Raw genomic sequence first — 225,410 nt, forward strand, 5'->3', positions numbered from 1 at the left:
CGACGCGCGCAGTGAAGCCCAGGCCGTTCAGCTCGTCGGACAGCAAGGTCGCGGCGTGCTGGCACTGGTCGGCATAGGCAGGATCGGTCGAGACCGAGGGCACGCGCATCAGCGCGAAAAGTCGGTCCAAACTGTCGTCGAGATGCGCTTCGACATAGTCGAGCGCCTTGGTGGAGTCGGTCATGCCGACGGGCTACGCTTCCGCCAGCGCCGGGGCAACCCGCTCCTCTTCTCCGCCGATCCAGGTCGCGGCGACCTGACCCGCATCGTCGAGCAGCACCAGGTCCGCCGCCTGACCCGGGGCGATGCGACCGTGCGAGTCGCTCAGCCCCATCAGTGCGGCGGGGCTGGCGCTCGCCATTTCCACTGCGGTTGCGAGGGACACGCCGAGCATCGAGACGGCGTTACGCACCGCCGCCGCCATATCGAGATGCGATCCGGCGAGCGTGCCGTCATCGCTGCGGCAGGCGCCGTCCTTGACGATGATGTGGCGGCCCTGGAGCATGAAGTCGCCCGCATCCGAGCCGACCGAGGGCATCGCGTCGGTGACCAGCATGAAGCCGCTGGCGGGCTTGCAGCGCAGCGCGAGGCGCAGCGTGGCCGGGCTGACATGATGGCCGTCGACGATCAGCCCGCAGACCAGCTCGTCCGAATCGAGCGAGGCGCCGACCATGCCGGGCTCGCGCGAGCCGAGCGGCGACATTGCGTTGAACAGATGGGTGACGCCGCGCATCCCCGCCGCGACTGCCGCCTTGGCCTGGGCATAGCGCGCATTGGTATGCCCCGCCGCGACCACCACGCCGGCGGCGACGAGCTGCTCTATATCGGCGATCGCGACGCGTTCGGGGGCGAGCGTCACCAAAGTGCGGCCGCGCCTGAGGCCGGTCAGCGCCGCGATACCCTCGGCATCGAGCGGGCGGATCTTGTCGGCGGAATGGATGCCCTTGCGGTCGACGTTGAGGAACGGGCCCTCGATATGGATGCCGAGCACGCCGGGAATGCCGGCTTCGATCGCGGCATCGACGGCGATCACTGCGCGGCGAATCACGTCGAGATCGTCGCTGATCAGCGTCGGCAGGAAGCCGGTGGTACCGAAGCGGCGATGCGCGGCGCCGATCGCGGCGATGCCGGCGACGGTCGGCTCGTCGTTGAACAGCACGCCGCCGCCGCCATTCACCTGGGTATCGATGAAGCCGGGGACGAGCGTGCCGGGCAGGCGCTGTTGCGCGGCGCCTGCGGGGAGCGAATCGGCCGAAGCAATGCCGGCGATGCGGCCGCCATCGATCAGCACGGCGACGCCGGGTTGCAGCGCGCCGTCCACCAGCGCGCGGTCGGGAATCAGCGCCTGCATCAGATCGTCTCGGTCACCTTGGCGAGCGACGGCGGCCGATCGGGATCGAAGCCGCGCGCGATCGAGAGCGCGTTGGCGGCGCGGTAGAAAGCCTGGATCTGCAGGATCGGTTCGATCGCCGGGCCTGCGGCCGGATGCGGCAGATGGATCGCGCCGGGCACCTGGCCGCCGCTCACCAGCACTTCGCCGCCGCGCGCGAGCACGTCCGATACCAGATCGTCGACGCCGTCGGCGGTCGCGTCGTCCTGGCGGAAGACGAGCAGCGGGAAGTCGGGACCGACGAGCGCCATTGGGCCGTGGCGGACTTCCGCGGCACTGAACGCCTCGGCATGGAGCCCGCAGGTCTCCTTGAACTTGAGTGCGGCCTCCTGCGCGATGCCGAAGCCCATGCCCCGGCCAATCACATAGAGTCCGCGCGCGCCGTGCAGCCGCTCGACCAGAGGCGACCAGTCAGCGGCCCAGGCCGCTTCGAGCAGGTCGGGCAGCGCGGCGAGGCCGGTCTTGAGCGCAGCGTCCTCGGCCCATTCGCTGACCAGGTGGAGCTGCGCGGCGAGCGCGGCGATGTACGACTTGGTCGCGGCGACGCTGATCTCGGGCCCTGCCTTGAGCGGCACCAGCGCGTCCGATTCGGTCGCGAGCGGCGAATCCTCGACATTGACCATCGCCACGGTGCGCGCGCCGCTGTCCTTGGCGGCGCGCATCGCCGCGAGGATGTCGGGGCTCTTGCCCGATTGCGAGATGCCGAGCGCGAGCATGTCCGAATAATCGGTCTCGACGCCGTAGACCGATGCGACCGAGGGGGAGACCGAAGTGGTCAGCAGCCCGAGCCGGGTCTCGATCAGATAGCGGCCGAAGGTGGCGGCATGGTCCGAACTGCCGCGCGCGCAGGTCAGCACGCCGCGCGGGCGAGTGGTGCGCAATTGGGCGCCCAATTCGCGTACCACTGCCGCGTTTTGGTCGAGCTGCCGGCGGACGGCGGCGCCGGCCTCGCCTGCCTCGGCGAACATCTTGGTCGATTCAGGGGTCATTGGTTCAGCCCCGCATGTCGAGTTCGGCGACGAAGTCATAGGCGTCGCCGCGATACCAGCTGGTCGTCGCTTCGATCACCCGGCCATCGGCCAGGAAGCCGCGGCGCTCGATATAGAGCACCGGTGCGCCGACTTCGACGCCGAGCAGTGCGGCGCGCTCGGCATCGCACAGCGCGGCGCGCAGCCGCTGGAGCGCGCGGACCGGGCGGTTGCCGGTCGCTTCGAGCGCGGCATAGAGCGACGAATCGACCATATCGAGGCTGGGCAGGCCGAAGCCGGGGATGATCGCGAATTCGAGCGCCATCGGCACGTCGTCGGCATAGCGGATGCGGTGGAAGCGATAGACGGCAGTGCCGGGGCTCAGGCCGAAGGTCAGCGATTCCTCGCCGGTGACGATGCCCGCCTCGCGAATCAGCCACTCGCTGCGCACCGTGCGCCCGCGCGAGGCCATGTCTTCCGAGAAGGAGGAGAGCTTGGCGAACTGCTTCTCGACTCGGCCCGCGACGAAGGTGCCGGCGCCGTGGCGGCGGACCAGCAGGCCTTCGTCGACCAGCTTGTCGATCGCCTTGCGCAGCGTGATTCGCGAAACCGAGAGATCGGCAGCCAGGTCACGCTCGGCGGGGAGCGCTTCGTTGGGCTTGAGCAGGTTGTCCCGCAGCGCTTCGCGCAACGCGGTTTCGAGCTGCCGGTAAAGCGGCCCCCTGCCTGCTCCATCGAGCGGCCTGATCTTTTGCGCCAGCAGTGGCATCGGTTCCCCATAATCGGCCGGCTGTGTGCCGGATGCAACACTAGTACCAATAACATACCACATGTCAGCAAAAAAATTACGCTGGTCTGTAACCTCGGTGTAAGAATCCGTCTTGACGGGCCGCCCACTCTAAGGAATGGTTCGCTTATTGGTATGCGACTGGTCTGCTAGTTGCGCGCCACAACGAATTAAAAATCAGAAGTTCAAGTCATTCTGACCAAGGGGATGAGACATGGGGATCCGGGGATTTCTTATCGGCACGGCCAGTGCCATGGCGCTGCTCAGCGGTGCCGCACATGCACAAGATACTACGCCGCCGGCGGCAGATGACGGCGAGATCGTCGTCACCGGCTTCCGCGCATCGCTTGCCCAGTCGATCGACGCCAAGCGCAAGGCCGATGCGATCATCGACTCGGTCTCGGCCGAAGACGTCGGCAAGTTCCCGAACACCAACGTCGCCGAAGCGCTGACGCTGGTTCCGGGCGTCACCGTCGACCGCCAGTTCGGCCAGGGCGAGAAGGTCTCGATCCTCGGCACCGATCCGGCGCTGAACCGCACGCTGCTGAACGGCCAGACCGTCGCCTCGGCCGACTGGTTCATCCTCGACAATCCGGGCCGCACCTTCAACTACGCGCTGCTCGCGCCGCAGCTCGTCAACCGCGTCGACGTCTACAAGTCGCCCGAGCCGCGCATCGACGAAGGCTCGATCGGCGGCACCGTCAACGTGCTGACCCGCAAGCCGCTCGACCTGAAGCCGCTCGTCGTCGCGGGATCGCTCAGCTATCTCTATGTCGATCGTTCGAAGAAGGGCGACGTCCAGGGCTCGGCGCTGGTCAGCTGGCACAATGACAGCGGCACTTTCGGCGTCCTCGCCTCGTTCCAGCGCGCCAAGGACCAGCTGCGCCGCGATGGCCTCGAAGCCTATGGCACGATTAGCGCGAACTTCTGGAACGGCGCGAACGACGCGAACACCAGCTCGCTCGCCGCACCGGCGACCCCGGTGGCGGGCCGCACCTATACCGGCCTTTGCACCGGCACCTGCGCCACCACGCTGGCGGCGAACCCGAACGCCAAGTTCCCGAACGCATTCGGCACGTCCTATTTTTCGCAGGACCGCGAGCGCCTGACCTATTCGGCGACTGCGCAGTGGAAGCCGGTCGAGGAACTGACGATCACCGCCGACTGGCTGCGCATCGACGCGACCTATGACAATCTCAACCAGTCGATGTACGCCTTCCCGGGCAATGTCTGGAACAGCGCGGGCCGCCTGACCGGGCTGACCGTGCAGGACGGCATCGTCAAGTCGGCGACCTTCAACAACGCGCTCTCGGTGCTCGACGCGCAGTACCGCGTTGCCGAGATGCACTCGCAGACCTTCCACGGCCAGGTCGGCTGGAACGACGTGAACTGGGACCTGAACGTCGAGGGCGGCGTGTCCGACGCGGACGGCGGCACCAAGAAGCAGGTGTTCCTCGAGTTCCTCAACTGGGCGAACTACACCGTCGATATCAGCGGCGCACCGAACAAGCCCGGCTCGATCAGCTACACCACCAACGTGCTCGGCAATCCGGCGGCGTTCGTCACCGATCCGGGCTGGAGCGGCAACCTGGTCGACAAGCCGACCACCGACAAGGAGCGCTATGCACAGGCGGACTTCGGCCTGAAGTTCGACGGTGTCCTGAAGCGCATCCAGCTCGGCTACAAGTACCGCCAGCATGAAACCGGCGAAGTATATGAAGGCGTCGCGCTGGCTGGTGCCAACGGCTTCGCCCAGCCGGCGAGCGCTTTCGACACCCGCACCGTGGCCGGCAATTATCTCTCGGGCTTCGACGGCATCAACGACCAGATGGCCGGCCGCTTCATCATCAACGGCGACTCGATGGTGAACTATGTGCAGGGCCGTCCGAACCTGCCGACTCCGTCCAAGTTCGCCGCGGCTGAGTTCACCGCGGGCAACTGGAACATCAAGGAGCAGATCCACGCCTTCTACGCCCAGGCGAACTTCGACGCCGGCGGCTTCCGCGGCAATTTCGGCGTGCGCTATGTCCATACGTCGACCGACAGCGCGGGCTATGTCTGCAAGCCTGGTGCGCTGTGCTCCACCCAGCCCGACTGGGTGTGGCAGACGACCAAGACCAGCTACGACAACGTCCTGCCGAGCGTGAACATCATCGCCGATGTGAAGAAGGACCTCGTGTTCCGCTTCGCCGCTGCGCAGGTGATCGCCCGCCCGAACTATGCCGACGAGACCAATTATTTCTGGCTCTCCGACCAGATCCTCACCGGCGGCGGCGGCAATCCGGATCTGAAGCCCTACAAGTCGAACAACTTCAACGCGTCGCTCGAATGGTATCTGGCGCCGCGGGCGATCCTGTCGGGTGAAGTGTTCTACAAGGACATCAGCAACTACATCCTGACGCAGACCGCGCCCGAGCAGCACTTCAACACCTCGCAGAACATGGTGACGACCTATCAGATCGCGCGCCCGTTCAATGCCGGCTCGGCCGAGGTGAAGGGCTTTGCCATCGCGTATCAGCAGAGCCTGCCCTTCGGTCTCGGCCTGCTCGCCAACTATACCTACTCCGACGGCAGCGCGAGCACTGGCGCCGACCTGCCCTACAACTCGCGGCACCAGGCCAGCCTGAGCCCGTTCTTCGAGAGCGGCCCGGTGGCGCTGCGCGCAACCTATACCTGGCGCTCGAAGTACTTCACCGGCATCGATCGCGGCGACAAGATGTACGTCCGCGACGCCGCGAATGTGGATGTTTCGGCGACCTGGAACTTTACCAAGGAAGTCGGGCTCACCCTGGCGGGCATGAACCTGACCGACAGCCAATATTACGCTTACGCCAACACGCCGCAGCTGCCGCGCGGCGCGTACAAGAACGGCCGCAAGCTGATGGCGACCGTCAACGTGAACTTCTGATTTCCAACCTGGTGTAGTGCACTGGGGCGGCGGATGGACGAGCGATCGCACCACCCGCCGCCCCTTTTTCTTATCTGCGGCGCATGCCCGATGGGCATGCCGCGATTGCCTGGACCGCGAAGCCGCCTAAGCTCGCGGAATCCAAGCCGGGAGCCCCAAGCGTGATCTCCATCCGTCTCGCCATCCTCGCCGCCGTTGCCGCCCTGGCCACGGCCGTTCCCGCCTCTGCGCAGCAGCTGCCGCGCCTGCTCCCGGTCCCCGCTGAGATGCAGCCCGCCCCGGGCCATTTCGCGCTGACCACGGCGACGCCGGTGCTGGTTCCCGCGGGTGACGCCGGCGCCCGCACCGCCGCAGACCGGCTGGTCGAGTTGCTCAAGCTCTCGCGCGGGCTGACGCTGCGCACCGTCGCCGCTTCGCCGCATCCCGCGATCCGCTTCGTCCGCGCCAACACCGGCAAGGCCGAGAGCTACCGCCTTGAGATCGGCGCGAACGGCGCGACGATCACTGCGGGCGACGATAACGGGCTGCTCTATGGCGCCGTGACCTTCTGGCAGACCGCCACCCAGGCGAGCGGCACCGGCGCGGTGACGATCCCGGGCTTGGCGATCAACGACGCGCCGCGCTTCGGCTGGCGCGGCGTGATGCTCGATGTCGCGCGCAACTTCCGCTCGCCCGCCTATGTTCGCCAGCTGATCGACTGGATGGCGGTCAACAAGCTCAACACGCTCCACTGGCACCTGGTCGACGATCAGGGCTGGCGGATCGAGATCAAGAAATATCCCAGGCTGACCAGCGTTTCGGGCTGGCGCTACCCGGCGGTGGCGCCGGGCGCGCCGAAGCTGCCCAAGATGGGCGGCTTCTACACCCAGGCCGAGATCCGCGAGATCGTCGCCTATGCCGCAAAGCGCGGAATCACTATCGTTCCCGAGATCGAGATGCCCGGTCACGCCTTCGCGGCGATCCGCGCCTATCCCGAGCTCGCCAGCGCGCAGCCGGTGCCGGTGGGGATCGAGAGCGATGCGGGCATCTTCCCATGGCTCTACAATGTCGACGACAAGACCTTCGGCTTCCTTGAGGATGTGCTCGGCGAAGTGATGGAGCTCTTCCCGTCCAAATATATCCATGTCGGCGGGGACGAGGCGACCAAGGACCAGTGGAAGGCCTCGCCGGTCATCCAGGCGAAGATGAAGGCGCTCGGCCTCAAGGACGAGACCGCGCTGCAGGCGTGGTTCATCCACCGTATCGCCACCTATCTGCAGGCGCATAACCGCAAGCTGATCGGCTGGGACGAGATCCTCGAGGGCGATGACGTGCCCGCCGATGCGACGATCACGTCGTGGCGCGGGATCAAGGGCGGGATCGAGGCGGCGAAGAAGGGGCATGACGCGGTGATGAGCCCGTCGCCGATCCTCTATCTCGACAATCGCCAAGGCTGGGGCCCGAACGAGCCGCCGGCGCGCGGCACGCTGATCGATCTCCGCCAAGTCTATGGCTATAATCCGGTCGATCAGATCCCGGCGGAGCAGCAGCATCATGTGCTGGGCGTCCAGGGCAATCTCTGGTCCGAGCGGATGCGCACCGATGCGCGTGCCGCCTGGGCGATGTTCCCGCGCGCCAACGCGATTGCCGAGATCGGCTGGTCGAAGCCGGAGGGGCGCAACTTTGACGAGTTCGTCACGCGCCTCGTGCCGCAGATCAACCGGATGAAGCCGCTGGGGCTCAACGCGGCGACCAGCGCCTTTGAAGTCCATCCCAAGCTCGACTATCGCGCCGGGGCGAAGACCGTGTCGGTCAGCCTCGAGAATCAGTCAGGCCTGCCGATGCGTTACACGACCGACGGCACGCCGGTGACCGCGCGCTCGCCGCTCTATGCGGGGCCGCTGAGCCTCAAATTGCCGACGCGCCTGCGCGCCGCCAGCTTCCTCGAAGCGAGCAGCGCCAGTGCCGCGATCGACCGGATGATCGACGGCCGCGCGGTGCGCACCCGCACCGACGAGGACATCAAGACCTGCGCCGGCAAGGTCGTGCTCGGCATCGAGGATGACTATCCCGCCGAGGGCAAGCGCGCGACCTTCCTCGTCGATATCTTCCAGCCCTGCTGGCAGTGGAATGATGCTCCCACCGGCGGGGTGAAGGCAGTGGCGCTGACCGTCGGGCAGATCCCGTTCAACTTCCAGCTCGGCAAGGACATCGACCATGTGAAGATCCCGCCGGCGGCGACGCCCGCGGGCGAGTTCCGGGTCCATGCCGGCACCTGCACCGGGCCGATCCTGGCGACGCTGCCGCTCGCCGCGGCGGTGGGCAATCCGGGCCTGACCCGGCTGCTCGCGCCGCTGCCGCTGCGGCAGGGCAATGAGAATATCTGCATCGATTATGCCGCCAATGGCGTGAACCCGATGTGGGCGCTGGAATCGGTGGAGCTGGTCCCTTGAACGACGTGATTACGCTGGTCGCTCCGTTTGCGGGCTGGCTGGCGCCGCTGGAAGACGTGCCCGACGCGGTGTTCGCCGAGCGGATGATGGGGGATGGCTTCGCCATCGACCCGGTCGAAGGCGTGCTGCGCGCGCCGGCGGCGGGCGCGGTGATCAACGTGCCCGAGAGCAGGCATGCGGTGACGCTAAGGCTCGACAACGGTGCCGAGCTGCTGCTCCATATCGGGCTGGAGACGGTGGCGCTGGCGGGCCGGGGCTTCGACGCCAGGGTGGCTGCGGGAGACCGGGTCGAGGCGGGCGATGTGCTGATCGCCTTCGACCTCGATGCCATTGCCACGGCGGCCAGGGCTCTGATCACTACAGTCATCATTGCGAGCGAAGGTTACACCCTCGCGCTGGATTCGCTCGCCCGTTCGGTCGCGGCGGGGGCGGTTGTCGGGCGGGTTTCGCGTAGCGGTGCGACGGTTGTGGACGCTTTGGTCTCGGATGTTGGCGCCGAGCGTAAATTGCGGGTCACCGCGGCCAATGGCATCCATGCGCGCCCCGCTGCGCGCATCGTCGCGGCGCTCCGTCCGTTCCTTGCCGAAGTGACGATTCATGCCGCCGATCGTAGCGCCAATGCGCGCAGCACGATTGCGCTGCTGGGGCTGGGCGCGGGCAAGGATGACGAAGTGCGGATCGTCGCGCGGGGCGGCGATGCGCAGGCGGCGGTCGACGCCGTGGCCGACCTGATCCTCGCCAATTTTCATGAGACGGCGCACGCATCCGCGTCCAAACCCGTCGTGAGCAATACGGGACCGGTGCGCGCCGCGCCCGGACTCGCCATCGGCCAGGCCTTTCAGCTGCGCAGCGCCGATCTCGACGTGCCGACCGACGGCAATGGGGTCGCCGCCGAGCAGGCCGGACTGTCCAGAGCACTGGCGGACACCGCCACCAGCCTCGACGGCGCGCACGGTACGGCCGCCGAGATCGCCGAGGCGCACCGCGCGCTGCTCGCCGATCCCGAGCTCGCCGCCACCGCCGCGCGTCATATCGCCGAGGGGCGCAGCGCCGGGTTCGCCTGGCGCGCCGCCACTGCCGAGGCCGCGGCTGCGCTGCGCGCCACCGGCGACGCGCTGCTGATCGAGCGGATCGCCGACCTGACCGATCTCGAACGCCAGGTGATCGGCCGGCTGATCGGGGCGACCGCCCCCGCCGCGCCGGTGCTGCCCAAGGGCGCGATCCTGTTCGGCGAGGATCTGCTGCCCTCGCAGTTCCTCAGCCTCGACACTGCGCGCCTCGCCGGCATCGTCACTGCGCAGGGCGGGCCGACCTCGCATGTCGCGATCCTCGCCGCCTCGGCAGGCGTGCCGATGCTGGTCGCCGCGGGCGACGCCGTGCTGGCGATCGCCGATGGCACGCCGGTGATCCTCGACGCCGACAGGGGCACGCTGAGCGTCGACCCCGACGCCGATGCACTGGCCGAGGCGAGCACGCGGCTTTCCGCGCAGCGCGAACGCCGCGACCGCGAACTGGCCGCTGCGCAACGTTCCGCACACACTGCGGACGGGGTGCGGATCGAAGTCTTCGCCAATCTCGGCTCGGTCGCCGATGCCGCCGCCGCGGTGAGCGCCGGGGCGGAGGGCTGCGGTCTGCTGCGCACCGAATTCCTGTTCCTCGAGCGCGCAACCGCGCCGACCGAGGAGGAGCAGCGCGAGACCTATTCGGCGATCGCCGCCACGCTGGGCGAGCGCCCGCTGATCGTGCGCACGCTCGACATCGGCGGCGACAAGCCGGTGCCGTATCTGCCGATGGACCGCGAGGAGAACCCGGCGCTTGGTCTCCGCGGTGTCCGGCTGACGCTGGCGCGGCCCGACCTGATGCGCATCCAGCTGCGCGCGATCCTGCGCGCAGTGCCCGCGGCGCAGTGCCGGATCATGCTGCCGATGGTCGCCGATCTCGGCGATTACCGGCCCGTGCGAGTTTTGCTGGACGAAGTGTCTGCAGAGCTTGGCGTGACCGGGCGCATCCCGCTCGGCGTGATGATCGAGACGCCGGCCGCGGCGATGCTCGCAGGACAGATCGCGCAGGAAGCCGACTTCCTGTCGATCGGCACCAACGATTTGACCCAGTACACACTGGCCGCCGATCGCGGGAATGCGAGCGTGTCGTCACGGATCGATGCGATGCACCCGGCGGTGCTGCGGCTCGTCCGTGAAGTCGGCAAGGGTGCTGCCGAGGCTGGCCGCTGGGCCGGCATGTGCGGCGGGCTTGCGTCCGATCCGCTCGCCGCGCCGATCCTGATCGGGCTGGGCATCACCGAGCTTTCGGCGACGCCCGCGCAGGTGCCCGGCGTCAAGGCCGCGGTCGCGCGGTTCGACATGGCGGCGTGCAAGGCGCTCGCCGAACGCGCCTGCGACGCCCAATCCGCGGCCGAAGTCCGCGCTCTAGCCATGGAAGCGCACGCATGAGCTTCAGTCCCTCCGCCCTGCTCTCCAAGGCGCAGCCGCTCGGCCGTGCGCTGATGCTGCCGATCGCAGTGCTGCCGATCGCGGCACTGCTGCTCCGCCTCGGCCAGGCCGACATGCTCGACATCCCGTTCATCGCGGCGGCGGGCGATGCGATCTTCTCGAATCTCGGCCTGTTGTTCGCGGCGGGCGTCGCGGTGGGGCTCGCCAAGGAGAATCACGGCGCGGCGTCGCTCGCCGGCGTGGTGACCTATCTGGTCGCGACCGAGGGCGCCAAGGTGCTGCTGCACTTGCCGCCCGACCTCGTCTCGGCGACCACGCTCGAGCAGGCGGCATATCGCGCCAAGGAAATCTCGAAGCTCAGCGTGCCGGTGGGCATCAGCGCGGGCATCGTCGCGGGGATGCTCTATAATCGCTTCCACGCGATCAAGCTGCCCGACTATCTCTCCTTCTTCGGCGGGCGGCGCTTCGTGCCGATCGTCTCGGGGCTGGCGGGTCTCGTCTTCGCCGCGGCCTTCGGGCTCGGCTTTCCGTGGATCGAGACCGGGATCGATGCGCTCAGCCGCTGGGTGCTCGGCGCCGGGCCGCTCGGGCTGTTTCTCTACGGGCTGCTCAACCGGCTGCTGCTGATCACCGGGCTGCACCACATCATCAACAATATCGCCTGGTTCCTGCTCGGCGACTTCCACGGCGCGACCGGCGACATCAAGCGCTTCTTCGCGGGCGACCCGACGGCGGGATCGTTCATGGCCGGCTTCTTCCCGGTGATGATGTTCGGCCTGCCCGCGGCGTGCCTGGCGATGTACCGCAATGCGCTGCCCGAGCGGCGCAAGGCCGTCGGCGGCCTGTTGTTGTCGCTGGCGCTGACCTCGCTGCTCACCGGCGTGACCGAGCCGATCGAGTTCAGCTTCATCTTCCTCGCACCGGTGCTCTATCTGATCCATGCGGTGCTCACCGGCCTGGCGATGGTCGTGATGGACCTGCTCGGCGTGAAGCTCGGCTTCGGCTTCTCGGCTGGGCTGTTCGACTATGTGCTGAACTACGGGCTGGCGACCAAGCCGCTGCTGCTGGTGCCCGTCGGGCTGGCCTATGCCGCGATCTATTACTTCACCTTCAGCTGGTGCATCCGCAGGTTCAACCTGAAGACGCCGGGGCGCGAGCCGATTGAGGAAGGTGCTTCGGCCGAGGTTGAGGCCGGTGACCGCGGCACGGCGATTGCGCTGGCGCTGGGCGGGGCGGCGAATGTCCGCTCGGTCGATGCCTGTACGACGCGGCTGCGGCTGGTGCTGGTCGACAATCTCAAGGCCGACGAGGCGCGATTGAAGGCGCTCGGCGCGCGCGGCGTGATCAAGCTGCAGGGCGGCGGGTTGCAGGTGGTGCTGGGGCCGATCGCCGACCAGGTGGCGGCGGAAGTGCGTGTCGCAGTGGGCGCGGGGGCTGCGGCGCCGGTGGCTGCGGTGGTTGCAGCGGCGCCGATGGCGGGCGGCGATACCGGTGCGATCCGGGCGGCGCTTGGGGCGGCCAAGGTGCGCGGGGTTGCTGCCAATGCGACGCGGGTGCTGATCGATGTCGAGGATCCGGCGGCGGTGGATCTGGCGGCGTTTGGCGGGGCGGTGCGTACGGCGAGTGTGTCGGGGAACCGGCTGCATCTGATCGTGGGTGCGGGGGCCGAAGCGCTGGGGGCGCAGTTGAAGGCCGAACTGCTGGGCTAGCGCCTTCTTCTCCCTCTCCCCTCCGGGGAGAGGGTTGGGGAGAGGGGGCTGTCGAGGGTGTATCGCGCTGCCCCTCTCCCGGCTTCGGCTTCGCCTCGCCACCCTCTCCCCAGGGGGGAGAGGGTGTTAGGACGCCGTATCGCCGGGCGTCGTCTCGGCGGGGGCTTCGGCCTCGGCTTCCGGCGCGCTCCACGAGCCGCGCTGGGGGGCGATCATCGGCTCGGGTTCGGGCAGCGCGGCCGGTTCTTCCAGCGGCGGCAGTGGCGCGACGTCGACCGCGGCGGCGCGCTGATAGTCCGCCGGCTCGGCGGGGCGGGCGATGGTCAGATGCGGCGGAGAGGGGTTCTCGGGATAGGCAGGCGGCGTCACGGCGGCGCGGCTGATCGGGTAATAGCCAGCGCTGTCCGCGGTCGCGACATAGGCGCTGTCGGTGCCGGGCGGCGGCGTGTTCTTGTAGAATTCGAACGCGCCGGACTGGGCATAATTGCCGAGGCCCATGCCGGCCAGTCCGCCGCCGAGCAGCGCCACTGCGCCGCAGACGATCAATCCCTTATGTGCCGCCGTCATCATAGCAACCTCCGCACGGCAGAACTGACGGCGACGCGCTGCTGTTCCCGGGTTTCGCACCGGCCGAAAACGGGATTGCCCCCGATGGCCCGCATGGGTGCGCTCCCCTAGCCCTGAGCCGGTCAGGTGAAGGAAAGGCGATGCGCAGAAGCTGTATCATGCTGGCCGTGCTGGGCTTTGCCACCGCGCCCGCGTTCGCGCAGGAGGCGCCGGCGCCCGAGGCGGAACAAGCTGAGCCCGAGGCCGAGGCGGCGCCCCAGCACAAGGGCTTCCTTGCGAAGTTCAAGGACGAGGAGGACGGCAAGTTCGACTTTTCGAACGTGCTCGCCAAGGGCGGCTTCATCCCGGTGCCGATCATCATCACCGAGCCGGCAGTGGATGGCGGGTTCGGCGTCGCGGCGGCGTTCCTCAAAAAGGATCCGGACAATCCGCGCCAGATCACCAAGACCGCAGTGGCCGCGTTCAAGACCGGCAACGGCTCGTACGGCTATGGCGCCTTTCGCGGCGGCTATCTGTTCGACGGGCGGCTCGACTACAAGATCGCGGTGGGGCGCGGGAAGATCACGCTCACCACCTATCCGGGCTTCGCGCCGAACGGGATCGAATACACCAACCATTATGACTATGGCGTGCTCGGCTCGGCGATGTGGCACTTCAAGGACAGGCGCTTCTCGGCTGGGCCGCTGTTCGACTTTCGCAAGCTCAGGTCCGAGCTCGATCTGGGGCCGAACGTACCTGACAAGTTCGCGGGCGCGTTCAATCGCACGCTGCATACCGGTGCGCTCGGCCTCGGCTTTCATTTCGACGACCGCGACAACCCGATGACGCCGACGCGCGGGACCGATGCGTATATGCAGGCCAAATTCAATCGCGGGGCGTTCGGCAGCGACCGCGATTACACGCTCTATGCAATCGAGAGCTATTCATTCGACAAGCTCGGCGACAAATGGCGGGTCGGCCAGAAGCTCGAGATGAAGGCGATACGCGGCGACTTCCCCGCCTATTTCGCGCCGTCGATCGATCTGCGCGGCGTGCAAAGCGGGCGCTATCAGGGGATGAACATGGCGAGCTCCGAGCTGGAGATCACCCGCCAGCTGAGCCCGCGCTGGTCGCTGCTCGCGTTCGGCGGCGTCGGCGCGACCGATGGCGGGGATCGGCGGGTCTACAAGGATTCAGGCGCGATCTTCACGGGCGGGGCGGGCTTTCGCTACCGGATTGCGCGCAAGCTCGGGCTCGATGCCGGGCTCGACTTTGCCTATGGCCCGCAGGGCTTCGTCTTCTACATCCAGTTCGGCCATGCCTGGTCGTTCGGGATGGACTAGCGCGTCACGCGCTCGATCAGCGTCTGGAACTGCGCGGCCGCCCTGGCGACATTGGCGGCGGAGACGCAGCGGGCATCGTCGCCCTGGACATGATGATAGCGGTGGAGGCCGAAGATCGCGGCGACGCTGGGATAGCCCGCGGCAAGGATCTCGATCTGCTCGCCGGCCGAGAGCTTGTCGCTCGAATAGGGTGCCTCGAACCCGACATGGCCGGCGAAGAGCGCGCGGGCGAGCGGGAGCAGCGCGGGGCTGACCGAGAGGAAGCGCTGGGTGTCGACGCTGGGCAGGACCTGGCCGGTGAGGTCGTGCCATTCCTGCGAGGCGACATTGGCGCCGAGGTGGAGCCAGAAATGGGTGTCGGCGGGCTTGGGGGCGGTGGCCTTCAAGGCTTCGGCGGCGCCGAGATTTTCATATTCGTGGCCGGTGTTGCAGATGAAGGCGAGGTTGTGCTGCGGCACGGCCTTGCTCGCCCAGCGCGCGAGCCACAGCCAGGCCGCGATGCCGCCGCCGCGCTCGCCGGCGCAGGTCGTCCAGCCCGAACGCGGCGTGGAGACGGCGAGCCAGCTTTTCTTGCCGCGGTCGAGGCGGCCGATGAAGTTGCTCGCGGGGCGGCGGCCATTCTCGCCGGTGACGGTAAGCGTCGCCGGGGTGGCTGCAATCGCGGCGGCAAGGAAGGGGCCGGCGTCGGCGGGGGCGAGCAGGGCGACGGGGCCGGCGAACATCGGCTTGCGACCATCGGCGTTGAGCGCGATCACCTTGCCGGTGGGGCCGTTGGTGATGACGACGACTGCCTTGGCGCCGGCGGCGAAGGCCGCGGTGATCGGCTCGCGCACCGGCCTGGCGATTGTGGTCGACCAGCGGGCATAGGGGAGCTCGAGCAGGGCCACTGCCTCGGCGAGAGGCCCGGCGGGACGGCCGGCGCCGTCGATGCGGACGAGCGGGCCGGTTATGCCTTCTGCGGGGGTGGGGACGACGATCGGCTGGGGCCAGACGCTCGCCTTGGCATCGCCGCACCGCAGGTCCGCGCGCTCGGGGAGGAAATAGGGGACGGAGACCGGCTGCTGCTCGACCTTGAAGCCGAGCTTCTCGATCTCGGCGGTGAGCCAGGCGCCGCAGGCGGTGTCGCCGGGGCCGCCGGCCTGCTTGCTGCCGAAGCCGATATAGTGCTCGAGATCGGCGGCGACCCGGGCGACCGGGTCCTCGGGGACCTTGGCCAGCGCAGCGCTGGCGGGAAGCGCGGCGCTGCCGGCCAGGAACCCTCGACGGCTAGGCATGACGCTTTCTCCCGAGCAACAACACGCAGACCATCGATATCACGCAGGTTGCGGCGAGATAGACCGAGATCGGGGCGCTGGCGCCGTAATGCGCGAAGAGCGCGGTCGCGATGATCGGGGCGAAGCCGCCGCCGGCGACGGTGCCGATCTGATAGCCGAGCGAGGCGCCCGAATAGCGGACTTCCTTGGGGAAGAGCTCGGCGAACAGGGCCGCCTGGGGACCATACATCATGCTGACGAAGAACAAGGCGACGGTGATCGCCAGCGTGATCAGCGCCGGCGAGGCGGTTTCGATCAGCGGGAAGACCGCGAACGCCCAGATGCCCGAGAGGATCGCGCCCATCACGAAGATCGGCTTGCGACCGAAATTGTCGGAGAGCGCGCCGCACAGGATCAGCGCCGGCATCATCGCCAGGCTGCCGATCATCACCGCGAACAGCATCGTCTCGCGCGGCACGCCGATCGTCGCGGTGCCATAGGCCACGGCATAGGTGATCGCGATGTAGAAGCAGACATTGTTGGCGATGAACGCGCCGCCGGCGATGAGCACGGTCAGGCCGTGCTTGCTGAGCACCTGCCACAGGGGCGAGGACGGCGCCTCTTCCTTGGGCGCCGCGTCGCCCTCGGGTTCGGAGACGGTGCGGTGCATGATGATGCCGACCAGGATCAGCGAGACGCTCAGCAGGAAGCCGATCCGCCAGCCCCAGGCGAGGAAGGCCTGGGAATCGATCAGGCTGCTGGCGATGAGGAAGACGGTGTTGGCGAGCACGACGCCCAAGGGCACGCCGACCTGGACGAAGCTGCCGTAAAAACCCTGTTTGTTGGCCGGCGCGCTTTCGATCGCGAGCAAGGCGGCGCCGCCCCATTGGCCGCCGACGGCAAGGCCCTGGACGAAGCGCAGCACCACCAGCATCAGCGGCGCGAGGCTGCCCGCGACGGCGTAGCTCGGCAGCAGGCCGATCAGCGTGGTCGCCGCGCCCATGACGAGCATCGCGACGACGAGTGCCTGTTTGCGGCCATGGAGGTCGCCGAAGTGGCCGAAGAGCATGCCGCCGATCGGGCGGGCGATGAAGCCGACGGCAAAGGTGGAGAAGGCCGCGATCTGCGCGATGAACGGCGGCAGGTCGGGCGGGAAGAACAGCTTGGGGAAAACCAGCGCGGCCGCAGTGCCGTAGATGAAGAAGTCATACCATTCGATCGACGCGCCCGCGGACGCCATTGCGGCGATGCGCAGGCTGGGCTTGGTCGTCGTCTCTTGCTGCGTGGCCAAATCGGCTCTCCCGGCTGGCGTCCATAAAGAAAACTGCCGGCTTCGCGAAAGAGGAAGCGAAGCCGGCAGCAAAGGCAAGGCGGAGATGGATTGCCCGCCCCGGATGTTACCAGCGGGTCGACATGCTCACGCCCATGGTGCGCGGCTTGTTGTAGCGCACCGAGAGCGGGTAGCCCGCCGACATGAACTTGAGCACCTGGATCTGGGTGTCGGTGAGGTTGCGGACGAAGCCGGCGATCTGGACCTTGCCGAAGTTGAAGCCCGCACGCGCGCCGAACATGTCGAAGTCGGTCATGTTGATCGCGGGGATCGTGGCGGTGACGGTATCCTGGATGCCGCCGCGCTGGCCCTGATAGCTGAAGTTGACGAAGACGTTCGACTTGTCGCTGATCGGGTGACGGTAATCGACGCTGGCCGACATCGTCCAGTCGGGGATCTGCGCCACCGAGCTGTCGAGCACCGGCAGGCCGGTCACGCCGGCGGGCACCTTGACGAAATGTGCGCGCTGGGTGGCGGCGTTCGCGCTCAGCGAGAACATGCCGCCTGCCAGCTTCCAGCGCCCGTCGAGCGCGGCTTCGAGGCCCTTGGCTTCGATCGTGCCGCCATTGATGTTGAACTGCTGGCCGCCCGAAAGGCAGGCATTGGTCAGCGTGCAGCCATCGTTGATGCTGGTGATCGCGTCCTTGGTGCGCGACAGATAGGCCGAGAGACGGACGAACACGCCCTTGGTCACCGTCGACTTCACGCCGGCTTCATAGCCGATCGTGGTCTCGTTGTCGTAGGTGTACATGAACGGGTTGGGCGCTGCCGCATTGGCCGAGCCGTTGTTGACGCCGCCCGCGCGGTAGCCGGTGCCGACCTTGGCGTAGATCAGCGTGCCGGTCGCCCCCGGGATCTTGTAGCTCGCGGTGGCAGTGAAGGCCGGCTGCTCCTTCTTGAAGACGAAGGTCGTCGGCACCTTGGTGTAGGTGGTGGTGTAGAGCGCGTAGATGAACTGCGTCGCGGTCTTGTAGTCGTGCGAGATGCGCGCTTCGCCGGTCAGCGACAGCGCGCCGAGCTGGTAGGTCACCGAGGCATAGGCCGCGAGCGAATAGATGCGCTGCTTGGTATAGCTGTCGGTGCCGTAAATGCCTGCCGGCACCGCCGGGCAATTGGCCGAGGTCGGCAGCGGCTTGAGGCAGACCCGGTCGGTCGGCGTGCCGGTGCAGATGCCCTGGCTGACCAGCGTGAAGGCGCAGGGCGAGGAGTTGATCGCCAGGCGGTAATCGTCATTCTGGTACAGGCCCTCGCCGCCGACGATCCAGTTGAGCTTGCCGCCCGCGCCGGTGCCGGTCAGGTGCAGGTCCTGATAGAGCGTGCGATCGACAACGTTGGTGTGGACCTGGGTGAACGGATAGATGCCGAGCTCGCCCTTCTGGCGCATTCCCTGGAGCGTCGCGAAGTCGATCGCCGCGCCGTAGAACTGGCCCGAGCGCCAGCGGGTCGCCATCGTCGTCGATTCGAGCTTGGCCCAGCCGAAATCATAGGCCGCGGTCAGCATCGTGCGGCCGACCTTCTGGACCAGCCCGTCCTTGCCGTCATGCGGCAGCGTGTAGCGCGACTGGTAATAGCCGAGCGGCACCGCCGTGTTGGTGCCGGGCGCGATCACCAGGCTGTTGACGAAGCTCGGCAGGCTCAGGTCCTGCCCGTCGACGAGCAGGTTCACGTCGAGATCGCCCGAGCGGTAACGGATCTGCGCGCGGCCGTTCCAGCCATGCGTGTTGTCGTAATATTTCTTGTGGTTGGGGTCGTAATAGAAGCCGCCGCTCTGCGCATAGATCTCGCCGCCGACGCGGATCGCGACCTTGTCGCTCAGCGGCTCGTTGACCACCGCGGAGAACCGGTTCTGGTTCAGCCCGAAGGTGTACATGTCGCGCACATAGCCCGAGCTCTGGAACAGCGGCTTGGCGAGGACGATGTTGACTACGCCGAATTCGGAGTTGCGGCCGTAGAGCGCGCCCTGCGGCCCCTCGAGCGATTCCACCCGCGCCACGTCGAAATAGTCGAGCGTCTTGAAGTTGCGGCCGCCCAGCGTCGAGCTGCCGACATAAGCGCCGTTGACGAACAGGCCGACGCCCGAATCCGCGCCGGTGGCGCGCGCCGTGCCCGATCCGCGGATCGAGACTTCGGCAAGGTTCTCACTGGCGACGTCGTTGAAGCGCACGCCCGGCACCGAGCTGAGGATGTCGCCGGTGCCCGCAACCGGGCCCTTCGCGTCGAGCTGGTCGCCGGTCACCGCGTTGATCGTGCCCGGCACATCGCGGATGCTCTCCTCGCGGCGGCGCGCGGTGACGATGATGTCGTCCTGGCGCTTGGCGTCGGCGGCGGCCGGGGTGTCCTGCGGGGCAGAAGCGGTTTCGGTGTTGTCAGAAGCGGTGGTCGTGCTCTGCGCCCAGGCGGGCGTGGCGACGACGAGCGCAAGGGTTGCCGTGGTGGCAAGAAAATCTCGCATGCATCCTCCCATGGCGCGCATTTTTGCGGCGCCTGCCCTTTTCATCCGCCGATCGGGGAACCGAGTCAACCAGATTGTACGACAATCCTAGCGCAATGGTTTGACAAAGCGCTTGCTCCGCACCCCTTGGCGCAATAGAAATGGTCGTGCAGGACTGGTAAGCATCGGCAAGGTGCATCCATTCCGTGAGAGGGCAAGTCTTTGAGTGGCAACAAGGAATCAGGTGCAGATATGCACGGCGGAGACTCGGTGGAAACGGCTGCAGCCGGTTCGTCGCCGACCGCCGACGATCTGGCACACGCCCTGCGACTGCAGATCCAGAAAAGCGAACTGGCCCCCGGCGAGTGGCTGCGCGAGGCGCGGCTGTGCACCGAGTTCGGCGTCGGCCGCTCGATCGTCCGCCGCGCGCTGCGCACGCTCGCCGATGACGGGCTGATCGAGATCGAGGAAAATCGCGGCGCGCGCGTCTCGTCCACCACCGTGGAAGAAGTGTTCGACCTGTATGAGGTGCGTGCCGCGCTCTACGGCCTGGCGGCGCGCTTCGCCTGCCTGCGCGGATCGGACACCGCGATCCGCCACATGCTGGTCAACATCGACAAGATGCTGAGCGATGCGGCGAGCGGCGTGCCGGCCGAGCAGATCATCCAGGTCTCCGAGGAGATCTTCAGCGAGATGGCCGAATCGGCCAGCCCCGATGCGCAGAAGATGATCGAGGCGGTGCGCCGCAAGACGCGCTTCCACTTTTCCTATGCCGCGCTCGCGCTCAATGCGAACGGCCCCGGCCCCTATGAATATTGGCGCCGGGTGCGCGCCGCTTTGGTCGCGCGCGATGCCGACAAGGCGAGCCAGGCCGCGCGCGAGATCCTCTATTTCATGCAGGGCGAAGTCGCGCGGATCATGCTCGCGCGCGGCCCCCGCATCCGCGAGGCCGCGCCGCTGCCGGCCCCCGCACCCCCGATAAAAAAGCGCGCCGCCGCAAACAGGAGATGAACATGAAGGCACGATCGCACACCAAGCAACTGTTGCTCGCAGCGGCCCTGGCCGGTGTGACGATCGCGCCCGCAGCGCCGGCCCGCCCCGGCCCCACGCCCAGCGCGACCGCAGCGGACGCGGCGATGACGAGCCTGCTCGACTATCTGCGCAATCAGAACACCACTGGCTTCCTGGTGATCCAGGACGGCAAGATACTGGTCGAGAAGAACTTCCCGGCGCCCGAGGGCGACGCGCAGTTCCCGCTGTTCGTCTATGGCAAGACCGGCGACGGCGCGCTGCTCGAGGATGTCGCCTCGCAGCAGAAGAGCTTCGTCTCGGTGTTGGTCGCCGTGGCGATCGACAAGGGGCTGATCGACGTCACCAAGCCGGTGTCGGACTATATCGGCACGGGCTGGTCCAAGGCATCGCCCGAGCAGGAAGCCGCGATCCGCGTGATCGACGTGCTCCACATGGCCTCGGGGCTGAACGAGAAGTTCGGCTATGAAGCGCCGGCGGCCACCAAGTTCTTCTACAACACGCCGGTCTACGCGATCACCAAGAAGATCGTCGCTGCCGCGGCCAAGCTGCCGCTCGAGACGATCACGCATGACTGGCTGACCGAGCCGGCCGGCATGGCCAATACCGCATGGCGCAAGCGCCCGGCCGCGCTCGCCAGCATCGGCAACGACACCGGGCTGGTCACCACCCCGCGCGACACTGCGCTGTTCGGGCTGATGATCCTGCATGGCGGCGTGTCGAACGGCGGCAAGCGCGTCGTCTCCGAAGCCAGCCTCAAGCTGATGTTCGAGCGCTCGCCAACCAACCCGGCCTATGGGCGGCTGTGGTGGCTCAATGGCGGCGAATACATGATGGGCGCGATGGGCAACAAGAAGGACGGCCCGCTGATCGCCGCCGCGCCGGCCGATACGGTCGCGGCGCTGGGCGCGTTCAACCGCCGGCTGTTCGTGGTGCCGAGCAAGAAGCTCGTCGTGGTGCGCACCGGCGCCAGCGCGAGCGACAAGGATTTCGACCAGCAGCTCTGGCTGCGGCTGAACAAGGTGATCGGCTGAACGCCGGCGCTGCACGACCTATTTCAGGAGAGTAAGATGGGGATAGCGCACCGCTTCGCGGCGCTGGGCCTGGCGCTTGTCGGCGTCACGCCTGCCGAAGCCCAGTCGATCGTAAAGGCCCCCGCCGGCACCGTTCGCGGGGTCGAGGCGGATGGACAGAAGGTTTTCAAGGGGATTCCCTATGCGCTGCCGCCGGTCGGCGAGCGGCGCTGGAAGCCGCCGGTGGCATTGCCCGCCTGGGCGGGCGTGCGTGACGCGACTGCGTTCGGCCCGGCCTGCCAGCAGCCCCCCGCGCCGCCGAGCAGCATCTATGCCGAAGTCTATCCGGCGATGAGCGAGGATTGTCTGTCGCTCAACATCTGGGCGCCGGCGCATGCCAAGAAGGCTCCGGTGTTCGTGTGGATCCATGGCGGCAATTTGGTGCGGGGCGCGTCGAGCCAGGCGATGTTCAGCGGGGCGAACCTGGCGAAGCGCGGCGTGATCGTGGTGTCGATCAACTACCGGCTCGGCGTGTTCGGCTATTTCGCGCATCCCGGGCTGAGCGCGGAATCGGCGGACGGGACTTCGGGCAATTACGGCGTGATGGACCAGATCGCGGCGCTGGGCTGGGTGAAGGCGAACATCGCTTCGTTCGGCGGGGATAGCGGCAACGTCACCATCGCGGGCGAGTCCGCCGGCGGGCTGGCGATCCTGCACCTGCTCGTCGCCCCGCAGGCGCGCGGGCTGTTCAGCAAGGCGATCGTGCAGAGCGCATCGCTGATGAACATCCCCGAATTGAAGACGGCAGCGCACGGCGTGCCCTCGGCCGAGGCGCTGGGCGAACATTATGCCGCGGCGATGGGGGCGAAGACCGTCGCGGATCTGCGCGCGATTCCGGGGCCGGATCTCGCGGCGCGCGCAGTGAAGGCGGGCTTCGCCTCGACCGCAATCGTCGACGGCAAGGTGATCCCGCGCCAGCTGCTCGATACATTCGAGCGCGGTGAGCAGGCCAAGGTGCCGCTGATGACCGGCTTCACTGCCGGCGAGATCAGCACGATGAAGTCGATCCTGCCGGGGCTGCCCGACGCCTCGACCTTCACCGCCGCGAGCTATGAAGCGCGGATCCGCGCCAATTACGGGCCGCTCGCGGACGAATTCCTCCGGCTCTATCCGGCGGATGCGATCGGCAAGAATATGCTCGCGGCGGCGCGCGACGGCTTCTTCGCGTGGAACTCGCAGAAGCTGGTGCGCGAGCAGGCGAAGGCGGGCCAGCCGACCTATCTCTATTATTTCGACCATGGCTATCCGGCCGCGGACGATGCCGGGATCCACGCCTTCCACGCCAGCGAAGTGCCGTTCATGTTCGGCACGATCGACCGGGTGACGGCGCTATGGCCCGCGATCCCGAACACGCCGGGCGAGCGCGCGCTCTCCGATGCGATGGTCGGTTATTGGGCGAGCTTTGCCCGCTCCGGCGTGCCGAGCGCCGCCGGCCAGACGCGCTGGCCCGCGCATAATGAAAGCGCTGCCTATATGCACTTCACGGACAGGCCGCATCTCGCGGCCGACCTGAAGGCAGCCGAATATGCGCTGCACGACCAGGTCTTCTGCCGCCGCCGCGCTGCGGGGAACCTGGCATGGAACTGGAATGTCGGGGTGATCGCGCCGCCGCTGCCGGCTGCGGCGGAGGGCTGCAAGTGATCGACGGTTCGATGCAGGACTTCCCGCTGACGCTCGACCGGATCGTCGAGCATGCGGCGAAATGGCACCCCGAGGTCGAGGTTGCGACTGCGGGCGAGGGCGGCGCGATCGGGCGGACCAGCTATGCCGAGATGCGCGTGCGCTCGCGGAGAGTGTCGCGGCTGCTCGCCGATCTGGGTGTGACGCAGGGCGACCGGGTGGCGACGCTGGCATGGAACAGCCAGGCGCATGTCGAGAGCTGGTATGCGATCATGGGTATGGGCGCGGTGTGCCACACGCTCAACCCGCGGCTGCAGGCGACGCAGCTCGCCTGGATGCTGGCGCAATCGGGCGCGCGGATCCTGATCGTCAGCGCCGACCTGATGGTGCTGGCGCTCAAGATGCTCGACGATGCGCCGGGGATCGAACGGGTGTTCGTCATCGACGGCGAGGTCTCGCCCAAGAGCTATGGCAGCGCCGAGATCGCGCCGCTCGAGCCGTTGCTGGGCGCGATCGACGATGCCGGCGTGAGCTGGGGCGAGTTCGACGAGAAGACGCCGAGTGGGCTGTGCTTCACCTCGGGATCGACCGGCGCGCCCAAGGGCGTGACCTATACGCACCGCTCGAGCTTCATGCACACGCTGCGGCTGCTCCAGGCGGACGTGTCGGGGATCACCAGTCAGGACGTGGTGATGCCGGTGGTGCCGATGTTCCACGCCAATGCCTGGGGCCTGCCCTTCGCGGTGCCGGCGGCGGGGGCCAAGCTGGTGCTGCCGGGGCGGCATCTCGACGGGGGCAGCCTCGCCCGGCTGATCGCGGCGGAAGGCGTGACGATTGCCGTCGGCGTGCCGACGGTGTGGCTCGGTCTGTGCGATCACCTCGATGCGACCGGCATGACGCTGCCCTCGCTCAAGCGCATCCTCGTCGGCGGTGCGCCGATGCCGCCGGCGCTGATGGAGCGGATCGAGGGGCAGCTCGGCATTCCGGTGCAGACGAGCTGGGGCATGACCGAGCTTTCGCCGGTCGGCACCTTCGGCGTGCTGAGCGCACCGACGCGCGATGCCGCGATCTCGGGCCGGCCGGCGCTCGGCGTCGACCTGCTGCTGATGGACGAGGCGGGCGCGATGCTCCCCGAGCAGCGCGATGTCGAGGGGCGGTTGCACGTGCGCGGCGCGGCAGTGATCGACCGCTATTTCGGGCAGGAGCGCAGCGCGACCAATGCAGAGGGCTGGTTCGACACCGGCGACCTCGCGAAGATCGACCGCGCGGGCAATCTGATGATCACCGGGCGCGCCAAGGACCTGATCAAGTCGGGCGGCGAATGGATCAATCCGGCCGAGATCGAGGCGGTGGTCTGCGCGCTGCCGCAGGTCTCGCTCGCGGCGGTGATCGGGCGCAGCGACGTCAAATGGGGCGAGCGCCCGCTGCTTTTGGTCGAGCTGCGCGAGGACCAGGAAATTTCGGACCAGGAGCTGCTGGGGTCGCTGCGCGGGCAGGTCGCGTCCTGGTGGATTCCGGATACGGTGGTGCGGGTTTCGAGCATGCCGCGCGGGTCGACGGGGAAGATCGACAAGTTGCAGCTGCGGGCTGCGTATAGCGGGGGGTAGGCTACTCAGCTGATCCCCGGCGAAGGCCGGGGCCCAGCATCGAGCAGGTTGGCGAGGTGCGTGCACCTTTCGAAAGACGCGGCAACTGGGCCCCGGCCTTCGCCGGGGATCAGCGTCGGTTTGCGTAGAGAATTCAAACCCGCTCGACGATCAGCGCGATGCCCTGGCCGCCGCCGATGCACATCGTCGCGAGGCCATAGCGGCCGCCGGTGCGGGCCAGTTCGTGGACCAGCTTGGTGACGATGATCGCGCCGGTCGCGCCGACCGGGTGGCCGAGCGAGATGCCGCTGCCGTTCGGGTTCACGCGTTCGGACTCAAAGCCGAGCGCGTCGGAGACCGCGCAGGCCTGCGCCGCAAAGGCTTCGTTCGATTCGATCACGTCCATGTCGGCCACCGACAGCCCGGCCTTGGCGAGCGCGGCCTGGGTGGCGGGGACCGGGCCCATGCCCATGACGTTCGGATCAACGCCGGCATGGCCGTACGCGACGATCCGCGCCATCGGGGTCAGGCCATGCTCGGCGACGGCCTTCTCGCTCGCCAGCACCAGCGCGGCGGCGCCGTCGTTGATCCCCGAGGCATTGCCGGCGGTGACACTGCCCTCGGGCTTGAAGATCGTGCGCAGCTTGGCGAGGTCGGCGGCATTGGCGTCGGCGCGGACATGCTCGTCGGTGTCGAAGCTCTTGGTTGCGCGGCCGGCCTTCACTTTGATCGGCACGATCTGGCCCTCGAAGCGGCCTTCCGAAATTGCACGCGCCGCACGGGCGTGGCTCTCGGCCGAATAGGCGTCCTGGCGGGCGCGGTCGATGCCGTGGCGCTCGGCGACATTCTCGGCCGTCACGCCCATCAGGCCGCCGCCGAACGGATCGGTAAGCGCGCCGTTGAGGCCGTCGACCACCGTTGCGTCGCCCATCTTCTGGCCCCAGCGCGTGGCTGGGGAATAATAAGGCGCGCGGCTCATCACTTCGCTGCCGCCGGCGACCGCGATCTCGGCATCGCCGAGCATCAGCATCTGCGCGGCGGAGACGATCGCCTGCACGCCCGAGCCGCACAGCCGGTTGACGGTGAGCGCGGGGACTTCCTTGGGGATGCCCGCCTCGATGCCCACGACACGCGCGAGATAGGCGTCGCGCGGCGCGGTGGGAATCACCTGGCCGAACACGACATGGCCGACCGCCTCGGGGGCGACGCCGGCGGCTTCGAGCGCGGCCTTGGTCACCGCGACGGCGAGGCTGGCGGGGGTCTCGTCCTTGAGCGAGCCACCAAAGGTGCCGATCGCGGTGCGACGGGCGGCGACGATGTAGACGGGTGCGGTCATGCGTTCACCTTATCGGCGCGAGCGGCCATTTCGTACTGATATTGCTCTTCGCCGCGCGCGGGAATGACTTCGCCTTCACGCGCGCCGATGTCGGCGAGGCGGTCGAGCAGCGTGTCCGCCACCGTGTCACCATCGCCGAGATAGAGGCCGCGCGTCATGGTCACATGCGCCTGTTCGAAGCTGCCGGCGCCGGCGAGCAGGATCGCGCGGTTGGGCGCGTCCTCGGCGGCCAGCGCGACGATCGCGGGGCTGACCATCGAGGCGTCGAGCCCGGCGAGCATCTCGGGCGAATAGAGATTGTTGGTCATCGCCGTAGCCGCGCTCGGCGCGAGGCTGTTGACGTGGATGCCATAGCGCTCGCCTTCGATTGCCAGCGTCTGCATCAGGCCGACCAGCGCCATCTTGGCGGCGCCGTAATTCGCCTGGCCGAAATTGCCGTAGAGCCCCGACGAGGAGGTGGTGAAGATGATGCGGCCGTAATTCTGCGCGCGCATCGTGTCCCACACTGCCTTGGTGCAATTGACCGAGCCCATCAGATGGACGTCGAGCACCAGGCGGAAATCCTCAAGATCCATCTTGGCGAAGCTCTTGTCGCGCAGGATGCCGGCATTGTTGACCAGGATGTCGATCCGGCCCCAGCGCGCGAGCGTGTCCTCGCACATCGCCTGGACGGCGGCGAAATCGGTGACGCTGACAGTCACGGCCATCGCCTCGCCGCCGTTCGCTTCGATCCGGGCGGCGACGGAGGCTGCTGCCTCCGCATTCATGTCGGCGACGACGATCCTGGCGCCGCGCTTCGCCAGCGCGATCGCATGCGCGGCGCCAAGGCCGGCACCGGCGCCGGTGACGATCGCCACGCGGGTCGAGAGATCGATCCCCATCATATTTCCTTTCAGAGAGTGGCCGCGTCGAGCGACGCGAAATTGCGGTTCGAAGCTGCCAGCTCGACAAGGAGCGGCGCGGGCGCCCAGGCCCAGCCCTGCGGGCCGGCGGCGAAGTCGGCGATGCGTTCGAGGACCTTGGACAGGCCGATCCGGTCGGCAAAGTACATCGGGCCGCCGCGCTCGCCGGGGAAGCCGTATCCGTCGAGATAGACGACATCGATATCGACCGGGCGATAGGCGATGCCCTCGCCGAGGATCTTCGCGCCTTCGTTGATCAGCGCATAGATGCAGCGCTCGACGATCTCCTCGTCGGAGATGGCGCGGCGGGTGATGCCGAGCCGGGCGGATTCGGCTTCGATCAGAGCGTCGATCGCGGGATCGGGCGTGGCGGTGCGGCCGTCGGGATAAAGATAGAAGCCGGCGCCGGTCTTCTGGCCGAAACGGCCGAGCTCGCAGACGAGATCGGGGATCCTCGAATAGGGGCGGTCGGGCTGCTCGATCGCGCGGCGCTTGCGGATGCTCCAACCGATATCCTGGCCGGCGAGGTCCATCACCGCGACCGGGCCCATCGCCATGCCCCAGCGCTTGAGCGCGCCGTCGAGCTGCGCGGGAAGCGCGCCCTCTTCGAGCAGATACCAGGCCTGGCGGAGATATTCCTCGAACATGCGGTTGCCGACGAACCCGTCGCAGACGCCGACCGCGACGGGGCTTTTGCCGATCGCCTTGCCGAATGCCATCGCCGTGGCGAGCGTCTCGGGCGAAGTCCGCTGCCCACGGACGACTTCGAGCAGCTTCATCACGTTTGCGGGCGAGAAGAAGTGGAGGCCGACGACGCGCTCGGGCGTGGCGGTGAAGGCGGCGATCGCGTCGAGATCGAGCGTCGAGGTATTGCTGGCGAGGATCGCATCGGGGCGCGCGACGCGCTCCATGTCTGCGAAGACCTGGCGCTTGACCTCCATGTCCTCGAACACCGCTTCGATCAGCAGGTCCGCATCGGCGGCGGCGTCGATTGCCGCGGCGGCGGTCAGCGCGGCGATGCGGGCGTCGGCGGTTTCGCCGTCGATCCGGCCCTTCTCGACATCGCGGCGGATCGTGCCGGCAATGCTCTTGCCCGCCTTGGCCAGCGCCTCCTCGCGCGGCTCGACCAGCGTCACCTTGAGCCCGGCATTGAGCAGCGCGAGCGCGATGCCGGTGCCCATCAGCCCGCCGCCGATCACGGCGACATGGCCGATCTTGCGCGACTTCACATCGCCCAGTCCGGGGACACGCGCGGCGATGCGGCGACCGAAGAACGCGTGGCGCAGGCCGCGCGATTCTTCGGAGCCGAGGAGTTCGCTGAACAGATCGGCCTCGACCTTGAGCCCGGCGACGAAGTCGTGCGTGCCGATCGCGGCGACGCATTCGACGATGCGGCGCTGGGCAAGACCGCGCGGCTTGGCGCCGGCCAGCACCACGGCGAGATCGGCGGGCGCCGGCATCTCGCCGGTGCGGCGCACCGGCGGCGCGCTTTCGGCAAAGGCGAGCGCGGCGGCCTCGGCATCGGCTGCGACGACGAGGTCGACAATCCCGGCGGCATGCGCCTGGGCGCCGCCCAGCACGCGGCCGCTCAGCATCAGCTCGAGCCCGGCCTTGGCGCCGATCAGCCGGGGCAGCCGCTGGGTGCCGCCGCCGCCGGGCAGTACGCCCAGCGTCACTTCGGTGAGGCCGATCCGCGCGGTCTCGGCAGCGACGCGGTAGTGGCAGGCGAGCGCGAGCTCGAGCCCGCCGCCCATGCACACGCCATTGATCGCAGCGACCACCGGCTTGGAAGAGGCTTCGATGCCTTCGATCATCGCGCGGTTCGCGTCGATCTTGGACGGGTCGCCGTCGAACTCGGTGATCTGCGCGCCGGCGCTGAAGATCCTGGGGCCGCCGCTCACCACGATCGCTGCGACTTCGGGATCGGCTGCCAGCGCGGCGAATGCCTCGGCGATCACGCCGACGCCCGCCACCGACTGGGTGTTCACCGGGGGATTGGAAAACCGCAGCAGCGCCACTGCGCCATGCCGCTCGACCTCGACTTGCAAACCATGTCTCCCATTGGCAGCGTTCGGAGAGGCGACTATCAAATGTTGGATTGTTGGACAAAGGTATTTTGATGGACTTCCCGAAGCTCAGGATCGCGCGTGCCTATGAAGCGGTGCAGCAGGCGCTGGAGGAGGCGATCCTCAGCGGTGCGCTGCCGCCGGGCGAGCCGCTGCCGACCGAGACCGAGCTCGCCGAGAAATTCGGGGTGACGCGCCACACGGTACGCGAGGGGATGCGCGCGCTCGAGCAGAGCGGGCTGGTCAAGCGCGACGCCGGGCGGCGGCTGCACGTGACGCGGCCGAAGCACGACGCGCTCGCCACGCAGAGTTCGCGGGCGCTGCTGATGCAGCAGGTGTCGTTCGGCGAGATCTGGGAAGTGGCGATGCAGCTCGAGCTGCTCGCGATGGACCTGCTCGAAGGCCAGGTCGATGATGCGCTGGTCGGGAAGCTCCAGGTCAATGTCGACGCCATGGCGGTAGCGCTGGACGCGGGCGAGCCGATTGCCGCGCTCGATGTCGAATTCCACGCGCTGCTCGCCCACGCGACGCAGAACCGCGTGCTGCTGATGTCACGCGAGCCGGTGTCGTTGCTATTCTACCCGTCGCTCGACCGGCTGTTCACGCATCCCAGGACGCGCGACCGCTCGCCGCGCCGCATCCTCGAGGCGCACCGGGCGATCGTCACGGCGCTGGCCGGCGGCGACCTTGGGGTCGCGAAGCTGTGGATGCAGCGGCACATGGCGGACTTTCGGCGGGGCTATGAACATGCCGGGCTGCCGCTCGACGCGCCGATCGGCGGGGGCTGATTCAACTCGCCTCAGTCACGACACGGCTCGGCTACACCTACGCAATTATACGAAATGTGCGCGCAAGCCCGGACTCTTACCCTTGCGATTGTTGGTTGGGGAATGGGCATGAGTGACAGCACCTATTTCGCGCAGCGCGCCTCCGAGGCACGGGATGCGGCGATAAAGGCCAAGGGTATGGCGAGCTTCCGCGCGCATATGGGCATGGCGCAGGAATATGAGCGCCGCGCCCGCGGCTTTGAAGCGCGGCATGCCGAGAAGGTCGTGCTCGACTGATTTCTTGAGAATGGCGCACCCGACAGGATTCGAACCTGTGGCCTCTGCCTTCGGAGGGCAGCGCTCTATCCAGCTGAGCTACGGGTGCCTGGAACAGGGCGCCTAGCAAAGCCTTTGCGGCCGCGCCAGTGCCTTCAATGCGCCGCGGCGCTCTTGGGCTTTTTCGGTGGCGGGGTCTTGGGCTTATAGGGGCACAGATCCTCGACCACGCAGCGCCAGCATTCGGGCGTCCGCGCCTTGCAGGTGTAGCGGCCGTGCAGGATCAGCCAGTGATGCGCGTGGAGGCGGAAGGGCTGGGGCACGACCTTGTCGAGCTTCTTCTCCACCGCCAGCACCGTCTTGCCCGGCGCGAGCTTCGTCCGGTTGCCGACGCGGAAGATGTGCGTATCGACTGCGAAGGTCTCTGCGCCGAACGCCGTGTTCATCACCACATTGGCGGTCTTGCGGCCGACGCCGGGCAGCGCCTCGAGCGCGTCGCGGTCGGCAGGGACCTGCCCGCCATGATCGGCGATCAGTGCCTCGGACAGCGCGATGACGTTCTTCGCCTTGGTGTTGAACAGCCCGATCGTCTTGATGTGCTGCTTCAGCCCGTCCTCGCCGAGCGCGACCATCTTTTCCGGCGTGTCGACCTCACGGAACAGCGCGCGCGTCGCCTTGTTCACACCGGCGTCGGTCGCCTGGGCGGAGAGCACCACCGCGACGAGCAGCGTATAGTCGTTGACATATTCGAGCTCGGTCTCGGGATGGGGATTGTCCGCCGCCAGCCGCGAGAAGAACTCGAAAATATCCGCCTTCTTCACCCGCCGAGCACCTGGTCCATTGTGTAGCGGCCCGCCGGCTTGCCCGCGAGCCACAAGGCCGCGCGCACGGCGCCGCGGGCGAAGATCGCGCGGTCGTCGGCGCGGTGGGTGATCTCGATCCGCTCGCCGGGGGTGGCGAAGACGACGCTGTGGTCGCCGACCACCGAACCGCCGCGCAGGCTCGCGAGTCCGATCGTGCCCGCGCAGCGCGCGCCGGTCAGGCCGGCACGGTCGGTCACCTCGGCCTCGGCCAGCGTCGTGCCCATGCCTGCCGCAGCAGCATGGCCGAGCATCAGCGCTGTGCCAGACGGCGCGTCGACCTTGTGGCGGTGGTGCATCTCGAGGATCTCGATGTCCCAGTCGGGCCCAAGCTGCTGCGCCGCCTCGCGCACCAGCCGCTGGAGCAGGCCGATGCCGAGCGAGGTGTTGCCGGTCTGGAGCACGGCGATGTCCTTCGCGGCCGCATCGATCAGCGCATGATGCTGGGGCGAGAGCCCGGTGGTGCCGACCACGATCGGCTTGCCCGCCGCGCGCGCCGCGGCGAGGTGCGCCTCGAGCGCCTGGGGGGCGGAGAAGTCGATCAGCACGTCGGCGCCGGCGGCGACGGTGACCGGATCGTCCTTGGCATCCGCGCCGCCTGCGACCTGTGCGTTCATTTCGGGCGCGACTGCCGCGATCGCCTGCCCCATCCGGCCGAGGCTGCCATAGATACCGATGCTGGTCATGTGCGCTCCTCTGGCACAGGCCGATGCCCGCGCGACAGGATTATTTCGCGTTCGTATCCGCCTTCTTCGGCTTCTTGCCGAGCGGAATCGTGGCGGTGACGAACAGCGCGGGCACGCTGACGCCCGGCGCCACATTGTTCTGGTCCGCCACTACCGTGCCTTTGCCGCCACCGGGCAGACGGAAATCGGGACGCAGCGGCTTTTCGGCCCAGCGCGCCTCGTCGAGCGTGGGAAGCCGGCTGCCGTTCGGATTGCCGCACACCGTGATCGTGTCGCCACCCGGCCGGCATGGGCGCTTCGGCACCATCGCCGCGTCGCCCGCCTCGTCGGGGCTGGGGAAGATCGGCGCGCGGTCCTGCGGCGCGAGGCTGGCGAGGAGGAGCGCGGTGAGCATGGGTGGGAGGTAACGCCCGATTTGCGGCAGGGGCATGGCGATGGCCCTTGTCGCGCGCGGGTGGCGTTGTACGATCCGGCGACTGTCCTTGGGGAGACACGACGATGTGGATCTTGCCGGCCCTGATCCTGCTGGGCCAACCCGCCGCTCCGCAAACCGCGACAGTCTTCGCCACCGTCGGCCACTCCGAATGGTGCCCGGCCGGCAACGTTCAGATCGACCTGGTCACCGGCGACTATACGCTCACGCCGCGTGCAGCGCGTTCCGCCTGCCAGGATCCCAAGCTGGTGCGGCCAGTCCTGCGAGGACGGGTCGATGCCGGGCAGCTCTCGGCAATTCGCGACGCATATCGCCAGGTCGACGCAGAGGGCCTCGATGCCTGCCGCGGGGGCCTGCCGACTGAGATCGTCGTCAGCAACGGCGGCACGCCGATCATGGTGGTGACCAACGGCGTCGGCACCCGGGCGGCGCCGGAGCAGTATAGCTGCTGGAACAAGGCCGCTTTCGCGCTGCATCGCGCGATCGACGCGCCGTTCCAGTCGGCACATCAGCGCTGACCGATGCGCGAGATCCACAACATCGTCATCCTCACCGGCGCCGGGCTTTCGGCGGAGAGCGGCATCGCCACCTTTCGCGGCCCGGGCGGGCTGTGGGAAGGGCATCGGGTCGAGGATGTCTGCACGCCGGAGGCGCTCGCGCAGGATCCCGAACTCGTCCACCGCTTCTACGACGCGCGCCGGGCGAAGCTCGCCGAGGTCACGCCCAATCCAGCGCATGTCGCGCTCGCCCGGCTCGATGCCGAATGGGCGGGCGGGCTGCTGATCGTCACCCAGAATGTCGACGATCTGCACGAACGTGCCGGGGCGAACCGGCTGCTCCATATGCATGGCGAGCTCAAATCGGCCTTGTGCGCGGCGTGCGGCGACAGCGTCGAATGGGAAGGTTCGCTGCCACCGGAGAGCGAATGCCCCGATTGCGGCACCCCGGCGCTCAGGCCCGACATCGTGTTCTTCGGGGAGATGCCCTACCACATGGAAGCGATCGAGCGGGCGCTGGCGGATGCCGATCTGTTCGTCTCGATCGGCACCTCGGGCGCGGTCTACCCGGCGGCGGGGTTCGTGCAGACGGCGCGCTATCACGGGGCGGAGACGCTGGAGCTGAATCTCGATCCGAGCGCGGACAGCAGCTGGTTCGGGGAGACGCGGCTGGGGCCGGCGGGGACTTTGGTGCCGGAATGGGTGGAGCAGCTTCTCGCAGGCCAAGGCTGATCCCCGGCGAAGGCCGGGGCACAGCCTCGGCGCATCTGGTTAGGCGTGGGAACCTCTCGAACGACATTGCAACTGGGCCCCGGCCTTCGCCGGGGTACAAGCAGGGGGTGCCTGCTTGCCGGCGCCGTGCGCCGCCGGTATCCTCGCCCCGTCGAAAAGGACCCGAGCGGCATCGGTAAGCCCGCTCCCTCGCTCCGAGGCTCCGTGTCGCTCCCAGGCGAACCCGCGACAAGCAACCGGCGCACGCCGCCGGGGGCTTGGCGCGCGCATTGTTCATCGCTCGACCGATCCCCCGATGGCTGCGCCCTGACAAGGAGCACGTCCATGCCGATCATTACCACCAACCCCGACATCGTCAGCCAGATCAACGTCTTCGATGTGCCCCAGGGCGGGCAGGAGGCGTTGATCGCCTATCTCGCCGAGGCCGCCCGGACGGCGCGCGAGGTCGAGGGCTGGCTCTCCGCCAGCCTCCACCGCAGCCTCGATGGCACGCGCGTGGTCAATTATGCGCAGAGCGAAGATGCCGACGCCGCGCGCCGGGTATTCGCGCACCTGAAGGCAAAGGGGCTGATCGACGGCAACAAGCGATATGGCGAGGCGCATCCCGGGCTCTACCAGGTCGCCTTCACGCTCGAGACGTAGCGCCGTTCAGGCCGCCGCGCTGTCGTCCTTATCGACGATACCGGCGCGGGCGCGGCGGTCCACGCTCAGTTCGAACACGTCGTGGCGCGCCTGCGCGCCGTCGACGTCCATCGTCGCGAGGCCGCGGCCGACTTCGTCGAGGTCGAGCTCGGCGATCAGGATCTCGGGCGCAGTGCCGGCCTGGGCGATCATCACCCCGTCGGGGGCGAAGATCGCGCTGCGGCCGTGCTGGATCTGGCCTTCGGGCAAGCGGTCGAGCAGCTTGCGCGCCGAGCCGTCGCCGCCGGCGCGCTCATAGCCGGCGATCACTTCCTGCTTGTACTGGATCGTCCCCGCCGCGAGCACGAAGCTGCGCCCTTCAAAGGCGTAATGCGCCGAGGCGAGCATCGCGATGTCGTTGAGTTCGCTCCACGCGGCGATGTGCACCGTCTCGCCTTCATGATGCATCGCGGCGCGGGCGAGCGGCATCCAATGCTCGGTCGAGGCGAGCTGGCCGATCTTGCCCCAGGGCGCGTCGTGCAGCCCCATCGTCGATCCGTCGCCCTGGCCGAGCATTAGCTTCTCGGGCGGCGTGAGCACGAGCTTGCGGTGGCGCAGCACCGGCGCCTTGGGCCGGAACAGGAACTGGGTGGCGTAGAGGCTGCCCCGCACCCGCTCGAAGCCGCCGATCGACACCGCGACATTGGCGATGTCCACGCTCCATTGCAGCGGCTGGAAGCGGGGATCCTCGCCGTGGATCGCCTGGCCCAGCAGCAGCGCGTGCAGCTCGCGCGTGCCGGGATGATCCCAGAGCCGCGCCGGGGCGATATGCTCGAGCCAGGCCGGATAGCCGCCCAGGAAACCCTCGCCGAACGCAACGACGCGCGCGCCCTTCTCGATCGCCTCGCGCGCCTTGGCGATGGCGCGCTCCAGTCCCGCGTCGATGGCGAGCGGAACCGGCGAATCCTGTACGATGGCAACCTTGAGCTTTTGCGTCACTCGACCCAGTCCAACCCGATCTCACGATAAAGCGAACGGTCTTCCTGCCATTCGGGCCTTACCTTCACGTGAAGATAGAGATGAACCTTTACGCCCATGAGACGGGAAAGCTCGGCGCGCGCCTTGGCGCCGATTTCCTTGATGCGGGTGCCGCCCTTGCCGAGCATGATCGCGCGCTGGGTCTCGCGCTCGACCAGGATCTGCTGGTGGATCTCGACCGATCCGTCCTCGCGCTCCTTATATTGCTCGGTCTCGACCGCGCTCGAATAGGGCAGCTCCTTGTGGAGCTGGAGGTAGATCTGCTCGCGCGTCACTTCGGCGGCGATCATCCGGTCGGTAGCGTCGCTGACCTGGTCCTCGGGGAAGTGCCAGGCGCTCTCAGGCATCGCGGCGGCGAGGATCGCCTTCAATTCGGGCACGCCGTCGCCGGTCTGGGCGGAGACGAAATAGGTCTCGTCGAACGGCAGCAGCTCGTTGAGCTTGGCGGCGTGGCCGAGCAGCTTGGGCTTGTCGGCGATGTCGACCTTGTTGAGGATCAGGATCTTGCGCTCGCGCCGTCCGGCCAGGCTCTCGATCACGGTCTTCACCTTCGAGCCGATGCCGCCCTTGCCGTCGACCACCAGCGCGATCAGGTCCGCGCCCTCGGCGCCTTCCCAGGCGGCGGCGACCATCGCGCGATCGAGTCGGCGGTTAGGCTCGAAGATGCCCGGCGTATCGACCAGGATGAGCTGCGCGTCGCCGTCGATCGCGATGCCCATCACCCGGGCGCGCGTGGTCTGCGCCTTGGGGCTGACGATCGCGACCTTCTGGCCGACCAGCGCATTGACGAGCGTCGACTTGCCCGCATTGGGGGCGCCGACAATGGCGATCACGCCGCAGCGCTGGGTTTCGGGATTGGTGGAGTCGTTGGTGTCTTGCATCCCAGCCCCCTACTCCGTTCGCCCCAAGCTTGTCGAACGGGGAGGGCGGCGGCTCATTTTCCGAGCTTCTCTAGCAGCGCGGCCGCTGCCGCGGTCTCGGCTTCCTGCTTGCTCGTGCCTTCCGCGCTGGCATCGGCGAAGGTGCCGATCGACACCTTCACGGTGAAGCGCGGCGCGTGGTTGGGCCCGGAGCGGTCGGTGACTTCATAGTCGGGCGCGCGGCGATTATGCGCGGCGGCCCATTCCTGCAGCGCCGACTTGGGATGCTTGGGCGCGCTGGCATGCGCTTCGATATGCTTCGCCCAGGCCTTGCGGACGAAATCGCGCGGCGGGCCGAAGCCGAATTCGAGATAGAGCGCGCCGATCAGCGCCTCCATCGCGTCGCCGAGCACATTGTCGCTGTCGGCGGCGCCATCGCCGCGCGCCTGCTTGCCGAGGCGCAGCAGCGGCGCGACGCCGACTTCGCGCGCGACATCGGCGCATTGCGCACCGGTCACCAGCGTATTGAGCCGCCGCGAAAGCGCGCCTTCGGGCTCGGCCGGGAAGCGTTCGTAGAGCCATTCGGCGATGGCGAGGCCGAGCACCCGGTCGCCCAGGAACTCGAGCCGCTCGTAATTCTCCGCGGCCTGGCTGCCATGCGTCAGCGCGCGCTCATAGGGCGCCAGGTCCGCCGGGCGCTGGCCGAAAGTCTTGCTGATCCATCCCCCCAGATCGGGAATGCTCAAAAGCCTTCCCCCATCCGGCTCCAGCGCGCCGCGGTGAACCAGGTCCAGGGCAGGAACCAGTTGGCGCTGCCGTCGGTCGACCAGAAGCTCAGCACCGCCTTGCCCTCGATATTCTCCATTGGGACATAGGAGATGCCCTGTTCGACGGGCGGCTGGGCGAAGCGGCTGTCGGTCGAATTGTCGCGATTGTCGCCCATCAGGAAGACATGGCCCGCGGGCACCTGATAGACGTGGTCGCTATTGTCCTGCGGGGTCAGCCCCTGGTCGAGCACGTCATAGGTCTTGCCGCTCGGCAGCGTCTCGCGGAAGCGCGGGATCTTGCACACCGGATTGCCCTTGGCGTCGATCGCCTGGAACAGCGTGTTGCACTCGCGGACATTGGGGGTGATTGGCAGTTCGAGATCGGCGATGCGCTGCTTGGGGATCGCCTTGCCGTTGAGCACCAGCTGGCCGTTGACCATCTGGATCGAATCGCCCGGCAGGCCGATCACGCGCTTGATCCAGTCCTCGCCATTATGGCCCGGCGCCTTGAACACCACCACGTCGCCGCGCGTCGGCGTGCCCGGGAAGATCCGGCCCGGGATCAGCGGCATGCTCCACGGCAGCGAGTGCTTGGAATAGCCGTAGTTCCACTTGGTGATGAACAGATAGTCGCCCACCAGCAGCCGCGGCATCATCGATTCCGACGGAATCGAGAAGGGCGAGAAGATGAAGCTGCGCACCACGAAGACGATCAGGGCGAGCTTGACGAGGAAGACGCCAAGCTCCTTCCACTCGTTCTTGGGCTTTTCCTCCACCACGGCAGCGGGGGCCGGGGTGGCGGGGGTCTCGAGGGACTCGGCAGGCGTGTTTTCCATGGGGTGCTGCTCTGCTTGGGGCGGGCGGTGAGGTCAAGCCGATGAATGGAGTGGCGGTAGCGAAGTTGGGACGATAGGGGCCTAGCTGTTCCAAAGGAGATGAACATGGCATTGCCCGACTGGTCCGCCGTAACGTCGCTCGAAGCGTCGACGCTCACCGAGCTGTTCGCGCGCGACTCGAATCGGGTCGCCGCGCTCTCCACCGATGTCGCGGGTATCCATTTCGACTGGTCGAAGACGCACCTCACGCCCGAGATGATCGCTGCGTTCAGCAAGATCGCCGCGGACATGGGCCTGGTCGCCAAGCGCGACGCGCTGTTCGCCGGCGAGAAGATCAACGTGACCGAGGGCCGCGCGGTCGAGCATACCGCCGAGCGCGGCGAAGGCTCGCCCGAGAGCGTCAGCCGCGCGCAATCCTATCACGCCCGGATGCGCGCGCTGATCGACGCAATCGAGGCGGAAGCGTTCGGCCCGATCCGCTCGATCATCCATATCGGCATCGGCGGCTCGGCGCTTGGCCCCGATTTGCTGGTCGACGCGCTCGGCCGCGATGCCGACCGCTACGAAGTCGCGGTGGTCTCGAATGTCGACGGCGTCGCGCTCGAAACCGCGCTCGACCGCTTCGATCCAGCCACCACGCTCATCGCCATCGCGTCAAAGACCTTCACCACCACCGAGACGATGCTTAACGCCGAGAGCGCGATCTCCTGGCTGATGCAGGGCGGCGTGGCCGATCCCTATGGCCAGCTCATCGCGCTCACCGCGGCGCCCGAAAAGGCGATCGCGTTCGGCATCGACGAGACGCGCGTGCTGCCGTTCAACGAGTCGGTCGGCGGGCGCTATTCGCTCTGGTCGTCGATCGGCTTCCCCGCCGCGCTGGCGCTGGGCTGGGACGCGTTCGAGGAGCTGCTCGAAGGCGCCGCCGAGATGGACCGGCATTTCCGCCTCGCCCCGTTCGAGGCCAATGCCCCGGTGCTCGCGGCGTTCGCCGACCTTTATTACACCCAGGTCCGCGGCTGCGAGACGCGCGCCACCTTCGCCTATGACGAGCGCCTCGGCCTGCTGCCGAGCTATCTCCAGCAGCTCGAAATGGAGTCGAACGGCAAGCGGGTGACCGCCGAGGGCCAGCCGGTGACCTATCCGACCGCGCCGATCACCTGGGGCGGTGTCGGCACCGATGCCCAGCATGCGGTGTTCCAGCTGCTCCACCAGGGCACGCGCCTCGTGCCGGTGGAGTTCATCGGTTCGATCGAGCCGGGCGATGGCCTGGCCGAGGAGCATCACCGCCAGCTGCTGCTCAACATGTTCGCGCAAGGCGCCGCGCTGATGGCCGGCCGCAAGAGCGACGACCTGGCGCGCGACTATCCGGGCGACCGCCCGTCCTCGACGCTGCTGCTCGACACCGTCGATCCGCGCACGCTCGGCGCGATCCTGGCGTTCTACGAGCAGCGTACCTTCGTGAACGCAGTGCTGCTCGGCATCAACGCCTTCGACCAGTTCGGCGTCGAGCTGGGCAAGGAAATGGCCAAGGCGGCGGGTGCCGGCGGCCAGGATTTCGATGCCTCGACCAACGACCTGATCCAGCGAGCCTTCGGATGAGCGGCGACGAGTATGTGTATGACGAGGCGAGCGGGGAGTGGGTCCCCGCCGCCGAAGCCGCTGCCAGTGCCGGCGCCGCCGACACAGTCGAAGTGCGCGATTCGGTCGGCAACCTCCTGCAGGACGGCGACCAGGTCACGCTGATCAAGGACCTGACCGTGAAGGGCGCGGGCCAGACGCTCAAGCGCGGCACGCTGATCAAGTCGATCCGCCTCACCGGCGACGCGCAGGAGATCGACTGCAAGTACGAGGGCATCAAGGGCCTCGTCCTGCGCGCCGAGTTCGTCCGCAAGCGCTGACCCGATCGGGCGCATTGGCATTGTGCCGTCCGCGCCCTATCTCCCGGCCTCGAAACGAGCGGAAGGAAGTGCCGGTGGCCGAATACGACTATGACCTCTTCGTCATCGGCGCCGGTTCGGGGGGCACGCGCGCCTCGCGCGTTTCGGCCGCGCACGGCGCGAAGGTGGCGGTGGCCGAGGAATATCGCGTCGGCGGCACCTGCGTGATCCGCGGCTGCGTCCCCAAGAAGCTGCTCGTCTATGGCGCGCATTTCGCCGAGGATCTGAAGGACGCGCGTCGCTTCGGCTGGAACGTGCCCGAATGCGATTTCGACTGGGCGGTGCTGCGCGACAACGTCATGGCCGATGTCGACCGGCTCAACGGCCTCTACACCCAGACGCTGCACAATAATGGCGTCGAGACCTTTCTCGAGCGCGCCACCGTGACCGGCCCGCACGAAGTGACGCTCGCCTCGGGCCGCAAGGTCACCGCGAAATACATATTGATCGCCACCGGCGCGCACCCGCATGTGCCCGATTTCCCCGGCAGCGACCTCGGCATCACCTCGAACGAAGTCTTCCACCTCGACACGCTGCCCAAGCGCGTGCTGATCGCGGGCGGCGGCTATATCGCCAATGAGTTCGCCGGCATCTTCAACGAGTTCGGCAGCCATGTGACGATGGTCAACCGCACCGATGTGATCCTGCGCGGCTATGATCACTCGATGCGCGACCGGCTGCTCCAGATCTCGCTGATGAAGGGCATCGATTTCCGCTTCCACGCCGAGTTCGTCGGCATCGAGAAGCTGGAGAGCGGCGCGTTCAAGGTGAGCCTGACCAAGCATGAGCCGGTCGAAGTCGATTGCGTGCTGTTCGCCACCGGCCGCGTGCCCAATACCGAGGGCCTGGGGCTCGAGGCGATCGGCGTCCAGCTCGACGACAAGGGCGCGGTGAAGGTCAATGAGGACAATATGTCCTCGATCGATTCGATCTATGCCGTGGGTGACGTGACCAACAGGGTGCAGCTCACCCCGGTCGCGATCCGCGAGGGCCAGGCGTTCGCCGACACGGTGTTCGGCGGCAAGCCGCACCGCGTCGATTATAGCTGCATCCCGAGCGCGGTGTTCAGCCACCCGCCGATGGCCGGCGTCGGCATGACCGAGAGCGAGGCGCGCAACAAGCTGGGCTCGGTGGCGGTCTACACCGCCGACTTCCGCGCGATGAAGAACGTGCTGGCCGACCGCAACGAGCGCGCGCTCTACAAGATGATCTGCGACGGCGTGACCAACAAGGTCGTCGGCCTCCACATGATCGGCCCCGACGCGCCGGAGATTCTCCAGGCGGCAGCGGTGGCAGTGAAGGCCGGGCTGACCAAGGACGCCTTCGACCAGACCGTGGCGCTGCACCCGACGATGTCTGAGGAACTGGTGCTGCTGAAGTGATCAGCCCGCAGCGGGGCAGGTGAGGCGGTCGAGCCTCTTTCCCTGCTGCGGATTGGTGACGTCCATCAGCGTGCCGTCTCCGATGCCGCCGATGTGGTAGCGGACGTCGCATTTCGCGCCTGTTTCGGGGACATCCTTCGGCCCGAGATAGGTGCGATGGAGGCTATAGGTTGCGCCGGCCGCGTCCCGCACGTCGATGCGGAGCACGGTGTGTAGGATGCCTGAGGGCACCGGGATCGGGCCGTGGCCGAGGATGGTCACGCCGCGCAGCTCCACCGTTTCGGGCGGCGCGGCGGCGATCAGCAGAGACAGCAATATCGGCATGGTAGCGTCTCCCGATTCCCCCCTCAGCTGTCGTGCGCGAGGATCTCGTCCGCCTCGTCGAGCGGCACCTTGCCCGCGCGGCGCGAGAGCCAGGTGGTCGCGGCGATATCCCAGGTGACGTTGCCGACGGTGCGCATGATGTCGGGGATCGTCTCGACCGCGACCAGCAGCCCGAGCGGGCTGACCGGCGCGCCGATAGTCGCCGCCACCGGCGCGATCGCGCTGACATAGCTCACCGTGCCGGGCAGGCTGACCGAGCCGAGCGACGTCAGCGTCGCGACGACCACGCCCACCGCCAGCGTGGCGGGGCTGAGCGGGATGCCGAACCATTCGGCGACATAGATGGCGACGGCGAAGTTCATCGCCGGTCCGGTCGCGCGGAAGATCGCCACCGCGAGCGGCAGCGTCACGCCCGAAACCGCGACCGGCACGCCGAGCTTGCCGGTGCCCTCGATCATCACCGGCAGCGTCGCGAGCGAGCTCTGCGTGCTGAGCGCGACGGCCTGGCTCGGCAGCGCGGCGCGGACATAGCGGCCAAGGCCGACGCGCCCGCCGAACACCGCGACCGGATAGGCGAACAGCGTCACGGTGAAGCCGACGCCGGCGACGGTCAGGATGTAATGGATCAGCGCGCCGAACGCGCCGGTGCCGGCCTTGGCGCCGACGACGAGCGCGAGTGCGAACACGCCGAGCGGCCCGACCCACAGCACCCAGTCGATCACCACCAGCATCACGTCGCGGAGTGCCTTGAAGAACTCGGTCAACAGCCGCTGCGCCTCGCCGCCCACCCGCGTCATCGCGAAGGCGAAGATCAGCGAGAAGATGATCAGCGACAGGAAGGCGTTCTCGGCGGCGGCCTTGACGATATTGGCAGGCACGATCGCCGCGAGGAACTCGCCGATCGGCGGCACCGGGCCGATCTTCTCGGCGCCCGCCATCGCGGCGCGCAGCGCGTCGGCCGATTCGCGCGGCAGCGGCGCGATATGCATGAACAGGGGCGTGAGGATCGCGGCCGCGACCGCCGAGAGGAACAGCACGACGACGTAGAGCGCGATCGCCCGGCCGGCCAGCCGCCCGGCCTGCGCGGCCTCGGCAGTGGCGGCGACGCCGGTGATCAGCAGCGCCACGACCAGCGGCACGATCGTCATCTGCAGGCCGTTGAGCCAGGCCTGGCCGATCGGTTGCGCCCATTCGGCGGCGATCAATGCCGATGCGGGCGCCCAGGCGGCGAGCACCGCGCCAAGGATCAGCCCCGCGATCAGGGACAAGAGAATACGGGTTGGTTGCGACATGCTCGCCCTTTTGGAGTTTCCGCGCTAATCGGGTCGCGGTTGAGGACCCGCAAGGTCGCGAGAAAACGGCACATGGCAAGAAAATATTTCGGTACGGACGGAATCCGCGGCGCGACGAACATCTCGCCGATGACGGCAGCAATGGCGATGAAGGTCGGCATGGCCGCCGGCGCGCACTTCCGGCGGGGCGACCATCGCCACCGGGTGGTGATCGGCAAGGACACGCGGCTTTCGGGCTATATGCTCGAAAATGCGCTGGTCGCGGGCTTCACGTCGGTGGGCATGGATGTGGTGCTGGTCGGGCCGATGCCCACGCCGGCGGTGGCGATGCTCACCCATTCGATGCGCGCCGACATGGGCGTGATGATCTCGGCCAGCCATAATCCCTATGCGGACAATGGCATCAAGCTGTTCGGCCCCGACGGGTTCAAGCTCTCCGATGCGGACGAGATGGCGATCGAGGCGCTGATCGATGGCGAAGTGCAGCTGGCACCCTCCGCCGAGATCGGCCGGGCTCGCCGCGTCGAGGACGCACGCGGCCGCTACATCCATTTCGCCAAGTCGACCTTCCCCGAGGAGCTGACGCTCGACGGGCTCAAGATCGTCGTCGATTGCGCCAATGGCGCTGCCTATCAGGTCGCGCCCTCCGCACTGTGGGAGCTGGGTGCCGAAGTGATTGCGATCGGCGTCACGCCCAACGGCAAGAACATCAATGACGGCGTCGGCTCCACCGCGCCGCAGACCTTGTGCGAGACCGTGGTCGCGAGCGGAGCCCATATCGGCATCGCGCTCGACGGCGACGCCGACCGGCTGATCGTGGTCGACGAGAATGGCAAGGTCGTCGATGGCGACCAGCTGATGGCGACGATCGCCGGCGGCTGGGCGCGCCAAGGCCGGCTCGCCGGCGGCGGGCTGGTCGCCACGGTGATGTCGAACCTCGGGCTCGAGCGGCACTTGTCGGCGCAGGGGCTCAGCCTGATCCGCACCAGCGTCGGCGATCGCTACGTGCTCGAGAAGATGCGCTCCTCCGGCTATAATGTCGGCGGCGAGCAATCGGGCCACATCATCCTCTCCGACTATGCCACCACCGGCGACGGGCTGGTCGCGGCGCTCCAGGTGCTCGCCGAGATGGTCCGCGCCGGCGCGCCGGCAAGCGAAGTGCTCCACCGCTTCGACCCGCTGCCCCAGCTGCTCAAGAATGTCCGCTTCAAGGGTGGCAAGCCGCTCGACGATCCGCGGGTGAAGCAGGTGATCGCCGCCGCCGAGGAAGAGCTGGAGGGCAAGGGCCGCCTGGTCATCCGCGCCTCGGGTACCGAGCCGGTGATCCGCGTGATGGCCGAGGGCGATGACCGCGAGCAGGTGGAAGCGGTGGTCGACCGGATCTGCGACGTCGTGCGCGAGGCTGCGGCCTGATGCTCGCGATGCGTCCCGATTGCGAGCGCTGCGGCGTCGACCTTCCGGCCGACGAGGGCGGCGCCTTCATCTGCTCGTTCGAGTGCACCTATTGCGCGGACTGTGCCGATGCGCTCGACGAACGCTGCCCCAATTGCGGCGGCGAACTGTTGGATCGGCCGGCGCGCACGGGTAAGGCGCTGGCGAACAACCCGGCGAGTACCGAGCGCCGCTTCAAGGGTTAGAGACTATGACGCCGCGTATCCTGATCATCGCAGGTTCCGATTCCGGCGGCGGCGCCGGGATCCAGGCGGACATCAAGACCGTCACCATGCTCGGCGGTCATGCGATGACCGCGGTCACCGCGATCACCGCACAGAACACGCTCGGCGTCACCGGCGTCCACCCGATCCCCACCGAGATGGTGCTCGCCCAGATCGAGGCGTGCGTCAGCGACATCGGCGTCGACGCGATCAAGATCGGCATGATCGGCTCGGCGCGCACCGCCGCGGCGGTGGCGGAGAAGCTCAAGGAGCTGCCCGGCATCCCCGTGGTGTTCGATCCCGTCATGGTCGCGTCGAGCGGCGCGACGCTCGCTGACGATGCGACGATCGCGGCATTCGAGCGGCTGATGGACCGCGCCACCGTCGTCACGCCGAACCTGCCCGAGCTCGAGGCGCTGGGCGGCGATGCCCAGGCTTTGGTCAAGGCGCATCGCTGCGCGGTGCTGGTCAAGGGCGGGCATGCTGAGGGCGCGGTGGTCACCGATCGGCTGTGGTCCGCCGACCCCGAGGATCCGCCCGAGATCGAGTGGAGCAATCCGCGCATCGAGACCGATTCGACGCACGGGACCGGCTGCACGCTTTCCTCCGCGATCGCCTGCGGGCTGGCGGTGGAATGGGACCTGCCCGAAGCCGTCCGCCGCGCCCGCCGCTTCGTCCGCATCGCGATGCGCGAGGCGCCGGGGCTCGGTCGCGGTCATGGCCCGATGGGGCATCAGGCGGTGCGGCTCGACCTCAATATGAGCTTCTTCGAGCCGATGCTGAACCAGGTCACCGTCCCCGCGCAGGACCTTGCCGCCAGCGAGCGCTTCTACCGGCTGCTCGGTCTCCGCCAGGTCGTCCGTGCGAGCCCGCGCTATGCCCGGTTCGAGGCCGAGGGCGGGGCCACCTTCAGCATCGCCACCGATCCCGGCTATACCGGCCCGGTCGTCTATTTCGAATGCGGCGACCTCGACGTCACCGTCGCCTATCTCCAGCAGCAGGGCATTCAGTTCGAGCAGGACCCCAAGGACGAGACCTGGGGCTGGCGCGAGGCGCGGCTGCGCGATCCGGCGGGCAATTCGGTTCGTCTCTACCAGGCTGGCGAGATGCGCCGCTATCCGCCATGGCGGGTCGGCGATGCCTGATCTCAAGTTCGAACGGAAATACCAGAAGCTCCACGCCGGCCCGGTTGCCGGGGTGGACGAGGCCGGCCGTGGCCCCTTGGCGGGCCCGGTGGTCGCCGCCGCAGTGATCCTCGATCCCAAATGCATCCCCGATGGCATCGATGATTCCAAGGCACTCACCGCGCTCAAGCGCGAGCGGCTCTGCGCCGAGATCCTCGCCTGCGCCAGGGTCGGCGTCGGCATCGCCACGGTCGAGGAGATCGATCAGCTCAACATCTTCTGGGCGACGATGCTGGCGATGACGCGCGCAGTCGATGCGCTCGGCTTCGTCCCCGCCTTCGTGCTGGTCGACGGCAATCGCTGCCCGGACTGGGGCCATCAGAGCCACGCCGTGGTCGGCGGCGACGCGCTCTGCCTGTCGATCGCCGCCGCCTCGATCGTCGCCAAGCACCGCCGCGACACGATGATGATCGAGCTGGACGCGCTCCACCCCGGCTATGGCTGGGCGAGCAACAAGGGATACGGCGCCAGGGTCCACCAGGAAGCGCTGCGCACGCTCGGCCCGACGCCGCACCACCGCAAGAGCTTCGCGCCGGTCGCCCAGGCGCATTTCGATTTCGGGCCGCGGGTCGCAGCCGGCTAGGCCTCAGGCCGCGGCGAAGAACTCGTCGAGGTCGCTCGGGCAGACGATCGGATCGCGCAATCGCGGATCGCGCGCTGCCTCGAGGAACGCCGCATATTCGGGATGATCCGGCAGGAACACGGCCTTGGCTTCATACTGCGCCTGGCTGAACGTGCCCCAATTGGTGAGCCGCCCGAAATAGACGCTGTTCGCGCCCATCTGCTTGGCCAGGTCGACCAGGTCGCCCATCTCGCGGTAGTTTTCCTGCTGCACGGCGAAGGCGAAGAGATAGTCGTCGACAAGCCCGGCCGCCTTGAGCTCGCCGGCGAACTTCATATTCTCCAGCATCGTCTCCCAGCGCGCGCCGCGGCGCAGCAGCTCGTGCGTCGGCCCGGTCGCGGCGTCGAGGCTGATGCGCAGCGATTCCACCCGGCCGTGCAGGCTCGGGAAGGCATCCCATTGGCGCCGCGTGAACAGCATGCCGTTGGTCATGATGATGAACTTGAGCGCGGGATATTCTTCCACGGTCAGCTGCTCCATCAGCCGGCGGAAGTTCTTGCTGGCGAAGGGATCGCCCGATCCGGTGACGAACACGGTCTTGGCGCTCGTCAGCAGCGGCAGGATCGCGCGCTCCTGCATGTCCTCATAGACCGCGCGCGTCGCGTCGTCGGCGGCATAGCGCTGGGTGCGGCAGCTCGGGCAGGAGAGATTGCAGGTCCGGTCATAGGCGAGGTTCACCATCTCGGGCCCGTGCGGCATTTCGGTCTGGCGCGCCTTGATGATCTCGCCCCAGCGCGGATCGGCCTCCAGCTCGGCGATCGGCTTCAGCGTGCCGCTCATGATCGGCGGGCAGGTGCGCTTGTTGCAATAGCGATAGGAGCCATCGAGCATGCTCGCGCGGATTGCCTGGGCGGTCTCGCCATTCCACACCGACTGCCAGTCGCCGCGCTTCAAGCTGCCCACCGAAGTCGGCAGGAAGCTCGCGCAGCACAGATGCGCGCTGTCCTCGAGCACGTCGAGTTCGGTGAACGGCTTCAGGCACAGCTTGCCCGCCAGCTGGAAGCGCGGGTTCCCGGGATCGAGCCTACCTTCGAGATGGAACAGCGCGCCCTGCACCATCGCCGACTGGCTGTAGCGCGCGGCGAGCGGCGACAGGATCGCTATCACGTCGGCCACATCGCCTTCGGTGGCGGCGCACATGCCGAGCAGGATGCGCAGATTGTCCTTGAAGGCCATGCGCGGCTCGTCGCCCAGGCGGCGCTGGAGCGTCGGCACCAGCATCGGATCGGACGCCATCAGGCTGGGGATGATCTCCCACAGTTCGGGATGGTCGAGCCCGTCCGAGAGCACGCTCAGCATCAGGTCGACGACCTCGCCGGAAGTGGGTGCCGCCGGCTGCGGCTCGGCGACCTGGCTGACCATGTTCATCGCGGTTCTTTCCTGGATTCGGTAGGGAGCGGAGCGGCTCAGATGCCGTCGCGGAAATGGCCCGCCGGGCGCGTCGGGCGGGGCAGTTCCTCGCCATTCTTGCCGCAAAGCCGCTCGGCGCCGCCGAGGCATGTCTGGCAGCCGCGGCTCGCCGCGACGCCGTTCGAAAGCTCGGCGAAGATGCGCAGCGCCTCGGGGCTCTTCAGCGCATCGGCGATGCTCGCATAGTCCGAGAGCGACCCGAAGGTCGCGGTGCTGTTGAGGTCGAGGCAGCAGATGCCGAGCTTGCCGGTGGCGAAGATCGCCAGCGAGGGCGTGGCGGTGAAGTTGCACGTCTCGCGGTTCACCACGCTGCGCGACACCTGCCAGCGCGGGTCATATTCGAACAGCAAATTGGCATAGGAATCGATCGTCCGTGCCGAGACGAACGCCACCTGCGGCGCGCCCTGCGCATCGATCCAGCGCAGGATCGGAAGGTGGTTGCGGTCATGGTGGAACGCATCGGTGAAGGCATGGGCGATCGCGGCGTCCGTATTGACCAGCGCCTCCACGCGCACCTCGGGGGGCGCATTGGCGGCGATCTCGGCAGCGATCGCTTCCCATTTGCGGACATGCGCGATCATCCGCGCCGGCGTGTCGGGGAAAGCGGTGCGGGTCTGCTCGTCGACGCGCATGTCGACATTGGTGTTCGAGACCATCTGGTAGAGCCGCAAATGGCTCGGCGCGCGCTCGTGCACCATCTGGCGGATCAGTGCGGTGATCCGCGTCACCATCGTCTCATAGTCGCCGATCTTGGCGCTGCGCGTCATCTCGTAGCTGTGCTGGCTGTCATTATGCAGCGAGACCGCAATGCCCGAGGGGTAGTTGTGCGAGAGTTGGGCCAGCTTCTTGTCGACCAGCGTCATCCCATGCGTGGTGAACACCGCGGGGAAGGGAAGCTGCTGCTCGCGGATATAGGCGAGAATCTCGGCGATGTTGGGGTGGAGCAGCGGCTCGCCATAGGCGTTGAGCTGCACTGCGCCGACCGAGCAGTTCGCGGCAAGATCGTCGAGCAGCGCCTTGACCTGCTCGAGCGGCAGCCAGGTGCGCGGCTCTTCGCGGAACATGTCCGGGCAGAAGGTGCACTTCTGGTTGCAGTGGTTGGTGATCTCCAGCCACACCGTGTCGAGGTGCGGCTTTCCGCCGACCATCGGATAGCCGGTCTCGCTGCGCGTCTGCAGCAGCAGCTTCGCGATCGCATCGGACTGGTCGGGGTGAAGGAAGGGGAAGGCGCCCGCCCGCAGCCGAATCGCCGCCTCCGCCGCGACTTGCGGGCACAGTGCCACGGCCCAGAGGGTGCGCTGGCGCTCGATCAGAGCATGCTCGCCGCGCGCCATCAGCACTGCGGTCACGGTGGCAAGCTCGCCGGCCAGCGCGCGCTTGTCGGCTTCGACCAGCGGCAGCGCCAGCGCAGTGCAGAGCGCGTCGATCGCCGCCTCGCCTTCGCCGGCCTCGAGCCGCAGGCGCACACAGGCGCGGTGCCGATCGACAGCGAGCGGCGATTGGCGGATCGCTTCCTCGGCCTCCTCGATCGTCTCGGCAGCGGGCAGCGGCGTATTCCACCATAGGTCTATTGCGGTCGAGCAATCGGCGGCGCGGCAGCGGGCGATCCAGGCGGCGTGGCGGATCGCGAAATGCTGCTCGGGGTGGTTGATCTCGGACAGCAGCATGGCCGCGCGCTCATGCGCACCGGCGGCGGTCAGCAGGCCGGTGAGGCACAGCACGCCCTTCACGGTCAGGCCCGCCGGGCTCGGCGGCGCATCACCGAAGATCGCCTGCAGCGTCAGATCGTAGAGCACGCCGGCATAGTCGGCGGGGATGCCGGCAAAGGCCGCATAGGCGTCGGGCGAAAGCGGATCGGCATCGAAGGCGCGGACGATCGCGGCGATGATTTCGTCGAACACCACGCGCATCAGCGGGTCCGCGACGTTCGGCCCGCGCTCGGCCAGCGCCGCCAGGACGGTGGGCACCGCGGCAACACCGTTGATCGCCAGCGCGCCCTTCACCAGCTCCAATACCGATTCGTCGCTGGGCGCTTCGACGGCCACTGCGGCGGAGACCGAACCTTCGTACATCTGCAAGCTCCCACACCCGAAAATGCGTTTCCGGGCGGTCAAAAGGGCATGGTTTCCAGATCTTTATAGAGGTGCGGGGCGGGGCTCCGGGCGCGCAGGGCGGAAAAAATTGCCGGGTGCCCCGCTGCACGCCGCGTCACGAATGAGTCTTTTTCGCCACACCCCATATCTTGTGCCTGTGGATAACTTCCTGACTCAGCATGTGGATAAGTTCGTGGAGCGTTCTACAAGTTAACGGAATCGCAGGTTTTTTCGTTAACCAATCTTCCCTTGACGTGGGGTCGTTCCGCGCCAGAAACCGCCTCTCCAACAAGGGGAAAGAGGTTAATGGGGGTTCTCGAAAAGGGCAGGCTGAAGCCGGCGACGGTTCGCAGCTGGGTAGATGTGCTGCCCTATGACACGATCCTGCAGCAGGATTGCATCGAGGCCATGCGCGCGCTGCCGGCCAAGTCGATCGACTGCATCTTCGCCGATCCGCCCTATAACCTCCAGCTCGGCGGCGACCTCAACCGTCCCGACGGCAGCGCCGTCGACGCGGTCACCGACGAATGGGACAAGTTCGACAGCCTGGCCGCCTATGACGCGTTCACCCGCGAATGGCTGGCCGAGGCGCGCCGCATCCTGAAGGACGATGGCTCGATCTGGGTGATCGGCAGCTATCACAACATCTTCAAGGTCGGCTCGGCGATCCAGGACCTCGGCTTCTGGATCCTCAACGACATCATCTGGCGCAAGGCCAACCCGATGCCCAATTTCAAGGGCACCCGCTTCACCAACGCGCATGAGACGCTGATCTGGGCGTCGACCGGCGAGAAGGCGAAATACACCTTCAACTATCGCTCGATGAAGACGCTCAACGACGAGCTGCAGATGCGCTCGGACTGGGAATTCCCGATCTGCGGCGGCCAGGAGCGGCTCAAGAAGGGCGGCACCAAGGTTCACCCGACGCAGAAGCCCGAGGCTCTGCTCTACCGCCTGCTGCTCGCCAGCACCAAGCCGGGCGACGTCGTGCTCGATCCCTTTTTCGGCACCGGCACCACCGGTGCGGTCGCCAAGCGGCTTGGCCGCCGCTGGATCGGCATCGAGCGCGAGAGTGCCTATGTCGAGGCGGCGCAGGAGCGCATCGCCGCGGCGCTGCCGCTCGACGAATCGGCGCTCAAGACGATGCAGGCGCCCAAGAGCCAGCCGCGCGTCGCCTTCGGCCAGCTGGTCGAGAATGGCTATCTCAATCCCGGCACCGTGCTGATGGACACCAAGCGCCGCTGGCGCGCGACGGTCGGCGCCGATGGTTCGCTGACCTGCGAGGGCCAGACCGGCTCGATCCACAAGATCGGCGCGACGCTGCAGAACGCGCCGTCGTGCAATGGCTGGACCTTCTGGCATTACGAAGCCGCCGACGGCCTCAAGCCGATCGACGCGCTGCGCCAGACCTACCTGCTGGCGACGCAGCCCTGACGCACCTGTTCCCCTCCCTGGAAGGGAGGGGCTAGGGGTGGGTGGGCCTCAACAGGCGGTGGTGCTCGTGGAGAGCAACCCACCCCCCCCGCCCCCTCCCTTCCAGGGAGGGGAGTAGAAGTTTCCGCTTCCAATGTAGGATTTCGTCTGAGACGGTTTCCCGCATGGCCAGCCGTCTCCCGCACCCTCCCGCCGCCGATCCCGCCACCCCTCCGCGCGCACGCCCGCGCGTGAGTGTCGTGACTTTCGTGACTTTCGGCGCGAAATGACCCCTGATCTTCCCGCCGCCGCGAAGCTCTATCTCCGCCCCGTCCAGCTCGCCGATTCGCCGGTCAACCGCGACGGCGAAGTCGTCCGCCTCGCCGGCGGTCTCAGCTGGTGCTCCGCCTTCGAACTGATCGCCCGCGAGAACGGCAAGCGCGTCCTCCAGCGTACCATCGCCGTCGCCGACCTGCCCGACGATCCCCGCATCGCCGCGATCCTCGCGCGCATCACCGCGCCGCGCGCGCCGCTCAGGCTCGGTGAGCGCGTGGTGCGGCTCGACCAGCCCCAGGTGATGGCGATCCTCAACCGCACGCCTGACAGCTTCTCCGATGCCGGCACGCACATGCAGGACGCCGATGCGGCGGCGAGCGCCGGCGTCGACATGGCGGTGGCCGGCGCGGCGATCCTCGACATTGGCGGCGAATCGACCCGCCCCGGTGCCGCGGAGGTCTGGGAAGGCGAGGAGATCGAGCGCGTCGTGCCGGTGATCCGCAAGCTGGCTGCCGGCGGCGCGGCGATCTCGATCGACACGCGCCGCGCCTCGGTGATGTCGGCGGCGCTCGCCGCCGGCGCGCATATCGTCAACGACGTCGCCGCCTTGCTCTACGATCCGCGTGCGCTCGAAGTCGTGGTGGGCGCGGGCTGTCCGGTGATGCTGATGCACTCGCCCGAGCCCGAAAAGGGTCCGCATGGCGGTGAGGGGTACGGCGACGTGTTGCTCGACGTGTATGACTGGCTCGAGAAGCGCGTCGATGCGGTGGTCGCAGCGGGTGTCGATCGCGCGAAGATTCTGGTCGATCCGGGCATCGGCTTCGGCAAATCGCTTGCCGACAATCTCGCGCTGATCAACGGGCTGTCGCTGTTCCACGGCCTCGGCTGCGCGATCGTGTTCGGCGCCAGCCGCAAGCGGATGATCGGCGCGCTCGGCAACGAGGCGCCTGCCGACCAGCGGCTCGGCGGCAGCCTGACGCTTGCGCTCAAGGCCGCCGATGCCGGGGCACAGCTCATCCGCGTCCATGATGTGTTCGAGACCGTGCAGGCGCTGCGGGTGTGGCGCGGCCTGCGCGATGCGGCACTGGTCGCGCGCTAGAGCCAGCCCGCAGCTTCGAGCGCGCTCACCTGCGTGCGGGCGACCGGCGCCTCGATCCCGCCGGTCAGCTGGAGGCGGACATTGCGCCCGTCGCGCCGCACGCCCTGCACGGCGCCCTGCGCGACCCACCAGCTGCGGTGGACCAGCGCGCCGGGCATGTTGTCGAGCTCGGCGACGGCATCGCGCATCCGCATCAGGAGGAGCGCGGAGCCCTGGGCGGTGTGGACGCGAACATAATGGTCCTCCATCTCCAGCGCGATCGGGGCGCTGCGCAGATGGGCGGGCAGCCGTTCGAGCAGGCGGGGCGGCGCGGTGCCGATGGGCTCGGCCTCCGGCTCGACGGGGTCGGCACGGCGCGCCTGCGCGAACCAGAACAGCGCGCAGACCAGCGCGCCGAGGACGAGGACGTTGAAATAATGCGACAGCGCTTCCTCCAGCGTCGGCCAGCGCGGCGGGTGCCAGAGGAAATTGGCGATCCAGGTCACGGCGGCCATCGGCAGCGTGACGATCAGGCAGGCCGCGGCCCAGAGCGCGGGTTCGGGCAGGTCGAGCCTGGGAGCGAGCGCCCGCGCGGCGACCATGGCGGGGAAATAGAGGAAATAGCCGGCATAGCTCATCGCCAGCCAGTAGAGCAGCCTGAGCCCGAACGGCGCTTCGAAGCTGCCGAACGGCCCGACCAGCGCGAGCACGATCCCGACGCCGAAGATGATCGCGCAGCCGATCAGGATTCGCCGTGTACCGCCCAAACCGTCTTTTCCCCGTCCCGTTCGCGCTTCGCCAAATGGCAGCCCTCTCCGCGCCGCCGCCCGCCGGCGAAGCGAAATGCCTGCCCACGTAGCCGCGATTGCAGGCGTTTTGCCAGCCGCCAATCTGGCCCTGCCAATGGAAATGGGAGGCAGGAAGTGGCCAGTGTTCCTCAGCAGGAAGTCGCAATCGATCTGCCGCGGATCGGCAAGGGCGCATTGCTCGTTGGGGCGACAGTGCTGGCCGGTGCGACCATGATTGCCGTCGCCCGGGTGCTGACCGGCATGACGCCGTCGACCTATGAGGCGAAGCAGGTCGCGATCCTCATCCACCTCGCCACGGTGCTGCCGGCGATCCCGCTCGGTCTGTGGGTGCTGCTGGCGAGGAAGGGCGATGCGCGGCACAAGATGCTCGGCCGGATCTGGGCGGTGCTGATGCTGACGGCGGCGACCTCGGCGATCTTCATCCGGACGATCAACCACGGCCAGTTCAGCTGGATCCATCTATTCGTGCCGGTGGTCTTCATCGCGCTGTTCCGCGCCATCCGCGCCGCCCGGATGGGCAGGATTGCGCGGCACAAGCAGATCATGTGGACGCTCTATTCCGCCGGGCTGTTGCTGCCGGGCCTGTTCGCCTTTCTGCCCGGCCGGCTGCTCTGGCACTGGCTGATGCTTTAGGTGAGCCCGGCCTTCCGCCTCGCCGCCGGCCGCGCCAGGTCGCGCGCCGCATCCCGCCCGATCCAGCGCGCGGCGGGTTCGGAGGAGGCCGAGAGCCGCTCGGCCATGTCGCTGGCGGCGGCGTGCAAGGCCGGGTTGCGCATCCCGATCGCCCGCAGCGCCCAGCTCACGCCCTTCTTGACGAAATTGCGGTCGTCGCCGGCATGCGCCTCGATCAGCGGCAGCGTTTCGAGGAACGGGGCGTCGGGCAGCTTCTTGTCATGCAGCGCCAGTCCGGCGAGCAGCGCAAAAGCCGCGCGGCGCACGAATTCGCGCTCGTCCTCCGCCCAGCGGTGGACCGCATCCCAGGCGAGCGCACTCTTGTCGAACAGGTCGAAACAGGCGGTGTCGCAAGTCGCCCAATTGTCGAAGCCGGCGGCCCAGCGGTCCATGTTTTCGGAAGTGAGCGCTTTGGGATCGCCGACGAAGCAGGCGAGCAGTCGCGCCTCATATACGCCGCTGTCCCACAGGGCTTCGGCCAGCGCGGGGTCCCGGCCGAGCTTCTTGGCGATGCCGCGGATCGTGCCGACCCGGATGCCGATGACGCGGTCGGCCGTGGCGATGCCGAAGCGCGACATCCCCTCGGCCACGCCCGGCTCGGCGGCCTGTTCGAGCAATTGGAGCGCCTCGGCCAGCATGGGCCGCAGGCTAGGCTCAGGCGGCGCTCTGGTCGATCCCCAGCTCACCGAGCTTGCGATAGAGCGTCGAGCGGCCAATCCCCAGCCGGCGGGCGACCTCGGTCATCCGGCCGCGATAATGGCCGATGGCGAGGCGAATCACATCGGCCTCGATCTCGTCGAGCGCGCGCAGATTGCCGTCGGGGCGGAACAGCGTGACGCCGGCATTGCCGTTGCCCGGTGCCTGCGCGCCATTGCCCATCGGACGGCCGGCGGCGAGCTGGGCGATCTGCGGAAAGTCGGCGCGGGTCAGACCGTCGCCGTCGCAGAGCACCGCGGCACGGAACAGCGCGTTCTGGAGCTGGCGGACATTGCCCGGCCAGTCGTACGAGCCGAGCAGCTGGAGCGCATCGTCGGTGATGCCCAACTCGCGCAGCCCCGGCTGCTCGGCGACGCGCGCCAGCAGGTGCCGGGCCAGTGCGGGGATGTCGCCGGTGCGTTCGCGCAGCGGCGGGATCGTCACCTGGACGACATTGAGCCGGTAATAAAGATCCTCGCGGAAGCGCCCGGCTTCCACCTCGGCCTGCAGCGTCTTGTTGGTCGCGGCGATCACGCGGACATCGACTTCGCGGGCATGGCGTGCGCCGATCGGCTGGATTTCGCCCGACTGGAGCACGCGCAGCAGCTTGACCTGCGCATCGAGCGGCATCTCGCCGACTTCGTCGAGGAACAGCGTGCCGCCATCGGCGTCGGCGAAGCGGCCGATCTTGCGCTCGAAGGCTCCGGTGAAGGCGCCCTTCTCATGGCCGAACAGCTCGCTCTCGACGAGGTTGGCAGGGATCGCGCCGCAATTGACGCAGACCATGTCCTTCTTGTTGCGCGGGGAAGCGGCGTGGATCGCCTCGGCGACCACTTCCTTGCCGACGCCGCTCTCGCCCTCAATGAGGACGGCGACACGGGCGCGCGCTGCCTTGGCGGCGATGGCAAGAGCCGCGCGGAACTGCGGCGCGCTGCCCACGATCTCGTCGAAGGCGAGCGGGGCGGAAAGCTTTTCGGTGAGCGGGCGCAGCTCGCCTGCGGTCTTGCCGCCGACGGCAGCCTCGAGCGCCGCGAGCAGCCGTTCGGCGGCGAGCGGCTTGACCAGGAAATCGGTCGCGCCGGCGCGCATCGCGTTGACCGCATTGGCCACCGAGCCGTTGGCGGTGAGCATCAGGATCGGCAGCTGCGGACGCCTGGCGCGCAGCTCGCCGATCAGCGCGGCGGCATCGGCGTCCGGCGAGCTATGGTCGAGCAGGACCGCGTCGAGCGCCATGCCGTCGGGTGTGCCGAGCGTGGCGATGCCGATTTCGGCCTCGCCCGCAAAGATGGTCTTCCAGCCGCGACGTGCGGCGATGGCCGCGACGAGACGGCGTTGTGCCGGCTCGTCGTCGATCAGCATCAGGAGGCGCTGGCCGTTGCGCGTCATCGCTCTACTGTCCCCAATGTCCCGTTTCAGGTCGCCCGTTATAAAACGGATGGGTAAAGGCGGGCTTAAGCCTGCCGTAGCGGCACAAGGGTTGAGCGGGTGGGGACCCGGGGCTAAGGTCGGGTCAAATAGCGTTTCAAGGGGAGAGACGAATGGCTGACGGGTTCGACAGTGCCGACCAGGTCAAGGCGCACGAACAGACCTGGACCGGGTTCAAGGCAATGATGATGTGGGGCACCGTCGGCGCCGCACTTGTTGCGGCCCTTGTTGTCTTCCTGATCTCCGCAAAGTGAAGATCGCGGTTCTGAAGGAGGCCGCCGCCGGCGAGCGGCGCGTCTCCGCGACTCCGGAAACGGTGAAGAAGTTCGTCGCGCTCGGCGCCGAAGTGGCGGTCGAGAAGGGCGCGGGCGATACCGCGACGATCGCCGACCAGGCCTATGCCGATGCCGGCGCGAGCGTCGGCACCCGTGCCGCGACGCTGAAGGACGCCGACATCGTGCTCGGCGTGCAGGGGCCCGATCCGGCGAGCCTCAAGGGCACCAGGGCCGGAGCGTGGATCGTTGCCGGGCTCAATCCCTTTGGCGAGCGTGCCAAGATCGATGCCTATGCCGCCGCCGGCTTTGAAGCGCTGGCGATGGAATTCATGCCGCGCATCACCCGTGCGCAGTCGATGGACATCCTGTCCTCGCAGTCGAACCTTTCGGGCTACAAGGCGGTGCTCGACGCGGCGGGCGAATATGGCCGCGCCTTTCCGATGATGATGACCGCGGCGGGCACCGTCTCCGCCGCTAAGGTCTTCGTGATGGGCGTCGGCGTCGCCGGGCTTCAGGCAATTGCTACGGCGCGCCGCCTTGGCGCCCAGGTCTCCGCGACCGACGTGCGCGCCGCGACCAAGGAGCAGATCCTCTCGCTCGGCGCCAAGCCGATCTTCGTCGAGGCGGTGAAGGGTATCGAGGGCGAAGGCACCGGCGGCTACGCCACCGAGATGAGCGACGAATATAAGGCTGCGCAGGCCGAGCTGGTCTCGTCGCACATCGCCAAGCAGGACATCGTGATCACCACTGCGCTGATCCCGGGGCGCCCGGCGCCGCGGCTGATCAGCGATGCGCAGATCGCCACGATGAAGCCGGGCAGCGTGATCGTCGATCTCGCGGTCGAGGCGGGCGGCAATGTCGAAGGCGCAGTCGCCGGCGAAGTCGTCGAGAAGCACGGCGTGAAGATCGTCGGACACCGTAACGTGCCCTCGCGCCTCGCCGCCGACACCTCGGCATTGTTCGCGCGCAACCTGTTCAACTTCCTCTCCGCCTTCTGGGACAAGGACGCGGGCAAGCCGGTGCTCGACGACGAGATCGGCAATGCCATCCGCCTGACGCAGGGCGGCAAGGTCGTGAACGAGAGGCTGTTGGGGTGAAAAAGCCCATTAGCGCGTTCACCGATAAGTCAGAGCTGACAAAGCTCATGGCGAACGCTCGCAGGCTTGGGAACGAAGAAATCTACAATCAGGCTTTCCGCCGTCGTTGTGAGCTGGAGGGCGCCAACATCGACGATTCGCTTCATTCGCGTTTCATGGAAGTTCTCGCTGCGTATGAGGGCCTGCTTGCTGAAAAGCACGGGCGAGCACAGGCAGCCGGGCGGACGCGGCAGAAAATGGCAAAGGCGGGTATCGAGCAGTGCCTGATCGACTGGTCTCTGGACTCTAAGGAATCGGACGCTTTTGCCCTGCTGTCGGAACGAGGAATGTTGGAGCTGACCGGTGAATTCGTGGTCACGCAATTCCCTGATCGTTTCGATGACAAGGTGGTGGCAGCAGCCAAAGCGCGCCTTGAGAAATATAGCTGAGGTAAAAAATGGACTTCATCTCGATCCTGTCGATCTTCGTGCTGGCCTGCTTTGTCGGCTATTACGTCGTCTGGTCGGTCACGCCGGCGCTGCACACGCCGCTGATGGCGGTGACCAATGCGATCTCCTCGGTGATCATCGTCGGCGCGCTGATCGCTGCCGCCGCCGTCGGACTCGGCAGCGAGGGGGCTGCCTCCAAATGGCTGGGGCTGCTCGCGGTGGTGCTGGCCAGCATCAACATTTTCGGCGGCTTCGCGGTCACGGCGCGGATGCTCGCAATGTACAAGAAGAAGGCGCGTTGATGCGCCGCCGGGGGGAACGCTGAACATGGAACATCTGGCAACCAATCCATGGGCGTCGCTGGCCTATCTGGTGGCAGGCGTGTGCTTCATCCTCGCGCTGCGCGGGCTTTCGAGCCCGACGTCGAGCCAGCGCGGCAATCGCTTCGGCATGATCGGCATGACGATCGCCGTGGTGACCACGCTGATCACCCATGCGCCGCAGTATAGTCCCGAGCATCCGGGCTTCAGCTCGTTCGTCTTCCCCGTCGACACGACCGCGCTGGGCCTGATCTTCGGCGCCATCGCGATCGGTGCCGTGATCGGCATCGTCACCGCGCGGCGGATCGCGATGACCGCGATGCCGCAGCTGGTGGCGGCGTTCCACTCGCTCGTCGGCCTTGCCGCGGTGCTGGTGGCGGGCGCGGCCTTCCTCAATCCGGGCGCGTTCGGCATCGCCGACGGCGGGGTGATCTTCCTGCAGAGCCGGATCGAGATGGGGCTGGGCGTCGCCATCGGCGCGATCACCTTCTCAGGCTCGGTGATCGCTTTCCTCAAGCTCAACGGCAATATGGGCGGTAAGCCGATCCTGCTGCCGGGGCGCCACGTCATCAACCTCGCCGTGCTGGCCGGCATCCTCGGCCTGATCGCCTATTTCACCCAGGACCAGAGCCCGTGGATCTTCTGGACAGTGACGGCGCTCAGCTTCGCCATCGGTTTCCTGCTGATCATCCCGATCGGCGGCGCGGACATGCCGGTCGTCGTCTCGATGCTGAACAGCTATTCGGGCTGGGCCGCCGCGGCGATGGGCTTCACCCTTCACAACACCGCGATGATCATCACCGGCGCGCTGGTCGGCTCTTCGGGCGCGATCCTCAGCTACATCATGTGCCGCGCGATGAACCGCAGCTTCATCAGCGTGATTGCCGGCGGCTTCGGCGCGACTGACAGCGGCGGCGCGGGCGCAGCGGCGATCGACCGGCCGTGGAAGCGCGGCTCGGCCGAGGACGCGGCGTTCCTGATGAGCCAGGCCGAGCAGGTCATCATCGTGCCGGGCTATGGCATGGCAGTCGCCCAGGCGCAGCACGCGCTGCGCGAGATGGGCGACAAGCTCAAGGAGCACGGCGTGCGCGTGAAATACGCGATCCACCCGGTCGCCGGGCGCATGCCGGGGCACATGAACGTGCTGCTCGCCGAAGCGAACGTGCCCTATGACGAGGTGTTCGAGCTGGAGGACATCAACTCCGAGTTCGCGCAGACCGACGTCGCCTTCGTGATCGGCGCCAACGACGTGACCAATCCGGCGGCGAAGACCGACAAGACCTCGCCGATCTACGGCATGCCGGTGCTCGATGTCGAAAAAGCCAAGACGGTGCTTTTCATCAAGCGCTCGATGGGCGGTGTGGGCTATGCGGGTGTCGACAACGAGCTGTTCTACCGCGACAACACGATGATGCTGCTGGCCGACGCAAAGAAGATGGTCGAGGAAATCGTCAAGAGTCTCGACTGAGGCCGGTTAACTGGGGGAAGAAGACCGATGGCGAATGTGGGATCGATATTGGGCGGCGCATTCGGGCTGCTGCGGGAGCGGCCCGTTTCGGTGGTGATCTGGGCATTGACCTATAGCGTGGGATCGATCGTCCTCTCGCTCGGTCTGACCTTTGCGATGTTCGGCGCTCTGATGCCCGATCCGCAGACGGCGGTGAACCCGGCTTCGATGTTCGGCTCGATGTTCGGCCTGATGCTGCTCCTCTATCTCGGCATACTTTTCCTCGGCGCGATCGTGATGACCGCGGTGTTCCGCGCGATGCTGCGGCCCGAAGAGGGCGGCTTCGCGTTCATGCGGCTTGGCATGGACGAAGTGCGCATGTTCGGGCTCCTCATCCTCGTCATTATCGCCGCGTTTGTTGCTATGCTGATCGGCGAGCTGCTGCTGTTCCTTGTGGTGATGATCGTCAATCTGGTGCTCGGCCAAGGCGTGCTGAGCGGGATCCTCTCGTTCCTGCTGTTCCTGGGCTTTATTTGCGCGGTTATCTGGGCCGAAGTGCGTATCTCGCTGATCTTCCCGCTCACCTTCTATCGCCGCCGGATCACCGTGGACGGCGCCTGGACGCTCACCAGCGGGCATTTCTGGACGCTCTTCGCCTCCTATCTCCTTGTCGCACTGATCTTCATCATCGCCGGCGGCATATTCGTGTGGAGCATGATGGGCAGCTACATCGTGGCGATGATGCAGGCCGCCGGTGATCCCAGCCAGGCCCAGGCGTTGAGCCAGTCGTTTGCCGCTCAGCAATTCGCCATGCCGCTTGCCACGCGGATCCTGTTCTGGGTGATCGGCGCGCTGTTCGCCGCTGCGTGGCTCGCGCTGGGACCGGGCACTCTGGCCAGTGCCACGCGTGAACTTCTCGGCGACGATGGGGACGAAGCTGCGGTATTTGCAGCCGAATCCGACGAATCGTACGTGGACTGATCCGTAACGGACGGGCAATGATTCGATTGCCCGTCCGGGTCGCGCCACAAGCTCCGTAACGGAGCGGATCGAGCAATCCGTTTCGGAGGTTGGGCCTCTCCGGAGCATCTGCGACCGCGAGAGATAATGGCGAACCCGACCGCGGCCCCCTTTCACCCAGGCGCGCCCTATGCGCCGGACATCGACGCGATCCTGATCGCCGACGCTGCGTCTCCCGACATTGTTGACGCACTGGCCGCCGCGGGCGTGCGGCTGCAGGCGCGGCTGGACTTCGCGCGGGCCGAAACGCTGTTCGACGATGCGGACGCCAGGCTGGTCCTGGTCGACGCACGGCCGGCGACGGAGCCAGCGCTTGCCCCGCTCCTTGCCGCGATCGAGACCCGCGATGCGGCGGAGCGCCCCGCGCTGATCGCGCTGTTCACCGCGGAGCAGCTCGACATCGCCGCACCGCTGTTCGGCAGGCGGCACGTCCAGGCGCTTTGCGACCCACGCGCGTCCGAACTTTTCGCGGCACTGGCGCTGGCCCGTGTCGGCGGGGAAGACCGGCTGCGGGTCCGCGTCCAGGATATCACCCGCGACTCCGAAGCCGTGCGGCTGCGGCGGCTCAACGAGGAAGTCGCCCGCATCGCCGATGCGCTGGCGCGGCTGACCCGGGGCGCGCTGGCCGAGGAGGAAGAGATCGAGCGGCGCAGCGGCGTCCGCGAGCCGGACATGGCCTATCGCGGCCCCGACGCACCGGTGGTGGAGATCGACGCGGCGGAAATCCGCGCGGTGATCCGCGCCCGGCGGCTGCGCAACCAGTTCTTCGCCGACGAACTCTTCGCCGATCCGGCCTGGGACATGCTGCTCGACCTGTTCGCGGCCGGGCTGGAGAAGCGCCGCGTCTCGGTGTCCAGCCTGTGCATCGCCGCTGCGGTGCCGCCCACCACGGCGCTGCGCTGGATCGGCACGATGCACGATGCCGGGCTTTTCGGGCGCGAGGCGGACCCCGGCGACCGTCGCCGCGCCTATATCGTGCTCAGCGAAAAGGCGCTGCACGGCATGCGCGCTTACATCGGCGCATTGCGCCGCGCGGGCCTCGGATTGGTTTGAGGGGTTGCCCCGGGCGCCCGGCTTTGGCATCGGGCGTGGATCGGCGCATGCGCCGGGCGCTTAGCTCAGTTGGTAGAGCATCTCGTTTACACCGAGAGGGTCGGCGGTTCGAGCCCGTCAGCGCCCACCATCGCCGGGGCGGGAGCCTGAACGCTCCGCCGCCGGCTGGTTGCGATCAATTGGCGGTGAAGGCCGTGGCGCCCGACGCGGCGTATTTCACCGTGATGTACGAATTGTCGCACACATTGATGTTGGTCCAGGTGCCGGTGCCGCTGTCGGTGAAGGTGAGCTTCACGTCGTACCGGCAGCCGGCGCCCTTGTCGAAATGCACGGTCATGCGCGCGCCGGGTTTCACCGTCGCATCCGCCTTCTTGAAATCGGGATCGACCTTGTTGGGCTGCCAGGTGGTCGTGCCGGTCGGCGCGATCTCCACCGTCTTGATCGCCTTGCCGCTGTTGTTGATCAGTACGAAATCCCAGTCGTCCGCCATTGCGGGCGCGGCGATCACGAGTGCGGCAACCGCCGCGAGACCCAATTTCAGCATGGTATGCCCCTCCTGCTTTTGCCGCAAAGTGCGCCTGTCCGCGGTTCTCCGCAAGGTGATTCAGAGCGGATTCAGAGCGGGCGGACGAGGCGAATCGCCACCGCGATCCAGGGCGGATCGGCGACCACCTGCTGGCGTGCACCGGCGCCGAGCGGGAGCAGGTGCAGCCGGTCACCCTCGCGCCCGATCAGCCGGCCGAACAGGAACCGGCCTGCCGGGCGCGGCACCAGCACATCGCGGTTGAGCGCCCCGGCAAAGCCCTCCGGCGCCAGCGTGCTGCACCAGATCTCGTCCCCAGCGCGGTAGTCGCCGATCCCCGCGGTCACCGAGACCGCGACCATCCCGGCCTCGGCATGGGGCGGCACCACTGCGGCGGCCTGGCGCGGCGCTTGGGCACCGCTCCCCTCGAGCAGCGCCGCCACCGGGATCTCGGGCCGCTCGGGCAGTTTGACCAGATCGGCGGCATCCACGCCGAGCGCCGCTGCAATACGGTTGAGCCAGCCTACCGATACGGTGCGAGTCCCCGTCTCGAGCCGGCCGACCGTCTGTGCGGTGGTGGGCGGCACGCAGCGGGCAGCCACTTCCTCCAGCGTCAGTCCCTTGGCACGGCGCACTTCGCGGATAGCGGTGATCATCGGACGGCATCCTAACCAAATCGGTTTCTCTCTTTCCTACAATCGTGCCGTCGTGGCAAGTGCAACGAATCAGAACAAAAGGAGATCAATGATGCGCGAGCTGGTGGAGCGGGTGATCGAGGACGGCGCGGGTCGGCGCCGGGTCACAGTGAATCAGGCCGAATCGCCAATGGCCTGGCTGGCAGCACGCGGACACGTCAGCCTGCGCCAGCTCGAGGCCGGCGAACGGTTGCGCGCCGATTATGAGACGGCGTCGCTGGGGCCGCACGTCACCATGCGCTGGGATGCCACTCCCCGCGGCGGGGGCTCGGGGGAGAGGCTCGATCCAACCCTTGCGCAGATTGCGGCGCGCCGCCGCTTCGACGGCGCGGTGGCAGCGGCGGGGCCGGGGCTCGCCGACATATTGTGGCGCGTGGTTTGCGCCGGCGAGGGGCTCGGTCCGGCGGAAAAATCGCTTGGCTGGCCCAGTCGCGCCGGCAAGCTCGTCCTGTGCTTCGCGCTCGACCGCATCGCCGATTTCTACGGGCTGCGATAGCCGACTGGTCGACGCCCGCTTCCGCCATTTCGCGTCACCTTGGGGTCATCTGGGATTGGACTTGGCGGACAAGTTGATCCAGAAAGGCGACGCGCCGCAGCACGATATAAAAGGCCGCAGCCGCGCCCGGGTGAGGGGACCTCTCTTCGCATCGGAGCGCACCTGTCGCGCAGAAGCAGGTTGCTAGTTGCAACTTGTTCACTAGCCTGATTGCCAAAAGCCGAGGAGAGGTTGGCATGATCGTGTTTGGTTCGACGCTTTCGCCCTATGTGCGCAAGGTCATGGTATTCGGCGCCGAGAAGGGGCTGGAGCTCGAGTTGCAGGCTGCCGGCATGGGCCGGGGCGGGCCCGATTTCATGGCCGCGAGCCCATTCGGCAAGATGCCGGGGTTCAAGGACGGCGACTTCCTGATCTCGGACAGTTCGGCGATCGTTGCCTATCTCGAGGCGAAATATCCCGATCCCGGCCTGATCCCCGCAGAGCCGCGCGCGCGCGCCCGGACGATCTGGTTCGATGAGCTGGCCGACACGATCATGATGGCGGCGGGCGGCGCGATCTTCGGCCAGCGCTTCGTGCGGCCGCGCGTGCTCAAGATGGAGTGCGACCACGCCGCTGCCGATGCGGCCGAGCGCGATCTGATGCCGCCTATCCTCCAATATCTGGAGAATGCGATCCCCGAGAGCGGCTTCCTGGTCGATGACCGGCTGACGCTGGCGGACATCGCCGTCGCAAGCCCGCTGGCAACTTTGGGCTGCATCGGCGTCACGGTGGATCCGGCGACCTATCCGCGCCTCGCCGAATGGGTGGCCAAGATGCACGCCCGGCCGAGCTTCGCGGCGATCATCGCGCAGGACAAGGCGGTGGTCGATGCGATGGGCGGCCCAGTGCCGCGCGAAGCGGTCGCCGGCTAGCCAGCGCGGCCGCGTGGCCCTAGATGGGCGTCATGCGGCTGTCCTTCATCAAATGTCATGGTTCGGGAAACGATTTCCCGCTGATCGACGCGCGCGCGCTTACCCTGTCCGATGCGGACTGGGCGGGCGTGGCGCGCGCGCTGGCCGACCGGGACGGGCCGGTGGGCGGCGACGGGCTGTTGCTGCTCACTGCCGGCGACGATGCCGGGCATGATTTCGGCATGCGCATGTTCAATTCAGACGGCTCGGAGGCGGAGACCTGCCTCAACGGCCTGCGCTGTGTCGCGCGGCTGGGTTTCGAGCTGCTCGGCCTCGATGCCGCGCGCGTCCGGCTCAAGACGAGCAGCGCCGAGGTTGCCCGCGCCGAAGCACTGGCGCCGGGCGTGGTGACGATCCGCGAGACGGCCGGCCCGGCCTCTACCCGCACCTCCGATGTCGGCCTGCGCGTCGCGGCCGAGAAAATCATCGACGCGCCCATTCCCGGCCTGCCGAGCCCGCGCGCCTTCACGGCGATCGCGATGCCCAACCCGCATCTCGTCACATTCGTTGACTCGGTTGACGAGGCGGAACTGGTCGCGCTTGGCGACTGGTGCGAGGCCGCGCCTGATCTGATCCCGGCGCGCGCGAATGTCTCCTTCGTCGAGCTGCGGGACCAGGACCTGTTCGTGCGCACCTATGAGCGCGGTGTCGGCCTGACCGACAGCTGCGGCAGTGCGATGGCCTCTTCGGTCTATGCCGCCGGCCGCACCGGCCGCATTCCCTTCGGCACCACGATGAAGGTGTTCAACAAGGGCGGGCTGGTGATGGGATCGTCGGACGCCGCGGGCATGGTCACGATCCTCGGCAACGCGACCTTCCTCTACGATGCGACGATCGAAGTCGATCCGGCCACCGCAACCGCCGAGCCGCCTTTGGTCCATGCCCGGCGCGAGGACGAAGCCGCCGCCTGGGCCGCCGCGATCCCTGCCTAACCCTCGACCAGCGCCGCCAGATTGGCGAGCGAAGACTTCAGCCCCTGCAGATGATCCTGCTTGCGGATGCCCTGCGGCACATCCTCGCACGTGATCGCGACGCGGGTGCCGCCCTCCGCCGGCTCGAAGCTCCACGACATCCGCATCGTGCCGGCAAAGGCCGGGTCCTCCGATTCGAACACCGCCGACTGGACGATGCCCCGGCCCGGGTTCAGCGCCTCGAAGCGCGTCTCGACGACATCACTATGCTCGGACGTCTTGCCCTCGGCCGCATGATCGGCATCGGCATAGTGCAGCGCCATCCGATAGCCGCCGCCGGGCCGCGCATCGAATGCCAGTATTTCGCCGGTCATCCCTTCGGGCGGCAACCAGCGGACCAGCGCGTCGGGATCGATGAAGGCGCGATAGACCTGGCTCGCCGGTGCCTTGATCAGCCGCGATGCGCGATCGGTGCGCGAGACCGTCCTCACCCGAACTCGACCGCCTCGAAGCGGATCGGCCGGCCGATCGCCTGATTGGCGAGTTCGGCCTCCCACATCACCCGGTTGCCGCGCACGATCGTGCCGACCGGCTTGCCGGTGAGCTGCATGCCGGTGAACGGCGACCAGCCGCAGCGCGAAGCGAGCCAGCTCTCCTCGATCGTCCAGCGCGCCTTGAGGTCGACCACGGTGAAATCGGCGTCATAGCCGACCGCGATCCGGCCCTTGCCCACAATGCCGAAGATGCGCTGCGGGCCGGCACTGGTCAGGTCGATCACGCGCTGGAGCGTCGTCCGCCCCTCGGCGACATGGTTGAGCATCAGCGGCAGCAGCGTCTGCACGCCGGGCATGCCACTCGGCGAATCGGGATAGGGCTTGGCCTTTTCCTCGCGCGTGTGCGGCGCATGGTCCGAACCCAGCACATCGGGCACACCCTGGTTGAGCCAGTGCCACAGCCCCGCGCGATGCGCGCCCGAGCGGATCGGCGGGTTCATCTGCGCGAAGGTGCCGATCGTCGGATAGGCTTCCTCGCCCGCCAGCGTCAGGTGCTGGGGCGTGACTTCGCAGGTCGCGATGTCCTTGTTCTGGCCAAGCAGCTCAAGCTCGGCCGGCGTCGTCACATGGAGCACATGGATCCGCCGCCGCGCCGCGCGCGCCAGGCCCAGGATGCGGCGCGTCGCCAGCATCGCGCTCTCGTCGTCGCGCCAGACCGGATGGCTTGAGGGATCGCCGGGTACCCGCTCGCCCAGGCGATCCTGCATGCGGAACTCGTCCTCGGCGTGGATCGCGACGCGGCGATGACCCGATGCGAGCACACGCGCCAGATTGGCGTCGTCCGAAACGAGCAGGTCGCCGGTCGAGGCGCCCATGAAGATCTTCACGCCCGCAGTGCCGGGCAGGCGCTCGAGCTCGGCGAGCCGCTCGGCATTGTTGTTGGTCGCGCCGACATAAAAAGCATGGTCGCACCACATGCGGTCGCGCGCACGGGCGAGCTTGTCCTGCACCGCTTCGGCCGAATCGGTATTGGGCTTGGTGTTCGGCATCTCGAACACCGCGGTGACGCCGCCGAGCACTGCCGCCCGGGCACCGCTTTCGAGGTCTTCCTTGGCCTCGAGGCCGGGCTCGCGGAAATGCACCTGGCTGTCGATCACGCCGGGCAGCACGTCGAGCCCGGTGCAGTCGATCGTCTCGCCTGCCTCCAGCGCGCCGCCGATCGCGACGATGCGGCCGTTCGACACGCCGACATCCAGTTCGGCCGGACCGGAGGGCAGATGCACGCGTCCGCCCTTGAGCTTCAGATCGACATTCATGCGCACCTCTTCCGTCGGCCCCCGCCACCCCCTACCTGTTCGGCATGAGCGATACCAGCACCAGACTAGCCGACCGTGCCCTGATCCGCATTTCGGGCGAGGATGTTCGCGGATTCCTTCAGGGTCTGGTCACGCAGGATCTCGATGCGGTCACGCCCGAAGCGCCGCAATGGGCCGGGCTGCTCACGCCGCAGGGCAAGGCGCTGTTCGATTTCATCCTGTGGGCGGACGGCGATACGATCCTGGTCGATTGCGAAACGGAGCAGCGCGAGGCCCTGGCCCGGCGGCTGACGATGTACCGGCTCCGTCGGCCGATCACGATCGAGGCCGTGGAAAGCGGTGTTCATTGGTCGCTTGAGCCGGGGCAGGGTATCCCCGACCCGCGCCTGGCCGCGCTGGGCCATCGCTGGCTGGGTGCCGCGGACGGCGCGGAAGCCACCGGCTGGAAGGAGCATCGGCTGCGGCTTGGCGTGACCGAAGGCGCTGAGGAATTGGGCCAGGACAAGACACTGTGGCTCGAATGCAACGCTGCCGAGCTCAATGGCGTCAGTTTCACCAAGGGCTGTTATGTCGGCCAGGAGAATACGGCGCGGATGCATTACCGCGCCAAGGTCAATCGGCGGCTGGTCGTTACGCCGCTCGGCGAAGCCGGCGATCGCACGCGGACCAGCTATCCCGAACTCGGCCTGATGGTCGAGCTGCGCCGCGTCGAGGCAATGGGTGACGCGCTAATGCCCGATTGGCTGACGGCTGCGCTGGCCGAAGCGCCCGCTCAGGGCTGAAGTCGCTGGAGCCAGGCAAGCGTCCGGGTCTGTGCCTCGGGTTCGAAGGCCAGTTCATGCCCATAGCCGGAGACCAGCTCGAGCGTGGCGTGCGGGGCGGCGGCGGCGAGCGCGCGGCCCTGATCGGCAGGGATCAGGGTGTCCGCGGTACCGTGCAGGACCAGCACCGGCGCAGCCACCTTTGCCAGTTTGGCACGATTGTCGAAGCGATCACGAAGCATCAGCCGTACGGGCAACCAGGGATAATGGCCTGCTGCAACATCGGGCAGGCTGGTGAAGCCGGAGATCAGCACCAGCCCGGCCACCGGCATGCGCGCCGCCAGCTCGGTCGCCACGCCGGAGCCGAGCGAATTGCCGATCAACACGGTTCGTTGGGTGGCGACCCCGTGCATGCCGAGCCAGGCGAGCGCGGCGCGGCCATCCGCGTAGAGGCCCGCTTCGCTCGGCTTGCCGGGATTGCCGCGATAGCCCCGATATTCGACGAGCAACAGGCCATAGCCGCGCGCGCCAAGCTGATCGGTTGCCACCGCCGATTCGTCGATGCTGCTGCCATTGCCGTGGAAGAAGACGAGCGTCTGCCGCCCAAGCACCGCAGCGCGATAGGCAGCGTGCAACGATAGCCCGTCGGCGGTTTCCAGCGCGATCGATGTGAAGCCGGGCGGAACCGCGCTGGCTCCTGCGCCGGGTGCCGGCGGGGCCGGATAGATCAGCGAGCGCTGGGCAACGGCGAGTGCAACCAGCACGACCAGGTACAGCCCCGCAATCAGCCCCAGTGCAGCCAGTGCAACTTTTGTCACGCGCGCGCTCCCTCCATCCGAAGGCTGCCCGGCGTTGAGGGAAAAGGCCAAAGAAAAAGGGAGGCCGGTTTCCCGACCTCCCCAATTCTCAGTCCTTCCGGACGGGTCTGGCTTAGTAGCCCGAACCCGGGCCGTAGGTGACTTCCACGCGGCGGTTCTGCAGCTCGCGAACACCGTCGGCGGTTTCGACGCGCGGCTTGCTCTCGCCGAATGCTTCGGTCGAGATCGCACCGGCACCGATGCCGCGCGAGGTGAGGTAGCCCTTCACCGAGTCCGCACGACGCTGCGAGAGACCAACGTTGTAGCTGGCCGAGCCCGAGCGGTCGGCGTGGCCGGCAAGCATCACCTGCGCGTTACCGCAGTTCTGATAGTTGCTGATGGCGTTGTCGAGGATGCTCGCGGCTTCCGGCGTGATGTCCGACTTATCCCAGTCGAAGAACACGATGTACGGTCCCGGGGTGCAAACGACGGTCGGCGTCGGCGTGGGCTCCGGAGTCGGGGTCCAGGTCGGCGTCGGGGTCGGCTCGGGGGTCGGGGTCGGCGTGGGAACCGGCTCCGGCGCACCGAAGTTGAAGATCAGGCCGCCCATGATCGAGTGCGAGCGGAAACGGGTCTCGAGCGCGCGGCCCGAAACGTCGGTCAGCTTCACATTGTCAGCGTTGAAGAAGCGATACTTCAGCGAGACGTCGATCGAGTCCGAAAGCGGTGCACGGATGCCCGCAATCGCCTGCCAGGCGAAGACCGTGTCGGAGTCGTCCAGCGAGTCCTGGTAGGTGTTGAGCGCGTAGTTGTTCTTCACGCGAGCAACACCGACGCCGCCGCCGACAAAGCCCTGAACGCCATTGTCGTCACCGAAGTCGAACATGCCGTTGACCATGAAGCTCAGCGCCGAAGAACGGCCACCAGCATAGCTGTAGTCGCCCGGAGGAGCATTGAACGCAGTGCCAGCCGCATTGCGGACGGGCTGCGTCACGGTGCTGGTGAGGCGCGTGACCGAAGCCTGGCGATAGCCGACTTCAGCTTCAGCGCGGAACGGGCCGAAGTCGTAACCGACAACGGCATCGGCATCCCAGCCAGCCTTATGGTGAGCGGTGACGGCATCCTTGGCAGTGCCGACGTCGAACTTGATGTCCTCGACCAGCATCGTGCCGCCTTCGACACCCACATACCACGCATCGTCGCGGGCAAAGGCGGGCGTGCTCAGCGCGGTGGTCGCAAGTGCCAGAGTTACGGCAAGCTTCCGCATCTTAATCCCCTTTCAAGTTGTCACTACGGACAGCGAAAAACTCAGTACCGAAACGAAAGTTTCTACGCAAGCGCACAAATCCCGGCACTGTTGCATGAACGTCACAGTCAGTCGGGTTCGATCAGACCGTGCGCGCGCAACGCAACGAGCACCGCAGAAACTGCGGCTCTCGCTTCCGCATCAACCACTATCCCGCCAACTGGTTCCGCGATTCCCGTTTCCCGCGGGCCAACAATCTGCTCGCCGCTGACAAACACGCGGCCATGCGTTTCTCCGGCACGCCAGCTGCCGTCGATAAAGAGGGCGAATCCGATGGCTTCGCCGAGCCAGAGCCGCATGCCCTCGCGCGGCGCCACGAACCGCCAGCCGCCCTCGGTCCAGCCGGCAATCGCGCGCGCGTGGCCCAACCATGCGTCCGTGGGAGCGTCGCCGACGATCCAGCATTGCCCCGCCAGGGGCGCCGCCGGGGGGGCATCCGTGCCGATCGCTTCCGCCGCGGCCTGGGTCATCAGGTCGAGCACCGTGATTGCTTCGTTGTGGTGCATTTCCTTCTGCGCCTGCCCGGCGACGAGCAGCGGCAGGGCGAGTCGGTCGGTCGTGTCAGTCATGCGTCTTCTCCCGCAAGCGGCAAAGTAAGGGTCGCGGCAGGGGAGGGCCCGGCCGCGCCGATCTGGCGCAGTTCGATCATGAGGGGTTCGGCGCAGACGGCCGCGCTCAGTGTCGCTTCCGCCGCGCGCAGATCGACGCTCCAGCCTGAGCCCGCTTCCGGGATCACCGACAGGCGATAGCATTCGCCATCGGGTTCGGCCGCGACATCGGTGCCGTCTCGCCAGGCCCAGTCGGTGCGGCTCCGGCGGACCCAGCGCAACTGCACGCCGTCGTCCGGAAGCGGACGCGCGGTGAGATGCACCGGTGCGAGCGGCAGCAGCGAGATGCCGTCGATCCGCGCTTCGGCTGCTGCCGCCGCACTGGCGTCGCCCGCCCCCTCCGCCAGCACCCGCGCCGTGCTACCCAGCGCCGAGGCCGGGAGGTCGACAAGCGCGAGCGTGTCCGCATCGAGAAGTACGAAGCGATCGCCCGGCGCCTGGCTGGCGATGGCGCGCTCGGTACCGCGTCGTCCGCGCCACAGTCCGGTGAGCCGCCAGCGGCGGCCGCCCAGTGATTGTGCGGTCGCGAACTGGATCAGCTCGTCCCCCAGCATCGTCAGGTTCGCGCCGCTATCGAGTGCGGCGGTGTCGGCATCGTCCAGCTGCATCGCCGCATGCGCCAGCTCGACCTCCACATCGTTGCGGCGGTCCTCGATCGTGGCGGGCGCCGGCCCGGGCGCACGCACCACCGTGCCGAGTACCGCGACGCCCCTTGTGCCGCCGATCGCCCGCCATGCCGCGCCATCGTCGGTAGTGAGCAGCAGCGCCGCGCCGCGCCATCCCCCCGCGCTTCCCGCCGCCGCCACGGCGAGGCGCGGCACGCGCGATGCGGCGTCATCAATCGGCGGCAGCTCGAAGGCGTGGACCAGGGTCTGGCCGATCATCGTATCGGCGGCAGCGAGCACGCGGCCACTATTTGCAGGGATCGCCGCCATCTCGGGCGCCAGCGCCACGCAATCGAGCGTCACCGTCATCGCCTCGAGCTTCCAGCCGTCGACGCGCCACAGCCCCGGCGCGCCCGCGATCCGCACCCGCGCGCCGGGCTGCACCGCCAGCGCGTCCCAGCCCAGGCTGACGCTGCGCCGCGTCCGCTCGGTATCAGCGCGCAGCAACGCCGCCTCGGCGAGCGTCCGCGCGGTGCCCGCGTCGATCGCGGCGGGCAGCTCGATCCGCGTCTCGCGCAGTCCGGTGCCGGCGCGCCCGGCGCGCTGCACGCCGATCTGATAGTCGCGCGCCGGGTCATAATGGCTAAGCGTCAGCGTGCCCGGCACACTCGTCGCGGCGGCGATCGCGCGATTGCCGCGCCCGCCGCCGCCCATGCCGGGGTCGTCGACCGTCAGGGCATCGCCCGTCCCGCAGCGCAGCGCCGGCCCCTCGCCGAACCATCCGCCCGCAGTCTCCGCCAGCGCCTCGGCGACCGCCGCCAGGCTCGTTCCCTGCGCGGCAAAGCCCGCCAGCGCCACGGTGGGATCGCTTGCCGCCACCGCACCCAGCGCCACTGCGATGTCGCCGGCGGCGATCGGTGCGGCATCGGCCTCGACTTCGAAGGACAGAGACGGGATCCGGTTCCCCCATGGTCCCAGCTCGAGATCCTCGAACACTGCATAGGCGATGCCGCGATGCGCCGGCGCCTGGCCCGCGCCTTCGGCCGCCACGATCAGCGGGTCGGCGGCCTGATCCTCGCCGCCCAGGTGCAGCCGGAAGCCGGTGCGCGCCTTGAAGTCGCCCGCGGCGCCGCGCAGCAACTGCCCGTCCGCCCAGATCCGCCCCACGCCCAGGATCGGCCGCGCCGAAAGCGCCACCGCCAGGCTGGCGGTATAGCTGTAGGTCGTCGTGCTTGCCTGTCCCTTGCCGCCCGATTCGCGGTTGCGATGCTCGATCAGGTCGGTTGCCCAGATCACCGATCCCGCCACGCGCATCGTGCCGAACAGCTTGGGAAGCTGGGTGCCATAGGAAGACGTCTGCAGCTTGAGATCGCTCAGCCGCGGCCCCTCGCGTCCCTTGGGCTTGAAAATCGCGTGATCGATGGCGTTCCCGGCGATCGCGCCGATAGCCGCGCCCAGCGGGCCGCCGATCAGCCCGCCCGCCACGGTGAGCACCATGGTCGCCATGTTTCAGTCCTCCGATTGTCGCCAGCGGCCGAGTACCGGCCAGGGCAGGGGGTCGGGCCGCTCGACCACCCGGCGCAGCATCGCGTCGGCATGAATCAGCCCGGTCCCGCTATCGATGCCGAGATGGAGCTGACCGGCGCCGCTTGCGAACAGCACCAGGTCGCCCGGCGCCCGTCCCTGCGCTGCCACCAGCCCCGCCGCCGCAACTATTGCGCGCACTCGCGCGACATCGCCGCTCCGCATCGCATAGCTGCCCGGCACCGCTGCGCCGAAGGCCCACCCCGCCAGCCCGACACAGTCGAGCCCGGCCTCGGGAGTCCGCCCCCGTGGCCGGAAGCGTACCCCAATCATTGCGCGCGCCCGCGCGAGGGCGGCGCTCATCCGCCCGGATAGCGCGTCAGCAGGTCGACGCCGGGCAGGTAAGGCTCGCCGCGAAAGTTGAGCGCATTGCCAAAGCGCCCGGCGCAACTCGCCAGCGTCTTGTCGCACCCCTCGACCAGCAGCACGCGCCCGGGCGCATCGAAGCGCGGCGGCCGGCGCAGCGTCACGCTCGCCCCGTCGGAGCGCAGGATCGCATCTTCCAGTCCAGAATTTGCGCCGGAGATCCAGCGGAGCCGTCCCTGCGCGTAGCCATTGGCCACCGGTTCGTCGGCATCCAGCGTCAGCAGATTGTCCTCGATGCCGGTCACGACTGCGAAGTGGCGTCGCCCCGCCATCGCGACCCGGCAGCGCGCATCGCCCAGGTCGGCGCGGCATTCGGGCGACGTCTCCTCCGCCACCGGCCGCTCGAGCGCCGCCATGGCGCCACGCAGCTCGGCAGTCAGCGTGCTCCCGCGCGTCTCGATCGCGCCAATCGTCCCTTCGCCCAGCGCGATCTGGTTCGCCGGATCGGTCCAGTCACAGGCCAAGATCGCCACGCGCGCGCCGTCCCAGCGCCCGGCGAGCAGATCCGCCTCGCTGATCGCGTCGCTGGTCAGCGCGCCGGTCACGTCCATGCTCGCCGGATCGAGCCCGGCGCCGCGCATGATCGCGCTCGGCACCATGCCGGGGGCAGCCCGATGGACCAGCCCGTCCCAGGCGATGTCGCGGTCATGCGCAGTCAGCCCGATCGTCACGCCGTCGCGCCGCTCAATCCGCCAGCACAGCGCCAGCGTGGTGAGTTCCTGATCCAGCCAGCTCATTCGCGGATCTCGACAAGCGGCACCGAGGCGATGGCCCCGGCGAGGAAGGTCGCACGGCTCACGCTCAGCCGATCCTCGGCAAAGCGCACCGGCACGTCATAATAGAAATGCGCGGTCACCACCGATTCCTCGGCGGGCGGCAGGCCGAGCGTCACCACGCCGCCGTCGCCCAGTTCGAAATCCTCGGTCTCGGCGCCGTCGATCATCACCTGCAGCGTCGAGGCGATCGGCCGGGTGATCCGCCGCACCACATTCCCATAGCGCTTCACCAACTGGAAGCTCGCCCTGGTGCCGTCGCCCACGCCGATCAGCTCGTCCCAGCCTTCCCAGTCGAACGGGTCGCGCAGCCGGAAGCCGCGCGCCGGGCCCATCCGCGCGCGGAAAAAGGCGAGCAGCTCGGCAATATCCTCCTCCGAACGCAGCCCCGGCCCGATGTCGTAAGAAGTGCGTGCCTCCGCCCATTCGGCGTTGCGCTTCTCCTGCCCGCCCGCGCTGGTCACGATCGAAGTCGAGACCTGCGGCACCACTTCCGCCTCGCGCCCCAGCGCGATCGGGAACAGCACGTCGTCGAACGCGTCCATCTCTTCCTCCTGATCGAAATGCACGAAACCGTCGCGCAGCACCTGCGGCAGCGCCCAGACGAAGGTCCGCGCCACGCCGCGCGCTCGCGCATGCCTGGCCGCCGCCGCGACATTCGCCCATTGCCAGCGGTCCTCGGGCCTGAGCACGAAGCCGGCGAGATAATGCTGTTGTGCCGCTGGGTAGCCGAGCCGCGCCTCGATCGCCGCGATCCCGCGCGCGCTCGCCGCCTGGTTGCCGGTGGCCGCCCAGTCATAATCCTCGAGCTGGAGCAGATCGAAGGCCGGTGCCGCCCAGCCGAGCGGTACATTCGCTGCCGGCGAAACCAGCGCGGTCGGCGCATAGATGAGCAGCAGCACTTCCGCCTCGGCATCCACTGTGCGCACCGCATCGCGCAGCGCCAGCGTCGATGCCGCGAGCAGTGCCCCAGCGGCCACGGCGACGTCGCTCGCTCCGGCCAGCGCTGCCGCCGCCGCGGCGTCGTGGATGCACAGTCTCCCGTCGGGCAGCGTCCACCACCAGGGCTCGCCGATCTGGAAGCGCACCGCCAGCCCGGCGTCCTGCGCGATCCCGGCAAATTCGCGCGCCACTGCCCGCAAATAGCCCATCGCCCCGTCATGCGCGGGTGAGAGCAGCGCGGAAGGCGGGTCCCAGCCGGTCAGCGCCGGCGATCCATCCGCCGCGCGCTGCTTCCAATCGCCCCAGCAATGCTGGTCGAGCAGCTCATAGGAAAGCGACAGGATCAGCGCATATCCCAGCGCCATTGCCCGGTTGGCGAAGTCGATATGCCATGCCCGGCACGCCACGTTCAGCGCCGTCGTGCCCAGGCTGACATAATGGCCGCCCGAACCGGCCTCGAGCCGGAAATAATGGCTCATCCCGACATAATGGAGGATCGGCCCGCGCCAGCCGAGCTGGAGCATGTTGCGCAGCAGCCGCTCGGGGCTCAGGTGATAATTGTCGTCATAGCCATTGGCGATGCTCAGCCCATGTTCGGGCACGATGACGTCGCCGATCGCCAGCACCGATCCCGGACCCTCGCAGGCGATCTGGCTGAGCTCGATCCAACCCTCCGCCGGTGCGTCCAGATCGGCATCCGCCGCGGTATAGCCCGGCGCGACCAGCGAGATGAACATCCGGTCGACATCGCCCGCCCACACCGGATCGGCTTCGCCTGGCAGCAGGAAGCCGCCCTGCACGGTCGCGAAGTCGATCGAGACGACCGCGTCCTCCGCGCTCCCCTCGGCATAGTTCCACAGCCGCACATACCAGGCGCGTGGCGTGCCGCCCGCATCGCGCCCTTCGATCGTCAGCACCGGGCCGTTGATCGCATCGAGCGGCCGCACCCCCGAGGAGCGCCAGCGAAACCGCAGCCGGCAGTCGCGGAAATCCCGGTCGGTTGCGTAGCGCAGCAGCGGATGATCGTGCCGGTCCTCGGCCTCCCAGATCAGTCCGGCCAGATCGTCCTGGCGATAAAAGACCGCATCCACCCGCAGCGCATCTGGGCTGGTGCTCGTCACCGCTGCCATCATCGGCCGCGGAAAATTGACCGTCCAGTACGCGGGATCGAAGCGCGAGAGCACGCCTTCGGCCTGCCCGCGGCGCGCATCGGCGAGCCACCAACCCATGTTTTCTTCCTTCGAAGTTGACGAAGGCCGTCCCCCCATTTCCGTGGGGGGACGGCCGGGAAGCGCCGTTACGGGCGGCGCTTCCACACATCGATGTTGAGCGTGCCCGAGGTGATATTCTTCGCCGCGCCCGAATTGTTGAGGATGATGAGCGTCACCTGGTCGTTGGCGTTGACGTAGCCGTAGTAGGTGCAGCCATCCGCGTTCGATACCGCATGGGTCACTGTCACCACGTCTCCCATTTCTGCGCCGGCGACCGCGAAGCCTGTCGAATAGGAGCTGCCATCAGGGATGGACGGGGGATCGAAGCTGTCGGCGAAGCGGATCCGGTCGTCGATCGCGCAGGGCACGCCGTTCAGGTCGACGTCGGTCAGGGTGCCCGGGCTGAACTTGTTTCCGGTGACCTTGAGGAGAACCGGGGCAGGGCTGGTCGGATCGAGACGGAACGCAGCACGCGAGCTATCGCCGAGCGAGCGGTTCCCGCTCACCAGGATATCCGAAGTCGCAATCGCATCATCGCCCCGGCTTGCGGCCAAGTTGATATTGGGGTGGGTGCCCGGCGAGGCCAGCGAACTCTCGTTGATCTGATTGTTCGCAATCACCCCGCCTGTCAGTGCCACCACATCGATGCCGACATAGTCCGAATCGCGGATCTGGTTGCCGATCACGCAGTTATTTTTGCAGTTCGGGTTGTCGGTGCCGTCGATCTTGATCCCGCAGCCGCCACTGCTCTGGATCACATTGTTGGCGATCAAATTGTCGGCGCTGTTGCCGAAGATCGAGATCGCCGAGAAGTTGACGAAATTATAGGGCTCCGGGGCAGATTCAGGAGTCACGATCGTAACGGCGTACAGCACCGTGTTGCCCTCAATCACATTGCCGATGCTTGCGGGCTGGTTCGCATGCGTGTTGATCGTCAGCCCCTCGAGCTGGAAGCCGGTGCAGAAATTATTGGTGACACGCGCATAGGAAACCCCGGCCGAGAGATAGACGAAGTGCCGCCCGCGATCGACCGCAGCCAGGCCAACACAGCCATCGACCAGCAGGCTGGTCACCGCGCCGGCCAGCACGCCATAGCCATAGCCCGATTCGGTGCCCCATAGCCGCTCGAAGAAGCAGTTGCGCACCTGGCCGAAATCGGCGCCGGTCTCGAATTTGAGACCGTTGATGAAGCCGATATCGGGGTCGTTCGAACTGAATTCGACTTCCACCACATGCAAATGCGGCGCGGGATAGGTCTCACTGGTGAAAATCGCGAACACGCTGTCGTTCGGCGCCTCGGCCGTGCCTTCCAGGCGCAGCTTGGCGATGCGGACATAGCTGGCACGCACGTCGATCGCGTTGGCAGTCGGATCGGTATTGCGCAGCACCGATCCATGGCCTTCGCCTAGCATGCCGGTGCCGGCGAGCGTCACGACCAGCTGGTCATGATGATAGACGCCGTGCGGGAAGAAGATCTGCTCGCCCGTGTCGAGCGCGGTCTGGATATAGGAAGTGAGATCCGTCGTGTCCGTTCCGGCATGAATGCCGGCGTGCAGGCCGGACGGAATGAAATCCAATACTGAAGCCATTTGATACTCCCAGGGTCGCGAATATTTCGGGCAGCAGGCCGCGCGACCGTTTCCAGCCTGCCGGTATCCAAAAGAGGAAAGGGATGTGCCGCCTGGGCTAGTCCGTCGCTGTCAGCGCCGCCTTCACTGCCCGCGCTACCTGGCGGCTCGACTGGGCGAGCGCCTGGGGTGCAGTGTCTGCGCGCGCATTGACGGTGATCGCCACGCGCACTTCGCGCAGCCCCGCGCCCGGCGTAGCGGCGACGCTTCCCGCGCTGGTCGGCACGAACAGCTCAGGCCCGCGCTCACCCACCATATACGGCCGCCCCGGGCTCACCGGCCCGCCGGTCGCGCGGCCCGGTGCGCCGAACAGGCTGCTCAGCAGGCCGGTCAGCGTGTCGCCCACGCCCTTGCCGCCGGTCACCGAGGCGATGCCTTCGCGCAGCGCTGATCGCGCGATCTCGTCCATCACGCTCAGCACAGTGCGCTTGAGGTCCTCGAACCCGAACTTGCCGGTGCGCACCGAGCGCAGCAGCGCGTTCTCGATTGCCCGGCCGGCACGGTTGGCGCCGGCTTCCAGCGGGCCCTCCAGGCCGGCGCGCATCTCCTCCACGTCGCGGGCAAAGGCACGCGTATCGGTGCGCACCTCGACCAGCAGCCGCTCGATCACTTCCTCATCCATCGGGAAATTGCTCCTTCAGCCTTGCGAGCGCGCCCGCATCGGGCGGCAGCGCCGCCTCGCCGCGGATCGCATCGAGCAGCGCGCCCAGCTCGGCCGGAGTCGCCGCCCAGAAGTCGGCGGGCCGCCAGCCGAACATCGCCCCTGCCGCGCCGGCCAGCCGCCGGGCATTGTCCGCGAAGGTCATCGTCCGGCCAGGATCTGCCCGATCAGCACGCGAAGCGCCGGGGTGATCGCCTTCAATCCCGCGGCCACCAGCGCCTCGCCGAACGTCGCGCGGTCGATCGCCGGCGGATCCTTCAGACAATGCCAGAACAGGCCCACGATCTCGGCGATGCCCAGCGTGCCCGATGCCGCGCGCTCGACCAGCTCGAACAGTGGCCCCAGCTCGCCCTCGGCCGCCACCAGCGCCTGGAAGCTCGGGCGCAGGACATGCGTCACGCCGTCCAGCACCAGCGCCGCCTCGCCGCGTTCCGGATTTGCGGCGCTCATGCCGACACCACCGGGCCGGAGCTCTCCAGGCTCAGCGTGTAGCTGCGCTCGCCGTTGAAATCGCCGGCATAGTCGAGCCGGGTGACCAGGAACTTGGCGCTGACCGTCTCGCCGCTCTCGAAGCTCAGCCGATAGTCGTCGAGCACGCCGGAAAGCGCATTGGCCTTCAGCCGCACCTCCGCCGCCGATCCGGTGAACACGCCGGCGCCCGATACGCTCACCGATCGCACCCCCGCGCCCGACAGCAGCTCGCGCCATCCGCCGCTGTCCTTGCTGGTGATCGCCACCATCTCGCCGTTCACGCTCATCTGCGTGGTGCGCAGCCCGGCCACGGTCGCATAGACCACCGGCACCGCGCCGTTCCCCACCTTGAGCAGGAACGCGCTACCCTTCTCTGCCGCCATTGCTCTCTCCTCAAAGCGCGCTGCGGAGCATCCGCACGCGAAATTCGCTCACCGATTGCCAGCGCCCGTCCCCCTCGCGGCTGATCCGGGATCGCAGCAGCACCAGGCTGGCAACTTCCCAGCCTTCGCCGATCGCGCGCGGCATCGCCTCGATCTTCGCCTCGACCGCGCCCGCCAGCCCGCGCAGCCGCGCCGGCCGCTCGCCCGCGTCGAACAAGGTGACGGCGAACCGCCCCTCGCGCCCGGCCATGTCCTTGGTGCCCCAGTCGGAAAGCCAGGCCTCCTCGACCAGTGCATAGGGGCGCGCCGCACGCACCGGCGGCGCGTCGAACACGGCGGTCACCTCGAGCCCGGCCAGCGCCTCGACCAGCGCCGCCTGCAGCACTGCCTGCACGCTCATTTGAGCAGCCCTCCGATCCAGCGCAGCCGCGCGCGCAAATCACGCCCCTCGATCACCAACCCGTCGTCGCGCAGCTCGACCCGGGCATCCGGCACGGCCTCGCGCACGCGATCGGCGACGCGCGCGCTCGCCCGTTCCACCGCGCTCATGCCGCGAGCCGCACGCGGCGCCACGGCCGCCACAGCGCGCTCACCGCCGCCGGCGGCGCCAGACCATTCTCACGGTGGTCGAACAGATGCGCGACGAGCAGCACGACGCCCGTCGCGATGGGCGGCGGCAGGTCGCCCCAACCCGCCGCCGTCCCCGCACGGTAGCCGACGGTCACCCGCCCGCTCGCGCGCACCCAGCCCAGCCCCTGGGTGTCGATGTCGATCGCCACGTCGATCCCGGCATCGATCTCGGTAACCGGCGCCATCGTCAGCGCCTTCCAGTGGCGCTTCGATTCCACATCCTCGCTGAAGTCCCGCGCGATCAGCGCCGTCCCGGTAAACGCCTCGGCCAGCGCCAGCGCGCTCGCCGCCAGCCCTTCGATCAGCGCATCCTCGCTCGCCCCGGCGATCCGCAGATGCGCCTTGGCAGCCTCGCGCGCGGCCTCGATCACCGCGCTTGGAAAAGGCGGAGAATCCATATCGTCTCCTGTCGCAAAGAGAGAGGGGGCGCCGCCCTCCCCGAACGGCGCCCGCGAAGGTGATCAGGCCGAGAATTTCAGCAGCTTGATCGCCTCCGAATTGCTCACCATCCCGCCGACGCGCTTGGTCGCGTAGAAATGGACGAACGGCTTGTTGCTGTACGGATCGCGCAGGATCTGCGTCTCGCCGCGCTCGGCGATCAGGTACCCCGCCTGGAAATTGCCGAACGCGATCGACAGGCTGTTCGCCGCGATGTCGGGCATGTCCTCGGCCTCGACCACCGGGTACCCCAGCAGGGTCGCCGGCTGCCCCGCCGCCAGCGAGGGCTGCCACAGCAGCGCGCCGTCGCTCGTCTTGAACTTGCGCACCCGCGCCAGCGTCGCCGAGTTCATCACCCAGCTCGCGCCCTGGCGGTACGGCGCGCGCAGCGCCTGGACGATGTCGATCAGCTTCTCCTCGGGATTGGCCGCAAAGGCCCCCGCCGCGCCGCTCACGATATACTGCAGCGTGCCGAACGCCCGCACGCCGTCACCGGTCGCCGCATTGGGCGCCGACAGGAAGCCCTTGGGCTTGTTCATCCCATTGCCACCGACGAACGCCGCGCCCTCGGCCGCCGCGAACTCGCGCGCGATCTCGTCGCTCAGCCAGGTCTCGACGTCGAAGCCAGCATCGTCGAGCATCGCCTGGCTCGCCGCCGGATTGGCGTAGAGGTCGCCCATCGGCGGCGCGACTTCGTTGAACACCGGCGTATCGGTCTCGTCGCGCGCTGCGGTCTCCGCCGCCCAGCCGCTCTCGAAGCCGCCGCTCGCCACCAGCTTGCGATAGCCGCTCGACCCCACCGTCACCACATTGGCGATGCTGCGGATCGGCGACACCGCCTTCAGCGTCGCGTCGATCCGCGCATCGAGCTCGTCGGGCACGGCATAGCCGCCCGCCGCATCGCTCGCGCCGCTCATCGCCTTGGCCTCGAGCCCGCCGCCCGAGCGCAGGAAATTCTCGAACGCCGCGCCGGCGATCGGCCGCGCACCCGCGAGCATCGGCCGCTCCGGCGGCAATCCGCTGCGTTCCATCGCCTCGAAGCTCGCCTCGAGCGCATCCGCCTTCACTTCGATCATTCCCGTCTCCCGTCCACGCCAAAAAGCCCGGACAGGAGCCTCCCGCCGGGGTTCAAAAAATCCGTCTCTCGAAAAGCGCTCAGTCCAGCGCGTGCACCCGCGCCAGCGGCTGCATCGGGCTCGCCACCAGGCTCACTTCGACCAGGTCGAGCGCCGTGATCTCGCGCACGTTGCCGCGCCGCGCTTCCTTCACCCGGTAGCCGAAGGAGAGCCCCGTCACCGCCCCGGCGCGCAGCCGCTCGGCCAGCCCCGGCGCTTCGACCCGCCCGATCACGCGCAGCCCGCGCGCATCCTCGCCGATCGCTTCGATCTCGCCCACCGGCACGCCCTGATGCTGCCAGAGCAGCGGCACCCGCCGCGCGCCGGCAAAAGCGCCCTTGCGCACCACGTCGCCGCCGCGATCGACCGCGTCGAACACCGCGGCATAGCCCGCGAAGCGCACCGCGCCTCCTGGGGCGCCCCGATCCGTCACTTCAGCCACCCCGGAAAGCCAAGCTTCACTGCCAGCCCCACCAGCACCAAGGCCGCCGTCATCCGGCCCGCCCATTGGAACGCCGCCTTGAGCGCCGACCGCTTCGCATCGCGCCACGCGCTCAGCAGCTCGCGGAGCTCCGACATGTCCTTGGCGGCGCCGCTGTCCTCAAGGCCCAGCCGCGACAGCGCCCGCTGCGCGCCCATCGCGCCGGCTTCCTCCGCGATCGCGCGGAGCGTCACCAGCCCGGCGCCTTCCGCCTCGGCCTGCGCGATAAGCTGCGCCAGCATGTCACCGTTACTCATTGCACACCTACCATTTCACGCTTCTCGTCATCGCTGAGGAACACCGCGGCGTTGACCTGCGCCCAGAGCCGCTCGCGGTCCTCCGCCAGCGCGGTCACCCGGTCGAGATCCACCGCCAGGCTCGCGTCGGGGAACCAGCCCGCCAGCCCCTCGGCCAGCGCGCTCAATATCTTGTCGGCGAGCGGCAGGATCGCGAGCCGCCACAGCGCGCGATTGGCCTCGCGGTAATTGGCGTACGCCGCATCCCCCGGCAGCCCGAGCAGCATCGCCGGCACGCCGAACGCCAGCGCGATTTCGCGCGCCGCCGCTGCCTTCAGTCCGACGAAGTCCATGTCCGCCGGGGTCAGGCTCATCGCCTGCCATTTGAGCCCGCCTTCGAGCAGCATCGGCCGCCCGGCATTGGCGGCGCCGGCGAACCCGGCCTCCATTTCGCTTTTCAGCCGGGCAAACTGCTCGGCGCCGAGCACGCTGCCGTCGCCCGGATCATGGACCAGCGCGCCCGAGGGCCGCGCTGCATTGTCGAGCAGCGCCTTGTTCCAGCGCGCCGCGGCATTGTGGATCGCCACTGCGCCCGAGGCCGCGCCCAGGCAGCCCAGCCCATAATGATCGTCGATCGGCGAGAAGGCGCGGATATGCACCAAGGCCGGCCGCCCGGCCGCGTCCTCCGCGCTCAGCCGCGCGACATTCTCGCCGACCTTGTAGCGATAGGCGACCGGCCAGCCCCGCGCATCGGGCTCCACGCTCACCCGTTCAGGGCGCAGCGCATAAAGCTCGCGCACTGCGCTGTCGTCGCCGGTCAGGACCTGCACATAGCCATTGCCGTGCAGCAGGATATGCGCCGCCAGCGTCTCGATCAGCGGCTGCCCGCCCGATCGCGCCGTCACCAGCGCGAGCAGCGCCGGATCGCTCGCCTTGAGCACCGCGCTGCCCGCACCTTCGGCAACCAGCTTCACTGCGCGCTGCGCCACCGGATTGTGGCAATAGGCCTCGCGCAGCTGCGCCTCGTAACTGCGCGGCCATTCGCCGACGCCGCCGACAAAGCTTCCCGCCCGCGACAAAGCCGGCCGCGCGCCTTCGCGCGCGGACTTCCGTCCGAACCATTTCATGCCTGTCTCCTGAATTGCCGGACGATTTCCAAGCTGTTCCCCGGCGAAGGCCGGGGCCCAGTTGCAATGTCATTCGAGAGGTGCGGACACCTCACCAGCTACGTCGATGCTGGGCCCCGGCCTTCGTCGGGGAACATGGGGCGCTATGCGCAAGGGTTCTTCGTCGCCAGTTCCGCTGCCGTCAGCCGCGCATCCCCGTCGCAATCGCGCGTCCAGTAACCTGCGGCCAGCCCGGCGCGAAGCAGGTCGAGCTCGCTGCCCTTGCCCGGCACCGTCGCGGCGAGCATCGCCGTCACTTCCCCGGCGTCCAGCGCCCCATCACGATCCACATCGAAGCGCGCCACCAGCGCCGCGCTCCCCGCGCCGACCAATGCCGCTCCGCCGATCGCGCAGCCGCACAGCATCAGCATCCCGGCAAGCGCAATCGCCTGCCGGGACCAGTTCGGTTCCGTCATGTCGGTTCTCCAATGATGTCCAAATTTCCGTCATCCCTGCGAAGGCGGGGATCCAGGGTCGCAAAGGGCGTGGTTCTGTCGCTCTGGATCCCCGCCTTCGCGGGGATGACGATAAGAGGCCAGGGGCCTTCCTAAAGCCCCCGCACCGCCGCCTTCGCGCGCCGCCCGAGCATCAGCTCGGTCAGCGCCCAGACCAGTGCATCGGCGCGGTCCGGCGATCGGCCCGGCCCTTCATAGCCGCCGCCGAGCACCAGGCCGCACAGCTCGTCCTCCAGCGCCGGAAACACGCCCCAATGCCGCACCTTGCCCGTTTCGTAGAGCAGGCTCACCGGCTCGGCCCGCGCGGTCTTGCCCTGGCTCGCATGCACCAATGTCACCGGCAGCCCGCTGTCCGCGCCGAGCAGCACGCTCTTCACCATCGCGCCGCCCTGGTTCTTCTCCGCCACCACCCGATCCGCGCCGTGCCGCGCCGCACAGGCAGCCACCGCGCGCGCCCAGCCCTCGGGCGTTGCGCCCTGCACGCTGGCATCCTCGAGCACCCAGCCTCTGCCGTCGCGGCCGACCCCCGCCGCCACGATCCCGCAGGCATCGCCGCCCACGCCCGCCGGCGGATCGACGCCGACCACAATACGCGTCAGCGCGGGCACCGCCTCCGCCCGGCATGCTTCCAGCAATTCGCGTTTCCACAGCGCGCCCTCGACCTCGTCGATCATCTCGCCGTCCAGCTCCTGCCGGCCCAGCCGCGTGCCGCCATAGTCCGCCGTCATCGCCTCGATGAAGCTCATCGGCAACCACGGGTTGGCCGCGGTCCGCCCACAGGTTTCGTGCACGCCCGGCAGCGTCATAACCTTGCGCATCAGTTTCACCGGGCGCGGCGTCGTCGTCACCACGATCCGCGGCGCCTCGCCCAGCCGCATGCCCAGCATCATATTGTCCCAGGCCGCCTCGCCGCGCTGGCCCCATTTCGCCAGTTCGTCGCACCAGGCGAAATGATGCTCGGGCCCGCGCAGCCCCTCGGGCGCGCCGGCTGAATAGACATGCGCTTGCGCCCCGCTCGGAAAGATCAGTTCGCCGGTGCTGCGATGCCACACCAGTTTCTCGTCCTCGCGTGCCGCAGCCAGCAGCCCGCCCGCGCCCTCGATCATCACATGCTGCACATCGGCTTCGTTGCCGCCCACCAGCGCGATCCGCGCATCGGGATTGGCGCGCGCCCGGGCATGGACCCATTCGGCGCCGGCACGGGTCTTGCCGAAGCCGCGACCGGCGCGGATCAGCCAGATCCGCCAGTCGCCCTTCGGCTCGAACTGACCCTTGTGTGCCCATTGCCACCAACGCTCGACATATTCGCGCTGCTGGGGTTTGCTCAGCTCCCGGATCGCCTTTGCCCGGTCCTCCGGGGCATAGCCGAGCAGCCGTTCGAACAGGTCCTCGCTGCGCATCTTCTCACTGCGCATCCTGTTTCTCCGCGGCCTCGCGGGCACGGGCCCGATCGATCGCATCCAGCTTCCGCAGGATAACCGCATCGGTTTCCTCGGGCCGGGCGCGCTTGAGCGCCGGGCCGCCCTTCCATTTGCCGTTCAGGCTGTTGCGATGCAGGCCGAGCAGGCGGATCGCCTCCGCCACGTCGATCTCGCGGCCATCCTCGCAGGAAATCATGTCGCCGCCGCCGCCCAGCACATGGCCGAGCAGAATCGTCTCCAGCATCTCGTATCCAAGGATCAGCGCCTTGCGCCATTCCTCGGCGAATTCCTCATCCTTGCGGCGCAGATGATAAACGCTCGGCGGCGTCATCCCTGCATGCGCGGCCGCCGCGCGCACATTGCCGGTGCTGGCCAGATGATCCAGAAAGGCTGAGCGCTTGGCCTTGGTCCAGCGCACCCAGCGCCGTCGCTTCTTCTCCACGGCTCCTCTCCCGAAAAGAAAAAGGGCCGGAAGGCGTTACCGCCCCGGCCCGACTCGCAATTCTTCAGCGTGCTCTACTTGTGCCACATCAGCGTGACGATGTCAAGCATAAAGTGCCTATTTGGTTAATTATGGGCAAACGGGCTTGGCTCGTCGATATGGCGCTTGCGAGAGGGAAGGGCTTTGGAAGGGGAGAGGGGGCGCCCTTAGAAGGGCATCCAGCGCTTCTTCTCGCTGAACTTCATATAGCCGGCGTTGACGCCGAGCCGCCAGCCGACGCCGAGGCGCACCGGGATCAGCACCACATCGCCGCGGCGCAGATAGGATGCGGAGAGGCCGCCGACGAAATAGGCGCGGCCCTCGCCCTGCGGGAAGCGCTTGTAGAGCTCCTGGCTGTCGTAAAGGTTGTAGACCAGCACGAACACCTTGTTGGCGTCGCCGCCCACGTCGAAGCCGATCGACGGGCCGGTCCAATAGACCTTCCGCTCGCCTTCGACCTTGTGGAACAACATGCCCGATCCGTAGCGCAGGCCGACGCCGATCGCGCCCGAGGCTTCGCTGCCGGCGATATAGCCGTTGGGCTGGCCCTGATCCTTGAGGATGTCCTCGAGCAGCTTGGCCAGGCCCGATGCGCCCTTGCCGAACACACCCTCGGCGGCACCGACCAGCTCGTCGCGCTGATAGGTGGTGGCCTGCTGGCGCGGGCTGAGATTGGGATTGGGATTATAGGGCGGCTGGCCCGGCTGCTGCTGCGCCGGATAGGGCTGGGCGGGCGGAGCGTCCTGCTGCTGCTGCGCGGGCGCGTCGTACGGGTCCTTGGCCGGCGGGGGCGTGTTCAGGTCCGAATCGATCGCGGTATTGGGGTCGATCGTCGTCATCTGCTGCTGTGCGGAAGCCGGTACGGCGCCCATTCCGAGCGCGGCCGCTGCCGCCACAAGCATCAGTTCACGAACGCGCATGGTCGAATTACCCCAGCCCACCAGAAGCTCTGTCTATAGGGGGCGCGGCTGTCCCGGCAATGAACGAGCGGCAAATAGAGTCGATTTCGCGTCAAGCTGGGCGTTGATTGCTCCGAAACCCCTGCTATAGGGCCTTCCCTCTAGCCGTTATCCGGAGACGTGGGTGAGTGGCTGAAACCAACGCTTTGCTAAAGCGTCATACGGGAAACCGTATCGAGGGTTCGAATCCCTCCGTCTCCGCCACCGCTTTATCCCATTGATATTATTCGGTATTTCAACGGGGCGCCGCCCAAGCAGGGGTTTGGCGCACGTGAGAAATCCTGCGTCTCCTACTGATTCGCGCAGGCTTGGCAGTAGGGCGCAAAGCGCTTAGGCAGAGCGCATGCCCAGCAGGCAGCCCGAAGCGTCGATCCCGCGCACTGAGAAAAAACCCCGTGTCCGCAAACCGCGGCCGCGTTCGCTGCGTCTCCATGGCACGGTGGCGCGCACGCTCGGCATTCGCATCGTGTCGGGCCAGCTTGCCCCGGGTGAAATACTGGAAGGCGAGATCGCGGCCAGCGAGCAGTTCAAGGTCTCGCGCACTGCGTACCGCGAAGCGATCCGGATTCTCGCCGCCAAGGGCCTGGTCCATTCGCGCCCCAAGATCGGCACGCAGGTAAGCCCGCGCCGCGAATGGCATCTGCTCGATCCGGATGTGCTGACCTGGATCTTCGCCGGTGAGCCCGATGACGCGCTGATCGAGAGCCTGTTCGAACTGCGCCGCATCGTCGAGCCCGACGCCGCCCGTATGGCCGCGCTGCGCCGTACGCCTGAGCAACTCGCCCGCATGCAGGAAGGGCTGGCGGGCGTGGATCGCCACGGCTTCGATTCGGAGGAGGGGCGCTGCTGCGACGAAGCCTTCCACTCCGCGCTGCTCGAGGCCTCGGGCAACGACTTCATCATCTCGCTGACCAGCGGCGTCGCTGCGGCGATCGAACTCACCACTGCGTTCAAGCAGCAGCATCTGCCCGCCCCGCACGACGCGCTGCCCGTCCACCTTGCGGTGCTCGAGGCGATCGAGGCGCAGGATGCCGAGCGCGCGCATGACGCGATGGCCCGGCTTGTCGATCGCGGCTTTGCCGACACGATGGAGGCGCGCAAGCCCGGCGCCGGCCCGGTGCCCCGCATGCGGATCTCCTGCTGAGCCGCGCGCACTTCCAACCGCTCTGAACCCTAACTTCGCAGCTGTGCCCGATTGCATTTTGCCACGGCGCTACCTAAGTCCCGCACGGGCAATGTTACCGCTAACTTTAGAACGCACGACAGGAGAGCAGGCATGGCGCTGACCGGCGAATTGTTCATTGCATCGAAGCGCGTCCGCCGCGACGGTCCGGGCTTCCAGGCCGTAGCCGCCTCGACCGGAACGCCGCTGGAGCCGAGCTTCAGCATGGCAACCAGGGAAGACGTCGAAGCCGCTGCTGCTGCCGCCGCGGCCGCCTTCCCGATCTATTCCGGCCTGGCGCGCGAGCAGCGCGCCGCGTTCCTCGAAGCGATCGCCGACGAGATCGACGCGCTGGGCGAGACGCTTACCGAGCGCGCGATGCAGGAAAGCGGCCTGCCGCATGCCCGCCTGACCGGTGAACGCGGCCGCACCTCGGGTCAGCTGCGCCTGTTCGCCAAGGAACTGCGCCTCGGCGAGTATCTGCGCGCGCGCATCGATCACGCCATTCCCGATCGCCAGCCCGCGCCCAAGCCGGACCTGCGCCTGCGCATGATCCCGCTCGGCCCGGTCGTCGTGTTCGGCGCCTCCAACTTCCCGCTCGCCTTCTCCGCCGCCGGCGGCGACACCGCGTCGGCGCTTGCCGCAGGCTGCCCGGTGATCGTGAAGGGCCATTCGGCGCACCCCGGCACGTCGGAACTGGTTGCCGGCGCGATCCAGCGCGCGGTCGCCAAGACCGGCATGCCCGAGGGCGTTTTCTCGCTGATCAACGGCGCCGGCAACGAAGTCGGCTCGGCGCTCGTCACCGATCCGCGCGTCAAGGCCGTGGGCTTCACCGGCTCCCGCGGTGGCGGCACGGCGCTGATGAAGCTCGCCGCGAACCGCCCGGTGCCGATCCCCGTCTATGCCGAGATGAGCAGCATCAACCCGGTCTTCCTGCTCCCTGCCGCGCTCGAGGCGCGCGCCGAGGTGCTCGGCAAGGCCTATATCGGTTCGCTGACCATGGGTGCCGGCCAGTTCTGCACCAATCCCGGCCTGGTCCTCGCACTCGAGAGCCCGGCGCTCGACCGTTTCCTCGCCGCAGCCAGCGAAGCCGTGTCGGGTGCGGCGGCGCAGACCATGCTGACCCCCGGTATCCTCAAGGCCTATGAGAGCGGCGTCGCCCGCTGGGCCTCGGCGCCTGGCCTCAAGCAGGTCGCGCGGGGCCAGCAAGGCTCGGCCAGCTGCGGCCGCGCTGCCTTGTTCGAGATGACCGGCGCGGACTTCATCGCCGATCCGAGCCATGCCGAGGAAGTCTTCGGCGCTGCCTCGCTGCTCGTGCGCTGCGCGAATATCGAGGAACTGCTCAAGGTCGTGTCGCTGCTCGAAGGCCAGCTCACCGCGACGCTGCACCTCGATGATGCCGACACCGAAGTCGCGGCGAAGCTGCTGCCGATCCTCGAGCGTCTCGCCGGCCGCATTCTCGCCAATGGTTGGCCGACCGGCGTCGAAGTGACCGACGCACAGGTTCATGGCGGCCCCTACCCGTCGACCGCGGATGGCCGCAGCACCTCGGTCGGCACACTGGCGATCGATCGCTTCCTGCGTCCGGTCGCCTATCAGGATCTGCCGGCGGCTTTGCTCCCGGCGGACCTGCGCGACGGCGATGCGGACATCCCGCGCCGCGTCGATGGCAAGGTTATGCTGTAACGCGCTGCGCCAAGCGGAAATACGGAAAGGCCGGGCTCGCTACCCGGCCTTTTCCTTTTTAGCCGGGAAACGCTTCCTCCAAGCCAGCGGCCGTTCGAAAGCGGAAGGCGATGTCGTGGCGATACACCTGGCCCGGATCGAGCCGCGCCGAGGGGAAGCCCGGCCGGTTCGGGCTGTCTGGAAATTTCTGCGGCTCGAGGCAAAGTCCATCGCGCGCGGCATAGACGCGCCCGCTCGTGCCCGGCGGGCCGCCGGCCAGATGATTGCCCGAATAGAATTGCAGCCCGGGCTCACCCGAATGGAGATCGAGCACGCGCCCCGATCCCGGATCGAACAGCGTGGCGACGCAGCGCGGAGCGCCGTCGATCACGAAATTATGGTCATAACCGTGGCCAAGCCGGAGCTGCGCATCATCGGCGTCGATCCGCTCGCCGACCCGCCTGGGGACGCGGAAGTCGAAGGGGGTGCCGCTGACATCGGCAAAGGCGCCCGTCGGGATCAGCCCGGGGCCCACCGGTGTGGTGCGGCTGGAGGAGATCCGCAGCACATGGTCGAGAATGGTCGTGCCGCTCGCCTCGCCGCCGAGGTTGAAATAGGCGTGGTTGGTCAGGTTCACCACTGTCGGCGCGTCGGTGGTCGCGGTCAGCAGGATGGCGAGCCCGTCGTCTTCCAGCTTGTAGCGTGCTTCCACCGTCAAGCTGCCCGGAAAGCCGTTATGTCCCGCCGGGCTGACATGGCGGAACGTCACTGCATCCTCGGTCAGCGCCACCACGTCCCAATGCTGCTGGTCGAGCCCCATCGGCCCCGAGTGCAAGCTGTTCGCGCCGTCATTCGCCGCGATGCGATGCTCCACCCCGTCGAGTGTGAAGAGCGCGCCGCCGATCCGGTTGGCATAGCGCCCGGTCACCGCGCCATAGAAGCGCGGCGTCCCGCGATAGTCCTCGAGATTCGCGAACCCCAGCACCACATTCGCGCGTGCGCCGTTCCGGTCGGGCACCTGCAGCACGCGTAGCGCCGCGCCGAGCGTGATCAGCTCGGCGCGATAGGGCCCACGCGCGATCGCGATCGTCTCGATCACTTGGTACCGGGGCAGATCGAGTTGGCCGGATCCGAGACGATGCGCACGTCAGCAAGGCTGAAGCTGAGCGGTGCGCTCGCCTTCACCACCAGTGGTGCGCCGACCGCGTTCACGTCGGTCCCATTCTGCTGATAGCATTTGAGCAGGACTTTAACCGTCCGCCATTTGCCGGTCTCGCCGGTGAACAGACTGGTCGCGTCAAAGCCCTTGCCCTCGCCCATGGTCAGCGTCACCGGCCCCGCCGCCGCGCGGTCGAGCCGGTAGATGAGCTGCAGCGACAGGTCGCCATTGGTCTCGCGCGAAAGATTGATCGGGGCGCCGCCGCCGATGCTCAATGTCGCCGGGCCGCCGGTCCAGTTGAGCTGCTGCGCGCCTTCCTGCGTCTGCGGCCCGTCGATCGGCGCGCGGGTGATGTTCGATTCGGTGGCGAAGGAGAAGGGCTTGGGCGTCACGCCCTTGGCGAAATAGACACTGGTATTGAGCGACGAGGCGTCGAAGCCCGGTTCCTCGCCCAGTATCGCCACCGTTTCCGGCTTGGCGTAGCTCAGGCCATAGCCGAGCGCGAACAGCGGGTCATAGCCCGGCTGGCCTTTGTTGAGCGTGAACTGGCCGGCAGTCTTGGGCCAGCTGAACGAAAGCGTGCCGCCAAAGTCCCTGCGCGGCTTGCCGGCCTTGTCGCCGATGATCACATCCGCCACGCCCGCGCCTTCGCTGCCCGGCAGCCACGCCGCGACGAACGCGTCCGAGGCGTTGATCTCGGGGTTCACCCAGAGCGGCCGGCCGGAGAGGAACACCGACACGGTCGGCACGCCTGCCGCCTTCAACTTCTTGAGCAGCGCCAACGCCTGCTTGTCCCCCGCCTGGAATTCCAGCGTCGCGATGTCGCCGCGCATCTCGGCATAGGGCTGCTCGCCGAATACCACGATCGCGACATCGGGCTTTGCGGTGAAGCTGCCATCGGGCGAGAGCGTCGCGGTGCCGCCCCCGGCCTTCACCGCCTCGGCGATGCCCGAGAAGATCGACTGGCCGTTGGGGAACATCGAATTGTCATTGCCGTCGCCCTGCCAGCTCAGCGTCCAGCCGCCGGTCTGCTGCGCAATCGAATCGGCACCCGGTCCGGCGACGAGCACATTGGCGGAAGCCTTTACCGGCAGCACGCCCTGATTCTTGAGCAGCACCAGCGACTTGGCCACCGCTTCGCGGGCGACCGCGCGATGCTCGGTATTGCCCAGCACCCCGGCCTTGCCCTCGAACGGACGGGCAGGGTCGAACAGGCCCAGCTTCGCCTTCACGCGCAGGATGCGACGCACGGCGTCGTCGATCCGCGCCATCGGGATCGTACCGTCCTTCACATGCGCCACCGTGCTCTCGAACAGGCCCTTCCAGCCATCCGGCGCCATCGCCATGTCGAGCCCGGCATTGAACGTCGCGGCGCAGTCGGTGGTGGTGCAGCCGGGCACCTGACCATGGCCGTTCCAGTCGCCCACGACAAAGCCCTGGAAGCCCATCCGGTCCTTGAGCACATCGGTGAGCAGCGACTTGTTGCCATGCATCTTGACGCCGTTCCAGCTCGAGAAGCTCGCCATCACAGTGAGCGTGCCGGCCTGGATCGCGGGGACATAGCCCTGGGCATGGATGGCGATCAGTTCGTCCTCGCCGATCTGCGCATCGCCCTGGTCGACGCCACCGGCGGTGCCGCCGTCGCCGAGGAAATGCTTGGCCGATGCGGCGACATAGCCCTGCTGGATACGGTTCTTGGTGCCGGGTTCGCCCTGCAGCCCGCGCACCATCTCGCCGGCATAGGCGCGCACGACCGCCGGATCTTCCGAATAGCCTTCATAGGCACGACCCCAGCGCTCGTCCTGCGGCACGGTAAGGGTGGGGCCGAACGCCCAGTCGGGTCCGGTCGCGGCGGTTTCCTCGGCGGTCGCCTTGCCGATACGGCGCATCAGCGCGGGATCGTGCATCGCGCCGAGGCCGACATTGTGCGGGAAGATCGTCGCGCCGATGACGTTGCTGTTGCCGTGCACCGCATCGATGCCAAAGATCAGCGGGATGGGCTGATGCTTGCCGCGCGGCTCCATCGCCACCTTGCGGAAGGCGCGGGCGGTCTCGACCCAGGGCATTTGCGGCGAGCGGTCGGGTGCGCCGAGCGGGGGCGAGCTGCCGCCCGCCAGCACCGAGCCGAGCGGATATTGGCGCAGCTCCTCGGGCTTCATCGCGCCGATGTCCGCCTGGATCATCTGGCCGACCTTCTCCTCGAGCGTCATCGTCGCCATCAGATCGCTGACGAACTTCTCGGTCGCCGGATCGACCAGCCCCTGCGAGCCCGCGATCGGCCATTTCTCCGGATGCACCGTTGCGGCTTCCGACAGCGCTGTCGGCGCGTGCTGCGCAAAAGCGGGCGACGCGGCCCAGAGGATCGTGGTCGACAGCAACAGCTTCAGGCCAGGCCGCATTTCTCTCTCCATCTTTATTATTTCTGGTAGCGATAACAGAAGATCATCGCGCGAGTCCACGCTCCAACCATCTCGCCGCCTCGTCGGGACTTGCTTTGTTACTGTCGCGATCCACCATGTAATTGGCCTCGCGCATCCGCTCGACGCTGATCGCACCGATCAGCGGCTTGAGCGCCGCCTGGAAGCGCAAATCCTCGGCGCGACCCGGGGCGAGCAGCAGGATCGCGTCATATCCCGGGATCGCGCCCTTGGGATCGCTCAGCACCGCGAGCTTGTCCGCCGCGATCCGTCCGTCCGAAGAAAAGGCCGGGATCACGTCCGCCGTACCACTAGCCAGCGCGCGGTACATGAAGGTCGGTTGATAGGGATGGGCCGATTTGAAGCTCAGGCCGTACGCCTTCTTCACCGCCGCCCATTCGGGCCGCTCGAGAAACTCGACATCGGTGGCGAGGTTCAGGCCGCCGGCCACCGGCGTCAGATCGGCAATGCTGGTTATCCCGCGCTTCTTCGCATCGTCGCCGCGCATCGCAAAGGCATAGGCATTCTCGAAGCCGAGCGAGCCGAGCAGGGTCACCTTGTGCTTCTCGCGCGCCCAGCTCGCGACCCCGCTCACGATCGCATCGCGCGGCGGCACGTCGCTGCGGCGCATCTCGTTGGTCCAGATCGTCCCCGAATAATCGACATAGACATCGACATCACCGCCCGCGAGAGCACTGAACGCCACCGCCGATCCCAGCCCCTCGCGGTAGCGGACCTTATACCCCGCTGCTTCCAGCCGGTGCCCGATCAGCCGGGCGAGGATGTACTGCTCGGAGAAACCCTTGGCGCCGATCGTCACGGTGCCGCGCGCCGCCGGCAGGGCAGGGACCAGCGCCACCGCGACCGCGATCAGCAGCGTCCCCAGGCTGACCCAGACCAGCCCGCGCTTGCGCCGCGCGATCCCGAACTCCGCCAGCCCCAGCAGCCCGTCGACGGCCAGCGCGAGCACCGCTGCCGCGACGCAGCCGGTCAGTACCAGCGACCAGTTCTGCGTCTGCAGCCCGGCGAAGATCAGGTCGCCCAGGCTCGGCTGGCCCACCGTGGTCGACAGTGTCGCCGCGCCGATCGTCCACACTGCGGCGGTGCGGATGCCGGCCATCAGCACCGGCAACACGAGCGGCGCCTCGACCAGCCGCAGCTTCTGCCACGCGGTCATCCCCACGCCGTCCGCCGCCTCGATCACCGCCGGGTCGATCGTCCCGAGCCCGGTCACGCCGTTCCGCAGGATCGGCAGCAACGCATAGAGCGACAGCGCGAGCAGCGAGGGCAGGAAGCCCAGCGCCGGGATGCCACCGCCGACCAAAGTCGAGAGCGACAACAGGATCGGATAGAAGAGCGCCAGCAGCGCCAGGCTCGGAATCGTCTGCACCAGGCTGGCGAAGCCCAGCGCGATTCGCCCGACCACCCGGTTGCGCGCCGAGAGCACCGCCAGCGGCAGTGCGATCGCCAGTCCGAGCAGCAGCGCCGCCAGTGCCAGCAGCAGATGCTGTGCGAGCAGCTCGGGCACGCGGGACAGCGCGCTCACTTTTCCAGCTCCGCCAGCCGGTGCGCCTGTTCGCGCGGCACTGCGACCAGCGCGTCCGCCGCAGCACCGCCCTTGCCGGCGAGCAGTTCGCGCGGGGTGGCATCGGCGACGATCCGGCCCTTCTCCATCACCAGCACCCGGTCGGCGAGCAGCAGCGCCTCGGCCATGTCGTGCGTCACCAGGATCGTGGTCAGCTCCATCCGGTCGTGCAGCGCGCGGATCGCCTTGCCGAGCCCGTCGCGCGTCACCGGATCGAGCGCACCGAACGGTTCGTCCATCAGCAAGATGCCCGGCCCCGTCGCCAGCGCCCGCGCCACGCCGACCCGCTGGCGCTGGCCGCCTGAAAGCGCATCGGGCATCCGCGACGCCATCTCGGGCGATAACTCGACCAGCTCGAGCAGTTCCGCCACTCGCGCCGCGCTATCTTTCTCCCCCGCCAACCGCAGCCCGATCGCGACATTCTCGCCGACGCGCATGTGCGGGAACAGGCCGACATTCTGGAAGACATATCCGATCCGCCGGCGCAGCTCGGGTGCGGGCCCGGCACCGACGGGCTCGCCACCCACCAGCACGTCGCCCTCGCTCGGTTCGATCAGCCGGTTGACCATCTTGAGCAGAGTCGACTTGCCCGATCCCGAGGCGCCGACCAGCGCGACGAAGCTGCCCGCCGCGACCTCCAGCGACACCCCGTCGACGGCCTTCACGCCCCCCGGCCAGACCTTGCTGACATTTTTGAAGGTAACGGAGCGGCTTTGCTCTGGCATCGATCGTGTTTGTGCGGGATGAAGTGACAAAGGTCAAAAGAACAGGAGAGGCGGCATGGCCAAGGCGGCATTCATCACCGGGGGCGCATCGGGCATCGGGCTGGCGGTTGCGAAGAGCCTGGCGGCGGACGGCTGGCTGGTCGGCCTTGCCGATGTCAACGCCGCCGGCCTGGAAACGGCAAAGGCCGAGATCGCCGGCGCCCAGACCTATGCAATGGACGTGCGCGACCGCGATGCCTGGACCACGGCGCTTGCCGACTTCGCGACGAAGAGCGGCGGCCGGCTCGACTTCCTCTTCAACAATGCCGGCATCGCCGTCGGCGGCCAGCTCGAGACCATGTCCGACGCGGACATCGATCGCGGCCTCTCGATCAACATCAACGGCGTGGTCAACGGTGCCCGCGCCGCGCACGACCTGCTCAAGGCGACGCCCGGCTCGGCGATGATCATCACCAGCTCGGCCGCGGGCATCTCGGGCAATGCCGGCATGTCGATCTACAGCGCCGGCAAGTTCGCGATGCGCGGCTTTGCCGAGGCACTGAACGCCGAGTGGGGCCACGAGGGCATCTATGTCGGCTCGCTGATGCCGAGCTTCATCGACACGCCCTTGCTCAACCACGTCACCCAGGATTCGAACCGCAACGTGCGCGAATCGGTGCGCGCCGCCGGCCTAGAGATCACGCCGGTCGAGGAAGTGGTGAAGACCGTCCGCCACATGCTCACCATCCGCAAGGACGTGCACACCCGCGTCGGCAAGACCGCGCACCGGCTGTGGTTCCTGCAGCGCTGGCTGCCCGGCACGCTGCGCAAGCTGCAGGGCCGTGCATTCAAATAATCAGAGCAGCGCTTCGATCGCCTGCGCCATCTGGATGTCGCGCGTCGAGAGCCCTCCCGCGTCGTGCGTGGTCAGCAGCACGTCGACCTTGTTCCAGACGTTCGACCATTCGGGGTGATGGTCCGCCTTCTCGGCGATCAGCGCTACGCGAGTCATGAAGCCGAAGGCCTGATTGAAGTCCTTGAACTCGAAGCGGCGCGTGATCGCGTCGCGCGTCGGCTCCCACGTCCAGTCGGGCAGCGCCGCGAGCGATTCCTCGCGAAGTCCGTCCGTCAACCGCGCCACCATCATCGCCTCCCTTGCCGTAGCTCTATCGCCCGGCCTATGCCCGCAACGATGACCGGGCAAGCCCCAGACGCTGCAGCGATCGAGCGCCTCGCCCGCGCCGCGCTCGATCGCATCCCCGAACCGTTCAACGCCTATCTCGCCGACATCGTGCTGGTGATCGAGGATTTCGCCGATGACGAGACGCTGGACGAGATGGGTATCGAGGACCCGTTCGACCTGACCGGCCTCTATCGCGGGCGGCCCGTGGGCGAGAAGTCGGCATGGGACGGCGTGTCGATGCCGGACGAGATCCATCTCTATCGCCGGCCCCTGCTCGACGAGTGGGTGCATACCGGCGTGACGCTCGAATCGCTGATCACCCATGTCGTGGTGCACGAGGTCGGCCATCATTTCGGGCTTTCCGACGACGACATGCACGCGCTGGAGGACAGCGCCGAGTGACGAGCCTAATCCTGCGCGGCATCGCGTGCGTGCGCGCCGGACGGCTGCTGTTCGAAGGGCTCGATCTCGCGCTCGCGTCCGGCGAGGCAGCTTTGGTCACCGGGCCGAACGGCGTCGGCAAGTCGAGCCTGATCCGCATCGCCGCAGGCCTGCTCGCGCCCACCGCCGGCAGCGTGGAAGGCGAGGGTGCCCGCGCGCTCATGGCGGAGGCGCCGGCGCTCGATCCCGAACTTCCGCTGGGCAAGGCGCTGCGCTTCTGGGTGGGGCTCGATGGCCGGCGCGACGCAGTATCCGGGGCGCTGGCTGCGGTCGGCCTCGCCGATCTCGCGCCGGTGCCGGTTCGCCTGCTCTCCACCGGCCAGCGCCGCCGTGCCGCGCTTGCGCGGGTGGTGGCGAGCGGCGCGCCGGTCTGGCTGCTCGACGAGCCTGCCAACGGTCTCGATGCCGCTTCGGTCGCGCTGCTCGAGGGCATGGTCGCCAGGCATCGCGCGGCGGGAGGCATCGCGCTGGTCGCCACGCATTTGGCCGTAGCGCTGCCCGATGCCCGCGAGGTGGCACTGTGAGTGCCTATGCCGCGATCATCTGGCGCGAACTGCGCCGGGCCTGGAGCACCGGCGGGCTGGCGTTGCCGGTGGTGTTCTTCCTGCTTGTCGCGATCCTTTTCCCCTTCGCGGTCGGTCCCGATTCGAAGTTGCTCGCCCGCATCGCGCCCGGCGTGATCTGGGCGGCGGCGCTGCTCGCGGCCTTGCTCCCGGTCGAGCGGTTGGTAACGCCCGACCTGGAAAGCGGTGTGCTCGACCAGTTCGCCGTGCGCGGCCTGCCCGATGCCGGCGTCGCTGCAGCCAAGATCGCCGGCCATTGGCTCGGCTTCGCGCCGGCCTTGCTCGCCGCCACGGTGATTGCCTCGGGCCTGCTCCAGCTTCCGGGCGACGCGCTGGCGCCGCTGCTGGTCGCGCTGCTGATCGGCACGCCCGGGCTTGCCGCACTCGGCGTCGCCACCGCCGCGCTGGTTGCCGGGCTGCGGGGAGCAGGGGCGCTGGCGGGGCTGGTCATGCTGCCCTTCGCCGTGCCGCTGCTGATCTTCGGCGCCACCGCCGGCGAACCCGGCGCGCTCAAGCTGCTCGGCGCGGTGAGCCTGTTGCTGGTGGCGGGCTGCCCGTTCGTGGCAGGCTCGGCGATCCGGATGGGGCGGAGCTAGTCGACCGCAACGGTTGCCGGGGGATAGGAGCAGCCGCTACGCCTCGGGCGGCAGCTCGTCGCCAAAGACGACCATCGCCGAACCCTCGGCCAATGCATCCGCCGCGGCGGCGCGCAGCACGGGATCGTCGCCGGCAGCCGGATCGGCGACTTCCATGCCCTTTTCAAGCCGCACCAGCATCCAGCCCGTGCCGAGAGCGACGCCGGCCGCCTTGGCCTGCGCTTCCTCGAAGCTGTCGGCGGAGACATAGATCAGCATGGCGTGGCGCCCGCCCGGCCGGCGGCCTTCGACGGTGTCGGCAACTGCGGTTGCCAGGAATACCGAGAGGCCCATCAGCGGCTCCAGCGCGCGAAGATCGCGGTCGGCAGCTGCAGCCCGCGCGCTTCCTCGCGCACCGTCAGCTCGCCGCATTCCACCTTGCCGCCGAGATGGCCGACATGCTGGCGCAGCAACTCGCCGATCGCGAGTGCCGACATGCGCACGGCATAGACGGTGAGGAACAGGAAGCGCGAATTCTGGTCGAGCAGCTGCGTGGTCTCGGCGATCAGCCCGGGCAGGCCCTCCTCGAGCTTCCACACTTCGCCATTCGGCCCGCGACCCCATTTCGGCGGATCGAGGATGATCCCGTCATAGCGCCGTCCGCGCCGCACTTCGCGCGCCGTGAACTTGGCGGCGTCGTCGATCATCCAGCGGATCGGCAGATCCTCCATGCCCGACAGCGCGGCATTGGCCTTGCCCTCGGCGACCGATTTCTTCGAGGCATCGACATGCGTCACCTTCGCGCCCTTGGCGGCCAAGGCGAGCGAGCCGACTCCTGTGTACCCGAACAGATTCATGCATTCGGGCGCGTCCATCCCGTCGATCTGTGCGCGCATCCAGTGCCAGACCGGCGACATGTCGGGGAAGAAGGCGAGGTGGCGGAAGGGCGTGTTCTGCGCAGTGAAGCGCACTTCTTCCCATTTGAGCGGCCAGCCTTCGGGCGGCACCGTCTTGGTGAAGTTCCAGCGGCCGCCGCCATCCTCGTCCGCGCCGGGTACGAACTCGCCATGCGCGTCCCAGTTGTCGGAGGCGGGCGCCCACATCGCCTGGGGCTCGGGGCGGATGAAGCGATATTTGCCGTAGCGCTCGAGCTTGCGGCCATGGCCGCTGTCGACCAGCCCATAGTCCGCCCAGGGCTCGCCGGTGAGAGTGATCAGGTCCATCGAGGCTCTTTAGACACCCAATTCTTCTCCGTCACCCGCCCGCGATCAGGTCCGCGGCTTGGCCCGCTCGGCGATGTATTCGCGCACCGCGTCGAGCGTGCCCGGCAGCACCTCATAGCGCTCCTGCCGGTCGAACAGGTCGCCCACCCGCGCCGGCAGCGACGGCCGCACGCCGGTGGCGCGCTCGACTGCGTCGGCGAACTTGGCCGGATGCGCCGTCGCCAGCGTGACCACCGGCACATCGGCGGGGAGGTCCGCGCGGCGCGCGGCGGCGAGGCCGATCGCAGTGTGCGGGTCGATCACCTGCGCCGCTTCGGCCGAGGCCCAGCGCATCGCTTCGTTCATTTCCTCGGGCGTGATCCGGTCGCTCACGAAGATCTTCGCCGCGCCTTGCTGCTGCGCGTTGCTCAGCCGCATCGCCCTGGTCGATTCGAAACCGTGCATCTGCTCGGCGACGCTGCCGCCGGCGAGGTCGGCTAGCAGCCGCTCGAAGTTCGAGCTGACCTGGATGTCCATGCTCGGCGCCGCGGTCGGCGTGACCGTTCCCGCGGAGTAATCGCCGTTCGACAGCGCACGGTGGAGGATGTCGTTGACGTTGGTCGCGACCACCAGCCGCTCGATGGGGAGGCCCATCTTCGCCGCGACATAGCCGGCGAACACGTCGCCGAAATTGCCCGTCGGCACCGCGAAGGCGATCTTCTGCGCCGGTGCGCCCAGGCGGACCGCGGCGTAGAAGTAATAGACCACCTGCGCCATCAGCCGGGCCCAGTTGATCGAATTGACCGCGCTCAGGCGGAAGCGGCCCGAGAAGTCCGCGTCGTTGAACAGCGCCTTCACCATCGCCTGGGCGTCGTCGAAGCTGCCCTCGATCGCGATGTTGTGGACGTTGGGCGCCAGCACCGTGGTCATCTGGCGGCGCTGCACGTCGGACACACGGCCCTTGGGATGCAGCATGAAGATGTCGACCCCGTGCCGCCCGGCGACTGCGTCGATCGCCGCGCTGCCGGTGTCGCCCGAGGTCGCGCCGACAATGGTCAGCGGCTCGGCGCTGCCGGTCAGAAATTTCTCGAAGAGCAGCCCGAGCAGCTGGAGCGCGACGTCCTTGAACGCCAGCGTCGGACCGTGGAACAGCTCGAGCAGGAAATTGCGGTGGTCGAGCTGGACCAGCGGCGTCACCGCGGCCTGCGAGAAACGGCCATAGGCCTGCTCGCACAATTCGCGCAGCTCGGCTTCGCTCAGGTCCTCGCCGGTGAACGGCGCCATCACCCGAACCGCGGTCTCGACATAGGAGAGGCCCTTCAGCCCCTCGATCTCCTCGCGAGTGAAGCTCGGCCAGCGGGTCGGGATGTATAGCCCGCCGTCGCTCGCCAGGCCGGCAAGCGTCACGTCACGGAAACCAAGCAGCGGCGCGGCGCCTCGGGTGCTCTGATATTGCATGAGGGCGGGGACTAGCGGCGCCGGCCGCCCGGGGCAAGAAAGCCGAACTTTAGGCGGGTTTCGGCTTCTGCCGCAGCTTGAGCGCCAGCACGTAGATCACGCCCGCCACCAGCGCGAACAGGAACCACTGCACCGCATAGGAAAGGTGGTTGTTGGGCACGCTCGACAGATCGGGCCGCGCAGTCGGCTCCAGGCCGGGGGCGGCGGCTTCGGAGATCAGCATCAGATGCTTTGGCTCGCTGTCGAACAGGCCGGCGAGCATCGGGCGGTGATCGGGAGCATGGGTGATCGTGCCGGTCACCTTGCCGCCCTTCCATACTGGCTTGAAGGTCGGGTTGGGCGCCACCCCCATGTCGACCAGCAGCACCGGGCCTTCGGCGCCAGTGCGGCACTGGGCGATATGGCGATAGCCGTTGGTGCCCTTGACCGAGCGCCCGCCCTGGCTCTGCCAGCCGATCACTTCAAGGCAGAAGGCATTGGCGCGACGGAAGAGAGTGTCGTCGCCGACCGGCAGGCGCGGGAAGGCCATCTCGGGCTTGTTCAAATTTTGCGCGTAGAGCTGGAGCGCGGCCAGCTTCTCGCCGCGGCGTTCGAGCTGCCAGATGCCGAGGCCGATCATCAGGGCGATGGCGAGCGCGACGACGATCGTCGGGATCAGGGGAAAACGCGGCATCATTCCCGAACGCGCCCTTCGCCCGCGCGGTTGCGATATTCGAGCGCGAGCAGCAGGCCCTTGGAGACGCGCAGCGACAGCACAACCAGTACGGTCGTGATCGGCACCCACAGCAGCGCGTGGATCAGCAGCCCCGGCTGGAAGGTGAATTCGACCCACAAGGCGAGCGCAGTGACCAGCGCGCCGATGCCGAGGGTGAGGAACACCACCGGCCCGTCACCGACATTGAACCGGGTGAAGTCGAGCGCGCAGGCGCTGCAGCGTTCGGCAAAGCCGGTGAAGCTGCGGAACAGCGTCGGCGCGCCGCAGCGCGGGCAGGCGCCTTTGGTCCCCGAAAGGATCGGGGGAGGCGACACTGGGCCGCCTCCCCCGGAAGAGTCGCTATCGGTGTCGGTCACGCTCAGCCGGCGTGGACCGGTGCACCCCAGCCGCCCCAGACATAGATCGAGGCGAAGAGGAAGAGCCACACCACGTCGACGAAGTGCCAGTACCAGGCCGCCGCCTCGAAGCCGAAATGCTGCTTCGGGGTGAAGTCGCCCTTGTACGCGCGCACCAGGTTCACGATCAGGAAGATCGTGCCGACGATCACGTGGAAGCCGTGGAAGCCGGTCGCCATGAAAAAGGCACCGCCATAGCTGGTGCCCGGCATCGTGCCATGGCCGCTCAGCGGCGTGCCGTCGGCGCGGAAGCTGAAGGGTGCGTTGATATATTCATAGGCCTGGAGGCTGGTGAACAGCAGGCCGAGGACCACGGTGAGCCACAGGCCCTTCTTGACCACATCGTCCTCGCCCACGCCGAGCAGGCCCCAAAAGCCCTTCATCGCGCCGCCGCGCTGATTGTGGATCAGGCCGTGATGCGCCCAAGTCACGGTGGTGCCCGAGCAGAGCAGGATCAGCGTGTTGAGCAGCGGGAATTCCCACGCGTTCAGCACTTCCAGGCCCTTGGGCGGCCAGGTGCCGCCGATCGCCTCGACGTGCGAGGGGAAGAGCGAGAAATCGAACCAGGCCCAGAACCAGCCGACGAAGAACATCACTTCCGAAGCGATGAACAGGATCATGCCGTAGCGCAGATGGAGCTGCACGATCGGCGTGTGATCGCCGGCATGCGCTTCCTGGATCACCTTGCTCCACCAGCCGAACATTGTGGTCACCACCAGCGCAATGCCGGCGAACAGCACAAGATAGGCGCTCGGATATTTGTGCATCACCATGATGCCGCCCGAGGCCAGCACCAGCGCCGAGAACGCGCCGAAGAGCGGCCAGATGCTGGGCGGAAGGATATGGTATTGGTGGTTCTTTGCCCCGGCCATCGATCGTCCCTGTCCTATGCTTTTGCCAAAGCTTTACGGTGCCAATTCGCTTCCCGCAACAACCCTGTTCCGGGCTCAGTGCGCCTTGGCGGCAGCGGCGGCGATTGCCGGCGATTCGGCGGGGTAGAAGGTGTAGGAGAGCGTGATCTCCTGCACGTCGCGCGCGTCCGGATCGTCGAGGATCTTCGGGTCGACATAGAAAATCACCGGCATGCGTACCGTCTCGCCCGGCTTCAGCGTCTGCTGGGTGAAGCAGAAGCACTGGATCTTGGTGAAATACTTGCCGATGAAGACGGGCGTGACGTTGAACGTCGCGGTGCCGGTCACTTCATGATCGGAGGTGTTGGTCGCCTTGAAGAACGCCATGTCGCGTCCGCCAATGTCGATCACGTCCTCGCGCCGCTCGGGCTCGAACTTCCAGGGGATGCCCTTGGCGACATTGGAGTCGAAGGCGATCGTGATCTTCTGGCCGACGCTGCCCGGTGCACGGATGCCGCGCTGGGTGGTGCCGTTGAGGCCGGTCGATTCGCAGAACAGCCGGTAGAGCGGCACTGCCGCGAAACCGAGCCCGGTCATCGAACACACGCCGATGCCGGCGAGGATCGCGACGCGCAGGTTCTGGCTCGGCCAGTTCATCAGCCGTGGCCCAGCTGGATCTTCACGATCGAGATGGCGAAGACGAGCACCACGAACAGCCCGAGCAGCACCGCCATCACGGTGGCGCGGCTGCGCTGGCGGGCGCGGACCAGCTCGGTCTCCTCGAGCGGCGTGGGTGCGGCCGGCGGGGCCTGGATCAGATCATCGGTCATGCGAACCACCTGTCGACGACGAGCGCGCCGAATACAATGAAGAGATAGAGGATCGAATATTTGAACAGCCGCTTCTCGGGCGCCATCGTGTCGTTCGGCTCGGAGCGGCGGATCGCCACCTGCAGCGCCATGGCGAGGAACAGGCCCGACATCACCGCGGCGACGATCCCATAGATCGGACCCGCAAGGCCGAGCGGCCAGGGTGCCGCGGCGCACAGGACCATCGGGATGGTGTAGAGCCCGATCTGGATCCGCGTCGAGCGCTCGCCCGCCACCACCGGCAGCATCGGCACGCCGGCATTGGCGTAATCGGTCTTCACGAACAGCGCGAGCGCCCAGAAATGCGGCGGCGTCCACAGGAAGATCAGCGCGAAGAGCAGCAGCGGCAGCGTGGTCACGTCGCCGGTTGCCGCCGCCCAGCCGATCATCGGCGGAAAGGCGCCGGCCGCGCCGCCGATCACGATGTTCTGCGGCGTCCGGCGTTTGAGCCAGATCGTATATACGAACACATAGAACAGGATCGAGACGGCCAGGATCAGCGTCGCGGTCAGGTTGATCGCGAAATACATGAGCGCGAGGCTGAAGCCCGCCAGCCCTACGCCGAAATGCAGCGCCGACTGCTTCTCCATCCGCCCGGCGGGGAGCGGGCGCTTCTGCGTCCGCTTCATCTTGGCGTCGAGATCGGCCTCGTACCATTGGTTGAGCGCGCCTGCCGCGCCCGCGCCCAGCGCGATGCACAGGATCGCGGTGAAGCCGAGCACCGGATGGATCGGCACCGGCGCGGCGAGCATGCCGCACAGCCCGGTGAAGACGACGAGCGTCATCACCCGCGGCTTGGTCAGCGCAAGGAAATCACGCCATTCGGCGGGAAGCGAAACGGTTGCTGCGGAAGTGCTCATGATCGTGCGGCCGCTATAGAGGCGCGGGCGCGCGGGGGGAAGTGGACGCTTTGCCATAGCGGACGGCGTCGGATAGTCTCCCCTGAGAGGGGGCGGATTTGCGATACGCGTTGTTCTATTTCGTCGTCGCGGCCGCAACGCTGTTCCTGGTGCTTGCGCTGTTCGTCTGCATCATCGGCTGGCTGGTGTGGCACAGCGGCCTGGCCTCCTTCTCGATGCGCAAGGATATCGCGCGGATCTGGATTCAGATTCGCACGATGCGGGCTGGGATACTGGCAGGCATCGGGCTTCTTGCCGTGCCGCTGTTGATCAACGGCGCGCTTCGGCTGTTCGTCGGCGTGGATCAGCAGCGCTGGGACGTCGCGTTCGTCGGGGGTGGCATGCTGGCCATCTCCGCCGTGCTGATCACCCTGATTATGCGCAACGCCTGAGGATCGGCGCTCGCGGGGGAGGCGGCACGGTTGCGCCGCCCGGCTTCGTGCGTGTCGCAGGATATGGAGCTAGCGGCGCGCCAGTCCGCCGATCAATGCTTCACTGCCTGGTCGAGCGGGACGGCGGGCCTAGGCGGCACCGGCGGTTTGCCGATCCAGGCGAGCCCACGCGCCAGGTCGAGCGTCACCACCCAGTTGCGCAGGAACGGCATGCCCAGATTGCCGTCCATGATCATGTCGGGCGTGAAGGCATCGGCGGTGGTCGCGCGGATGTTACCCAACACTTCGAAATCGGCGGGCTGCTTGCCTTCGATCTTGGCGTCCATGCCCAGCAGTTCGGCGACCGGCTTGGAGACGAGCACGGTGCCACCATTACCCGAATCGAGTTCGAGCCACAGCGCGCCCTTCCTGGTCGGTACCGCCGCCATCACTGCGAGCGCCGAGCCGTCGAGCTCGCGCTTCAGCCGGATGCGCAGCGGCTGCATCCCGGCGATGCGCGCGGCGCGGCTCGCTTCCGATTCGAGCGTCATCGTCCCGGCGGCGAAATCGAGCGTCACCGTGCGCCCTTCGAACAGGTTCAGCCCGATGATCCCGTCGAGCGCGGCGTCCTTCGGATTGTTCGCGGCCATGTCGATCAGCCCGGTCATTGGCGGCCGGGCAGTGATCCCGCCGACGGTGATCGCAATTGCCTCGCCGCAGTGGGGGCCATCGAAGCGCGTGCCCATCATGTTGTAGCCGGTGGCGCGGCCCCAGGGTTCGCAGCCGGCGCGCATCGCGGTGTCGCGCGAGACCAGGGTGATCCCGGCGCCGGTGTCGAACAGATAGAGTCCCTTCTTGCCGGCGATCTCCGCTTCCAGCGCCCAGCGCGTGCGCCATGGTTTCATCTGGATCACCGCATCGGGTGCGGCCGCCTGCTGCGCTTCGGCGGCAGGTATGGCGAGGGTGAGCGCAAGCGCGCAGAGCAGGAACTTCATCTTGGGCCTCCCTTGGTCCGCAATTCATTTCGGTAGCGCATCTGTCGCTACGATGAACCGGCAGCCAGCCTGCGACCAGGACCGACCTCGGCACGACGAAGCCGGACATGAAAAGCGCCCCGGAAGTTTCCTCCCGGGGCGCTTTTCATTCTGCCTTTCGGCCCAGCTCAGTGGTGATGCCCGTCCTCGATGACCGGCAGCGTCTCGAACTGGTGGAACGGCGGCGGGCTCGACAGCGTCCATTCGAGCGTCGTCGCGCCTTCGCCCCAGGGATTACCCTCGGCCTTGCGGCCGGCGAACAGCGACCAGGCCAGGTTGACGAAGAAGATCAGCATCGAGGCGGCCATGATCATGTAGCCCACGGTCGCGACCATGTTCCAATGCGCATAGGCATCGGGATAGTCGGGATAGCGGCGCGGCATGCCCTGCAGGCCGAGGAAGTGCATCGGGAAGAACATCACGTTCACGCCGATGAAGAAGATCCAGAAGTGCAGCTGGCCGAGCAGCTCGCTGTACATCCGGCCCGACATTTTCGGGAACCAGTAATAGAAGCCGGCGAACAGCGAGAACACCGCGCCGAGCGACAGCACATAGTGGAAGTGCGCGACGACGTAATAGGTGTCCTGCATGTAATCGTCGACGCCACCGTTCGCGAGCACGACGCCGGTCACGCCGCCCACGGTGAACATGAAGATGAAGCCGATCGCCCAGACCATCGGGGTCTTGAAGCTGATCGAGCCGCCCCACATCGTGGCGATCCACGAGAAGATCTTCACGCCGGTCGGCACCGCGATGACCATGGTCGCCGCGGTGAAGTACATCTTGATCGTCACCGACATGCCGGTGGTGAACATGTGGTGCGCCCACACGACGAAGCCGACCAGGCCGATCGCGACCATGGCATAGGCCATGCCGAGATAGCCGAACACAGGCTTGCGGCTGAAGGTGGCGATGATCTGGCTGACGATGCCGAAGCCCGGCAGGATCATGATGTACACTTCGGGGTGGCCGAAGAACCAGAACAGATGCTGGTAGAGCACCGGATCGCCGCCGTACTGCGGATCGTAGAAGGCGGTGCCGAAGTTGCGGTCGGTCAGCAGCATCGTGATCGCCGCGGCGAGCACCGGCAGCGCCAGCAGCAGCAGGAAGGCGGTGATCAGCACCGACCACACGAACAGCGGCATCTTGTGCAGGGTCATGCCCGGCGCGCGCATGTTGAAGATGGTGGTGATGAAGTTGATCGCGCCCAGGATCGAGCTGGCGCCCGCAAGGTGGAGCGACAGGATCGCCATGTCGACCGACGGCCCCGGCTCGCCATAAGTGGAGAGCGGTGCATAAACCGTCCAGCCGGTGCCCGCGCCGATGCCGACGAACGGCGAGGCGAGCAGCAGCAGGAAGGCCGGGATCAGCAGCCAGAACGAGATGTTGTTCATCCGCGGGAACGCCATGTCCGGCGCGCCGATCATGATCGGGACGAACCAGTTGCCGAAGCCGCCGATCATCGCGGGCATGACCATGAAGAACACCATGATCAGGCCGTGCGCGGTGATCAGCACGTTCCAGAAGTGCATCGCGTCATCGAACGAGCCATGCCCGTGCAGCATCGCCAGCCAGGTCGGCAGATACTGGATGCCCGGATGCATCAGCTCTGCGCGCATCAGGCCCGAGATGCCGCCGCCGATGATGCCGGCGAGGATCGCGAAGATCAGATAGAGGGTGCCGATGTCCTTGTGGTTCGTCGACATGAACCACCGGGCGAAGAAGCCCGGCTTGTGATCGGCATCATGGTGGTCATGCGCATGGTCGTCATGCGCGTGGAGGGCGATATCGGTCATGGTCTCACTTGCCCGTCGTGTTGCCGGCGGCGGCGTTGGCGGCCGGCGCGGTCTCGTTGGTGGCAGCCGGTTCGGCGGCGGCATTGGTCGCGGCAGCCGGCGCAGCGGCGTTCTGCGCAGCCTCGGCGGCGGCAGCAGCCGCGACCTCGGCCGGCATCGTGCCGCCCTTCGACTTCACCCACTGGGCGAATTCGGCCGGCGACACGGCTTCCACTGCGATCGGCATATAGGCGTGGCGCGCGCCGCACAGCTCGGAGCACTGGCCGAAATAGAGGCCTGGCTTCTCGATGGTGAAGCTGGTCTCGTTGAGCTTGCCCGGCACAGCGTCGAGCTTGATCCAGAAGGCGGGGACCGCCCAGCTGTGGATCACGTCCTGCGCGGTGGTGACCAGGCGGATCGGCACGCCGACCGGCAGCACGACGCGCGTGTCGGTCGCGAGCAGGCGCGGACCGTCGGCGTCGGTGCGATAGCGCTGGCCGGCCGGGACCTGGCTCTGCTCCTTGAGCATGTTGGCGGTCAGCTGGATGCCGCCATTGTCCGGATATTCATAGCTCCAGAACCACTGGTTGCCGATCGCCTTCAGGGTGATCGCTTCCTTGGGTGCCGGCTTGAACTGCGCGGCGAGCAGGCGGATCGAGGGGACCGCGATCGCGATCAGGATCAGCACCGGCGCGAGCGTCCAGACGATCTCGATCGTCGTGTTGTGCGCCGTCTTCGACGGCGTCTTGTTCCGCGCACGGCTGAAGAAGAACATCACGCCGAGCAGCAGCAGCAGCACGAACACCGAGATCGCAGTGATCAGCGGCACGAGCACCGAATTATGGAACCAGTGCGCCTCGCGCCCGGTCGGCGTTACCTGCTCCTGCAGCCACCACGCGTCGGCGGTCGGCTGGCCGATGCCGGGAACCGCCTTGGTCAGCGGCTTGCCATTGGCATCGAGCGTGGGATCGGCAACGGCCGGCGTAGCGGCCGCAGCCGGGGCCGGAGCGGCCGTGCTGGCGGCCGGGGCCGCAGTGTTGGTCACAGGCTCCTGGGCCGAAGCCGGCATCGCAAACGCCAGCCCCGCTGCCAGGAGAGTCGAAGTCAACCCAAGCATGCGCATCGTCAATTTTCACCCTGTTCCGCGAGAGCCCCGGGCTGGGAAAGGATTACCCCCAGTGCAACTGGCGTATACGAGGCGCGCATCCATTCTCAACCCTTTTTGATCGGGCGTTGCGGTCGATAGGCGCTGGTCCTAAGGGAAAACGACGATCCCGAAGACGATGGAGCACACCTTGGAAGGCAATGCAGTTCTGGACGAGTTTCGTGCTGCAGGTGCGTTGCTCGAAGGCCATTTCATTCTCTCTTCGGGTCTTCGCTCGCCCATCTTCTTGCAAAAGATGCGTATTTTCGAAGACCCCGCGCGTACTGAACGTGTGTGCAGTGCACTAGGAAAGCTGATTCGCGAGGCATTCGGTGAAGTCGACATCGTCGTCTCGCCAGCGATCGGCGGAATCATCCCCGGCTATGAAACCGCGCGCGCTCTCGGCTGCAAGGCGGTGTTCGTCGAGCGCGAGGAGGGCGAGTTCCAGCTGCGCCGCGGCTTCGAGATTCCCGAAGGCGCCCGGGTCGTGATGGTCGAGGACATCGTCACCACCGGGCTTTCGTCGCGCGAATGCATCGCCGCGATCCGCAAGCATCCGGGCGAGTTGCTCGGCGCCGCCTGCATCGTCGATCGTTCGAACGGCAGCGCCGATGTCGGCGTGCCGCTGGTCTCGCTGCTCAAGATGGATGTGCCGGCCTATCCGGCCGACCAGCTCCCGCCCGAGCTCGCCGCGATTCCCGCGACCAAGCCCGGCAGCCGGGCGATCATCGCATAAGGAGGCGCGAAGGGTGACCGGCAAGCTCCGCCTGGGCGTGAACATCGATCACGTCGCCACCGTGCGCAACGCGCGCGGCTCGGGCTATCCCGATCCGGTCCGCGCGGCTTTGCTCGCAGTCGAGGCCGGCGCCGACGGCATCACCGCGCATCTGCGCGAAGACCGCCGCCACATCACCGACGAGGATATCGCCCGGCTGGTCGACGAGCTCACCGTCCCGCTCAATCTCGAAATGGCGGCGACCGAGGAGATGCTGGCGATCGCGCTGCGTCACCGCCCGCATGCGGTGTGCATCGTTCCCGAGAAGCGCGAGGAGCGCACCACCGAGGGCGGGCTCGACGCCGCCGGGCTGCACAATCACCTCGCGCCGATGGTCGAGAAGCTGCGCGAGAATGGCAGCCGCGTCTCGCTGTTCATCGAGCCCGACGCGCGCCAGATCGACGCCGCACTGCGCCTCGGCGCGCCGGTCGTCGAACTCCACACCGGCCGCTATTGCGAGCTGGAAGAGCAGGCGCGCGAAACCGAGCTCAAGCGCATCGCCGATGCCGCCGCGCTGGCGGTCAAGGCCGGGCTCGAGCCGCATGCCGGCCACGGCCTGACCTTCGACAATGTCATTCCGATCGCCGCGATCCCGCAGATCATGGAACTCAACATCGGCCATTTCCTGATCGGCGAGGCGATCTTCGACGGGCTCGCGCCGGTCATCCAGCGGATGCGCGCGCTGATGGACGAAGCCCGGTGAAGCCGGCGGCGCTGGCTGTCGTCGCCGCGACCAGCACCTGTCTGGTGACGCTCGTGAGCCTCGCGCCGGTGCGGATGCTGCTCAGCAAGATCGACACCGAAGTCCTTGCGATCTGGGACCGGGTTTTCCTCGAGATGTCGCTGCCGCGCCTTGGTGTCGGCCTGGCGACGGTCTTTGGCGGGGCCTGCCTCCATGGGCGCAGGCCGAGGCTGGGCCTGGCCCTGGTTATCGTCGCGCCCTTGCTCGTGCTCGTCGCACATCTTCTTCTGCTGGCATTCAACCTATGATCCTCGGCCTCGGCTCCGACCTCTGCAATATCGAGCGCATCCAGGCCTCGCTGGACCGTTTCGGCACACGTTTCGAGCAGCGCAGCTTCACCGAGCTGGAGGTCGCCAAGGCGAAGACCCGCCCGCACAATTACGCCGCCACCCTCGCCAAGCGCTTCGCCGCCAAGGAGGCCTTCTCCAAGGCAGTGGGAACCGGGTTCAAGGCGGGCGTGTTCATGAAGGACATCGGCGTCGTCAATGCGCCATCGGGGGCACCTACCTTGGCTTTGACTGGCGGCGCGAAGGCGAGGCTTGACGCCATCACCCCCGAGGGTCACGTCGCCAAGGTGCATCTGACGCTGACGGACGATCATCCCTGGGCGTTCGCCATGGTAATGATCGAGGCGGTGAAGGAAGGTTGATGGCGGCGGACGAGTTGGCACTCGGTCACGAAGCCTATGAGGAAGAGGCCCGCCCGCGCACCGACTGGTGGGCGGAGGCGCGCGGCATCCTCTGGCTCGTGCTCGCCGTGCTCGGCTTCCACAGCCTGATCGCCAAGCCCTTCTTCATTCCTAGCGAATCGATGCTGCCCGGCCTGCTCGTCGGCGACCGGCTGGTCGTCACCAAATATCCCTATGGCTTCAGCTGGGTGACCCCGACCTTTCACGTCCTGCCGCATATGCCCGGCCGCATCCTCGGCAAGCTGCCGGAGCGCGGCGACGTGGTGATCGTCACGCCGCCCGGTACCAACACTGACTATATCAAGCGCGTGATGGGCCTGCCCGGCGACACGATCGGCGTGCGCGGCGGCATCGTCTATCTGAACGGCAAGGCGGTCCCGCGGCGTGCGATGGAAGATCGCTACATCCCCGTCGATGCCAATAGCCGCTGCGACCCCGCGCAATATCCCGGCTTCCTCGTCACGCGCGGCGGCAAGCAGTTTTGCCGCCTGCCGATCTTCCGCGAGACGCTGCCCAATGGCCGCTCCTACGACACGGTCGACCTCGGCTTCCGGCCGGGCCGCGGCGACAATTACCCCGAGATCCGCGTGCCCCAGGGCAAGGTGTTCCTGATGGGCGACAATCGCGACAATTCGGCCGACAGCCGCTTCCCGCTCAGTCAGAACGGCCTTGGCGGTCCGGTGCCGTGGGAGAATATCGGCGGCCGCGCCGAGTTCATCACCTTCAGCCTCGACGGCAGCGCCAGCTGGAACCCGCTGAGCTGGCCGCAAAGCTTCCGCCCCGGCCGCGCCGGCACCACGCTCCATCCGCAACGGGATAGCCAGTGATGAGTGATCCGCTCGCCTCCGACAAGATCCAGGTCGTCCAGGAGCCGGGACCGAACGAGCTGCGCGATCCGATGGTCCGCGCCGAGATCAAGAAGGCGAGCGTGTGGTTCGGCATGGCGATCGCGGTGGCGCTGATCGTGCTGCTGATCCAGCCACTGCTGATCATCTTCGGCGGCCTCGTCTTCGCCTCGATGCTAGACGGCGGCGCGCGCCTGCTCGGGCGCATCCTGCCGATCCCGCGCACGCTCCGGATCGTCATCGTCATCCTGCTGGTGATCGCCTTCTTCGGCGGCATCTTCTATTTGACCGGCGTCCAGATCTCGGCCCAGGCCGAGCAGCTGCGCCACACGCTCGAGGTACAGGCCAATAAGGTCGCCGCCTGGGTTGCCGAGCTCGGGCTGATGCCAGGCCGCTCCGACCTGACCGGGCTGATCCAGCAGGCGCTGGGGTCGGTCGGCAAGCTCACCGTGGCGGTCGGCTCGGCGATCGGCGCGGTCTCCAGCTTCCTGATGATCGTCATCATCGGCCTGTTCGTGGCGCTTGAGCCGCGCATCTATGAGCGCGGGCTGCAATGGCTGGTGCCCAGCGACGCGCGCGACCAGTTCGCGCTGACCATCGGCCGGATGGCGACGACGATGCGCCGCCTGCTCGCCGGCCGCCTGCTCGGCATGCTGGTCGAGGGCGTGCTGATCTGGTTCTTCCTGATGATCGCCGGCGTTCCGATGGCGCTGCTGCTCGGCATCATCACCGGCGTGCTAGCCTTCATCCCCAATATCGGCGCCTTCGTCTCGGGCGTGATGATGGTCACCGTCGGCTTCAGCGCCGGGCAGGATACCGGCATCTGGGCGATCATCATCTATTTCGGCGTGCAGAATTTCGACGGCTATGTCGTGATCCCGATGGTCGCCCGGCGCACCGTCGACATGCCGCCGGCGCTCACGCTTTCATCGCAGATCCTCGCCTCCACCTTGTTCGGCGTGCTCGGGCTGGCGCTTGCCGATCCGATCGTCGCGATGATCAAGGTCGCGCTGGAGAGCGAAGCCGAGCGTGCCGCGCGTGCCTCCTCTCCCGAACATGGGCCGCGCCCCAAATGGCGCGCGCGGCTGCGCAAGGGCTATGAGCAGGACGCGCCGGCGCAGCTCGATCCGCCCCATTTCGATCCACCAACAGGCGCGGCATGATCCTCTACGACTATTTCCGCTCCTCAGCGGCGTACCGCGTCCGCATCGCGCTCAACCTCAAGGGCCTCGCCTATGAGAGCCGCGACGTGAAGCTGCTCGAGAACCAGCAGCGCAGCGCCGCCAACCTTGCCCGCAATCCGCAAGGGTTGGTGCCCTCGCTCGAAGTGGGCGGCAAGGTGATCACCCAGAGTCTGGCGATCATCGAGTGGCTCGATGCGCAGCATCCCGAGCCGCGGCTGATCCCTGCCGCTCCAGACGCCCGCGCCGCCGCGATTGCCCGCGCGCTCGTCGTTGCGGCGGACATCCACCCGCTCAACAATTTGCGGGTGATGCGGCGGCTGAAGGAAATGGGCGTCGACGAAGACGGCCGCAACGAATGGACGCGGCACTGGATCGCGGAGGGCTTCACAGCGTTGGAGGCGATGGCCGGAGACGGTACGTTCCTTGGCGGTGACGCCCCCGGTATCGCTGACCTCTTCCTGGTGCCCCAGATGTACAACGCCCGCCGCTTCGACACGCCGCTCACCAACTTCCCCCGGCTCGTCGCGATCGACGCGGCCGCTACCCGGCTGCCGGCCTTCGCCGCCGCCCACCCCGACGCCGTGGCGCCCAAGTGAGGCTGGCCGGGCTGGCGGCGGGCCTGCTGCTCGCCGCTCCCGCCTTCGCGCAGGACCAGCAAGCGGATCAGGGTGACGACGCCCAGATCGTCGTCACCGGCCGCGGGCTCGAAGCTCCGCCGGGCGATGCCGCCTATGACGTGGTGACGATCGGCCGCGACCGCATCGCCGGCACCGCCAGCGGCAGGCTCGAGGACGCGCTGCGCGATGCCGCCGGGCTCGCCCAGTTCCGCCGCTCCGATTCGCGCTCGGCGCACCCGACTTCGCAGGGCGTTACCCTGCGCGGCCTTGGCGGCAACGCGTCGAGCCGCGCGCTGCTGCTGCTCGACGGCGTACCCCAGGCCGATCCGTTCGGCGGCTGGGTCGCCTTCCCCGCCTATCTGCCGAATCGCCTCGCCGGGGCCCGCGTCGTCCGGGGCGGCGGCAGCGGCTATGCCGGTCCGGGCGCGCTCGCCGGCACGATCGAGCTGGAGAGCGGCGTCCCGGCGCAGCTCGGCAGCCTCGATCTCGACGCGCTCTACGGCAGCCGCAACAGCATCGACCTCTCGGGCGTCGGCGCGGCGAACCTGGGCAAGGGCTTCGTCACACTTGCCGGCCAATATGCCCGGGGCGATGGCTTCACGCCGATCGTCGAGGCGAATCGCGGTCCGGTAGATCGGCCCGCGCCCTATGAGCAGGCCGCCGTCGCGATCCGCGCCGTCACCGATCTCGGCGGCGATACCGAGCTCCAGGCCAATCTCTCGGCCTTCACCGATCACCGCGACCGGGGCGTCGATTTCACCCAGGTGAAGAGCGAAGGCGCCGATGCCAGCCTGCGCCTGGTCGGGCGCGGAAAATGGGGCTGGTCGGCGCTCGCCTATCTCCAGACACGCGGCTTCGCCTCGGGTTTTGCCAGCGTCAACGACATGCGCACCACCGTCGCGCCGACGCTCAACCAATATGCCGTGCCCGCCACCGGCATCGGCGCGCGCCTCGAGATCGCCCCACCGGTCGGCGGCGGCGTCACGCTTCGCCTCGGCAGCGACCTGCGCCGTGTCTCGGGCCAGACCGAGGAACTGTTCACCTATGCCGCCGGCAACCCCACGCGCCGCCGGGTCGCGGGCGGCGAGAGCCTGACGCTCGGCGGGTTCGCCGATGCCAGCTATGAAAGCGGCCCGCTGACGCTCAGCCTGGGCGGCCGGCTCGACCATTGGGACATCACCAATGGGTCGCTGCACGAGACCTCGCTCGCGCCCGGCCCGGTGCTCACCGACAGCCGCTTCCCCGATCGCCATGGCTGGGAAGCCACCGGTCGCGCCGGCGCGGCGTACCGGCTGGGCAGTGTGACGCTGCGCACGGCTGCTTACACAGGCTGGCGCCTGCCGACGCTCAACGAGCTTTACCGCCCGTTTCGCGTCGGCGCCGACGCGACCGCCGCCAATGCCGCGCTCGATCCGGAGCGGCTGACCGGTGCCGAGATCGGTGCGGACTGGCGCCCCGCGCCGTCGCTGACCTTCCGCGCCACCGGCTATTGGAACCGCCTGACCGGCGCGATCGCCAATGTGACGATCGCGCAGGGGCCGGGCACCTTCCCCGGTGTCGGCGTGGTCTCGGCAGCGGGCTTTTATCGCCAGCGCCAGAATCTCGACGCGGTCACGGCGAAGGGTGTCGAGCTCGACGGCAGCTGGAGCGCAGGCGACCTGCGCCTCGCTGCTTCCTATGCCTTCACCGATTCGCGCGTCTGGGCCTTGGGCATTTCGGCGCCGCTCGACGGGCTGCGCCCCGCGCAGACCGCGAAGCACCAGGCCAGCGCCACGCTCGGCTGGGCGCACGCCGACGCCGGCGCCTCGCTCACCGCGCGCTATGCCGGCCCGCAGTTCGAGGACGACCAGAACACGCGTGTGCTGAAGGGGGCCTTCACCCTCGACGCCACCGCCGCGCTGCCGCTCACCCGCAGCTTCGCGCTCCAGGCGCGCGCCGAGAATATCTTCGATGCCGAGGTGCAGGCGGGAGTCAGCGGTCCCGGCGTGATCGAGCGCGCCATGCCGCGGACGCTGTGGCTAGGGGCGCGTCTGCGCCTGCGCTAGCCGGTCGAACAGCGCGAGATATTCGGCGATCGGATTGCCCGCCGCCGCCACCGGCGCGGGGCGCTCTGCATCGGCGCTTAACCAATGGTCGAGCGCTGCGACCAGCCCGTCTGCATCTTCGCGGGCGATCACCGTGCCCAGTTCGGGCGCATGGACGATCTCGCGCACCGCCACGCTCGATTCGGTCGAGACCACCGGCGTCCCGACCGACAGCGCCTCGCGCAGCACGCCGGGCACGCCTTCATAGTCCGAGGTCAGCACCGCCACCGCCGCGCCGCGGATCGCGGGCAGCGGGTCGCCGGCATGGCCGGGCATTGTCACGCGGTCGCCGAGCCCCACGGCCGCGACCTGCGCCTCCAGCGCCGCCCGCGCGCCACCTTCGCCGAGCAGGAGGAGTTTCACTTCCGGGTCCGCCAGCCGGGGCAGGGCGGCGAGCAGCCGGTCCCAGCGCTTCTGCGGCTCGAGCCGGCCGACCCCGATCAGATAGCGCCCCTCCGGCACCGCCACCGGCGCCGCGCCGGCGATCGAAGCGGCGGGCGGATTTGCGATCACGCTCACTCGCTCGGGCGGCATCCGCATCTCCGCCACCGCCTCCGCCGCCATCGCCGGCGTCATCGCCACGACATGGTCGAGGAACAGCGGATGCAGCCGCAGCCAGCGCCGATAGCGCCACGCTGCGCCGGGCGAGAGCTCGGGACGGACCAGTGCGTTGGAGACCTTGCCGACGATCGGCGGGCATTTCCGCCCCAGCTTGAGCCGGGTCGCCGCCGCGATCCCGCTATAGTGGTTGCCGGCGCAGAAGATCAGGTCGGGCGTCGCCGCCCGCACATGGCTGGCCAGCGACAGCAGCGCCGAATAACGCGCATCGCCCAGCTCGATCAGGTTGATGCCGTCGGGGATCTCGGCGGCCAGCGGACCCTCGCGCGAACCCAGCACCAAGGTCACCCGGCGCCCCTCGCGCAGCCAGCCCGCGGCCATGCGCAGCATCGCCCGCTCCACCCCGCCGCCCTGCAGTCGCTGGGCATAGGTGAGGATGTGTTGTGCCGTTTTGTTTTGGGTGCAGTGCAACATAAGCCCTTGCGGATTGCCACTCTTAGGCCCAAATCGCCCCCGCAATAAACCGCATTCTGCTGTCACCAGCCATTTTCGCGTTGGCGTGATCTGGGGGGCTGAACGCCGCAAAGCGCGGGTAATATGCTGAAATCGCTCGAATTCTCGGGCTGCGGAATATGATTCGGTGAATGAACCAGGTCTGGAGGCTTCGGTGAACACGAGCGTTGTCGAGGCCGGCCCCCTCCCGGGCGCGCCCGACCTTGCGGGTCTGGAGCCCGTCGAAAAGATCAAGCGTCGCTGGCCGGCTATCGTCGGCGGCGCGCTGACTCTCCTCATGATCGTGGCGCTGGGCCGCGAGCTGTTCGGCTCGGGGCTGGCAGGCCTGTATCGCAACCTGCCGACCAACCCGCTCTTCTATCTGGTCTTCGCGCTCTATTATGTGGGCCCGCCGACCTTCGACTATGTCATCTTCAAGCGCCTCTGGCAGATCCCGCTCGCCGGGCTCGCCGCGCTCCACAAGAAGCGCATCTCGAACGAAGTGCTGTTCGGCTATTCGGGCGAGGCCTATTTCTACGCCTGGGCGCGGCAGCGCACCCAGATGGTCGCGGCGCCCTTTGGCGCCGTGAAGGACGTTATGATCCTGTCGGCAATCGCCGGCAATGCGATCACGCTGATCATGATGATCGTCGGCCTGCCGCTCTATCTCGGGCTGGTGCCGCCGGCGTGGAAGCTCGCCGTGATCGGCTCGGTCGCGGTGCTGGTGCTGATGTCGGTGCCGTTCCTGATCTTCTCCAAGCGTGTCTTCTCGTTGCCCCGCCGCGAGCTGTGGTGGGTGTTCCTCGTCCACTGCGCGCGCATCGTCACCGGCTCGCTGCTCGTCTCGATCGCCTGGCATCTGGCGATGCCGAACGTCTCGATCGGCGTGTGGCTGATGATGGCCGCCGGCCGCCTGCTCGTCTGGCGCCTGCCGCTGGTGCCGAGCAAGGAAGCCGCCTTTGCCGCGATCACCAGCGTGGTGATCGGCCAGGGCTCGGCCATGTCCGAACTGATGGCGCTGATCGCCGGCCTCACGCTTCTTGCGCACGTCGCGCTGATCGGGGGCTTCAGCGTCCAGGCCCTGCTCACGAGGAACAAGCAGCAATGATCCGTCCCCTGATCGCAGCCGCCGCCACGGCGCTCGCCCTGGCCGCGACGCCTGCCGCCGCGCAGCAGGACCCGGTCGACGGCAATTGCGCCACCCGTGCGGGCGTGTCGCTCTACGTCAACGTCGCCGGTCTCAAGGACCGCACCGGCCGGCTGAAGCTCGAGCTTTACCCGCCCAACGAGGAAGACTTCCTGCGCGACGACACATCGCTCAAGAAGGAGAACAAGCCGTTCCGCCGGATCTGGGCGACGGTGCCGCAATCGGGCCCGGTGCGCCTCTGCATCCGCGCGCCCTATGCCGGCACCTGGGCGGTGCTGTTCACGCATGACCGTGACGGCAAGAACAAGTTCAACTTCTGGGAAGACGGCGCCGGGTTCCCCAGCAATCAGAAGCTCGGCCGCAGCCGTCCCAAGGTGCGCCAGGCGCTGGTCAATGTCGGCGCCGGTGGTGGACAGATCACGATCAAGGCCCAATATCTGCGCGGCCTGGGCGGCTTTGGTCCGCTCGACGACTAAAGGGGCGCGACCCATGCGCATCGTCGACGTCAACGAGTTCTACTCGCCCACGGGCGGAGGTGTGCGCACCTATCTCGATCGCAAGATGGGGATCATGGCCGATATGGGCCATGAGCTGATCGTCATCGCCCCCGCGCTGCAGAACTCGATCGAGGAGCGCCCGGGCGGCGGCAAGATCTATTGGGTCAAGGCGCCGCCGCTGGTGCTCGACCGCAATTACGGCATCTTCGTCCTCGACGAGCCGATCTGGAACCTGCTCGACGAATTGAAGCCCGATATCGTCGAGTGCAGCTCGCCCTGGCGCCCGGCCTGGACCGTGGCCAAATGGCAGGGCGACGCGGTGAAAGTCTTCTTCGCGCATGGCGACCAGATCGGTGCCTATCCGCAGCGCTGGCTGGATAGCGTGGCCACGCCGATCCAGGTCGAGCAGGCTTTTGCCTGGTACACGCGCTACATGAACGACTTCCTCAAATATTATGATGCGCTGGTCACCAACGGCCCGGCGCTCGCCAAGCGCTTCCGGCGCCGGGGGATGCATGTCGATGCGTCGATGCCGCTGGGGATCGAGCGCAACTGGTTCTCGCCCGACCTGCGCGACGAAAAGCTGCGCGTGGCGCTGCTCGCGCAGCTCGGCCTGCCGCCCGAGGGGCATTTGCTGCTCGGCCTCGGCCGGCACCACAAGGAAAAGCGCTGGCCGCTGGTGATCGACGCAGTCGAGGCGGCGGCGAACGACTTGCCCGTCGGCCTGATGCTGATCGGCGACGGCCCGCAGCGCGGCGCTCTCGAGCAGCGCATCGCCGGTAGCCCGCACATCAAGATCTTCCGCCCGGTCTATGACCGCGTCCGCTTCTCGCGGATCATGGCGAGCTGCGATGCGCTGATCCATGGATCGGACGCCGAGCCCTTCGGCCTGGTCGCATCCGAAGCGCTCGCCTCGGGCCTGCCGCTGATCGGGCCCGACGAGGGCGGGTTCGCCGAGATCGCCGAACCGCTGTTCGCCGAGACCTATCGCGCGCGCGATACCTATTCGGCCGCCGACGCGATCCGCCGGATGTTTGCCCGCGAGCCGACCTTGCTGCGCAACGCTGCGCGCAACGCCGCTGCCCGGGTGCGCAGCGATGCCGACCACGCCGCCGAGCTGATGGCCTATTATGAAGGCCTGCTGGAAGCCAAGCGCGGTGGCGCGTTGCGGGCCGCGGGCAACTCGTAGACCGAGATGAACAGGTCGCCGAGCGGCCAGCGGCCGCGCAGGCGATAGCCCATCTCGGCCATGTGCTTCACCGTCAGCCGATGTGCTTCCATCCGCTCACCGAAATAGGTCGGGCGCATCACCACGATCTCGGGCTTCTGCGCGAAGATGCGGTCGATCTCCTCGAGCTGGTCGACGCCCAGCGCGCCATTTTCGCGCTCGCGCGACAAGTGGCTCGGAAAGATCCACGGCGTCAGCGCGCAGCGATTGGTATAGCTGTAGAGGATCGCGTTGCCCGAATAGACGTACATGCAGCCGCTGCCATGGCCGATGCCGTCGGCGAGCGCGTCGAGCTGCTCGGCATTGCCGCGGTGCCACATCGCGCTCCAAGCGGTATATTCGCCGCCGCCGCATGCCGCGAGCAGCATCGCCGGGCCCAGCCATTTCCGGCCGAACTCGGTGCCGCCCAGATAGCCGGCGCAGCACAGGCTCGCCGGCAGCAGCACCGGCAGCGCGTAATGGTTGAACCAGCTGCCGAACACGAGCAGCCCGATCACGGCGGCGATCAGCCAGCCGAACAGCAAGGCGCGCACCGGGTGCTCGCTTTGGTCCTTCACCGGCACATGGCGCGACAGGCCCGATACGATCAGCAGCACGCCCAGGATCAGCGCGACCTTCAGGAATGCGCGCAGCAGCACCATCGGCGGGTCGCTCAACCGATCGACGATCGAGCCGAAATTGGCGTAGAACCACGCATCGCCGTGCCCGAGCAGGATGAACACCGCCCAGGCAACGAAGGTCGGCAGCCACACGGCCGAAGCCCATAGGCAGCCGCGGCGCAGGATGTGCACCGTGCTGGTGCCGAGCTTGACCTCGCGCCAGATCAGCCACAGGCCGAGGAACATCGCCTCGAACACCACCGAATATTTCACCTGCATCGCCACGCCGACGATCAGCATCGCGAACATCGCGCGCTGGACACGGGCGTGGTCGTCGCTGCGATCCTTGGGGCTCGGCACGACGAGCAGCACGGCCCAGGCCATCAGCAGATTGTAGAACACCGGCGCCTGACCGCCCTGGCCATCGGCGAAGTTGATCATGAACAGATAGAGCAGGGCGGCGACCAGCCCGCCGCGTCCCCAGCCGGCCTTTTCGGCCAGCCGCAGGATCAGCAGCGCGGTGCCGACCACCGCGGCCAGCGCCATCGCCTGGTAGATCCAGATCCCTGCCGGCACGCCGAAGGCGGCGGGCAGTAGATAGATCAGGAACAGCCCGACCGGCTTGCGGTCCCACACGTCGACGAAAGGCACCGCGCCGTGGAGCATCTGCTGCGCCGTGACGAAATAGAATTCCTCGTCGACATGGACGACGGGATTTCCAAAGGTCAGCGCGCGCACGACCACGGCGGCGAACAGCAGGATCGACCAGCGCGGCAACATCGCAATCGCAGCGGTCAGATCGGTCAGGCGAGTCGTCCGGCTCCCCAGCACTTCGGACTTGCTTGCCATCAGGAGCGCAAAGCTCCGGGCAGGTGGTAATGCGGCATCTGTTTCGACAAGGCCTTGTTGCGTGCGACTGGCGGCGTGCTTAGCCTCCGGCGAGCCCGCTGTCACGAACTCGACACGAGGCGGCGGCAAGGCTTGCGGCGAAATAGCTTGGGAACGCCTCGAAATGACACTGCGCATCGATCGCCGCTCGCTTCTGCTCACCGGTACCCTGGGTCTTGGCGCGCTGGCCATCCCCGGATTCGCGCTGGCCCAGGCGCTGGCCACCGGCTTCACCCATTCGGTGGCGAGCGGCGAGCCGGGCCCGGATACGATGCTGCTATGGACGCGCTACGTCCCCGTCAGCGGCGGCGCGGTGAAGCTCAAGGCCGAGATTTCGACCACGGCGGACTTCACCAGGATCGTCTCGGGCGGCGAGCAGATCACCGGCCCGTGGCGCGATCACACCGCTAAGATCACGGTCGAAGGCCTCGCGCCCGGCACGCGCTATTTCTACCGCTTCGTCGCGCCCGATGGCAGCTTCTCGCCGGTCGGCCAGACGAAGACGCTTCCGCAGGGCAACACCGCGAAGTTCGGCATTGCGATCTTCTCCTGCTCGAACCTGCCCTATGGCTATTTCAATGCCTATGGCCATGCCGCCACCCGCGCGGACATCGACCTGTGGGTCCATCTTGGCGACTATCTCTACGAATATGCCAAGGGCGGCTATGCGCCGGCCGGCGGCGCGGTCGATGGCCGCTGGCCCGAGCCGGCGGGCGAGATGATCCATCTCGCCGATTACCGCCTGCGCTATGGCAGCTACCGCTCGGATCCCGACCTGCAGGAGCTCCACCGCTTGAAGCCGATGATCATCCAGATGGATGATCACGAGAGCGCCAACAACAGCCGCGAGATGAGCGCGCAGAACAACCAGCCCGGCGAAGCCGACTGGAATGATCGCAAGGCGGCGGCGCTCCAGGCGTTCAAGGAATGGATGCCGGTCTCCGAAACGCCGTGGGGCAGCTACGACATTGGCGGCCTCGCCACGCTGTTCCGCACCGAGAGCCGCCTCCTCTACCGCAGCGACGAGCCCGAGCTCGGCCCGCTGCTCAAATCCGCCGACGCGCAAAAGGCGCTGATCGATTTTCGTGACGGCGCGCTCCAGGACAAGGCACGCACGATGCTCGGCACCGAGCAGGAGGCCTGGCTCGGCCACGCGCTGAAAAAGTCGGTGCGCGCGGGCCAGAAGTGGCAGGTGGTCGGCTTCGGCACGATCATGGGCAACCAGCGCATGCCCGAAAATGCGATGGACTGGATCAAGCCTGACGCCTCGGCCGGCACCAAGGCCTATGTCCAGGCCGGGGTGATGGCGAGCAAGCTCGGCCTGCCCTCGGATCTCGACAATTGGGGCGGCTTCCCGGCGGCGCGTGCGCGCTTCCTCAAGTCCGCCCAAGCCGCCGGCGCGAACCTTCTCGTCATCTGCGGCGACAGCCACAATGCCTGGGCATTCGACCTGGGGCAGGACGGCAAGCCTGCCGGCGTCGAGTTCGCCGGGCACAGCGTCTCCTCGCCGGGCTATGAGAACGGCACCAGCACCGATCCCAAGGTGATCGCCGCCGCGCTCGTCGCGACCAATCCCGAGCTCAAATGGTGCGACACCAGCCGCCGCGGCTATATGGCGCTGACATTGACGCCCGAAAAGGCGAGCAACGACTGGGTGATGATGGACACGATCACCCAGCGCACGACCAAGGCGAGCGTGGGCCATACCGCCGTGGTAACGCGCGGCCGGAATGTGATGGCCTGACGAACTCGTCACCTCGGCCTTGTGCCGGGGTCCACCGGGAGGCGAGCTTGGAGCAAGAAGCTCTGGGCCAGTATTCACGGCACAGTGGACCCCGGCACAAGGCCGGGGTGACGGTTATGATCTAACCCCGCTCCAGCCCCAACAGATACGCCTTCGCCTCAAGCCCGCCGGCGAACCCGGTCAGCTTGCCCGTCGATCCGATCACCCGGTGACACGGCGCCACGATCGAGATCGGGTTGCGGCCATTGGCGGCACCCACTGCGCGCGAGGCGGTCGGCCGGCCGAGCTTCATCGCGATCTCGCTGTACGAGCGCGTCTCGCCAAACGGGATCACGAGCAGCTGCGCCCACACGCTTTTCTGGAAATCGGTCCCGCGGAAATCGAGCGGCAGATCGAAGCGCGTCCGCGTGCCGGCGAAATACTCGCCCAGCTGCGCCTCGGCGGCGAGCAGCACCGGATGGTCTCCATCTTCGGCGAGGTCGCCCAGCCGCACGCGATCGGGCGAGTCATTCTCCCACAGGATCGCAACGACTCCGCGATCGCTCGCGACAAGCGTGAGTTCGCCGACGGGCGAGGACATGGTCTTGGTCGACAGGGTCATCGGGTTTCTCCTTGTCCCCGATATGGCCCGGAGAGCGGAGAACTACTTCCCGGGCCTTGTCGTCAAAGCGTCAGTCCAGCGACTTCGACGCCTGCTCGAACATGTCCTTGCTCAGCCCCGGTGCCGCGACGATCCGCTCGAGCTCCGCGCGCATCTTGGCGGCGCGCGCCGCGTCGAAGCGCTTCCAGCGGCCGAGCGGCGGCACCAGCTTGGCGGCGGTCTGCGGGTTCAGGCGATCCAAAGCGATCAGCTGGTCCGCGACGAAGCGATAGCCGCGGCCCGAAATGTCGTGGAACGCGCGCTGGTTGACGCTGAACGCGCCGATCAGCGAACGCGCGCGGTTCGGGTTGGCCAGCGTGAAGTCCTTGTGCGCCGCCAGTGCCTCGACCGCCTGCGCCGCATCGTCGCGCGACGACAGCGCCTGGGTCTGGAACCACTTGTCGAGCACCAGCGCATTGCCGTGGTAGCGCTGGTAGAAGGCCGACAGCGCCGCCTCGCGCTTGTCCGAGGCGCCGTTGACCAGCGTGGTCAGCGCGCCCTGGCGATCGGTCATGTTGTCCGCCGCCTCGAACTGGCCATAAGCGAGTTCCGCCGCATCCGCCGCGCCGCTCGCCGCGATATAGCCGAGCGACACCGTCTTCACCCGCCGCGCGCCCTTGGCCGCCGGCGAATATTCGAAGCGGTTGGCCTGCGCCCCGTCATAGGCCGCGCGCCACTCGCCCTCGAGCGCCTTGCCCAGATCCGCGCGCAGCGCCTCGCGCGCCGCGAAGATCGCGTCGGGATCGACCACCGCCATCTGGTCGCCGACAAAGCTGTCCGACGGCAGCAGCACCGCCTCGGCGACGAACGCCGGGTCGAGCGCGCTGTCGGTCAGCGTGTTGCGCACCGCTTCGATCGCGGCGGCGTGCTCGCCCTTGCCGCTCGCCACCGCGGCGACCAGCGTGTCGAGCATCAGCTGCTGCATCGCCTCGTAGCGGGCGAAGGGATCGTCATCATGCGCCGAGAGGAAGGCGAGGTCCTTGGCCGTCCGGTTGGTCTCGACGATCACCGGCGCGGAGAAGCCGCGGTTGATCGACAGCACCGGCGCCTCGGAGAGATTCTCGAAGACGATCTCCTGGCTCGCGTCCTTGAGCAGCACCAGCTGCTCGTCGCACATCGGCCGCCCGGTAAAGCCACCGAACAGCTTGATCTTGAGCGGGAGCACCATCGGCTCCTTGACCGGCTGGCCCGGCGTCGGCGGCACGGTCTGCGCGAGCGTCAGGCGGGCACGGCCGCCTTCCTGGGCCAGGTTCGCCGAGACACGCGGCGTGCCCGCCTGGCTGTACCAGCGGCGGAACTGCTGCAGGTCCACCCCGCCGGCTTCTTCCATGCACTGGACGAAATCCTCGCACGTCGCAGCCGTCCCATCGAACCGGTCGAAATAGAGATCGGTCGCCGCGCGGAATTTGTCGGGGCCGAGGATGGTCGACATCATCCGGATTACTTCGGCGCCCTTGTTGTAGATGGTCGCCGTGTAGAAGTTCGAGATCTCGATATATTCGTCCGGGCGCACCGGATGCGCGAGCGGGCCGCTGTCCTCGGGGAACTGGCTCGCGCGCAGGCCGCGCACATCCTCGATCCGCTTGACCGCCTTGCTGCCCTGGTCGCCCGAAAAGCTCTGGTCGCGGAAGACGGTGAAGCCTTCCTTCAAGCTGAGCTGGAACCAGTCGCGGCAGGTCACGCGATTGCCCGACCAGTTGTGGAAATACTCATGCGCCACCACTGCGGCGATCGCGTCGTAATCATAATCGGTGGCGGTATCGGGATCGGCGAGGATGTAGCGGCTGTTGAACACGTTCAGCCCCTTGTTCTCCATCGCGCCGAAATTGAAATCGTCCACCGCGACGATGTTGAACACGTCGAGGTCGTACTCGCGGCCATAAACGCTCTCGTCCCACGCCATCGACAGCTTGAGCGCGTGCAGCGCGTGATCGGTCTTGGGCAGGTCGCCTTCACGCACCCAGATGCCGAGATCGACCTTGCGGCCGCTCATCGTGGTGAAGACGCCCTTGTTGGCGACGAGGTCGCCGGCGACCAGCGCGAACAGATAGCTCGGCTTGGGGAAGGGGTCGTGCCACTCGGCCCAGTGCTTGCCGCCCTCGGCCTCCCCCTGCGCGATCGGATCGCCATTCGCCAGCAGCACCGGGAAGCGCGCCTTGTCGCCCGTCATCCGCACCTTGTACTTCGAGAGCACGTCGGGCCGGTCGGGGAAGAAGGTGATGCGGCGAAAGCCCTCGGCCTCGCACTGGGTGCAGAGCATGCCGCTCGAGGCATAGAGCCCCTGGAGCTGCGTGTTGCGCTCGGGTGCGATTGTCACGACCGTCTCGATCTCGTGCGCGCCGCCGCCGAGCGGGATGACCAGGTTCGGCCCGTCCATGCTCCAGCCCTGCGCCTCGGCGCCGTCGACCTTGACGCTCTCCGCCGCCAGCCCGTCGCCGTTCAGCACCAGCGGCCGGTCGTGCGCGCCGTTGCGCTCCACCTTCAGCGTGGCGCGAACCCGCGTCGCGGTCGGATCGAGGTCGAAGTCGAGCGCGATCTCGGGGACCATCCAGTCGGGCGCGCGATAATCTTCGCGGCGGGTGATGTGCGGGGTCTGCGGTGCGGTGCGTGCGTCTGCCATGATGCCTCGGATATAGGGGCAAGCGCGAAGCCCGCCACCTCGAAAATCTGCCAGCTTGCGCCTGCGCCAAGCCGTGCTACCGGTGCGATATACCGAGTTCTCGCCGAGAGGTTCCCCCATCATGATCCGTTCCACCACGCCGCTGGCCCTTGCGCTGATGCTGGCGATGCCCGCCTATGCCCAGGACGTTTCGGCTCCGGCCCCCGCGCCGACTCCGAGCGCCGCCGCGCGCAATGCCATCGTCAACGCCGAGCTTCCCGCCGACCAGGCCGCGCTCAAGAGCCATGTCATGTTCCTCGCGTCGGACGCGATGAAGGGCCGCGAGGCCGGCAGCCCCGAATTCAACATCGCCGCGCAATATGTCGCGTCGCAATTCTATGCCGCGGGGCTGAAGCCGGCCGGCGATGACGGCGGCTTTCTCCAGAGCGTGCCGCTGATCAGCTACAAGCTCGACTCGGGCACGCTGGCGCTCACCGCCAAGAGCGGCCCGGTCACGCTCGAGGCCGGCAAGGACTTCATCGTCGGCGCCAATCCCGAAACCCCCGATTTCACGCTCACCGCGCCCGTGGTGTTCGTCGGCTATGGCATCGTCGGCCAGGGCCGCGACGATTATAAGGGCGTCAATGTGAAGGGTAAGATCGTCGCCTATTTCGGCGGCGCGCCCGAGAGCTTTCCCGGAGAGATCGGCGCGCATTTCTCCAACCCGGCGTCCAAGGCGGAGATCGCCGCCAGGCACGGCGCCGTCGGCACGATCACGCTCGAATCGCCGCGCACCGCCAAGACGCGGCCGTTCGCCTTCTATGCCGGCTATGCCACCCGCGCCCGCTTCACCTGGGGTAACCCGAACGGCACCGGCCATATCTCGGCGCCGGGCACGCCGGGCCTCGGCATGATCAGCATGGCGGGCGGCGAGAAGCTGTTCGCCGGCGCGAAGCAGAAATGGGCAGCGGTGCTGAAGGCCGCCGAGGCCGACAACGCCGTGTTCAAGGCCGAGGCGCTGCCGGTCACCGTCACCGTCGCCGCCAAGACCGCGCTCACCCCGGTGCAGAGCTATAATGTCGCCGGCATGATCCCCGGCACCGATCCGACGCTGTCGAAGGAAATCGTCGTCCTCTCCGCGCATCTCGATCACATCGGCGTCGGCCGCCCGGACAAGACCGGCGACACGATCAACAACGGTGCGCTCGACGACGCGGTCGGCATCGCCTCGCTGATCGAGGAAGCCAAGCGCTTCAAGGGTGCGGAGACCAAGCCGCGCCGCTCGATCCTGTTCCTTGCGGTCACCGCCGAGGAGAAGGGCCTGATCGGCTCGGACTATTTCGCCAACCATCCGACCGTGCCGGCCGAGGCGATCGTCGCCGACGTCAATCTCGACATGCCGATCATCACCTACAAGTTCCAGGACGTGGTGGTGTACGGCGCTACCCACTCGACGCTCGGCCCGATCGTCGAGCGCGCCGGCAAGGCGATCGGCGTGCCGCTGTCCGACGATCCGCTGCCCGGCGAGAACATCTTCGTCCGCTCGGACCATTACAACTTCGTCCGCAAGGGCGTGCCCTCGGTCTTCCTGTGGCCGGGTGCCGGCGGCCCGGGCCGCGCGGCGATCGATGACTTCATGAAGAACCATTATCACCAGCCCTCGGACGAGGTCGGCCAGCTGCCGGCGATCGACTGGGAATCGGGTGTTCGCTTCGTCGATGTGAACTACCGGATCGCGCGCGAGATCGCCGATGGCGACCAGCGCCCGCTGTGGAACAAGGGCGACTTCTTCGGCACCACCTATAACGGCCCGGGAGCCAAGTAAGATGAAGCGCGCACTCCTCCTCGCCGCGACGTTGCTCGCGGCAACCCCGGCCTTTGCCCAGGATCTCAGCCAGGATGCGGCGGCGCTCAAGGCGCATGTCCAGTTCCTCGCCTCCGATGCGATGAAGGGCCGCGACACCGGCAGCCCCGAGCTGACCATCGCCGAGCAATATGTCGCCGCGCAGATGCTCGCCGCCGGCCTCAAGCCCGCGGGCGTGGACGGCACCTGGCTCCAGCCGGTGCCGCTGGTCGCGTACAAGTCGGCCGATCACGGCACGCTGTCGCTCACGCGCGGCGGGGTCGAAACCCCGCTCGTCTGGGGCAAGGACTATCTCGCCCGCGCGGTGCCCTCGAACCCCAAGGTCGCGGTCTCCGGCCCGGTCGTCTTCGCCGGCTATGGCAGCGAGGCCGAATATAAGGGGTTGAACACCAAGGGTGCGATCGTCGCCGTGCTGCGCGATTCGCCGCACGACCTGCCCAGCGACATCCGCGCGCATTCGTCGCAGCCCGATCAGCAGGCGGCGGTCGCGGCGCGGCACGGTGCGGTCGGCGTGATCCTGATCGAAGGCAATGCCCGCCACGCGATCTTCCCGTTCGCCGCGAGCGTCGGCTATGCGCAGGGCGAGGCGATGACCTGGCAGGGCTCCGAAGCCGGCGCCGGCGCGCCGCCCTTCACCTATCTGGGCTTTGACGGCGCGGCCAAGCTGTTCGCCGGCTCCAAGATCCAATGGGACGCGGTCCTCGCCGCCGACAAGGCCGACAAGAAGCTGCCGACCGGCGCGCTCGGCGTCACTGCCACCGGCACCGCCAACACTGCGATCCGCACGCTCAGCACCAACAATGTCGCCGGCATGCTGCCGGGCACCGACAAGAGCGGCGAATATGTCGTGATCTCCGCCCATCTCGACCATGTCGGCGTCGGCCGGCCCGATGCGAAGGGCGACACCATCTATAACGGCGCGATGGACAATGCCGTCGGCACTGCCTCGATGCTCGAAGTCGCCAAGCGCTTCCAGGCATCGGGCAAGGCGCCGCGCCGCTCGATGCTGTTCGTCGCGGTTACGGCAGAGGAAAAGGGCCTGGTCGGCTCCGAATATTTCGCCGCCAACCCGACCGTGCCCAAGGGATCGATCGTCGCCGACGTCAATCTCGACATGCCGATCCTCACCTATGACTTCGTCGATCTCGTCGCCTTTGGTGCGGACCGCTCGACGCTCGGCAAGCTGGTCGAGGCGGCCGCGGCGGCCGAAGGCGTCAAGCTCGTCCCCGATCCCACGCCCGAGGAGGCCTCGTTCGTCCGCTCGGACCATTACAGCTTCGTCAAGGCGGGCATCCCCGCGGTTTCGCTCGACATCGGTCCGGGCGGCCCGGGTGCGGCGGCGTCGAAGGAGTTCCTCGACAAGCATTATCACCAGCCCTCGGACGAAGTCGGCCTGATCGACTGGAAGCAGGGGCTGCGCTTCGTCAGCCTCAACTATGCGATCGCCCGCGCGGTCGCCGATGCCGATGACAAGCCGGTATGGAACAAGGGCGACTTCTTCGGCGCGCTCTACAAGGGGCCGATGGCGAAGTGAGTCTTCGCACGTTTCTCGCTGCGGCAGCGCTGTTCGCGGCGCCGCTTGCCTTCGCGCAGACGGCGCCCGCCCAGCTTCCGCCCGAACAGGCGGCGCTCAAGGCGCATGTCCAGTTCCTCGCCTCCGATGCCCTGCGCGGGCGCGAGGCGGGGACGCGCGACTATGACGTGGCGGCCGAATATGTCGCGTCGGAAATGCTCCGGCTCGGTCTCCAGCCCGGCGCCGAGGGCAATAGCTGGTTCCAGCCGTTCAAGCTGATCGGCTACAAGCCCGCCGAGAAGGCCAAGTGGAGCCTGGTGCGCGGATCGGCCGAGATCCCGCTCCAGTTCGGCATCGATTTCGTCAACACGCCCGCGCCGGCCACGCCCGATTTCAAGGCCGAAGGCGGGATCGTCTTCGCCGGCTACGGCATCGTCTATCCCGAGGGGAAGCGCGACGATTTCAAGGGGCTCGACGTCAAGGGCAAGATCGTCGCGATCCTCGCCGGCGTGCCCAAGGGGCTGCCCAACGCAGTCGAGGCGCATTTCAGCGACGACGAGCAAAAGGCGCTGATCGCCCAGCAAAAGGGCGCGGTCGCGGTGATCGTGCTCGAGACGCTGGCGCAGCGCGAGCAATTCCCGTTCGAGACCTTCGCCAGCTTCTACGATTATGAGCGCAGCGGCTGGGCGCGGCCCGATGGCACGGCCTTTGCGACGGCAGCCGGCGCGCCGCCGGTCGGCTATATCGGCGCGGCGGGTGCGGAGAAGCTGTTCCAGGGCTCGAAGATCAAATGGGCCGAAGTGCTCGCCGCCGAGCGCAAGGCGACGCGGGTGCCCACCGGCGCGCTGGTCGGCACGCTCAAGGTCGCCAGCAAGACCAAGATCGTCACCCAGATGACGCGCAGCGTGGTCGGGCTGATTCCCGGTTCCGATCCGACGCTCAAGGATCAGTATGTCGTCCTCTCGGCGCATCTCGACCATGTCGGCATCGGCGATCCGGTGAATGGCGACCGCATCTATAACGGCGCGATGGACAATGCGATCGGCGTCTCGACGATGCTCGAAGTCGCGCGCAAGTTCATCGCCTCGGGCGAGCGGCCGAAGCGCTCGATGCTGTTCGTGGCACTTGCGGCGGAGGAGAAGGGGCTGATCGGCTCGGACTATTTCGCGCATTATCCGCCGGTCCCGAAGGACAAGCTCGTTGCCGACGTCAACATGGACATGCCGATCCTCACCTATCCGCTGGTCGACCTTGTCGCGCTGGGCGGCGAGCGCTCGAGCCTCGGCCCGGTGATCGCAGCGGCGGCGGCGAGCGAGGGGCTGAAGATCGTCCCCGATCCTGCGCCCGAGGAGATGTTCTTCGTCCGCTCGGATCACTACAGCTTCGTCAAGTCGGGCGTGCCCGCGGTGTCGCTCGATACCGGGCCGGGCGGCGAGGGCGCGGTCGCGCAGAAGAAGTTCCTCGCCGAAAATTACCACAAGCCCTCGGACCAGATCGACCTGCCGTTCAACTGGGACTCGGCGGCCAAGTATATGCGCGTCAACTACGCCGTCGCCCGCGCGCTCACCGACGCCCCCGAGCGGCCGCGCTGGAACAAGGGCGACTTCTTCGGGGTGCAGTTCGGAGGCTATGGGGCGGAGTGAACCTTGCTCCCCTCCCTGGAAGGGAGGGGCTGGGGGTGGGTGGACGCACGCGATGCGGTGGCCGCCACACGAGTGGCCTCAGTATCGCCCGGACGCGACCCACCCCTCGATCCCCCCCCTTCCAGGGAGGGGAAGCTAGGTGCGCCTGCTGATCTTCGGTCCCGGCTACACCGCCTCGCGCCTGATCGCGCGGCTGGAGGGCCGCGCCGCCATCGCTACGGTCGATCGCGAAACCTTCGCCGATCGCACCCGCACTGCGTTCGAGATCGCCAGTGCCACCCATATCCTCTCCACCGTCCCGCCCGGCGACCAGGACCCCGTCCTCGCCGCATATGAACAGGAGATCGCCCATAGCGGCGCGTGGATCGGCTATCTCTCCTCGACGGGCGTCTATGGCGACGCGCAGGGCGCCTGGGTCGACGAGTCCGCCCCCACCGGCACCGGCCGCCGCACCGCCCGCGCACAAGCCGACGCCGCCTGGTGCGCGCTCCCGCAAGCACGCGTCTTTCGCCTGCCCGGCATCTACGGCCCCGGCCGCTCCCCGCTCGACCGCATCCGTGCCGGAGCCGCGGCTCGGATCGATGTCCCCGGCCAGGTCTTCAGCCGCGTCCATGTCGACGACATCGTCTCCGGCGTAATCGCCGGGTTCGACGGCCCGCCCGGCGCCTATAACCTCGCCGACGACGCACCCGCCGCGCAATCCGACGTCATCGCCTATGGCTGCGCGCTGCTCGGGCTACCCGTCCCGCCGCTCGTCCCTCTCGAGCGGGCGAACCTCACCCCCCAGGCCCGCGCCTTCTATGCCGAGAACCGCCGGGTCGCGAACGGCAAGGCGAAGCGGGTCCTCAATTGGCGCCCGCTTTACCCCGATTACCGGTTGGGCCTGCGCGCCTTGAGCGCCACCACCAGCCCGGCCACCACCAGCACCGCGCCGCCGCCCGCCAGCGCCGACCAGCGATAGCCTTCGAACACCGTCGAGAAGACCATCGCGATCACCGGGATCAGCACGCTGGTATAGGCCGCCTTGGCCGGGCCGATCGTGCGGATCAGCTGGAAATAGAGGCTGAAGCTCACCGCCGATCCCAGCACGCCGAGATAGACGATACCCAGCGCATAGCTCGGCCGCGGGTCGAACATCGGCGGCCCCACCGTGATGAGCGCGAACACCGCGTCGATCGCCGCCCCGCTCAGCATCGCCCAGCCGAGCATCGTTGCCATCGGATAGGCCTTGGCGGTGCCCGTCGCCTGCATGACATTGGCGATCGAGGCGGACATCACGCCGAGCATCGCGATGCCGATGCCGAGCAGCGCCGCCTGCGGCCCGACCGGGCTCAGCCGCGCCTCATGCACGAACAGCAGCGCCACGCCCGCCATCGCGATGGCGGAGCCGACCACCAGCTGCCGTCCCATCTTCTGACCGAGGAAGATCCGCGCCAGCACCGCATTGGGCACCAGCAGCAGCGCATAGACCACCGCGACCACGCCCGAGGTGATGTGCTGCTCGGCGCGGTAGACGAAGTTGAAGTTGAACACGAACTGCGCCAGCCCGAGCAGCACCGCGAAGCGAATGCCCCGCGCGTCCATCTTCAGGCTCTCGCCGCGCAGCAACGCCCAGATCAGCATCGTCACGCCGGCGACGGTGAAGCGATAGGTCACCGACCAGCTCGGCGGCACGACCGAAAGCTGGTCGCGGATCACGATCCAGGTCGATCCCCAGATCAGCGTGACGATCGCGAAGGGGATCAGGACGGTTAGGCGCGTCGATTGCGGGGCGGCGGCGTCGCTCACAGCCTGGCGATGGCGTCGGCCAGCGGCCGTATCGCGTCCTCGCTCTGGTCCCAGCTGATCACCAGCCGCGCCTCGCCCACGCCCCAGTCGTAAAAGTCGAAGCCTAGCGCGCGCAGGCTCGCGGCTTCCCCGGCGCTGACCTTGAGGAACACTTCGTTCGCCTGCACCGGATGGACCAGCCGCTCGCCCGCCGCCTGCGCCAGCAGCGCCGCGCCGGCATTGGCCGCGCGGCCGTTCTGCAGCCACAGATCACTCTCGAGCAGCGCCAGGATCTGCGCCGCGAGGTAACGTCCCTTCGAGAAGAGCAGCCCCGCGCGCTTGCGGCGATAGAGCGTCGCCTCGGCGAGCTCGGGCTTGAAGAACACCAGCGCCTCGGCGCTCATCCCGCCATTCTTGACGAAGCCGAAGCTCAGCGCATCGACCCCCGCACGCCAGGTCACCTCGCCCGGGTGGCAGCCGAGATGCGCCACGGCATTGGCGAAGCGCGCCCCGTCCATGTGGAGGCGGAGCTTGCGGTCCTTCGCCAGCGCCCCGATCGCCGCGACTTCGTCGGGCGTATAGGAAAGGCCATATTCTGTCGCATTGGTGATCGAGATCGCGTGCGGCTGGACCTGGTGGACGTCGGGCCGGATCGGATCGATCACTGCGCGGATCGCATCCGGCGTCAGCTTCGAGCCTTCGCCCTCGCCGACCAGCAGCTTGGCGCCATGCGTGTAGAATTCGGGCGCGCCGCATTCGTCGACATTGATATGCGCATCGCGGTGGCAGACCACGCCGCCATAAGGCGGGCACAGCGCGGCGAGCGCCAGGCTGTTCGCCGCAGTGCCGGTCGGCACCCACAGCGCGCGCACCTGCGTGCCGAACAGGTCCGAAAACGCCCCGTCGAGCGACTTCGACCATTTGTCGCCGTCATAGGCAGTGTCGAGCTGGTTCACGCTCCCCAGCGCGGCAAGCACTTCGGGGCAGACGGCGGCGGCGTTGTCGGAGAAGAAGCGCATGATTGGGTCCATGCGAGGGGGGACTGGCGGCGTCAACCACCCGATGCCCGAGCGCATGCGCGACGCCTCTCGCGCTGATACCGAGGGCCGCCGGTTCAACGCCGCTTTGCTGTGCTCCAGATGGCGACGCAGCTGTCGACGATGCTCTCGATCGCCAACCCGAGCCAGCCGAGCGGCGGCAGGAGAAGATACGCGAAACCGGCCATTGGCCCGGGCGCGCGATAGAAGGCGTCGTAATATCCCCAGCAAAGAACAGCCACGTAGAACAGCCCCCACGCCATCGGAAGCAGTGCCGGTGACCAGCGATCCCTGCGGTCGGCAAGAAGACGCATCGCCACGAGCGGGCCGAGATTCCACACGAGCACTATCGGTGCGAACCACCAGGCCACATGTCCGGTACGGAGGATGAGAGCCGTGAGACCGAGGCCCGTGATTACCGTCAGGATCGACAGCGCCGAACGGATCAGCCTTGTGTCGTTCTTGCCCTTGCGCGCTGTGCGGATCACCGCTCCTCACCCCGCCGGTCATCCTGCCGGAAGCGATCCTGCGGCCCGTCCGGTCCCTGGCCGCGGCGCGGGCGGCGGTCCTCGATCGGTGCCTCGCCCTGCTCGTCGGGATCGACTCCGTCGGGCACCACCTGCGTCTCGATGCCCGAGCCCTGGATGAACTCGCCCACGCCGTTCAGCACATCGTCGAGCGTCACGTCATTGCCGTCGGGCTCCACCGTCGGTTCGGGCGGCGGGATGCGCAGGTCGAGCGTGCGGGTCATGAAGTCGCGCCACACCCGCGCCGGCAGCCCGCTGCCCGACAGGCCGGGATTGGGCGAATTATCGTCATTGCCCAGCCACACGCCGCAGACGATCCCGCCGGCATAGCCGATGAACAGCGCGTCGCGATTGTCCTGCGTCGTGCCGGTCTTGCCATAGGTCGGGATCGGCAGCGCCGCGCCGCGCCCGGTGCCGTCCTCGACCACCGTGCCGAGCAGGCTCCGCAGGTCGTCGAGCTGGCGCCCGTTGAAGCGCGACGGCGCGCCCAGCCTTTTGGCCAGCCAGTCGCTCGCCGCCTCGTCGTCGCTCAGCCCGAGCGGCCGCACCGGATAGGAACCGTTGGCGACCGAGGCATAAGCCGAAGTCAGCTCGAGCAGCGACACAGTCGAAGTGCCGAGCGCGATCGAGGCATCCTCGCCGATCGGCGTCGAGATGCCGAGGTCGCGCGCCGCCTGCGTCACCGCGCGCACCCCGAATTTCTGTGTCAGCCGCGCCGCGACGACGTTGGAGGATTTGGCGAAGGCCTGGCGCAGCGTGATCCGCCCGGCATAGCTGCCATGCGAATTCTCCGGCTTCCAGTCGCCGATCTGGACAGGCGAGTCGTCGACGATGCTGTCCGGGTCCATGCCGCCGCGCAGTGCCGCGAGATAGACGAACAGCTTGAAGGTCGACCCTGGCTGGCGCCGCGCCTGGGTGGCGCGATTGAACGGGCTTTCCCCGTAACTTTTCCCGCCGACCATCGCGATCACTCGGCCATCGGGATGCATCGCCACGATCGCGATCTGCGACTTTCTGAGCCCCGCGCTGCGCACCGCGCGCTCGGCCGATTGCTGCGCCTTGAGCTCGAGCGTGGTCTGCACCGTTTGCTCGGTGCCGACGCCGCCCGCCCGGTCGCGCGCCTGGGGCAGCACCCAGTCGGCGAAATAGGTGCCGTTGGGCAGATCGTCCTTCGACTTGGTGACGTTGAGCACCGCGGGGCGGATGCTGTCGCCGCGCGCCTTGGTGATCAGCCCGGCATCGACCATCGCGCCGATCACCAGCTTCTGCCGCTCGCGCGCGCCCTTGAGATTGCCCGTCGGTGCGAGGCGCGACGGCGCCTGCACCAGCCCGGCGAGCAGCGTCGCCTGGCTCAGCGTCAGATTCTCCGGCTCGCTGCTGAAATAGTGCCGGGCGGCGGCGCGCAGTCCGTAGACATTGTCGCCGAAATAGACGTTGGAGAGGTAGCGCGAGAGGATCTCGTCCTTGCTCAGCCACGCTTCCAGCCAGAAGGCGATCAGCACTTCCTGCGCCTTGCGTCCGAAGGTGCGGTCCGAGCTGAGGAAGGCGTTCTTGGCGAGCTGCTGGGTGATCGTGCTGCCGCCCTGCGATCCGCCGCTCGAGCTGACATTGTGGACGAAGGCGCGCATTATGCCGCGCGGATCGACGCCCCAATGGCTGTAGAAACGCCGGTCCTCGATCCCGACGAACGCGTTGCGGACATGCGCGGGCAGCTTGCTCGCATCCACCGGCTCGGCGATCACGGCGCCGCGCCGCGCGATCGGCTTGCCCTCGGCCGAGAGCAAAGTGATCGACGGCGGTGCCGGCGGCTGGAGCGACTTGGAGAGCGGCGCGGTCAGCGCCAGCCAGCCCACCGCGAGGAAGAACAGAAGGATGAACCCCGCGATCGCCCAGCTTGCATAGCGCAGCCAGCTCCGCTTCCGGATGACCGCCGGCAAATTGCTGGTGTAGCCGCCCGCGGGCAGCGGCTCGCCGTAGCCGGGCTGGATCGGCGGGGGTGGGGGAGGCGGCGGCGTCGCGCGCCAGCGCGGGCGGATCGGTTCGTGCTGCTCGGGCGGCGGCAGGCCCCCAGAAAGCTCGAGCGGCTCCTCGCGGCTGGGTTTCACCCGCTTGAGCGCCTCGCCGACAATCCCTTCGATCGACGGCGGGCGCCAAGCGCGCGGCTCGGGCTTCGGCGCAGGTGGCGGCGCCGGATCGAAATCGTCGCTCGACCGGCGTAGCGGAAAGCGGACGTTCTTCGGATCGTCGCCGTCAGCCATCTATCGTCGAATCCGCCGCGGTCATGCGAGCCCTTCTAGCGCAGCATCTGTATTACTACAATAACACAGTGATTACGGCACCGGCACAAAGGCGAGGTGCTGATAATCATAGCTGAAGTCGGCCAGCGGCGAGAGCGGCTTCATCGTCACGCCCGCCACCTTGCCGTCCTTGATCACGAAGCTGACTACTGCGTCCTCGCCGGCGTCCCTGGCAAAGCGGGTGCGGAACGCGTCCGGCCCCCAGGGCTCGAGCACGCTCTTGAACACCGGGGTCGGCGTGAAGTCGATCCACAGCTTGCCGCCCTTCTGGCTGACGACGACATCGCCATACCAGGGATCGCGGTAGCGCCCGGCATAGGCGGCGAGCGGCAGCGACGGCGCGCCCGCCGGCGCCTTGTCCACCCCGCCTTCGACTTCGGCCAGCGCCTCGTCCTGCGCCGCCTTGTGCCGGGTGCGATAGCTCGAAACCCAGTCGAACGCCGGCGCGTCGATCAGCCGGTCGAGGATCGCGTTGCGGATTGCGGCGGACACGCTTTCCTCGACATTGCTCAGCACCGACACGCCGATCCCGCGCGACGGCAGCAGCCCGGTATAGGTGACCTGACCCGACAGGCCGCCGCTATGCTGGATCATCCGCATCCCGCGATAATCCTGCACGAACCAGCCGAGCGCATAGGCGGCGAGCACCGGCCGCGCCGGATTGTCCGCGGTGGGTCCGTCGCTCGCCGAGGTGATCGTCTGCGGCTTCCACATCTCCTTGGCCTGCGCCGGCGACCAGAGCTGCTTGCCGTCGGGCAGCTTGCCCTGGCCGAGCTGGACCTGGATCCACTTGGCCATGTCGCTGATGCTCGCATTGATCCCGCCCGCGGCGTCGACCATCTTGCCTTCGTCGGGCTGCACCACTTCGAGCTTGCCGACGCCGCGCACCGGCGGCCCCAGCCGTGCATGCCGCCCCGCGACGTTGTCGGTCGTGAGCGAGCTGCGCGATCCGACCGCGTCGGTCATGCCGAGCGGCGCGAACAGCCGGCTCTCGACGAACTTGTCCCAGGGCATGCCCGCCACCCGCTCGATCAGGATGCCGGCGACGATGTAGAGGATATTGTCGTAGTCATAGCCCGCCCGGAAGCCGCGCGCCGGCTTGAGATAGGGCAGCGCCTTGAGCACGTCCGCCGCGACATGGCTGCCCGCCGGGAAGAACATCAGGTCGCCCGCGCCGAGCGGCAGGCCCGAGCGATGCACCAGCAGGTCGCGCACCGTCATCATCTGCGTCACCGCGGGGTCGGACATGCGGAACTCGGGCAAATGCTTCGTCACCGGGTCTTCCCAGCCGAGCTTGCCCGCATCGACCAGCAGCGCGAGCGCGGCGGCAGTGAACGCCTTGGAGTGCGAGGCGATGCCGAAGCGGGTGTGGACATCGACCGGCGCCGGCTTGCCGAGCGTGCGCACGCCATAGCCCTTCACGAACGCCGGCATCCCCGGCCGCACGACCGCCACCGCGACGCCCGGCGTCTCGAACGCGGTCAGGAACGGCTGGACGATCGCATCGATCGCCGCTTCGTCGAGCGCCGCGGCGAAGGCGAGGCGCGGGAAGGCCAGCGTGCTCGCGCCGCCCAGCGAAAGCGCCAGCGCCGTGCGCCGATTGATCGTGAACCCGCTCATGCCATTGTCTCCCCGCATTTGCCCGAATGCTAACGCGCTATACCACCTTCGTCACCCCGGCCTTGTGCCGGGGTCCACTGGGAGGCGAGTCATGGGCGAGCGGCTCTACCGGCATGGCGTGCGGCTCGGTGGACCCCGGAACAAGTCCGGGGTGACGGGAAAATTGAGCAATCGGAAGCACGCCTACGCCAGCAGCTCCACATCCCAGTAGAGCCAGTCGCGCCAGGTCTCGTGGAGATAATTGGGCGGGAAGCGCCGGCCATGCTCCTGTAGGTGCCAGCTGGTCGGCCTGATTGGCTGGATGTGGAGCGGCATCGCGGCCTGTTGCGGGGTGCGCCCGCCCTTTTTCAGGTTGCAGGGCGCGCAGGCAGTGGCGACATTTTCCCAGGTGGTGCGTCCGCCCTGGGCGCGGGGGATGACATGGTCGAAGGTGAGGTCGCGATGCGTCCCGCAATATTGGCAGGAGAATTTGTCGCGAAGGAACAGGTTGAAGCGCGTGAAGGCGGGGAATTGCGAAGGTCTGACATATTGTTTGAGCGCGATGACCGAAGGAAGCTTCAGCCTCGCGCTGGGACTTCGCACCTCGCGTTCGTAATAGGAGACGACGTCCACCCTATCGAGGAACAGCGCCTTGACCGCGGTCTGCCAGGGCCACACGCTGAGCGGATAATAGCTGAGCGGCGTGTAGTCGGCGTTGAGCACAAGGGCAGGGCAGCTGTCCGGATGTCGGATCAGATCGGGATGATACATGCGCCTCCCTCGCCCAAAACATGGTGGCACGCATCTCGCCGAGAAGCGTGACGCGGTGATGACACCATATCCCGCGACTCGCGGTCAAGGGCCGGTTTGATGGTTATCCACACCCGATTTGCGCCCAGTCCGACGGGGCGCCTGCACCTGGGTCATGCCTGGTCCGCGATCCAGGCGCACGACTATGCGCGCGAGCATGGCGGCAGTTTCACCCTGCGCATCGAGGACATCGACGGCACCCGCTCGCGCCCCGAGCATGTCGAGGCGATATTGCGCGATCTGGAATGGCTCGGCCTCGGCTGGGACGGCGAAGTGACCTTCCAGTCGCAGCGGCTCGGCCTGTACGAAGATGCGCTCGATCGGCTGCGCGGCATGGGCCTGCTCTACCCCTGTTTGTGCACCCGCGCCGACATCGCCGCGAGCCTCACCGCGCCGCACGGGCCGGAGGGCGGACTCTATCCGGGGACGTGCCGCGAGCTTGCCGCGCCGGACCTCGACAAGCCCCATTGCTGGCGGCTCGATATGGAGAAGGCGCTGAACCTCCCTCTCCCGTCGGGAGAGGGAAGGGGCCCGTCGCACAGCGACGGGAAGGGTGAGGGCAGCTCGACCCTCACCCCTCCGCCGACTGCGTCGGCTCCCTCCCTCTCCCAATGGGAGAGGGATTTGAGGTGGCACGATGCCTTTGCCGGCCAGGTCCTCGCCGACCCCCGTTCGGCAGGCGACGTCGTCCTCGCCCGCAAGGACGCCGCCGCCAGCTACCACCTCGCCGTCACGATCGACGACGCGGCGCAGGGCATCAGCCATGTGGTGCGCGGCGTGGACCTGTTCGCCGCCACCCATGTCCACCGGCTCCTCCAGGCGCTGCTCGGCCTGCCGACGCCCGAATACCGCCACCACAAGCTGCTGCTCGGCCCCGACGGCACCCGCCTCGCCAAGCGCCACGGCGCGCCCAGCCTCGAGGCGATGCGGCTGGCCGGCGCCGATGGCCATGCGCTCGCCCAGCGGTTGCGCGCCGGGCAACTGCCGGTTGGCATCGCCGCCGCACAGGACTAAGCTGCTGCGATGATCTTCCTCGCCATCCTGCTCGTCGCCGCGATGTTCGCGACTCTGTTCATCCTCATCAAGGGGCTGGTGAACATGGCGGGCACCACCAGCCAGGATCTCGAAGGCCAGGGCGACGGCCCCAGCCCGCGCGCGCTCAAGTCGCAAAAGCTGATGCAGCAACGCATCCTGTTCCAGGCGATCGCGATCGGCATCATCGCGATCATCCTGATGATGCTGTCGGCCAAGAGCTGACGCGCCGGCCCGCCCGGGCCTCTTCTGCAAGTTCCAAGGCGTATCCGATGACTCTCCAGACCTGGTGGCTGTTCGTCATGGCCGTGTTCCTGCTTTCGGGAACGCCCGGCCCCAACATGCTCCACATCCTCCAGCGCAGCGTCGACTTCGGCGTGCGGCGCACCGTCGCGGCGATGGCCGGCTGCCTTGCCGGCCTCGTCTCGATCCTCGCCGCTTCCGCCGCCGGCCTCACGGCGCTGCTGCTCGCCATCCCCGGCGCGTTCGAAGTGCTGCGCTGGCTCGGCACCGGCTATCTCGTCTGGCTCGGCATCAAGGCCTGGCGCGCCGATCCTGCTCCGCTCGATCCCGGCGACGACACCGCGCTCGCCGACAAGCGCCTCAGTGCCGCCCAGCTCTTCCGCGGCGGCTTCGCGATCAGCATCTCCAATCCCAAGGCCTTGCTCTTCGCCGCCGCCTTCTTCCCGCAATTCGTCAGCGCCGCCGCGCCCAAGCCGCCGCAGTTCGCGATCCTGGTGCTCACCTTCGCGGTGGTCGAATGCTTCTGGTACGCCGTCTATGCGCTCGGCGGCCGCGGTCTTGCCCGCCATCTCGCGCGGCCCGCGCTCAAGAAATGGTTCAACCGGCTGACCGGCACGATCTTCATCGGCTTCGGCCTGTTGCTGCTGAGGTCGCGCCACGCCTGACCGGGTCATCCCCGGCTTTCGCCGCGCGCCCGGCAGGAGTATCGGGGCCCGATGGTCAAGCTCAACAAGATCTACACCCGCACTGGCGACGACGGCACCACCGGGCTGGTCGATGGCTCGCGCGTTTCCAAGTCGAGCCTGCGCATGGCCGCGATCGGCGATGTCGACGAGGCGAATTGCGCGCTCGGCGTCGCCCGCGCGCGTCTCGGCCATCACGCATTCGGCGGGATGCTCGCGCATATCCAGAACGACCTGTTCGACCTCGGCGCCGATCTCGCCACGCCCGAGGGGATCGACGGCGCGCTGCGCATCCTGCCGGGCCAGGTCGAATGGCTCGAGGAGCGGATCGACCATATCAATTCCGCGCTCGAGCCGCTGACCAGCTTCGTGCTGCCCGCCGGTGCCCCGGGCGCGGCCGAGCTCCACCTTGCCCGCGCGGTCACCCGCCGTGCCGAGCGCACCGCCGTCGCGATGGGCGCAGCGCCGCAGCCGCTCGCCTATCTCAATCGCCTGTCCGACCTGCTGTTCGTCGCCGCCCGCGCAGTGAACCAGGGGGAAGCCGGCGACGTGCTCTGGGTGCCCGGCGCTTCGCGCTGAACCCGCTGCTTTTGCTCGCTTATTCGGCGCGGGCTGAACAAAAGCCAGTCGCGTAACGTTTACACGTCTACCAGGGGCATTTCGGACACCTATATCTCCCCGGTTGACGGCGATGGCGCGCGCCTCTAGGAGAACATAATGAGAACGGAAACGGGATCCGCTCCGGCTTCCAGCGCCCTTGGCGCGAAGTTCCTCCGTACCCGCGCGCTGAGCGAAGCGCTGGTCGCCCCGCTCTCCGATGCCGATGCCACGATCCAGTCGATGGACGACGCTTCGCCGGCAAAATGGCACCTCGCCCACACCACCTGGTTCTTCGAGACCTTCGTGCTGCGCGATCACGTGCCGGGCTATGCGCTGCATGACGAACGCTGGCCGTTCCTGTTCAACAGCTATTATGAGGCCGAGGGCCAGCGCCATGCGCGCCCGCGCCGGGGCATGCTCTCGCGCCCCAGCCTTGACGAGATCCGCGCCTATCGCGCGCATGTCGATGCCGCGCTCGTCGCCGCGCTCCCCGATCTGCCGCAGGCCGCACAGGATCTCGTGCTGCTCGGCTGCAACCATGAGGAGCAGCATCAGGAGCTGTTGCTCACCGACATCCTCCACCATTTCTCGGTCAACCCGCTCGAGCCCGCGCTCTGGCAGGGCGCCCCCAAGGTCCCGGTGGCGATGCCCGGCCCGATCGGCTGGATCGAGGGGCAGGCGGGCCTCGTCGCGATAGGCGAGTCAACGGAATCAACATTTTCGTTCGATTGCGAGGGCCCGCGCCACCAGGCCTTGCTCACCCCACACGCCGTTGCCGACCGCACGATCACCAATGGCGAATGGGCCGCGTTCATTGCCGATGGCGGCTATGCCGACCCGCGCCACTGGCTGTCGGACGGCTGGGCCTGGGTGAAGGCCGAGGGGATCGAGGCGCCGCTCTACTGGCGCCAGGAACGCGGTAGCTGGACTCGCTTCGGCCTCGACGGCCGCCGCCCGGTCGATCCCGCCGCCCCGGTGACCCACATCAGCTTTTTCGAGGCCGATGCCTATGCCAGCTGGGCCGGCGCGCGCCTGCCCACCGAGTTCGAATGGGAAGCCGCCGCCGCGGCGCATGATCCCGAGGGCGGCAACCAGCTCGACGGTGCCGGCGCAATCGAGCCGCGCCCCTCGGCGGGCGGTCCGGCCTTTTTCGGCGATGTCTGGGAATGGACCGGCAGCGCCTTCCGTCCCTATCCCGGTTTCAAGCCGGCCGAGGGCGCGGTCGGCGAATATAATGGCAAGTTCATGAGCGGCCAGTTCGTGCTGCGCGGCTCGTCCTGCGCCACCCCCCGGGGGCACAGCCGGGCCAGCTACCGCAACTTCTTCTATCCCCATCAGCGCTGGCAGTTCACCGGCCTGCGCCTGGCAAAGGATCTGTAATGCTCAAGCAGGAACTCGAAGACGGCCAGACCAGTCTCGCCGATCCGCATTTCCGCGCCGATGTGCTGAGCGGCCTTGAGGCGCGCCCGCGCGCCATCCCCGCACGCTGGTTCTATGATCGCCGCGGCTCCGAGCTGTTCGAGGAGATCACCCAGCTCCCCGAATATTACCCGACCCGCACCGAGACCGAGCTGCTTCGCCAGACCGGCCCCGAGCTGGGTGCGCTGGCGGCGCGCGGCGCGGCGGTGGTCGAGTTCGGCTCGGGCTCCTCGGTCAAGACGCCCTTGCTGCTGCGTGCCATCGATCCCGCGGCCTATGTGCCGATCGACATTTCGGGCGATTTCCTCCGCCAGTCCGCCGCCGAGCTCGGCCAGGCGTTTCCGGGACTGCCGGTCTATCCGGTCGAGGCCAATTTCCTGCGGCCGGTGCCGCTCCCCGAGCAGGTCGCGACCATGCCCAAGCTTGGCTTCTTCCCCGGTTCGACGATCGGCAACATGCAGGCCTATCACGCGGTCAACCTGCTCCGCGCGATGCGCGACTGGCTGGGTGAGGGCGCGCGGCTGCTGATCGGGATGGACCGGATCAAGGCGCCGGAAGTACTCGTCCCCGCCTATGACGATGCGCAGGGCGTCACTGCGGCGTTCAACCTCAATTTGCTCGAGCGGATCAACCGTGAGCTTGGCGGCACGATTCCCGTCGAGGCCTTCCGCCATGTCGCCTTGTGGAACGACGATGCCGCGCGGATCGAGATGCATCTCGAGGCGGTGCGCGACATGGAATTCACGGTCGACGGCCGCCCCTTCGCGATGGCAGCCGGCGAGACGATCCACACCGAGAACAGCCACAAATATGGCCGCAACGGCGCCCGCCAGTTGCTGCGCGCCGGCGGCTGGACACCGCTCGAGGAATGGACCGACGAGAATGACTGGTTCGCGCTGATCCTCTGCGAAGCCCAGCCGCTGCGCATGGCGCCTTAAGGCATGGTGCTATTGGGGAAGGCGGTTGATTGTGCACCATCTTGTTCCCCGGCGAAGGCCGAGGCCCAGTATCGGTGAACTCCGCGAGGTGCGCCAACCCCTCGAATGACATTGCAGCTGGGCCCCGGCCTTCGCCGGGGAGCACCTTAGGCGCTAGGGCTGCTTATCTGCCCCGGCCTCAGTTCAGCCCGCGGCGTCCGTCCAGCGACCGGCCGATGGCGACGAAGAAGTAGATCAGCGCCGGGACGAGCACGATGCTCAGCACCACCTTGCTCAGCATCTGGCCGACCAGCAGTTCGCCGATCGGGAACACGCCGTAAAAGGCGACCGAGACGAAGATCAGCGTATCGGCGATCTGGCTCAGCACCGAGGCGATCGCGGCGCGCAGCCACAACAGCCGCCCGCCGCCGCTCTTGAGCGCGGAGAAGATGGTGACGTTGAGGATCTGCGAGATGCCATAGGCGATGATCCCGCCCAGCCAGATGCGCGGCGTGCCGCTCATCATCATCTCGAAGGCGTGCAGCCGGTCGGGCGCCATGCTTGGCGAGGCGGGCAGCTGGAGGACAAGGTAGGAGAGCAGTACCGAGGTGACCAGCGGCACGAAGCCGAACAGCACCAGCCGCCGCGCCGTGTCCGGCCCGTGCAGTTCGGCAACAGCGCTCGACACCGAGACGAGCAGCAGGAAGGCGAAGATCCCCGCTTCCACCGCGAGCGGGCCCACGCCGACCAGGGTGCCGAGCTGCGAGATCGGGCCGAGCGCGACCTGCTTGTTGCCCAGAACGCCGGCGATGCAGACCATGCCGCCATAGAAGATCGACAGGAAGAAGAGCGAACGCGGGATGCGGATAGTGTCCATCCCGGGACGCTAGCGGGAAATGCCTGCGCTGCAAGTCCTTGGCAGTTTCTGCTTGACATTGTTCTCTATATGTTCTATTCGGGTCGACGAAGCTTCGAACCTTTCCATCCTTTTCTCCCCCCTGCCGGCTGACCTCGCCGGGCGGGACCGCGGAGCGTTCGCCTGCGCGTGCGGGGGCGCGATCATGCGCAAGGATGTTGTGACTTTCGGGACTTTCCGCAGGCCGGCGCTTGCGGGGAACGGAGTCGGCTGCCTCTGGCCATGCGGTATCGAGCGTGTATGTTGAGAGGCTTGGGCGTTTGCCTTGGGGGTATGGGCAGTTGAATCAGTTTCCGATCGGCATTTTCGGCGTGGTTGCGATCCTTGCGATCGCCTTCCTGTTCTCGTCGAACAAGCGCGGGATCAATCTGCGCGTCGTCGGCGCGGCCTTTGTCCTTCAGGCGGGCATCGCGGCGCTGGTGCTGCGCACGAGCTGGGGCCAGGCGATGCTGCACACGCTTTCGGGCGGTGTCTCGGCGCTGCTCGGCTATGCCGGTGCCGGCACTGCCTTCCTGTTCGGCCCGCTCGCCAAGCCCGAGCTTGGCGGCCAGAGCTTCGCGATCGCCGCGCTGCCGGTGATCATCTTCTTCGCTGCGCTCGTCTCGATCCTTTATCATCTCGGCATCATGCAGTTCGTGATCCGCTGGATCGGCGGAGCGATCGAGAAGGTCGTCGGCACCACCAAGGTCGAATCGCTGTGCGCGGCCGCCAACATCTTCGTCGGCCAGAGCGAATCGCCGCTGGTCATCCGTCCCTATCTCGCCCGGCTCACGCCCTCGCAGCTCTTCGCGGTGATGAGCGTCGGCATGGCCGGCGTCGCCGGCACGATCCTCGCCGCCTATGCCAGTCTGCTCGGCCCGGCTTCGCTGCCGTATCTGCTCGCGGCTTCGTTCATGGCAGCGCCCGGCGGATTGCTGATGGCCAAGATCATCATGCCTGACGATCTGGTGAAGGACGGCGAGCTGCCGCTCGGCGACAATGTCGAGGATGAGGCGATCAAGGTCGCCGAAGCCGATGTCGAGGAAGAGCGCGCGGCGAACATCATCATGGCCGCTGCGTCGGGCGCCTCGACCGGCGTCAAGATCGCCGTCGCGGTCGGCGCGATGGTGCTCGCTTTCGTCGCGCTGGTCGCGCTCGCCAACGGCCTGCTCGCAGGGGCGGGCAACTGGATCTACGATCTGAGCGGCCATGCCGCCTGGGCCGGGTTCCTGCAGAATCTCAGCTTCCAGAAGATCATCGGCACGATCTTCGCGCCGGTCATGTATCTGCTCGGCATCTCCTGGCACGAGGCGACCGCAGCGGGCGGTCTGTTCGGCACCAAGGTCGTGCTCAACGAGTTCGTCGCCTTTATCGATCTCGGTGCGATGACCGATCTCGCGCCGCGCACGCGTGCGATCATCACCTTTGCGCTGTGCGGCTTCGCCAATTTCAGCTCGATCGCGATCCAGATGGCGGCCACCGGCAGCCTCGCGCCCAACCAGCGCCCGATGATCGCCAAGCTCGGTCTGCGCGCGCTGCTCGCGGGCAGCCTGGCGAACCTGATGAGTGCGGCGTTGGCGGGGCTGCTGCTCCCCTGATCATTTTCGGGCCGCCCGTTAACCTTTTGGATACCGGACGGCCCGTAAAATCTTCGTAACGTTGCAGGAACGACGCTGCGCCGGGGGGCGCGCCGATCCTGCCGAGAATAATCGACATCGGATGGAGAGCGGGTCGCGCGCCATCGAAAACTCATCCCGCGGTTTTGCCGCGGATGCGGTTGTCGTTGTGCGCTCTCCGGGGATTTTCTGGAGTAACGCGTGACCAATTTGATTCCATTTTCGGGCTCGGGCCCCCGCCCGCCGCTGCGTATCCTGCGGCAACCCCCACCCACGCCGGGTGAAGAGGCGCTCAGCCGGGTGCGCGATTGCCTGGCGCTCGCCTTTCAGCCGGTGCGTCCGGGCGTGGAACGGTCAGCCGGCCATTTACCACGCCTCGTAGCACCCACGAAACGTGCCGGAAATCCGGCGGCGGCATATGACCCCAAGGTCATTCTCACGCCGCCGGAGGACGCTATCCGCACCGAAATCTCCTTCCAGCCTGAAGTGCCTGTCATGGACCGCCGCAATGACGATCGTTCGAAGATTTCGGTCTATCGCTCGGCGATGCTCCGATGGTCGGGCTTCGAGGCGCTGTGCCTGATCCGCAACATCTCGCCCGGCGGGCTGATGGGCAAGCTCCACACCAGCCTGGCCCCCGGCGAGCCGGTGCAGGTCGAGATCCGCTCGGGCCACGAGATTTCGGGCCGGGTCGCCTGGTCGGACGACGGCATGGTCGGCGTGCAGTTCGATGAACGGATCGACGTGCTCGAGGTGCTCCACGCCCCGATCCATGGCGAGCCGGGCCTCACCCAGCGCATGCCGCGGCTGCGCATCGCCTGCCCGGTGTGCCTGCATGCCGAGGGGGTGCGCCAGTCGCTCACCCTGGTCGACGTGTCGCAGGGGGGTGCCAAGATCGAGACCGATCTGCTGCGCGAAGGCGATGAAGTGACGCTCGGCATCCGCGGGCTCGATCCGCACCGCGGCGTCGTGCGCTGGGCGCATAGCGGGCGGGCGGGGATCGCCTTTCTCGCGGCGATCCCGTTCGACACGCTGGCCAAATGGGCGCTCGACCGCCAGGCCGAGTTCGCCGCCCAGGATCGTGCCGGCGCCTAGCGCGTCGGCACGGGCTCGGCGCCGGTATAGTCGTAGAAGCCGCGCTTGGTCTTGCGACCGTACCAGCCGGCCTCGACATATTTCACCAGCAGGGGCGCCGGGCGGAACTTCGGATCGCCGGTGCCCTCGAACAGTACGCGGGTGATCTCGAGGCAGGTGTCGAGCCCGATAAAGTCGGCCAGGGTGAACGGCCCCATCGGATGGTTGAGGCCGAGCTGGCAGGCGGCGTCGATGTCCGGGATCGTCGCCACGCCCTCGCCGAGCGCGAAGCACGCCTCGTTGAGCATCGGCATCAGCACGCGGTTGACGATGAAGCCCGGGGCGTCGTTGGCATGGACGATGCGCTTGCCGAGCGACTGGCCGAACTTCTCGACCGCGGCGACGGTGGCGTCCGAGGTGGCGAGGCCGCGGATCAGTTCGATCAGGCCCATCACCGGAACGGGGTTGAAGAAGTGCACCCCCATGAAGCGGGCCGGATCGGGCGAGGCCTGGGCGAGGCGCGTGATCGGGATCGACGAGGTGTTGCTCGCCAGGATCACGTCCTTGCCGAGCACCTTGCCGACGCTCTCGAAGATCTGGCGCTTGATCGCTTCCCGCTCGGTCGCCGCCTCGATGACGAGGTCGCAGGGCGCGAAGCTGTCGGTGCCGGCGACGCAGGCGATGTTGGCCAGCGCTGCGTCGGCATCGGCGGAGCTGATCTTCTCCTTCTCGACCGCCCGGGCGAGCTGCTTGGCGATGCCTGCCTTGCCCGCTTCGGCGCGCGCCTGATCGACGTCCGAGAGCAGCACGGCATAGCCCACCTGGGCCGAAACCTGCGCGATGCCCGCGCCCATCTGCCCCGCACCGATCACGCCAACCGTCTTCATGCCGTCTCTCCTTCGCGGTCGCTCCTATCGATTCGCACGGCGATCGGCTAGGCTTGCCGCCATGCTGCTCCTCGCTCTCCTCCTCACCGCCCAAGCCGCGCAAGATGGTCCCGAAAAGCTCTACGGCGACTGGGTCGTCGCCTGCGACAATCTGCACGGCTGCGAGATGACCTCGCTCTGGCCCGGCGACGACGTCATCCCCGAGGATGGTTCGGGCTATGATGCAAGCATGTCCGTGGCCCGCGAGGCCGGGCCAGCGGGCGGGTTCACCGTCGAGGTCTGGCCTGCCGGCAAGCTGAGCGGCAAGGTAACCGTCAGGATTGACGAGACCGCGATCGCGACGGCGACGGCGGGCGCCGACAGCGTGACCTTCAAGGGCGCCGATGCTGCCCGGATCGCCGCCGCCATGCCGGGTGGCAAGCAGCTGGCCCTGGTCGACGGCGCCGGCAAGGTCACCGGGCGGATTTCGCTTGCCGGCTCCTCAGCGTCACTGCGCCATATCGACGCCGACCAGGGCCGCGCCGGCACGGTGACGGCGGTGGTCGCCAAGGGGGGCAAGCCTGCCAGTGCAGTGCCCGCCGCCAAGGCACCCGAGCGGATTGCCGCGCTGCGCCCCTCGGGCACCGCGGCCAGCGTCTCCAAGGCAATGCGCGCCAGCATGGAGAAGCAGAGCGATTGCGAAGGGCTGTACGACGGCGCCGAGAGCGTGCCCGAGGTCGAGACCTATGCGCTGGGCGGCGGCAAGACGCTGGCGCTGCTCCCATGCGGTGCGGGGGCCTATAATTACAGCACCGTCGCCTTCATCGTGGCGGGTGGCAAGGTGGAGCGCGCCGATGTCGATGGCGGCGACGAGATGCTGACCAATGCCGGCTTCGATAACGGGGTGCTTTCGAGCTATGCCAAGGGGCGCGGCGTCGGCGATTGCGGCGACAGTGCGCGCTATGTCTGGGACGGCAAGGGCTTCCGCATGACCGAGGCGCGCGAGATGAGCGAATGCCGGGGCTCGAACAACTGGCTTGCTACTTACCGCGCTACCCCGGTCTTCCGCTGACAAAGTTGCGGGACGGGCGCGTCGGCCCTATGGGGCCGCCATGACCAACGCCCCCGATCCCGCGCTGCTTGCCAAGGCCGAAACGCTCACCGAGGCGCTGCCCTATCTGCAGCGCTATGCCGGGGCGACCTTCGTCGTGAAATATGGCGGCCACGCGATGGGCGATCCCGAGCTGCAGCGCGACTTCGCCGAGGACGTGGTGCTGCTCAAGGCAGTCGGCATCAATCCGATCGTCGTCCATGGCGGCGGGCCGCAGATCGGCGCGATGCTCAAGCGCCTCGGCGTCGAATCGAACTTCGTTGGCGGGCTGCGCGTTACCGATGCCGAGACCGCGAAGATCGCCGAGATGGTCCTCGCCGGATCGATCAACAAGGAGATCGTCAGCTGGATCGGCGCCGCGGGCGGCCGGGCTGTCGGCATCTCGGGCAAGGACGCCGGGCTGGTCACCGCCGAGAAGGTGACGGGTCGCGAAGCCGATCCGCTCCAGGGTATCGAGCGCCATGTCGACCTGGGCTTTGTCGGCGAGCCGACCGCGGTGAACCCGGCGATCCTCCACTCGCTGGCGGCGCAGGACTTCATCCCGGTGGTCGCGCCGATCGCGCTCGGCGCGGACGGGCATACCTACAACATCAACGCCGACACGATGGCCGGTGCGATCGCCGCCGCGATCGGAGCGTCGCGCTTCTTCCTGCTGACCGACGTGGCGGGCGTGCTCGACAAGTCGGGCGAACTGGTGACCGACCTCAATCCCGACAGCGTCGCCGCGCTCAAGGCCGACGGCACGATCAAGGGCGGCATGATCCCCAAGGTCGAAACCTGCGTGCACGCGGTGCAGGCCGGGGTCGACGCCGCGGTGATCCTCGACGGGCGCATCCCGCACGCGATGCTGCTCGAGATCTTCACCCGGCAGGGCGCGGGCACTTTGGTCCACGCCTGATCCAACATCGGCGCGGCGCCGACTCGGCCGGGTGCCGCCCAAACTTCACGAAACTCGCGCACTGCCGGCATGGATCGCGCGTGAAATTCGGGGCTTCGCGCAATCGGATTGCGGGGGGCTGATCCTATCTTTCCAACAGCGTCAAAGAGCGGCGAGGCCGAAGCCCGGCCGCGCCAGCCCAGCAGGCGAAATCCTACATTGCAAGCGCCCGCGGGCGCCGGGCTTGTTGCGGGCGTCCGCATTCCCTAATCTTGAGGGCAAGAACCCCTCGCGGAGATCGCCTTGAACACCTTTCTGCTCATGATCCTCCAGATCGCCCAGTTCCTGCTGTGGCTGCTGTGGATCGTCATCATCGCGCAGGCGATCTTCTCCTGGCTGCTCGCGTTCAACGTGATCAACCTCTACAACGAGTTCGTCCGCTCGATCTGGAACGCGCTCGACAAGATCACCGGGCCGATCTACCGGCCGATCCGCAGGCTGATGCCCGATTTCGGTGCGCTCGACCTGACGCCGCTGGTGGTGATCATCATCATCTACGTCATCGACCGCTTCGTGCTGAGCACATTGATCGCGCAAGTCGCGGCGACAACCTACTAGCCCGTCATGCCGGCCTGGCGGCGCATCGCGGACGGCGTGGAGATCGCGGTCCGCGTGACGCCGCGGGCTTCCCGCGATGGTTTTGCCGCAGGCACTGAAGACCATTTCGCCGCCCGACTCGCCGCGCCGCCGGTGGAGGGGGCGGCCAATGCGGCGCTGGTGCCGCTGGTCGCCGTGACCTTCGGCGTGGCGAAGCGTGCCGTGACGTTGATCGCGGGCGAGACCAGCCGGCTCAAGCGACTTCGTGTCACCGGCGACCCCACAGCGCTGGAAGAGATCGCGCAACACCTCTATGGCGGGGCGCATGACGGCTGAGATCATCGATGGCAAGGCGTTCGCCGCGGGGCTGCGTGCCCGCGTGGGCGAACTGGTTCCCGCATTCCAGGCGGCGGCAGGGCGCGCGCCCGGGCTGGCCGTGGTGCTGGTCGGCGAGGATCCCGCCTCGTCGGTCTATGTCCGCTCCAAGGGCAAGATGACGCGCGAAGCCGGGATGGAGAGCTTCGAACACAAGCTCGGCGCCGACACCACCGAGGCGACGCTGATCGCGCTGGTCGACAAGCTCAATGCCGACCCGGCGGTGGACGGTATCCTCGTTCAGCTGCCGCTGCCCGGCCATATCAGCGAGCAGGCGGTGCTCACCCGGATCGACCCGGACAAGGATGTCGACGGCTTCCACCCGGTCAATGCCGGGCGGCTGGCGACCGGGCTGCACGGCTTCGTGCCCTGCACGCCGCTCGGCTGCCTGATGCTGCTCGAAGACCGGCTGGGCGACCTGTCCGGGCTCGACGCGGTGGTGATCGGCCGCTCGAACATCGTCGGCAAGCCGATGGCGGCGCTGCTGACCCGGGCGAGCGCGACGGTGACGCTCGTGCATTCGCGCACGCGCAACCTGCCGCATTATCTCAAGCATGCCGACATCGTCGTCGCGGCGGTGGGCCGCGCGCATTTCGTCAAGGGCGAATGGCTCAAGCCGGGCGCTTGCGTGATCGACGTGGGCATCAACCGCACCGAGGACGGGCTGGTCGGCGATGTCGATTTCGACAGCGCGGCGAGCGTTGCCGGCGCAGTGACGCCGGTGCCCGGTGGCGTCGGGCCGATGACGATCGCCTGCCTGCTGCGCAACACGCTGGTCGCGGCGCACCGCAATGCCGGGGTGCCGCTGGAGAAGGGGACGATATGATCCTGGCTGCGCTGATCCTCCAGGCGGCCGCGCCGCAAAGCGCGGTGGATGCCGAGCGCGCCTTTGCCGCGGCAGCGCAGGCCAAGGGCCAGTGGACCGCGTTCCGCGAGACCGCTGCACCCGACGCGGTGATGTTCCAGCCGGGGCCTGTGAAGGCGCTGGACTGGATGAAGGGCAAGGCCGACCCGCCCAAGGCCGTCGAATGGTGGCCGACCGAAAGCTATGTCTCGTGCGACGGCACGCTGGCGGTGAATACCGGGGGCTGGAAGCGGCCCAACGGCACCGTCGGCTATTTCACCACGGTGTGGCAGCGTCAGGCGGATGGCGGCTGGAAGTGGGTCATGGATCATGGCGATGTGACGAACGCGCCGCGTGAAAAGCCCCTGGAGCCGAAAATCGTGCGCGCGGTCTGCGGGGGAATCTATGTTCCCAGCGGTAACAATGACCGGATCAGCAAGGTCGGCTCAGGCCTGTCCAAAGATACTTCGCTGATCTGGAAGTGGACCGTGCGAGCCGATGGGAGCCGCGACTTTTCGGCAAATATCTGGAACGGCAACGGGATGACCCAGGTCGTCCATGACGTGGTAGCGGCGGAGACCCCATGATCGAGCTCTTCGTCTCCACCTTCATCACCTTCTTCGTGGTGATCGATCCCCCCGGCTGCGCGCCGATCTTCGCCGGGCTGACCGCGGGGACCAGCGTGGCGCATCGCCGCGCAATGGCGGTGCGCGCGGTCTTTGTCGCTGCGGTCATCCTGTTCGGCTTCGCGCTGTTCGGCGAAGGGCTGCTGCGCGCGCTGGGCATCAGCCTCAACGCCTTCAAGATCGCCGGCGGCATCATGCTGTTCCTGATCGCGCTCGAAATGGTGTTCGAGAAGCGCACCGAGCGGCGCGAGGACCGGGCCGAGAAGATCAAGGCCGAGGAGCCGACCGATATCTCGATCTTCCCGATGGCGATGCCGATGATCGCCGGACCGGGATCGATCGCATCGACGATGCTGCTGATGTCGCAGAACAATGGGCTGGAGCGCACCGCGGTGGTGCTCGCGGCGATGGCGGCGATACTGCTGCTGACGCTGCTGGCTTTGCTTGCGGCGGGGCCGCTGATGCGGGTGGTGGGTGCCAAGATCGAGGCGGTGGTGTCGCGGTTGCTCGGCGTGCTGCTCGGCGCGCTGGCGGTGCAGTTCGTGATCGACGGGATCAGCGCCGCGCTGGTCGCCGGGCGGGCGGTGACGGGGCACTGAGCTTTTAAGCCCTCTCCTCTCCGGGGAGAGGGGCAGAGGGGGAGAGTGCGTCGCACTTCCCCTCTCCCCGGCCCTCTCCCCGGAGGGGAGAGGGAGAAGTTACTTCGCCGGCTTCACCGCCACATCGGGCAAATCATAGCGGATCCGCCACAGCTTGAACGGCAGCGGCTTGCCTGCCGGGCCCAGGCGCAGCGACACGGGCTCGAGCCAGTTGGGCACCTGGCCCTTGACCAGCTGCGCATAAAAGCCGTTGGGACCGCGGGCGCGGTAGAGCGTCGTCTCCGACATGTCCGGGCAGATCAGCAGATATTGCGCCTTATGGGCGGCGGCGATCGGGCGGAAGTTCGGAGTCGCCCAGGTGAAGGCGTGGTGGACGTCGAGGATCGCGCGGCCGTTGCGGTGATAGGGGCCGGCGATGCCGCTGTGATGCGTCACGGTGATCAGGCGCGGGCCGAGATCGACATGCGTGAAGACTATCCCGGCGGGCACGTCGTTGAGCATGCGCAAATTGCTCATCCGCGCGCAGGCATTGTTGGCGGCGGCGACCTTGTCCGGCGGGGCGGGCTTGCCCGGCTTGGCGGCGCCGTCGCCCGAGAAGAGCGGCGGGACGAGCCCGGCCCAGAGTCCGGAGAGCAGCAGGAAGGCGCCGACCGTGCCGAACACGCGGAGCAGCACGCCGAGCAGCTGCGCGGGCACCTCGCCGATCCAGCGGGCGAAGGGCTCGCGGATGCTCAGGAACCACGGGACGGCGACCACCAGCAACGCTACCGAACCGGGCACGGCGAGCATCTGCGCGGCGGGCGCGGCGCGGACCTGCCAGAGCAGCATCGCGCTGGCGAAGGCAGTGAACAGCGCTACCGCGGCCCAGCCGACCAGCGCCTCGCTGCGGCGCGCGCGCCAGGTGGCGAAGAGCGCGCCGAGCACGCCGATCACGGGGAGGACGGCCATCGGGAAGGCGGTCTTGAAGGCGTGCTTGTAGATCGGCCGCGCCTCGCGGACATTGTTGAGCCAGGTGTTGGCGAGCTCGTCCGAGACCTGTTCGGGGCGGCCGAGGCATTGCGGGAAGCAGAGCGCGAAGCCGGCGACGATGATCGCGCCGGCGAGCGTGGCGAGGCCGAGGCGCACCCAGCGATTGGCAGGATTGAGCAGCGACAGGCCGAACAACAGCGCGCCGGCGGCGACCATCACGCTGAGCCAGACCGGAGTGAGTGCGTCGCAGCGCAGCACCTGGTTGGCGTTCGAGGCGAAGATCGCGAAGCCGAGCGCCGAGCCGCCGCCGAGCGTCAGGCCATAGACCTGCATCCGGCGGACGTCTTCGCGGTCCCAGATCCAGCGCAGCGCGATGATCGCGCCGGCCATCGCGCAATAGGGCAGCAGCTCGAGCCCGATGGTGAGCGAGGCGGCGCTCGACAGGCCGACCACGGCACCGCCGCGGGCGCGCCTGGGGTCGGCAAGGCCGGCGACGGTGAGCGCGAGGAAGGCGAGCTGCCAGCCATGATGGTCGATCCGCATCGGCGCATACATCGACATGGTCGAGGTGCAGCCCATCAGCACGATCAGCGCCACCGGCCAGGCCCAAGGCGCAACGAGGCGGCGCACGGCGAGCGAAAGCCCGATCATCGCGACCGACAGCGGCAGCAGCGGCGCGAGGCCGCACGCCCATTTTTCCGCCGCGACGATGCCGATAAACGGCTTGAGCAACAGGATCAGCGCGGCGATCGGCAGGTCGACAAGGCGCGACCAGTGGATGTCGAAGCCGCCAAGCGCCGGATCGAGGCGATATTGGCGCAGATCATACCAGCCCTGGCCGGCCAGCCAGGCGCGGACCTGCATCAGACGCATATTGTCGTCGGTGTCGCCGAGCAGCAGCCAGTAGATATTGCCCTGGCGATCGTAGAGGAACCAGGCGACGACGGTCACCCAGAACAGGGCCATCCAGCGCAGCCAGTTGCGGTCCAGTTCCTGGTCGAGGCGGAACCCGCCCAATGCGTCTGGCTTCAAAATCGCTTCCCTCGCTCCGTCGCACGCATTAGGGCCGCCTTCGGTTCTTGGGCAAGCGGTTGTGACGGCAGTAATCAAGCGATTTGAAGAGATGTGGGCGAACGGCGTGCTGGGACAGCTCGTCCGGTTCGGCATTGTCGGCCTGGCATCGACCTTTGTCTATGCGCTGGTCTACTGGCCGCTCGCCACTTATGCGATCCCGCCGGTGCTCGCCTCGATCGCGGGATTCCTGGTCGCGGTCGTGTTCGGCTATGTCTTCCACAGCCGCTGGAGCTTCAAGGGGCACGAGGCCGAGGGCGGCGTGGGCACCCAGTCCAAGTTCATCGCGGTCCAGTCGGTCGGCATGGCGATGAACGCGTTCTTCACCTGGGTCTTCACCGGGCCGATGCACCAGCCGACCTGGGTGCCGCTGCTTCCCGCCGTCTTCGTGACGCCGGTCATTACCTTCGCGCTCAACCGCTATCTGGTGTTCAAGTAAGATGGACCGCATCGTCTATGAGCGCATGGCAGCGCATGACACCACCCATTGGTGGTATCGCGCGCGCCGCGAGATCCTTTCCGATTACCTGAAGCGCTATGCCGCGATCCCCACGGGCGCGCGCATCCTCGAGATCGGCTGCGGCACCGGCCACAATCTGCCGATGCTCGCGCAGTTCGGCGAGATCGACGCGATCGAGATCGACGAGACCGCCGCTGCGCAGGCGAGCGAGCGGCTGGGCAAGAAGGTCGGATCGTCGCCTTTGCCCGAGCTCGCCGGCGTGGCCGACGACAGCTACGACATGGTCGCGGTGCTCGACGTGATCGAGCATGTCGAGGACGATGTCGCGGCGCTGCAGGCGATCGCGCGGGTACTCAAGCCGGGCGGGCAGATCCTGATCACCGTGCCCGCGCACCAGTGGATGTGGAGCGCGCACGATGTGGTGAACCACCACAAGCGGCGTTACTCCAAGGCGTCGCTGGCGGCGTCGCTGCAAAAGGCGGGGCTGGGCTGGCAGAAGCTGCGCTGGTTCAACTCGCTGCTCTTCCCGGTGGCGGTGGCGGCGCGCTTCGTCGGCAAGCTGACCGGCAAGGACGACAGCGACGATTCGCCCCCGCCCAAGCCGCTCAACGCTGCCTTCGAGACGGTGTTCGGGCTCGAGCGCCATCTGCTCGGCCGGCTGCCGATGCCGCCGGGGCTGTCGATCATCGTGCTGGCGCGGCCGAAGGGCTGAGCGCCGCTCAGCTGTCCTTCGCGGCATCCTCGGCGAATTCGCGGGCTTCGGCGCTGTCCTCGAAGCGGTAGCCGAGGCGGGCATGGCCCATTACCGGTCCGGCGACATCCGCGACGATGTAGAGCGGGCGGCGCTTCGATTCGACATAGAGGCGGCCGAGATACTCGCCGATCATGCCGAGCACGAACATCTGCACCGCGCCGAGCACGACGACGACGAGCATCAGCGAGGTCCAGCCGGGGATCGCGGCGCCCATCAGGAAGCCGGCGACGATGTAGAGCACGAGCAGCGCCGACAGGCCGGTCAGCACCAGCCCGACATGGCTGGCGAAGCGCAGTGGTGCGGTCGAGAAGCCGGTGATTGCGTCGAGCGCGAAGCGGATCATCTTGCCGAGCGGGTATTTGCTCTCGCCGGCGAGGCGCTCGTGGCGGTCATAGGGGAAGGGGACCTGCCTGAAGCCGACCCAGGCGACCATGCCGCGGATGAAGCGCGCCTGTTCGGGCAGCGACAGGAACGCATCGAGCGCGCGCCGGGTCATCAGGCGGAAGTCGCCGGTGTCGAGCGGGATCGGCGTGTCCGTGATCCGGTCGAGCATCCGGTAGAAGAAGGCGGCGGTGATCTTCTTGAAGATCGTCTCGCCGTCGCGCTTGCGGCGCACCGCATAGACGACATCGGCGCCCTGCGAGCGCATCGCGGCGCGCATGTCGGTCAGCAGCTCGGGCGGGTCCTGCAGATCGGCATCGATCACGAGGATCTCCTCACCCGAGCACAGGTCGAGCCCGGCGGTGAGTGCGAGCTGATGGCCATGGTTGCGTGACAGGTTGATCGCGATGAGCTTCGGGTCGGTCGCCGAGATGCGCTGCATCACTTCCCAGCTGCGGTCGCGCGAGCCGTCGTTGATCAGCACGATCTCATAATCGTCGCCCACCGCGGCACGCGCGGCGGCCGAGACGCGGCCGTGCAGCATCTCGAGGCACGCCTCTTCATTGTAGCAGGGAATGACGACGGAAAGTTGCGGACGCTTTTGCATGACCGGACGCTCTAACGCCGCGACGAGCCGCCGTCGAGCGGAGTCGGTGCTTCCGCATGGCACATCCGGCCCGCCAGTCTTCGCACGCTCGTTACGGGGTTGACGCCCCCGCCCGCCGCTTCTAGTTGCAACCGCGAATGAGAGTCACTCGCATTAGCATAAAGGGGTTTCAGGGCATGCGTCGGTATATCGGGGTGGGGATCAGTCTTTGGGCACTCGCAGCGGCGCTGCCCGCGCAGGCGCAGGACCAGGACAAGAAGTCCGAGCAGGATTCGACGATCACCGTCACCGCCACGCGCATCCCGACCGATGTGAAGGGCGTGCCCGCCACCGTCAGCGTGATCGACGACAAGAAGATCGCCGACCAGCTGGTCACCGACATCAAGGATCTGGTCCGCTATGAGCCGGGGATCAGCGTGCCGCGTGGCCCGACGCGCTTCGGCGCGGCGCTGGGTGTCACCGGCCGCGCGGGCAATGAAGGCTTCATCGTCCGCGGCATCGGCGGCAACCGCGTGCTGATCCAAGTCGACGGCGTGCGCGTGCCCGACGGCTTCACCTTCGGCGCCCAGTCCTCGGGCCGCGACTATGTCGATGTCGGCCTGGTCAAGTCGGTCGAGATCCTGCGCGGCCCGGCCTCGGCGCTGTACGGCAGCGACGGCCTCGCCGGGGCGATCAGCTTCACGACCAGCGACCCGGCGGATTTCCTCGGCACCGACAAGAAGATCGGCGGGCTGGTCCGCGCCGGCTACAGTTCGGCGGACAATGAGTTCGCCGAGACCGGCATCGTTGCCGGCCGCTTCGGCGATCTCTCGGCGATGCTCTCCTATACCCGCCGCGATTTCCACGAGCTCGACAACAAGGGGACGGTCGGGGGCAGCGGCGCGGCGCGCACCGAGCCAAATCCGCAGGACGGCCACTCCAACGCCGTGCTCGGCCGACTGGTCTATGAGCCCGACGCTTCGAACCGCTTCCGCCTGACCGGCGAATATCAGGACAGCAAGGTCTTCACCAATGTGCTGACCGGGCTGAGCACCAGTGTCGATCTGCTCCAGGCGCGCGACACCACCAAGCGCGGCCGCATCGCCGGCGACTGGTTCTGGAAAGGCGAGGGCCTGTTTGATCACGCCCGGATCAGCGCCTATTGGCAGGACGGCGAGAACCGCCAGTTCACAGATGAGGACCGCACCCCCGCCGCCGATCGCGAGCGTCTCAACACCTTCGAGAATAGCGTGTTCGGCGGTTCGGCCGAAGTCGGCATACGCTTCGACACCGGCGCGGTGCAGCACCGCGTGCTGTTCGGCGGCGACATCAGCAAGACGCATCAGGAAGGGCTGCGCGACGGCGTGGTGCCGCCGGCCGGCGAGACCTTCCCGACCCGCGCCTTCCCCGAGACCAACTACACGCTGGCCGGCGCCTTCATCGCCGACGAGATCACGCTCGGCCCGGTCACGCTGTTCCCGGCGCTGCGCTTCGACGCCTATGACCTGTCGCCCGAGAAGGACCCGTTGCTGACGAGCTTCGCCGGGGCGGCCCAATCGGACTCGCGAGTGTCGCCCAAGCTGGGCGCGCTGCTCAAGCTGAGCGACGAGATCCGTTTCTTCGCCAACTATGCCCAGGGCTTCAAGGCGCCCGAGCCGAGCCAGGTGAACCAGTTCTTCTCGAACCTGGCATTCGGCTACACCTCGCGGCCCAACCCCAATTTGCGCCCGGAAACGAGCGAGAGCTTCGAAGGCGGCTTCCGCCTGAACAGCGGCCCGGTGGGGCTGAACGTCACCGGCTTCATCTCGAATTATGACGACTTCATCTCGCAGGAAGTGACGAGCGGCGGCTTCACCCCGGCGAACCCGGCGATCTACCAGTTCATCAACCTCGACAAGGTGAAGGTGAAGGGTGCCGAGGCGACCTTCTCGGTGACGTCGGCCAACGGCCTGTTCGGCAAGATGGCGATTTCCTATGCGAAGGGCGACGTGATCGACGCGACCGGCGCGCGCTCGCCGCTGTCGACGGTCGATCCGCTCAAGCTGGTGATCGGTGGCGGCTACCGCGCACCGGGAGGCCGCTTCGGCGCCGACGTGACCGCGACGCACAGCGCGCAGAAGGAACTGAGCGCCACCACCGGCGTGTGCTCCGGCACCTGCTTCACGCCGGGCGCCTTCACCGTGCTCGACGCGACCGCGTTCGTCCGGGTGACCGACGGGCTGACGCTGCGCGCCGGCGTGTTCAACCTCTTCGACACCAAATACGCCTGGTGGAACGATGTGCGCGGCCTGCCCGACAGCTCGACCGTCAAGGACGCCTATACCCAACCGGGCCGCAACGGCTCGGTCTCGATCAGCTACCGTTTCTAACCGCTTCTGAGGACCAGGATCATGAAGCTGCTTCTTCCGATCGCCCTTTCGTTACTCGCACCCGTCCCGGTGCTGGCGCAGGCGCCTGCGTCGGCGCCGGCGGTGAAGTCCGCCTTCGAGGCCGACCGCGCCGACATCCTGGCGATGGCCGGCACCTACAAGGTGAAGTTCGACATGCAGGAGAGCACCTCCTGGCGCGCCGACTATACCCCGATCCCGGTCAAGGTTTCGGGCGGCAACGAAGTCGTCCGCGTCATCGAGGACAATGGCAAGACGATCCGGCTGCAGCATCTCCTCGTCGTCGACATGGGCGAGGGCAAGAAGATGGTGATCAAGCACTGGCGCCAGGACTGGCAATATGAGCCGGCCAAAGTGCTGGTCTATTCGGACCGCGACGCCTGGACCTGGGCCGACGTGCCCGCCGCCGAGCGCAAGGGCGCCTGGTCGCAGACCGTCTACCAGGTCGATGACTCGCCCCGCTATGGCGGCTGGGGCAAGTGGACCGATGTCGGCGGCCAGCGGCGCTGGGAGTCGAACCGGACCTGGCGTCCGCTTGCCCGCCGCGACGCGGTGCGCGGGCCGGTCTATGACCGCTATCTCGGCGTCAACCGTCATGCCATCTCGCCGGCCGGCTGGATCCACTGGCAGGACAATCTCAAGATGGACGGCACGACCGTGCCGGTCGTCCAGGAATATGTCCTCAACAGCTATACGAGGTTCAGCGACTTCGACGTGAAGGCGGCGGACGACTATTGGGCGGCGACCAAGGGCTATTGGGCCGCGATCCGCGCCGAATGGGACCGCATCGCGGCGGCGAAGGGCGGCATCCGTGTCACCGAGGAGGCCGATCACGGCACGGTGATCGCCGGCCGGGTGCTCGAGATCGCCGACGAGATCCAGGCAGGCAAGACCAGCGAGGCCGACGCCATCAAGACGGCCGTGGCGCTGATGGATCAGGCGACCAGAGCCGCACAGTAAGATTTCCCCCCTCGGGAAAAGGCCCGCTTTCCTTGGTCGGAGCGGGTCGGGGGCGAGCACGGATCCCAAGCCCGTGCTCGCCCCCTTTTTTACGTTCCGGAGCGCGAGATCTCTGCTCCACCGCTTGACCAATGTAATAGTACAACATATCGAGAATTTTGCGCTGCGGCATTCGGCGGCGCGAGCGGTGGTCAAGCGACGATATGGCGATGGGTGATCAGCGAAGCGCGAAGGGGCGCCGGGGCGGCAACGCTGCCTTCCGCGCGCTCTGGGCGTCGCTGCTGCTCCTCGCGATGCTCGCCTTCACCTGGCAGAGCTTCGTCACCCAGACGCACCGGCACCCTGGCGCCGGGGGCTATGCCCTTGGCCTGACCGCCAAGGCGATCGCTGGCGCCGAGGCGCATAAGAGCGGGCAGGTCCCGCCCGATACCCCGGACAATTGCCCGATCTGCCAGGAGATCGCGCATGGCGGCGCATATCTGGCGCCGGCACCGATCCCGTTCCACGCGCCGGCGGCGATTGCCGCCTGGTTCGCCGTCACCCTGCTGCTCGCCGTCGCGCTGCAGCAGCGATCGCATGGCTGGCGCAGTCGCGCGCCGCCGCTCCGCATCCAAGCCTGAACCCACATAGCCGCGAAGGGCAGCTCATGCCCTCGCGACCCCATCGGACTCCTCCCGGGGAGTCCGAAGCCAAGGTCTTGGAGTCTATTTTCATGCGTTATCTCTTCCTGCTGGGCGCGGCTTCCGCTGCCCTGATCCCCGCCGTCGCCTCCGCCCAGGACGCGCCTGCCAAGCCCGACAACAGCAATATCGTCGTCACCGGCTCGCCGCTCGGCTCGCAGACGCCGACGATCGTCGCCACCGTCGACCGCGACCAGATCGTCCAGACCGGCGGCGGGAACATCGCCGATGCGCTGAACCAGGTGCCGGGCATCGCCGGCACCGGCTTCGCCTCGGGCGCCAGCCGGCCGATCATCCGCGGCATGGATTCAACGCGCGTCCGCATGCTCGAGGACGGCAGCAGCGCCTCGGACGTGTCGGACATCGGCCCCGATCACGGCGTGCCGATCGATCCGCTTTCGGCCCAGCGCATCGAAGTCGTGCGCGGTGCGGCGACGCTGCGCTATGGCAGCCAGGCGATCGGCGGCGTGGTCAATGTGCTCAACAACCGCGTGCCGACCGAGCTGCCGACCCGCGACCTGTCGGGCGAGCTGAGCGGCAGCTATGCGACCAATGCCGATACCTGGCAGACGGCAGGGCTGGTCGATGCCAAGGCAGGCGACCTCGCGCTGCACGCCGACGGCTTCTACCGCCATGCCGGCGACTATGACACGCCGCTCGGCACCCAGAGCAACTCGTTCATCCGCGGCTGGGGCGGCGCGCTCGGCGGTTCGCTGTTCTTCGGCGAGGACAAGGGCAGCCATATCGGCGCCGCGGTGATCCACTACGACACGCAATACGGCATCCCCGCCGACACCGCCTATATCGACATGCGCCAGACCAAGGTGATCGGCCGCTCCTCGTTCGCGCTCGGCGACGGCCTGTTCAAGTCGCTCGATGTCGACGCCAGCTATGGCGACTATGCGCATGACGAGAAAAACCCCGACGGCTCGATCAACACCACCTTCAAGAACAAGGAGTTCGACAGCCGCGCCGAGCTGCTGCTCGGGGAGATCGGTTTCCTCTCCAAGACCGCGATCGGCATCCAGGTCGGCCACCGCGACTTCTCGGCGATCGGCGAGGATAGCGCCTATCTCTCGCCGGCGACCTCGCAGAGCGAGGCGGCCTATCTGTTCACCGAAGTGCCGATCGGTGCGCTCCACATCCAGGCGAGCGGGCGCGTCGAGACGGTGCATATCGAGGGCACGCCGGCGTCCGACGTGTTCACCCGGCGCGACTATACCCCGCTGAGCGGCGCGATCGGGGCGCTGCTCGACGTAACGCCGGGGGTGAAGTTCGGCGTGACCTTCTCGAGCACCGGCCGCGCGCCGGCGATCACCGAGCTGTTCGCCCGCGGCGGGCATGACGGGCCGCAGACCTTCGAGACCGGCGACCCCGCGCTCAAGATCGAGCGCGCCAATTCGCTCGAAGGCACGGTACGCGTGAACTCGGGCCCGTTCCGCTTCGAAGGCAGCGTCTACGGCACCTGGTTCCACAACTACATCTACGGGAACCTGACCGGGCGGACCTGCGACGATGACGGCGTCTGCGTCCCCGGCGACAGCGAGGAGCTGAAGGAGCTCAACTACGGCCAGCAGGGCGCGCGCTTCTGGGGGCTTGAGGCAGAGGCGCACTACCAGCTGTTCAAGACCACGACCGGCGGGCTGGAGGCGCATGTGCTCGGCGACTATACCCGCGCCAGGCTGGATGATGGCGACAATGTCCCGCGCATCCCGCCCTATCGGATCGGCGGCGGCCTCAACTGGAAGAGCGACCGCTTCGACGCGGGCTTCCTGCTGATGCATGTCGGCGAGCAGGACAAGTTCGGCGTCTTCGACACGGCGACCAATGGCTATGACAATCTCAGCGCCAATCTGGCGGTGCGGCCGTTCAGGAGCCAGCCGGGGATCGAGCTGGCGATCGTCGGCCAGAACCTGACCAACGCCGTGATCCGCAACGCATCGGCCTTCAACAAGGACGATGTGGTGATGCCGGGGCGCACCGTGCGCTTCGTGCTGCGCGTCGCGACCTTCTGAGCCGCAGTGGCGCCGTTGCGGGTTCGCTCGCGACGGCACCACGCAGGGAGATTGTTATGCGTTGCGGTCAACCGGCCGTCCGCGCCTCCATGTTCGACTGGTTCGAGCGGGCGGCGGCGGGCGCTTCGCTGCTGTGCCTGATCCATTGCGCGGGATTGCCGCTGCTGCTTGCGGCCTTGCCGGCGCTTTCCCGGGCGTTCGCGCTGCCCGAAAGCCTGCATCTCTGGCTGCTCGGCTTCGCGATTCCGGCATCGGGCTCGGCCTTGCTCTTCGGCTTTCGCCAGCACCGGGCCTGGCCACCGCTCGCCGCCGGCGCGATCGGGCTGGCGCTGCTTTCGGCCGGGGTGCTGCGCTTCGGTGGCGGGCGGCTCGAGACGGCGGTGACGATGGCGGGGAGCCTCTGCCTGATCGCTGCGCATGTCGGCAACTGGCGGCGGCGGCATGGCCGGCATCGCCATGGCTGAGGGGAAGCGCAACTCGGGCTTCCTGCATGACAGGGTGCTGCGGCTGCTGAAGGCCCAGCATCCGCATCCGCTCACCGGGCTGCAACTGGCCGAGCTGCTGCAGGCGGAGGGCGACGTGGTGCCGGTCAGCCAGGTCTATCGGGCGCTGCGGCGACTGATCGACGAGGGCGCTATCCGCAAGATCCTGGTCGCCGGCGGCTATGCGCCGGTCTGGCGCGAGTCGGTGGTCTTGCTGTGGTGCCGGGTTTGCGGCGAGGTGCGCGAAGTGCCGTGTCCCGAGGTGTTTCAACGGCTCGAAGCGATTGCCGGGGGGCTCAAGGCGCCACACTGCCTCATCGAGGTTCCGGGCGTGTGCGCGGCCTGTGCCGAAGTGCCCTAAATCCGATCCGCCGAACTGACTGCATCCGCCGCGCGCAGCGCCGCGAGCAGGCGCATCAGATGCGCGGCGTTGCGCACTTCGAGGTCCATCGTGTTCATGTGGAAGGTGGTGTCGCGGTTATCCATGCGCAGGCCGAGGATGTTCGCCTTGTGCTGGCCGATCAGCGTGGCGACCGCGCCGAGCGCACCGGGCTCGTTCTTCAGCGTGATCTCGATCTGGGCGATGCCGCCATCGGCCTTGTCGCCCCAGGTCAGGTCGACCCAGTCTTCCTCGCCGGTGTCGGCCAGGCTCGGGCAATCGATGCGGTGGACTTCGATCGGCTCGCCGGCGCGGCGGATGCCGACGATGCGGTCACCGGGGACCGGGCGGCAATCGCTCGAGAAGTTGAACGCCACGCCCGGGGTGAGCCCCTTGATGTCGATCGCGTGCTGCTGGGGCGGCAGGTCATGCTCGTCCTCGCCCTCGGTCGAGCCGGGCATCAGCGCTTCCATCACCTGGAAATCGGTGACCTGGCGGCGGGCGATCGCTTCCATCAGCGCGCCGTCGTCCTGGAGTTTCAGGCGCTTCAGCGCGTCCTTGAGCGCGCCTTCGCCCGGCGGGGTGGGCAGGCGCAGCACGATCTCGTCATAGAGCTTGTGGCCGAGCGCGATCGATTCCTCGCGCTCCTTGTGGCGGATGTGCCGGCGGATCGCCGCGCGCGCCTTGCCGGTGATCGCGAAGTTGAGCCAGTTCGCCTGGGGCTCCTGCGCCTTGGAGCGCAGGATCTGGACCTGGTCGCCCTGTTCGATCTCGGTCCTGAGCGGCACAACGCGGCCGTTGATCTTGGCGCCCACCGACTGGTCGCCCAGGTTCGAGTGGACGGCATAGGCGAAGTCGATCGGCGTCGCGCCCTTGGGCAGCTGAATCAACTCGCCCTTGGGAGTGAAGGCGAAAATCCGGTCCTGGTACATCGCCATGCGGGTATGTTCGAGCAGCTCTTCGGGGCTCTCGGCATGTTCGAGGATCTCGATGAGGTCCTTGATCCAGCTGACCTGCGTATCGGGGCGGACGTTGCTCGCCTTGTACGCCCAGTGCGCGGCAAGGCCGAACTCGGCCTGGGCGTGCATGTCGCGCGTGCGGATCTGGATCTCGATGCGCGTGTCGCCGGCATGGATGATGCTGGTGTGGAGCGAGCGATAGCCGTTGCGCTTCGGCGTCGAGATGTAATCCTTGAACCGGCCCGGCACCATCGGCCAGCGGCGGTGGATCACGCCCAATGCGCGATAGCACTCCTCCTCGGTATCGACGATCGCGCGAAAGGCCATGATGTCCGAGAGCTGTTCGAGCGAAACGTGCCGCTCCGACATCTTCTTCCAGATCGAATAAGGGTGTTTCTCGCGGCCCGTAATCTCGGCGTCGATGCCGCCGCGGGACAGCAGGAGCTTCAGGCCCGAGGCGATCTTGGCGATCCGGTCCTCGCCCTCGACCTTCAGGCTGTCGAGCCGCTTGTGGATCGACTCATAGGCTTCGGGCTCGAGCTCCTTGAAGGCGAGCGTCTGCATCTCCTTCATGAACTCGTACATGCCGATCCGCTCGGCGAGCGGGGCGTAGATCTCCATCGTCTCGCGCGCGATGCGCTTGCGCTTGTCGGGGTTCTTGATGTGGACCAGCGTGCGCATGTTGTGCAGCCGGTCGGCCAGCTTGACGAGCAGCACGCGGACATCGTCCGACATGGCGAGCAGGAATTTGCGGAGGTTCTCGGCGGCGCGCTCGCTCTCGGTCTGCGCCTCGATCTTGGAGAGCTTGGTGACGCCGTCGACCATGCGCGCGACATTGTCGCCGAACAGGCGCTGGATGTCCTCGGGGGTGGCGACGGTGTCCTCGACGGTGTCGTGGAGGATCGCCGTGACGATCGTCTCGTCGTCGAGGTGCAGGTCGGTAAGGATGCCGGCCACTTCGATCGGGTGGCTGAAATAAGGATCGCCGCTGGCGCGCTTCTGGCTGCCATGCGCATTGACCGAGAAGACATATGCGCGGTTGAGCATCGCTTCATCGGCTTCGGGGTCGTAGCTGAGGACCCGGTCCACAAGTTCATATTGGCGCAGCACGGGAACTAGATGGGGCGCGCTGCTGCTGCTTTGCAATAAAATTGAGCGCGATCCGGACATTTCCGGACCGCGCTCAATCTTTTACCCGTACTGGTGTGGCGCTGGAGCCATACAGTTTAGTGCGCCTTGGCGTTGCACTTCTCGAGCGCGGCGGCGTCGAAATCGGCACCGTTGGCGCGGAAGGCCGAGAGCTTGCCGACTTCGCGGGCGACCAGCTCGCAGACGATGCCGTCACGCGCGCTGCCGGTGGCGGCGGCGGTGCAGGTGCCGGCATTGCACTTCCACAGCGTGGAGCGAGTGACGAAGCTGGCCTTGGCGGGCGCGGTCACCGGGGTGGCGGCATAACCGCTCGTGGCTGCCTGCGCGATGCCGGCGGCGGGGGCGAGAGCCAGCGTGGCCGCAGCCGCTGCGGCGAAAAAGCGGGTCATGGGAAATCCTCCTGGGGATCTGAAAACTGCGCAACCGAAGCTGCGACTCATTGTTTAATTGACACAAAGGTAAGTTGCAACCAGAAACTATTGCTGCAACGCAAGATGTTACGCCATTCCGTAGCGTCGGCTTTTGCTTTAGGGTGACATGTCATGGGTGGTGCCATTCGAGAATCGCTGCGGCAGCTGGCGAGTGACTGCAGCCTGCCGGCGGCGCTGGAGGCGATGGGCGAACGCTGGTCGTTCCTGATCCTGCGCGGCTCGTTCAACGGGCTCCACCATTTCGAGGAATTCCAGTCCGAGCTGGGCATCGCCCGCAACATCCTGGCCAACCGGCTGGCGCGGCTGGTCGACAAGGGCATTCTCGAGCGCCGGCCCTGCGCCGACGATCGCCGCAAGATCGAATATCATCTGACCGACAAGGGCTATGCGCTGCTGCCGGTGATGATCTCGCTCCGGCAATGGGGCGAGCGCTGGGAGACCCGCGTGCCGGCCTTCCCGGTACTGGTCGACGCGCGCGACAGCCGCCCGATCCAGGCGGTGCAGGTGCTGAGCCATGACGGGCGGCCGCTGGGCAAAGGGGACCTGCTCTGGGCGCTGCCGGAGGATGTGGTGAGCGACGACGATGCGGTTGAGGTGAAGGCGGCGGAGTAATGCTTCGATCCTCCCCCGCCAGGGGGAGGTGGCGCCGAAGGCGACGGAGGGGGAGGACGGCGATGCGCCTCGATGGCTCCGATGACGGCCGCCGAAATGCGAAGCGGCTTCGTCAGCAAATGACGCCTCCCGAAATCGGCCTGTGGCTTGCGCTGCGCGGCAACGCGCAGGGGCTTCGCTTCCGCCGGCAGCACCCCGCCGGAAATTATGTCCTCGATTTCTATTGCGCGACTGCCCGGCTGGCGATCGAGGTCGATGGGGAAGCGCATGCGCGTGGCGACCGCCCGGAACGCGATGCGGCTCGGGATTCCTGGCTCTCCGGTCAGGGCGTGCGGGTTTTGCGCTATCCGGCCGAGGCGGTGCTGAACAATCTGGAAGGCGTGGTGCTGCAGATCATGGCGGTGGCGGTGGCGCGGCGGGAATTGATCGCGGGCTGATCGCGTGCCTCCCCCTCCGTCATGCTGCGCATGCCACCTCCCCCTGGCGGGGGAGGATTGATGTTCAGCCGCCCAGCCCCTCCAGCCTGACCCGCACATTCTCCGGAATCGGCTTCGACTTGCGCGTCGCCAGGTCGACATGGACGCTGACCATCTCGATCTCGGTGTGGAGTTCGCCGGTCTCCGCGTGACAGAGGTCGATGCGCATCGTCATGCTCGAGGTGCCGACGCGCTCGACGCGGGCAAAGCCCTCGACCATGTCGTCGAACACGAAGGGCTTCTTATAGTCCATGCCCACACGGACGACGTTGAACTCGGCGTCGAGCCAGTCGGGGCCGATATCGCCCAGATCGGCCCAGCGCCAGAATTCGCTGAGCGTGACATCGGCATATTCGAGATAGCGCGAGTTGAAGACGATCTTCTGCCCGTCGATCTCGGAATAGCGGACGCGGAAGCGGGTGGAGAATTGGAAGCCGGGGCGCATGGGCGTCGGTTGCCTCTCCCGCGCCGCGAGGTCAACTCAGCAGCTTGAAGCCGACGATCGCCAGCACCGTGGCGAGGATCGGTACCAGCACCTTGTCCGACACGCGCGTGGCGATCAGGCTGCCGACGATGATGCCCGGGATAGAGCCGAGCAGCAAAGCGAGCAGCAGGCCGAGGTCGACCGATCCCATCGTCCAATGGCCGATGCCGGCGATGAAGGTGAGCGGCACGGCGTGCGCGATGTCCGATCCGACCAGCCGGGCGACCGGCGAGCCGGGGTAGAGGACGAGCAGCGCCGTCATCCCGAGCGCGCCGGCGCCGACCGAGGTGAGCGAGACGAGCACGCCGAGGATCGCGCCGAGTGCTATGGTAAGGCCGGTGATGACGCGCTCGTCGAGCCGGGCGAAGCGCTTGCCAAGCGCGCGGACGATCCTGACGCGGAAGAACACGGCGACCGCGGTGAGTACCAAAGTGATGCCGAGGATCGTCGAGATGAGATGGCCGGTATCCTCGGAGCGCTGGCGGGCAGCGCCGAGGAGGAACAGCGTGGCGAGCGTCGCCGGCACGCTGCCGGTGGCGAGGCGGCGCACGACTTTCCAGTCGACCGATCCGCGCCAGCCATGGACGACGGTGCCGACCGTCTTGGTGCCCGAGGCGTAGAGAAGGTCGGTGCCGACCGCGGTGGCGGGATGGAAGCCGAAGACGAGCACCAGCAGCGGCGTCATCAGCGAGCCCCCGCCGACGCCGGTCAGCCCGACGAGCAGGCCGACCAGCACGCCGGCCAGCGAATAAAGCGGATCGATATGCGGCACGGCGCTTGGCTCAGCCTGCCTTTGCCGCGGTGTTGACGCCCATCGACTGGAGGTACTTCTTCACGTTACGCGCGGCCTGGCGCAGGCGCTGCTCATTCTCGACCATCGCAATGCGGACGAAGCCCTCGCCATTTTCGCCGTACCCGACGCCTGGCGCGACCGCGACCTTGGCATGGGTGAGGAGCTGCTTGGAAAATTCGAGTGACCCGAGATGCGCGAGCGCCGGGGGCAACGGTGCCCAGGCGAACATGCTCGCGGGCGGGGAGGGGATCTCCCAGCCGGCGCGGCCGAAGCTCTCGACCAGCACGTCGCGGCGCTTGTGATAGAGCTGGCGGTTGGCCTCGACGATGTCCTGCGGACCGTTCAGCGCGGCGCAGGCGGCGGCCTGGATCGGAGTGAAGGCGCCGTAATCGAGATACGACTTCACCCGCGTCATCGCGGCGATCAGCGTCTTGTTGCCGACCGCGAAGCCCATGCGCCAGCCGGCCATCGAATAGGTCTTGGAGAGCGAAGTGAACTCGATCGCGACGTCCTTCGCGCCCTTGACCTGCAGGATCGAGACGGTCGGCTTGCCGTCGTAATAGAGCTCCGAATAGGCAAGGTCGGAGATGATCCAGACCTTGTTCTCCTTCGCCCAGGCGACGAGGCGCTCATAGAAAGCGAGGTCGACCGTCTCCGCGGTCGGGTTCGACGGATAGTTGACCACCAGGATCGACGGGCGCGGCACGGTGAAGGCGATCGCGCGCTCGAGGCTCTCGAAATAATGCTCGTCGGGCGTGGTCGGCACCGCGCGGATCGTGGCACCCGCGAGGATGAAGCCGAAGGTGTGGATCGGGTAGCTCGGATTGGGCGCCAGCACGACGTCGCCGGGTGCGGTGATCGCAGTGGCGAGGCTGGCCAGGCCTTCCTTCGAGCCCATCGTCACGACGACTTCGGTCTCGGGATCCACGTCGACGCCGAAACGGCGGGCATAATAATTCGCCTGGGCGCGGCGCAGGCCCGGAATGCCCTTGGACTGCGAATAGCCGTGCGCGTCGGGCTTCTGCGCGACTTCGACCAGCTTCTCGATCACGTGCGGCGGCGGCGGCAGATCGGGATTGCCCATGCCGAGATCGATGATGTCCTCTCCCGCCGCACGCGCCGCTGCCCGCATCGCATTCACTTCGGCGATGACGTACGGGGGCAGACGCTTCATGCGGTAGAATTCTTCGGACATTTCCTCATCTTTCAGGGGTTGGAGCGCGACACGATCTTGTGCCGTGGGCACCTCCTACGCCATGTTCGCGGCTGCGGGAATGACGTCTTGCCTGTGGTGCGCTAAAGCGGCGCTTGAAGAGGATGAGCATGGCCGAAACGACCACCCAGTCGATTCCCGACCTTGAAGAGCTGCAGCACTGGACCTGGGTGCTGGGGCGCGCGCAGCAGATGATGCTGGAGCAGGGATTCGATCTGATCGGGCAGATGCCGGCCGCGCCGGCGTTCGGGGCCCAATCCTTTCCTGCGATGTTCGATCCCTCCGCGGCGGTGAAGGCGACCACCGATTTCTGGTCGGACACGATGAAACTGTGGCAGCGCTTCCTCGATCCCAGCCATGCCGAGCCGTTCGAGGAAACGCCCGAGCAGGCGCGCGACAAGCGCTTCAAGGCGCCGCAATGGCGCGAGGAGCCGGTGTTCGACTTTCTGCGCCAGAGCTATCTGGTGATCGCCGATCACATGCTGCGCGGTGTCGACGCGCTCGACGGGATCGATCCCCGGCAGAAGGAGCAGATGCGCTTCGCCACCAAGGGGATGATCGACGCGCTGAGCCCGACCAACTTCCCGGCGACCAACCCCGAAGTGCTCGAGAAGATCGTCGAGACCAAGGGCGAGAGCCTGCTCAAGGGCCTGAGCAACATGATGGGCGACATGGCCAAGGGCCAGATGACCCAGACCGCGGAAGGCGCCTATGAGCTTGGCCGCAACCTGGCGATGACGCCGGGCAAGGTGGTCAAGCGCACGCCGCTCTACGAGCTGATCCAGTACGCGCCGGCCGAGGGCGCGAAAGAGGTGTATGAGACGCCGCTGCTGATCTTCCCGCCCTGGATCAACCGCTTCTACATCCTCGATCTCAATCCCGAGAAGAGCTTCATCCGCTGGGCGGTGGAGCAGGGGATCACCGTGTTCGTCGTCTCGTGGAAGTCCGCCGACGCGAGCATGAAGGACGTGGTCTGGGATAATTTCGTCGAGGACGGGCAGATCGATGCGATCGATACCGTCCGCGACCTGCTCGGCGTCGAGGGCGTCCACGCGATCGGCTATTGCGTGGCGGGCACGACGCTCGCCGCGACGCTGGCGGTGCTCCATGCGCGCGGCGAGGCGAGCAAGGTGAAGAGCGCGACCTTCTTCACCGCGCAGGTCGATTTCGCCGATGCGGGCGAGCTCAGCATGTTCGTCGACGACGACCAGCTCGCGATGATCAGGAGCCTGGGCAGCGAGGGGTTCCTCGACGGGCGCTATATGGCGGCGACGTTCAACCTGCTGCGCGGGCGCGACCTGATCTGGAACTACGTCACCAACAATTACCTGATGGGCAAGGACTATGCCCCGTTCGACCTGCTCCACTGGAATTCGGACGTGACCAACCTGCCGGCGCGCTGGCATATGAGCTACCTGACCGACCTCTACCGCGACAACAAGCTGGTCCAGCCCGGCGCGCTGACGATCAACGGCACGCCGCTCGATCTCTCGACGGTGACCACCCCGACCTATGTCCAGGCCGGGCGCGAGGACCATATCGCGCCGGCGCAAAGCGTCTGGAAGATCACCCATTATTTCAAGGGGCCGCTCCGCTTCGTGCTCGCCGGATCGGGGCATATCGCCGGCGTGGTCAACCCGCCCTCGGCGCAGAAATATCAATATTGGACCAATTCGGAGAAGGTCGAGACGCTCACCGAGTTTTTTGCGGGAGCGAAAGAGACCAAGGGGAGTTGGTGGCCCGACTGGATCGGCTGGCTCGACGATCTCGATGCAGCAAAGGTTCCGGTGAAAGGCGCGCGGATTCCGGGGAAGGGCAAGCTCAAGTCCCTGGAGGATGCGCCCGGAAGCTATGTCAGGATGCGCTGAGAACGGCGCGTTCCGTAGCGTCATTTCTATTTTTGTGCACTGCACAATAATACTTGCAATCCCTGTCGGCCCCGCTTACATGCTGCATCGCAGCAATAGCTTTATGGGGAAGGCACATCATGGCCACCAAGGGACCGAAGACCGGCAAGACCGCCGCTCCGAAGCCTGCGGCGCGCGCCAAGGCCGCGCCGGAAGTAGCTGCGCCCAAGGCTGAGAAGCCCGTGCCGGTGAAGAAGGTTGCCGAACCGATCGTCGAAAAGATCGTCGAGGCCCCCGTCGTCGCCGAGCCGGTCCCGGCCCTTGAGGCAGCACCGCAGGAAGTGACTGAAACCGTCGAAGCCGTGGTCGAGCCCGTAGTTGAGGCCGTCACGGAAACCGCAACCACCGCCGTGGAGGCCGCCGTTGAGGCCGTCGCCGCGCCGGCAGTGAAGGAACATGTGATGACCACGATCGAAAACGCCGCCGGCAAGGCTCAGGCTCTGTTCGCCGACTGGAATGACCGCACCAAGGCCGCCGTCGAGAAGTCGACCAAGCTGGTCGAGGAAGCCAATGACTTCGCCAAGGGCAATGTCGAGGCGCTCGTCGAGTCGGGCCGCATCGCCGCCAAGGGCTTTGAAGGCCTGGGCCAGGACGCTGCCGAGTATAGCCGCAAGAGCTTCGAGAGCGCGACCGCCGCGATGAAGAGCTTCTCGTCGGTCAAGTCGCCGGCCGATTTCTTCAAGCTGCAGAGCGATTTCTTCCGCACCTCGTTCGACTCGTACGTCGCCGAAGCGTCGAAGAACACCGAGGCGCTGATCAAGCTCGCCAGCGACGCGGCCCAGCCGCTGTCGAACCGCGTTGCCGTCGCCGCCGAGAAGGTGAAGACCGCCGCGTAAGCGCGTGCTTCCGGGCCTTCCGGAAGACAAGATCAGGGCGGCCGTTCCTCCGGGAATGGCCGCCCTTTCCTTTTGTCCGGTCCCAATCAGGGTTTACGCGACAGGCGCGGCCTTGCCCTTGGGGGCAGGAGCCCATATTTTCCGCAGCGTGATCAATCCCGTGACATTCGAAATCCGCATGGCCGAGGACGGCAACGACGACGAGCGGGGCAACGACCCCTCGGTCGGGCTGGCGACGCGCACCCGCACGCGCACCAAGAAGCCGACACCGTACCGCGTCCTGATGCTCAACGACGACTACACGCCGATGGAGTTCGTCGTGCTGTGCCTGCAGCGCTTCTTCCGGATGAACATGGAAGAGGCGACGCGGGTGATGCTCCACGTCCACCAGCGCGGCGTGGGGGTGTGCGGGGTGTTCAGCTATGAAGTGGCCGAGACCAAGGTCGCCCAGGTGATCGAGTTCGCCCGGCAGAACCAGCACCCGCTTCAGTGCACGCTGGAGAAGGCGTGATTTCCTGAAGCTGCTCCCCGGCGAAGGCCGGGGTCCAGTATCGGCGCATCTGTTCAGGTGGTCGAACCTCTCGAACGACATCGCAACTGGACCCCGGCCTTCGCCGGGGATCCGCGTGCGTCTGACGGCGTTATCGTTACACCCCTGCCTCCGTACCAACCCGCGTAGGCGCTTTTCCGGGAAATCCAGCCGATCAGTGCACGCGTATAAAGCCCTCAGTTCCTGGGAACCGGGGGGTTTTGGGCGGGAACGCGGGCCGGACGGCGCGACTTGTCATCGCATGACGTCCGGCCCACCATTTTTCCGAAAAACCGCGAACGCCGATCAGCGCGGCTTGGGCAGCCAGCCGAGATCGAGCCCTTCATAGCGATTGACGTAATTGGCGGCGCGGGCGAGCGCGCGCTCGTCGAGCAGGGTCACGCGGCCATTTTCCCGCGCGATGAGCTTTTCTTCCTCGAGCTGGCGCAGCATCCGGTTGACGTGCACCGCGGTGAGCCCGGTGGCGTCGCCGACTTCCTCCTGGGTCAGCCCCAGCGTGAAGGCGTTGGTGATGCTCTTGTCGGTGCCGTGCAGGCGATTGCGCAGTTCGATCAGCAGTGCCGCGACGCGCGCCTTGGCGCTGGTGCGGCCGAGTGCGGCAAGCCGGTCGGTAAGCGCCACCCGCTCGATCTGCGAATAGACCAGCACCATCGCCGCCAGCCGCGGGTGATCGAGCATCAGATCGGAAAGTGCGGCGCGGTCGAACGGGCAGACCACGCAGTCGGACAGCGCTGCCAGCGTCTCGGGGGCTTCCTGATAGACGGCGCTGGAAACGCCGAGCATGTCGCCGGGGAAGAGGAAGCGCAGGATCTGCCGGCTGCCGTCGTCGAGCAGCACATAGCTCATCATCAGGCCCTTGCGCAGGATGTAGAGCTCGTTGCAGCCCTCATTCTCACGCTGGAGCACCGCCCCGCGGCGCACCTGCCGCTGGCGTTCTTCCAGTTTTTCGAGTGCGCGCTGCTCGACCGGAGACAGGTCGATCAGGTGACTCAGCATTTCCGCGAAACAACTGCCCGACACTCTATGGCTTCCCCCCACAGGTCGATGCAAAGCAGTGCAATGGATTCAATGCATTAAAATCGATCAAGCGCGCAAAAAACGCCTGCACTTGCGTGCAGCGGGCCAGCGATTAGAAGCCCGGCATGGATCGCATTCTCATTCGCGGCGGCAAGCGCCTGTCCGGCAAGATTCCCGTCTCCGGCGCAAAGAACGCCGCACTCACCCTGATGCCCTGCGCGCTGCTCACCGACGAGCCGCTGACGCTGCGCAATCTGCCGCGCCTGGCGGATGTCGACAGCTTCGGCCATCTGCTCAACGAGCTGGGCGCCTCGACTTCGATCGAGGGCACGCGGCCCACCGATTTCGGGCGGGTGATGACGGTGCGCGCGGGCAAGCTGACCTCGACGGTGGCGCCCTATGACATCGTCCGCAAGATGCGCGCCTCGATCCTGGTGCTCGGCCCTCTGCTCGGCCGCGCCGGCGAAGCGACGGTGTCGCTGCCCGGCGGCTGCGCGATCGGCAATCGCCCGATCGACCTTCATTTGAAGGTGCTCGAGGCGATGGGCGCCGAGATCGAAGTGACCGCGGGCTATGTGAAGGCCTCCGCCCCCGGCGGGCGCCTGCGCGGCGGGCGCTACAGCTTCCCGGTCGTTTCGGTCGGCGCGACCGAGAATGCGCTGATGGCGGCAGTGACGTGCAAGGGCACCACCGTGCTCGACAATGCGGCGCGCGAGCCCGAGATCGTCGATTTGTGCAACCTGCTCGTCGCGATGGGCGCGCATATAAGCGGCATCGGCACCGAGCGGCTCGAGATCGAAGGCGTCGACCGGCTGCACGGCGCGACCTATGCGGTGATGCCCGACCGGATCGAGGCGGGCAGCTATGCCTGCGCTGCGGCGATCACCGGCGGCGATGTCGAACTGGTCGGCGCGGCGGCGAACGACATGCGCGCCACCCTGGACGCACTCGTTCAGGCCGGCGTGACGGTCGAGGAGACCAAGGCCGGCGTCCGCGTCGCCGCCAATGGTCCGCTCAAGCCGCTGACGCTGTCGACCGCACCCTTCCCCGGCTTCGCGACCGACATGCAGGCGCAGTTCATGGCGATGCAACTGGTCGCCGAGGGCGCCAGCGTATTCACCGAGACGATCTTCGAGAACCGCTACATGCACGTGCCCGAACTGGCCCGCATGGGCGCGCATATCGATGTGCGCGGGCGCACCGCGGTTGTGCACGGCCCGAGCAAGCTGGTCGGCGCGCCGGTAATGGCGACCGACCTGCGCGCGTCGATGAGCCTGATCATCGCCGGCCTGGTTGCCGAAGGCGAGACGCAGGTGAGCCGCGTCTACCATCTCGACCGCGGCTATGAGCGGCTCGAGGAGAAGCTCCAGGCAGTGGGCGCCGACATCGAGCGCGTCGGCGACGGCTGACCGTCAGTCGGCGAAGTCGGTGCTGCGGGTCACCACTTCCCAATTGTCGATCTCGTCGATCACTGCGTCGAGCTTCGCCCGCGCCCGCGCGAGCGCATCGCTGCCGAGCAGGAGATGCAGGGGCGGATTGGACGAATCCGCCAAAGTGAGGATCGCCGCGGCGGCGCGGCGCGGGTCGCCGAGCTGCTTGCCTGCCATTGCGCTAAGCGCTGCCGCCGAACGCCCTGCCGACTGTGCATAGGCGACATCGGCGCCACTTTTGCGGATCGAATGATCCGATAGGAAATCGGTGCGGAATGCCCCTGGCGCCACGGCGGTGACGTGGATGCCGAGCGGCGCGACTTCCTGGGCCAGCGCTGCCGACAAGCCCTCGAGCGCGAACTTGGCGGCGGCGTAGAGGCCCGACCCCGAATTCGGCGCGCGCCCCGCGATCGACGTGATATTGACGATATGGCCGCTCCCCTGCGCGCGCAGATAAGGCAGCGCCGTACGGATCAGGCGGAAGGGGCCGAACAGGTCGACGTCGAACAGTCGCTGGACGTCGGCGTCACTTGCCTGCTCGATCGCCCCGAGCAGGCCATAGCCGGCATTGTTGACGATCATATCGATCGGGCCGGCCAGCGCGAATGCCTGCTCGACCGTCGATGCGATTGCCGCCGCATCGGTCATGTCGAGCGGGAGCAGGTGCAGCGTGCCCGGCCCCTGCTCCAATGCGGGCGGTGCGCCGCGCACGGTGCCGATGACGGTGTCGCCGCGTTCGAGCGCGGCCCGCGCTAGCGCGAGGCCGAGCCCGCGCGAAATGCCGGTGATGAACCAGGTCTTCATGATGCAAATCTCCTTCGCGGCAGGAGATGGGTGTCGCAGGCTGCCGGGATAATGGCGCCATTTTGCCATTTACTTGTTAGCGCTGCTAAGCAGTGGCGATGGCCTTGATCCCGCTTTCCGCCGATTATCAGCAGCTCCGGGGCTTTGTCGCGGTCGCGCAGCTGCTCAGCTTCAGTCGCGCCGCCGCCGCAATGGGGGTGTCGCCTTCAGCGCTCAGCCAGCTCGTCCGCGGGCTGGAGGAACGGCTGGGCGCGCGTCTGCTCAACCGCACCACCCGCAGCGTGTCGCTCACCGAGGCGGGCGCCGCGCTGCTTGCGCGCACCGAGCCGGCGCTGGCGGAACTCGGCGAAGCGATGTTGCAGGCGCGCGCAGGACGCGAAGGAGTTGCCGGGCGGGTGCGCGTCCATGCCTCGCGCTTCGCCGGCGAGTTGCACGTGGTCCCGATCCTCGAGCGTTTCGCGCGGGACTATCCCGACGTCGTGCTCGATATCTCGCTCGACGATACAGTGATCGACATCGTCGCGGGCGGCTATGACCTGGCGATCCGGATCGGCGAGCTGATCGAGCGCGACATGGTGGCGCTGGCGCTGGGCGAGGAGATGCGCCAGCTCGCGGTGGCGACCCCCGGCTATGTCGCGGCGCATGGTGCGCCCGAACATCCGCGCGAGCTGCTGCGCCATCGCTGCATCCGCTGGCGCTGGCCCGGCAATGCCGCGCCCTATCACTGGGAGTTCTGGGAGGATGGCTGGTTCCAGGTCGCGGTCGAGGGGCCACTGATCCTGGACGACAAGCAGGCGTGCATCGAAGCGGCACTGCAGGGCATCGGCATCGCCTTCGCGATCGAGCCCAAGGTGCGCGCGCATATCGAGCAGGGGCGGCTGGTGCCGCTGCTCGAGCCTTGGTCGGTGCCGTTCCCCGGCCATTATCTCTGCTACCCGCAGCAGCGCCACATGGCGCCGGCCGTGCGGGCGTTCATCGATGCGGTGCGGCGCGGACCCTAGCGCGCCGTGCTCATCGAATAGGGCCGCACCGCCTTGCCGGTCGCCCAGCTTTTGTTGGGCGTCGCCTGCATCGTGAAGCGCAGTTCGCCGCCGGCGATGATCTCGGCATGCTTCAGATAGCCGCGCGCCAGCGGTTTGCCGTTGAGCGTGACCTTGCCGATATATTTGTTCGTGTCCGACAGCCCGTCCGCCAGAATCGTGAAGCGCTTGCCGTTCGGCAGGTTGAGCGCCGCACGGTTCAGGAAGGGGCGGCCGATGACATATTCGTTCGAGCCGGGCGCGACGGGATAGAAGCCGAGCGCAGTGAACACGAGCCAGGCCGACATCTGGCCGAGATCGTCATTGCCCGAAAGCCCGTCCGGCGTCGGCTTGTACTGGCTTTCGACGATCTGCTTGAGCCGTTCCTGGGTGCGCCAGGGCTGTCCGGCATAGCTGTAGAGATAGGCGACGTGGTGGCTCGGCTCATTGCCATGGATATACTGGCCGATCAGCCCGGCAATGTCCTCGGCATGGCTGTAATCGAGCTTCGAATTGTCGAAGTCGAACATCGCGTCGAGCTTCTTCACCGCCGCCGCGTCGCCGCCCAGCAGGGCGAACATGCCGGCCTGGTCCTGCGGCACGAACCACGAATATTGCCAGGCATTGCCCTCGGTATAGTCCGATCCATAGTTGATCGCGGTGGGATCGAAGGGCGTGCGGAAGCTGCCGTCGGACTTGCGGGCGCGCAGGAAGCCGGTCTTCGCGTCGAAGCTGCCCCGCCAGTTGCCGGCGCGCTTCTCGAAGGCGGCGGCGACATCGGCCTTGCCCATTGCCTTGGCCATCCGCGCGATGGTCCAGTCGTCATAGGCATATTCGACGGTCTTGGAGGCGGCTTCGGGCTCCTTGTCGATCGGGACATAGCCGAGCTTCATGTACTGATCGAGGCCGCCATAGGGGCCATAGGTGGCGCTCTTCACCGCGGCGTCGAGCGCCGCGTTCGGATCGAAACCCTTGATGCCCTTCAGATAGGCATCGGCGATCACCGGCACGGCGTGATAGCCGATCATCGTCCAGGTCTCGCGCCCGTTGAACTGCCAGATGGGCAGGATCTCGAAGGGGCTGACCTGCTGGCTGGCGATCAGCGAGTTGATGAAGTCGGCATTCTTCTTTTCCGGCTGGACGAGCAGCAGCAGCGGATGCTCGGCACGGAAGGTGTCCCATAGCGAAAAGGTCGAGTGGAACGTGAAGCCCTTGGCCTGGCGGACCTGATCGTCCGGCCCGCGCCAGCGGCCGTCGGCGTCGGAGAAGACGCTGGGCGCCATCAGGCTGTGATAGAGTGCCGTAGCGACGGTCTTCCTGATCGGCGCGGGACCGGCGAGGTCGATCGCGCCGAGCGCCTTGGTCCAGGCAGTGGTGGTCTTTGCGCGGATCGCGTCGAAGTCGCCCGGTTCGCTCTCCAGATTGGCGATCGCGCCGTCCTCGTCGACCGCGGAGATCGCGACCTTCACTTCGAGCGGCTTGTCGAGCGCGCCGAAATCGAGCTGCGCGACCAGCGCGCGCCCGGCGAGCTGCTGGGCATCGTCTGCGCCGCGGCTCGGACCCTGGAAGCCCTTATACTCGACCTTCTCCTCCTTGTTGAGGAAGGCGTGGCCGGTGAGCGGTGCCGAAGGGCGGATCGCGAAGAACAGCTTGCGGGCGGGCGCCCAGCCGCGCGTCTCGCGCGCACCGGTGATCGTGCCGTCGGCGCGGATGCGGATCGAGGACCACAGGATCTTGCCCGGATAATTGTAGAGCGAGCTGCGCAGGTCGAGCAGCAGGTGCGCCGGCTTGCCGGCCGGGAAGGCATAGCGCTGGACGCCGATGCGCGTGCCCGCGGTCATCTCGGCGCGCACGCCCGGCCTGGCGAGCGTGACGGCATAATAGCCGGGCTGGGCCTGCTCGGTCTTGTGATCGAAGGGTGAGCGATAGTCGTCGGGTTCGAGCCCCGACACGTCACCCGCGACCGGCTGGATCAGGAAATCGCCCAGGTCCGAATGGCCGGCGCCCGAGAAATGCGTCATCGAGAAGCCCTGGATCGTCGGGTCCTCGTAGCGATAGCCGGCGGCGTGGCTGTAGCATTTGCGGATCTGGCAGGTCGTGTCGGTATCGGGGCTCAGCTGAATCATGCCGAACGGGGCGACGGCGCCCGGGAAGGTGTGCCCCTCGCCGCCGGTGCCGATCATCGGATCGGCCGCTGCATAGGTCGAACCCTCCGAAGTCTGCGCCAGGATCGGCTGGGCGGTGAACGACAGGGCGGCGAGCGCGGCGAAGCCGGTGCGAAGCTGAGCTAGCATGGCGGCAGGTTAGAGCATGGCCGACGCGGCGAGGCTAGCGCCGCTTTTCTTGCATGGCGCTTCGTGTAACGCTCGCGCCCAAGAGGGGATCGTCGATGCAGAACAGCCTATCGGACCGGCAGGCGCTTTGGGCGTTCGTGCTCGGCTGCGTGATGGTCACTATCGGCGTGCTGCTGCACATCCCGATGTTCCTGATGGGCCAGGGCATGCACTTCATGCTCGCCGGCATGCCGATGGGCTGGGACATGGTCGGCGGGATGGGGCTGATCATCGGTGGATGCCTGATCGCTGCCTATGGCCTGCTCCCGCGCGGCATCGCCGCGCAGCGCGCCGCAGGGGCGGGGATCGAGATCGCCGCGCCCGAGGACGCGCCGCTGAGCCTCGCGCATTGGCGGCTGATGGCGGTGCTCGTCGTCGCGCTGATCATCGATACGATGAAGCCTGCCTCGCTGGGGTTCACCGTGCCCGGCATGGTCCACGAATATATGGTGCCCAAGGAGACGGTGAGCCTCGTCCCGTTCTTCGCGCTGATCGGCACGGTCACCGGATCGGTGGTGTGGGGCGTGCTCGCCGACATCTATGGCCGCAAGGCGACGATCCTGCTCTCGGCGGTGATGTTCGTCGGCACCTCGATCTGCGGCGCGATGCCGAGCCTCGCCTGGAATATCGGCATGTGCTTCATGATGGGCGCGGCTGCCGGGGGCATGCTGCCGGTCACCTATGCGCTGCTTGCCGAGATGATGCCCAACCGGCACCGCGGCTGGAGCCTGGTGCTGGTCGGCGGGCTCGGCGCGGGCGGCGGCTATTTCGCGGCGAGCGGCGCCTCGACGCTGCTCGTGCCCGATTATAGCTGGCGGATCCTGTGGCTGCTCAACCTGCCGACCGGGCTGACCCTGGTGGTGCTCGGCGCGCTGATCCCCGAAAGCGCCAAGTTCCTGCTCGCGCGCGGCCGGGTGGTCGAGGCGCAGGCGGTGATGGCGAAGTTCGGCGCGGTGGCGCGCAAGCTGGGCACGCCTGCTCCGGCCACGCGGCGGCCCGGGCATGGCGCGCTCAAGGGCATGCATCTGTACGGCAAGCTCGCCGCGCTTTCGCTCACCGGCATCACCTGGGGCCTGATCAATTTCGGGCTGCTGCTCTGGCTGCCCAACCATTTCGTCAACGAAGGCTATTCGATGGAAGTGGCGAGCCGGCTGCTCGCGGAAAGCGCGCTGATCGCCTTCCCGACGATCTTCGTCGGCGCGCTGCTCTACAGCCTGTGGAGCACCAAATGGGCGCTCGGCGCCTCGATCGCGGTGACACTGCTGGGGCTTGCGGGCGTGCTGCGGATGGAGCTGTTCGGCGGCGGCAGCCCGGTGCTGCCGGTCGCGCTGCTGATCATCGGGATCAACGGCATCATCGCGATCCTGCTACCCTATACCGCCGAGAGCTTCCCGCTCAGGGTGCGCGGCCGGGCGACGGGCTGGGTGGCGGCCTGCACCAAGGCGGGCGGAGTGATCGCGCAGGCGCTGTTCATCTTCAAGCTGGTGCCCTCGATCGGCGTGGTGGCAGGGGCGATCATGGTGCCGATGCTGGTCGCGCTGGCGCTCGTCGCCTGGTTCGGACGCGAGACCCGCGGCGGCGACCTGCGCCAGCTCGACGACGCGATGGACGAGCCGCTTACGGGCTGAAAAGCGTTTAACCTAAGTTGGTTGCCGGAACTCCCCTGCGCGCTCGCCGGTTTGGCGGGGCAAGCAGGAGAGACAATTCCCATGGCAACCCGCCCCCATGATTTCGCGAATGATCGCGGCTCGCAATTTTTGAAGGACAGTTTCCAGCGCGGTCTCGCCCATTGGAACCGCGAGCGGCTGGCGCCCGCCTTTCCCAGCGCCGACTGGCAGAAGCGCTTCGAGCGCGACATGAAGATGCAGCGGCTCGAAGGCGCGTTCCTCGAGGAGTTGCGGGCCGAAGTGGCGGACGAAGCCGCCGCAGCGCCGACCGATGTCGAAGGCTTTATCGACTGGTTCGAAGGGCTGAAGGCAGTCGGGCCGGGGCAGGGTGATCCGCTGTTCCCGTGGCTGGGCGAGGAAGCCGACCGGGACCAGCTTCGATGGTTCTTCGAGCAGGAAGCCGCCGGCGAGGCGGGGTTCGACGATCTCGTCGCGATGACTCAGGTCAAGCTGCCGGTCCGCCCCAAGCTCGAGCTTGCCCGCAATTATTGGGACGAGATGGGCCACGGCACCGAAAAGGGCATGCACGGCCCGATGCTCGATGCGCTGGTCGAGACGCTCGAAGTGGAGCCGGTGATCGAGAATACGCTGTGGGAGAGCCTGTGCCTCGCCAACGCGATGACCGCGATGGCCACGCAGCGCCGCTATGCCTGGCATTCGGTGGGTGCGCTCGGCGTGATCGAGCTAACCGCGCCGGGCCGTGCCGCGCTCGTTGCCGAAGGACTGAAGCGCGTCGGGCTGAGCCCCAAGGAAGCGCGCTATTTCACGCTGCATGCGGTGCTCGACGTCAAGCATAGCGAAGACTGGAACCGCGAGGCGATCCGCCCGGCGGTCGAGGAGGATCCGCGCCGCGCCACCGCGATGGCCGAGGGTGCGCTGATCCGGCTGCGCTGCGGCGCGCGCTGCTTCGAGGCGTATCGCGCGCAGCTCTGGGGCTGACGCGCAGCGGTACAGCGGGTTAGGGTGGCGGGATGAAGCTCGTCGCCCTGCTCGCTCCGCTCCTCCTCTCCACCACGGCTGTGCCCGAGGGCAAGCCACTTGCCGTCGATGTCGGCGGGCGGGTGGTTGCCGAGGGAAAGGCGATGCGCTTCGGCTGGCCGGGGGCCTATTTCGAGGGGCGGTTCCGTGGGACCGAGGTCACCGCCAGCGTCGAGACGCAGGGCGACTTTCTGCGGTTGAGCATCGACGGGCGGACGTTCCAGACCCTGGTGACGCCGGGGCCGGCAGTGGTGAAGATCGCCGGGCTCAAGCCGGGCGTGCACGTCGTGCGGCTGGAGAAGCTGACCGAGAGCCAGTCGGGCAGCTCGCGCTTCCTGGGCTTCACCACGCCGGGCACGCCGCTGGCACCGATCATCCGCCGCGCCGCCATCGAGTTCGTCGGGGACTCGCACAGCGTCGGCTATGGCAACATTTCGGCGAGCCGCGACTGCACCCAGCTACAGGTGCATGACACCACCGATACCAGCCAGGCATTCGGGCCGGTGCTGGCGAAGCGGCTGGGCGCCGAGTACCGGGTGATCGCCTATTCGGGCTATGGCGTGGTCCGCAACTATGCCGGCGGCAAGCCCGGCGAGAACCTCCCCTTCCTCTATCCCCGCGCCATTCCGGGCGAAGCGGCACCCGCCGCGCCGGATAGCTGGCGGCCGCAGGTGATCGTGGTCAATCTGGGCACCAACGACTTCTCGACCCCGGTCCATGCCGGCGAGGCCTGGGCGGACGGCGCGGCGCTCCATGCCGACTACCGGATGCGCTACATCGACTTTGTCAAAGAGCTTCGGCGCCTCCAGCCCCAGGCGAAGCTGGTGCTGATGGGCGCCGAGACTTTCTACCCCGATGTCGCCGCGGTGGCCGAGGCGACGGGCGCGACACCGGTGAAGGTGCCGCAGCTCGAGATGACGGGGTGCCACTGGCACCCCTCGCGCAAGGACCACCGCATGATGGCGGACCTGCTCGATCCGCGCGTGCGGCCGGCGCTTACACTGCCTTCAGCGCCTCCTCGAAATCGGCGATGAGGTCGTCGGCATCCTCGACGCCGATCGAGATGCGGACGAGATTGTCGGTGATGCCCAGCGCCTGCTTGCGCGCGTCCGGCACCGACAAATGCGTCATGCCGGCGGGATGGCTGGCCAGCGTCTCGGTGCCGCCGAGCGACACGGCGAGCTTGGCGATCTTGAGCGCGTCGAGGAAGGCGAATGCCTCCTTCTCGCCGCCCTTGAGATAGAGCGAGAAGGTCGAGCCGGCGCCGGTGCAGTGGCGGTTATAGATGTCCGCCTGGCGCGAGCCTTCCTCGAGGAAGCCGAGATAGCCGACATGCTCGACCTTGGGATGGGTGCGCAGGAACTCGCAGACCTTCACGGCATTCTCGCCGGCGCGCGACATGCGCAGCTCGAGCGTCTCGAGGCTGCGCAGCAGCATCCAGGCGGTGTTCGGATCGCAGATCGTGCCGATCGTGTTGCGCATCAGCCGGATCGTGTTGATGTGCTCCTTCGAGCCGAGCACGCCGCCCGCCACGAGATCCGAATGGCCGCCGGCATATTTGGTCAGCGAGTAGACGACGATGTCGGCCCCCTGCTTGAGCGGCTGGGCCCAGAGCGGCCCGAGGAAAGTGTTGTCGATCGCGATCGGCGGCTTGGCGCCCTTGAAGATCGCGTCGCGGCTGGCGCGGACGGCCTCGACATCGACCAGTGCGTTGGTCGGGTTGGCGGGGCTCTCCAGATAGATCAGCGCGACGTTGCCGGACGCGGCCTTGCCGAGCACCGCGTCGATCTCCTCGCGGGTCGCGCCCGCCGGGAAGTCGAGCCAATGCACGCCGAAGCGGCCGAGGATGCGGGCGATCAGCGTCTCGGTCGCGGCATAGAGCGGGCCCGAATGGACGATGGTGTCGCCCGGCTTGACCATCGACAGGAACAGGGTGGCGATTGCCGACATGCCGCTGGAGAACGCGAGCGCGTCCTCGGCGCCTTCCCAGATGCCGAGGCGATCCTCGAGGATTTCCTGGTTCGGGCCGTTGAAGCGCGAATAGACCAGCCCGTCGGCGCCGCCCGGGCGCTTGCCGGTGACACCCTCGAAATGGCGCTTGCCGGCCGCAGCATTGGGGAAGACGAAGGTCGAGGTGAGGAAGATCGGCGGCTTCAAGGAGCCTTCGGAGAGCACCGGATCATAGCCATGGCCCATCATCATCGTGCTGGGCTTGAGCTTGCGATTGCCGACCTTGTCGACATTCGCCTTGGGGCGGCGTCGCGGGGTGCCGCCGGTCAGGTCGGCTTCGGTTTCGTCGGTCATGCAGGCTCTCCGGATGTAATTCTATTTCGTATCATCTGTAACGATTTGGCTGCGCTTGGGGAGCCCGAAAGTCACGAAAGTCACGACACTCACGCGCGGGCGCGCGCGAGGGAGCTTTGTCGCGGGCTGCGGCGTGGCGAATTGAGGGCGAGTCGACAGGCCATGCTTCGAGGGAAACATGGGAAATCCTACATTGGAAGGGGATTGTCCCGCTCCCAACGGGAGAGGGGTTACAGCCCGATGATCGAGATCTGCCGGCCGTAATCGGGCTCGCTGCGATGCGTCGCGCGGCGGAAGCTGTAGAAATGCTCCGGCTGGGCGTAGGTGTCCTGTCCGAGCATCTCGACGGTGCGGATGCCCGCCGCGGCGAGGCGCGAAGCGACATAGGCTTCGAGGTCGAACTGCCAATGATCCTCGCGGCGGCCTTCGGTGAAGAAGCGCTCATTGTCCGGGTCGGCATCGGCGAAGCGGGCAAGGAAGACGACATCGACTTCATAGGATGCGCGGGCGATGCACGGGCCGATCGCGGCGACGATGCGCTCACGCTTTGCGCCGAGCGTCTCCATCACCGCGATCGTAGAATCGGTGACGCCGCCGACTGCGCCCTTCCAGCCGGCATGCGCGGCGCCGATCACGCCCGCGTCGCGGTCCGCAAACAGCACCGGCGCGCAATCGGCGGTGAGGATGCCGAGCGCGAGGCCCGGGCGATCGGTGACGAGTGCGTCGGCATGCGGGCGCAGCCGGTCCTCGAACGGCTCGACGATCGCGACGCAATCGGGCGAATGGACCTGGTAGAGCGTGACCAGCCGGCCGCCGGGCAGCACCGCTTCGGTCGCACGCCGGCGGTTCTCGGCGATCAGCGCGGGATCGTCCTGCGAGCCGAGACCGACATTGAGGCTGGCCATGTCGCCGGTCGAGACGCCGCCCTTGCGGCCGAGAAAGCCGTGCGCGACGCCGTGCAGCGCGCGGGCCTGGAAGACTTCGACTTCGTTCACAGCACCCGCCGCATCAACCGGTCCTCATCCTCATGCGCGCCGACCAGGAAGATATAGGGGCCGCGATCCTCGAAGCCGTTCTTCTCGTAGAAGCGCTTGGCCCGGTGGTTGTCGACATAGACCGAGAGCCACATCTCCTCGGCGCCGCGCGCGCGGCCCTGGTCGAGCGCCCAGTCGATCAGCGCCTGTGCCGCGCCGCTGCCCTTGGCCCGGTCGTCGAGATAGAGCTGGCGGAGCTCATAGGTGCGCGCGGTGGTTTCCGCCGGCAGGGTGAGGTTGCTGGTCTTGGCGAAGCCGGCCAGGCCCTGTTCGTCCTCCGCCAGGCGGAATTTGAGGTCGGGCTCGGCGAACTCGCCGGCCCAGGCCTCGGGGGTGAACTTGCCGAGGAAATCGGCGAGGTCGGCGGGCTGGTAGAGATGGCCGAAGGTCGCGACGAAGCTTGCGCGGAACAGCGTGTCGATCGCGGGCAGGTCGTCGAGCGTGGCGTCGCGGTAGTTCATTCCGAAAATCCTGCGGGCACCGGCCAGCCGGGCGCGGTGAAGGCGATCACCTTGAACAGCTCGCCCATCTGCTCGGGATCGACCAGCCGCTCGCGGTCCAGCGCCAGCTGCCCGGCGCGATCGGGGGTTGCGAGCGAGAGCGCAGCGGTGCGCTCCGCAATGCCGAGGCGAAGGAGGAACTCGCCTTGGGTTACCGGCCCGTGGACGATCAGCCCCTCGGCGCGCGCGGCCTCGGCCAGCGTGGCGAAATCGACATGCGCGGTCAGATCGGCCTCGCCGGGCTCGTCGAACGGATTGGCATAGGCATGGCCCTTCACTGCCTGCAGCGTGTCGCCGATCGCGGGGCCCTGATAGCCATAGTCGATGACCAACGCGGCGCCGCCCTGCGCAGTGAGGCGCGCGGCGAGCTGGCGCAGCACCGCGATGCTGGCGGGCGAGGTCTCGAGGATCGACCCCGGGGCTGCGTCCTGGAACGACTTGGGGATGATCATGTCGAAGCTGCGGTCCCCGGCGATCGGCAGGAACAGAGTGTCCTGGCAGGCGACGAGCCGCTCGCGCCAGCCCTCCGCCGTGGCGATCAACTGGCGGATCGGCAGCGCGTCGAAGAACTCGTTTGCGACGAAGATCAACGGTGCGTCGTCGGGCAGGCCGAGCACGCCGAGATGGAATTCGGCATGCGGCACGCGTTCGGCCTGGGCGGCACGCAAGGTCGGGCTGGTCTCGATCAGATTGACCGGCGGGGTGAGCCCGGCCTTGGCCATGGCGCGCAGCGCATCGGCGGCGAGCGTGCCGCGGCCGGGTCCGAGCTCGACATAGCGGGCGGGCGGCCGGCCGGCGCGGTCCCACAGATCCGCCACCCACAGCCCGATCAGCTCGCCGAACATCTGGCTGACTTCGGGCGCGGTGGTGAAGTCGCCTCGCGCGCCCAGCGGATCGCGCGTGGCGTAATAATGCGCATTGGCGGCGCCCATGAACTGCGACAGCGGGATCGGCCCGGCCATGGTGATGGCGCGGGAGAGCCGCTCGGCGAGCAGGGGTTCGGCGGCGTTGGCGTTCCGTTCGCCCGGCGCGGCGTCTAGCGGATTCTCGCTCACCTCAGGCCACGCTCTCCGCGCCCGCGATCGGCTCGACGCGCTCGCGGCGGCCCTTGGCGGTGGCGATCAGATAGATGCCGCCGACGATCATCGGCAGGCACAGCACCTGGCCCATATGGATGAAGCTCGCGAAGATCGTGCCGTCGAACTGCGCATCGGGTTCGCGGAAATATTCGACGAAGAAGCGGAAACAGCCATAGCCGAGCAGGAAGATGCCGACGAGCTTGCCCGGCGCGTAGCGCGCCCTGGTGCGCCAGAAGGCGAACCACAGGATGGCGAACAGCACCACGCCTTCGAGCCCGGCCTCGTAGAGCTGGCTCGGATGGCGGGCCATGTCGCCGGCGCCGGGGAAGACGATCGCCCAAGGCAGGTCCGCCGGTTTGCCCCACAGCTCGCCGTTCACGAAATTGGCGAGGCGGCCGAAGAACAGACCGAAGGGGACGACGCAGGCGACGTAATCGTGGACACGCAGCCAGTTGAGCTTCTGCTGGCGGCACATCAGGATGATCGCCAGCGTGGTGCCGATCACGCCGCCATGGAAGGACATGCCGCCGTCCCACAGCTTGAAGATGTCGAGCGGGTGCTGGATGAAGCGGTCGAGCCCGTAGAACAGCACATAGCCAAGGCGCCCGCCGACGATGATGCCGAGCGTGGCGTAGAAGACGAGATCGTCGGCGTGCTTCTTGCTCATCGGCGCGCCGGGCTCGCGCAGCAGGCGCAGCAGATACCACCAGCCGACCAGGATGCCGGCGATATAGGCCAGCGAATACCATTTGATGTCGAAGAAGCCGAGCGAGAGCGCGACCTTGTTGAGGCCGAGATCGGCGAAATGGATATGGTCGGCCGCGGCGGCGGCAAGGGTTGCAAGCAGCACTGATGTCCCTCCGGGGTGTGGGGCTCCGATAGAACAGGCGGGCGGCAAACCCAAGCGACTCTTCGATGCGGAGCGGCGGGGTGACAGCCTTTCCCACGCGCGATAGAGCGGGGAGGATGAAGGTCGAACTCGGCAAGCTCAGGCAGCTGGATCGGCGCACGTTGCTGATCGGCGGCGGCGTGGGCGTGGGGCTGGTGGTCGCCTGGGCGGTATGGCCGCGCACCTATCTGCCCAACCTCACCGCGGCGCCGGGCGAGAGCCTGTTCGGCGCCTGGCTCAAGATCGGTGCGGACGGGCATGTCTCGGTCGCGGTGCCGCAATGCGAGGAAGGGCAGGGCGTGTTCACCGCGCTGCCGCAGATCATCGCCGACGAGCTGGGCGCGGACTGGAAGCAGGTCGGCGTCGAGCCCGCACCGCTCAACCCGCTTTATGCCAATCCGCTGGCCGCCGACGAGCTGTTCGAGCTGGCGCTTGGCGGACTGCCCGAGCAATTGCGCCGCAGCCATGCCGCGCGCACCGGGCTGATGCTCACCGGCTGCTCGACTTCGATCCGCAGCTTCGAGGACCAGCTGCGCCATGCCGGGGCGACGGCGCGGGTGCTGCTGTGCAAGGCAGCGGCGCGGCGCTGGGGCACCGAGTGGCAGAGCTGCGACACGGCGGGCGGGCAGGTGATCCACGGCAATTCCAAGCTCGGCTTCGGGGCGCTGGCCGCCGAGGCGGCGGACGAGAGCGTGCCCGGCGACGTGCCGCTGCGCACCGGCGAGGCCAACCGGCTCTATGGCCAGCCGCTCCCCCGGCTCGATGCGCCGGCCAAGGTCGACGGCAGCCTTCTCTATGCCGCGGACGTGCGGCTGCCGAACATGGTGTTCGCCTCGATCCGGATGGGGCCGATCGGCGAGACGGCTTTGGTCAAGCTCGACCGGGCGGCGGCGAACAAGATCCCGGGCATGCTCGCGGTGGTGACGACCGACGACTGGGTCGCCGCGGTCGCCAATAACGGCTGGGCGGCGGAGCGCGCCATCGATGCGATGCGCCCGCGCTTCAAGACGCCCGAGGACGTGATCAACAATGATTCGATCGCCGATGCACTGAACGCGGCGATCAATGCCGACGGAGTGCGGCTGCACGAGGCGGGCGACCTGGCGGAGGATTTCCGCGGAGCCAAGGTGGTCAATGCCGAGTATCGGGTGGACGTGGCGCTCCACGCCGCGCTCGAGCCGGCGACCTGCACCGCTTCCTACGCCGATGGCCATCTGTCGCTCTGGCTGCCGACCCAGGCGCCCGGGCTGGCGCGCGCGGCGGCGGCGCGGGCGACCGGGCTCGGCGAAGGCGCAGTGACGGTGCATGCGACGATGGCAGGCGGCTCGTTCGGGGCGCGGCTCGAACATGACGTGGCGGCGCAGGCGGCGCTGCTGAGCCAGAAGATCGGCCGGCCGGTGCAGCTCACCTGGCCGCGCGGCGAGGACATGCGGCACGACCGCTACCGTCCGCCCGCGATCGGCCGGCTGACCGGCAAGCTCAACGGGCGGGGGCAGGTCTCGGGCCTGCTCGCCAAGATCGCCGCGCCCGAGACGGGGCGCGAGCTGGCGACGCGGTTGCTGGGGAGCGATCCTGTGGTGCAGGCCTCGCTCGCGCTGCCGGGCAAGGGCGATCCCTCGGCGGTGGCGGGGGCGGAGCCGATCTACGGCATCCCGAACTACGCGGTCGATCATCATGTCGCGTCGATCGGGGTGCCGACGGGCTATTGGCGCTCGGGCGCACACAGCTACAATTGCTTCTTCGTCGAGAGCTTCCTCGACGAGCTGGCGCATGTCGCCGAGCAGGATGCGGTGTCGTTCCGCATGGCGATGCTCGGCAACGAGACAAGGCTCGCGCGCTGCATCCAGACCGCGGCGCAACTCGGCGGCTGGCAGGGCGGGCAGCCGGGCAGCGGCCAGGGCATCGCCTGCCACGCGTTCCGCGGCTCCTATATCGCCGTGATGGCCGAGGCGCGGCTCGAGGGGCGCAAGGTCAAGGTCGAGCGGCTGGTCGCCGCGGTCGATTGCGGGCGGATCGTCAACCCGGACCTGGTCAAGCAGCAGATCGAGGGCGGGCTGATCTTCGGCATGGCGGCAGCGATCGCCGGATCGACGGGCTTCACCGAGAATGTCGCCGATGTGCGCGACATCTCCGAGCTCGGCCTGCCGACGCTTGCCGATGCGCCGGACATCACGGTCGAGCTGATCCGCAATGCCGCCGATCCGGGCGGGGTGAGCGAGCTGGCGGTGCCGCCGGTCGCGCCTGCCATCGCCAACGCGCTGCAATCCGCGAGCGGCGTGCGCTTCCGGGTGCTGCCGCTGCTCTCGGACGTCGAGTGATCCGCGAATGATCTGGCCCGAAAAGCATGTACCGGTCGCGACCGGCAAGATCGGCGTCCTGCTCGTCAATCTCGGCACGCCCGATGCGGCGGATGCCGGCGCGGTGCGGCGCTATCTGGCCGAGTTCCTGTCGGACCGCCGCGTCATCGAGATCCCGCGCATCGTCTGGAAGCCGATCCTGCACGGCATCATCCTGCGCACCCGGCCGAAGAAGTCCGCCCACGCATATGGGCTGGTGTGGCGCGAGGACGGATCGCCGCTCGCCGCGATCACCCGCGCGCAGGCGGTGGCGCTGGAGCATGCGTTCGGGCCGGACGTGATCGTCGATCACGCGATGCGCTACGGCAAGCCCGCGATCGCCGAGCGGATCGACATACTCAAGGCACGCGGCTGCGAGCGCATCCTGATCGCGCCGCTCTATCCGCAATATTGCGCGGCGACGACCGCGACCGCCAATGACGCCGCCTTCGCCGCGCTGGCGGCGATGCGCTGGCAGCCGGCGCTCCGCACCTTGCCGCCCTATCATGACCATCCCGCCTATATCGCCGCGCTCAAGGCGTCGGTGGAGGCGCGGCTGGCGGCGCTCGATTTCGAGCCCGATGCGATCCTGGCCAGCTTCCATGGCATGCCCGAGCGCACGCTGCACCTGGGCGACCCCTATCATTGCCACTGCCAGAAGACCGCGCGGCTGCTCGGCGAAGCATTGGGTCGCGACCTGATCGTCACCTTCCAGTCGCGCTTCGGCAAGGCGAAGTGGCTCGAGCCGGCGACGGATGTGACGCTCGCCGCGCTGCCGGCAAGGGGCGTGAAGAAGGTGGCGATCGTCGCGCCGGGCTTCGCCGCCGATTGCCTGGAGACGCTGGAGGAGCTGGAGATTCGCGGGCGCGAGACGTTCCTCGCCGCGGGCGGCACCCAGTTCGGCTATCTTCCCTGTCTCAACGACAGCGAAGGCGGCATCGACATGCTGCGCACAATTTTAAGCGAGGAGCTTGCGGGCTGGACCCAGCCTGCCTAGCGTTCGCCAACCCATAGAGGAGAGGAAAAGCATGGCACGCGTAGCGATCGTGACGGGGGGAACCCGCGGCATCGGCGAGGCGATCAGCCTTGCGCTCCGGGATGCGGGGATGACCGTTGCCGCCAACTATGCGGGCAATGACGAGAAGGCCAAGGCCTTCACCGATCGCACCGGCATCGCGGCGTATAAATGGGATGTGGGCGATTACGATGCCTGCCACGAAGGCGTGAAGCAGGTCGAGGCCGAACTCGGCCCGGTCGATGTCGTGATCAACAATGCCGGCATCACCCGCGACGGCACCATCCTGAAGATGAGCCGCGACATGTGGGAGGACGTGATCCGCGTCAATCTGGGCGGCTGCTTCAACATGGCGCACGCCGTGTTCCCCGGCATGCGCGAGCGCAAATGGGGCCGCATCGTCAATATCGGTTCGATCAACGGCCAGGCCGGCCAATATGGCCAGGTCAATTATGCCGCCGCCAAATCGGGCATCCACGGCTTCACCAAGGCGCTGTCGCAGGAAGGCGCGCGCTTCGGCGTGACCGTGAACGCGATCGCCCCGGGCTATATCGATACCGACATGGTCGCGGCGGTGCCGCCCGAGGTTCTCGAGAAGATCGTCGCCAAGATTCCCGTAGGCCGGCTCGGCCAGGCGCATGAGATCGCGCGCGGCGTGGCGTTCCTCTGCTCGGAAGATGGCGGCTTCGTCACCGGATCGACGCTGTCGATCAACGGTGGCCAGCACATGTATTGATGCCGGAGCGGCATCACTGAAATGACGAGGGCCGCCCCTTGCGGGAGCGGCCCTCAGCCCTCGATACGCTACGCGAGGGGTAAACTGTACGGGTGATAACAAACGCGACTCTACGCGGTTCCCTTTAGTTTCACCTGAACGCGCTGGTCATCTGGCGTTCATCTTTGCGGCGCTGGTTCTCCCCTGTGGAGCCGCTATGAGCGGAGGCGATGCAACGCCGCCCCGTGATCGCCTTTCTGCTGCTCTGCCTGATCCTGCTGCTCTCGGCTTCGGGCCGCGATAGCCGCGAGGTGTTGGGTCCGGAGCCGCGCATGACGGTGGAGCGCGTGCCGCTCGATGCCCATGATCCGGGACGCACCCGCGTCGGCGCGCTCACCTATCTCGGCGGGATCCGGCTGAAGAGCCCCGACCGCGCTTTTGGCGGCTTTTCCTCGATGCAGATCAAGGGCGACCGCTTCACCCTCCTCGCCGATGGCGGCACCTTCATCCGCTTTCGCATGGGCGCCGACTGGACACCGCGCGACCTGCGCTTCGGCGATTTGCCCGATGGGCCGGGCACCGGCTGGCTCAAGTCGCAGCGCGATTCGGAATCAATGACTTCCGACCCCGCAACCGGCCGGATCTGGGTGGGCTTCGAGAATTACAATGCGATCTGGCGCTATGACGACAGCCTCACACGGGCCGAGCGGAGCGTGCGCCCGGCGGCGATGCGTGGCTGGTCGCGCAATGGCGGTCCCGAATCGATGGCTCGCCTGGCCGATGGCCGATTCGCAGTGATCAGCGAGACGTCGCGGCCAAAGGGGCAGCGTTGGGGCCGCGAGGCTTTGCTCTTCGCGGGCGATCCGACCAGCCCGGGGGGCGAGCCGATTCGCTTCACCTATGTCCCGCCCGATGAGCGCTATGACCCGAGCGATGCGGTGCAACTGCCCGATGGCAGGCTGATCGTGCTCAACCGGCGCTTCTCGGTGCCGGGGCTGTTCACGGCGAAACTGACGCTGGTCGATCCGCGGGCGATTCGTGCCGGCGCCGTGGTGCGCGGCACCGAGATCGCCGCACTCGCCGCGCCGCTGCTCCACGACAATTACGAGGCGCTGGCGGTGACCCGCGAAGGCGATGACACGATCCTGTGGATCGCCTCGGACGACAACCAGCAATTCTGGGAATGGTCGCTGCTGCTCAAGTTCCGAATCGAGTTCGGCAGGCGTTGAGGCGCGGGCCGGGATTGCCGGCGGCGGCGATCGAACGCGGACATGCGAAAAGCCCGCCCTCCGCGTGGAGAACGGGCCCGCATTGAGCCGTCGACGGCGTGGCTGTTAGGCCGCGGTCTTCTCGGTCGACGCCGAAGCCTTGCGCACTTCGCGCTTCAGGCGACGGGCGCGCAGCGACAGATCGTCGTCGCTCGTCTTGAGCAGCCAGTTGTCCAGGCCGCCATTATGCTCGACCGAACGCAGGCCGTGCGTCGAGACGCGCAGGCGGACGCTGCGGTTCAGCGAATCGCTGATCAGCGTGACGTTCTGCAGATTCGGCAGGAACGTGCGCTTGGTCTTGTTGTTGGCGTGGGAAACGTTGTTACCCACCTGCCGGCCCTTGCCGGTCAGCTCGCAAATGCGCGACATCGTTTGATATCCTGGTTTGAGCCTCAGCGAACTGGGGCCGGAAAGGTGGCGCGGATAGCCGTAATGGGACGGAGCGTCAACCGATTCGCTAGAAGAATCGCCTTGTGCCGATGCAACCGCCATGGTTGATGCGACGTTGATTACGCGCCCGGACCAATTTTGGCGATTCATTTGGGGAGATGAAGCGATGCGTGGAATTCTCGTACTTATAGGCCTTATCGCGCTTGCCGTCGTGGTGCTCATGTCCGTGGGCATGCTCCACATCGAGCAGCAGCAGGGCGCCACCATGCCGACCATCACCTTCGATGCGAAGGGCGGCCAGCTGCCCAAATTTAAGGCCGAAACGGGATCGGTCGGGATCGGAAGCACCAACACGACCGTTGAGGTGCCGACGGTAGAGATGAAGAACACCACTGTGACCTTGCCCACCATCGAAGTGAAACAGGCCGGCGCCACTCCGACGCCGACGCCTGCCGCGAAATAATGACCCGGCGCCCCGGACCCGTGGTGGCGGCGGTGTTGCTGCCGCCCTTGGGCACATACTTGGCCAAGGGGCCGGGGCGCGATTTCTGGATCACCACCGGGCTGACGGTACTGGGGTTCCTCCCTGGCATTGGCTATGCGCTGTGGAGCGTGCTGCGGGATCCGGATGCTCGGGCGACTGAGCCAGCGATCGCTTAGCTGCTCCCCGGCGAAGGCCGGGGCCCAGTTGCCACGTCTTTCGTGAGGTTCCGCCCGCCAACCAGCTTTGTCGATGCTGGGCCCCGGCCTTCGCCGGGGAGCAGGTGACGGACTGGGATAGGTTGGCTAATCACCCTCCCATGTTCCCGCTCCCCGAACCGATGCGCCTCGCGCTCGACGCTGCGCGTGCAGCCGCCGAGGCGGGCGAAGTGCCGGTCGGCGCGGTGGTCGTGCACGACGGCAAGGTGATCGCCACCGCGGCCAACGCGCCGCGCACGCTCCACGATCCCACCGCCCATGCCGAGATGCGGGTGATTCGCGCCGCCGCCCAGCAGCTCGGCCGCGAGCGGCTCGAGGATTGCGACCTGTGGGTCACGCTCGAGCCCTGCGCGATGTGCGCCGGCGCTATCGCCCATGCCCGGATCGCGCGCGTCTATTATGGCGCGTCCGATCCCAAGGGTGGTGCGGTGGAGCACGGCCCCCGCTTTTTCAGCCAGCCGACCTGCCACCATCATCCCGAACTCTATCCCGGCATCGGCGAGGCCGAGGCGGGGGAGATATTGCGCGATTTCTTCCGCGAGCGGCGGGGCTGAAACCGCGCTTTCGTTGCGTGGATGCAACGCCAGTTGCCGCAGGGCACCATCTGCGGATATGAAGGCGCCACACCATGTTAGCGCCTTTCCCCTGGATAGACGTAGCGATCATCTTCGCGCTGATCGTTCTCAACGGCCTTTTTTCGATGTCCGAACTGGCGATCGTCTCGTCGCGCTCGGCGCGGCTCGAGGCGATGGCACGGGCCGGACGCAGCGGGGCAGGCGCGCGCACCGCGCTGCTGCTCGCCTCCGATCCGGGCAAGTTCCTCTCCACCGTGCAGATCGGCATCACGCTGATCGGGATCATCGCCGGTGCCTATTCGGGCGCGAGCCTGGGCGAGCCGACCGCGCAGCGGATCGAGCTGCTCGGGGTGCACAAGGAGCTGGCGCACACGCTCGGCATCACGATCGTGATCGGCATCACCACCTTCTTCTCGCTGGTGATCGGCGAGCTGGTGCCCAAGCAGTTCGCGCTGCGCTCGCCCGAGCCGATCGCGGTGGCGATGGCAGTGCCGATGCTGTGGCTGAGCCGCGCCACCGCGCCGATCGTCTGGCTGCTCGATTCGACCAGCGGGCTGATCTTCCGCCTGATCGGGCTCAACCGCGAATCGGAAAACCGGGTCACCGCCGAGGAACTGCACCTTATCGTGGCAGAAGCCAGCAAGTCGGGCGTGATCGAGGAGCATGAGCGCTCGATCATCTCGAGCGTCGTCCGCCTGGCCGACCGGCCGGTGCGCGAAGTGATGACGCCGCGCACCGATGTCGACTGGGTCGATGTCGATCTCGACGCCGACGGCATTCGCGAGGCGCTGCTGCTCACCCCGCACACCCGCCTGCCGGTGGCGGAGGGTTCGGTCGACAAGGTGATCGGCGTGGTCCAGGCGCGCGATATCGCCGCGGCTCTGTTCCGTGGCGAGGCGCTCGAACTGCGCAAGCTGATGCGCGAGGCGCCGATCCTGCCCGACACGGTCGATGCGATGGACGCGCTGGGTGCGCTGCGCCGCGCCGAAGTGCCGATGGGCCTCGTCCATGACGAATATGGCCATTTCGAAGGCATTGTGACGCCGGCCAATCTGCTCGCCGCGATCGCCGGCGAGCTCGCCTCGGACGTCAATCCGAGCGACAACCCCAATATCGTGACGCGCGAGGATGGCTCGCTGCTCGTCTCGGGCCAGATGCCCGCGGACATGCTCGCCGACCGGCTCGGCCTCGATCTCGACGAGGACCGCGATTACGCGACGGTCGCGGGCCTCGCGCTGGCGGTGCTCAAGCGGCTGCCCAATGAAGGCGACAGCTTTGTCGAGCAGGGCTGGCGCTTCGAGATCGTCGACATGGACGGGCGCAAGATCGACAAGCTGCTGGTGGACCGGGCGGAGAAGTGAGCGCGGCGGCCCGGCTTGTCGCGTACACGTCGCGGGGCAAGCAGCTGGGCCTGATCGCACTCGGCTTGCTGATGAGCGGCGCCGCGGCGTTTGCGGTGCGGCTCGCCGACCCGGTGCATGATCCCCTGCATTATTGGGCGGGCTGGGGCGGGCTGATCCTGTTCCCGCTCTGCACGCTGGGCTTCGTACGCCAGCTTTTCCGCACCGGCCCGGTGATGGAGATCGGCCCCGAAGGCGTGCTCTGGCGCCGCTGGTCACACGAGCGCATACCCTGGACGGCCTTCACCCGCGCTGCGGACATGTCGATCAAGCGCCAGCGCTTTGTTTCGCTCTGGTTGCGCGAGCCCGAGCGCTATCGTCCGGGCACGCTGTTCGGCCGCCTCGCTTCGGGCAACAAGCTGCTCGGCTTCGGGGAAATCGCACTCAGCGCGCAGGGCCTGACCTGCACGCACGAGGAGATGCTCGCGACAGTGCAGGCCAATGCGCCCGGGCTGTTCCGCGCAGGCTAGAGCTTCCCGAACACGCCTTCGAAGCCGGCGATGTCGTCCTTGGCGAGGAAGCTCGCCTGCTCGATCCAGCGGTCGCGGTGGATGCGGCCCTGGAAGTCGCCGAGCTTGGCGTCGAGCGCATCGGCTTCCTCGGGCGTCAGCGCGGCGAGCTGCGCGAAGCTGGTGATGCCGACAGTGCCCAGCCGATCGGCAAGGCGCGGGCCGACGCCCTTCATCCGGGTGAGGTCATCGGCTGCGGTGGCCGCGGGCGCAGGCGCAGGCGCAGGCGCGGGTTCGGCCGGCACCGGCGCGGCGACGTCCGAAGCGAGTGCGGCCGGCGAGGCATCGAACGCGGCGGCGATCGGCTCGTCTGCGAGGGGTTCGGGGGCGAGCGGCTCGGGTGCCGGCGTTTCCTCGACCACCGGCGGCAGCGGGGCGGGGACGATCTCGGCGACTGGCTCGGGCTCCACTACCGGCTCGGGCGCCGCCACGGGCGCGTGGGCTTCGGCGACGGGCTCGGGAGCAGGCGCGGGCGGCGGCGCGATCGGCTCGGGCGCCGCTACCGGCGGCTCGACGATCGGCGGGGGCGGCGGGGCGACGGGCGGAGTGATCGGCCGCGCGGGCGGCGTCTCCTGCACATAGTCCTCGTTAAATTCCTCGATCTCCTCGTTCGCCGCGCGGCGGCGGCTGGCGAGGCGGGCACCCCAGAACAGGATCATGAGCGCGAAGACGACTCCCGCCGCGATGACCGCGAACGGGAGCGTCAACCAAATCGGAGCCCCGTGAAAGAGCGGTTCCGTGCTGTTCATCTGCGCCTGTCCCCGTCGTACGAATTGCGATTCCTGTGCAATGCATACCGTGGTGCGGCGCAGCGCGACAAGCTAGTCGCTGGAGCCTCTCGCCGAGTGTCCCGAATCGGCAAGCTTCACCAGCCTGGTGAATTCGCTCCGCCAGTAATTCTCGGACGCCGGGGCGAGCGCGCCGATCTGGCGGTAGCTATAGCCGTTCAGATATTTGTCGCCGCGCAGATGCTGGCCGAACGCGGCGACCGAGGTGACGAAGGCCATGTCGCCGCGCGGCGCCTGTGCGCTCTGCAGCAGGCTCGCCGGCACCGGGCGCTCGATCAGCTTCGAGGTCTCGTTGCCCGGCGCCTTGTAGCGCAATTTGACGAAGGCCATCTCGCTGCCGGTCGAGGCTGCCGGAGCAGTGCGATTGGCGTCGTAGCGGCGCTCGGCGGTCCAGCCCGGCGCGCCGGCGGGCACGACTTCGTAGAGCGCGGTGACCTGGTGCCCCGCACCGATGTCGCCGGCATCGACGGTGTCGTTGTTGAAATCCTCCTCGGCCAGCGCGCGGTTCTCATAGCCGATCAGCCGGTATTGCTTCACCTGAGCAGGGTTGAACTCGACCTGGACCTTCACGTCCTTGGCGATGGTGAACAGCGTGGCGGAGAGCTCGTCGTCGAGCACCTTGGTCGCCTCCATCGCGCTGTCGATATAGGCATAGTTGCCGTTGCCGACGTCCGCGATGCGCTCCATCATCGCCTCGTTGTAATTGCCCTGGCCGAAGCCGAGCGTGGTCAGCGTGATGCCGTCGTCGCGGTTCTTCTTGACCAGGGCCTCCAGTGCCTTGTTGTCGCTGACACCGACATTGAAGTCGCCATCGGTGGCCAGGAAGATGCGGTTGATCCCGCCCTTGAGATAGTTGGCGCGGGCGACCGAATAAGCGAGCTTGATCCCGTCGCCGCCCGCGGTGGAGCCGCCGGCTGACAGGCAGTCGAGCGCCGCCTTCACATATTCCTTGCTCGAAGTCGGCTCGAGCACCACGCCGGCGGCCCCCGCATAGACGACGATCGACACGCGGTCCTTCGACGTCAGCCGATCGGCGAGCTGGGTGAGCGCGTGCTTGACCAGCGGCAGCTTGTCAGAATCCTCCATCGATCCCGAGACATCGACCAGGAAGACCAGGTTCGCCGGCGGCCGTCCCCTGGCATCGACGTCATAGCCGCGCAGCCCGATGCGCAGCAGCCGCGTCTCGGCGTTCCACGGCGTGGTCGAGACATCGGTGGTGACGCTGAACGGCACATCCTGCGACGCCGGCCGCGGGTAATCATAGCGGAAATAGTTGATCATCTCCTCGGTGCGCACCGCCTCGGCGGGCACGTCCTGGCCTTGCGTCAGGAAGCGGCGGACATTGGCATAGGCACCGGTATCGACATCGACCGAGAAGGTGGAGACGGGCTGGTCGGCGACCGAGAGGATCGACGCGACCGCCTTGCCGTCATAGCGCTCGCTATTGCCGGGGGTGCCATAGCCGGGGGTGCCGGTGACCTTGGCGGCAGGCAGCGTCTGGAGCTGGCTGCGCAAGACGCCCTGCGTGGCGACCGGTGGCGGAGGCGGCGCCATCACGCTGGGCGCCGGCATCGACTCGTACATCGGCATGGGCATCGGGGTTGGCGCAGGTATCGGGGGCGGCGCATAGCGCGGGCGCCTGCGGATATCCCGGTCCGTATTCTCGCGCACGCAGCGCACCGGCGAGTGGCGGTCCTGAACCACGGCGGGAGCGACCGGCCCGGCCTTGGGCAAGGGCGGCGGCGCGGCGGAGGTGGTGAGCAGAGCGGAACAACCGAGCAGCAGAGCGGTACGCGACATGGCAACTCTCCCCTTCAGAGTGCGACGCGCGAGTCGCTGCGCGCCCAGTTCCGGAATGTTGCGCCTTCGAGATGAGCGCCAGATGAACGAGATGTTATAATATGTCATTCCAGTTTACGCAATTTGCGTGAAAGCAGCGTCGCCGGACGCGAATTCCTCTAAAATACCCGGAGGATGTGAGAAGCCATTGCTGCAACGAATTGCCCCCAGCCAGGTAAAACTCGGAATGTTCATCCACGGCTTTGAGGGCTCGTGGATGACGCATCCCTTCTGGCGGTCGCGATTCCTGCTCGAACGTGCGGTGGATCTCGAGCAGCTGCGCGCGAGCGAAGTAGCCGTGGTGGTGATCGATCTGGCGCGCGGCATCGGCCCCGATGGCGCCGCGCCGGTACCGCCGCCAGCCGAGCCCTATGATCCGGCCTGGATCCAGGACCGTTCGCCCGAAGTGGTGAAGATCGAGCGCGACCAGGCCCGGCGGGCGATCGCGCATGCCCGCGACGTGACGCAGGAAATCTACGAGAATGCCGGGCGGGGTCTGCCGATCGACGCGCGCCTCGCGGCGCCGGTCGTGGCCGAGATCACCGACTGCGTCGCGCGCAACCCGGCGATGTTCCTCGACATGACCCGGCTCAAGTCGAAGGACGAATATACCTATCTCCACTCGGTCTCGGTCTGCGGGCTGATGGTCAATCTGTCGCGCGAGATCGGGCTTGAGGACGGGCAGGTCCGCGCAATGGGTCTCGCCGGGCTGCTCCACGATGTCGGCAAGATGGCGGTGCCTGCGGAGGTGCTCAACAAGCCGGGCCAGCTCAACGACTATGAGTTTGAGGTGATCAAGCAGCACCCCGAAAACGGGCATGTGATGCTGTACGGCGGCAATGGCGTGAACCAGGAAGCGCTCGACGTGGCGCTGATGCATCATGAGAAGATGGACGGCAGCGGCTATCCCTTCGGGCTGCAGGGCGAGGCGATCAGCCTGGCGGCGCGGATGGGGGCGATCTGCGACGTCTATGACGCGCTGACCTCCGACCGGGTCTACAAGGATCGCTGGACCCCGGTGAAGTCGGTCACCAAGATGCGCAGCTGGACCGGGCATTTCGACCCCAAGCTGCTCTTCGCCTTTTTCCGCAGTATCGGCGTGGCGCCCACCGGCAGCCTGTTGCGGCTGGCGTCGGGCCGCCTCGGCGTCGTGCTGCCCGAGGGCACGCAGGGCGCGCGCTCGAAGATCCGCGCCTTTTATTCCACCGAAACGCGCCGCCCGGTGCCGCTGGAGGACATCTTCCGCGGGCTGAGCGACCGGGCGCTCGGCGAGGAGGACCCAGCCGATTGGGGCTTCACCAATTGGGAAGCCACGGTCCGAACGCTGATGGAAGGGCGCTGGGCCGGGCGGGACGTCTAGCCTTCGCGCGCGATCTCGCGCCAGCCGATGTCGCGGCGGCAAAAGCCCGTCGGGAAATCGATCGCATCGACCGCCTTGTACGCCGCCGCCTGCGCTTCCTTCACGGTGTCGCCCAGCGCCGTCACGTTGAGCACGCGGCCGCCGCTGGAGACGAGCGTGTCGCCGTCCATGCGGGTGCCGGCGTGGAACACCTTGGCTCCAGTCGCCTCGGCCTTGTCGATCCCCGAAATCGCGCCGCCGGTCTCGGGCGTGCCGGGGTAGCCGTTGGCGGCCATTACCACGGTCAGCGCGGTCTTGTCGGCGAACACCGGCGCGGGCTGGCCGGCGAGCTCGCCCTTGGCCACGGCGAGCATCAACGCGAGCAGGTCGCCCTGGTAGCGCAGCATCAGCACCTGGCATTCGGGGTCGCCGAAGCGGGCATTATACTCGATCAGCTTGGGGCCGGTCGGCGTCAGCATCAGCCCGGCATAGAGCACGCCCGAATAGGGAGCGCCCATCCGCGCCAGCGCCTCGATCGTCGGGCGGACGATCTCGTCGATCGCCTGGGCTTCGAGCGCGGTGGTGAGCACCGGGGCGGGACTGTAGGCGCCCATGCCGCCGGTGTTCGGGCCGGTATCGCCGTCACCGACGCGCTTGTGATCCTGCGCCGATCCGAACGACACGAACGCCTCGCCATCGGTGAGCACGAACAGGCTGGCTTCCTCGCCCTCCAGGAATTCCTCGATCACCACGCTGGCGCCGGCGCCGGCGAAAATATCCTGCACCGCGCCTTCGGCTTCCTCATGGGTGAAGGCGACGGTGACGCCCTTGCCCGCGGCCAGGCCATCAGCCTTGATCACTACCGGCAGGCCGAAATCCTCGAGGCTGGCGAGCGCGCCGTCGCGGCTCTCGCAGCGGACATAGCCGGCGGTCGGGATCTTCTCGCGCGCGCACAGATCCTTGGTAAAGCCCTTCGAGCCCTCAAGCTGCGCGGGGAGCTTGTTCGGGCCGAACACGGCGATGCCCATGGTGCGCAGATTGTCGCCGAGACCCGCGACCAAAGGCGCCTCGGGTCCGACCACGACGAAGCCGATCGAATGGCGCAGGCAGAAATCGATCACCGCGCGGTGGTCGCCGATCGCGATGTCCACGATTTCGGCGTGCTCGGCTATTCCCGGATTGCCCGGCGCGGCGTAGAGCCGTTCGAGCAGCGGCGATTGTGCGAGCTTCCACGCCAGAGCATGTTCGCGGCCGCCCGAGCCGAGCAATAGGACATTCATGGACGACCCCTTCTTCGATACGCCAGGGCGGCTCGTAGCCGAGCCGGTGGCGGGCGACAACGCACCGGCGCTTTCGGTCAGCGAATTATCGCTTGCCCTGAAACGGATGGTCGAGGGCGAGTTCGGCCATGTTCGCCTCCGCGGCGAGATTTCGGGGTGGAAGCGCGCGGCTTCTGGCCATGCCTATCTGGCGCTCAAGGATGCCGATGCGGTGATCGACGGCGTGATCTGGCGGGGTGCCGCCAGCGCGATTCCGTTCGCACCCCAGGACGGCCTCGAAGTGATCGTCACCGGCAAGCTGACGACCTATCCGGGCCGCAGCAAATACCAGATCGTCATCGAGCGGATGGAGCTCGCCGGCGAAGGCGCGTTGATGGCGCTGTTCGAGAAATTGAAGGCCAAGCTGGCGGGCGAAGGCCTGTTCGACCGCGAGCGCAAGCAGGCGCTGCCGTACATGCCCAAGGTGATCGGCGTGGTGACGTCGCCCACCGGCGCGGTGATCCGTGACATCCTCCATCGGCTGGCGGATCGCTTCCCCAGCCATGTGCTGGTCTGGCCGGTCAAGGTGCAGGGCGACGGCGCCGCGCAGGAAGTGGCCAATGCGATCCGGGGGTTCGATGCGCTCGTCGAGGGCGGTTCGGTGCCGCGGCCCGACCTGCTGATCGTCGCGCGCGGCGGCGGCTCGATCGAGGACCTCTGGGCATTCAACGAAGAGGTGGTGGTGCGCGCCGTTGCCGCCTGCCGCATCCCGGTGATCTCCGCGGTCGGGCATGAGACCGACACGAGTCTCTGCGACTTCGCCGCCGATCTGCGCGCGCCGACGCCGACTGCGGCGGCCGAGATCGCAGTGCCGGTGCTCGCCGATGTGCGCCACACGATCGCGACGCTCGCGCATCGCACCGAGCGCTGCGCGCGCCGCTATCACGAGCGCGCCGGCGAGCGGCTGGCGGCTTTGGTGCGTGTGCTGCCGAAGCGCGACGCATTGCTCGGGCCGCAGCGCCAGAAGATGGACGATCTCGGCGCCCGGCTCGATCGTGCGCTCGAAAGACGGGTGACCGTCGCGCGCGGCGTGCTCGATCGCTCGGCGGGGGCGCTGCGCCCCGCGATGCTCGACCAGCGGCTTGCGGCGGCGCGGCAGAAGCTCGACGGGATCGGGCGGCATCTCGAGCTGGTCCATCCCAACCGCCCGCTCGAGAAGGGCTATGCCTGGGTCGAGGCGCGCGGCACGAAGAAGGTGGTCGGTACCGCCGATGCTGCGCGTGCTGCGGGTGCGGTGACGCTCCACTTCATCGACGGCGCCGTCGACGCCCGGGTTGAGCGGCCCGCCGGCAAATCCTATGATGCGCCCAAGCCCGAACAGCCCAGCCTGTTGTGAGAATGCACGTTTCGAGGATGCCGCCATGCTGATGTCGAACCCGGTCGCCCGCACGGCGCGCCTCCATTTCATGGCCAATGGCTTCCGCGTGCTGACGCCGGGCGATCATGTCGTCTGCGCGGTCAGCGGCGAGAAAATCCCGCTCGAATTGCTGCGCTACTGGAGCGTCGAGAAGCAGGAGCCCTATGCCTCCGCCGAACTGGCGATGCAGGCAATGCGCGGTTGATGGGGCGCATCTGATGGGACTCGCTGCCCGGCTTCCCGCCGCCATCCTCGGCTTCACTCTGCTTGGCAGCGCGCAGCTGCCCGCCGCCGCCCCGAGCGCGCCCGCGTCGGGGGAGGCTGCACCGATCCCCCGCGCGCCGAACATCGCCGGCCCCTTCACGCTGCAAGGCCAGCTGATCCAGGGCGGCGCGGTGATCGGCACCGCCCCCAAGGGCACCAGCCTGCTCACGCTCGACGGCGAATCAGTGCCGCTCACCTCGGACCGCAAGTTCCTGATCGCCTTCGACCGCGACCATGGCCTTGGCGCAACACTGGTGGCGACTTTGGGTGACGGGTCGCAGCAAAAACAGGCGCTGGCGATCGCGCCGCGTGCCTGGGATATTTCCCGCCTCGACACACTGCCGAAATATCCGGTGCCGCGCCCCGAGTTCGACCGGGTCCGTCCGGCCGAGCTTGCCCAGATCAATGCTGCGCGAAAGCTGCAGGCCGATGCGCAGGGCTGGCGCCAGATGCCGTTCTTCTGGCCGGTGGTCGGCCGCATCTCGACGCTGTTCGGATCGCAGCGAATCTACCGGGGCGAGCCGGGATCCTATCACTCGGGAATCGACATCGCCCGACCCACGGGCACGGTGGTGCTCGCGCCGGCGGACGGCGTGGTGATCCTGGCGGCAGCCAAGCCCTTCACATTGGAGGGGAATTTGCTGATGGTCGACCATGGCATGGGGCTCAACAGTGCCTTCATGCATCTGTCGCGGATCGACGTGAAGCTCGGTGAGCATGTGCGCCGCGGCCAGCCGATCGGCGCAGTGGGGATGACGGGGCGCGCCACGGGCCCGCATTTGCACTGGAGTCTGAAGTGGCGCGAGGCGCGGATCGATCCGCTGCTCGTAGCGGGGTCAATGCCCGTTACGGATTGAGGCGCGAATGTGTCGCGCTGCAACATAAAGAAACAGGAATCGACGCAAACGCGCAATATTACACGCGTCGTTGTGGCATTTTAGCTACAGTGCGGTTGAAAGCGCGCGCAGCATGGTGCTGCGCAGTTTACAGGTCGGGGGTGGCCATTCACGATCCGTTCAAGCTCCACCATCCCGACACGTGAGTTGCACACGAATGGATGGAGGAGCGGGGAGACAACCCGGCAGCCGAGCGCCTGCGGAGCGGCCGGACATACAGAGGGATCACCATGAAGAACACGCAGATCACCCTGCGCGGTAGCACGGCGCTGTTTGCGCTCGTGCTCGCGGGCGGTATGGCGGCAACGCCTGCCTTCGCCCAGACCACGCCGACTCCGTCGACGACGGTTCCGGCCACCACCACCACCCAGGACACCAGCCAGGACGAAGGCACGATCGTCGTCACCGGCTCGATGTTCCAGAGCGCCGCCGGCGCAGCGACCCCGTCGCCCGTCACCGTCGTCACTGCCGAGAACCTCGACAAGCGCGGTATCTCGACGGTGCAGGACGCGATCCAGCAGCTCGCTTCGAACAACGGCCCGGCACTGACCAACAGCTTCTCGGCCAACGGCGCATTCGCAGCCGGCGCATCGGCCGTGTCGCTGCGCGGCCTGTCGACCAACTCGACGCTGGTGCTGTTCGACGGCCTGCGCGCCGCCTACTACCCGCTCGCCGACGACGGTTCGCGTAACTTCGTCGACCTCAACACCATTCCTGACGACATCATCGAGCGCATCGAAGTGCTGCGCGACGGCGCATCGTCGACCTACGGCGCAGACGCGATCGCGGGCGTGGTCAACATCATCACCAAGAAGGAAGTGAAGGGCTTCAACGCACGCGCTGAAGCAGGCATTTCCGATCGCGGCGATGCTCCGAGCTATCGCCTGACGGCCTCGGCCGGCACCGGCGACCTCGATGAGGACGGCTTCAACGCCTATATCTCGGGCTTCTACTACAAGTCCGAAGCGCTGATGAACAAGGATCGTCCGTATCCGTACAACTCGGACGACGCGACCGGCATCTGCTTCGAAGGCCATTGCGGCGGCACCACCGTCCGTAACGCGATCAACCCGGCGACCGGCGTTGTTGCGCTGACCACCGGTGCGAACTTCATGGTTCGTCCGTACGACATCACCAACACCACCACGGCTGCCGGCAGCCGCTATCAGAACCTCAGCGGTTGCGGCATCGGCACCTCGGTCAACCTGACCCCGGCGCAGATGTCGGCGACGTCGCCGAGCACGGTCTGTCAGTATGACGCGACCAACCTCTGGGGCACGATCACGCCGAACATCGAGCGTTTCGGTGCTTCGGGCCGCGTGACCGCCCGCCTGGGTGACACGATCGAGGCATATGCCGAGATCAACTTCATGCAGAGCAACGTCGACTATAACGGCTTCCCGGCTACCATTTCGGGCACCGCGCCGACGGGCATCTTCTTCCCGACCTTCTCGACCAGTGTGAACACCGTTCCGCCGCGTGCGGCCGGCTCGGGCATCCTGGCGCTGCCGAACTGGGTCTGCCCGCGCGCCAACGGCGTCTCGGCGACGATGGTCAACGGCGTCCCGACGGTTCCGGGCTGCGGCGCTGCCAATGGCGTGCTGAACCCGAACAATCCGTTCGCTTCGGCAACGACCCCGATGGTCGCCCGCCTGATCGGCATGGACACGGGTGAAGTCACCTACAACGCGACGCGCAACCGTGCGTATCGCGGTGCGATCGGCGTCACCGGCAACCTGACCGACAAGATCACGTTCAACGTCGGCGCAACGGCGATGCACACCGATCTGCGTCGTACGCAGGACGGCTATGTCTACATCCAGCACCTGCTCGATGTGATCGCGGACGGCACCTACAACTTCCGCAACCCGGCGGCGACGCCGCAGTCGGTCCGTGACTATCTGACCCCGGTCAACGTCACGAACTCGAGCTCGGATCAGTATCAGCTGCAGGCAAGCCTCAGCGCGAGCCTGATGGACCTGCCGGGTGGCCCGCTGCAGTTCGGCTTCGGTGGCTCGATCCGTTATGAAGGTGTGGACGCTCCCAGCGGCAACACCGACATCAACGGCCCGACCCAGCGCTACTTCACGCTGAACGCCTTCGGCACCAGCGGCAATCGTACCATCTCCTCGGCCTTCGCCGAGCTCGATGCGCCGATCACCGACTGGATCGGCCTGAACGCCTCGGGTCGTTATGACCGCTACTCGAGCGGCCAGGACGCCTTCTCGCCGAAGGTTGGCGTGAAGGTTACGCCGATCAAGCAGATCGTGCTCCGCGGCACCTACTCGAAGGGCTTCCGTATCCCGTCGTTCGGCGAGGCGAACGCCCTGCCGACCACCGGCTACGTCACGCCTTCGTCGAGCGCCTTCACGGACGCCTATCTGGCCCAGTACGGCGCGACCTGCACCGTCGCGAACTTCACGGCCTGCCCGGCCTATGTGAAGCAGAGCTACGGTCTGACCACGCTGGCGAGCCCGAACCTGAAGCCTGAAAAGTCGCGCAGCTTCACCGCTGGTGCGATCTTCGAGCCGATGCGCGGCGTTTCGTTCACCGTCGACTACTACAACATCGAGAAGACCGGGGCGATCACCTCGCCGGATACCGGTTCGGCGCTGCAGGCATATTATGCCGGCACGGCGATCGATCCGACCATCACGGTGATCCCGGATGCGCCGGACGTGAACAACCCGACGGCCAAGCCGCGCGTGGCGTTCATCCAGTCGACGCTGATCAACGCCGACACGATCAAGTCGGAAGGCCTGGACTTCACCGCGACTGCGGACGTCAAGGTTACCGACGGCTTCCGTGTCTCGACCTCGCTCGAAGCCAGCTACATCCTGAAGCTGTCGACGATCGTGAACGGTGTTGAGCAGCGCTATGACGGCACGCTCGGCAACTTCAACCTGACGTCGGGCAACGGCACGCAGAAGTGGCATGGCAGCTGGCTGACCACGCTCGACTTCGGCAGCCTGCAGCTCAACGGCACGGTCAACTACTTCGGCGGGTACAACCTGTCGGCGACCGACCAGGGTGATAACTACAAGGATTGCGGATCGAGCCTCGGCATCACGCCGTGCGACGTCAGCGATTACATCACCTTCGACATGAGCGTTCGGTACAAGGTCAACGACCAGTTCACGATCTACGGCATCATGAACAACGTCTTCGATCGTCTGCCTCCGATCGATCCGGTCACCTACGGTGCAAACAACTACAACGCCGTTCAGGGCGGCAACGGCATTCTCGGCCGTTACCTGAAGGCCGGTGTGAAGGTCGGCTTCTAAGCCTTCCCGACTGCCAAAAAATGGGGGCGGCTCCTTCGGGAGCCGCCCCTTTCTTTTTGCCCGGAGTTTGGCGGAGCGCTGGGCTCGCCGGGCTTTCGCCCGGGACGCGGGCCTCAGCCGACCGAAAGCGCCAGCGCGCCGTCGCCCTCGTCCACCTTCACCGTCGATCCGTCCTTCACGTCGCCGCGCAGGATCATGTCGGCCAACGGATCCTGGAGGTAGCGCTGCACGGCCCTTTTCAGGGGGCGCGCGCCATAGACCGGGTCATAGCCCACCCGGCCCAGCCAGGCGCGCGCGGCATCGGTGAGGTCGAGCGTGATCTTGCGATCCTTGAGCAGCTTGCCCACCCGGCCGACCTGGATGTCGACGATCGGCGCCATATGCTCGGCGGCGAGCCGGTGGAACAGGATGATCTCGTCCAGCCGGTTGAGGAATTCGGGGCGGAAATGCCCGCGCACGATCTCCATAACCTGCGGCTCGACGCTCTCGACCGACTGCCCCTCGCCCAGATTGGTGAGGAACTGCGAGCCTAGATTCGACGTCAGGATCACGATCGTGTTCGAGAAATCGACCGTGCGGCCCTGGCCATCGGTCAGGCGGCCATCGTCGAGCACTTGGAGCAACACGTTGAACACATCGCCATGCGCCTTCTCGACTTCGTCGAACAGTACGACCTGATAGGGACGTCGGCGAACCGCCTCGGTCAGCACGCCGCCTTCCTCATAACCGACATAGCCGGGAGGGGCGCCGATCAACCGCGCGACCGCGTGCTTCTCCATGAACTCGCTCATGTCGATGCGCACCATCGCGTTGGGATCGTCGAACAGGAACTCGGCGAGCGCCTTGGTCAGCTCGGTCTTGCCGACGCCCGTCGGGCCGAGGAACAGGAAGCTGCCCAGCGGCCGGTTCGGATCCTGCAGCCCGGCGCGCGAACGGCGCACCGCGGTCGATACCGCCTTCACCGCATCGGCCTGGCCGATCACCCGCTTGGCGAGCTGCTCTTCCATCGCGAGCAGCTTCTCGCGCTCGCCTTCCATCATCTTGTCGACCGGAATGCCCGTCCAGCGCGCAACCACTGCGGCGATGTCCTCGGCGGTTACTTCCTCGCGCAGCATCGCGCCCTTGGTAGTGGCCTGCGCCTCCTCCAATTGCTTGGTCAGCGCCGGGATCGTGCCGTAGCTGAGCTCGCTCATCTTGCCGAGATCGCCGGCGCGCTGCGCCTGTTCGAGCTCGGTCTTGGCGGCTTCGAGCTGCTCCTTGATCCGCGATTCGGAGTTGATCTTTTCCTTCTCCGCCTGCCAGCGCCCGGTCAGCTCGGCCGATTGCTGCTCGAGATTGGCGAGGTCGCTTTCCAGCGTCTCGAGCCGGTCGCGCGACGCGTCGTCGGTCTCCTTGCGCAGCGCCTCGCGCTCGATCTTGAGCTGGATGATGCGCCGGTCGAGCGTCTCGATCTCCTCGGGCTTGGACTCGACTTCCATGCGGATGCGCGAGGCTGCTTCGTCCATCAGGTCGATCGCCTTGTCGGGCAGGAAACGGTCGGTGATGTAGCGGTTGGAGAGCGTCGCGGCGCTGACCAGAGCAGCATCGGTGATGCGCACGCCGTGGTGCAGCTCGTACTTCTCCTTCAATCCGCGCAGGATCGAGATCGTGTCCTCGACCGTCGGCTCGCCGACGAACACCGGCTGGAAGCGCCGCTGGAGAGCCGCGTCCTTCTCGACATATTTGCGATACTCGTCGAGCGTGGTGGCGCCGATGCAGTGCAGCTCGCCGCGCGCGAGCGCGGGCTTGAGCAGATTGCCTGCGTCCATCGCGCCCTCGGTCTTCCCCGCGCCGATCAGCTGGTGCATCTCGTCGATGAACAGGATGATGTCGCCTTCGCCGGCCTTCACTTCGTCGAGCACGCCCTTGAGGCGCTCCTCGAACTCGCCGCGATACTTCGCGCCCGCGATCAGCGAGCCCATGTCGAGCGACATCAGCGTGCGATTCTTGAGGCCGTCGGGCACGTCGCCATTGACGATGCGCAGCGCGAGCCCTTCGGCGATCGCGGTCTTGCCGACACCCGGCTCGCCGATCAGCACCGGATTGTTCTTGGTGCGCCGTGCCAGGATCTGGATCGTGCGGCGGATCTCCTCGTCACGGCCGATGACGGGGTCGAGCTTGCCCGAACGTGCCGCCTCGGTCAGGTCGCGCGCGAACTTCTTGAGCGCGTCATAGCGGTCCTCGGCGCCGGCGGTATCGGCGGTGCGCCCGCCGCGCAGCTGGTTGATCGCCGCATTGAGCGCCTCGGGCTTCGCGCCCGCCGCCTGCAATGCCTTGCCTGCCGCGGTGTTCAGCGACAGCGCGAGCGCGACGAGCAGCCGTTCGACAGTGACGAAGCTGTCGCCCGCCTTCTGGGCGATCTGCTCGGCCTGGTCGAGCACGCGGACAATGTCATTGTCGAGCCCCGGCGTCTGCTGCGCGCCGCCGCCCGAGACGGCCGGAATCTTCGACAGCGCGAGGTCGGTTTCGGAGAGCGCGCGCTTGGCATCGCCGCCCGCGGCGTTGATCAGCCCGCTCGCCATGCCCTGTTCGTCCTCGAGCAAAGCCTTCAGCAGATGCTCGGGCGCAATGCGCTGGTGGCTCATCCGGATTGCGACGGTCTGCGCCGACTGGAGGAAGCCCTTGGCGCGGTCAGTGAATTTCTCGAGGTTCATGCTCGTCCCTGTTCAATCAGCCCGCGAGATAGTGTTGCAATAAAGCAACACAAGGGGCGCTCGCTACATCCCGCCCATCATGTAGTGACCATGGGCCATCCGCCAAGCCACGGCGCACGCTGGGCTTTGTTGCCTGTCCGAAACATGTAACGCGGCCGACGCGCAAATGACATCGCGGCTACCCGATGCTGCAACGCACAATGCCTAGCCCTCCGCCCGCCGGGGCATTGGGGCCTCGTGCGAATATCCCAGGGAAACATCGCCCATGCGTAAGGCTGCAATCTGGCTGCTGGCCGGCACTTCGATTCTGACGAGCGGCACCGCTTTTGCGCAGGACGCGCAGACCGTCACGCCTGTCTCCGCCGACGACGACAGCGGCAGCGAAGGCCAGATCGTGGTGATCGGCCGCGGCGAAACCCGCCAGGTCCAGCAGCTCTCCGCCAGCGACATCGCCGAGCTCGCCGCGGGCACCAGCCCGCTGAAGGCGATCGAGAAGCTGCCGAGCGTCAACTTCACCGCCGCCGATCCGTTCGGCGCCTATGAATGGGCCGAGCGCGTTTCGATCCGCAGCTTCAACCAGAACCAGCTCGGCTTCACGCTTGACGGCATCCCGCTCGGCGACGCCAGCTATGGCAACGTCAACGGGCTCCATATCAGCCGCGCGATCACATCCGAGAATGTCGGCGAAGTCCGCGTCTCGCAGGGCGCCGGCGCGATCGGCAGCCAGGCGACCAACAACCTTGGCGGCACGCTCGAATTCTTCTCGCGCGATCCTTCGGACCAGTTCGGCGTCCATGCCGAGGGCACTTATGGCAGCGAGAACACCAAGCGAATCTTCGGCCGCATCGAGACCGGCGACATCGGCGGCGGCGTGAAGGCCTATGCCTCCTACGTCTATTCGGATCTCGACAAGTGGAAGGGCTGGGGCTCGCAGCGCACCAACCAGGCGAACGGCAAGTTCGTCGCGCCGGTGGCCGAGGGCGTCCGCCTGGTCGGCACGCTCAGCTACTCCGATCGCCGCGAGAACGACTATCAGGACCTCTCGCTCGGCATGATCAACCGGCTGGGTTATGACTGGGACAATATCTCGAACGACTATGCGCTCGCGGTGCGCATCGCCGACATCGCCAACAACCGCGGCGACACCGGCGCTCCGGTGTCGAACGCAGCCGCCGGCACCGTCTATCCCGCGCCGATCGCGACGGTGGACGATGCCTATTATGACGCCGCGGGCCTGCGCCGCGACTGGCTGGGCGCGTTCGGCGTCGAGGGCGAGACCGGCGGGCTGAACTTCGCGCTCAAGGGCTATTACCACAACAACCACGGCCAGGGCCTGTGGTACACGCCGTACGTGCCGAGCCCGGGCGCCGGCGCCTCGCCGATCTCGATCCGCACCACCGAATATGACATCGACCGCAAGGGCGTTTTCGGCCACACCGGCGGCCAGTTCGGCGAGCATAACGACGTCACTGTCGGCTTCTGGTACGAGAACAACCAGTTCCAGCAGGCCCGCCGTTTCTACGCCCTGTCGAGCCGCACCGCGCCGGATCGCGACAGCCTCGACTTCCAGTCGAACCCCTTCGCCACCCAGTGGGACTTCGACTACACCACCGACACCTTCCAATATTACGTCCAGGACAAGCTGACCTTCGGCGACCTGACGCTGAATCTCGGCTGGAAGGGCTTCAAGGTGAAGAACCAGGCCGATCCGAACACCGCCGGCGGCCTCGCCTCGGGCGAGATCGACGTGACCGACTGGTTCCAGCCGACCGCGGGCTTCAACTTCCGCATCGGCGGCGGTGCCGAGCTGTTCGGCGGCTTCAGCCAAGTGACGCGCGCCTTCGTCGCCTCGGCCACGACCGGCCCGTTCGCCACCACCCAGGCGGGCTTCAACGCGCTGCTCTCGGGCGCGACCAAGCTCAAGCCCGAACAGTCGGATACCTGGGAACTTGGCGGCCGCGTCCGCTCGGGGCCGTTCACCGGCTCGCTGGCGGGCTATTATGTCAACTTCCGCAACCGCCTGCTCGGCGTGACCACGGGCGCCGGCATCGTCGGCAACCCGGTGACGCTGCAGAATGTCGGCGGCGTCCGCGCGGTCGGCTTCGAGGCGACCGGCGACCTGCGCCTGGGCAGCGGCTTCGGCGTCTTCGCCTCGTACAGCTATAATGACTCGACCTACCGGGACGACGTCCGCAACGCCGCCGGCACGCTGCTCGCCGCGACCAAGGGGAAGACCGTGGTGGATGCGCCCAAGCATCTGCTCAAGGGCGAGCTGACCTATGACCATGCCGGCTTCAACGCGCGGCTGGGCGCCAACTATATGAGCAAGCGCTACTTCACCTACACCAACGACCAGTCGGTGAACGGCCGCGTGCTGGTCGACGCCACGCTCGGCTACAAGTTCGACCTGGGCGGCCACGGCCTGGAGATCCAGGCCAATGCGACCAACCTGTTCGACAAGAAGTATATCGCGACGATCGGCACCAACGGTTTCGGCAATGCCGGCGACAATCAGACGCTGATGGTCGGCGCGCCGCAGCAGTTCTTCGTGACGCTGAAGGCCGGGTTCTGAGGCTTTCTCCTTCCCACGGACAGCACCAGGGAAGGGACGGAAAGGCCGGGGCGCAAGCTCCGGCCTTTTTCGTTGCGGGGACGGGCGCGGCTGCTAGCCTCGTTCCAAAGGCACGACCGGTGCTCGGGGGGAGGGATATGCTGCTGGCTCTGCTCTTGGCGCAAACGAACCTGGCGTTGCCGGCCGAGGTCCATTTGACGATCCCGCCCCGGGGATGCCGGACATTGCTCGACGGCAAGGAAGTGCGGTTCGATCAGCTGCGCGACCGGCTGAAGCCTCTTGCCGATGCCGGCACGGAGATCCACTTCCAGCCCCATCCCAGGGCCGATTATGCTTGCGTCGACAAGGTGATCGGGGTGCTCGCGAAGCTGCCGGGCGCGAAGCTGGGCTTTGTCGGCAACGAACAATCTGATCGGCAGGAGGCGAAGTGATGCGCTGGCTCCGCCGTATCGGGCTCGGCGTCATCGCCCTGCTCGTCCTCGCCGCGATCTTCCTCGCAAGCTGGGAGCCGCTGACCGCCGGCCGCGCGACACCGCCGCCGGCCCACAGCTATGACGTCGAGATCGCCCGCGACACTTTCGGCGTGCCGCACATCTTCGGCACCACCGACGCCGATGTCGCGTACGGCATCGCCTGTGCGCATGCCGAGGATGATTTCTCGACGCTGCAGGAAGTCGTGGCGATGACGCGCGGCCGGCTCGGCGCGATGACCGGGGCGGACGGGGCGAAGACCGATTATGTCCTCCATCTGCTCGGCGCGCGCGAGACGGTGGACCGCGATTACGACAAGCAGCCGGCCGACGTCCGCGCGTTGCTCGACGGCTATGCCGCGGGCCTCAACCTTTATGCCGAGAAGCATCCCGGCGAAGTCCGCCTCGCGCGGCTGTTCCCGGTCGACGGCAAGGACATCGCCACCGGCTTCGTGCTGCGCTCGCCCTTCTTCTTCGGATTGGAAGGCGTGCTCGGCGCATTGTCGGGCGACAAGCCGCTGCCGCGCGAGAGCGCCGGCCCCGCGCCCGACGCGCCCGATGTCACCCCGCTCGGTTCGGAGCCTGGCCAGGCCGGGTCCAACGCCTTTGTCGTCGGCCCGCGCCGCGCGGCGGACGGCTTCACCCGGCTGGTCTCGAATTCGCACCAGCCGTGGCGCGGGGCCGCTGCCTGGTATGAGCTGGTCGTGCATTCGAAGCAGGGCTGGAACTTCGCCGGCGCAACCTTTCCCGGCGCGCCCTATCCGCTGCTCGGCCATAACGAGCATCTCGGCTGGACCAACACGGTCAACCGCCCCGACCTGATCGATGTCTACAAGCTGGTCACCGACGGCGATCGCTACCGGTTCGACGGCCAGTGGCGGCCGCTCGAGAAGAAGACCGTGTGGCTGCCGGTGAAGCTGTGGGGCCCGTTCGTGCTGCCGGTGCCCAAGACCGTGTGGCGCGCGGTGCAGGGGCCGGTGATCCGCAACAAGGGCGGCAGCTTCGCGCTGCGCTATGGCGGGGCCGACCAGCTCAGGATGGTCGAGGAATATTACCGGCTCACCCGTGCGCAGGATTTTGCCCAGTGGCAAAAGGCGCTGGCGATGCAGGGCGTGCCGGGCACCAACTTCCTCTATGCCGATGCCGCCGGCAACATCGCCCACTTCTACAATGCGAGCTTTCCCAACCGGAAGCCGGGCTATGATTATGCCGGCGTGCTGCCCGGCGACACGTCCAAGGACTTTGCCCCGGGCACGGTGCCGTGGAGCATGGTCCCGCGCAACGTGAACCCGAAATCAGGCTTCCTGATCAATGCCAACAACTCGCCCTATCAGGCCGCCGGCACCGGCTCGGAGATCCCGCTCCAGCCGGTTTTGCTCGGCGTTGAGACCGACACCACCAATCGCGGCACGCGTGCCTTGGAATTGATGGGCGCGAACCCGTCGATTAGCGCCGACGACCTGATGCGGATCAAGTACGACAGCGGCGTCGCGGCGGAGGGCTATCTGGGCGTCTGGTACAAGAAGCTGCTCGCGGTCGATCCTCGGGGCGATCCGCTATTGGGGAAGGCGCATGCGCTGCTCGCCCAGTGGGACTGGAATTTCGACGGCAAGGGGCCTGCCGATGCGCTGGCCTATTCGATCCTGCGCAACCCCAATCGCTGGCATTATGAGCGCAAGCCCGAGCCCGATCCGCGCACCGTGCTGATCGAGGCGGCGACTTATCTCCAGACGCATTTCGGCCGGCTCGATCTGCCGCTCGGCAACCTGATCCGCCTGCAACAGGGCAAGGTCGACCTGCCGCTCGACGGCGGCCCGGATTCGCTGCGCGCCGCGACCAATTATGACGAACTGCCCGACGGCCGCCTGGCCATCCGCCACGGCGACAGCTTCATCATGTTCATGGCCTGGGACAAGGCGGGCAAGGTGCGTTCGCAGTCGGTCCAGCCTTTCGGCGCGGCGACGACCCGGCCGGACTCGCCGCATTATACCGACCAGGCGCCGCTGTTCGTCGCGCACAAGCTCAAGCCGGTCTGGTTCGATCCGGCCGAGCTCAAGGCACATACCGAAAGGCGCTATCGGCCCTAGTTCTTCACCGCGGGCTGGACCTTGATCGTAAGCACCGAGGTGGGTGCCGCCGCCGGCGCACCCGCCGCCGGCGCACCCGCCGGGCGCGGCGCCTTGGGCGCGTCCTTGGCGAAGCGCATCCCGAAGCTGTTGCCTTCGTACCAGCGCGGCTCCTGGTCGGCATCGGCGATCTCGCGCGCGATCAGATAGTTGATCCTGGCGAACTTGGCCCCGGCCTGCCAGTCGAACGGCTGCTTCAGGTCGTCCGAGACCTTGTGGTAGTTGGTCTTCAGAAAGTCGCGAAACGCCTTCTCGCCGCCATTCTTGAAGCCGGTGACGAGGAAGATCGAGGGCACGCCCGCCTTGACGAAGCTGTAGTGATCCGAGCGCACGAACAGCTGCTCCTCGGGCATCGGATCGGGCGACAGCGTCACGCCCATCTTCGCTGCCGCGCGCTCGACAATCTGCCCGAGCGTCGAATGTTCGGCGCCGAACGCGACCACGTCCTGGAAGTCGTAGAGCAGGATCGGCATGTCGAGATTGACGTCGGCGACCACCTTGCCGCTGCCGACCACCGGATAGCGCGCCATGAATTCCGAGCCGATCAGCCCGTCCTCCTCGGCGGTCAGCGCGACGAACAGGATCGAGCGGCGCGGGCGCTTGCCGCTTTGCTTGAAGGCGCGCGCCGCCTCGAGCATCGTCGCCACGCCCGCGGCATTGTCCATTGCGCCGTTGAAGATCTTGTCGTCGCCTTCGATCCCGGGCTGGGTGCCCTCGTGATCGAGATGCGCGGAGATCACGACATATTCGCTCGCCAATTTCGGATCGGATCCGGGCAGGATGCCGATCACATTCTCGCTCTTCTTCACCGTGACGATACTGGTGCGTTCCAGCGTGACGCGCTGCTTGAGCGCAAAGCTGCCGGGCATCCCGCCGGGCTCGGCGATCTTGGCATAGACCTGCGCCGCGCTCATCGGCGCGCCCTTGAACAGCGCGTCTGCGGCGGCGCCCTTCACATAGGCGCCGATCTTGAGCCCGGGATTCTCGCCCTTGGGCGAGCCGTCGGGCGCCAGCCAGTTGGTCTGCGGCTGCTGGAAGTACATCACCGCCTGCGCCCAGGGGAAAGCGCCCTTCAGATTGTCGGGCGTCACCACATAGATCAGCCCGAGCGCGCCGTGCTTGCCGGCGATCATCGCCTTGTCGAGCTTGCCCGGGGTCACGCCCGGCGGCGGGGTGAGCGTGGCGACCACGAACTTGCCGGTCACGTCGAGCCCGGCATAATCCTCGTCGCGGCCATGGCCGACGAATACCGCATCAGCGGTGAGCGTCTGCGTGTCCTCGCCATAGCGCGGGCTCGGCGCGACCAGCAGATCCTCGCCCGCGGCGAACTTCTTCGTGCCCACTGCGAGTTGGGCGGGCTTGTCGGCATTGAGCACATATTCGGCGATGTTCACCGGCTGGTACCAGCCCTCAGTGCCGCCCGGCTTGAAGCCCATCGCATCGAAGCGGCTCGAGACATAGCGCGCGGCGATGTCGAAACCCTCGGTGCCATTGTCGCGCCCGCCGAGCAGGTCGTCGGCCAGGAACTCGACATGCGCGCGCACTTCGCCGGGGCTGAAAACCGGCTCGCTTTGCGCCCAGGCGCTCGCCGGCGACAGGCCGAGCGAAAGCGCGATCAAAAGCGAAGTGCGGCGCATGAAATCTCCCCGGAATGGCCCAGTTTTCCGCAGGCTAGAGCAAATGGAATGCCGCGCAACTGACTTGCGGAGGTCATACACTGCGTTATGCTCGTCGCATCACCGCATCTGTTGGGGAAACAGTTACATGAAATCGTTCCGGATGTTCTGCAGCGCGTCGGTCTGCGCGCTCGCGATCGGAGCCGCCGCGCCCGCCATGGCCCAGCAGGCGACCGCCGCAGCCACTGCGCCCGCCACCGAAGCAAAGCCGGTGCCCGTCGCCGAGCTCGTGAAGCGTGTCGACATCCCGTACGAGGCGTTCACGCTCAAGAATGGCCTGCGCGTGCTGATCCACACCGATCGCAAGGCGCCGATCGTCGCGGTCTCGACCTGGTATGACGTCGGCTCGAAGCATGAGCCCGCCGGCAAGACCGGCTTCGCGCATCTGTTCGAGCATCTGATGTTCAATGGCTCGGAAAACGCGCCCGGCGATTTCTTCGAGCCCCTGAAGCAGGTCGGCGCCACCGATTTCAACGGCACCACCAGCTTCGACCGCACCAATTATTTCGAGACCGTCCCGGGGCCCGCGCTCGAGCGCGCGCTGTTTCTCGAGAGCGACCGCATGGGCTATCTCACCGGCGCGATCACGCAGGACGTGCTCGATGAGCAGCGCGGCGTCGTCCAGAACGAGAAGCGCCAGGGCGACAACCAGCCTTACGGCCTGGTCTATTACAAGGTGCTCGAGGAGCTGCTCGGCAGCACGCCGTATGGCCATAACGTCATCGGCTCGATGGCCGATCTCGACGCCGCCAGCCTCGACGATGTGAAGGGCTGGTTCCGCTCGCATTACGGCCCGAACAACGCGATCCTCGTGCTCGCCGGCGATATCGACGCCAAGACCGCCAAGCCGCTGGTCGAGAAGTATTTCGGCGCGATCCCGGCCGGCCCGAAGAGCGTGCTGCCCAAGGTCGTCGTGCCGACGCTGCCCGCCGCCAAGACAGTGACGCTGAAGGACAGCGTCGCCGCCACGCTGATCCTGCGCAGCTGGGCAGTGCCCGGGCTGAACGACAAGGACGCGACTCCGCTGGCTGTCTTCGCCTCGGTGCTCGGCGGCCTTGCCAGCTCGCGGCTCGACAATGAGCTGGTCCGCAAGGACAAGACCGCGGTCCAGGTCTCGTCGAGCATCCAGTCGATGTCGCAGATCGGCATCTTCATGATCCAGGCGGTGGTGAAGCCCGGCACCGATCCGGCGATCGTCTCCAAGCAGCTCGACGACGTGCTGGCCGATCTGCTCAAGAACGGCCCGACCGCGGACGAAGTGATGCGCGTCGCCACCACCAATGTCTCGAACCGCATCTCCGGCCTCGAATCGGTCGGCGGCTTCGGCGGCAAGGCCGTCGCGCTGGCGTCGGGCGAGCTCTATTCGGGCGATCCGCTCCACTTCAAGAAGGAGCTGGAGGCGATGGCGAAGGTCACGCCGGCGGAAGTGAAGGCGGCGGCGAACAAATGGCTCAACCGCCCGGCGCTCACCGTGATGGTCGTTCCCGGCGCGCGCGAGAATTATCAGGAAGCGGCGCCCGTCGCCAAGCCGGCGGAAGGCCCCAAGGCCGAGCCGGTCAAGGGCACGCGCGGCGCGCTGCCCGCCGTCGCCCCGATCGGCGATCTCGTCTTCCCGGCGGTCGAGCGCACCAAGCTCTCGAACGGCATCGAGCTGGTCTATGCCAATCGCACCGCGGTGCCGGTCACCCAGGTGGTGATGAGCTTCGATGCCGGCGTCGCCGCCGATCCGGGCGACAAGCTCGGCACCCAGCGCCTGACGCTCGGCATGATGGACGAAGGCACCACGACGCTCGACTCGACCGCGCTTGCCGAAGCGCGTGAGCGGCTCGGCGCCAATATCGATTCGGGCAGCTCGTCCGACCGCACCTATCTGACCGTCGATGCGCCGAGCCCGAACCTGGCCGGCGCGCTCGATCTGTTCGCCGATGTGGTCGAGCGTCCAGCCTTCGCGCCTGCCGAGGTGGAGCGCGTGCGCGGCCAGATGCTCGCCGGCATCGCGCAGGAACTGACCAGCCCGCAGGGCCTGTCGGGCCGCATGGTCCCGCGCGTGCTCTACGGCGCGGGCAGCCCCTATGCGAAGCTCGGCGCGGGTGCCGGCGATCCGGCGGTGGTCAAGACGATCAGCCGCGACGACCTCGTCGCCTGGCACCACGCCTGGATCCGTCCGGACAAGGCCAAGATCTTCGTGGTCAGCGATCGTCCGCTCGGCGAAATCAAGGCCGCGCTCGAGGCGCGCTTCGGCGGCTGGAAGGGCGAGGGCGCCGCGGGCACCAAGAGCTTCACCGCATCGGCCCAGGCGATGACCCCGAAGATCATCCTGATCGATCGGCCCAATTCGCCCCAGTCGATGATCGTCGCCGCGCAGCTGACCGGCGTCGATCCCTATTCGGACACGCTGGCGCTGGCGACCGCCAACCAGGCGCTCGGCTCGGGCTTCCTCTCGCGGATCAACATGGATCTGCGCGAGGCCAAGCACTGGTCCTATGGTGCAGGTGGCGGCTTCTCCTTCCTGGAGCATGCGGTGCCCTACACGATCAGCGCCCCGGTCCAGGCCGACAAGACCGGCGAGTCGATCAAGGCGATCCAGCAGCAGGTGAAGGACTTCCTGACCACCAAGGGTGTCACGCCCGAGGAGATCACCCGTGAAGTCAACGGCTCGACTCGCGAACTGCCCGGCCGCTTCGAAACCTCGGATGCGGTGCTCAACGCGATGCAGCAGAACGACATCCGCCGCCGCCCGGACGATTATTTCAGCACGATCGCGCAAAAATATCGCGCGCTCACCGTGCCCCAGCTTGACGCTGCGGCACGCGCGGCTCTCGACCCGAACAAGTTCGTTTTCGTGGTCGTCGGCGATGCCGCGAAGGTCCGGCCGCAGCTTGACAGCCTCGGCCTGCCTGTTGAGGTGGTCCCCGCAGCTTCGCTGGCAAGCACCAAGCCCGCCGGCAACTAATCAGGAGAGATCTCATGGCGAATGTGGATGGCAGCTGGAACACGGTCGTGAAGTCGCCGCTGGGTGACCAGGCGGCAGTGTTCACCGTGACCAGCAACGGCGACACCTTCACCGGCACCTTCGCCGGCGCGATGGGCAATGCCGAGGCCAAGGACGGCAAGGTCAATGGCGACACGCTGACCTGGTCGATGGACGTCTCGGTTCCCATGCCGATGACGCTCACCGGCGAAGCCACGGTCGACGGCGACACGCTCACCGGCACCGTGACCGCGGGTGCGTTCGGCGCCTTCCCGCTCACCGGCACGCGCGCCTAACCGCACGCGGCCGCAAGGCACACGAAGCGCCCGTCTCGCTACCCAGCGGGGCGGGCGCTTTGCGTTTGGGAAAAGTGCGGAAGCGGGGCCGGACGGGGCTGTCCGATCCCCGCTTCCGCCAGATGCCGCGCCGGCGGGAACGGCGCGGCACCTCCAGGACCGGTTCGACGCGCGCACCAGAGCGGAGAAACCGGTCGCGGCCCTGAGGTCGCGAACCCGGTCTGGCAGTATGATCAGCAGCGCTGATGGCGGCGGGGTGGAGAAACCGTGCAGGCGCTTGGCGTTGCGCCGCAGCACGGCTCCGCTATGGCTGAACTGCAGTTCACAAAAGGGGATGACATGGCGGGCGGTCTGGTTGCGTTGCTGGATGACGTTGCGGCGCTGGCCAAGCTGGCGGCGGCATCGCTCGACGATGTCGCGGGCGCCGCGGGCCGCGCCGGTGCCAAGGCGGCGGGTGTGGTGATCGACGATACCGCGGTCACCCCGCGCTATGTCGTCGGGCTCACGCCGGACCGCGAACTGCCGATCATCTGGAAGATCACGCTCGGGTCACTCCGCAACAAGCTGCTCTTCATCCTGCCGATCGCGCTGCTGCTCAGCGCCTTCGCGCCCTGGGCGGTGACGCCGCTGCTGATGGTCGGCGGCTCGTATCTCTGCTTCGAGGCGGCGGAGAAGATCATCGAGGCGCTTGCCGGCCATCATGCCGAGGAAGAGCTCGCCGAAGTCGACACGCCGGCCGAGCTCGAGAAGCGCCAGGTCGCCGGCGCGATCCGTACCGATTTCATCCTGTCCGCCGAGATCATGGCGATCGCGCTCGCCGAGCTGCCCGATGCCTCGCTCGGCATGCGCGCCGCCGCGCTCGCCGCGGTGGCGGTGGCGATCACCGTCGGCGTCTACGGCGTGGTCGCGCTGATCGTGAAGATGGACGATATCGGCCTGCATCTGAGCAAGCGGCCCTCCGCGGTCGCCAAGCGTACCGGCGCCTTCCTCGTCCAGGCGATGCCGGTGCTGCTCCAGGCGCTGTCGCATATCGGCGTGGCGGCGATGGTCTGGGTCGGCGGCGGGATTTTGCTGCACGGGCTGACGGCGTTCGGGCTGAACGCGGTGCCGGATTTCGTCCATCACCTGGCCGAAGGCGCGGCGCACGCAGTGCCGTTCGCGGGCGGCTTCGTCGAGTGGCTGGTCGGCGCGGTGGGCTCGGGGATCGTCGGGCTGATCGTCGGTGGCGTGATCGTGGGGGTGATTCACCTGATCCCGCGGAAGAAGCATTAGTCGTCATCCCGGCGAAAGCCGGGATCTCAGGCGATGGTAGGGAATGAGCGGCACGAGATCCCGGCTTTCGCCGGGATGACGGCTAGGAGCGCTTCACCCGCGTGACATGCCCCATCTTCCGCCCCGGCCGGGCATCGCCCTTGCCGTAGAGGTGGAGATGCGTCCCCGGCTCGGCGAGCAGTTCCGCCCAGCGATCGGCCTGGTCGCCGATCAGATTCTCCATCTCGATCGCCGTGCCGGTGAGCCCGGTGCTCCCCAGCGGCAGCCCGCAGATCGCGCGGATATGGTTCTCGAACTGCGAGCACTCGGCGCCTTCGATCGTCCAGTGCCCGGAGTTGTGCACGCGCGGCGCCATCTCGTTGAACACCGGGCCATCGTCGGTCGCGAAGAATTCGAGCGTCAGCACCCCGACATGGCCGAGTGCCTCGGCGACCCGGCCGGCGAGCGCCGCGGCTTCGGTCCAGTGGCGGGCGATCTCGGCGGGGGCGGGCAAGCTCGACTTGTCGAGGATGCCGTCCTTGTGCTCGTTCCACGGCGGCGGATAGCTCGCCAGCGAGCCGTCGACGCCGCGCACCGTGATGATCGAGAATTCGTGGCCGAAGGTGACGAAGCCCTCGAGGATCGCCGGCCGCTCGCCAATCTCTTCCCAGGCGCTCGCGGCCTCGGCGGCATCGCGGATGCGCACCTGGCCCTTGCCGTCATAGCCCAGCCGCAGCGTCTTCAGGATCGCCGGCGCGCCGATCTTGGCGATCGCCTCGTCGAGCTGCTCACGCGTCTCGACCAGCGCCCAGGGCGCGGTCTTGCCGCCCAGCGCCGCGACGAACGCCTTTTCGCGCGCGCGGTCCTGCGCGATCGACAGGCTCTGCGCGCCGGGGCGCACGGGCACCTTGCCGGCGAGAAACTCGACCGGCCCGATCGCGATATTCTCGAACTCATAGGTGATCACGTCGCACTGGGCGGCGAGCTCATCGAGGACGATGCGGCTGTGATAATCGGCGCGCGTGTAGCTGGAGGCGGTCTGCGCGGCGACGCTCTCCTCGTCGGGCGCCAGCACATGCGTGCGATAGCCGAGCTGCGCGGCGGCGACGGCTAGCATCCGCCCGAGTTGGCCGCCGCCAAGGATGCCGATGGTCGATCCGGGGGGCAGCGCGCTCATTCGGGGTCGATCGCCACGCCGTCGGTCTGCGCCGCGCGCCACGCCTGGAGGCGCTCGCTCAGCGCGTCGTCCGAAGTCGCCAGGATCGCCGCAGCGAGCAGCCCGGCATTGATCGCGCCCGCCTTGCCGATCGCCAGCGTGCCGACCGGGATGCCGCCGGGCATCTGGGCAATCGACAACAGGCTGTCCATGCCCTTCAGCGCCTTGGATTCGACCGGCACGCCGAGCACCGGCAGATGCGTCATCGACGCCGCCATGCCCGGCAGATGCGCCGCGCCGCCCGCGCCGGCGATGATCACCTTGAGCCCACGCTCCGCCGCGCTGGTGGCGTAATCATAGAGCCGCTGCGGGGTGCGGTGCGCCGAGACGACCTTGGTCTCATAGGCGACGCTCAGTGCATCGAGCACTTTGGTCGCATGGTGCATCGTCTCCCAATCGGAAGTGCTGCCCATGATGATGCCGACCAGAGGTGCCACGCCTTGCCCCGTGCTGTTGGAAGCGCGGTTCCTAGAGGGGCGGGCGGGGGAGGGCAACCTCCCCCGGAACGATTAGCGCTCGCTCAGATAATAGCGATCCAGCGCGTTCAGCTGGTCGTCCAGCTCATAGACGATCGGCTGGCCGGTCGGGATCTCCAGGCTGACGATCTCGTCGTCGGGGATGCCCGACAGATGCTTGACCAGCGCGCGCAGCGAATTGCCGTGCGCCGCGATCAGCACGCGCTTGCCGGCCTTGAGCTCGGGGGCGATCGTCTCTTCCCAATAGGGCAGCACGCGCGCGATCGTGTCCTTCAGGCTCTCGGTCTGCGGGATCGCCACCCCGTGATAGCGCTCGTCCTTGGCGAGGTCCCAGGGCGAGCCCTCTTCCGGCAGCGGCGGCGGCACATCGAAGCTGCGGCGCCAGATCTTGACCTGCTCGTCGCCGTGCAGCGCCGCGGTCTCGGCCTTGTTGAGCCCGGTCAGGCCGCCATAATGGCGCTCGTTGAGCTTCCAGCTCTTCTCCTCGGGCAGCCACAGCCGGCCCATCGCCTCGAGCGCGAGGTGCAGCGTCTTGATCGCGCGGCTCTGGAAGCTGGTGAAGCACAGGTCGAAGTCGAGCCCCTTCTCCTTCATCAGCACGCCGGCGGCGGTCGCTTCGGCAACACCCTGCTCGGTCAGGTCGACGTCCCACCAGCCGGTGAAGCGGTTTTCGAGGTTCCAGGACGACTGGCCATGGCGGATCAGGACGAGCGTGGGCATGTGAACTCCTTGCAACCGGTTGCGAGCGCTCTTAGCGGCAGGATCGGCGGGGACAAGGAGAAGCACGCATGGCGATCGTTCGGCAGACTCTGGTGTACCAAGGCCCCGGCGGCCCGTTCGAGGGCGTGATCGCC

General features: G+C 67.4%; 217 protein-coding genes and 3 tRNA genes (2 of these 220 running past the window's edge). 114 read left to right on the forward strand and 106 right to left on the reverse strand.

All coding sequences use genetic code 11. The features are described from left to right. The 4 genes in view from HZY97_RS16585 to HZY97_RS16600 are tightly spaced (at most 9 nt apart) and all read right to left on the reverse strand, a layout consistent with a single transcriptional unit that may run on beyond the window. Positions 1-184: the 5' end (the start) of a M20/M25/M40 family metallo-hydrolase gene (locus HZY97_RS16585; protein WP_180146297.1), read on the reverse strand. Its footprint begins 1,214 nt before the window's first position; 184 of the gene's 1,398 nt are visible here — the first part of the coding sequence; its start codon is at positions 182-184; the stop codon falls past the left edge of the window. A gap of 9 nt (positions 185-193) precedes the next feature. Then, complete coding sequence (gene nagA, locus HZY97_RS16590; RefSeq protein WP_373684430.1) at positions 194-1,354, reverse strand: N-acetylglucosamine-6-phosphate deacetylase; 1,161 nt, start codon at positions 1,352-1,354, stop codon at positions 194-196. Continuing rightward, positions 1,351-2,379 carry an SIS domain-containing protein gene (locus tag HZY97_RS16595; protein ID WP_218943125.1) on the reverse strand — a complete coding sequence of 343 codons (1,029 nt, stop codon included), beginning with the start codon at positions 2,377-2,379 and terminating at the stop codon, positions 1,351-1,353. Before HZY97_RS16595 ends, nagA begins: the two co-directional genes overlap by 4 nt. A 4-nt stretch (positions 2,380-2,383) precedes the next feature. Then, a complete protein-coding gene (locus tag HZY97_RS16600; protein ID WP_180146304.1) occupies positions 2,384-3,127 on the reverse strand; it encodes a GntR family transcriptional regulator in 744 nt (247 codons plus the stop codon). 232 nt (positions 3,128-3,359) lie between these two features. On the opposite strand from HZY97_RS16600, the gene HZY97_RS16605 reads away from it, so the two are divergent. From HZY97_RS16605 to nagE, 4 genes are all read left to right on the forward strand, one after another. Beyond that, positions 3,360-6,053: a TonB-dependent receptor gene (locus HZY97_RS16605; RefSeq protein ID WP_180146307.1), complete on the forward strand. Its 2,694-nt coding sequence runs from the start codon at positions 3,360-3,362 to the stop codon at positions 6,051-6,053. Positions 6,054-6,214: 161 nt separating this feature from the next. Further along, positions 6,215-8,485, forward strand: coding sequence for a beta-N-acetylhexosaminidase (locus tag HZY97_RS16610; RefSeq protein ID WP_373684403.1), 2,271 nt, complete (start codon positions 6,215-6,217; stop codon positions 8,483-8,485). 5 nt (positions 8,486-8,490) lie between these two features. Then, positions 8,491-10,935: a phosphoenolpyruvate--protein phosphotransferase gene (gene ptsP / locus HZY97_RS16615; RefSeq protein ID WP_180147459.1), complete on the forward strand. Its 2,445-nt coding sequence runs from the start codon at positions 8,491-8,493 to the stop codon at positions 10,933-10,935. Further along, a complete protein-coding gene (nagE, locus tag HZY97_RS16620; protein ID WP_180146313.1) occupies positions 10,932-12,644 on the forward strand; it encodes an N-acetylglucosamine-specific PTS transporter subunit IIBC in 1,713 nt (570 codons plus the stop codon). The genes ptsP and nagE overlap by 4 nt, the downstream gene beginning before the upstream one ends. Positions 12,645-12,770: 126 nt before the next feature. Here the strand turns inward: nagE and HZY97_RS16625 are convergent, their stop codons facing one another. Continuing rightward, the gene (locus HZY97_RS16625) at positions 12,771-13,211 is read right to left on the reverse strand and encodes a hypothetical protein (protein WP_180146316.1); all 441 of its coding nucleotides are present in this window, start codon (positions 13,209-13,211) and stop codon (positions 12,771-12,773) included. A gap of 140 nt (positions 13,212-13,351) precedes the next feature. On the opposite strand from HZY97_RS16625, the gene HZY97_RS16630 reads away from it, so the two are divergent. Then, positions 13,352-14,533 (forward strand): hypothetical protein, encoded by a 1,182-nt coding sequence (locus HZY97_RS16630; RefSeq protein ID WP_180146319.1) that lies wholly within the window; start codon positions 13,352-13,354, stop codon positions 14,531-14,533. Here the strand turns inward: HZY97_RS16630 and HZY97_RS16635 are convergent. The 3 genes from HZY97_RS16635 to HZY97_RS16645 all read right to left on the reverse strand — a co-directional run bounded on the left by HZY97_RS16635 (position 14,530) and on the right by HZY97_RS16645 (position 19,568). Then, complete coding sequence (locus HZY97_RS16635; protein ID WP_180146322.1) at positions 14,530-15,807, reverse strand: twin-arginine translocation signal domain-containing protein; 1,278 nt, start codon at positions 15,805-15,807, stop codon at positions 14,530-14,532. The genes HZY97_RS16630 and HZY97_RS16635 overlap by 4 nt on opposite strands. Next, the gene (locus HZY97_RS16640; protein ID WP_218943127.1) at positions 15,800-17,077 is read right to left on the reverse strand and encodes an MFS transporter; all 1,278 of its coding nucleotides are present in this window, start codon (positions 17,075-17,077) and stop codon (positions 15,800-15,802) included. Before HZY97_RS16640 ends, HZY97_RS16635 begins: the two co-directional genes overlap by 8 nt. Before the next feature lie 106 nt (positions 17,078-17,183). Continuing rightward, positions 17,184-19,568, reverse strand: coding sequence for a TonB-dependent receptor (locus tag HZY97_RS16645; RefSeq protein ID WP_180146324.1), 2,385 nt, complete (start codon positions 19,566-19,568; stop codon positions 17,184-17,186). Positions 19,569-19,817: 249 nt separating this feature from the next. On the opposite strand from HZY97_RS16645, the gene HZY97_RS16650 reads away from it, so the two are divergent. The 4 genes from HZY97_RS16650 to HZY97_RS16665 are packed head-to-tail and all read left to right on the forward strand — an operon-like array spanning position 19,818 to position 24,876. Further along, entirely contained in the window at positions 19,818-20,558 is a 741-nt protein-coding gene (locus HZY97_RS16650) for a GntR family transcriptional regulator (protein ID WP_180146327.1), read from the forward strand. Between the two features lie 2 nt (positions 20,559-20,560). Further along, entirely contained in the window at positions 20,561-21,610 is a 1,050-nt protein-coding gene (locus tag HZY97_RS16655) for a serine hydrolase (RefSeq protein ID WP_180146330.1), read from the forward strand. Positions 21,611-21,646: 36 nt separating this feature from the next. After that, positions 21,647-23,290, forward strand: a complete 1,644-nt coding sequence (locus HZY97_RS16660; RefSeq protein ID WP_180146333.1) for a carboxylesterase/lipase family protein — start codon at positions 21,647-21,649, stop codon at positions 23,288-23,290. Next, the gene (locus HZY97_RS16665; protein ID WP_306670077.1) at positions 23,227-24,876 is read left to right on the forward strand and encodes an AMP-binding protein; all 1,650 of its coding nucleotides are present in this window, start codon (positions 23,227-23,229) and stop codon (positions 24,874-24,876) included. The genes HZY97_RS16660 and HZY97_RS16665 overlap by 64 nt, the downstream gene beginning before the upstream one ends. Before the next feature lie 133 nt (positions 24,877-25,009). Here HZY97_RS16665 and bktB read toward each other — a convergent pair whose 3' ends face one another. From bktB to HZY97_RS16680, 3 genes are read right to left on the reverse strand one after another with little or no spacing between them, the layout of a single operon-like run. Beyond that, on the reverse strand, positions 25,010-26,191 hold the full coding sequence (gene bktB, locus HZY97_RS16670; RefSeq protein ID WP_180146336.1) for a beta-ketothiolase BktB: 1,182 nt from the start codon (positions 26,189-26,191) through the stop codon (positions 25,010-25,012). Next, the gene (locus HZY97_RS16675; protein ID WP_180146339.1) at positions 26,188-27,072 is read right to left on the reverse strand and encodes an SDR family NAD(P)-dependent oxidoreductase; all 885 of its coding nucleotides are present in this window, start codon (positions 27,070-27,072) and stop codon (positions 26,188-26,190) included. Before HZY97_RS16675 ends, bktB begins: the two co-directional genes overlap by 4 nt. Before the next feature lie 11 nt (positions 27,073-27,083). Then, on the reverse strand, positions 27,084-29,141 hold the full coding sequence (locus HZY97_RS16680) for an FAD-dependent oxidoreductase (RefSeq protein WP_180146342.1): 2,058 nt from the start codon (positions 29,139-29,141) through the stop codon (positions 27,084-27,086). 71 nt (positions 29,142-29,212) lie between these two features. Between HZY97_RS16680 and HZY97_RS16685 the strand changes: the two genes are divergently transcribed. Both HZY97_RS16685 and HZY97_RS16690 read left to right on the forward strand, forming a co-directional pair. After that, a complete protein-coding gene (locus HZY97_RS16685; protein WP_218943128.1) occupies positions 29,213-29,947 on the forward strand; it encodes a FadR/GntR family transcriptional regulator in 735 nt (244 codons plus the stop codon). A 108-nt stretch (positions 29,948-30,055) separates the two neighbouring features. After that, the gene (locus tag HZY97_RS16690; RefSeq protein ID WP_180146345.1) at positions 30,056-30,223 is read left to right on the forward strand and encodes a hypothetical protein; all 168 of its coding nucleotides are present in this window, start codon (positions 30,056-30,058) and stop codon (positions 30,221-30,223) included. Positions 30,224-30,234: 11 nt separating this feature from the next. Here the strand turns inward: HZY97_RS16690 and HZY97_RS16695 are convergent. The 4 genes from HZY97_RS16695 to HZY97_RS16710 form a co-directional block, all read right to left on the reverse strand. Continuing rightward, positions 30,235-30,311 (reverse strand) — tRNA-Arg (locus tag HZY97_RS16695). A 46-nt stretch (positions 30,312-30,357) separates the two neighbouring features. Continuing rightward, complete coding sequence (gene nth, locus HZY97_RS16700) at positions 30,358-31,023, reverse strand: endonuclease III (RefSeq protein WP_180146347.1); 666 nt, start codon at positions 31,021-31,023, stop codon at positions 30,358-30,360. Next, positions 31,020-31,748, reverse strand: coding sequence for a 4-hydroxy-tetrahydrodipicolinate reductase (gene dapB, locus HZY97_RS16705; RefSeq protein ID WP_180146350.1), 729 nt, complete (start codon positions 31,746-31,748; stop codon positions 31,020-31,022). Before dapB ends, nth begins: the two co-directional genes overlap by 4 nt. Positions 31,749-31,788: 40 nt before the next feature. Next, a complete protein-coding gene (locus HZY97_RS16710; RefSeq protein WP_180146353.1) occupies positions 31,789-32,142 on the reverse strand; it encodes a hypothetical protein in 354 nt (117 codons plus the stop codon). Positions 32,143-32,246: 104 nt separating this feature from the next. Here HZY97_RS16710 and HZY97_RS16715 point away from each other — a divergent pair, with 104 nt between their 5' ends. The 3 genes from HZY97_RS16715 to HZY97_RS16725 all read left to right on the forward strand — a co-directional run bounded on the left by HZY97_RS16715 (position 32,247) and on the right by HZY97_RS16725 (position 34,052). Next, the gene (locus HZY97_RS16715; RefSeq protein ID WP_180146356.1) at positions 32,247-32,699 is read left to right on the forward strand and encodes a hypothetical protein; all 453 of its coding nucleotides are present in this window, start codon (positions 32,247-32,249) and stop codon (positions 32,697-32,699) included. Positions 32,700-32,702: 3 nt separating this feature from the next. Next, entirely contained in the window at positions 32,703-33,410 is a 708-nt protein-coding gene (locus tag HZY97_RS16720; RefSeq protein WP_180146357.1) for an NAD-dependent deacylase, read from the forward strand. Positions 33,411-33,734: 324 nt separating this feature from the next. Continuing rightward, on the forward strand, positions 33,735-34,052 hold the full coding sequence (locus HZY97_RS16725; protein WP_180146360.1) for an antibiotic biosynthesis monooxygenase family protein: 318 nt from the start codon (positions 33,735-33,737) through the stop codon (positions 34,050-34,052). A 6-nt stretch (positions 34,053-34,058) separates the two neighbouring features. Here the strand turns inward: HZY97_RS16725 and HZY97_RS16730 are convergent, their stop codons facing one another. From HZY97_RS16730 to lepB (HZY97_RS16745), 4 genes are read right to left on the reverse strand one after another with little or no spacing between them, the layout of a single operon-like run. After that, the gene (locus tag HZY97_RS16730; protein WP_180146363.1) at positions 34,059-35,030 is read right to left on the reverse strand and encodes a nitrilase-related carbon-nitrogen hydrolase; all 972 of its coding nucleotides are present in this window, start codon (positions 35,028-35,030) and stop codon (positions 34,059-34,061) included. Beyond that, positions 35,027-35,950, reverse strand: coding sequence for a GTPase Era (gene era, locus HZY97_RS16735; protein ID WP_180146367.1), 924 nt, complete (start codon positions 35,948-35,950; stop codon positions 35,027-35,029). The genes HZY97_RS16730 and era overlap by 4 nt, the downstream gene beginning before the upstream one ends. A gap of 53 nt (positions 35,951-36,003) precedes the next feature. Continuing rightward, positions 36,004-36,669 carry a ribonuclease III gene (gene rnc, locus HZY97_RS16740; protein ID WP_373684431.1) on the reverse strand — a complete coding sequence of 222 codons (666 nt, stop codon included), beginning with the start codon at positions 36,667-36,669 and terminating at the stop codon, positions 36,004-36,006. 2 nt (positions 36,670-36,671) lie between these two features. Continuing rightward, positions 36,672-37,532 (reverse strand): signal peptidase I, encoded by an 861-nt coding sequence (gene lepB, locus HZY97_RS16745; RefSeq protein WP_180146370.1) that lies wholly within the window; start codon positions 37,530-37,532, stop codon positions 36,672-36,674. A gap of 105 nt (positions 37,533-37,637) precedes the next feature. Here lepB (HZY97_RS16745) and pgi point away from each other — a divergent pair, with 105 nt between their 5' ends. From pgi to gorA, 3 genes are all read left to right on the forward strand, one after another. After that, complete coding sequence (pgi, locus tag HZY97_RS16750) at positions 37,638-39,131, forward strand: glucose-6-phosphate isomerase (RefSeq protein WP_257215140.1); 1,494 nt, start codon at positions 37,638-37,640, stop codon at positions 39,129-39,131. Continuing rightward, positions 39,128-39,430 carry an alkylphosphonate utilization protein gene (locus tag HZY97_RS16755; RefSeq protein ID WP_180146376.1) on the forward strand — a complete coding sequence of 101 codons (303 nt, stop codon included), beginning with the start codon at positions 39,128-39,130 and terminating at the stop codon, positions 39,428-39,430. The genes pgi and HZY97_RS16755 overlap by 4 nt, the downstream gene beginning before the upstream one ends. A 74-nt stretch (positions 39,431-39,504) precedes the next feature. Beyond that, positions 39,505-40,851, forward strand: a complete 1,347-nt coding sequence (gene gorA, locus HZY97_RS16760) for a glutathione-disulfide reductase (protein WP_180146379.1) — start codon at positions 39,505-39,507, stop codon at positions 40,849-40,851. Here gorA and HZY97_RS16765 read toward each other — a convergent pair whose 3' ends face one another. Both HZY97_RS16765 and HZY97_RS16770 read right to left on the reverse strand, forming a co-directional pair. Beyond that, positions 40,852-41,175: a hypothetical protein gene (locus tag HZY97_RS16765; RefSeq protein WP_180146382.1), complete on the reverse strand. Its 324-nt coding sequence runs from the start codon at positions 41,173-41,175 to the stop codon at positions 40,852-40,854. Between the two features lie 23 nt (positions 41,176-41,198). Beyond that, a complete protein-coding gene (locus HZY97_RS16770; protein ID WP_180146385.1) occupies positions 41,199-42,467 on the reverse strand; it encodes a dicarboxylate/amino acid:cation symporter in 1,269 nt (422 codons plus the stop codon). 72 nt (positions 42,468-42,539) lie between these two features. Between HZY97_RS16770 and glmM the strand changes: the two genes are divergently transcribed. From glmM to HZY97_RS16790, 4 genes are read left to right on the forward strand one after another with little or no spacing between them, the layout of a single operon-like run. Then, the gene (gene glmM / locus HZY97_RS16775) at positions 42,540-43,880 is read left to right on the forward strand and encodes a phosphoglucosamine mutase (RefSeq protein ID WP_180146388.1); all 1,341 of its coding nucleotides are present in this window, start codon (positions 42,540-42,542) and stop codon (positions 43,878-43,880) included. Continuing rightward, positions 43,880-44,104 carry a DUF1272 domain-containing protein gene (locus HZY97_RS16780; protein ID WP_180146390.1) on the forward strand — a complete coding sequence of 75 codons (225 nt, stop codon included), beginning with the start codon at positions 43,880-43,882 and terminating at the stop codon, positions 44,102-44,104. Before glmM ends, HZY97_RS16780 begins: the two co-directional genes overlap by 1 nt. Positions 44,105-44,109: 5 nt before the next feature. Beyond that, on the forward strand, positions 44,110-45,267 hold the full coding sequence (gene thiD / locus HZY97_RS16785; RefSeq protein WP_180146393.1) for a bifunctional hydroxymethylpyrimidine kinase/phosphomethylpyrimidine kinase: 1,158 nt from the start codon (positions 44,110-44,112) through the stop codon (positions 45,265-45,267). Continuing rightward, on the forward strand, positions 45,260-45,889 hold the full coding sequence (locus tag HZY97_RS16790; RefSeq protein WP_180146396.1) for a ribonuclease HII: 630 nt from the start codon (positions 45,260-45,262) through the stop codon (positions 45,887-45,889). Before thiD ends, HZY97_RS16790 begins: the two co-directional genes overlap by 8 nt. Before the next feature lie 3 nt (positions 45,890-45,892). Here HZY97_RS16790 and HZY97_RS16795 read toward each other — a convergent pair whose 3' ends face one another. Next, complete coding sequence (locus HZY97_RS16795; protein ID WP_180146399.1) at positions 45,893-47,296, reverse strand: radical SAM protein; 1,404 nt, start codon at positions 47,294-47,296, stop codon at positions 45,893-45,895. A 38-nt stretch (positions 47,297-47,334) separates the two neighbouring features. Then, entirely contained in the window at positions 47,335-49,410 is a 2,076-nt protein-coding gene (locus HZY97_RS16800; RefSeq protein WP_257215159.1) for a radical SAM/SPASM domain-containing protein, read from the reverse strand. Between the two features lie 327 nt (positions 49,411-49,737). Between HZY97_RS16800 and HZY97_RS16805 the strand changes: the two genes are divergently transcribed. Further along, complete coding sequence (locus HZY97_RS16805; RefSeq protein ID WP_180146404.1) at positions 49,738-50,865, forward strand: site-specific DNA-methyltransferase; 1,128 nt, start codon at positions 49,738-49,740, stop codon at positions 50,863-50,865. Between the two features lie 265 nt (positions 50,866-51,130). Beyond that, entirely contained in the window at positions 51,131-52,219 is a 1,089-nt protein-coding gene (gene folP, locus HZY97_RS16810) for a dihydropteroate synthase (protein WP_180146407.1), read from the forward strand. Here the strand turns inward: folP and HZY97_RS16815 are convergent. Beyond that, positions 52,216-52,965 (reverse strand): LytTR family DNA-binding domain-containing protein, encoded by a 750-nt coding sequence (locus HZY97_RS16815; protein WP_180146410.1) that lies wholly within the window; start codon positions 52,963-52,965, stop codon positions 52,216-52,218. The two genes, folP and HZY97_RS16815, sit on opposite strands and share 4 nt — an antisense overlap. A gap of 156 nt (positions 52,966-53,121) precedes the next feature. Here HZY97_RS16815 and HZY97_RS16820 point away from each other — a divergent pair, with 156 nt between their 5' ends. Then, positions 53,122-53,640 carry a DUF2306 domain-containing protein gene (locus HZY97_RS16820; RefSeq protein ID WP_373684404.1) on the forward strand — a complete coding sequence of 173 codons (519 nt, stop codon included), beginning with the start codon at positions 53,122-53,124 and terminating at the stop codon, positions 53,638-53,640. Here HZY97_RS16820 and HZY97_RS16825 read toward each other — a convergent pair. Then, positions 53,637-54,317 (reverse strand): DNA alkylation repair protein, encoded by a 681-nt coding sequence (locus HZY97_RS16825; RefSeq protein WP_180146413.1) that lies wholly within the window; start codon positions 54,315-54,317, stop codon positions 53,637-53,639. The genes HZY97_RS16820 and HZY97_RS16825 overlap by 4 nt on opposite strands. Positions 54,318-54,333: 16 nt before the next feature. Further along, positions 54,334-55,761, reverse strand: a complete 1,428-nt coding sequence (locus HZY97_RS16830) for a sigma-54 dependent transcriptional regulator (protein WP_180146416.1) — start codon at positions 55,759-55,761, stop codon at positions 54,334-54,336. A 152-nt stretch (positions 55,762-55,913) separates the two neighbouring features. Between HZY97_RS16830 and HZY97_RS16835 the strand changes: the two genes are divergently transcribed. From HZY97_RS16835 to HZY97_RS16870, 8 genes are all read left to right on the forward strand, one after another. Next, positions 55,914-56,054: an aa3-type cytochrome c oxidase subunit IV gene (locus HZY97_RS16835; protein ID WP_180146419.1), complete on the forward strand. Its 141-nt coding sequence runs from the start codon at positions 55,914-55,916 to the stop codon at positions 56,052-56,054. Beyond that, entirely contained in the window at positions 56,051-57,172 is a 1,122-nt protein-coding gene (locus HZY97_RS16840; RefSeq protein WP_180146422.1) for an NAD(P) transhydrogenase subunit alpha, read from the forward strand. Before HZY97_RS16835 ends, HZY97_RS16840 begins: the two co-directional genes overlap by 4 nt. Beyond that, the gene (locus HZY97_RS16845) at positions 57,169-57,600 is read left to right on the forward strand and encodes a hypothetical protein (RefSeq protein WP_180146425.1); all 432 of its coding nucleotides are present in this window, start codon (positions 57,169-57,171) and stop codon (positions 57,598-57,600) included. Before HZY97_RS16840 ends, HZY97_RS16845 begins: the two co-directional genes overlap by 4 nt. 8 nt (positions 57,601-57,608) lie before the next feature. Further along, the gene (locus HZY97_RS16850) at positions 57,609-57,902 is read left to right on the forward strand and encodes a proton-translocating transhydrogenase family protein (RefSeq protein WP_180146429.1); all 294 of its coding nucleotides are present in this window, start codon (positions 57,609-57,611) and stop codon (positions 57,900-57,902) included. 25 nt (positions 57,903-57,927) lie between these two features. Next, positions 57,928-59,388 carry an NAD(P)(+) transhydrogenase (Re/Si-specific) subunit beta gene (locus HZY97_RS16855; protein WP_180146432.1) on the forward strand — a complete coding sequence of 487 codons (1,461 nt, stop codon included), beginning with the start codon at positions 57,928-57,930 and terminating at the stop codon, positions 59,386-59,388. 27 nt (positions 59,389-59,415) lie between these two features. After that, the gene (locus tag HZY97_RS16860) at positions 59,416-60,348 is read left to right on the forward strand and encodes a hypothetical protein (RefSeq protein ID WP_180146435.1); all 933 of its coding nucleotides are present in this window, start codon (positions 59,416-59,418) and stop codon (positions 60,346-60,348) included. 126 nt (positions 60,349-60,474) lie between these two features. Then, entirely contained in the window at positions 60,475-61,440 is a 966-nt protein-coding gene (locus HZY97_RS16865; RefSeq protein ID WP_180146440.1) for a hypothetical protein, read from the forward strand. 54 nt (positions 61,441-61,494) lie between these two features. After that, positions 61,495-61,570, forward strand: a tRNA-Val gene (locus tag HZY97_RS16870). A gap of 45 nt (positions 61,571-61,615) precedes the next feature. Here the strand turns inward: HZY97_RS16870 and HZY97_RS16875 are convergent. Both HZY97_RS16875 and HZY97_RS16880 read right to left on the reverse strand, forming a co-directional pair. Then, the gene (locus tag HZY97_RS16875; RefSeq protein WP_180146443.1) at positions 61,616-61,984 is read right to left on the reverse strand and encodes a hypothetical protein; all 369 of its coding nucleotides are present in this window, start codon (positions 61,982-61,984) and stop codon (positions 61,616-61,618) included. Between the two features lie 71 nt (positions 61,985-62,055). Beyond that, positions 62,056-62,619, reverse strand: coding sequence for a helix-turn-helix domain-containing protein (locus HZY97_RS16880; protein ID WP_180146446.1), 564 nt, complete (start codon positions 62,617-62,619; stop codon positions 62,056-62,058). An 88-nt stretch (positions 62,620-62,707) separates the two neighbouring features. Between HZY97_RS16880 and HZY97_RS16885 the strand changes: the two genes are divergently transcribed. The 3 genes from HZY97_RS16885 (at position 62,708) to dapF (ending at position 65,036) form a co-directional block, all read left to right on the forward strand. Beyond that, positions 62,708-63,154, forward strand: a complete 447-nt coding sequence (locus HZY97_RS16885; protein WP_180146449.1) for a DUF6456 domain-containing protein — start codon at positions 62,708-62,710, stop codon at positions 63,152-63,154. Positions 63,155-63,390: 236 nt separating this feature from the next. Then, positions 63,391-64,065, forward strand: coding sequence for a glutathione S-transferase family protein (locus HZY97_RS16890; protein ID WP_180146452.1), 675 nt, complete (start codon positions 63,391-63,393; stop codon positions 64,063-64,065). Between the two features lie 32 nt (positions 64,066-64,097). Continuing rightward, a complete protein-coding gene (gene dapF, locus HZY97_RS16895) occupies positions 64,098-65,036 on the forward strand; it encodes a diaminopimelate epimerase (RefSeq protein WP_180146456.1) in 939 nt (312 codons plus the stop codon). Here dapF and HZY97_RS16900 read toward each other — a convergent pair. Together HZY97_RS16900 and HZY97_RS16905 are read right to left on the reverse strand one after the other, a co-directional pair. Beyond that, positions 65,033-65,506, reverse strand: a complete 474-nt coding sequence (locus HZY97_RS16900; RefSeq protein WP_180146459.1) for an SRPBCC family protein — start codon at positions 65,504-65,506, stop codon at positions 65,033-65,035. The two genes, dapF and HZY97_RS16900, sit on opposite strands and share 4 nt — an antisense overlap. Next, positions 65,503-66,825 carry a dihydroorotase gene (locus tag HZY97_RS16905; RefSeq protein ID WP_180146462.1) on the reverse strand — a complete coding sequence of 441 codons (1,323 nt, stop codon included), beginning with the start codon at positions 66,823-66,825 and terminating at the stop codon, positions 65,503-65,505. Before HZY97_RS16905 ends, HZY97_RS16900 begins: the two co-directional genes overlap by 4 nt. Before the next feature lie 44 nt (positions 66,826-66,869). On the opposite strand from HZY97_RS16905, the gene HZY97_RS16910 reads away from it, so the two are divergent. Beyond that, on the forward strand, positions 66,870-67,607 hold the full coding sequence (locus HZY97_RS16910) for a folate-binding protein YgfZ (RefSeq protein WP_180146465.1): 738 nt from the start codon (positions 66,870-66,872) through the stop codon (positions 67,605-67,607). Here HZY97_RS16910 and HZY97_RS16915 read toward each other — a convergent pair. From HZY97_RS16915 to HZY97_RS17025, 23 genes are all read right to left on the reverse strand, one after another. Beyond that, positions 67,598-68,404: an alpha/beta hydrolase gene (locus HZY97_RS16915; RefSeq protein ID WP_180146468.1), complete on the reverse strand. Its 807-nt coding sequence runs from the start codon at positions 68,402-68,404 to the stop codon at positions 67,598-67,600. The two genes, HZY97_RS16910 and HZY97_RS16915, sit on opposite strands and share 10 nt — an antisense overlap. A 112-nt stretch (positions 68,405-68,516) precedes the next feature. Further along, positions 68,517-69,650, reverse strand: coding sequence for an OmpA family protein (locus tag HZY97_RS16920; protein ID WP_180146471.1), 1,134 nt, complete (start codon positions 69,648-69,650; stop codon positions 68,517-68,519). A 107-nt stretch (positions 69,651-69,757) separates the two neighbouring features. After that, complete coding sequence (locus tag HZY97_RS16925) at positions 69,758-70,258, reverse strand: DUF2793 domain-containing protein (RefSeq protein ID WP_180146474.1); 501 nt, start codon at positions 70,256-70,258, stop codon at positions 69,758-69,760. Further along, positions 70,255-72,408 (reverse strand): phage tail protein, encoded by a 2,154-nt coding sequence (locus HZY97_RS16930; protein ID WP_180146478.1) that lies wholly within the window; start codon positions 72,406-72,408, stop codon positions 70,255-70,257. Before HZY97_RS16930 ends, HZY97_RS16925 begins: the two co-directional genes overlap by 4 nt. A 3-nt stretch (positions 72,409-72,411) precedes the next feature. Then, complete coding sequence (locus HZY97_RS16935) at positions 72,412-72,759, reverse strand: C40 family peptidase (RefSeq protein ID WP_257215141.1); 348 nt, start codon at positions 72,757-72,759, stop codon at positions 72,412-72,414. A gap of 26 nt (positions 72,760-72,785) precedes the next feature. Then, complete coding sequence (locus HZY97_RS16940) at positions 72,786-73,589, reverse strand: DUF2163 domain-containing protein (RefSeq protein ID WP_180146484.1); 804 nt, start codon at positions 73,587-73,589, stop codon at positions 72,786-72,788. Next, positions 73,586-75,796 (reverse strand): DUF2460 domain-containing protein, encoded by a 2,211-nt coding sequence (locus tag HZY97_RS16945; protein WP_180146487.1) that lies wholly within the window; start codon positions 75,794-75,796, stop codon positions 73,586-73,588. Before HZY97_RS16945 ends, HZY97_RS16940 begins: the two co-directional genes overlap by 4 nt. 68 nt (positions 75,797-75,864) lie before the next feature. Next, positions 75,865-77,367, reverse strand: coding sequence for a right-handed parallel beta-helix repeat-containing protein (locus HZY97_RS16950; protein ID WP_180146490.1), 1,503 nt, complete (start codon positions 77,365-77,367; stop codon positions 75,865-75,867). A gap of 97 nt (positions 77,368-77,464) precedes the next feature. After that, positions 77,465-78,028, reverse strand: a complete 564-nt coding sequence (locus HZY97_RS16955) for a tail tape measure protein (RefSeq protein ID WP_180146493.1) — start codon at positions 78,026-78,028, stop codon at positions 77,465-77,467. Next, positions 78,021-78,212 carry a phage tail assembly chaperone gene (locus HZY97_RS16960; RefSeq protein WP_180146496.1) on the reverse strand — a complete coding sequence of 64 codons (192 nt, stop codon included), beginning with the start codon at positions 78,210-78,212 and terminating at the stop codon, positions 78,021-78,023. Before HZY97_RS16960 ends, HZY97_RS16955 begins: the two co-directional genes overlap by 8 nt. Then, positions 78,209-78,517 (reverse strand): gene transfer agent family protein, encoded by a 309-nt coding sequence (locus HZY97_RS16965; protein WP_180146498.1) that lies wholly within the window; start codon positions 78,515-78,517, stop codon positions 78,209-78,211. Before HZY97_RS16965 ends, HZY97_RS16960 begins: the two co-directional genes overlap by 4 nt. Continuing rightward, on the reverse strand, positions 78,514-78,921 hold the full coding sequence (locus HZY97_RS16970) for a phage tail tube protein (protein WP_180146502.1): 408 nt from the start codon (positions 78,919-78,921) through the stop codon (positions 78,514-78,516). Before HZY97_RS16970 ends, HZY97_RS16965 begins: the two co-directional genes overlap by 4 nt. Before the next feature lie 10 nt (positions 78,922-78,931). Then, positions 78,932-79,321, reverse strand: coding sequence for a DUF3168 domain-containing protein (locus tag HZY97_RS16975; RefSeq protein ID WP_180146505.1), 390 nt, complete (start codon positions 79,319-79,321; stop codon positions 78,932-78,934). Further along, positions 79,318-79,470 carry a hypothetical protein gene (locus tag HZY97_RS16980; protein ID WP_180146507.1) on the reverse strand — a complete coding sequence of 51 codons (153 nt, stop codon included), beginning with the start codon at positions 79,468-79,470 and terminating at the stop codon, positions 79,318-79,320. The genes HZY97_RS16975 and HZY97_RS16980 overlap by 4 nt, the downstream gene beginning before the upstream one ends. Further along, positions 79,467-79,949, reverse strand: a complete 483-nt coding sequence (locus HZY97_RS16985; RefSeq protein ID WP_180146510.1) for a phage head-tail connector protein — start codon at positions 79,947-79,949, stop codon at positions 79,467-79,469. The genes HZY97_RS16980 and HZY97_RS16985 overlap by 4 nt, the downstream gene beginning before the upstream one ends. Positions 79,950-80,012: 63 nt before the next feature. Next, complete coding sequence (locus tag HZY97_RS16990; protein WP_180146513.1) at positions 80,013-81,065, reverse strand: phage major capsid protein; 1,053 nt, start codon at positions 81,063-81,065, stop codon at positions 80,013-80,015. A gap of 79 nt (positions 81,066-81,144) precedes the next feature. Next, positions 81,145-81,507 (reverse strand): HK97 family phage prohead protease, encoded by a 363-nt coding sequence (locus tag HZY97_RS16995; RefSeq protein WP_373684405.1) that lies wholly within the window; start codon positions 81,505-81,507, stop codon positions 81,145-81,147. Between the two features lie 26 nt (positions 81,508-81,533). Continuing rightward, positions 81,534-81,842 carry a DUF6127 family protein gene (locus HZY97_RS17000; RefSeq protein WP_180146519.1) on the reverse strand — a complete coding sequence of 103 codons (309 nt, stop codon included), beginning with the start codon at positions 81,840-81,842 and terminating at the stop codon, positions 81,534-81,536. Beyond that, the gene (locus HZY97_RS17005; protein WP_180146523.1) at positions 81,839-82,948 is read right to left on the reverse strand and encodes a phage portal protein; all 1,110 of its coding nucleotides are present in this window, start codon (positions 82,946-82,948) and stop codon (positions 81,839-81,841) included. Before HZY97_RS17005 ends, HZY97_RS17000 begins: the two co-directional genes overlap by 4 nt. 143 nt (positions 82,949-83,091) lie before the next feature. Next, positions 83,092-83,403, reverse strand: a complete 312-nt coding sequence (locus tag HZY97_RS17010; protein ID WP_180146526.1) for a hypothetical protein — start codon at positions 83,401-83,403, stop codon at positions 83,092-83,094. A 131-nt stretch (positions 83,404-83,534) separates the two neighbouring features. Further along, positions 83,535-84,857, reverse strand: coding sequence for a DNA-packaging protein (locus tag HZY97_RS17015; protein WP_257215142.1), 1,323 nt, complete (start codon positions 84,855-84,857; stop codon positions 83,535-83,537). Then, positions 84,847-85,305 carry a hypothetical protein gene (locus HZY97_RS17020; protein WP_180146529.1) on the reverse strand — a complete coding sequence of 153 codons (459 nt, stop codon included), beginning with the start codon at positions 85,303-85,305 and terminating at the stop codon, positions 84,847-84,849. The genes HZY97_RS17015 and HZY97_RS17020 overlap by 11 nt, the downstream gene beginning before the upstream one ends. Before the next feature lie 206 nt (positions 85,306-85,511). Further along, positions 85,512-86,264 (reverse strand): DUF1134 domain-containing protein, encoded by a 753-nt coding sequence (locus HZY97_RS17025; protein ID WP_180146531.1) that lies wholly within the window; start codon positions 86,262-86,264, stop codon positions 85,512-85,514. 153 nt (positions 86,265-86,417) lie between these two features. Between HZY97_RS17025 and HZY97_RS17030 the strand changes: the two genes are divergently transcribed. The 3 genes from HZY97_RS17030 to HZY97_RS17040 all read left to right on the forward strand — a co-directional run bounded on the left by HZY97_RS17030 (position 86,418) and on the right by HZY97_RS17040 (position 89,151). After that, a tRNA-Ser gene (locus HZY97_RS17030) sits at positions 86,418-86,507 on the forward strand. A 139-nt stretch (positions 86,508-86,646) separates the two neighbouring features. Further along, positions 86,647-87,447, forward strand: coding sequence for a FadR/GntR family transcriptional regulator (locus HZY97_RS17035; RefSeq protein ID WP_180146534.1), 801 nt, complete (start codon positions 86,647-86,649; stop codon positions 87,445-87,447). A gap of 132 nt (positions 87,448-87,579) precedes the next feature. After that, complete coding sequence (locus tag HZY97_RS17040; protein ID WP_180146537.1) at positions 87,580-89,151, forward strand: aldehyde dehydrogenase (NADP(+)); 1,572 nt, start codon at positions 87,580-87,582, stop codon at positions 89,149-89,151. A gap of 58 nt (positions 89,152-89,209) precedes the next feature. Here HZY97_RS17040 and HZY97_RS17045 read toward each other — a convergent pair whose 3' ends face one another. Genes HZY97_RS17045 through HZY97_RS17060 form a run of 4 tightly spaced genes read right to left on the reverse strand, consistent with a single transcriptional unit; the run spans position 89,210 to position 95,016 of the window. After that, complete coding sequence (locus tag HZY97_RS17045) at positions 89,210-90,229, reverse strand: aldose epimerase family protein (protein WP_180146540.1); 1,020 nt, start codon at positions 90,227-90,229, stop codon at positions 89,210-89,212. Then, on the reverse strand, positions 90,226-92,688 hold the full coding sequence (locus HZY97_RS17050; RefSeq protein ID WP_180146543.1) for a glycoside hydrolase family 3 protein: 2,463 nt from the start codon (positions 92,686-92,688) through the stop codon (positions 90,226-90,228). Before HZY97_RS17050 ends, HZY97_RS17045 begins: the two co-directional genes overlap by 4 nt. 43 nt (positions 92,689-92,731) lie before the next feature. Continuing rightward, positions 92,732-94,252, reverse strand: coding sequence for an ABC transporter permease/substrate-binding protein (locus tag HZY97_RS17055; RefSeq protein ID WP_180146547.1), 1,521 nt, complete (start codon positions 94,250-94,252; stop codon positions 92,732-92,734). Continuing rightward, complete coding sequence (locus HZY97_RS17060; protein WP_180146550.1) at positions 94,249-95,016, reverse strand: ATP-binding cassette domain-containing protein; 768 nt, start codon at positions 95,014-95,016, stop codon at positions 94,249-94,251. The genes HZY97_RS17055 and HZY97_RS17060 overlap by 4 nt, the downstream gene beginning before the upstream one ends. A gap of 55 nt (positions 95,017-95,071) precedes the next feature. On the opposite strand from HZY97_RS17060, the gene HZY97_RS17065 reads away from it, so the two are divergent. Further along, complete coding sequence (locus HZY97_RS17065; RefSeq protein WP_180146553.1) at positions 95,072-95,851, forward strand: SDR family oxidoreductase; 780 nt, start codon at positions 95,072-95,074, stop codon at positions 95,849-95,851. On the opposite strand, the gene HZY97_RS17070 is transcribed toward HZY97_RS17065, so the two are convergent. Continuing rightward, positions 95,852-96,199, reverse strand: coding sequence for a 4a-hydroxytetrahydrobiopterin dehydratase (locus tag HZY97_RS17070; protein WP_257215143.1), 348 nt, complete (start codon positions 96,197-96,199; stop codon positions 95,852-95,854). Here HZY97_RS17070 and HZY97_RS17075 point away from each other — a divergent pair. The 3 genes from HZY97_RS17075 to HZY97_RS17085 are packed head-to-tail and all read left to right on the forward strand — an operon-like array spanning position 96,188 to position 97,778. Further along, complete coding sequence (locus HZY97_RS17075; protein ID WP_257215144.1) at positions 96,188-96,580, forward strand: metallopeptidase family protein; 393 nt, start codon at positions 96,188-96,190, stop codon at positions 96,578-96,580. The two genes, HZY97_RS17070 and HZY97_RS17075, sit on opposite strands and share 12 nt — an antisense overlap. Beyond that, complete coding sequence (gene ccmA / locus HZY97_RS17080) at positions 96,577-97,143, forward strand: heme ABC exporter ATP-binding protein CcmA (RefSeq protein WP_180146561.1); 567 nt, start codon at positions 96,577-96,579, stop codon at positions 97,141-97,143. The genes HZY97_RS17075 and ccmA overlap by 4 nt, the downstream gene beginning before the upstream one ends. Continuing rightward, positions 97,140-97,778 (forward strand): heme exporter protein CcmB, encoded by a 639-nt coding sequence (locus tag HZY97_RS17085; RefSeq protein WP_180146564.1) that lies wholly within the window; start codon positions 97,140-97,142, stop codon positions 97,776-97,778. The genes ccmA and HZY97_RS17085 overlap by 4 nt, the downstream gene beginning before the upstream one ends. 36 nt (positions 97,779-97,814) lie before the next feature. Here the strand turns inward: HZY97_RS17085 and HZY97_RS17090 are convergent, their stop codons facing one another. The 9 genes from HZY97_RS17090 to HZY97_RS17130 all read right to left on the reverse strand — a co-directional run bounded on the left by HZY97_RS17090 (position 97,815) and on the right by HZY97_RS17130 (position 104,107). Beyond that, positions 97,815-98,111 (reverse strand): hypothetical protein, encoded by a 297-nt coding sequence (locus HZY97_RS17090; RefSeq protein WP_180146568.1) that lies wholly within the window; start codon positions 98,109-98,111, stop codon positions 97,815-97,817. Further along, complete coding sequence (locus HZY97_RS17095; protein WP_180146571.1) at positions 98,111-98,980, reverse strand: class I SAM-dependent methyltransferase; 870 nt, start codon at positions 98,978-98,980, stop codon at positions 98,111-98,113. The genes HZY97_RS17090 and HZY97_RS17095 overlap by 1 nt, the downstream gene beginning before the upstream one ends. 45 nt (positions 98,981-99,025) lie before the next feature. Beyond that, a complete protein-coding gene (gene thrC, locus HZY97_RS17100) occupies positions 99,026-100,417 on the reverse strand; it encodes a threonine synthase (protein WP_180146575.1) in 1,392 nt (463 codons plus the stop codon). Between the two features lie 49 nt (positions 100,418-100,466). Then, a complete protein-coding gene (locus tag HZY97_RS17105; protein WP_180146578.1) occupies positions 100,467-101,090 on the reverse strand; it encodes an SURF1 family protein in 624 nt (207 codons plus the stop codon). Then, a complete protein-coding gene (locus tag HZY97_RS17110; protein ID WP_373684410.1) occupies positions 101,090-101,446 on the reverse strand; it encodes a DUF983 domain-containing protein in 357 nt (118 codons plus the stop codon). The genes HZY97_RS17105 and HZY97_RS17110 overlap by 1 nt, the downstream gene beginning before the upstream one ends. A gap of 44 nt (positions 101,447-101,490) precedes the next feature. Next, a complete protein-coding gene (locus HZY97_RS17115; RefSeq protein WP_180146584.1) occupies positions 101,491-102,399 on the reverse strand; it encodes a cytochrome c oxidase subunit 3 in 909 nt (302 codons plus the stop codon). Between the two features lie 75 nt (positions 102,400-102,474). Further along, positions 102,475-103,035 carry a cytochrome c oxidase assembly protein gene (locus HZY97_RS17120; RefSeq protein WP_180146587.1) on the reverse strand — a complete coding sequence of 187 codons (561 nt, stop codon included), beginning with the start codon at positions 103,033-103,035 and terminating at the stop codon, positions 102,475-102,477. Next, positions 103,035-103,208, reverse strand: a complete 174-nt coding sequence (locus HZY97_RS17125) for a hypothetical protein (RefSeq protein WP_180146590.1) — start codon at positions 103,206-103,208, stop codon at positions 103,035-103,037. The genes HZY97_RS17120 and HZY97_RS17125 overlap by 1 nt, the downstream gene beginning before the upstream one ends. Beyond that, on the reverse strand, positions 103,205-104,107 hold the full coding sequence (locus tag HZY97_RS17130) for a heme o synthase (RefSeq protein WP_180146593.1): 903 nt from the start codon (positions 104,105-104,107) through the stop codon (positions 103,205-103,207). Before HZY97_RS17130 ends, HZY97_RS17125 begins: the two co-directional genes overlap by 4 nt. A gap of 110 nt (positions 104,108-104,217) precedes the next feature. Here HZY97_RS17130 and HZY97_RS17135 point away from each other — a divergent pair, with 110 nt between their 5' ends. After that, positions 104,218-104,538, forward strand: coding sequence for a hypothetical protein (locus HZY97_RS17135; RefSeq protein ID WP_180146597.1), 321 nt, complete (start codon positions 104,218-104,220; stop codon positions 104,536-104,538). A gap of 92 nt (positions 104,539-104,630) precedes the next feature. On the opposite strand, the gene HZY97_RS17140 is transcribed toward HZY97_RS17135, so the two are convergent. The 3 genes from HZY97_RS17140 to coxB all read right to left on the reverse strand — a co-directional run bounded on the left by HZY97_RS17140 (position 104,631) and on the right by coxB (position 108,449). Then, a complete protein-coding gene (locus tag HZY97_RS17140; RefSeq protein WP_180146600.1) occupies positions 104,631-105,512 on the reverse strand; it encodes an aspartyl protease family protein in 882 nt (293 codons plus the stop codon). 167 nt (positions 105,513-105,679) lie between these two features. Beyond that, positions 105,680-107,347, reverse strand: coding sequence for a cytochrome c oxidase subunit I (ctaD, locus tag HZY97_RS17145; protein WP_180146603.1), 1,668 nt, complete (start codon positions 107,345-107,347; stop codon positions 105,680-105,682). A 4-nt stretch (positions 107,348-107,351) separates the two neighbouring features. Further along, the gene (gene coxB / locus HZY97_RS17150; RefSeq protein ID WP_180147480.1) at positions 107,352-108,449 is read right to left on the reverse strand and encodes a cytochrome c oxidase subunit II; all 1,098 of its coding nucleotides are present in this window, start codon (positions 108,447-108,449) and stop codon (positions 107,352-107,354) included. Positions 108,450-108,609: 160 nt separating this feature from the next. On the opposite strand from coxB, the gene pyrE reads away from it, so the two are divergent. From pyrE to HZY97_RS17190, 8 genes are read left to right on the forward strand one after another with little or no spacing between them, the layout of a single operon-like run. Then, positions 108,610-109,206 carry an orotate phosphoribosyltransferase gene (pyrE, locus tag HZY97_RS17155; protein ID WP_218943130.1) on the forward strand — a complete coding sequence of 199 codons (597 nt, stop codon included), beginning with the start codon at positions 108,610-108,612 and terminating at the stop codon, positions 109,204-109,206. A gap of 13 nt (positions 109,207-109,219) precedes the next feature. Then, positions 109,220-109,948 carry a pyridoxine 5'-phosphate synthase gene (locus HZY97_RS17160; RefSeq protein ID WP_180146610.1) on the forward strand — a complete coding sequence of 243 codons (729 nt, stop codon included), beginning with the start codon at positions 109,220-109,222 and terminating at the stop codon, positions 109,946-109,948. Then, a complete protein-coding gene (locus HZY97_RS17165; protein WP_180146613.1) occupies positions 109,945-110,235 on the forward strand; it encodes a hypothetical protein in 291 nt (96 codons plus the stop codon). Before HZY97_RS17160 ends, HZY97_RS17165 begins: the two co-directional genes overlap by 4 nt. Then, complete coding sequence (gene acpS / locus HZY97_RS17170) at positions 110,232-110,636, forward strand: holo-ACP synthase (protein ID WP_180146616.1); 405 nt, start codon at positions 110,232-110,234, stop codon at positions 110,634-110,636. The genes HZY97_RS17165 and acpS overlap by 4 nt, the downstream gene beginning before the upstream one ends. Beyond that, positions 110,636-111,502, forward strand: coding sequence for a signal peptidase I (gene lepB / locus HZY97_RS17175; RefSeq protein ID WP_180146619.1), 867 nt, complete (start codon positions 110,636-110,638; stop codon positions 111,500-111,502). The genes acpS and lepB (HZY97_RS17175) overlap by 1 nt, the downstream gene beginning before the upstream one ends. Further along, positions 111,502-112,683 (forward strand): AI-2E family transporter, encoded by a 1,182-nt coding sequence (locus HZY97_RS17180; protein ID WP_180146624.1) that lies wholly within the window; start codon positions 111,502-111,504, stop codon positions 112,681-112,683. The genes lepB (HZY97_RS17175) and HZY97_RS17180 overlap by 1 nt, the downstream gene beginning before the upstream one ends. After that, entirely contained in the window at positions 112,680-113,300 is a 621-nt protein-coding gene (maiA, locus tag HZY97_RS17185; RefSeq protein WP_180146628.1) for a maleylacetoacetate isomerase, read from the forward strand. The genes HZY97_RS17180 and maiA overlap by 4 nt, the downstream gene beginning before the upstream one ends. Further along, positions 113,297-115,366, forward strand: coding sequence for a TonB-dependent receptor (locus HZY97_RS17190; RefSeq protein ID WP_373684412.1), 2,070 nt, complete (start codon positions 113,297-113,299; stop codon positions 115,364-115,366). The genes maiA and HZY97_RS17190 overlap by 4 nt, the downstream gene beginning before the upstream one ends. Here the strand turns inward: HZY97_RS17190 and HZY97_RS17195 are convergent. Then, complete coding sequence (locus HZY97_RS17195; protein ID WP_180146631.1) at positions 115,340-116,437, reverse strand: glycosyltransferase; 1,098 nt, start codon at positions 116,435-116,437, stop codon at positions 115,340-115,342. The two genes, HZY97_RS17190 and HZY97_RS17195, sit on opposite strands and share 27 nt — an antisense overlap. Before the next feature lie 193 nt (positions 116,438-116,630). Here HZY97_RS17195 and HZY97_RS17200 point away from each other — a divergent pair, with 193 nt between their 5' ends. The 3 genes from HZY97_RS17200 to HZY97_RS17210 are packed head-to-tail and all read left to right on the forward strand — an operon-like array spanning position 116,631 to position 119,288. Further along, positions 116,631-117,563, forward strand: coding sequence for a hypothetical protein (locus HZY97_RS17200; protein WP_180146635.1), 933 nt, complete (start codon positions 116,631-116,633; stop codon positions 117,561-117,563). After that, on the forward strand, positions 117,560-118,078 hold the full coding sequence (locus tag HZY97_RS17205) for a DUF2141 domain-containing protein (protein ID WP_180146638.1): 519 nt from the start codon (positions 117,560-117,562) through the stop codon (positions 118,076-118,078). Before HZY97_RS17200 ends, HZY97_RS17205 begins: the two co-directional genes overlap by 4 nt. Before the next feature lie 13 nt (positions 118,079-118,091). Beyond that, a complete protein-coding gene (locus HZY97_RS17210) occupies positions 118,092-119,288 on the forward strand; it encodes a glycosyltransferase (protein WP_180146641.1) in 1,197 nt (398 codons plus the stop codon). On the opposite strand, the gene HZY97_RS17215 is transcribed toward HZY97_RS17210, so the two are convergent. Continuing rightward, complete coding sequence (locus tag HZY97_RS17215) at positions 119,228-120,775, reverse strand: glycosyltransferase family 39 protein (RefSeq protein ID WP_180146645.1); 1,548 nt, start codon at positions 120,773-120,775, stop codon at positions 119,228-119,230. The two genes, HZY97_RS17210 and HZY97_RS17215, sit on opposite strands and share 61 nt — an antisense overlap. A 163-nt stretch (positions 120,776-120,938) precedes the next feature. Here HZY97_RS17215 and HZY97_RS17220 point away from each other — a divergent pair, with 163 nt between their 5' ends. Further along, complete coding sequence (locus tag HZY97_RS17220) at positions 120,939-122,558, forward strand: alkaline phosphatase (protein ID WP_180146648.1); 1,620 nt, start codon at positions 120,939-120,941, stop codon at positions 122,556-122,558. A 121-nt stretch (positions 122,559-122,679) separates the two neighbouring features. On the opposite strand, the gene HZY97_RS17225 is transcribed toward HZY97_RS17220, so the two are convergent. Both HZY97_RS17225 and pepN read right to left on the reverse strand, forming a co-directional pair. Continuing rightward, a complete protein-coding gene (locus HZY97_RS17225; RefSeq protein WP_180146650.1) occupies positions 122,680-123,159 on the reverse strand; it encodes a methylated-DNA--[protein]-cysteine S-methyltransferase in 480 nt (159 codons plus the stop codon). A 70-nt stretch (positions 123,160-123,229) separates the two neighbouring features. Continuing rightward, on the reverse strand, positions 123,230-125,818 hold the full coding sequence (gene pepN / locus HZY97_RS17230; protein WP_180146653.1) for an aminopeptidase N: 2,589 nt from the start codon (positions 125,816-125,818) through the stop codon (positions 123,230-123,232). A gap of 121 nt (positions 125,819-125,939) precedes the next feature. Between pepN and HZY97_RS17235 the strand changes: the two genes are divergently transcribed. The 4 genes from HZY97_RS17235 (at position 125,940) to HZY97_RS17250 (ending at position 131,778) form a co-directional block, all read left to right on the forward strand. After that, positions 125,940-127,622, forward strand: coding sequence for a M28 family metallopeptidase (locus HZY97_RS17235; protein WP_180146657.1), 1,683 nt, complete (start codon positions 125,940-125,942; stop codon positions 127,620-127,622). 1 nt (position 127,623) lies between these two features. Then, positions 127,624-129,195, forward strand: a complete 1,572-nt coding sequence (locus HZY97_RS17240; RefSeq protein WP_180146660.1) for a M20/M25/M40 family metallo-hydrolase — start codon at positions 127,624-127,626, stop codon at positions 129,193-129,195. Beyond that, a complete protein-coding gene (locus HZY97_RS17245; protein ID WP_373684413.1) occupies positions 129,192-130,817 on the forward strand; it encodes a M28 family peptidase in 1,626 nt (541 codons plus the stop codon). The genes HZY97_RS17240 and HZY97_RS17245 overlap by 4 nt, the downstream gene beginning before the upstream one ends. Before the next feature lie 139 nt (positions 130,818-130,956). Further along, positions 130,957-131,778 (forward strand): NAD(P)-dependent oxidoreductase, encoded by an 822-nt coding sequence (locus HZY97_RS17250; protein ID WP_180146667.1) that lies wholly within the window; start codon positions 130,957-130,959, stop codon positions 131,776-131,778. Here HZY97_RS17250 and HZY97_RS17255 read toward each other — a convergent pair. The 6 genes from HZY97_RS17255 to HZY97_RS17280 all read right to left on the reverse strand — a co-directional run bounded on the left by HZY97_RS17255 (position 131,688) and on the right by HZY97_RS17280 (position 138,815). Continuing rightward, positions 131,688-132,605 (reverse strand): EamA family transporter, encoded by a 918-nt coding sequence (locus tag HZY97_RS17255; protein WP_180146670.1) that lies wholly within the window; start codon positions 132,603-132,605, stop codon positions 131,688-131,690. The two genes, HZY97_RS17250 and HZY97_RS17255, sit on opposite strands and share 91 nt — an antisense overlap. Beyond that, entirely contained in the window at positions 132,602-133,603 is a 1,002-nt protein-coding gene (locus HZY97_RS17260) for a low specificity L-threonine aldolase (protein ID WP_180147487.1), read from the reverse strand. The genes HZY97_RS17255 and HZY97_RS17260 overlap by 4 nt, the downstream gene beginning before the upstream one ends. Positions 133,604-133,698: 95 nt before the next feature. Then, the gene (locus HZY97_RS17265; RefSeq protein WP_180146672.1) at positions 133,699-134,109 is read right to left on the reverse strand and encodes a hypothetical protein; all 411 of its coding nucleotides are present in this window, start codon (positions 134,107-134,109) and stop codon (positions 133,699-133,701) included. Next, positions 134,106-136,406 (reverse strand): transglycosylase domain-containing protein, encoded by a 2,301-nt coding sequence (locus tag HZY97_RS17270; RefSeq protein ID WP_180146675.1) that lies wholly within the window; start codon positions 136,404-136,406, stop codon positions 134,106-134,108. The genes HZY97_RS17265 and HZY97_RS17270 overlap by 4 nt, the downstream gene beginning before the upstream one ends. A gap of 72 nt (positions 136,407-136,478) precedes the next feature. Beyond that, the gene (locus tag HZY97_RS17275) at positions 136,479-138,065 is read right to left on the reverse strand and encodes a serine hydrolase (protein WP_180146678.1); all 1,587 of its coding nucleotides are present in this window, start codon (positions 138,063-138,065) and stop codon (positions 136,479-136,481) included. 183 nt (positions 138,066-138,248) lie between these two features. Next, on the reverse strand, positions 138,249-138,815 hold the full coding sequence (locus HZY97_RS17280) for an HNH endonuclease (RefSeq protein ID WP_180146681.1): 567 nt from the start codon (positions 138,813-138,815) through the stop codon (positions 138,249-138,251). A gap of 99 nt (positions 138,816-138,914) precedes the next feature. On the opposite strand from HZY97_RS17280, the gene HZY97_RS17285 reads away from it, so the two are divergent. The 6 genes from HZY97_RS17285 to egtD all read left to right on the forward strand — a co-directional run bounded on the left by HZY97_RS17285 (position 138,915) and on the right by egtD (position 143,769). After that, a complete protein-coding gene (locus tag HZY97_RS17285; RefSeq protein ID WP_180146684.1) occupies positions 138,915-139,868 on the forward strand; it encodes a glutamyl-Q tRNA(Asp) synthetase in 954 nt (317 codons plus the stop codon). Positions 139,869-139,877: 9 nt separating this feature from the next. Continuing rightward, positions 139,878-140,111 carry a twin transmembrane helix small protein gene (locus HZY97_RS17290; protein ID WP_180146686.1) on the forward strand — a complete coding sequence of 78 codons (234 nt, stop codon included), beginning with the start codon at positions 139,878-139,880 and terminating at the stop codon, positions 140,109-140,111. Positions 140,112-140,158: 47 nt separating this feature from the next. Next, positions 140,159-140,794, forward strand: coding sequence for a LysE family translocator (locus HZY97_RS17295; RefSeq protein ID WP_180146689.1), 636 nt, complete (start codon positions 140,159-140,161; stop codon positions 140,792-140,794). Positions 140,795-140,845: 51 nt separating this feature from the next. Beyond that, on the forward strand, positions 140,846-141,391 hold the full coding sequence (locus tag HZY97_RS17300; protein WP_180146692.1) for a cob(I)yrinic acid a,c-diamide adenosyltransferase: 546 nt from the start codon (positions 140,846-140,848) through the stop codon (positions 141,389-141,391). A 138-nt stretch (positions 141,392-141,529) separates the two neighbouring features. Continuing rightward, complete coding sequence (gene egtB, locus HZY97_RS17305) at positions 141,530-142,792, forward strand: ergothioneine biosynthesis protein EgtB (RefSeq protein ID WP_180146694.1); 1,263 nt, start codon at positions 141,530-141,532, stop codon at positions 142,790-142,792. Then, complete coding sequence (gene egtD / locus HZY97_RS17310) at positions 142,792-143,769, forward strand: L-histidine N(alpha)-methyltransferase (RefSeq protein ID WP_180146697.1); 978 nt, start codon at positions 142,792-142,794, stop codon at positions 143,767-143,769. Before egtB ends, egtD begins: the two co-directional genes overlap by 1 nt. A gap of 178 nt (positions 143,770-143,947) precedes the next feature. Here the strand turns inward: egtD and HZY97_RS17315 are convergent, their stop codons facing one another. Then, the gene (locus HZY97_RS17315; protein WP_180146700.1) at positions 143,948-144,625 is read right to left on the reverse strand and encodes a queuosine precursor transporter; all 678 of its coding nucleotides are present in this window, start codon (positions 144,623-144,625) and stop codon (positions 143,948-143,950) included. Between the two features lie 320 nt (positions 144,626-144,945). On the opposite strand from HZY97_RS17315, the gene HZY97_RS17320 reads away from it, so the two are divergent. Together HZY97_RS17320 and HZY97_RS17325 are read left to right on the forward strand one after the other, a co-directional pair. Beyond that, positions 144,946-146,241 carry a NupC/NupG family nucleoside CNT transporter gene (locus HZY97_RS17320; protein WP_180146703.1) on the forward strand — a complete coding sequence of 432 codons (1,296 nt, stop codon included), beginning with the start codon at positions 144,946-144,948 and terminating at the stop codon, positions 146,239-146,241. Between the two features lie 513 nt (positions 146,242-146,754). Then, positions 146,755-147,354 carry a PilZ domain-containing protein gene (locus tag HZY97_RS17325; protein ID WP_180146705.1) on the forward strand — a complete coding sequence of 200 codons (600 nt, stop codon included), beginning with the start codon at positions 146,755-146,757 and terminating at the stop codon, positions 147,352-147,354. Here HZY97_RS17325 and HZY97_RS17330 read toward each other — a convergent pair. Further along, on the reverse strand, positions 147,351-148,220 hold the full coding sequence (locus HZY97_RS17330) for a 3-hydroxyacyl-CoA dehydrogenase NAD-binding domain-containing protein (RefSeq protein WP_180146708.1): 870 nt from the start codon (positions 148,218-148,220) through the stop codon (positions 147,351-147,353). The two genes, HZY97_RS17325 and HZY97_RS17330, sit on opposite strands and share 4 nt — an antisense overlap. Positions 148,221-148,281: 61 nt before the next feature. Here HZY97_RS17330 and HZY97_RS17335 point away from each other — a divergent pair, with 61 nt between their 5' ends. The 7 genes from HZY97_RS17335 to HZY97_RS17365 all read left to right on the forward strand — a co-directional run bounded on the left by HZY97_RS17335 (position 148,282) and on the right by HZY97_RS17365 (position 153,228). After that, positions 148,282-149,271: a DUF1176 domain-containing protein gene (locus tag HZY97_RS17335; RefSeq protein WP_180146711.1), complete on the forward strand. Its 990-nt coding sequence runs from the start codon at positions 148,282-148,284 to the stop codon at positions 149,269-149,271. 40 nt (positions 149,272-149,311) lie between these two features. After that, positions 149,312-150,208 (forward strand): acetylglutamate kinase, encoded by an 897-nt coding sequence (gene argB / locus HZY97_RS17340; protein WP_180146732.1) that lies wholly within the window; start codon positions 149,312-149,314, stop codon positions 150,206-150,208. Positions 150,209-150,490: 282 nt separating this feature from the next. Then, the gene (locus HZY97_RS17345) at positions 150,491-150,805 is read left to right on the forward strand and encodes a YggT family protein (protein WP_373684414.1); all 315 of its coding nucleotides are present in this window, start codon (positions 150,491-150,493) and stop codon (positions 150,803-150,805) included. A 6-nt stretch (positions 150,806-150,811) separates the two neighbouring features. Beyond that, positions 150,812-151,120: a DUF167 family protein gene (locus HZY97_RS17350; protein WP_180146736.1), complete on the forward strand. Its 309-nt coding sequence runs from the start codon at positions 150,812-150,814 to the stop codon at positions 151,118-151,120. Next, entirely contained in the window at positions 151,110-151,985 is an 876-nt protein-coding gene (folD, locus tag HZY97_RS17355) for a bifunctional methylenetetrahydrofolate dehydrogenase/methenyltetrahydrofolate cyclohydrolase FolD (RefSeq protein WP_180146739.1), read from the forward strand. The genes HZY97_RS17350 and folD overlap by 11 nt, the downstream gene beginning before the upstream one ends. Next, positions 151,982-152,590: a hypothetical protein gene (locus HZY97_RS17360; RefSeq protein ID WP_180146742.1), complete on the forward strand. Its 609-nt coding sequence runs from the start codon at positions 151,982-151,984 to the stop codon at positions 152,588-152,590. The genes folD and HZY97_RS17360 overlap by 4 nt, the downstream gene beginning before the upstream one ends. Further along, positions 152,587-153,228: a MarC family protein gene (locus tag HZY97_RS17365; protein WP_180146745.1), complete on the forward strand. Its 642-nt coding sequence runs from the start codon at positions 152,587-152,589 to the stop codon at positions 153,226-153,228. Before HZY97_RS17360 ends, HZY97_RS17365 begins: the two co-directional genes overlap by 4 nt. A 99-nt stretch (positions 153,229-153,327) precedes the next feature. Here HZY97_RS17365 and HZY97_RS17370 read toward each other — a convergent pair whose 3' ends face one another. Next, positions 153,328-155,163, reverse strand: coding sequence for an AcrB/AcrD/AcrF family protein (locus HZY97_RS17370; RefSeq protein ID WP_180147493.1), 1,836 nt, complete (start codon positions 155,161-155,163; stop codon positions 153,328-153,330). Positions 155,164-155,290: 127 nt separating this feature from the next. On the opposite strand from HZY97_RS17370, the gene HZY97_RS17375 reads away from it, so the two are divergent. Further along, positions 155,291-155,707 (forward strand): GtrA family protein, encoded by a 417-nt coding sequence (locus HZY97_RS17375; protein ID WP_373684415.1) that lies wholly within the window; start codon positions 155,291-155,293, stop codon positions 155,705-155,707. 1 nt (position 155,708) lies between these two features. Further along, complete coding sequence (locus tag HZY97_RS17380) at positions 155,709-156,440, forward strand: bifunctional 2-polyprenyl-6-hydroxyphenol methylase/3-demethylubiquinol 3-O-methyltransferase UbiG (protein WP_180146748.1); 732 nt, start codon at positions 155,709-155,711, stop codon at positions 156,438-156,440. A gap of 7 nt (positions 156,441-156,447) precedes the next feature. Here HZY97_RS17380 and HZY97_RS17385 read toward each other — a convergent pair whose 3' ends face one another. After that, a complete protein-coding gene (locus HZY97_RS17385) occupies positions 156,448-157,470 on the reverse strand; it encodes a glycosyltransferase family 2 protein (RefSeq protein WP_180146751.1) in 1,023 nt (340 codons plus the stop codon). Positions 157,471-157,646: 176 nt separating this feature from the next. Between HZY97_RS17385 and HZY97_RS17390 the strand changes: the two genes are divergently transcribed. The 6 genes from HZY97_RS17390 to HZY97_RS17415 all read left to right on the forward strand — a co-directional run bounded on the left by HZY97_RS17390 (position 157,647) and on the right by HZY97_RS17415 (position 164,334). Further along, on the forward strand, positions 157,647-159,818 hold the full coding sequence (locus HZY97_RS17390) for a TonB-dependent hemoglobin/transferrin/lactoferrin family receptor (RefSeq protein WP_180146754.1): 2,172 nt from the start codon (positions 157,647-157,649) through the stop codon (positions 159,816-159,818). 21 nt (positions 159,819-159,839) lie between these two features. Beyond that, entirely contained in the window at positions 159,840-160,796 is a 957-nt protein-coding gene (locus HZY97_RS17395; RefSeq protein WP_180146757.1) for a DUF6607 family protein, read from the forward strand. A 209-nt stretch (positions 160,797-161,005) separates the two neighbouring features. Next, complete coding sequence (locus HZY97_RS17400; protein ID WP_180146759.1) at positions 161,006-161,416, forward strand: DUF2946 family protein; 411 nt, start codon at positions 161,006-161,008, stop codon at positions 161,414-161,416. Positions 161,417-161,508: 92 nt separating this feature from the next. Continuing rightward, positions 161,509-163,491: a TonB-dependent receptor gene (locus HZY97_RS17405; protein WP_180146761.1), complete on the forward strand. Its 1,983-nt coding sequence runs from the start codon at positions 161,509-161,511 to the stop codon at positions 163,489-163,491. An 89-nt stretch (positions 163,492-163,580) separates the two neighbouring features. Continuing rightward, positions 163,581-163,955 carry a MerC domain-containing protein gene (locus HZY97_RS17410; protein WP_180146764.1) on the forward strand — a complete coding sequence of 125 codons (375 nt, stop codon included), beginning with the start codon at positions 163,581-163,583 and terminating at the stop codon, positions 163,953-163,955. Next, entirely contained in the window at positions 163,933-164,334 is a 402-nt protein-coding gene (locus HZY97_RS17415) for a Fur family transcriptional regulator (RefSeq protein ID WP_180146767.1), read from the forward strand. Before HZY97_RS17410 ends, HZY97_RS17415 begins: the two co-directional genes overlap by 23 nt. On the opposite strand, the gene HZY97_RS17420 is transcribed toward HZY97_RS17415, so the two are convergent. Both HZY97_RS17420 and HZY97_RS17425 read right to left on the reverse strand, forming a co-directional pair. Beyond that, positions 164,331-166,421 (reverse strand): bifunctional (p)ppGpp synthetase/guanosine-3',5'-bis(diphosphate) 3'-pyrophosphohydrolase, encoded by a 2,091-nt coding sequence (locus HZY97_RS17420; RefSeq protein ID WP_180146769.1) that lies wholly within the window; start codon positions 166,419-166,421, stop codon positions 164,331-164,333. The genes HZY97_RS17415 and HZY97_RS17420 overlap by 4 nt on opposite strands. Positions 166,422-166,537: 116 nt before the next feature. Beyond that, positions 166,538-166,849 (reverse strand): hypothetical protein, encoded by a 312-nt coding sequence (locus HZY97_RS17425; RefSeq protein ID WP_180146771.1) that lies wholly within the window; start codon positions 166,847-166,849, stop codon positions 166,538-166,540. 153 nt (positions 166,850-167,002) lie between these two features. On the opposite strand from HZY97_RS17425, the gene HZY97_RS17430 reads away from it, so the two are divergent. Next, on the forward strand, positions 167,003-167,503 hold the full coding sequence (locus HZY97_RS17430) for a helix-turn-helix domain-containing protein (RefSeq protein ID WP_180146774.1): 501 nt from the start codon (positions 167,003-167,005) through the stop codon (positions 167,501-167,503). 62 nt (positions 167,504-167,565) lie between these two features. Continuing rightward, a complete protein-coding gene (locus tag HZY97_RS17435; RefSeq protein ID WP_180146777.1) occupies positions 167,566-167,940 on the forward strand; it encodes an endonuclease domain-containing protein in 375 nt (124 codons plus the stop codon). A 64-nt stretch (positions 167,941-168,004) separates the two neighbouring features. On the opposite strand, the gene HZY97_RS17440 is transcribed toward HZY97_RS17435, so the two are convergent. From HZY97_RS17440 to HZY97_RS17450, 3 genes are read right to left on the reverse strand one after another with little or no spacing between them, the layout of a single operon-like run. Beyond that, the gene (locus HZY97_RS17440; protein ID WP_180146780.1) at positions 168,005-168,424 is read right to left on the reverse strand and encodes a thioesterase family protein; all 420 of its coding nucleotides are present in this window, start codon (positions 168,422-168,424) and stop codon (positions 168,005-168,007) included. Positions 168,425-168,455: 31 nt separating this feature from the next. After that, complete coding sequence (locus HZY97_RS17445) at positions 168,456-169,235, reverse strand: sulfite exporter TauE/SafE family protein (RefSeq protein WP_180146783.1); 780 nt, start codon at positions 169,233-169,235, stop codon at positions 168,456-168,458. A gap of 10 nt (positions 169,236-169,245) precedes the next feature. Then, complete coding sequence (locus tag HZY97_RS17450; protein ID WP_180146786.1) at positions 169,246-170,451, reverse strand: LL-diaminopimelate aminotransferase; 1,206 nt, start codon at positions 170,449-170,451, stop codon at positions 169,246-169,248. Between the two features lie 122 nt (positions 170,452-170,573). On the opposite strand from HZY97_RS17450, the gene HZY97_RS17455 reads away from it, so the two are divergent. From HZY97_RS17455 to clpS, 3 genes are all read left to right on the forward strand, one after another. Then, positions 170,574-172,337, forward strand: a complete 1,764-nt coding sequence (locus HZY97_RS17455) for a PHA/PHB synthase family protein (protein ID WP_373684416.1) — start codon at positions 170,574-170,576, stop codon at positions 172,335-172,337. A 119-nt stretch (positions 172,338-172,456) separates the two neighbouring features. Continuing rightward, positions 172,457-173,212 carry a phasin family protein gene (locus tag HZY97_RS17460; RefSeq protein WP_180146789.1) on the forward strand — a complete coding sequence of 252 codons (756 nt, stop codon included), beginning with the start codon at positions 172,457-172,459 and terminating at the stop codon, positions 173,210-173,212. Between the two features lie 178 nt (positions 173,213-173,390). Further along, complete coding sequence (gene clpS / locus HZY97_RS17465) at positions 173,391-173,723, forward strand: ATP-dependent Clp protease adapter ClpS (RefSeq protein WP_180147502.1); 333 nt, start codon at positions 173,391-173,393, stop codon at positions 173,721-173,723. Between the two features lie 324 nt (positions 173,724-174,047). On the opposite strand, the gene HZY97_RS17470 is transcribed toward clpS, so the two are convergent. Continuing rightward, on the reverse strand, positions 174,048-174,758 hold the full coding sequence (locus tag HZY97_RS17470; RefSeq protein ID WP_180146791.1) for a Crp/Fnr family transcriptional regulator: 711 nt from the start codon (positions 174,756-174,758) through the stop codon (positions 174,048-174,050). 146 nt (positions 174,759-174,904) lie between these two features. Here HZY97_RS17470 and murA point away from each other — a divergent pair, with 146 nt between their 5' ends. Next, positions 174,905-176,188 (forward strand): UDP-N-acetylglucosamine 1-carboxyvinyltransferase, encoded by a 1,284-nt coding sequence (murA, locus tag HZY97_RS17475; RefSeq protein ID WP_180146794.1) that lies wholly within the window; start codon positions 174,905-174,907, stop codon positions 176,186-176,188. Between the two features lie 3 nt (positions 176,189-176,191). On the opposite strand, the gene HZY97_RS17480 is transcribed toward murA, so the two are convergent. After that, on the reverse strand, positions 176,192-177,013 hold the full coding sequence (locus HZY97_RS17480) for an oxidoreductase (RefSeq protein WP_180146797.1): 822 nt from the start codon (positions 177,011-177,013) through the stop codon (positions 176,192-176,194). 98 nt (positions 177,014-177,111) lie between these two features. Between HZY97_RS17480 and HZY97_RS17485 the strand changes: the two genes are divergently transcribed. Further along, on the forward strand, positions 177,112-178,014 hold the full coding sequence (locus HZY97_RS17485; protein ID WP_180146800.1) for a LysR family transcriptional regulator: 903 nt from the start codon (positions 177,112-177,114) through the stop codon (positions 178,012-178,014). On the opposite strand, the gene HZY97_RS17490 is transcribed toward HZY97_RS17485, so the two are convergent. Then, positions 178,011-180,326 carry a GH92 family glycosyl hydrolase gene (locus tag HZY97_RS17490; RefSeq protein ID WP_180146803.1) on the reverse strand — a complete coding sequence of 772 codons (2,316 nt, stop codon included), beginning with the start codon at positions 180,324-180,326 and terminating at the stop codon, positions 178,011-178,013. The genes HZY97_RS17485 and HZY97_RS17490 overlap by 4 nt on opposite strands. 95 nt (positions 180,327-180,421) lie before the next feature. Between HZY97_RS17490 and HZY97_RS17495 the strand changes: the two genes are divergently transcribed. The 3 genes from HZY97_RS17495 to HZY97_RS17505 all read left to right on the forward strand — a co-directional run bounded on the left by HZY97_RS17495 (position 180,422) and on the right by HZY97_RS17505 (position 184,044). After that, entirely contained in the window at positions 180,422-181,993 is a 1,572-nt protein-coding gene (locus tag HZY97_RS17495; RefSeq protein WP_180146806.1) for an MFS transporter, read from the forward strand. 81 nt (positions 181,994-182,074) lie between these two features. Continuing rightward, on the forward strand, positions 182,075-182,971 hold the full coding sequence (locus HZY97_RS17500) for an iron-containing redox enzyme family protein (RefSeq protein WP_180146809.1): 897 nt from the start codon (positions 182,075-182,077) through the stop codon (positions 182,969-182,971). A gap of 32 nt (positions 182,972-183,003) precedes the next feature. After that, positions 183,004-184,044, forward strand: a complete 1,041-nt coding sequence (locus HZY97_RS17505; RefSeq protein ID WP_180146812.1) for an SGNH/GDSL hydrolase family protein — start codon at positions 183,004-183,006, stop codon at positions 184,042-184,044. Here the strand turns inward: HZY97_RS17505 and HZY97_RS17510 are convergent. From HZY97_RS17510 to lgt, 5 genes are all read right to left on the reverse strand, one after another. Beyond that, positions 184,007-185,314 carry a cystathionine gamma-synthase family protein gene (locus HZY97_RS17510; protein WP_180146815.1) on the reverse strand — a complete coding sequence of 436 codons (1,308 nt, stop codon included), beginning with the start codon at positions 185,312-185,314 and terminating at the stop codon, positions 184,007-184,009. The two genes, HZY97_RS17505 and HZY97_RS17510, sit on opposite strands and share 38 nt — an antisense overlap. 230 nt (positions 185,315-185,544) lie before the next feature. Beyond that, positions 185,545-186,309 carry a peptidoglycan editing factor PgeF gene (gene pgeF / locus HZY97_RS17515; protein WP_180146818.1) on the reverse strand — a complete coding sequence of 255 codons (765 nt, stop codon included), beginning with the start codon at positions 186,307-186,309 and terminating at the stop codon, positions 185,545-185,547. Continuing rightward, entirely contained in the window at positions 186,306-186,809 is a 504-nt protein-coding gene (locus tag HZY97_RS17520; protein ID WP_180146821.1) for a GNAT family N-acetyltransferase, read from the reverse strand. Before HZY97_RS17520 ends, pgeF begins: the two co-directional genes overlap by 4 nt. Then, positions 186,806-187,810, reverse strand: a complete 1,005-nt coding sequence (locus HZY97_RS17525) for a class I SAM-dependent methyltransferase (RefSeq protein ID WP_180147505.1) — start codon at positions 187,808-187,810, stop codon at positions 186,806-186,808. Before HZY97_RS17525 ends, HZY97_RS17520 begins: the two co-directional genes overlap by 4 nt. A gap of 94 nt (positions 187,811-187,904) precedes the next feature. Beyond that, positions 187,905-188,777, reverse strand: a complete 873-nt coding sequence (gene lgt, locus HZY97_RS17530; RefSeq protein ID WP_180146824.1) for a prolipoprotein diacylglyceryl transferase — start codon at positions 188,775-188,777, stop codon at positions 187,905-187,907. A gap of 116 nt (positions 188,778-188,893) precedes the next feature. Here lgt and HZY97_RS17535 point away from each other — a divergent pair, with 116 nt between their 5' ends. The 4 genes from HZY97_RS17535 to HZY97_RS17550 all read left to right on the forward strand — a co-directional run bounded on the left by HZY97_RS17535 (position 188,894) and on the right by HZY97_RS17550 (position 194,111). Next, the gene (locus tag HZY97_RS17535) at positions 188,894-191,134 is read left to right on the forward strand and encodes a xanthine dehydrogenase family protein molybdopterin-binding subunit (RefSeq protein ID WP_180146827.1); all 2,241 of its coding nucleotides are present in this window, start codon (positions 188,894-188,896) and stop codon (positions 191,132-191,134) included. 7 nt (positions 191,135-191,141) lie between these two features. Next, positions 191,142-192,149 carry a ferrochelatase gene (gene hemH, locus HZY97_RS17540; protein WP_180146830.1) on the forward strand — a complete coding sequence of 336 codons (1,008 nt, stop codon included), beginning with the start codon at positions 191,142-191,144 and terminating at the stop codon, positions 192,147-192,149. 31 nt (positions 192,150-192,180) lie between these two features. Beyond that, on the forward strand, positions 192,181-192,903 hold the full coding sequence (gene phbB / locus HZY97_RS17545) for an acetoacetyl-CoA reductase (protein WP_180146832.1): 723 nt from the start codon (positions 192,181-192,183) through the stop codon (positions 192,901-192,903). 209 nt (positions 192,904-193,112) lie between these two features. Beyond that, positions 193,113-194,111 carry an esterase-like activity of phytase family protein gene (locus HZY97_RS17550; protein ID WP_180146835.1) on the forward strand — a complete coding sequence of 333 codons (999 nt, stop codon included), beginning with the start codon at positions 193,113-193,115 and terminating at the stop codon, positions 194,109-194,111. A gap of 105 nt (positions 194,112-194,216) precedes the next feature. Here the strand turns inward: HZY97_RS17550 and rpmB are convergent, their stop codons facing one another. Continuing rightward, positions 194,217-194,519: a 50S ribosomal protein L28 gene (gene rpmB / locus HZY97_RS17555; RefSeq protein ID WP_180146838.1), complete on the reverse strand. Its 303-nt coding sequence runs from the start codon at positions 194,517-194,519 to the stop codon at positions 194,217-194,219. A gap of 121 nt (positions 194,520-194,640) precedes the next feature. On the opposite strand from rpmB, the gene HZY97_RS17560 reads away from it, so the two are divergent. The 5 genes from HZY97_RS17560 (at position 194,641) to HZY97_RS17580 (ending at position 197,684) form a co-directional block, all read left to right on the forward strand. After that, on the forward strand, positions 194,641-195,003 hold the full coding sequence (locus HZY97_RS17560; RefSeq protein ID WP_257215145.1) for a hypothetical protein: 363 nt from the start codon (positions 194,641-194,643) through the stop codon (positions 195,001-195,003). Continuing rightward, positions 195,003-195,200: a YqaE/Pmp3 family membrane protein gene (locus HZY97_RS17565; RefSeq protein WP_180146841.1), complete on the forward strand. Its 198-nt coding sequence runs from the start codon at positions 195,003-195,005 to the stop codon at positions 195,198-195,200. The genes HZY97_RS17560 and HZY97_RS17565 overlap by 1 nt, the downstream gene beginning before the upstream one ends. Positions 195,201-195,361: 161 nt before the next feature. After that, on the forward strand, positions 195,362-195,793 hold the full coding sequence (locus HZY97_RS17570; RefSeq protein WP_180147511.1) for a nucleoside deaminase: 432 nt from the start codon (positions 195,362-195,364) through the stop codon (positions 195,791-195,793). Between the two features lie 74 nt (positions 195,794-195,867). Next, positions 195,868-197,175, forward strand: coding sequence for a hemolysin family protein (locus tag HZY97_RS17575; protein ID WP_180146844.1), 1,308 nt, complete (start codon positions 195,868-195,870; stop codon positions 197,173-197,175). Further along, entirely contained in the window at positions 197,172-197,684 is a 513-nt protein-coding gene (locus tag HZY97_RS17580) for an STM3941 family protein (protein ID WP_180146847.1), read from the forward strand. Before HZY97_RS17575 ends, HZY97_RS17580 begins: the two co-directional genes overlap by 4 nt. Here the strand turns inward: HZY97_RS17580 and HZY97_RS17585 are convergent. Both HZY97_RS17585 and HZY97_RS17590 read right to left on the reverse strand, forming a co-directional pair. Further along, positions 197,681-198,430, reverse strand: a complete 750-nt coding sequence (locus HZY97_RS17585; RefSeq protein WP_180146850.1) for a hypothetical protein — start codon at positions 198,428-198,430, stop codon at positions 197,681-197,683. The two genes, HZY97_RS17580 and HZY97_RS17585, sit on opposite strands and share 4 nt — an antisense overlap. A gap of 114 nt (positions 198,431-198,544) precedes the next feature. Then, complete coding sequence (locus HZY97_RS17590) at positions 198,545-200,311, reverse strand: VWA domain-containing protein (protein WP_180146853.1); 1,767 nt, start codon at positions 200,309-200,311, stop codon at positions 198,545-198,547. Positions 200,312-200,438: 127 nt separating this feature from the next. On the opposite strand from HZY97_RS17590, the gene HZY97_RS17595 reads away from it, so the two are divergent. Next, positions 200,439-201,710, forward strand: a complete 1,272-nt coding sequence (locus HZY97_RS17595) for an HD-GYP domain-containing protein (protein ID WP_373684418.1) — start codon at positions 200,439-200,441, stop codon at positions 201,708-201,710. Here HZY97_RS17595 and purD read toward each other — a convergent pair. Then, positions 201,707-202,969: a phosphoribosylamine--glycine ligase gene (gene purD / locus HZY97_RS17600; RefSeq protein WP_180146859.1), complete on the reverse strand. Its 1,263-nt coding sequence runs from the start codon at positions 202,967-202,969 to the stop codon at positions 201,707-201,709. The genes HZY97_RS17595 and purD overlap by 4 nt on opposite strands. Here purD and xseA point away from each other — a divergent pair. The 4 genes from xseA to HZY97_RS17620 all read left to right on the forward strand — a co-directional run bounded on the left by xseA (position 202,968) and on the right by HZY97_RS17620 (position 208,809). Then, entirely contained in the window at positions 202,968-204,344 is a 1,377-nt protein-coding gene (xseA, locus tag HZY97_RS17605) for an exodeoxyribonuclease VII large subunit (RefSeq protein ID WP_180146862.1), read from the forward strand. The two genes, purD and xseA, sit on opposite strands and share 2 nt — an antisense overlap. 25 nt (positions 204,345-204,369) lie before the next feature. Next, positions 204,370-204,570, forward strand: coding sequence for a DUF2093 domain-containing protein (locus tag HZY97_RS17610; RefSeq protein ID WP_180146865.1), 201 nt, complete (start codon positions 204,370-204,372; stop codon positions 204,568-204,570). A gap of 13 nt (positions 204,571-204,583) precedes the next feature. Continuing rightward, complete coding sequence (locus HZY97_RS17615; protein ID WP_180146867.1) at positions 204,584-205,486, forward strand: M23 family metallopeptidase; 903 nt, start codon at positions 204,584-204,586, stop codon at positions 205,484-205,486. Between the two features lie 269 nt (positions 205,487-205,755). After that, positions 205,756-208,809 (forward strand): TonB-dependent receptor domain-containing protein, encoded by a 3,054-nt coding sequence (locus HZY97_RS17620; protein ID WP_180146870.1) that lies wholly within the window; start codon positions 205,756-205,758, stop codon positions 208,807-208,809. A gap of 113 nt (positions 208,810-208,922) precedes the next feature. On the opposite strand, the gene clpB is transcribed toward HZY97_RS17620, so the two are convergent. After that, complete coding sequence (gene clpB / locus HZY97_RS17625) at positions 208,923-211,502, reverse strand: ATP-dependent chaperone ClpB (protein WP_180146873.1); 2,580 nt, start codon at positions 211,500-211,502, stop codon at positions 208,923-208,925. A 265-nt stretch (positions 211,503-211,767) separates the two neighbouring features. Here clpB and HZY97_RS17630 point away from each other — a divergent pair, with 265 nt between their 5' ends. From HZY97_RS17630 to HZY97_RS17640, 3 genes are all read left to right on the forward strand, one after another. After that, positions 211,768-214,074 (forward strand): TonB-dependent receptor, encoded by a 2,307-nt coding sequence (locus HZY97_RS17630; RefSeq protein WP_180146876.1) that lies wholly within the window; start codon positions 211,768-211,770, stop codon positions 214,072-214,074. A gap of 137 nt (positions 214,075-214,211) precedes the next feature. Then, positions 214,212-214,505 carry a biopolymer transporter ExbD gene (locus tag HZY97_RS17635; RefSeq protein WP_180146879.1) on the forward strand — a complete coding sequence of 98 codons (294 nt, stop codon included), beginning with the start codon at positions 214,212-214,214 and terminating at the stop codon, positions 214,503-214,505. Then, positions 214,505-216,631 (forward strand): penicillin acylase family protein, encoded by a 2,127-nt coding sequence (locus HZY97_RS17640; RefSeq protein WP_180146882.1) that lies wholly within the window; start codon positions 214,505-214,507, stop codon positions 216,629-216,631. Before HZY97_RS17635 ends, HZY97_RS17640 begins: the two co-directional genes overlap by 1 nt. Here HZY97_RS17640 and HZY97_RS17645 read toward each other — a convergent pair. Further along, positions 216,628-218,307, reverse strand: coding sequence for a M20/M25/M40 family metallo-hydrolase (locus tag HZY97_RS17645; protein WP_180146885.1), 1,680 nt, complete (start codon positions 218,305-218,307; stop codon positions 216,628-216,630). The two genes, HZY97_RS17640 and HZY97_RS17645, sit on opposite strands and share 4 nt — an antisense overlap. A gap of 127 nt (positions 218,308-218,434) precedes the next feature. On the opposite strand from HZY97_RS17645, the gene HZY97_RS17650 reads away from it, so the two are divergent. The 3 genes from HZY97_RS17650 (at position 218,435) to HZY97_RS17660 (ending at position 222,885) form a co-directional block, all read left to right on the forward strand. Continuing rightward, positions 218,435-221,299 carry a pitrilysin family protein gene (locus tag HZY97_RS17650; RefSeq protein ID WP_180146887.1) on the forward strand — a complete coding sequence of 955 codons (2,865 nt, stop codon included), beginning with the start codon at positions 218,435-218,437 and terminating at the stop codon, positions 221,297-221,299. Positions 221,300-221,313: 14 nt separating this feature from the next. Continuing rightward, the gene (locus HZY97_RS17655) at positions 221,314-221,613 is read left to right on the forward strand and encodes a hypothetical protein (protein ID WP_180146891.1); all 300 of its coding nucleotides are present in this window, start codon (positions 221,314-221,316) and stop codon (positions 221,611-221,613) included. 339 nt (positions 221,614-221,952) lie between these two features. After that, positions 221,953-222,885, forward strand: a complete 933-nt coding sequence (locus tag HZY97_RS17660) for a DUF808 domain-containing protein (RefSeq protein WP_180147514.1) — start codon at positions 221,953-221,955, stop codon at positions 222,883-222,885. A gap of 82 nt (positions 222,886-222,967) precedes the next feature. Here the strand turns inward: HZY97_RS17660 and HZY97_RS17665 are convergent, their stop codons facing one another. From HZY97_RS17665 to gpmA, 3 genes are all read right to left on the reverse strand, one after another. Next, positions 222,968-224,041 carry a 5-(carboxyamino)imidazole ribonucleotide synthase gene (locus HZY97_RS17665; protein WP_180146894.1) on the reverse strand — a complete coding sequence of 358 codons (1,074 nt, stop codon included), beginning with the start codon at positions 224,039-224,041 and terminating at the stop codon, positions 222,968-222,970. Beyond that, positions 224,038-224,493 carry a 5-(carboxyamino)imidazole ribonucleotide mutase gene (gene purE, locus HZY97_RS17670; RefSeq protein ID WP_180147517.1) on the reverse strand — a complete coding sequence of 152 codons (456 nt, stop codon included), beginning with the start codon at positions 224,491-224,493 and terminating at the stop codon, positions 224,038-224,040. The genes HZY97_RS17665 and purE overlap by 4 nt, the downstream gene beginning before the upstream one ends. A gap of 96 nt (positions 224,494-224,589) precedes the next feature. Further along, positions 224,590-225,276, reverse strand: coding sequence for a 2,3-diphosphoglycerate-dependent phosphoglycerate mutase (gene gpmA, locus HZY97_RS17675; RefSeq protein WP_180146897.1), 687 nt, complete (start codon positions 225,274-225,276; stop codon positions 224,590-224,592). Between the two features lie 68 nt (positions 225,277-225,344). Between gpmA and HZY97_RS17680 the strand changes: the two genes are divergently transcribed. Next, positions 225,345-225,410: the 5' portion of a dienelactone hydrolase family protein gene (locus tag HZY97_RS17680; RefSeq protein ID WP_180146900.1), read on the forward strand. Its footprint extends 660 nt past the window's final position; 66 of the gene's 726 nt are visible here — the first part of the coding sequence; the start codon lies at positions 225,345-225,347; its stop codon lies beyond the right edge, outside the window.

Source organism: Sphingomonas sp. R-74633 (assembly GCF_013416555.1).
Lineage (GTDB): Bacteria > Pseudomonadota > Alphaproteobacteria > Sphingomonadales > Sphingomonadaceae > Sphingomonas.

Bases quoted from the DNA above. Each gene is read 5' to 3' on its own strand.
- HZY97_RS16595 (WP_218943125.1), bottom strand. From the start codon at position 2,379: ATGACCCCTGAATCGACCAAGATGTTCGCCGAGGCAGGCGAGGCCGGC.
- HZY97_RS16600 (WP_180146304.1), bottom strand. From the start codon at position 3,127: ATGCCACTGCTGGCGCAAAAGATCAGGCCGCTCGATGGAGCAGGCAGG.
- HZY97_RS16605 (WP_180146307.1), top strand. From the start codon at position 3,360: ATGGGGATCCGGGGATTTCTTATCGGCACGGCCAGTGCCATGGCGCTG.
- nagE (WP_180146313.1), top strand. From the start codon at position 10,932: ATGAGCTTCAGTCCCTCCGCCCTGCTCTCCAAGGCGCAGCCGCTCGGC.
- HZY97_RS16625 (WP_180146316.1), bottom strand. From the start codon at position 13,211: ATGACGGCGGCACATAAGGGATTGATCGTCTGCGGCGCAGTGGCGCTG.
- HZY97_RS16630 (WP_180146319.1), top strand. From the start codon at position 13,352: ATGCGCAGAAGCTGTATCATGCTGGCCGTGCTGGGCTTTGCCACCGCG.
- HZY97_RS16635 (WP_180146322.1), bottom strand. From the start codon at position 15,807: ATGCCTAGCCGTCGAGGGTTCCTGGCCGGCAGCGCCGCGCTTCCCGCC.
- HZY97_RS16645 (WP_180146324.1), bottom strand. From the start codon at position 19,568: ATGCGAGATTTTCTTGCCACCACGGCAACCCTTGCGCTCGTCGTCGCC.
- HZY97_RS16655 (WP_180146330.1), top strand. From the start codon at position 20,561: ATGAAGGCACGATCGCACACCAAGCAACTGTTGCTCGCAGCGGCCCTG.
- HZY97_RS16660 (WP_180146333.1), top strand. From the start codon at position 21,647: ATGGGGATAGCGCACCGCTTCGCGGCGCTGGGCCTGGCGCTTGTCGGC.
- HZY97_RS16665 (WP_306670077.1), top strand. From the start codon at position 23,227: ATGGAACTGGAATGTCGGGGTGATCGCGCCGCCGCTGCCGGCTGCGGC.
- bktB (WP_180146336.1), bottom strand. From the start codon at position 26,191: ATGACCGCACCCGTCTACATCGTCGCCGCCCGTCGCACCGCGATCGGC.
- HZY97_RS16675 (WP_180146339.1), bottom strand. From the start codon at position 27,072: ATGGGGATCGATCTCTCGACCCGCGTGGCGATCGTCACCGGCGCCGGT.
- HZY97_RS16685 (WP_218943128.1), top strand. From the start codon at position 29,213: ATGGACTTCCCGAAGCTCAGGATCGCGCGTGCCTATGAAGCGGTGCAG.
- HZY97_RS16690 (WP_180146345.1), top strand. From the start codon at position 30,056: ATGAGTGACAGCACCTATTTCGCGCAGCGCGCCTCCGAGGCACGGGAT.
- dapB (WP_180146350.1), bottom strand. From the start codon at position 31,748: ATGACCAGCATCGGTATCTATGGCAGCCTCGGCCGGATGGGGCAGGCG.
- HZY97_RS16710 (WP_180146353.1), bottom strand. From the start codon at position 32,142: ATGCTCACCGCGCTCCTCCTCGCCAGCCTCGCGCCGCAGGACCGCGCG.
- HZY97_RS16715 (WP_180146356.1), top strand. From the start codon at position 32,247: ATGTGGATCTTGCCGGCCCTGATCCTGCTGGGCCAACCCGCCGCTCCG.
- HZY97_RS16720 (WP_180146357.1), top strand. From the start codon at position 32,703: ATGCGCGAGATCCACAACATCGTCATCCTCACCGGCGCCGGGCTTTCG.
- HZY97_RS16725 (WP_180146360.1), top strand. From the start codon at position 33,735: ATGCCGATCATTACCACCAACCCCGACATCGTCAGCCAGATCAACGTC.
- era (WP_180146367.1), bottom strand. From the start codon at position 35,950: ATGCAAGACACCAACGACTCCACCAATCCCGAAACCCAGCGCTGCGGC.
- lepB (WP_180146370.1), bottom strand. From the start codon at position 37,532: ATGGAAAACACGCCTGCCGAGTCCCTCGAGACCCCCGCCACCCCGGCC.
- pgi (WP_257215140.1), top strand. From the start codon at position 37,638: ATGGCATTGCCCGACTGGTCCGCCGTAACGTCGCTCGAAGCGTCGACG.
- HZY97_RS16755 (WP_180146376.1), top strand. From the start codon at position 39,128: ATGAGCGGCGACGAGTATGTGTATGACGAGGCGAGCGGGGAGTGGGTC.
- HZY97_RS16765 (WP_180146382.1), bottom strand. From the start codon at position 41,175: ATGCCGATATTGCTGTCTCTGCTGATCGCCGCCGCGCCGCCCGAAACG.
- HZY97_RS16770 (WP_180146385.1), bottom strand. From the start codon at position 42,467: ATGTCGCAACCAACCCGTATTCTCTTGTCCCTGATCGCGGGGCTGATC.
- glmM (WP_180146388.1), top strand. From the start codon at position 42,540: ATGGCAAGAAAATATTTCGGTACGGACGGAATCCGCGGCGCGACGAAC.
- HZY97_RS16780 (WP_180146390.1), top strand. From the start codon at position 43,880: ATGCTCGCGATGCGTCCCGATTGCGAGCGCTGCGGCGTCGACCTTCCG.
- thiD (WP_180146393.1), top strand. From the start codon at position 44,110: ATGACGCCGCGTATCCTGATCATCGCAGGTTCCGATTCCGGCGGCGGC.
- HZY97_RS16790 (WP_180146396.1), top strand. From the start codon at position 45,260: ATGCCTGATCTCAAGTTCGAACGGAAATACCAGAAGCTCCACGCCGGC.
- HZY97_RS16795 (WP_180146399.1), bottom strand. From the start codon at position 47,296: ATGAACATGGTCAGCCAGGTCGCCGAGCCGCAGCCGGCGGCACCCACT.
- HZY97_RS16800 (WP_257215159.1), bottom strand. From the start codon at position 49,410: ATGTACGAAGGTTCGGTCTCCGCCGCAGTGGCCGTCGAAGCGCCCAGC.
- HZY97_RS16805 (WP_180146404.1), top strand. From the start codon at position 49,738: ATGGGGGTTCTCGAAAAGGGCAGGCTGAAGCCGGCGACGGTTCGCAGC.
- folP (WP_180146407.1), top strand. From the start codon at position 51,131: ATGACCCCTGATCTTCCCGCCGCCGCGAAGCTCTATCTCCGCCCCGTC.
- HZY97_RS16825 (WP_180146413.1), bottom strand. From the start codon at position 54,317: ATGCTGGCCGAGGCGCTCCAATTGCTCGAACAGGCCGCCGAGCCGGGC.
- HZY97_RS16830 (WP_180146416.1), bottom strand. From the start codon at position 55,761: ATGACGCGCAACGGCCAGCGCCTCCTGATGCTGATCGACGACGAGCCG.
- HZY97_RS16835 (WP_180146419.1), top strand. From the start codon at position 55,914: ATGGCTGACGGGTTCGACAGTGCCGACCAGGTCAAGGCGCACGAACAG.
- HZY97_RS16850 (WP_180146429.1), top strand. From the start codon at position 57,609: ATGGACTTCATCTCGATCCTGTCGATCTTCGTGCTGGCCTGCTTTGTC.
- HZY97_RS16855 (WP_180146432.1), top strand. From the start codon at position 57,928: ATGGAACATCTGGCAACCAATCCATGGGCGTCGCTGGCCTATCTGGTG.
- HZY97_RS16860 (WP_180146435.1), top strand. From the start codon at position 59,416: ATGGCGAATGTGGGATCGATATTGGGCGGCGCATTCGGGCTGCTGCGG.
- HZY97_RS16865 (WP_180146440.1), top strand. From the start codon at position 60,475: ATGGCGAACCCGACCGCGGCCCCCTTTCACCCAGGCGCGCCCTATGCG.
- HZY97_RS16875 (WP_180146443.1), bottom strand. From the start codon at position 61,984: ATGCTGAAATTGGGTCTCGCGGCGGTTGCCGCACTCGTGATCGCCGCG.
- HZY97_RS16880 (WP_180146446.1), bottom strand. From the start codon at position 62,619: ATGATCACCGCTATCCGCGAAGTGCGCCGTGCCAAGGGACTGACGCTG.
- HZY97_RS16885 (WP_180146449.1), top strand. From the start codon at position 62,708: ATGATGCGCGAGCTGGTGGAGCGGGTGATCGAGGACGGCGCGGGTCGG.
- HZY97_RS16890 (WP_180146452.1), top strand. From the start codon at position 63,391: ATGATCGTGTTTGGTTCGACGCTTTCGCCCTATGTGCGCAAGGTCATG.
- dapF (WP_180146456.1), top strand. From the start codon at position 64,098: ATGCGGCTGTCCTTCATCAAATGTCATGGTTCGGGAAACGATTTCCCG.
- HZY97_RS16905 (WP_180146462.1), bottom strand. From the start codon at position 66,825: ATGAATGTCGATCTGAAGCTCAAGGGCGGACGCGTGCATCTGCCCTCC.
- HZY97_RS16910 (WP_180146465.1), top strand. From the start codon at position 66,870: ATGAGCGATACCAGCACCAGACTAGCCGACCGTGCCCTGATCCGCATT.
- HZY97_RS16920 (WP_180146471.1), bottom strand. From the start codon at position 69,650: ATGCGGAAGCTTGCCGTAACTCTGGCACTTGCGACCACCGCGCTGAGC.
- HZY97_RS16925 (WP_180146474.1), bottom strand. From the start codon at position 70,258: ATGACTGACACGACCGACCGACTCGCCCTGCCGCTGCTCGTCGCCGGG.
- HZY97_RS16930 (WP_180146478.1), bottom strand. From the start codon at position 72,408: ATGGCGACCATGGTGCTCACCGTGGCGGGCGGGCTGATCGGCGGCCCG.
- HZY97_RS16935 (WP_257215141.1), bottom strand. From the start codon at position 72,759: ATGATTGGGGTACGCTTCCGGCCACGGGGGCGGACTCCCGAGGCCGGG.
- HZY97_RS16940 (WP_180146484.1), bottom strand. From the start codon at position 73,589: ATGAGCTGGCTGGATCAGGAACTCACCACGCTGGCGCTGTGCTGGCGG.
- HZY97_RS16945 (WP_180146487.1), bottom strand. From the start codon at position 75,796: ATGGGTTGGTGGCTCGCCGATGCGCGCCGCGGGCAGGCCGAAGGCGTG.
- HZY97_RS16950 (WP_180146490.1), bottom strand. From the start codon at position 77,367: ATGGCTTCAGTATTGGATTTCATTCCGTCCGGCCTGCACGCCGGCATT.
- HZY97_RS16955 (WP_180146493.1), bottom strand. From the start codon at position 78,028: ATGGATGAGGAAGTGATCGAGCGGCTGCTGGTCGAGGTGCGCACCGAT.
- HZY97_RS16960 (WP_180146496.1), bottom strand. From the start codon at position 78,212: ATGACCTTCGCGGACAATGCCCGGCGGCTGGCCGGCGCGGCAGGGGCG.
- HZY97_RS16965 (WP_180146498.1), bottom strand. From the start codon at position 78,517: ATGAGCGCCGCAAATCCGGAACGCGGCGAGGCGGCGCTGGTGCTGGAC.
- HZY97_RS16970 (WP_180146502.1), bottom strand. From the start codon at position 78,921: ATGGCGGCAGAGAAGGGTAGCGCGTTCCTGCTCAAGGTGGGGAACGGC.
- HZY97_RS16975 (WP_180146505.1), bottom strand. From the start codon at position 79,321: ATGAGCGTGCAGGCAGTGCTGCAGGCGGCGCTGGTCGAGGCGCTGGCC.
- HZY97_RS16980 (WP_180146507.1), bottom strand. From the start codon at position 79,470: ATGAGCGCGGTGGAACGGGCGAGCGCGCGCGTCGCCGATCGCGTGCGC.
- HZY97_RS16985 (WP_180146510.1), bottom strand. From the start codon at position 79,949: ATGGATTCTCCGCCTTTTCCAAGCGCGGTGATCGAGGCCGCGCGCGAG.
- HZY97_RS16990 (WP_180146513.1), bottom strand. From the start codon at position 81,065: ATGATCGAAGTGAAGGCGGATGCGCTCGAGGCGAGCTTCGAGGCGATG.
- HZY97_RS17000 (WP_180146519.1), bottom strand. From the start codon at position 81,842: ATGAGTAACGGTGACATGCTGGCGCAGCTTATCGCGCAGGCCGAGGCG.
- HZY97_RS17005 (WP_180146523.1), bottom strand. From the start codon at position 82,948: ATGAAATGGTTCGGACGGAAGTCCGCGCGCGAAGGCGCGCGGCCGGCT.
- HZY97_RS17010 (WP_180146526.1), bottom strand. From the start codon at position 83,403: ATGACGGAACCGAACTGGTCCCGGCAGGCGATTGCGCTTGCCGGGATG.
- HZY97_RS17015 (WP_257215142.1), bottom strand. From the start codon at position 84,857: ATGCGCAGTGAGAAGATGCGCAGCGAGGACCTGTTCGAACGGCTGCTC.
- HZY97_RS17025 (WP_180146531.1), bottom strand. From the start codon at position 86,264: ATGCGCGTTCGTGAACTGATGCTTGTGGCGGCAGCGGCCGCGCTCGGA.
- HZY97_RS17035 (WP_180146534.1), top strand. From the start codon at position 86,647: ATGCCCAGCAGGCAGCCCGAAGCGTCGATCCCGCGCACTGAGAAAAAA.
- HZY97_RS17040 (WP_180146537.1), top strand. From the start codon at position 87,580: ATGGCGCTGACCGGCGAATTGTTCATTGCATCGAAGCGCGTCCGCCGC.
- HZY97_RS17050 (WP_180146543.1), bottom strand. From the start codon at position 92,688: ATGCGGCCTGGCCTGAAGCTGTTGCTGTCGACCACGATCCTCTGGGCC.
- HZY97_RS17060 (WP_180146550.1), bottom strand. From the start codon at position 95,016: ATGCCAGAGCAAAGCCGCTCCGTTACCTTCAAAAATGTCAGCAAGGTC.
- HZY97_RS17065 (WP_180146553.1), top strand. From the start codon at position 95,072: ATGGCCAAGGCGGCATTCATCACCGGGGGCGCATCGGGCATCGGGCTG.
- HZY97_RS17075 (WP_257215144.1), top strand. From the start codon at position 96,188: ATGACCGGGCAAGCCCCAGACGCTGCAGCGATCGAGCGCCTCGCCCGC.
- HZY97_RS17090 (WP_180146568.1), bottom strand. From the start codon at position 98,111: ATGGGCCTCTCGGTATTCCTGGCAACCGCAGTTGCCGACACCGTCGAA.
- HZY97_RS17095 (WP_180146571.1), bottom strand. From the start codon at position 98,980: ATGGACCTGATCACTCTCACCGGCGAGCCCTGGGCGGACTATGGGCTG.
- thrC (WP_180146575.1), bottom strand. From the start codon at position 100,417: ATGCAATATCAGAGCACCCGAGGCGCCGCGCCGCTGCTTGGTTTCCGT.
- HZY97_RS17105 (WP_180146578.1), bottom strand. From the start codon at position 101,090: ATGCCGCGTTTTCCCCTGATCCCGACGATCGTCGTCGCGCTCGCCATC.
- HZY97_RS17115 (WP_180146584.1), bottom strand. From the start codon at position 102,399: ATGGCCGGGGCAAAGAACCACCAATACCATATCCTTCCGCCCAGCATC.
- HZY97_RS17120 (WP_180146587.1), bottom strand. From the start codon at position 103,035: ATGAACTGGCCGAGCCAGAACCTGCGCGTCGCGATCCTCGCCGGCATC.
- HZY97_RS17125 (WP_180146590.1), bottom strand. From the start codon at position 103,208: ATGACCGATGATCTGATCCAGGCCCCGCCGGCCGCACCCACGCCGCTC.
- HZY97_RS17130 (WP_180146593.1), bottom strand. From the start codon at position 104,107: ATGAGCACTTCCGCAGCAACCGTTTCGCTTCCCGCCGAATGGCGTGAT.
- HZY97_RS17140 (WP_180146600.1), bottom strand. From the start codon at position 105,512: ATGAAGTTCCTGCTCTGCGCGCTTGCGCTCACCCTCGCCATACCTGCC.
- ctaD (WP_180146603.1), bottom strand. From the start codon at position 107,347: ATGACCGATATCGCCCTCCACGCGCATGACGACCATGCGCATGACCAC.
- coxB (WP_180147480.1), bottom strand. From the start codon at position 108,449: ATGCGCATGCTTGGGTTGACTTCGACTCTCCTGGCAGCGGGGCTGGCG.
- pyrE (WP_218943130.1), top strand. From the start codon at position 108,610: ATGGAGCACACCTTGGAAGGCAATGCAGTTCTGGACGAGTTTCGTGCT.
- acpS (WP_180146616.1), top strand. From the start codon at position 110,232: ATGATCCTCGGCCTCGGCTCCGACCTCTGCAATATCGAGCGCATCCAG.
- lepB (WP_180146619.1), top strand. From the start codon at position 110,636: ATGGCGGCGGACGAGTTGGCACTCGGTCACGAAGCCTATGAGGAAGAG.
- HZY97_RS17180 (WP_180146624.1), top strand. From the start codon at position 111,502: ATGAGTGATCCGCTCGCCTCCGACAAGATCCAGGTCGTCCAGGAGCCG.
- maiA (WP_180146628.1), top strand. From the start codon at position 112,680: ATGATCCTCTACGACTATTTCCGCTCCTCAGCGGCGTACCGCGTCCGC.
- HZY97_RS17195 (WP_180146631.1), bottom strand. From the start codon at position 116,437: ATGTTGCACTGCACCCAAAACAAAACGGCACAACACATCCTCACCTAT.
- HZY97_RS17205 (WP_180146638.1), top strand. From the start codon at position 117,560: ATGATCCGTCCCCTGATCGCAGCCGCCGCCACGGCGCTCGCCCTGGCC.
- HZY97_RS17210 (WP_180146641.1), top strand. From the start codon at position 118,092: ATGCGCATCGTCGACGTCAACGAGTTCTACTCGCCCACGGGCGGAGGT.
- HZY97_RS17215 (WP_180146645.1), bottom strand. From the start codon at position 120,775: ATGGCAAGCAAGTCCGAAGTGCTGGGGAGCCGGACGACTCGCCTGACC.
- HZY97_RS17220 (WP_180146648.1), top strand. From the start codon at position 120,939: ATGACACTGCGCATCGATCGCCGCTCGCTTCTGCTCACCGGTACCCTG.
- HZY97_RS17225 (WP_180146650.1), bottom strand. From the start codon at position 123,159: ATGACCCTGTCGACCAAGACCATGTCCTCGCCCGTCGGCGAACTCACG.
- pepN (WP_180146653.1), bottom strand. From the start codon at position 125,818: ATGGCAGACGCACGCACCGCACCGCAGACCCCGCACATCACCCGCCGC.
- HZY97_RS17235 (WP_180146657.1), top strand. From the start codon at position 125,940: ATGATCCGTTCCACCACGCCGCTGGCCCTTGCGCTGATGCTGGCGATG.
- HZY97_RS17240 (WP_180146660.1), top strand. From the start codon at position 127,624: ATGAAGCGCGCACTCCTCCTCGCCGCGACGTTGCTCGCGGCAACCCCG.
- HZY97_RS17260 (WP_180147487.1), bottom strand. From the start codon at position 133,603: ATGCGCTTCTTCTCCGACAACGCCGCCGCCGTCTGCCCCGAAGTGCTT.
- HZY97_RS17270 (WP_180146675.1), bottom strand. From the start codon at position 136,406: ATGGCTGACGGCGACGATCCGAAGAACGTCCGCTTTCCGCTACGCCGG.
- HZY97_RS17275 (WP_180146678.1), bottom strand. From the start codon at position 138,065: ATGAGCGGGTTCACGATCAATCGGCGCACGGCGCTGGCGCTTTCGCTG.
- HZY97_RS17280 (WP_180146681.1), bottom strand. From the start codon at position 138,815: ATGTATCATCCCGATCTGATCCGACATCCGGACAGCTGCCCTGCCCTT.
- HZY97_RS17285 (WP_180146684.1), top strand. From the start codon at position 138,915: ATGGTTATCCACACCCGATTTGCGCCCAGTCCGACGGGGCGCCTGCAC.
- HZY97_RS17290 (WP_180146686.1), top strand. From the start codon at position 139,878: ATGATCTTCCTCGCCATCCTGCTCGTCGCCGCGATGTTCGCGACTCTG.
- HZY97_RS17295 (WP_180146689.1), top strand. From the start codon at position 140,159: ATGACTCTCCAGACCTGGTGGCTGTTCGTCATGGCCGTGTTCCTGCTT.
- HZY97_RS17300 (WP_180146692.1), top strand. From the start codon at position 140,846: ATGGTCAAGCTCAACAAGATCTACACCCGCACTGGCGACGACGGCACC.
- egtB (WP_180146694.1), top strand. From the start codon at position 141,530: ATGAGAACGGAAACGGGATCCGCTCCGGCTTCCAGCGCCCTTGGCGCG.
- egtD (WP_180146697.1), top strand. From the start codon at position 142,792: ATGCTCAAGCAGGAACTCGAAGACGGCCAGACCAGTCTCGCCGATCCG.
- HZY97_RS17315 (WP_180146700.1), bottom strand. From the start codon at position 144,625: ATGGACACTATCCGCATCCCGCGTTCGCTCTTCTTCCTGTCGATCTTC.
- HZY97_RS17325 (WP_180146705.1), top strand. From the start codon at position 146,755: ATGGACCGCCGCAATGACGATCGTTCGAAGATTTCGGTCTATCGCTCG.
- HZY97_RS17330 (WP_180146708.1), bottom strand. From the start codon at position 148,220: ATGAAGACGGTTGGCGTGATCGGTGCGGGGCAGATGGGCGCGGGCATC.
- HZY97_RS17335 (WP_180146711.1), top strand. From the start codon at position 148,282: ATGCTGCTCCTCGCTCTCCTCCTCACCGCCCAAGCCGCGCAAGATGGT.
- argB (WP_180146732.1), top strand. From the start codon at position 149,312: ATGACCAACGCCCCCGATCCCGCGCTGCTTGCCAAGGCCGAAACGCTC.
- HZY97_RS17350 (WP_180146736.1), top strand. From the start codon at position 150,812: ATGCCGGCCTGGCGGCGCATCGCGGACGGCGTGGAGATCGCGGTCCGC.
- folD (WP_180146739.1), top strand. From the start codon at position 151,110: ATGACGGCTGAGATCATCGATGGCAAGGCGTTCGCCGCGGGGCTGCGT.
- HZY97_RS17360 (WP_180146742.1), top strand. From the start codon at position 151,982: ATGATCCTGGCTGCGCTGATCCTCCAGGCGGCCGCGCCGCAAAGCGCG.
- HZY97_RS17365 (WP_180146745.1), top strand. From the start codon at position 152,587: ATGATCGAGCTCTTCGTCTCCACCTTCATCACCTTCTTCGTGGTGATC.
- HZY97_RS17370 (WP_180147493.1), bottom strand. From the start codon at position 155,163: ATGGCCCTGTTCTGGGTGACCGTCGTCGCCTGGTTCCTCTACGATCGC.
- HZY97_RS17380 (WP_180146748.1), top strand. From the start codon at position 155,709: ATGGACCGCATCGTCTATGAGCGCATGGCAGCGCATGACACCACCCAT.
- HZY97_RS17385 (WP_180146751.1), bottom strand. From the start codon at position 157,470: ATGCAAAAGCGTCCGCAACTTTCCGTCGTCATTCCCTGCTACAATGAA.
- HZY97_RS17390 (WP_180146754.1), top strand. From the start codon at position 157,647: ATGCGTCGGTATATCGGGGTGGGGATCAGTCTTTGGGCACTCGCAGCG.
- HZY97_RS17395 (WP_180146757.1), top strand. From the start codon at position 159,840: ATGAAGCTGCTTCTTCCGATCGCCCTTTCGTTACTCGCACCCGTCCCG.
- HZY97_RS17400 (WP_180146759.1), top strand. From the start codon at position 161,006: ATGGGTGATCAGCGAAGCGCGAAGGGGCGCCGGGGCGGCAACGCTGCC.
- HZY97_RS17405 (WP_180146761.1), top strand. From the start codon at position 161,509: ATGCGTTATCTCTTCCTGCTGGGCGCGGCTTCCGCTGCCCTGATCCCC.
- HZY97_RS17410 (WP_180146764.1), top strand. From the start codon at position 163,581: ATGTTCGACTGGTTCGAGCGGGCGGCGGCGGGCGCTTCGCTGCTGTGC.
- HZY97_RS17415 (WP_180146767.1), top strand. From the start codon at position 163,933: ATGGCCGGCATCGCCATGGCTGAGGGGAAGCGCAACTCGGGCTTCCTG.
- HZY97_RS17425 (WP_180146771.1), bottom strand. From the start codon at position 166,849: ATGACCCGCTTTTTCGCCGCAGCGGCTGCGGCCACGCTGGCTCTCGCC.
- HZY97_RS17430 (WP_180146774.1), top strand. From the start codon at position 167,003: ATGGGTGGTGCCATTCGAGAATCGCTGCGGCAGCTGGCGAGTGACTGC.
- HZY97_RS17435 (WP_180146777.1), top strand. From the start codon at position 167,566: ATGCGCCTCGATGGCTCCGATGACGGCCGCCGAAATGCGAAGCGGCTT.
- HZY97_RS17440 (WP_180146780.1), bottom strand. From the start codon at position 168,424: ATGCGCCCCGGCTTCCAATTCTCCACCCGCTTCCGCGTCCGCTATTCC.
- HZY97_RS17450 (WP_180146786.1), bottom strand. From the start codon at position 170,451: ATGTCCGAAGAATTCTACCGCATGAAGCGTCTGCCCCCGTACGTCATC.
- HZY97_RS17455 (WP_373684416.1), top strand. From the start codon at position 170,574: ATGAGCATGGCCGAAACGACCACCCAGTCGATTCCCGACCTTGAAGAG.
- HZY97_RS17460 (WP_180146789.1), top strand. From the start codon at position 172,457: ATGGCCACCAAGGGACCGAAGACCGGCAAGACCGCCGCTCCGAAGCCT.
- clpS (WP_180147502.1), top strand. From the start codon at position 173,391: ATGGCCGAGGACGGCAACGACGACGAGCGGGGCAACGACCCCTCGGTC.
- HZY97_RS17470 (WP_180146791.1), bottom strand. From the start codon at position 174,758: ATGCTGAGTCACCTGATCGACCTGTCTCCGGTCGAGCAGCGCGCACTC.
- murA (WP_180146794.1), top strand. From the start codon at position 174,905: ATGGATCGCATTCTCATTCGCGGCGGCAAGCGCCTGTCCGGCAAGATT.
- HZY97_RS17480 (WP_180146797.1), bottom strand. From the start codon at position 177,013: ATGAAGACCTGGTTCATCACCGGCATTTCGCGCGGGCTCGGCCTCGCG.
- HZY97_RS17485 (WP_180146800.1), top strand. From the start codon at position 177,112: ATGGCCTTGATCCCGCTTTCCGCCGATTATCAGCAGCTCCGGGGCTTT.
- HZY97_RS17490 (WP_180146803.1), bottom strand. From the start codon at position 180,326: ATGCTAGCTCAGCTTCGCACCGGCTTCGCCGCGCTCGCCGCCCTGTCG.
- HZY97_RS17495 (WP_180146806.1), top strand. From the start codon at position 180,422: ATGCAGAACAGCCTATCGGACCGGCAGGCGCTTTGGGCGTTCGTGCTC.
- HZY97_RS17500 (WP_180146809.1), top strand. From the start codon at position 182,075: ATGGCAACCCGCCCCCATGATTTCGCGAATGATCGCGGCTCGCAATTT.
- HZY97_RS17505 (WP_180146812.1), top strand. From the start codon at position 183,004: ATGAAGCTCGTCGCCCTGCTCGCTCCGCTCCTCCTCTCCACCACGGCT.
- HZY97_RS17510 (WP_180146815.1), bottom strand. From the start codon at position 185,314: ATGACCGACGAAACCGAAGCCGACCTGACCGGCGGCACCCCGCGACGC.
- HZY97_RS17520 (WP_180146821.1), bottom strand. From the start codon at position 186,809: ATGAACTACCGCGACGCCACGCTCGACGACCTGCCCGCGATCGACACG.
- HZY97_RS17525 (WP_180147505.1), bottom strand. From the start codon at position 187,810: ATGGCCGGGCCGATCCCGCTGTCGCAGTTCATGGGCGCCGCCAATGCG.
- HZY97_RS17535 (WP_180146827.1), top strand. From the start codon at position 188,894: ATGAAGGTCGAACTCGGCAAGCTCAGGCAGCTGGATCGGCGCACGTTG.
- hemH (WP_180146830.1), top strand. From the start codon at position 191,142: ATGATCTGGCCCGAAAAGCATGTACCGGTCGCGACCGGCAAGATCGGC.
- phbB (WP_180146832.1), top strand. From the start codon at position 192,181: ATGGCACGCGTAGCGATCGTGACGGGGGGAACCCGCGGCATCGGCGAG.
- HZY97_RS17550 (WP_180146835.1), top strand. From the start codon at position 193,113: ATGCAACGCCGCCCCGTGATCGCCTTTCTGCTGCTCTGCCTGATCCTG.
- rpmB (WP_180146838.1), bottom strand. From the start codon at position 194,519: ATGTCGCGCATTTGCGAGCTGACCGGCAAGGGCCGGCAGGTGGGTAAC.
- HZY97_RS17560 (WP_257215145.1), top strand. From the start codon at position 194,641: ATGGTTGATGCGACGTTGATTACGCGCCCGGACCAATTTTGGCGATTC.
- HZY97_RS17565 (WP_180146841.1), top strand. From the start codon at position 195,003: ATGACCCGGCGCCCCGGACCCGTGGTGGCGGCGGTGTTGCTGCCGCCC.
- HZY97_RS17570 (WP_180147511.1), top strand. From the start codon at position 195,362: ATGCGCCTCGCGCTCGACGCTGCGCGTGCAGCCGCCGAGGCGGGCGAA.
- HZY97_RS17575 (WP_180146844.1), top strand. From the start codon at position 195,868: ATGTTAGCGCCTTTCCCCTGGATAGACGTAGCGATCATCTTCGCGCTG.
- HZY97_RS17590 (WP_180146853.1), bottom strand. From the start codon at position 200,311: ATGTCGCGTACCGCTCTGCTGCTCGGTTGTTCCGCTCTGCTCACCACC.
- xseA (WP_180146862.1), top strand. From the start codon at position 202,968: ATGGACGACCCCTTCTTCGATACGCCAGGGCGGCTCGTAGCCGAGCCG.
- purD (WP_180146859.1), bottom strand. From the start codon at position 202,969: ATGAATGTCCTATTGCTCGGCTCGGGCGGCCGCGAACATGCTCTGGCG.
- HZY97_RS17610 (WP_180146865.1), top strand. From the start codon at position 204,370: ATGCTGATGTCGAACCCGGTCGCCCGCACGGCGCGCCTCCATTTCATG.
- HZY97_RS17615 (WP_180146867.1), top strand. From the start codon at position 204,584: ATGGGACTCGCTGCCCGGCTTCCCGCCGCCATCCTCGGCTTCACTCTG.
- HZY97_RS17620 (WP_180146870.1), top strand. From the start codon at position 205,756: ATGAAGAACACGCAGATCACCCTGCGCGGTAGCACGGCGCTGTTTGCG.
- clpB (WP_180146873.1), bottom strand. From the start codon at position 211,502: ATGAACCTCGAGAAATTCACTGACCGCGCCAAGGGCTTCCTCCAGTCG.
- HZY97_RS17630 (WP_180146876.1), top strand. From the start codon at position 211,768: ATGCGTAAGGCTGCAATCTGGCTGCTGGCCGGCACTTCGATTCTGACG.
- HZY97_RS17635 (WP_180146879.1), top strand. From the start codon at position 214,212: ATGCTGCTGGCTCTGCTCTTGGCGCAAACGAACCTGGCGTTGCCGGCC.
- HZY97_RS17640 (WP_180146882.1), top strand. From the start codon at position 214,505: ATGCGCTGGCTCCGCCGTATCGGGCTCGGCGTCATCGCCCTGCTCGTC.
- HZY97_RS17645 (WP_180146885.1), bottom strand. From the start codon at position 218,307: ATGCGCCGCACTTCGCTTTTGATCGCGCTTTCGCTCGGCCTGTCGCCG.
- HZY97_RS17650 (WP_180146887.1), top strand. From the start codon at position 218,435: ATGAAATCGTTCCGGATGTTCTGCAGCGCGTCGGTCTGCGCGCTCGCG.
- HZY97_RS17655 (WP_180146891.1), top strand. From the start codon at position 221,314: ATGGCGAATGTGGATGGCAGCTGGAACACGGTCGTGAAGTCGCCGCTG.
- HZY97_RS17660 (WP_180147514.1), top strand. From the start codon at position 221,953: ATGGCGGGCGGTCTGGTTGCGTTGCTGGATGACGTTGCGGCGCTGGCC.
- HZY97_RS17665 (WP_180146894.1), bottom strand. From the start codon at position 224,041: ATGAGCGCGCTGCCCCCCGGATCGACCATCGGCATCCTTGGCGGCGGC.
- purE (WP_180147517.1), bottom strand. From the start codon at position 224,493: ATGGGCAGCACTTCCGATTGGGAGACGATGCACCATGCGACCAAAGTG.
- gpmA (WP_180146897.1), bottom strand. From the start codon at position 225,276: ATGCCCACGCTCGTCCTGATCCGCCATGGCCAGTCGTCCTGGAACCTC.